The 230,686-nt window shown below is 68.1% G+C and carries 207 protein-coding genes, 2 tRNA genes, 1 pseudogene and 2 riboswitches (2 of these 212 running past the window's edge); of the genes and pseudogenes, 101 read left to right on the top strand and 109 right to left on the bottom strand.

Annotated elements, in window-relative coordinates; translation table 11 throughout:
* The 9 genes from hisB to IBX18_RS20975 all read right to left on the bottom strand — a co-directional run.
* Nucleotides 1-333, bottom strand: partial view of an imidazoleglycerol-phosphate dehydratase HisB gene (gene hisB / locus IBX18_RS21015; RefSeq protein ID WP_107660219.1) — the 5' portion only. The gene continues 285 nt to the left of window position 1, outside the view; the window shows 333 of its 618 coding nt (coding positions 1-333); the start codon lies at nt 331-333; the stop codon falls past the left edge of the window.
* A 20-nt stretch (nt 334-353) separates the two neighbouring features.
* Nucleotides 354-1,487: a histidinol-phosphate transaminase gene (locus tag IBX18_RS21010; protein ID WP_194835270.1), complete on the bottom strand. Its 1,134-nt coding sequence runs from the start codon at nt 1,485-1,487 to the stop codon at nt 354-356.
* Nucleotides 1,484-2,821, bottom strand: coding sequence for a histidinol dehydrogenase (gene hisD, locus IBX18_RS21005; RefSeq protein WP_147139046.1), 1,338 nt, complete (start codon nt 2,819-2,821; stop codon nt 1,484-1,486). The genes IBX18_RS21010 and hisD overlap by 4 nt, the downstream gene beginning before the upstream one ends.
* A 101-nt stretch (nt 2,822-2,922) precedes the next feature.
* Nucleotides 2,923-3,525: a maleylpyruvate isomerase family mycothiol-dependent enzyme gene (locus IBX18_RS21000; RefSeq protein ID WP_228541448.1), complete on the bottom strand. Its 603-nt coding sequence runs from the start codon at nt 3,523-3,525 to the stop codon at nt 2,923-2,925.
* 28 nt (nt 3,526-3,553) lie between these two features.
* Complete coding sequence (locus tag IBX18_RS20995; protein WP_194835269.1) at nt 3,554-5,134, bottom strand: serine/threonine-protein kinase; 1,581 nt, start codon at nt 5,132-5,134, stop codon at nt 3,554-3,556.
* A 156-nt stretch (nt 5,135-5,290) separates the two neighbouring features.
* Entirely contained in the window at nt 5,291-7,042 is a 1,752-nt protein-coding gene (locus tag IBX18_RS20990; RefSeq protein ID WP_194835268.1) for a penicillin-binding transpeptidase domain-containing protein, read from the bottom strand.
* Nucleotides 7,043-7,113: 71 nt separating this feature from the next.
* Nucleotides 7,114-7,980: an arylamine N-acetyltransferase gene (locus IBX18_RS20985; RefSeq protein ID WP_194835267.1), complete on the bottom strand. Its 867-nt coding sequence runs from the start codon at nt 7,978-7,980 to the stop codon at nt 7,114-7,116.
* A 124-nt stretch (nt 7,981-8,104) separates the two neighbouring features.
* Entirely contained in the window at nt 8,105-9,094 is a 990-nt protein-coding gene (locus IBX18_RS20980; protein ID WP_228541447.1) for a S9 family peptidase, read from the bottom strand.
* 66 nt (nt 9,095-9,160) lie between these two features.
* Nucleotides 9,161-10,372: an MFS transporter gene (locus IBX18_RS20975; RefSeq protein WP_194835266.1), complete on the bottom strand. Its 1,212-nt coding sequence runs from the start codon at nt 10,370-10,372 to the stop codon at nt 9,161-9,163.
* Nucleotides 10,373-10,478: 106 nt separating this feature from the next.
* Between IBX18_RS20975 and IBX18_RS20970 the strand changes: the two genes are divergently transcribed.
* Both IBX18_RS20970 and IBX18_RS20965 read left to right on the top strand, forming a co-directional pair.
* On the top strand, nt 10,479-10,820 hold the full coding sequence (locus tag IBX18_RS20970) for a helix-turn-helix transcriptional regulator (protein ID WP_107655224.1): 342 nt from the start codon (nt 10,479-10,481) through the stop codon (nt 10,818-10,820).
* 23 nt (nt 10,821-10,843) lie between these two features.
* Nucleotides 10,844-12,022: a winged helix DNA-binding domain-containing protein gene (locus tag IBX18_RS20965; protein ID WP_194835265.1), complete on the top strand. Its 1,179-nt coding sequence runs from the start codon at nt 10,844-10,846 to the stop codon at nt 12,020-12,022.
* A 48-nt stretch (nt 12,023-12,070) separates the two neighbouring features.
* Here the strand turns inward: IBX18_RS20965 and IBX18_RS20960 are convergent, their stop codons facing one another.
* From IBX18_RS20960 to nadA, 5 genes are all read right to left on the bottom strand, one after another.
* Complete coding sequence (locus IBX18_RS20960; RefSeq protein ID WP_194835264.1) at nt 12,071-13,072, bottom strand: S9 family peptidase; 1,002 nt, start codon at nt 13,070-13,072, stop codon at nt 12,071-12,073.
* A gap of 586 nt (nt 13,073-13,658) precedes the next feature.
* A complete protein-coding gene (locus IBX18_RS20955) occupies nt 13,659-14,660 on the bottom strand; it encodes a S9 family peptidase (RefSeq protein ID WP_194835263.1) in 1,002 nt (333 codons plus the stop codon).
* 102 nt (nt 14,661-14,762) lie between these two features.
* Entirely contained in the window at nt 14,763-15,623 is an 861-nt protein-coding gene (gene nadC / locus IBX18_RS20950) for a carboxylating nicotinate-nucleotide diphosphorylase (RefSeq protein WP_194835262.1), read from the bottom strand.
* 96 nt (nt 15,624-15,719) lie between these two features.
* Nucleotides 15,720-17,327 carry an L-aspartate oxidase gene (locus tag IBX18_RS20945; RefSeq protein ID WP_194835483.1) on the bottom strand — a complete coding sequence of 536 codons (1,608 nt, stop codon included), beginning with the start codon at nt 17,325-17,327 and terminating at the stop codon, nt 15,720-15,722.
* Between the two features lie 50 nt (nt 17,328-17,377).
* Complete coding sequence (nadA, locus tag IBX18_RS20940) at nt 17,378-18,436, bottom strand: quinolinate synthase NadA (RefSeq protein WP_194835261.1); 1,059 nt, start codon at nt 18,434-18,436, stop codon at nt 17,378-17,380.
* A gap of 76 nt (nt 18,437-18,512) precedes the next feature.
* Between nadA and IBX18_RS20935 the strand changes: the two genes are divergently transcribed.
* Nucleotides 18,513-19,271 carry an NUDIX domain-containing protein gene (locus tag IBX18_RS20935; RefSeq protein ID WP_306796343.1) on the top strand — a complete coding sequence of 253 codons (759 nt, stop codon included), beginning with the start codon at nt 18,513-18,515 and terminating at the stop codon, nt 19,269-19,271.
* 7 nt (nt 19,272-19,278) lie between these two features.
* Here the strand turns inward: IBX18_RS20935 and IBX18_RS20930 are convergent, their stop codons facing one another.
* From IBX18_RS20930 to bioB, 5 genes are all read right to left on the bottom strand, one after another.
* Nucleotides 19,279-19,464, bottom strand: a complete 186-nt coding sequence (locus IBX18_RS20930) for a hypothetical protein (protein ID WP_194835509.1) — start codon at nt 19,462-19,464, stop codon at nt 19,279-19,281.
* A 139-nt stretch (nt 19,465-19,603) separates the two neighbouring features.
* Nucleotides 19,604-20,167 (bottom strand): DUF1353 domain-containing protein, encoded by a 564-nt coding sequence (locus IBX18_RS20925; protein WP_228541446.1) that lies wholly within the window; start codon nt 20,165-20,167, stop codon nt 19,604-19,606.
* A gap of 63 nt (nt 20,168-20,230) precedes the next feature.
* Entirely contained in the window at nt 20,231-20,899 is a 669-nt protein-coding gene (locus tag IBX18_RS20920; RefSeq protein WP_306796342.1) for a DUF2567 domain-containing protein, read from the bottom strand.
* Nucleotides 20,899-21,108 carry a hypothetical protein gene (locus IBX18_RS20915; protein ID WP_107655216.1) on the bottom strand — a complete coding sequence of 70 codons (210 nt, stop codon included), beginning with the start codon at nt 21,106-21,108 and terminating at the stop codon, nt 20,899-20,901. Before IBX18_RS20915 ends, IBX18_RS20920 begins: the two co-directional genes overlap by 1 nt.
* A gap of 26 nt (nt 21,109-21,134) precedes the next feature.
* Nucleotides 21,135-22,148 carry a biotin synthase BioB gene (gene bioB, locus IBX18_RS20910; RefSeq protein ID WP_135235944.1) on the bottom strand — a complete coding sequence of 338 codons (1,014 nt, stop codon included), beginning with the start codon at nt 22,146-22,148 and terminating at the stop codon, nt 21,135-21,137.
* Nucleotides 22,149-22,366: 218 nt separating this feature from the next.
* On the opposite strand from bioB, the gene IBX18_RS20905 reads away from it, so the two are divergent.
* A complete protein-coding gene (locus IBX18_RS20905) occupies nt 22,367-22,951 on the top strand; it encodes a TetR/AcrR family transcriptional regulator C-terminal domain-containing protein (RefSeq protein WP_135235943.1) in 585 nt (194 codons plus the stop codon).
* Nucleotides 22,952-23,029: 78 nt separating this feature from the next.
* On the opposite strand, the gene IBX18_RS20900 is transcribed toward IBX18_RS20905, so the two are convergent.
* The 5 genes from IBX18_RS20900 to IBX18_RS20880 form a co-directional block, all read right to left on the bottom strand.
* A complete protein-coding gene (locus tag IBX18_RS20900; RefSeq protein ID WP_194835260.1) occupies nt 23,030-24,379 on the bottom strand; it encodes an LLM class flavin-dependent oxidoreductase in 1,350 nt (449 codons plus the stop codon).
* Nucleotides 24,376-25,128, bottom strand: coding sequence for an ABC transporter ATP-binding protein (locus tag IBX18_RS20895; RefSeq protein WP_194835259.1), 753 nt, complete (start codon nt 25,126-25,128; stop codon nt 24,376-24,378). Before IBX18_RS20895 ends, IBX18_RS20900 begins: the two co-directional genes overlap by 4 nt.
* Complete coding sequence (locus IBX18_RS20890; RefSeq protein ID WP_194835258.1) at nt 25,104-25,964, bottom strand: ABC transporter permease; 861 nt, start codon at nt 25,962-25,964, stop codon at nt 25,104-25,106. Before IBX18_RS20890 ends, IBX18_RS20895 begins: the two co-directional genes overlap by 25 nt.
* A complete protein-coding gene (locus IBX18_RS20885) occupies nt 25,964-27,058 on the bottom strand; it encodes an ABC transporter substrate-binding protein (protein ID WP_194835257.1) in 1,095 nt (364 codons plus the stop codon). Before IBX18_RS20885 ends, IBX18_RS20890 begins: the two co-directional genes overlap by 1 nt.
* A 63-nt stretch (nt 27,059-27,121) precedes the next feature.
* Nucleotides 27,122-28,291: an alpha/beta fold hydrolase gene (locus IBX18_RS20880; protein ID WP_194835256.1), complete on the bottom strand. Its 1,170-nt coding sequence runs from the start codon at nt 28,289-28,291 to the stop codon at nt 27,122-27,124.
* Between the two features lie 65 nt (nt 28,292-28,356).
* Nucleotides 28,357-28,488, top strand: a riboswitch (cobalamin riboswitch).
* A gap of 83 nt (nt 28,489-28,571) precedes the next feature.
* Between IBX18_RS20880 and IBX18_RS20875 the strand changes: the two genes are divergently transcribed.
* The 3 genes from IBX18_RS20875 to IBX18_RS20865 all read left to right on the top strand — a co-directional run bounded on the left by IBX18_RS20875 (nt 28,572) and on the right by IBX18_RS20865 (nt 31,511).
* On the top strand, nt 28,572-29,603 hold the full coding sequence (locus tag IBX18_RS20875; protein WP_194835255.1) for an iron ABC transporter permease: 1,032 nt from the start codon (nt 28,572-28,574) through the stop codon (nt 29,601-29,603).
* 131 nt (nt 29,604-29,734) lie between these two features.
* The gene (locus IBX18_RS20870) at nt 29,735-30,451 is read left to right on the top strand and encodes an ABC transporter ATP-binding protein (protein WP_306796341.1); all 717 of its coding nucleotides are present in this window, start codon (nt 29,735-29,737) and stop codon (nt 30,449-30,451) included.
* A 34-nt stretch (nt 30,452-30,485) separates the two neighbouring features.
* Complete coding sequence (locus IBX18_RS20865; RefSeq protein WP_194835253.1) at nt 30,486-31,511, top strand: ABC transporter substrate-binding protein; 1,026 nt, start codon at nt 30,486-30,488, stop codon at nt 31,509-31,511.
* A gap of 21 nt (nt 31,512-31,532) precedes the next feature.
* Here the strand turns inward: IBX18_RS20865 and bioD are convergent, their stop codons facing one another.
* The 3 genes from bioD to IBX18_RS20850 are packed head-to-tail and all read right to left on the bottom strand — an operon-like array spanning nt 31,533 to nt 33,934.
* On the bottom strand, nt 31,533-32,207 hold the full coding sequence (bioD, locus tag IBX18_RS20860) for a dethiobiotin synthase (RefSeq protein WP_194835252.1): 675 nt from the start codon (nt 32,205-32,207) through the stop codon (nt 31,533-31,535).
* A gap of 37 nt (nt 32,208-32,244) precedes the next feature.
* The gene (locus IBX18_RS20855; protein WP_194835251.1) at nt 32,245-33,399 is read right to left on the bottom strand and encodes an 8-amino-7-oxononanoate synthase; all 1,155 of its coding nucleotides are present in this window, start codon (nt 33,397-33,399) and stop codon (nt 32,245-32,247) included.
* Nucleotides 33,400-33,454: 55 nt separating this feature from the next.
* The gene (locus IBX18_RS20850; RefSeq protein ID WP_194835250.1) at nt 33,455-33,934 is read right to left on the bottom strand and encodes a MarR family winged helix-turn-helix transcriptional regulator; all 480 of its coding nucleotides are present in this window, start codon (nt 33,932-33,934) and stop codon (nt 33,455-33,457) included.
* Between the two features lie 61 nt (nt 33,935-33,995).
* On the opposite strand from IBX18_RS20850, the gene IBX18_RS20845 reads away from it, so the two are divergent.
* Nucleotides 33,996-34,367 carry a cupin domain-containing protein gene (locus tag IBX18_RS20845; protein WP_194835249.1) on the top strand — a complete coding sequence of 124 codons (372 nt, stop codon included), beginning with the start codon at nt 33,996-33,998 and terminating at the stop codon, nt 34,365-34,367.
* 12 nt (nt 34,368-34,379) lie between these two features.
* Here IBX18_RS20845 and IBX18_RS20840 read toward each other — a convergent pair whose 3' ends face one another.
* On the bottom strand, nt 34,380-35,654 hold the full coding sequence (locus IBX18_RS20840; protein WP_194835248.1) for an adenosylmethionine--8-amino-7-oxononanoate transaminase: 1,275 nt from the start codon (nt 35,652-35,654) through the stop codon (nt 34,380-34,382).
* A 179-nt stretch (nt 35,655-35,833) separates the two neighbouring features.
* On the opposite strand from IBX18_RS20840, the gene IBX18_RS20835 reads away from it, so the two are divergent.
* The gene (locus IBX18_RS20835; RefSeq protein ID WP_194835247.1) at nt 35,834-36,778 is read left to right on the top strand and encodes a helix-turn-helix domain-containing GNAT family N-acetyltransferase; all 945 of its coding nucleotides are present in this window, start codon (nt 35,834-35,836) and stop codon (nt 36,776-36,778) included.
* Here the strand turns inward: IBX18_RS20835 and IBX18_RS20830 are convergent.
* Complete coding sequence (locus tag IBX18_RS20830) at nt 36,767-37,231, bottom strand: MarR family winged helix-turn-helix transcriptional regulator (protein ID WP_194835246.1); 465 nt, start codon at nt 37,229-37,231, stop codon at nt 36,767-36,769. The two genes, IBX18_RS20835 and IBX18_RS20830, sit on opposite strands and share 12 nt — an antisense overlap.
* Nucleotides 37,232-37,261: 30 nt before the next feature.
* Between IBX18_RS20830 and IBX18_RS20825 the strand changes: the two genes are divergently transcribed.
* The 3 genes from IBX18_RS20825 to treY all read left to right on the top strand — a co-directional run bounded on the left by IBX18_RS20825 (nt 37,262) and on the right by treY (nt 42,433).
* Entirely contained in the window at nt 37,262-37,795 is a 534-nt protein-coding gene (locus IBX18_RS20825; protein ID WP_194835245.1) for a cupin domain-containing protein, read from the top strand.
* A gap of 73 nt (nt 37,796-37,868) precedes the next feature.
* Nucleotides 37,869-39,989: a glycogen debranching protein GlgX gene (glgX, locus tag IBX18_RS20820; RefSeq protein ID WP_194835244.1), complete on the top strand. Its 2,121-nt coding sequence runs from the start codon at nt 37,869-37,871 to the stop codon at nt 39,987-39,989.
* A gap of 11 nt (nt 39,990-40,000) precedes the next feature.
* Entirely contained in the window at nt 40,001-42,433 is a 2,433-nt protein-coding gene (gene treY / locus IBX18_RS20815) for a malto-oligosyltrehalose synthase (protein ID WP_194835243.1), read from the top strand.
* Here treY and IBX18_RS20810 read toward each other — a convergent pair.
* Both IBX18_RS20810 and IBX18_RS20805 read right to left on the bottom strand, forming a co-directional pair.
* A complete protein-coding gene (locus IBX18_RS20810) occupies nt 42,326-43,561 on the bottom strand; it encodes a DUF2235 domain-containing protein (protein ID WP_194835242.1) in 1,236 nt (411 codons plus the stop codon). The two genes, treY and IBX18_RS20810, sit on opposite strands and share 108 nt — an antisense overlap.
* 139 nt (nt 43,562-43,700) lie before the next feature.
* Nucleotides 43,701-44,309, bottom strand: a complete 609-nt coding sequence (locus IBX18_RS20805; protein ID WP_228541445.1) for an MspA family porin — start codon at nt 44,307-44,309, stop codon at nt 43,701-43,703.
* Nucleotides 44,310-44,428: 119 nt separating this feature from the next.
* Here IBX18_RS20805 and IBX18_RS20800 point away from each other — a divergent pair, with 119 nt between their 5' ends.
* On the top strand, nt 44,429-47,116 hold the full coding sequence (locus IBX18_RS20800; RefSeq protein WP_194835241.1) for a helix-turn-helix transcriptional regulator: 2,688 nt from the start codon (nt 44,429-44,431) through the stop codon (nt 47,114-47,116).
* On the opposite strand, the gene IBX18_RS20795 is transcribed toward IBX18_RS20800, so the two are convergent.
* Nucleotides 47,113-47,343, bottom strand: coding sequence for a hypothetical protein (locus IBX18_RS20795; RefSeq protein WP_194835240.1), 231 nt, complete (start codon nt 47,341-47,343; stop codon nt 47,113-47,115). The genes IBX18_RS20800 and IBX18_RS20795 overlap by 4 nt on opposite strands.
* 88 nt (nt 47,344-47,431) lie before the next feature.
* Between IBX18_RS20795 and IBX18_RS20790 the strand changes: the two genes are divergently transcribed.
* Together IBX18_RS20790 and ilvA are read left to right on the top strand one after the other, a co-directional pair.
* The gene (locus tag IBX18_RS20790; RefSeq protein WP_194835239.1) at nt 47,432-47,869 is read left to right on the top strand and encodes a nitroreductase family deazaflavin-dependent oxidoreductase; all 438 of its coding nucleotides are present in this window, start codon (nt 47,432-47,434) and stop codon (nt 47,867-47,869) included.
* A 63-nt stretch (nt 47,870-47,932) separates the two neighbouring features.
* Complete coding sequence (gene ilvA / locus IBX18_RS20785) at nt 47,933-49,288, top strand: threonine ammonia-lyase IlvA (RefSeq protein ID WP_194835238.1); 1,356 nt, start codon at nt 47,933-47,935, stop codon at nt 49,286-49,288.
* A gap of 1 nt (nt 49,289) precedes the next feature.
* Here ilvA and IBX18_RS20780 read toward each other — a convergent pair whose 3' ends face one another.
* From IBX18_RS20780 to IBX18_RS20760, 5 genes are all read right to left on the bottom strand, one after another.
* Nucleotides 49,290-50,537, bottom strand: a complete 1,248-nt coding sequence (locus IBX18_RS20780; RefSeq protein WP_194835237.1) for a serine hydrolase — start codon at nt 50,535-50,537, stop codon at nt 49,290-49,292.
* A gap of 127 nt (nt 50,538-50,664) precedes the next feature.
* Complete coding sequence (gene treZ, locus IBX18_RS20775; RefSeq protein ID WP_194835236.1) at nt 50,665-52,389, bottom strand: malto-oligosyltrehalose trehalohydrolase; 1,725 nt, start codon at nt 52,387-52,389, stop codon at nt 50,665-50,667.
* A 381-nt stretch (nt 52,390-52,770) separates the two neighbouring features.
* A complete protein-coding gene (locus IBX18_RS20770; RefSeq protein WP_194835235.1) occupies nt 52,771-53,388 on the bottom strand; it encodes a class I SAM-dependent methyltransferase in 618 nt (205 codons plus the stop codon).
* A 141-nt stretch (nt 53,389-53,529) separates the two neighbouring features.
* Nucleotides 53,530-53,853, bottom strand: coding sequence for a type II toxin-antitoxin system PemK/MazF family toxin (locus tag IBX18_RS20765; RefSeq protein WP_228541443.1), 324 nt, complete (start codon nt 53,851-53,853; stop codon nt 53,530-53,532).
* Nucleotides 53,850-54,167 carry a hypothetical protein gene (locus IBX18_RS20760; RefSeq protein ID WP_107661287.1) on the bottom strand — a complete coding sequence of 106 codons (318 nt, stop codon included), beginning with the start codon at nt 54,165-54,167 and terminating at the stop codon, nt 53,850-53,852. The genes IBX18_RS20765 and IBX18_RS20760 overlap by 4 nt, the downstream gene beginning before the upstream one ends.
* A 112-nt stretch (nt 54,168-54,279) precedes the next feature.
* Here IBX18_RS20760 and IBX18_RS20755 point away from each other — a divergent pair, with 112 nt between their 5' ends.
* The 3 genes from IBX18_RS20755 (at nt 54,280) to IBX18_RS20745 (ending at nt 56,832) form a co-directional block, all read left to right on the top strand.
* Nucleotides 54,280-54,852 (top strand): TetR/AcrR family transcriptional regulator, encoded by a 573-nt coding sequence (locus tag IBX18_RS20755; RefSeq protein ID WP_194835234.1) that lies wholly within the window; start codon nt 54,280-54,282, stop codon nt 54,850-54,852.
* Between the two features lie 77 nt (nt 54,853-54,929).
* The gene (locus IBX18_RS20750) at nt 54,930-56,111 is read left to right on the top strand and encodes a Cmx/CmrA family chloramphenicol efflux MFS transporter (protein WP_194835233.1); all 1,182 of its coding nucleotides are present in this window, start codon (nt 54,930-54,932) and stop codon (nt 56,109-56,111) included.
* A 639-nt stretch (nt 56,112-56,750) separates the two neighbouring features.
* A tRNA-OTHER gene (locus IBX18_RS20745) sits at nt 56,751-56,832 on the top strand.
* Here the strand turns inward: IBX18_RS20745 and dnaE are convergent.
* Nucleotides 56,833-60,384, bottom strand: a complete 3,552-nt coding sequence (gene dnaE, locus IBX18_RS20740) for a DNA polymerase III subunit alpha (RefSeq protein ID WP_306796340.1) — start codon at nt 60,382-60,384, stop codon at nt 56,833-56,835. It lies immediately after the preceding tRNA gene.
* Between the two features lie 375 nt (nt 60,385-60,759).
* On the opposite strand from dnaE, the gene IBX18_RS20735 reads away from it, so the two are divergent.
* The 9 genes from IBX18_RS20735 (at nt 60,760) to IBX18_RS20695 (ending at nt 70,798) form a co-directional block, all read left to right on the top strand.
* Entirely contained in the window at nt 60,760-61,209 is a 450-nt protein-coding gene (locus IBX18_RS20735) for a hypothetical protein (protein ID WP_194835231.1), read from the top strand.
* A gap of 83 nt (nt 61,210-61,292) precedes the next feature.
* Nucleotides 61,293-62,492: a sensor histidine kinase gene (locus tag IBX18_RS20730; protein WP_194835230.1), complete on the top strand. Its 1,200-nt coding sequence runs from the start codon at nt 61,293-61,295 to the stop codon at nt 62,490-62,492.
* A gap of 84 nt (nt 62,493-62,576) precedes the next feature.
* A complete protein-coding gene (locus IBX18_RS20725; protein ID WP_107655192.1) occupies nt 62,577-63,374 on the top strand; it encodes a LytTR family DNA-binding domain-containing protein in 798 nt (265 codons plus the stop codon).
* Nucleotides 63,371-63,739, top strand: coding sequence for a hypothetical protein (locus IBX18_RS20720; protein WP_194835229.1), 369 nt, complete (start codon nt 63,371-63,373; stop codon nt 63,737-63,739). Before IBX18_RS20725 ends, IBX18_RS20720 begins: the two co-directional genes overlap by 4 nt.
* A 144-nt stretch (nt 63,740-63,883) precedes the next feature.
* The gene (locus tag IBX18_RS20715; RefSeq protein ID WP_194835477.1) at nt 63,884-65,608 is read left to right on the top strand and encodes a cation acetate symporter; all 1,725 of its coding nucleotides are present in this window, start codon (nt 63,884-63,886) and stop codon (nt 65,606-65,608) included.
* A gap of 156 nt (nt 65,609-65,764) precedes the next feature.
* Nucleotides 65,765-66,121: a DUF485 domain-containing protein gene (locus tag IBX18_RS20710; RefSeq protein WP_107655190.1), complete on the top strand. Its 357-nt coding sequence runs from the start codon at nt 65,765-65,767 to the stop codon at nt 66,119-66,121.
* 53 nt (nt 66,122-66,174) lie between these two features.
* Complete coding sequence (locus tag IBX18_RS20705) at nt 66,175-67,755, top strand: cation acetate symporter (RefSeq protein ID WP_194835476.1); 1,581 nt, start codon at nt 66,175-66,177, stop codon at nt 67,753-67,755.
* A 51-nt stretch (nt 67,756-67,806) separates the two neighbouring features.
* Nucleotides 67,807-69,750: an acetate--CoA ligase gene (acs, locus tag IBX18_RS20700; RefSeq protein WP_194835228.1), complete on the top strand. Its 1,944-nt coding sequence runs from the start codon at nt 67,807-67,809 to the stop codon at nt 69,748-69,750.
* Nucleotides 69,751-69,826: 76 nt separating this feature from the next.
* A complete protein-coding gene (locus IBX18_RS20695; RefSeq protein ID WP_194835227.1) occupies nt 69,827-70,798 on the top strand; it encodes a PHB depolymerase family esterase in 972 nt (323 codons plus the stop codon).
* A 138-nt stretch (nt 70,799-70,936) separates the two neighbouring features.
* Here IBX18_RS20695 and IBX18_RS20690 read toward each other — a convergent pair whose 3' ends face one another.
* The 3 genes from IBX18_RS20690 to IBX18_RS20680 are packed head-to-tail and all read right to left on the bottom strand — an operon-like array spanning nt 70,937 to nt 72,752.
* Nucleotides 70,937-71,224, bottom strand: a complete 288-nt coding sequence (locus IBX18_RS20690) for a type II toxin-antitoxin system Phd/YefM family antitoxin (RefSeq protein WP_194835475.1) — start codon at nt 71,222-71,224, stop codon at nt 70,937-70,939.
* 47 nt (nt 71,225-71,271) lie between these two features.
* Complete coding sequence (locus IBX18_RS20685) at nt 71,272-71,856, bottom strand: NADPH-dependent FMN reductase (RefSeq protein WP_194835226.1); 585 nt, start codon at nt 71,854-71,856, stop codon at nt 71,272-71,274.
* Nucleotides 71,853-72,752, bottom strand: a complete 900-nt coding sequence (locus tag IBX18_RS20680; protein WP_194835225.1) for an alpha/beta fold hydrolase — start codon at nt 72,750-72,752, stop codon at nt 71,853-71,855. Before IBX18_RS20680 ends, IBX18_RS20685 begins: the two co-directional genes overlap by 4 nt.
* Before the next feature lie 114 nt (nt 72,753-72,866).
* On the opposite strand from IBX18_RS20680, the gene IBX18_RS20675 reads away from it, so the two are divergent.
* Both IBX18_RS20675 and IBX18_RS20670 read left to right on the top strand, forming a co-directional pair.
* Nucleotides 72,867-76,280 (top strand): BTAD domain-containing putative transcriptional regulator, encoded by a 3,414-nt coding sequence (locus IBX18_RS20675; protein WP_228541442.1) that lies wholly within the window; start codon nt 72,867-72,869, stop codon nt 76,278-76,280.
* A 289-nt stretch (nt 76,281-76,569) separates the two neighbouring features.
* Complete coding sequence (locus tag IBX18_RS20670; RefSeq protein WP_194835224.1) at nt 76,570-77,001, top strand: Rieske (2Fe-2S) protein; 432 nt, start codon at nt 76,570-76,572, stop codon at nt 76,999-77,001.
* On the opposite strand, the gene IBX18_RS20665 is transcribed toward IBX18_RS20670, so the two are convergent.
* From IBX18_RS20665 to IBX18_RS20655, 3 genes are all read right to left on the bottom strand, one after another.
* A complete protein-coding gene (locus IBX18_RS20665; RefSeq protein WP_147138847.1) occupies nt 76,998-77,459 on the bottom strand; it encodes a VOC family protein in 462 nt (153 codons plus the stop codon). The two genes, IBX18_RS20670 and IBX18_RS20665, sit on opposite strands and share 4 nt — an antisense overlap.
* An 81-nt stretch (nt 77,460-77,540) precedes the next feature.
* Nucleotides 77,541-78,266 carry a hypothetical protein gene (locus tag IBX18_RS20660; protein WP_306796339.1) on the bottom strand — a complete coding sequence of 242 codons (726 nt, stop codon included), beginning with the start codon at nt 78,264-78,266 and terminating at the stop codon, nt 77,541-77,543.
* Nucleotides 78,254-79,207 carry a hypothetical protein gene (locus IBX18_RS20655; RefSeq protein WP_107655182.1) on the bottom strand — a complete coding sequence of 318 codons (954 nt, stop codon included), beginning with the start codon at nt 79,205-79,207 and terminating at the stop codon, nt 78,254-78,256. Before IBX18_RS20655 ends, IBX18_RS20660 begins: the two co-directional genes overlap by 13 nt.
* Nucleotides 79,208-79,283: 76 nt before the next feature.
* Between IBX18_RS20655 and lspA the strand changes: the two genes are divergently transcribed.
* Genes lspA through IBX18_RS20640 form a run of 3 tightly spaced genes read left to right on the top strand, consistent with a single transcriptional unit; the run spans nt 79,284 to nt 81,494 of the window.
* Nucleotides 79,284-79,910: a signal peptidase II gene (lspA, locus tag IBX18_RS20650; RefSeq protein ID WP_194835223.1), complete on the top strand. Its 627-nt coding sequence runs from the start codon at nt 79,284-79,286 to the stop codon at nt 79,908-79,910.
* Nucleotides 79,907-80,833, top strand: a complete 927-nt coding sequence (locus IBX18_RS20645) for an RluA family pseudouridine synthase (protein ID WP_107655180.1) — start codon at nt 79,907-79,909, stop codon at nt 80,831-80,833. The genes lspA and IBX18_RS20645 overlap by 4 nt, the downstream gene beginning before the upstream one ends.
* Nucleotides 80,826-81,494, top strand: a complete 669-nt coding sequence (locus tag IBX18_RS20640) for a hypothetical protein (protein WP_194835222.1) — start codon at nt 80,826-80,828, stop codon at nt 81,492-81,494. Before IBX18_RS20645 ends, IBX18_RS20640 begins: the two co-directional genes overlap by 8 nt.
* Nucleotides 81,495-81,856: 362 nt before the next feature.
* On the opposite strand, the gene IBX18_RS20635 is transcribed toward IBX18_RS20640, so the two are convergent.
* A complete protein-coding gene (locus IBX18_RS20635) occupies nt 81,857-82,675 on the bottom strand; it encodes a PhzF family phenazine biosynthesis protein (protein ID WP_107655178.1) in 819 nt (272 codons plus the stop codon).
* A gap of 64 nt (nt 82,676-82,739) precedes the next feature.
* On the bottom strand, nt 82,740-85,178 hold the full coding sequence (locus IBX18_RS20630; protein WP_194835221.1) for an HAD-IC family P-type ATPase: 2,439 nt from the start codon (nt 85,176-85,178) through the stop codon (nt 82,740-82,742).
* A 35-nt stretch (nt 85,179-85,213) separates the two neighbouring features.
* Between IBX18_RS20630 and rarD the strand changes: the two genes are divergently transcribed.
* From rarD to IBX18_RS20615, 3 genes are read left to right on the top strand one after another with little or no spacing between them, the layout of a single operon-like run.
* A complete protein-coding gene (gene rarD, locus IBX18_RS20625) occupies nt 85,214-86,149 on the top strand; it encodes an EamA family transporter RarD (RefSeq protein WP_194835220.1) in 936 nt (311 codons plus the stop codon).
* Nucleotides 86,150-86,177: 28 nt separating this feature from the next.
* Nucleotides 86,178-86,462, top strand: coding sequence for a type II toxin-antitoxin system VapB family antitoxin (locus IBX18_RS20620; RefSeq protein ID WP_194835219.1), 285 nt, complete (start codon nt 86,178-86,180; stop codon nt 86,460-86,462).
* On the top strand, nt 86,449-86,892 hold the full coding sequence (locus tag IBX18_RS20615) for a type II toxin-antitoxin system VapC family toxin (protein ID WP_194835218.1): 444 nt from the start codon (nt 86,449-86,451) through the stop codon (nt 86,890-86,892). Before IBX18_RS20620 ends, IBX18_RS20615 begins: the two co-directional genes overlap by 14 nt.
* A gap of 150 nt (nt 86,893-87,042) precedes the next feature.
* Here the strand turns inward: IBX18_RS20615 and IBX18_RS20610 are convergent, their stop codons facing one another.
* The 4 genes from IBX18_RS20610 to IBX18_RS20595 all read right to left on the bottom strand — a co-directional run bounded on the left by IBX18_RS20610 (nt 87,043) and on the right by IBX18_RS20595 (nt 92,739).
* Entirely contained in the window at nt 87,043-90,348 is a 3,306-nt protein-coding gene (locus tag IBX18_RS20610; protein ID WP_194835217.1) for an arabinosyltransferase domain-containing protein, read from the bottom strand.
* 151 nt (nt 90,349-90,499) lie between these two features.
* Nucleotides 90,500-91,033, bottom strand: a complete 534-nt coding sequence (locus tag IBX18_RS20605) for a hypothetical protein (protein ID WP_107655174.1) — start codon at nt 91,031-91,033, stop codon at nt 90,500-90,502.
* A gap of 159 nt (nt 91,034-91,192) precedes the next feature.
* Nucleotides 91,193-92,593 (bottom strand): DNA polymerase IV, encoded by a 1,401-nt coding sequence (locus IBX18_RS20600; protein ID WP_306796338.1) that lies wholly within the window; start codon nt 92,591-92,593, stop codon nt 91,193-91,195.
* Nucleotides 92,590-92,739 (bottom strand): hypothetical protein, encoded by a 150-nt coding sequence (locus IBX18_RS20595; protein WP_194835216.1) that lies wholly within the window; start codon nt 92,737-92,739, stop codon nt 92,590-92,592. Before IBX18_RS20595 ends, IBX18_RS20600 begins: the two co-directional genes overlap by 4 nt.
* 244 nt (nt 92,740-92,983) lie before the next feature.
* On the opposite strand from IBX18_RS20595, the gene IBX18_RS20590 reads away from it, so the two are divergent.
* A complete protein-coding gene (locus tag IBX18_RS20590) occupies nt 92,984-93,868 on the top strand; it encodes a UTP--glucose-1-phosphate uridylyltransferase (protein ID WP_147138829.1) in 885 nt (294 codons plus the stop codon).
* 73 nt (nt 93,869-93,941) lie between these two features.
* Here IBX18_RS20590 and IBX18_RS20585 read toward each other — a convergent pair whose 3' ends face one another.
* The gene (locus IBX18_RS20585) at nt 93,942-94,445 is read right to left on the bottom strand and encodes an NlpC/P60 family protein (protein WP_306796337.1); all 504 of its coding nucleotides are present in this window, start codon (nt 94,443-94,445) and stop codon (nt 93,942-93,944) included.
* 267 nt (nt 94,446-94,712) lie between these two features.
* Complete coding sequence (locus tag IBX18_RS20580; RefSeq protein ID WP_228541591.1) at nt 94,713-95,309, bottom strand: hypothetical protein; 597 nt, start codon at nt 95,307-95,309, stop codon at nt 94,713-94,715.
* Between IBX18_RS20580 and IBX18_RS42175 the strand changes: the two genes are divergently transcribed.
* Entirely contained in the window at nt 95,253-95,528 is a 276-nt protein-coding gene (locus tag IBX18_RS42175) for an ester cyclase (RefSeq protein ID WP_306796336.1), read from the top strand. The two genes, IBX18_RS20580 and IBX18_RS42175, sit on opposite strands and share 57 nt — an antisense overlap.
* Before the next feature lie 95 nt (nt 95,529-95,623).
* Here IBX18_RS42175 and ileS read toward each other — a convergent pair whose 3' ends face one another.
* The 22 genes from ileS to IBX18_RS20465 all read right to left on the bottom strand — a co-directional run bounded on the left by ileS (nt 95,624) and on the right by IBX18_RS20465 (nt 121,452).
* The gene (gene ileS / locus IBX18_RS20570) at nt 95,624-98,758 is read right to left on the bottom strand and encodes an isoleucine--tRNA ligase (protein ID WP_194835214.1); all 3,135 of its coding nucleotides are present in this window, start codon (nt 98,756-98,758) and stop codon (nt 95,624-95,626) included.
* A 275-nt stretch (nt 98,759-99,033) separates the two neighbouring features.
* Nucleotides 99,034-99,234, bottom strand: a complete 201-nt coding sequence (locus IBX18_RS20565) for a hypothetical protein (protein ID WP_107655168.1) — start codon at nt 99,232-99,234, stop codon at nt 99,034-99,036.
* A gap of 66 nt (nt 99,235-99,300) precedes the next feature.
* Complete coding sequence (locus IBX18_RS20560; protein WP_107655167.1) at nt 99,301-100,158, bottom strand: DivIVA domain-containing protein; 858 nt, start codon at nt 100,156-100,158, stop codon at nt 99,301-99,303.
* A 68-nt stretch (nt 100,159-100,226) separates the two neighbouring features.
* Nucleotides 100,227-100,529, bottom strand: a complete 303-nt coding sequence (locus tag IBX18_RS20555) for a YggT family protein (RefSeq protein WP_107655166.1) — start codon at nt 100,527-100,529, stop codon at nt 100,227-100,229.
* 89 nt (nt 100,530-100,618) lie between these two features.
* Nucleotides 100,619-101,410 carry a cell division protein SepF gene (locus IBX18_RS20550; RefSeq protein ID WP_107655165.1) on the bottom strand — a complete coding sequence of 264 codons (792 nt, stop codon included), beginning with the start codon at nt 101,408-101,410 and terminating at the stop codon, nt 100,619-100,621.
* 264 nt (nt 101,411-101,674) lie between these two features.
* Entirely contained in the window at nt 101,675-102,448 is a 774-nt protein-coding gene (locus IBX18_RS20545; protein ID WP_194835213.1) for a YggS family pyridoxal phosphate-dependent enzyme, read from the bottom strand.
* On the bottom strand, nt 102,448-103,173 hold the full coding sequence (pgeF, locus tag IBX18_RS20540) for a peptidoglycan editing factor PgeF (protein ID WP_194835212.1): 726 nt from the start codon (nt 103,171-103,173) through the stop codon (nt 102,448-102,450). Before pgeF ends, IBX18_RS20545 begins: the two co-directional genes overlap by 1 nt.
* Nucleotides 103,174-103,377: 204 nt before the next feature.
* A complete protein-coding gene (gene ftsZ / locus IBX18_RS20535; RefSeq protein WP_194835211.1) occupies nt 103,378-104,610 on the bottom strand; it encodes a cell division protein FtsZ in 1,233 nt (410 codons plus the stop codon).
* A 422-nt stretch (nt 104,611-105,032) separates the two neighbouring features.
* Entirely contained in the window at nt 105,033-105,779 is a 747-nt protein-coding gene (locus IBX18_RS20530; protein ID WP_306796335.1) for an FtsQ-type POTRA domain-containing protein, read from the bottom strand.
* A gap of 4 nt (nt 105,780-105,783) precedes the next feature.
* Entirely contained in the window at nt 105,784-107,271 is a 1,488-nt protein-coding gene (murC, locus tag IBX18_RS20525; protein ID WP_194835210.1) for a UDP-N-acetylmuramate--L-alanine ligase, read from the bottom strand.
* Complete coding sequence (gene murG, locus IBX18_RS20520) at nt 107,268-108,365, bottom strand: undecaprenyldiphospho-muramoylpentapeptide beta-N-acetylglucosaminyltransferase (protein ID WP_194835209.1); 1,098 nt, start codon at nt 108,363-108,365, stop codon at nt 107,268-107,270. The genes murC and murG overlap by 4 nt, the downstream gene beginning before the upstream one ends.
* Nucleotides 108,362-109,810 (bottom strand): putative lipid II flippase FtsW, encoded by a 1,449-nt coding sequence (ftsW, locus tag IBX18_RS20515; RefSeq protein ID WP_194835208.1) that lies wholly within the window; start codon nt 109,808-109,810, stop codon nt 108,362-108,364. The genes murG and ftsW overlap by 4 nt, the downstream gene beginning before the upstream one ends.
* Nucleotides 109,807-111,243: a UDP-N-acetylmuramoyl-L-alanine--D-glutamate ligase gene (gene murD / locus IBX18_RS20510; protein WP_194835207.1), complete on the bottom strand. Its 1,437-nt coding sequence runs from the start codon at nt 111,241-111,243 to the stop codon at nt 109,807-109,809. The genes ftsW and murD overlap by 4 nt, the downstream gene beginning before the upstream one ends.
* Before the next feature lie 49 nt (nt 111,244-111,292).
* Entirely contained in the window at nt 111,293-112,369 is a 1,077-nt protein-coding gene (gene mraY, locus IBX18_RS20505; RefSeq protein WP_107660203.1) for a phospho-N-acetylmuramoyl-pentapeptide-transferase, read from the bottom strand.
* A gap of 67 nt (nt 112,370-112,436) precedes the next feature.
* On the bottom strand, nt 112,437-113,951 hold the full coding sequence (gene murF, locus IBX18_RS20500; protein WP_194835206.1) for a UDP-N-acetylmuramoyl-tripeptide--D-alanyl-D-alanine ligase: 1,515 nt from the start codon (nt 113,949-113,951) through the stop codon (nt 112,437-112,439).
* A complete protein-coding gene (locus tag IBX18_RS20495) occupies nt 113,948-115,540 on the bottom strand; it encodes a UDP-N-acetylmuramoyl-L-alanyl-D-glutamate--2,6-diaminopimelate ligase (RefSeq protein WP_194835205.1) in 1,593 nt (530 codons plus the stop codon). The genes murF and IBX18_RS20495 overlap by 4 nt, the downstream gene beginning before the upstream one ends.
* Before the next feature lie 121 nt (nt 115,541-115,661).
* Nucleotides 115,662-117,554, bottom strand: a complete 1,893-nt coding sequence (locus tag IBX18_RS20490; protein WP_194835204.1) for a penicillin-binding protein 2 — start codon at nt 117,552-117,554, stop codon at nt 115,662-115,664.
* Nucleotides 117,551-118,351 carry a hypothetical protein gene (locus IBX18_RS20485; RefSeq protein WP_194835203.1) on the bottom strand — a complete coding sequence of 267 codons (801 nt, stop codon included), beginning with the start codon at nt 118,349-118,351 and terminating at the stop codon, nt 117,551-117,553. Before IBX18_RS20485 ends, IBX18_RS20490 begins: the two co-directional genes overlap by 4 nt.
* 82 nt (nt 118,352-118,433) lie before the next feature.
* Nucleotides 118,434-119,408 carry a 16S rRNA (cytosine(1402)-N(4))-methyltransferase RsmH gene (rsmH, locus tag IBX18_RS20480; protein WP_194835202.1) on the bottom strand — a complete coding sequence of 325 codons (975 nt, stop codon included), beginning with the start codon at nt 119,406-119,408 and terminating at the stop codon, nt 118,434-118,436.
* A gap of 181 nt (nt 119,409-119,589) precedes the next feature.
* On the bottom strand, nt 119,590-120,021 hold the full coding sequence (gene mraZ / locus IBX18_RS20475) for a division/cell wall cluster transcriptional repressor MraZ (protein WP_107655153.1): 432 nt from the start codon (nt 120,019-120,021) through the stop codon (nt 119,590-119,592).
* A gap of 414 nt (nt 120,022-120,435) precedes the next feature.
* Nucleotides 120,436-120,864 (bottom strand): DUF3040 domain-containing protein, encoded by a 429-nt coding sequence (locus IBX18_RS20470; RefSeq protein ID WP_107655152.1) that lies wholly within the window; start codon nt 120,862-120,864, stop codon nt 120,436-120,438.
* A gap of 147 nt (nt 120,865-121,011) precedes the next feature.
* The gene (locus IBX18_RS20465; protein ID WP_167769005.1) at nt 121,012-121,452 is read right to left on the bottom strand and encodes an SAV_6107 family HEPN domain-containing protein; all 441 of its coding nucleotides are present in this window, start codon (nt 121,450-121,452) and stop codon (nt 121,012-121,014) included.
* A gap of 142 nt (nt 121,453-121,594) precedes the next feature.
* Between IBX18_RS20465 and IBX18_RS20460 the strand changes: the two genes are divergently transcribed.
* From IBX18_RS20460 to IBX18_RS20440, 5 genes are all read left to right on the top strand, one after another.
* Nucleotides 121,595-122,206, top strand: coding sequence for an N-acetyltransferase (locus IBX18_RS20460; RefSeq protein ID WP_107655151.1), 612 nt, complete (start codon nt 121,595-121,597; stop codon nt 122,204-122,206).
* A 54-nt stretch (nt 122,207-122,260) separates the two neighbouring features.
* A complete protein-coding gene (locus tag IBX18_RS20455) occupies nt 122,261-123,826 on the top strand; it encodes an NAD(P)/FAD-dependent oxidoreductase (protein WP_194835201.1) in 1,566 nt (521 codons plus the stop codon).
* A gap of 59 nt (nt 123,827-123,885) precedes the next feature.
* Nucleotides 123,886-124,752, top strand: coding sequence for a carotenoid biosynthesis protein (locus IBX18_RS20450; protein ID WP_194835200.1), 867 nt, complete (start codon nt 123,886-123,888; stop codon nt 124,750-124,752).
* Between the two features lie 96 nt (nt 124,753-124,848).
* Complete coding sequence (locus IBX18_RS20445; protein ID WP_194835470.1) at nt 124,849-125,595, top strand: DUF3153 domain-containing protein; 747 nt, start codon at nt 124,849-124,851, stop codon at nt 125,593-125,595.
* Nucleotides 125,596-125,627: 32 nt separating this feature from the next.
* Nucleotides 125,628-126,764 (top strand): glycosyltransferase family 2 protein, encoded by a 1,137-nt coding sequence (locus tag IBX18_RS20440; RefSeq protein WP_194835468.1) that lies wholly within the window; start codon nt 125,628-125,630, stop codon nt 126,762-126,764.
* Here the strand turns inward: IBX18_RS20440 and IBX18_RS20435 are convergent.
* Nucleotides 126,761-127,627 (bottom strand): hypothetical protein, encoded by an 867-nt coding sequence (locus tag IBX18_RS20435; protein WP_306796334.1) that lies wholly within the window; start codon nt 127,625-127,627, stop codon nt 126,761-126,763. The two genes, IBX18_RS20440 and IBX18_RS20435, sit on opposite strands and share 4 nt — an antisense overlap.
* Nucleotides 127,628-127,871: 244 nt before the next feature.
* Nucleotides 127,872-127,966: riboswitch (SAM riboswitch) on the top strand.
* Between the two features lie 259 nt (nt 127,967-128,225).
* On the opposite strand from IBX18_RS20435, the gene IBX18_RS20430 reads away from it, so the two are divergent.
* The 15 genes from IBX18_RS20430 (at nt 128,226) to IBX18_RS20360 (ending at nt 144,765) form a co-directional block, all read left to right on the top strand.
* Nucleotides 128,226-129,158, top strand: coding sequence for an amino acid ABC transporter permease (locus tag IBX18_RS20430; RefSeq protein WP_228541526.1), 933 nt, complete (start codon nt 128,226-128,228; stop codon nt 129,156-129,158).
* The gene (locus IBX18_RS20425) at nt 129,155-129,922 is read left to right on the top strand and encodes an amino acid ABC transporter ATP-binding protein (protein ID WP_194835198.1); all 768 of its coding nucleotides are present in this window, start codon (nt 129,155-129,157) and stop codon (nt 129,920-129,922) included. Before IBX18_RS20430 ends, IBX18_RS20425 begins: the two co-directional genes overlap by 4 nt.
* Nucleotides 129,922-130,887 (top strand): ABC transporter substrate-binding protein, encoded by a 966-nt coding sequence (locus tag IBX18_RS20420; RefSeq protein ID WP_194835197.1) that lies wholly within the window; start codon nt 129,922-129,924, stop codon nt 130,885-130,887. The genes IBX18_RS20425 and IBX18_RS20420 overlap by 1 nt, the downstream gene beginning before the upstream one ends.
* Nucleotides 130,888-130,891: 4 nt before the next feature.
* On the top strand, nt 130,892-131,419 hold the full coding sequence (locus IBX18_RS20415) for a GNAT family N-acetyltransferase (protein WP_135235867.1): 528 nt from the start codon (nt 130,892-130,894) through the stop codon (nt 131,417-131,419).
* Entirely contained in the window at nt 131,416-132,501 is a 1,086-nt protein-coding gene (locus tag IBX18_RS20410; RefSeq protein WP_194835196.1) for an LLM class flavin-dependent oxidoreductase, read from the top strand. Before IBX18_RS20415 ends, IBX18_RS20410 begins: the two co-directional genes overlap by 4 nt.
* A 56-nt stretch (nt 132,502-132,557) precedes the next feature.
* Nucleotides 132,558-134,117 (top strand): ABC transporter substrate-binding protein, encoded by a 1,560-nt coding sequence (locus tag IBX18_RS20405; RefSeq protein WP_228541524.1) that lies wholly within the window; start codon nt 132,558-132,560, stop codon nt 134,115-134,117.
* 2 nt (nt 134,118-134,119) lie between these two features.
* The gene (locus IBX18_RS20400) at nt 134,120-135,130 is read left to right on the top strand and encodes an ABC transporter permease (RefSeq protein WP_194835194.1); all 1,011 of its coding nucleotides are present in this window, start codon (nt 134,120-134,122) and stop codon (nt 135,128-135,130) included.
* Nucleotides 135,123-135,995, top strand: coding sequence for an ABC transporter permease (locus IBX18_RS20395; protein WP_194835193.1), 873 nt, complete (start codon nt 135,123-135,125; stop codon nt 135,993-135,995). Before IBX18_RS20400 ends, IBX18_RS20395 begins: the two co-directional genes overlap by 8 nt.
* Entirely contained in the window at nt 135,992-137,674 is a 1,683-nt protein-coding gene (locus tag IBX18_RS20390) for an ABC transporter ATP-binding protein (protein WP_194835192.1), read from the top strand. Before IBX18_RS20395 ends, IBX18_RS20390 begins: the two co-directional genes overlap by 4 nt.
* Entirely contained in the window at nt 137,674-137,916 is a 243-nt protein-coding gene (locus IBX18_RS20385) for a hypothetical protein (protein WP_194835191.1), read from the top strand. The genes IBX18_RS20390 and IBX18_RS20385 overlap by 1 nt, the downstream gene beginning before the upstream one ends.
* Nucleotides 137,916-139,049, top strand: coding sequence for an LLM class flavin-dependent oxidoreductase (locus IBX18_RS20380; protein ID WP_194835190.1), 1,134 nt, complete (start codon nt 137,916-137,918; stop codon nt 139,047-139,049). Before IBX18_RS20385 ends, IBX18_RS20380 begins: the two co-directional genes overlap by 1 nt.
* A complete protein-coding gene (locus IBX18_RS20375; protein ID WP_194835189.1) occupies nt 139,046-140,416 on the top strand; it encodes an NtaA/DmoA family FMN-dependent monooxygenase in 1,371 nt (456 codons plus the stop codon). The genes IBX18_RS20380 and IBX18_RS20375 overlap by 4 nt, the downstream gene beginning before the upstream one ends.
* Nucleotides 140,413-141,219: a DUF1684 domain-containing protein gene (locus IBX18_RS20370; protein WP_194835188.1), complete on the top strand. Its 807-nt coding sequence runs from the start codon at nt 140,413-140,415 to the stop codon at nt 141,217-141,219. The genes IBX18_RS20375 and IBX18_RS20370 overlap by 4 nt, the downstream gene beginning before the upstream one ends.
* On the top strand, nt 141,216-142,367 hold the full coding sequence (locus IBX18_RS20365; protein WP_194835187.1) for an LLM class flavin-dependent oxidoreductase: 1,152 nt from the start codon (nt 141,216-141,218) through the stop codon (nt 142,365-142,367). Before IBX18_RS20370 ends, IBX18_RS20365 begins: the two co-directional genes overlap by 4 nt.
* Before the next feature lie 370 nt (nt 142,368-142,737).
* Entirely contained in the window at nt 142,738-144,765 is a 2,028-nt protein-coding gene (locus tag IBX18_RS20360; RefSeq protein ID WP_194835186.1) for a CocE/NonD family hydrolase, read from the top strand.
* Nucleotides 144,766-144,832: 67 nt separating this feature from the next.
* Here the strand turns inward: IBX18_RS20360 and IBX18_RS20355 are convergent, their stop codons facing one another.
* Complete coding sequence (locus IBX18_RS20355) at nt 144,833-145,834, bottom strand: methylenetetrahydrofolate reductase (RefSeq protein ID WP_194835185.1); 1,002 nt, start codon at nt 145,832-145,834, stop codon at nt 144,833-144,835.
* A 144-nt stretch (nt 145,835-145,978) separates the two neighbouring features.
* On the opposite strand from IBX18_RS20355, the gene IBX18_RS20350 reads away from it, so the two are divergent.
* The 4 genes from IBX18_RS20350 (at nt 145,979) to IBX18_RS20335 (ending at nt 151,717) form a co-directional block, all read left to right on the top strand.
* Nucleotides 145,979-147,118 carry a polyprenyl synthetase family protein gene (locus IBX18_RS20350; RefSeq protein ID WP_373889214.1) on the top strand — a complete coding sequence of 380 codons (1,140 nt, stop codon included), beginning with the start codon at nt 145,979-145,981 and terminating at the stop codon, nt 147,116-147,118.
* 193 nt (nt 147,119-147,311) lie between these two features.
* Nucleotides 147,312-148,937, top strand: coding sequence for a phytoene desaturase family protein (gene crtI / locus IBX18_RS20345; protein WP_228541521.1), 1,626 nt, complete (start codon nt 147,312-147,314; stop codon nt 148,935-148,937).
* A gap of 183 nt (nt 148,938-149,120) precedes the next feature.
* A complete protein-coding gene (locus tag IBX18_RS20340; RefSeq protein WP_228541438.1) occupies nt 149,121-150,704 on the top strand; it encodes an alpha-(1->6)-mannopyranosyltransferase A in 1,584 nt (527 codons plus the stop codon).
* Entirely contained in the window at nt 150,701-151,717 is a 1,017-nt protein-coding gene (locus IBX18_RS20335; RefSeq protein ID WP_194835182.1) for a phytoene/squalene synthase family protein, read from the top strand. The genes IBX18_RS20340 and IBX18_RS20335 overlap by 4 nt, the downstream gene beginning before the upstream one ends.
* Before the next feature lie 74 nt (nt 151,718-151,791).
* On the opposite strand, the gene IBX18_RS20330 is transcribed toward IBX18_RS20335, so the two are convergent.
* The gene (locus IBX18_RS20330; protein WP_107655130.1) at nt 151,792-152,157 is read right to left on the bottom strand and encodes an Rv2175c family DNA-binding protein; all 366 of its coding nucleotides are present in this window, start codon (nt 152,155-152,157) and stop codon (nt 151,792-151,794) included.
* Nucleotides 152,158-152,285: 128 nt separating this feature from the next.
* Between IBX18_RS20330 and pknB the strand changes: the two genes are divergently transcribed.
* On the top strand, nt 152,286-154,265 hold the full coding sequence (gene pknB, locus IBX18_RS20325; protein WP_306796331.1) for a Stk1 family PASTA domain-containing Ser/Thr kinase: 1,980 nt from the start codon (nt 152,286-152,288) through the stop codon (nt 154,263-154,265).
* Nucleotides 154,266-154,408: 143 nt separating this feature from the next.
* Here the strand turns inward: pknB and IBX18_RS20320 are convergent, their stop codons facing one another.
* Nucleotides 154,409-155,794 (bottom strand): class II 3-deoxy-7-phosphoheptulonate synthase, encoded by a 1,386-nt coding sequence (locus IBX18_RS20320; protein ID WP_194835181.1) that lies wholly within the window; start codon nt 155,792-155,794, stop codon nt 154,409-154,411.
* A 173-nt stretch (nt 155,795-155,967) separates the two neighbouring features.
* On the opposite strand from IBX18_RS20320, the gene IBX18_RS20315 reads away from it, so the two are divergent.
* Nucleotides 155,968-156,489, top strand: a complete 522-nt coding sequence (locus tag IBX18_RS20315; RefSeq protein WP_228541518.1) for a polyadenylate-specific 3'-exoribonuclease AS — start codon at nt 155,968-155,970, stop codon at nt 156,487-156,489.
* A 47-nt stretch (nt 156,490-156,536) separates the two neighbouring features.
* On the opposite strand, the gene IBX18_RS43445 is transcribed toward IBX18_RS20315, so the two are convergent.
* From IBX18_RS43445 to IBX18_RS20285, 6 genes are all read right to left on the bottom strand, one after another.
* Nucleotides 156,537-156,809 carry a hypothetical protein gene (locus IBX18_RS43445; RefSeq protein ID WP_373889210.1) on the bottom strand — a complete coding sequence of 91 codons (273 nt, stop codon included), beginning with the start codon at nt 156,807-156,809 and terminating at the stop codon, nt 156,537-156,539.
* A gap of 193 nt (nt 156,810-157,002) precedes the next feature.
* Complete coding sequence (locus tag IBX18_RS20305) at nt 157,003-158,310, bottom strand: ATP/GTP-binding protein (RefSeq protein ID WP_194835180.1); 1,308 nt, start codon at nt 158,308-158,310, stop codon at nt 157,003-157,005.
* A gap of 233 nt (nt 158,311-158,543) precedes the next feature.
* The gene (locus IBX18_RS20300) at nt 158,544-160,157 is read right to left on the bottom strand and encodes a ubiquinol-cytochrome c reductase cytochrome b subunit (protein WP_194835179.1); all 1,614 of its coding nucleotides are present in this window, start codon (nt 160,155-160,157) and stop codon (nt 158,544-158,546) included.
* Nucleotides 160,154-161,389 carry a ubiquinol-cytochrome c reductase iron-sulfur subunit gene (locus tag IBX18_RS20295; RefSeq protein ID WP_228541436.1) on the bottom strand — a complete coding sequence of 412 codons (1,236 nt, stop codon included), beginning with the start codon at nt 161,387-161,389 and terminating at the stop codon, nt 160,154-160,156. The genes IBX18_RS20300 and IBX18_RS20295 overlap by 4 nt, the downstream gene beginning before the upstream one ends.
* A 23-nt stretch (nt 161,390-161,412) precedes the next feature.
* Complete coding sequence (locus IBX18_RS20290; protein ID WP_194835178.1) at nt 161,413-162,276, bottom strand: c-type cytochrome; 864 nt, start codon at nt 162,274-162,276, stop codon at nt 161,413-161,415.
* Nucleotides 162,277-162,334: 58 nt separating this feature from the next.
* Nucleotides 162,335-162,946: a heme-copper oxidase subunit III gene (locus IBX18_RS20285; RefSeq protein ID WP_147134285.1), complete on the bottom strand. Its 612-nt coding sequence runs from the start codon at nt 162,944-162,946 to the stop codon at nt 162,335-162,337.
* Between the two features lie 240 nt (nt 162,947-163,186).
* Between IBX18_RS20285 and IBX18_RS20280 the strand changes: the two genes are divergently transcribed.
* The 3 genes from IBX18_RS20280 to IBX18_RS20270 all read left to right on the top strand — a co-directional run bounded on the left by IBX18_RS20280 (nt 163,187) and on the right by IBX18_RS20270 (nt 165,220).
* Nucleotides 163,187-163,615: a hypothetical protein gene (locus IBX18_RS20280; protein WP_194835177.1), complete on the top strand. Its 429-nt coding sequence runs from the start codon at nt 163,187-163,189 to the stop codon at nt 163,613-163,615.
* A gap of 82 nt (nt 163,616-163,697) precedes the next feature.
* On the top strand, nt 163,698-164,759 hold the full coding sequence (gene trpD / locus IBX18_RS20275; RefSeq protein ID WP_194835176.1) for an anthranilate phosphoribosyltransferase: 1,062 nt from the start codon (nt 163,698-163,700) through the stop codon (nt 164,757-164,759).
* Nucleotides 164,760-164,932: 173 nt separating this feature from the next.
* Entirely contained in the window at nt 164,933-165,220 is a 288-nt protein-coding gene (locus IBX18_RS20270) for a hypothetical protein (RefSeq protein WP_194835175.1), read from the top strand.
* 88 nt (nt 165,221-165,308) lie between these two features.
* On the opposite strand, the gene IBX18_RS20265 is transcribed toward IBX18_RS20270, so the two are convergent.
* Both IBX18_RS20265 and IBX18_RS20260 read right to left on the bottom strand, forming a co-directional pair.
* The gene (locus IBX18_RS20265; protein WP_194835174.1) at nt 165,309-165,584 is read right to left on the bottom strand and encodes an Lrp/AsnC family transcriptional regulator; all 276 of its coding nucleotides are present in this window, start codon (nt 165,582-165,584) and stop codon (nt 165,309-165,311) included.
* A 4-nt stretch (nt 165,585-165,588) separates the two neighbouring features.
* Entirely contained in the window at nt 165,589-167,922 is a 2,334-nt protein-coding gene (locus IBX18_RS20260) for a DEDD exonuclease domain-containing protein (RefSeq protein WP_194835173.1), read from the bottom strand.
* Between the two features lie 619 nt (nt 167,923-168,541).
* On the opposite strand from IBX18_RS20260, the gene IBX18_RS20255 reads away from it, so the two are divergent.
* The 7 genes from IBX18_RS20255 to IBX18_RS20225 all read left to right on the top strand — a co-directional run bounded on the left by IBX18_RS20255 (nt 168,542) and on the right by IBX18_RS20225 (nt 175,087).
* Nucleotides 168,542-169,114 carry a C40 family peptidase gene (locus tag IBX18_RS20255; RefSeq protein ID WP_194835172.1) on the top strand — a complete coding sequence of 191 codons (573 nt, stop codon included), beginning with the start codon at nt 168,542-168,544 and terminating at the stop codon, nt 169,112-169,114.
* Nucleotides 169,115-169,377: 263 nt separating this feature from the next.
* Nucleotides 169,378-170,406: an NlpC/P60 family protein gene (locus IBX18_RS20250; protein ID WP_194835171.1), complete on the top strand. Its 1,029-nt coding sequence runs from the start codon at nt 169,378-169,380 to the stop codon at nt 170,404-170,406.
* Nucleotides 170,407-170,489: 83 nt separating this feature from the next.
* Nucleotides 170,490-171,485 carry a hypothetical protein gene (locus IBX18_RS20245; RefSeq protein WP_194835170.1) on the top strand — a complete coding sequence of 332 codons (996 nt, stop codon included), beginning with the start codon at nt 170,490-170,492 and terminating at the stop codon, nt 171,483-171,485.
* Between the two features lie 75 nt (nt 171,486-171,560).
* Entirely contained in the window at nt 171,561-172,688 is a 1,128-nt protein-coding gene (locus IBX18_RS20240; protein ID WP_194835169.1) for a glycosyltransferase family 4 protein, read from the top strand.
* A 228-nt stretch (nt 172,689-172,916) separates the two neighbouring features.
* On the top strand, nt 172,917-173,300 hold the full coding sequence (locus tag IBX18_RS20235) for a polyketide cyclase / dehydrase and lipid transport (protein ID WP_147134264.1): 384 nt from the start codon (nt 172,917-172,919) through the stop codon (nt 173,298-173,300).
* 48 nt (nt 173,301-173,348) lie between these two features.
* The gene (locus IBX18_RS20230) at nt 173,349-173,786 is read left to right on the top strand and encodes an SRPBCC family protein (protein ID WP_194835168.1); all 438 of its coding nucleotides are present in this window, start codon (nt 173,349-173,351) and stop codon (nt 173,784-173,786) included.
* Nucleotides 173,783-175,087, top strand: a complete 1,305-nt coding sequence (locus tag IBX18_RS20225; protein ID WP_228541513.1) for an ArsA family ATPase — start codon at nt 173,783-173,785, stop codon at nt 175,085-175,087. Before IBX18_RS20230 ends, IBX18_RS20225 begins: the two co-directional genes overlap by 4 nt.
* Before the next feature lie 325 nt (nt 175,088-175,412).
* Here the strand turns inward: IBX18_RS20225 and IBX18_RS42165 are convergent, their stop codons facing one another.
* On the bottom strand, nt 175,413-175,670 hold the full coding sequence (locus IBX18_RS42165; protein ID WP_228541435.1) for a hypothetical protein: 258 nt from the start codon (nt 175,668-175,670) through the stop codon (nt 175,413-175,415).
* A gap of 15 nt (nt 175,671-175,685) precedes the next feature.
* Between IBX18_RS42165 and IBX18_RS42160 the strand changes: the two genes are divergently transcribed.
* The 4 genes from IBX18_RS42160 to IBX18_RS20205 all read left to right on the top strand — a co-directional run bounded on the left by IBX18_RS42160 (nt 175,686) and on the right by IBX18_RS20205 (nt 178,913).
* Nucleotides 175,686-175,904, top strand: coding sequence for a hypothetical protein (locus IBX18_RS42160; protein WP_228541434.1), 219 nt, complete (start codon nt 175,686-175,688; stop codon nt 175,902-175,904).
* Nucleotides 175,901-176,908 carry an ROK family glucokinase gene (locus tag IBX18_RS20215; RefSeq protein WP_147134253.1) on the top strand — a complete coding sequence of 336 codons (1,008 nt, stop codon included), beginning with the start codon at nt 175,901-175,903 and terminating at the stop codon, nt 176,906-176,908. The genes IBX18_RS42160 and IBX18_RS20215 overlap by 4 nt, the downstream gene beginning before the upstream one ends.
* 256 nt (nt 176,909-177,164) lie before the next feature.
* On the top strand, nt 177,165-177,893 hold the full coding sequence (locus IBX18_RS20210) for a 1-acyl-sn-glycerol-3-phosphate acyltransferase (protein ID WP_107655113.1): 729 nt from the start codon (nt 177,165-177,167) through the stop codon (nt 177,891-177,893).
* A 348-nt stretch (nt 177,894-178,241) separates the two neighbouring features.
* Entirely contained in the window at nt 178,242-178,913 is a 672-nt protein-coding gene (locus IBX18_RS20205; RefSeq protein ID WP_194835167.1) for a hypothetical protein, read from the top strand.
* A gap of 256 nt (nt 178,914-179,169) precedes the next feature.
* Here the strand turns inward: IBX18_RS20205 and IBX18_RS20200 are convergent, their stop codons facing one another.
* Genes IBX18_RS20200 through IBX18_RS20190 form a run of 3 tightly spaced genes read right to left on the bottom strand, consistent with a single transcriptional unit; the run spans nt 179,170 to nt 182,198 of the window.
* Nucleotides 179,170-179,784 carry a TetR/AcrR family transcriptional regulator gene (locus tag IBX18_RS20200; RefSeq protein ID WP_194835166.1) on the bottom strand — a complete coding sequence of 205 codons (615 nt, stop codon included), beginning with the start codon at nt 179,782-179,784 and terminating at the stop codon, nt 179,170-179,172.
* A 13-nt stretch (nt 179,785-179,797) separates the two neighbouring features.
* Nucleotides 179,798-180,679, bottom strand: coding sequence for an SDR family oxidoreductase (locus IBX18_RS20195; protein ID WP_373889209.1), 882 nt, complete (start codon nt 180,677-180,679; stop codon nt 179,798-179,800).
* Nucleotides 180,680-180,722: 43 nt separating this feature from the next.
* On the bottom strand, nt 180,723-182,198 hold the full coding sequence (locus tag IBX18_RS20190) for an NAD(P)/FAD-dependent oxidoreductase (RefSeq protein ID WP_194835165.1): 1,476 nt from the start codon (nt 182,196-182,198) through the stop codon (nt 180,723-180,725).
* A 743-nt stretch (nt 182,199-182,941) separates the two neighbouring features.
* On the opposite strand from IBX18_RS20190, the gene IBX18_RS20185 reads away from it, so the two are divergent.
* The 4 genes from IBX18_RS20185 (at nt 182,942) to IBX18_RS20170 (ending at nt 189,132) form a co-directional block, all read left to right on the top strand.
* A complete protein-coding gene (locus tag IBX18_RS20185) occupies nt 182,942-183,319 on the top strand; it encodes a VOC family protein (protein ID WP_194835164.1) in 378 nt (125 codons plus the stop codon).
* A gap of 905 nt (nt 183,320-184,224) precedes the next feature.
* The gene (locus IBX18_RS20180; protein WP_194835163.1) at nt 184,225-185,790 is read left to right on the top strand and encodes an alkaline phosphatase; all 1,566 of its coding nucleotides are present in this window, start codon (nt 184,225-184,227) and stop codon (nt 185,788-185,790) included.
* Between the two features lie 51 nt (nt 185,791-185,841).
* Entirely contained in the window at nt 185,842-187,119 is a 1,278-nt protein-coding gene (locus IBX18_RS20175; protein ID WP_147134234.1) for an FAD-binding oxidoreductase, read from the top strand.
* 1,200 nt (nt 187,120-188,319) lie between these two features.
* Nucleotides 188,320-189,132, top strand: a complete 813-nt coding sequence (locus IBX18_RS20170; RefSeq protein WP_194835162.1) for an SDR family NAD(P)-dependent oxidoreductase — start codon at nt 188,320-188,322, stop codon at nt 189,130-189,132.
* A gap of 559 nt (nt 189,133-189,691) precedes the next feature.
* On the opposite strand, the gene IBX18_RS20165 is transcribed toward IBX18_RS20170, so the two are convergent.
* Nucleotides 189,692-190,108 (bottom strand): cytochrome c oxidase subunit 4, encoded by a 417-nt coding sequence (locus IBX18_RS20165; protein ID WP_107655104.1) that lies wholly within the window; start codon nt 190,106-190,108, stop codon nt 189,692-189,694.
* Nucleotides 190,109-190,117: 9 nt separating this feature from the next.
* Nucleotides 190,118-191,203 (bottom strand): cytochrome c oxidase subunit II, encoded by a 1,086-nt coding sequence (locus tag IBX18_RS20160; protein WP_107660189.1) that lies wholly within the window; start codon nt 191,201-191,203, stop codon nt 190,118-190,120.
* A gap of 446 nt (nt 191,204-191,649) precedes the next feature.
* Here IBX18_RS20160 and asnB point away from each other — a divergent pair, with 446 nt between their 5' ends.
* Nucleotides 191,650-193,593, top strand: a complete 1,944-nt coding sequence (asnB, locus tag IBX18_RS20155) for an asparagine synthase (glutamine-hydrolyzing) (protein ID WP_194835161.1) — start codon at nt 191,650-191,652, stop codon at nt 193,591-193,593.
* 456 nt (nt 193,594-194,049) lie between these two features.
* On the opposite strand, the gene IBX18_RS20150 is transcribed toward asnB, so the two are convergent.
* Together IBX18_RS20150 and IBX18_RS20145 are read right to left on the bottom strand one after the other, a co-directional pair.
* Nucleotides 194,050-195,018, bottom strand: a complete 969-nt coding sequence (locus IBX18_RS20150; protein WP_107655102.1) for a carbohydrate kinase family protein — start codon at nt 195,016-195,018, stop codon at nt 194,050-194,052.
* Between the two features lie 487 nt (nt 195,019-195,505).
* A complete protein-coding gene (locus IBX18_RS20145) occupies nt 195,506-195,862 on the bottom strand; it encodes an iron-sulfur cluster assembly accessory protein (RefSeq protein WP_069165132.1) in 357 nt (118 codons plus the stop codon).
* A 259-nt stretch (nt 195,863-196,121) separates the two neighbouring features.
* Here IBX18_RS20145 and IBX18_RS20140 point away from each other — a divergent pair, with 259 nt between their 5' ends.
* Nucleotides 196,122-196,730: a DUF3043 domain-containing protein gene (locus IBX18_RS20140; RefSeq protein ID WP_306796353.1), complete on the top strand. Its 609-nt coding sequence runs from the start codon at nt 196,122-196,124 to the stop codon at nt 196,728-196,730.
* Nucleotides 196,731-197,136: 406 nt separating this feature from the next.
* Here the strand turns inward: IBX18_RS20140 and IBX18_RS20135 are convergent, their stop codons facing one another.
* On the bottom strand, nt 197,137-197,295 hold the full coding sequence (locus IBX18_RS20135; protein ID WP_194835159.1) for a hypothetical protein: 159 nt from the start codon (nt 197,293-197,295) through the stop codon (nt 197,137-197,139).
* Between the two features lie 85 nt (nt 197,296-197,380).
* Between IBX18_RS20135 and IBX18_RS20130 the strand changes: the two genes are divergently transcribed.
* Both IBX18_RS20130 and cobU read left to right on the top strand, forming a co-directional pair.
* Nucleotides 197,381-198,358 (top strand): helix-turn-helix domain-containing protein, encoded by a 978-nt coding sequence (locus IBX18_RS20130; RefSeq protein WP_194835158.1) that lies wholly within the window; start codon nt 197,381-197,383, stop codon nt 198,356-198,358.
* A gap of 973 nt (nt 198,359-199,331) precedes the next feature.
* Complete coding sequence (gene cobU / locus IBX18_RS20125; protein WP_194835157.1) at nt 199,332-199,886, top strand: bifunctional adenosylcobinamide kinase/adenosylcobinamide-phosphate guanylyltransferase; 555 nt, start codon at nt 199,332-199,334, stop codon at nt 199,884-199,886.
* 247 nt (nt 199,887-200,133) lie between these two features.
* Here cobU and IBX18_RS20120 read toward each other — a convergent pair whose 3' ends face one another.
* Nucleotides 200,134-200,352, bottom strand: a complete 219-nt coding sequence (locus IBX18_RS20120) for a hypothetical protein (RefSeq protein WP_194835156.1) — start codon at nt 200,350-200,352, stop codon at nt 200,134-200,136.
* A 281-nt stretch (nt 200,353-200,633) separates the two neighbouring features.
* Here IBX18_RS20120 and cobT point away from each other — a divergent pair, with 281 nt between their 5' ends.
* Nucleotides 200,634-201,812 carry a nicotinate-nucleotide--dimethylbenzimidazole phosphoribosyltransferase gene (gene cobT, locus IBX18_RS20115; RefSeq protein WP_194835155.1) on the top strand — a complete coding sequence of 393 codons (1,179 nt, stop codon included), beginning with the start codon at nt 200,634-200,636 and terminating at the stop codon, nt 201,810-201,812.
* Between the two features lie 460 nt (nt 201,813-202,272).
* The gene (locus IBX18_RS20110; protein WP_194835154.1) at nt 202,273-203,013 is read left to right on the top strand and encodes an adenosylcobinamide-GDP ribazoletransferase; all 741 of its coding nucleotides are present in this window, start codon (nt 202,273-202,275) and stop codon (nt 203,011-203,013) included.
* Nucleotides 203,014-203,197: 184 nt separating this feature from the next.
* Here IBX18_RS20110 and IBX18_RS20105 read toward each other — a convergent pair whose 3' ends face one another.
* The 3 genes and pseudogenes from IBX18_RS20105 to IBX18_RS20095 form a co-directional block, all read right to left on the bottom strand.
* Nucleotides 203,198-203,563: a tetratricopeptide repeat protein gene (locus tag IBX18_RS20105; RefSeq protein WP_228541506.1), complete on the bottom strand. Its 366-nt coding sequence runs from the start codon at nt 203,561-203,563 to the stop codon at nt 203,198-203,200.
* A 49-nt stretch (nt 203,564-203,612) separates the two neighbouring features.
* Nucleotides 203,613-203,804 (bottom strand): annotated as a pseudogene (locus IBX18_RS20100) (tetratricopeptide repeat protein); the annotation flags it as partial.
* Nucleotides 203,805-203,876: 72 nt separating this feature from the next.
* Nucleotides 203,877-204,143, bottom strand: coding sequence for a hypothetical protein (locus tag IBX18_RS20095; protein WP_194835153.1), 267 nt, complete (start codon nt 204,141-204,143; stop codon nt 203,877-203,879).
* 596 nt (nt 204,144-204,739) lie between these two features.
* Here IBX18_RS20095 and IBX18_RS20090 point away from each other — a divergent pair.
* Nucleotides 204,740-205,453 carry an MBL fold metallo-hydrolase gene (locus IBX18_RS20090; RefSeq protein ID WP_107655095.1) on the top strand — a complete coding sequence of 238 codons (714 nt, stop codon included), beginning with the start codon at nt 204,740-204,742 and terminating at the stop codon, nt 205,451-205,453.
* A 187-nt stretch (nt 205,454-205,640) separates the two neighbouring features.
* On the opposite strand, the gene IBX18_RS20085 is transcribed toward IBX18_RS20090, so the two are convergent.
* The 3 genes from IBX18_RS20085 to IBX18_RS20075 form a co-directional block, all read right to left on the bottom strand.
* Nucleotides 205,641-206,738, bottom strand: coding sequence for a branched-chain amino acid aminotransferase (locus IBX18_RS20085; RefSeq protein WP_194835152.1), 1,098 nt, complete (start codon nt 206,736-206,738; stop codon nt 205,641-205,643).
* A 583-nt stretch (nt 206,739-207,321) separates the two neighbouring features.
* Nucleotides 207,322-208,422, bottom strand: coding sequence for a glycine cleavage system aminomethyltransferase GcvT (gene gcvT / locus IBX18_RS20080; RefSeq protein WP_194835151.1), 1,101 nt, complete (start codon nt 208,420-208,422; stop codon nt 207,322-207,324).
* A 126-nt stretch (nt 208,423-208,548) separates the two neighbouring features.
* Nucleotides 208,549-209,154 (bottom strand): GNAT family N-acetyltransferase, encoded by a 606-nt coding sequence (locus IBX18_RS20075; protein ID WP_194835150.1) that lies wholly within the window; start codon nt 209,152-209,154, stop codon nt 208,549-208,551.
* Nucleotides 209,155-209,252: 98 nt separating this feature from the next.
* Here IBX18_RS20075 and IBX18_RS20070 point away from each other — a divergent pair, with 98 nt between their 5' ends.
* Both IBX18_RS20070 and IBX18_RS20065 read left to right on the top strand, forming a co-directional pair.
* Entirely contained in the window at nt 209,253-210,065 is an 813-nt protein-coding gene (locus IBX18_RS20070) for a TetR/AcrR family transcriptional regulator (protein WP_228541432.1), read from the top strand.
* Entirely contained in the window at nt 210,062-211,573 is a 1,512-nt protein-coding gene (locus IBX18_RS20065) for a leucyl aminopeptidase (protein ID WP_194835149.1), read from the top strand. Before IBX18_RS20070 ends, IBX18_RS20065 begins: the two co-directional genes overlap by 4 nt.
* A 190-nt stretch (nt 211,574-211,763) precedes the next feature.
* On the opposite strand, the gene IBX18_RS20060 is transcribed toward IBX18_RS20065, so the two are convergent.
* Entirely contained in the window at nt 211,764-212,126 is a 363-nt protein-coding gene (locus tag IBX18_RS20060; protein ID WP_107655090.1) for an oxidoreductase, read from the bottom strand.
* A gap of 261 nt (nt 212,127-212,387) precedes the next feature.
* On the opposite strand from IBX18_RS20060, the gene sucB reads away from it, so the two are divergent.
* The 6 genes from sucB to IBX18_RS20030 all read left to right on the top strand — a co-directional run bounded on the left by sucB (nt 212,388) and on the right by IBX18_RS20030 (nt 219,819).
* Entirely contained in the window at nt 212,388-214,169 is a 1,782-nt protein-coding gene (sucB, locus tag IBX18_RS20055) for a 2-oxoglutarate dehydrogenase, E2 component, dihydrolipoamide succinyltransferase (protein WP_194835148.1), read from the top strand.
* A gap of 13 nt (nt 214,170-214,182) precedes the next feature.
* Nucleotides 214,183-215,091 (top strand): TIGR01777 family oxidoreductase, encoded by a 909-nt coding sequence (locus IBX18_RS20050; RefSeq protein ID WP_194835147.1) that lies wholly within the window; start codon nt 214,183-214,185, stop codon nt 215,089-215,091.
* Nucleotides 215,088-215,624 (top strand): GNAT family N-acetyltransferase, encoded by a 537-nt coding sequence (locus IBX18_RS20045; protein ID WP_194835146.1) that lies wholly within the window; start codon nt 215,088-215,090, stop codon nt 215,622-215,624. The genes IBX18_RS20050 and IBX18_RS20045 overlap by 4 nt, the downstream gene beginning before the upstream one ends.
* Before the next feature lie 66 nt (nt 215,625-215,690).
* A complete protein-coding gene (gene lipB / locus IBX18_RS20040; protein ID WP_194835145.1) occupies nt 215,691-216,422 on the top strand; it encodes a lipoyl(octanoyl) transferase LipB in 732 nt (243 codons plus the stop codon).
* 24 nt (nt 216,423-216,446) lie between these two features.
* Nucleotides 216,447-217,463, top strand: coding sequence for a lipoyl synthase (gene lipA / locus IBX18_RS20035; RefSeq protein ID WP_194835144.1), 1,017 nt, complete (start codon nt 216,447-216,449; stop codon nt 217,461-217,463).
* An 814-nt stretch (nt 217,464-218,277) separates the two neighbouring features.
* Nucleotides 218,278-219,819 (top strand): serine hydrolase, encoded by a 1,542-nt coding sequence (locus IBX18_RS20030; protein ID WP_228541431.1) that lies wholly within the window; start codon nt 218,278-218,280, stop codon nt 219,817-219,819.
* A gap of 195 nt (nt 219,820-220,014) precedes the next feature.
* On the opposite strand, the gene IBX18_RS20025 is transcribed toward IBX18_RS20030, so the two are convergent.
* A complete protein-coding gene (locus tag IBX18_RS20025) occupies nt 220,015-221,337 on the bottom strand; it encodes an MFS transporter (protein ID WP_194835142.1) in 1,323 nt (440 codons plus the stop codon).
* A 200-nt stretch (nt 221,338-221,537) separates the two neighbouring features.
* Here IBX18_RS20025 and IBX18_RS20020 point away from each other — a divergent pair, with 200 nt between their 5' ends.
* Complete coding sequence (locus IBX18_RS20020; RefSeq protein WP_306796330.1) at nt 221,538-221,960, top strand: RidA family protein; 423 nt, start codon at nt 221,538-221,540, stop codon at nt 221,958-221,960.
* On the opposite strand, the gene IBX18_RS20015 is transcribed toward IBX18_RS20020, so the two are convergent.
* Complete coding sequence (locus tag IBX18_RS20015) at nt 221,949-222,464, bottom strand: GNAT family N-acetyltransferase (RefSeq protein ID WP_194835140.1); 516 nt, start codon at nt 222,462-222,464, stop codon at nt 221,949-221,951. The genes IBX18_RS20020 and IBX18_RS20015 overlap by 12 nt on opposite strands.
* A 301-nt stretch (nt 222,465-222,765) precedes the next feature.
* On the opposite strand from IBX18_RS20015, the gene IBX18_RS20010 reads away from it, so the two are divergent.
* Complete coding sequence (locus IBX18_RS20010; protein ID WP_194835139.1) at nt 222,766-224,964, top strand: elongation factor G-like protein EF-G2; 2,199 nt, start codon at nt 222,766-222,768, stop codon at nt 224,962-224,964.
* Between the two features lie 61 nt (nt 224,965-225,025).
* On the opposite strand, the gene IBX18_RS20005 is transcribed toward IBX18_RS20010, so the two are convergent.
* Complete coding sequence (locus IBX18_RS20005) at nt 225,026-225,868, bottom strand: tyrosine-protein phosphatase (protein WP_228541430.1); 843 nt, start codon at nt 225,866-225,868, stop codon at nt 225,026-225,028.
* A 264-nt stretch (nt 225,869-226,132) separates the two neighbouring features.
* A tRNA-Cys gene (locus tag IBX18_RS20000) sits at nt 226,133-226,204 on the bottom strand.
* 294 nt (nt 226,205-226,498) lie between these two features.
* Here IBX18_RS20000 and guaD point away from each other — a divergent pair.
* Nucleotides 226,499-227,833: a guanine deaminase gene (gene guaD / locus IBX18_RS19995; protein ID WP_194835137.1), complete on the top strand. Its 1,335-nt coding sequence runs from the start codon at nt 226,499-226,501 to the stop codon at nt 227,831-227,833.
* A 6-nt stretch (nt 227,834-227,839) separates the two neighbouring features.
* Here the strand turns inward: guaD and IBX18_RS19990 are convergent, their stop codons facing one another.
* Nucleotides 227,840-228,073, bottom strand: coding sequence for a hypothetical protein (locus IBX18_RS19990; protein ID WP_228541429.1), 234 nt, complete (start codon nt 228,071-228,073; stop codon nt 227,840-227,842).
* 15 nt (nt 228,074-228,088) lie between these two features.
* Here IBX18_RS19990 and IBX18_RS19985 point away from each other — a divergent pair, with 15 nt between their 5' ends.
* Nucleotides 228,089-228,688 (top strand): cupin domain-containing protein, encoded by a 600-nt coding sequence (locus IBX18_RS19985; protein ID WP_194835136.1) that lies wholly within the window; start codon nt 228,089-228,091, stop codon nt 228,686-228,688.
* A gap of 213 nt (nt 228,689-228,901) precedes the next feature.
* On the opposite strand, the gene glnA is transcribed toward IBX18_RS19985, so the two are convergent.
* Complete coding sequence (glnA, locus tag IBX18_RS19980) at nt 228,902-230,338, bottom strand: type I glutamate--ammonia ligase (RefSeq protein WP_107655077.1); 1,437 nt, start codon at nt 230,336-230,338, stop codon at nt 228,902-228,904.
* Nucleotides 230,339-230,589: 251 nt separating this feature from the next.
* Between glnA and IBX18_RS19975 the strand changes: the two genes are divergently transcribed.
* A protein-coding gene (locus IBX18_RS19975) for an RDD family protein (RefSeq protein WP_194835135.1) crosses the window boundary here: on the top strand, nt 230,590-230,686 show its 5' portion. 359 nt of this gene lie beyond the right edge of the window; only the first 97 of its 456 coding nucleotides appear in the window; it begins with the start codon at nt 230,590-230,592; its stop codon lies beyond the right edge, outside the window.

The following is a 230,686-nucleotide window of genomic DNA, read 5'->3' as shown; positions in this document are numbered from 1 at the left end:
CACGTCGACCGCGGCGTGCGCCAAGGTCTCGTCCATCGGGATGAAGGCATCACCGAACCGGCGGATACCGACCTTGTCGCCCAACGCCTTTCCCAGCGCTTGGCCGAACACGATCGCGGTGTCCTCCACCGTGTGGTGCGCCTCGATCTCGATATCACCCTCGGCCCGCACGGTCAGGTCGAAGCTGGCGTGCGCACCGAGCGCGGTCAGCATGTGGTCGTAGAACGGGACGCCCGTGGCGATCTCGGTCTTGCCGGTGCCGTCCAGGTCCAGCTCGACCACGATGCTGGACTCTTTGGTGACGCGCTCCACCCGCGCGGTTCTATTCATGATCTTTTCCTCCACAGGCGGATTCATCGGGGCGTGAGGTCGGTGTGCACCAAGAGGCGGCTGACTTTCAGAAGCTCGTCGTTCTCCGCGGCCAGACCGATGGTGGTGCGCAGGTAGCCGGGGATGCCGACGTCGCGGATCAGCACGCCGTGGTCCAGGTAGCGCTGCCAGGTGCGCGTCGCGTCGGCGAAGCGGCCGAACAGCAGGAAGTTCGCGTCGCTGGGGATCACGTCGAAACCGATCTCGGTCAATTCCGCGGCCACTCGATCCCGCTGCGCGGCGAGTTCGGCGACGCTGCCGAGGGTTTCGTCGGCGTGCCGCAGTGCCGCCCGCGCGGCCGCCTGGGTGACCACCGACAGGTGGTACGGCAACCGCACCAGCAGCATCGCCTCGATCACCGCGGGCGCGGCGACCAGGTAGCCGAGGCGACCGCCCGCGAAGGCGAACGCCTTGCTCATGGTTCTGGTCACCACCAACTTCGTGGGGAACCGATCGATCAGCGCGAGGGCACTCGGCTGCGCGGAGAACTCGCCGTAGGCCTCGTCGACCACCACGATGCCCGGCGCGGCCGTGAGGATCCGGGCCAGGTCGTCCTGCGGAATGCTGTGTCCGGTCGGGTTGTTCGGACTCGTCACGAACACCACGTTCGGCGAGCGCTCCGCGATGGCGGCCACCGCGTAGTCGACGTCGAGGGAGAAGTCGGCGTCGCGCTTGGCCTCGATCCATTCGGTGTCGATGCCCTCGGAGATGATCGGGTGCATCGAGTACGACGGCACGAAACCCAGTGCGCTGCGGCCCGGTCCGCCGAACGCCTGCAAGAGCTGCTGCAGGATCTCGTTGGAACCGTTTGCCGCCCAGACATTGTCGGTGTCCACCGCGACACCTGTTTGCCTGGTGAGATATTCGGCCAGGTCGGCGCGCAATGCCACGGCGTCCCGGTCCGGGTAGCGGTGCAGGTCGGCGGCGGCGATGCGAATGGATTCGGCGACGTCGTCGATCAGCGCCCGGGTCGGCGGGTGCGGGTTCTCGTTGGTGTTCAGTTGCACGGGCACCGTCAATTGCGGTGCGCCGTAAGGCTTCTTGCCGCGCAGGTTCTCCCGCAGCGGTAGGTCGGCCAAGCTGATGTCCGCGCCGGGCACGGTGGCCGGCCTGGTCATGACAGCGCCTCGAACCGAACCTGCACGGCCTGGCCGTGGGCGGGCAGATCCTCGGCATTGGCCAGGGCCACCACGTGACCGGCGACATCTTTCAGCGCCGCCTCGGTGTAGTCGACCACGTGGATGCCGCGCAGGAACGTCTGCACGCTCAAACCCGAGGAGTGCCTGGCACATCCGGCGGTCGGCAGCACGTGGTTGGAGCCCGCGCAGTAGTCGCCGAGGCTCACCGGTGCGTACGCGCCGACGAAAACCGCTCCGGCACTGCGTACCCGGGCGGCCACCGCGGCGGCGTCGACGGTCTGGATCTCCAAGTGTTCGGCCGCGTAGGCGTTCACCACGCGCAGGCCCTGCGCGATGTCGTCCACGAGCACGGTCCCGGATTGCTTGCCGCGCAACGCTTCGGTCACCCGTTCGGCGTGCTTGACCACGGTCAGTTGGCGGGTCAGCGCCGCGTCCACCGCGTCGGCCAGCTCCGCGCTGTCGGTGACCAGCACGCTGGCCGCGAGCACGTCGTGCTCGGCCTGGCTGATCAGGTCCGCCGCCACGTGCACCGGGTCGGCGGTCGCGTCGGCCAGGATGGCGATCTCGGTCGGGCCCGCTTCGGCATCGATACCGACCAGGCCGCGGCACAGCCGCTTGGCGGCGGTCACGTAGATGTTGCCGGGTCCGGTGATCAGGTCGACCGGCTCCAGCTGGGCGCCGTCGGTGTCGACGCCGCCGTAGGACAGCAGCGCGACGCCCTGCGCGCCGCCGACCGCCCACACCTCGTCGACGCCGAGCAACCGCGCGGCAGCCAGGATCGTCGGGTGCGGCAGGCCGCCGAATTGCGCCTGCGGGGGCGAGGCCACCACCAGCGAGCCGACGCCCGCTGTCTGCGCGGGCACCACGTTCATCACCACGCTCGACGGGTAGACGGCGTTGCCGCCGGGCACATACAGCCCGACCCGCTCGACCGGCACCCAGCGCTCGGTCACCGTGCCGCCGGGCACCACCTCGGTGGTCTTGTCGGTGCGCCGCTGGTCGGCGTGCACCTTCCTGGCCCTGGCGATGGATTCCTCCAGCGCCGCACGCACGGCAGGATCCAACTCGGTCAGCGCTTTTTCCAGCTCAGCCGCGGGTACGCGCACCGTGGCCGGGCTTACCCCGTCGAACTGCTCGCTGTACTCCTGCGCCGCCGCGACGCCACGATCCCGGATCGCCTCCACCACCGGCCGCACATGATGCAGCACCGAGTCCACGTCGACTCCCCCGCGCGGCAGCGCGGCGCGCAGCTCGGCAACAGAGGGAGTGCGACCGCGCAGATCAACGCGGGCGAGCTCGATGCGGGTAGTCATGTGGTGTCGATCCTTGTCTTCAGCCGAATCCGCAACAGGAAAGTTGCAGCTACCAGCCTAGTCGGCCGACGCCACCGGTTATCCGCGTGGTGTCCTACGGCTCACCCACAGCGCCGCCGCAGTTCGACCACGCCGTCACCGGCCAGCTCATCGACCGCGACCGCGCGTCCGACCATGGCGAGCACGATCGCCTCCCCCGGGCCACGCACCTCCGGACCATGCCCCTTCGACCAGCTGACATCGGTGGCCACGAACCGCAACCCCCTGGTGCGCCGCCAAGGCATGGCGAACGGGTCAGGATGTTCCAGGACGGTGATCAGCCGATCCGCCGGAATCGTGCGAGCACGCCCCAGCGGTCGCCGGATGTCCTGCTGATGGACCAGCACATCCGCCAGCGCCAACCGCGGTGCGTACTTCGAGACCCGCCCCGCCGCATGCTCGAACCTGTCCACCAAATCTCTGGTCGACAACGTCTTCGCCTTTTCCACGAGCCGACCATTGAATCGATCGACCGACAACCCACACCGAACCGCGATCCCCCCATACGTCGGCAACGCGATGGTGTCGTACAGCAAATGCCCGACAACATCCCGCACCCGCCACCCCGCACACAGCGACGGACTCTCCCACTCCTCGTCACTCAACGCACGCAGCAACGAGATCAGTTCAGCACGTTCTTCGGCCAGCATCCCCCGGACATCCATGTCCAAAGCTTAGTGACGCGAACGCCTTTCAGGTAAGGGACGGGAAGCGGGTATCGCTGTCGAGCAGGAGCTTTCCTTTGGAGTTGATCACCCGCAGGGTCATCGCTTTGTCCTGGCCGTCGACGATCAGGCTGGCCAGCTCTATGTCGAGCGAGCCGTCGGAGTTGTTGCCACCGGTGACCGCTCGGATGCTGGAGAAGTTCTCGACCGTGTGCGTGGTCCAGTACTGGCGGAACGCGGTCTCGGAGCCGTAGAGCTTCTGTGCCGCGGGCGTCAGCGTGGACCACGAGCCGCTTGCGTCGTCGTAGAACCGCTTCACCAGTGCTGCCGCAGGTCCCTCGGTGACCGTGCCGTCGCTGGGGGTCTTACCGACGGTTCCGGACGGAGGGGGCGAGCTCGTTCCACCGGTCGAGGAACTGGTGGACGGCGGGCTTGCGTTGACCGTTGGTGAATTCGAGTTCTGCTGCGACAACGTGCCGATGAGGATCGCGCCTACTGCCACGACGGCACCGATGGCCGCGCCGATGATGACGGCCTTGCTCTTGCCGCCGGACTTGCGCGGGGCGGGGCGGGGTTGGGCGGCGGTGCGCGGGTGGGTTGCGGTGTTGGTCTGCGCGGGGCGACGCGGCGCGGGTTGTGGGCGGGGGGCCGGGCGCTGGGGGCGGGGCTGGCGTTCGGTCGGCTGGTGGACCGGCGCCGATACCGCCGAGGGGCGCAGGGCCCGGGTGGCGGATTCGGGTGCGCCGTTGCGGCGGCGCACGAAAGCTTCACTGGCGGGGACGAATCCGGCGGTCACCGGTGCGGGGCCCGCATCGGCGAAGGCGGCGAGGTGGTCGAGCGCCGCGCGCATGGTCGGCCGGTCCTGGGGTTCCGGGCTGAGCAGGTCCAGCAGGAAATCCGTTGCGGGACCGGCGTTGCGGGGTTCGCTGACCTGACCGTTGGCCGCGGCGTACAGCACCGCGAGCGGGTTGGCGTTCGCGCCGTACGGCGGCTCGCCTTCCAGCGCGTGGAAAAGTGTTGCGCCAAGGGCGAATACGTCCGAGGCGGGGGTCGGGTCGGCGCCGCGGGCCATCTCGGGGGCGAGGTAGGCGGCGGTGCCGCAGATCAGACCGGTTTCGGTGAGCGTGACGTCACCGGCGGCGCGGGAGATGCCGAAGTCGGTGATCTTCACGGTGCCGTGGTCGTCGAGCAGGATGTTGCCCGGCTTCACGTCGCGGTGCACGATGCCCGCGTCGTGCGCGGCGATCAGCGCCGAGGCGACCTGCTCACCGATGCGGGCGACCTGCGTCAACGGCAGCGGGCCCTGTGTGGAGAGCACGCCGGCCAGGCTGTTGGACTTCAGGTACTCCATCACCAGGCAGGGATCACCCTGATGCTCGGTGATGTCGAACACGACAATCGCGTTCGGATGCTGGAAGCGGGCGGCGTTGCGAGCCTCTCGAATCGCACGTTGGCGAACCACATCACGCTCGGCCTCGGGCAGGCTCGGCTTGATATGGATCTGCTTGACGGCCACCGAGCGTTGCAAGCGTTCGTCGATGGCACGCCAAACAACACCTGTGCCGCCGCTACCAATCCGCTCGACCAGGCGGTAATGCTCCGCGATCAACTGACCGGTATCGATGGCGCCTACTCCGAACCTTCTCGAAATCGTGACATCCCGCTTATTGCTTACAGACGCGGTCCGGGGACGAGTGTAGCGGGCCGCGGAACTTCGGTCCGCGCCAGCAGGGGCATATTCTCCGCCCACATCGGCGCGGCGGGGCTAGCGCGCCGCCCGCAGCATCCGCCCCGCCGCGTCCACCGCGGGTCCGGAGCTGTTCGCGTCGTTGACGAATACAGCAAACGCCAGGTCATCGGCGATGCCGACGAACCACCCGTGCGCGTGCTGGTCGTCGATGTATTCCGCGGTGCCCGTCTTGCCGAGCAAGCCGGGAATATCGCGCAGCTGGGTCGCGGTGCCTGCCGTGACCGTCTCCCGCATCATGGCTTTGACCTGCTCGGCAACGCTGGCGGGCAGCGCGGCCGGTGCCTTGTCCGGCGTGCCGGGCTTGCCTTGCACGATGGTGGGCGCGGGCACCGAGCCGTGCGCGATGGACGCGGCGACCAGCGCCATGCCGAACGGCGTAGCGGTCACCTTTCCCTGGCCGATTGCTGACTCGACCCGCAGCGCCGGGGTGTCCGCGGGCGGCACCTTGCCGGTGACGATGGTCAGCCCTGGTGTGACGTAGTCGATGCCGAGCCCGAGCTGTGCCGCTGCATTCGTCAACGCGTCGGCGGGCAGTTTCACCGCGAGCGAGCCCATGGTGGTGTTGCAGGAACGCGCGAACGCGGTATGTAGCGGCACCTGTCCCAGGTCGAAATTGTTGTCGTTGGGGATCTTGCGACCCTCGATGTTCGCGACGCCTGGGCAGGGCAGCACTGTGTCCGGGGTGACCGTGCCCGCCTGCAGTGCGGCCGAGACGGTCACCGTCTTGAAGGTCGAACCGGGCGGGTACAGGCCGGTGAGCGCGATCGGGCCCTGCGCGTCGGCGGCATTGTTCTGCGCGACCGCGACCACATTGCCGGTGGAGGGTTGCAGCGCGACGATCGCCGCGGGCTGGGTGATCGGCGCCAGCGCCGCCTCGGCCGCCTGCTGCAGGTCGATGTTCAAGGTGGAGGCGATATCGGCGGTCGGCTTCGGATCCTGGCCGCCGATCCGCTGGGTGCCCTCGCCGGTCTGCGCGCGCACCGCCCAGCCCGCGTTCGCGTCGGCGTTCTGCTGCCACAGCTCGGCGAGTCCGGACAGGGCGGGCGAGGCCAGCGACTTGTCGGTGGTGAGCAGGCGGGTCTGCGGCGCGAGCGTGACGCCGGGCACGGCGGCGAGCTGCGGCTGGATCGGCGCGATGTCGGCGTCGCGCAGGCTGATCGCGGTGATCGGTTTGCCCTGCGCCGCAGCGAGTTCCGCTTGCAGCGACTGCGCGGTGATGTCGGGAGCGATCGGGGTCAGCAGCGCGGCGAGTGCGGCGGTATCGGCGCCGGGACTCACGTTCACCAGCGTGACGACTTGCTGGGTCATCAACTCGCCGCCGCTCGCGTCGAGCACGCGGGCGGGCTTGGGGTAGACCGGGCTGTAACTCAGCGGGCCCGCGGCCAGGCCCGGCGCGACCGTATCCGGGTTCCACTTGACCTTCCACCCGTCGCCGCCCTCGTCCGCGGTGCCGGTGGTGGTGTAGGTCCACTCGGCCGCGCCGTCCTTGCCGAGCTTCCAGGTGGCGGCCAGCGTGAAGGTGTTCTTGTCGATCGAGCGGACGTCGAAGCGCACCTCTTTACCGAGGCCGTCGTAGAGCTTGCCGAGGGCGTCGGAGGCCTTCGCCGGATCATCGGTGAGGCCCGCGGCGGCCGCCACATCGTCGCGGTTCAGCGCGTCGGCGAACTGGCCTGCGACGGTGTCGGGCTGGTCTGGGCCGGACGAGCAGGCGGCGAGCACGAGCGCGGGTGCGGCGAACAGGACGAGGGACTTCCGGTGGGTACGCACCCCGCCGACTGTAACCGCCGACGCCGGCGGGACGGGAGAGGCTGCGCCGGAATCGGCGGTCGCGTGCCTGTTCAGGCCGTGCGCCAGGCGCCCGCGACGAGGGCGGCGGCATCGATTTCGGTGAGCTCGATGTCGAACTCTTCGGCCAAAATCTTCGGCAGCTCGGTCGCCTCGATCTGCCGGGTTTCGCTGGTGCCGTCCGGCCGTTCGGTGACCACTGTGGTGCCGTCGACGACACGGTGTACGTCGGGGAGGAACCGCTGCGCGTACGGGCGGGTGGTGAACGGTGAACGCGGCGAGGTGGACACGAAGTGGTTGCCGACCGCGAAATCGATGCGGTACTGCGGCGTCATCGCGAACGTGTAGCGGTCGACCCACCCGTCCTTGTCGAACTGGTGCAGCACCCACAGGTCGCTGTCCAGCTCGCCGCGGGTGAGCTCCAGCCGGAACCGCCAGTCGCCCGCCGTGAATTCGCCTACCTCCGTGGACAATTCGATCGGTGCGAGCGGGCCGGCACCGAATCCGACGTCGCACAACCACACTCGGTCGTCGTCGCTGGTGGTCACGCGCAGCAGGGCGTGTGTCGCGGGGCGCAGACCCTCCGCCGCCCCCATCGTGACCCGTGCGTGCAGGGCGGTGATGCCGAAGCCGAGTCGTTCCAGCGCGGCCGCGAACAAGCCGACATGCTCGTAGCAGTAGCCGCCACGGCGTTGCCGAATCAGCTTGTCCTGCAACGATTTCAGGTCGAGCGGGATGGTGCGGCCGAGGATGATCTCCAGGTTCTCGAAGGGGATCGAGGTGGTGTGCGCGTGCACGAGCTTGCGCAGCGTGTCGAGGGTCGGTGCGCGCTCGCCGTCGAACCCGATGCGCGCCAGGTACCCGTCCAGGTCCAGGTCCGCGCCGTTCCAGTGGTACGCCGGGTCCGTCGGCTTGCTCATCGTGGCCTCACTTCGTCGTCGCTGTTGCCAGGCACAACCGTGTCCGGTCACGATCCTGTTCCCCGTGGCGCGAATCGGCGCGTGTGGGCTCGGCCATGGTTGCTGTTTTGCCGTTCGATCCGGATCAGGCGGCGCACTTGGCATTCGGTGGTGCGGCAGGTCCGGTCGCGATGCCGTGGGCGACGTCGACCAGGTAGTCGCGGTCCGGGCCGTCCACGGGTTCGATGCCGAGGAGCAGCCGTTCCACGACACAGCCGCCCTCGAAGAAGGCCGGGCCGACGCTGTGATCCCCGGGCACGACGGCGCCGTTCAGGTCGCGGCCGGTGACGATGGTGTACATCGAGGTCGGTTTGCCCGCGGCGAGCAGCCCGGCCCGCATCTCCAGCGTGGTCGGGTAGGGCACCACATCGTCGCCGGTGCCGTGGATCAGGAATGCGCGTTTGACGTCCATCCGGCCGGCCAGCAGCGCGGGCGACCGTTCGACGTAGGCCTGCGGGCAGACGACCGGCGTACAGCCGCCCGCGTCACGTTCGATCTGCGCGGGCAGGTCCGGGTCGACCACCGACGCGCCGAGCCACATCGTGAAATCGTCTGCGGGACCGTAGTTGTCGACCCAGTAATCGAACAGCCCGCGCGGTCCGTGCGCCGCGGCGAGCCCACTCATGATGCCGCCCTGGCTCCAGCCCCACAGGACCGTACGCGTGATGGAACGATGCTCGTCCCGGTACCACTGCGTCGCGGCGACGATATCGCGCCAGCCAGCCCACAGGTTCCACTCACCGGTGCGCCAGACACTGCTCGCCGAGCGCAGATCCATCGACAGCACCGGGGTGCCGGTGCGCCGGGAGATCGACGTCAGATAACCCGCATAGTCACCGGCGGCCCCGTCGTGCCCGTGCACCGCGACGACCAGATCCGTCGGCGGAAGATCACCCGGTGCGCAGCGATACGGTTCGTAGACCAGCCCGGTCGCCTCCTCACCGTCGACGGTGAGCGTCACCGGCCGCACCGCAACCTCCGTCGCACAGTCCGGTTCGGCCGACACCGACGCGCTGGTCATCGCGCATGCAGCCAACAGGGCACCCACCGCCGCCAGTACGTATCCGCGCCTCATCCTCGAATAATGGCACGCCGCCGGTGCCGTACCCGGGCACCCGGCCGGACCGAACCGCGACTGTCACTAGATCCGAGGCGATTCGGCACCAGACCGAACCGCGACAACTGCGCCGCCCACCATCGCCGCCGCTCCCACCACGATCCCGAACACCGTCGCACCGCCTGTCAGACCGATTGCGTCACTGAGGAACCCGGCGGACAACGGCAGTGCGGCGGCTGGTAGGTATCCGCCGACATTCTGTGCGGCGTTCGCTTCGGCGAGCCGTTCGGCGGGCACGCTGGCGCTGATCGCGGTGAGACCACCGAATTGACCCAAGCCCTGCCCGATTCCGGCCAGGACCGCAGCCGCGGCGAACAGTACGAGCGACGACAGCCGCAGCGAGAGGATCAGCGTCAGCATGCTCGCCGTCGTGGCAGCGGCACCGCCGAGCAGGATCGTGCGCACCGATAAGCGCCGCGCGGCGAACTGAATGCCGGTGGCACCGAGGAACATCACGAAGGCGAGCCCGCCCGCGACCACCCGGTTGGTGGCGCCGAGCAGGTGCGCGAGCAGCGACGGTCCCAGCGAGAGTACGAAGGAGGTCGCCGTGATCCCCGGCGCGAACACCGCGATGCCGAGCAGGACCGCCGTCCGTCCACCCGGTGCCACGGCGGGAATTCGCAGCCACGGACCGCGCCCACCCGCGCCCTTCGGCAGCTCCAGCCGGGCAACCACCACGAAAGCCGAAGCGAGCAGCGCGATCTCGACCACGAAGATGGTCACCGTCGGGCCGGGCACCGTCTCCGACAGGACACCGGCGAGCAGCGGCCCGAGCCCGGCACCCAACACCATCGCCGACGAAGCGGCCAGCGCCGCAGTACGTTTGCGCCCCGGCCCGCCCACATCGGTCACCGCCGCCATCCCGGCGGACACCGCCGCACCCACCGCGATACCGGTGAGCAGCCGCGCAACGGCAAGCACCGCAACCGAACTCGCGGTGGCGAACAGCACGCACGCCACCATCGCCAGCGCGATCGCGGGCAGCAGCACCGGCTTGCGGCCGATCCGGTCCGACACCACCCCGGCGACCAGCAGCGCGCCGAGTAGTCCGGCGATATAGCTGGCGAAGATCGCCGTCAGCGTGCCGGCGGAAAAGCCGAGCTCGCGCTGCCACACCACATACAGCGGCGTCGCGGCGTTCGACAGCACGAACACCGCCATGACCGGCCACGCTGCCAACCACACGAGGCCGTTCTTCGCAGGCACCGACTTTCGGTGCGTCGTGAGCGTCGCCATGCCAACCTCCACTAGTTCGACTTTTCTCGTACCGATACGATCGCGGTCGAACTTAGCATCTAGTACGATAAAATACGTACAGGGCGCGACGACCCCAGGAGACCCGATGCCACCGGCCAGCACAGTCCCCGACACCCGTCTGCCCGAACCGGACCGCGCCGACCTGCGCCTCGACCAGGTGCTCGCCGCGCTCAGCGACCCACTGCGGCTGACCATGGTGCAGAAGCTGCTGACCGAGTCCCCGGACACCGACCGCTCCTGCGGCTGGTTCGACATCGACCGCCCGAAATCGACACTCACGCACCACTTCCGGGTGCTGCGCGAAGCGGGCGTGACCAGACAGCAGCGCTACGGCCTCGAACGCCGCAGCAAGGTCCGCATCGACGACCTCGACGCCCGCTTCCCCGGCCTGCTCGATCTGGTCCGCGCCTGGGAACCGGCGGAGTGACGCCCGAACGCTAGGATTCGCCTATGCGTTCGATTGATGTCGCCGAGCGGCGGGCCAGGCTGGCGGTACGGCACCGGCTCGCGGCGGCGAACCGCACCGACGAGGTCGCCGAGATCGTCCGGTCGCTGGTGGTGCTGCACGCGACCGATCCGGCGACGGTGTTCCTGTCCGTCGGTGCGCGCAGCAACACCGCCACCCCGGCGCACGTCGAGCAGGCGCTCTACGACGACCGGACGCTGCTGCGGCTGCTCGCCATGCGGCGCACCATGTTCGTCGCGCCGATCGAGCTGGTCCCGGTGTTGCAGGCGTCGTGCGCGGATGCGTTGGCGCACAAGCAGCGTCGCACCTACGGGAAGTACCTCGAGCAGGCCGGCGTCATCGACGGCGACGTCCAGCAATGGCTCGCCGAGGTCGAAGCCGAAACCCACGACGCACTGCTCGCCAGAGGTGCCGCCACCGGCATCCAGCTGAGCAAGGATGTGCCCCGGCTGCGCACGCAGGTGGATACCGCGCCGGACAAGGCGTATTCGAAGCCGACCAACATCACCACCTGGGTGCTGGTGACGCTCGGCTGCGAAGGTCGCATCGTCCGCGGCCGCCCGAACGGCAGCTGGTCGAGCAGCCAGTATACCTGGGAACCGATCGAATCCTGGCTGCCCCACGGTGTTCCATCGATGCCCGCCGAGCAGGCCCGCGCCGAACTACTGCGACAGTGGCTGCACGCCTTCGGGCCGGCCCCGATCACCGACCTAAAATGGTGGACCGGCTGGGGCGTAGGCGAAGTCCGCAAAGCCCTCACCGACCTCGACGTGGTCGAGGTCGATCTGGACGGCACAACGGGCTTGCTGCTCGCCGACGACGTGGAACCTGTTGCGACGCCGGAACCTTGGGCGTCACTGCTGCCCGCACTCGATCCCAGCCCGATGGGCTGGCAGTCCCGCGACTGGTACCTCGGCCCGCACGGCCCCGCCCTGTTCGACACGAACGGCAATATCGGGCCGTCCATTTGGTGGAACGGCTGCATCGTGGGCGGTTGGGCGCAGCGCAAGGACGGCGAAATCGTCTATCGCCTACTGGAAGACGTGGGGGCCGACGCCACGGCGATGATCGAGGCGGAGGTCGCGCGGACCGCCGAGTGGTTCGGCGACGTGCGCGCCATCCCGCGTTTCCGTACCCCGCTGCAACGGGAACTGACCGCCTGAATCAGCGTTGCCGCGAAAACCTGCCGCCCGCAACACTTCCTGGCTCATTCATCCCGCACAGGCGGCGCCCGGCGGCGGGGGCGGAGCGGTATCGACGCCGACGAGCACATTGGTGACGTAGTCGCGCGCCGCGCCATCCAGCGGCTCCAGCCCCTCGGCCACCCGCTCCACCACGCAAATGCCTTGCCGCCAGGTGGGTCCGACGTCATGCACGCCGGGCTGGATGCTCCCGTCGGCGCCGCGATCGGTGACCACCGTGTACATGGAATACGGCTTGCCCGCCGCGATCAGTGCGTTCTTCAGATCGACCGAATGCTGGTACGGCACATCCACATCGAAGATCCCATGGATCAGGAAGGTGCGCTCGGCATCGATCTTCGGCGCGAGCGCGACCAGGGAGCGGTCGGTGTACGCCTGCGGGCATACCTGCGGCGTGCAACCTCCCGCGTCGCGTTCGATCTGCGCACGCTGCGCGGGGAAGAACGCACTGGTGAGGTTCCAGTAGTCGACGATGTTCGTCGGTGCGAACGCATCGACCCAGTAGTCGAACAACCCGGCGGGCCCGTTCGCCACCGCCAGCCCGGCCGTCATGCCACCTTGGCTCCACCCCCACAGCACGGTCTTGCCGATCGACGGATGCTCGGTCTTGTACTGCTGAGTGATGGCCACGGCGTCCTGCCAACCGGCCCACGGGTTGAACTCGCCGGGCTTCCACACGCTGTCCTCGGCGCGCTGATCCAGCGTCAGCAGCGCGGCGCCGGTGCGCCGGGCGATCCCGGACATCACGTCGGGATAGGAGGCCGCCGTCTCGCTATACCCGTGCACCGCGACGATCAGACTGCGCGGGGCCAGATCACCCGGATTGCACTGGTACGGCTCGTAGACGCGCCCGGTCGCCTGTTCCCCGTCGACGGTCGCGGCGATCGACCGGACCGCCACGTCCCCGGCGCACTCGAGCTCGGCGGCCGCCGACGGTGCGGCGAGCCACGATGCGGCCAACACGGTCACCATCGACAACAACCACGCAAGGGAGCGACGGCCAGCAGTCATCGCCGCATCGTACTCAACCAGGGCAAACGTCCGGCTAACGCTAGGGGAGGTGACCGTCGGGGAAGAGTCGGGCACGTCACTCCGGGTATCAGCGCAGGCCGGCTGCGTGCGTGTGCCATGCGGGCGCCGGACCGATACGCCTGGCGTCAACAGCCTCGGTCGCGGCACCCGCACAGCGGTACTCGCCGTGGTTCGACCCCTACGACAGGTCACACCGCGCAGATCGCACTCCGTGGCGGCCGAGAGCCTCATCGACGAGGACCCCGGCAACGCGGACCCGCAGCCCGCCCGTCCACCAACTCACGTCGCGCAGATGGCACCCGGCACATGGCGGCCGGCGCGGGCGCGGGGCCGACGCCAGTGACGCGGGCTTGCCGCCCGCCCGTCCACGAGATCTCGCCGCGCAGGTGGCACTTGGTGGTGCCGCGGAAGCGCGGCTGACATCGGCCAGTGCGCCGGTACCGCATACCCGCACCCTGCCCAGTCCACCCACTCGCCCTGCGCAGGTCACACCCTGCGGCGCGGGCGCGGTATCCGCATCGATCAGTCCGCCGATGACGTACCGCCGCCCGCCCGTCCACAACCCTCACCCTGCGCAGATGGCACCCGGTGGCGGCGCGGGCGCTGTGTCGACGTCCGCCCACACATCCGTGACGTACTCGCGGGCCGCCCCGTCCATCGGCTCCAGATCCGTGAGAACCCGCTCCACCACGCAGGCACCTTGGAACCAGACCGGACCGATCCAGTGCGTACCGGGCAGCACGGCACCATCGGGTCCGCGACCGCTGACGACCGTGTACATCGAATACGCCTGCCCCGCCGCCGCGAGCCCGGCCTTCAGATCGATCGAATGCTGGTACGGCACAATCGGATCCGCCGTGCCGTGCACCAGGAAGACACGCTGGGCGGCCATCTTCGCCGCGAGCGCCGCGGTGGAGCGATCCGCGTACGCCTGCGGACAGACCGAAGGTGGGCAACCACCGGCATCGCGTTCGATCTGCTGGATCTGCGGCAGACCCAGCGTGTTCCCCACATTCCAATAGTCGACGGTATTCGAGGGCCCCGCGGTATTGACCCAATAGTCGAACAACCCCGCAGGCCCGTGCGCCAATGCCAACCCGCTCGTCATGCCACCTTGGCTCCACCCCCACAGCACGGTTTTGCCGACCGACGGATGCTCGTTCTTGTACCACTCCGCGGTGGCCACCACGTCGTGCCAGCCGGCCCACGGGTTCCACTCCCCCGTCTTCCACACACTGTTTCCGCCACGTTGGTCCAGCGTCAGCAACGCGGCACCGGTCCGCCGCGCAATCGCGGACATGACATCCGGATAGTCGGCGGCCTTCTCGTTGAACCCGTGTACCGCGAGGATCAGGCTGCGCGGCGCCAGATCTCCCGGCGCGCAGTGATAAGGCTCGTAAGCCCACCCGTGTGACTGCTCCCCATCGACGGCAACAGTGATCGGCCGCATCGTCACGTCCCCCGCGCAGTCGGGTTCGGCCGCCGCCGAGGGCAGGGCGAACGAGGAGAGCGCAAGGATCGTCACGATCGACAGCAACGCGGCAACCAGGCGATACCCGCCGTTCATCCCGGCATCGTGGCACGGACGCACGCGATTGTGTTGCGCAACAACGATAAAGCGATGAAGACGAGACGACACGCCTGTTGATCGGCGTCCGAGATCGTTCCGCTACATGTCGAGGCCGAGGTCGAGCACCCGGACCGAGTGGGTCAGTGCACCGACGGCGAGGTAGTCGACACCGGTCCTGGCGTAGTCGGCGGCCACCTCGAGGGCGAGTCCACCGGAGGATTCCAGTTTCGTCGCCGGCGCGGCCGCGTTGCGGCGTTGCACAGCGGCCTGCGTCTGCCACAGCGGGAAGTTGTCCAGCAGCACGAGTTCCACGTTCTCAGCCAGCACGGCCTCCAACTGCTCGAGACTGTCGACCTCCACCTCGCAGGCGATATCGGGAGCCAACGCGCGAACGGCGCGCAGTGCCTCGACCACCGAACCCGCCGCGACCACGTGATTGTCCTTGATCAGCGCGGCGTCACCGAGACCCATGCGGTGGTTCACCCCACCGCCGACCCGCACCGCGTACTTCTGCAACGCGCGCAGCCCGGGCAGAGTTTTGCGGCTGTCCCGGACCTTGCAGTCCGTACCCGCGACCTCATCGACCCAGGCGGCGGTGGCGGTGGCGATGCCGGAGAGGTGGCAGACGAGATTGAGCATGGTGCGCTCGGCGGTGAGCAGCCCGCGGGTCGGGGCGACCACGGTGAGCACGGATTGCCCCGGCGTCACCCGGGTTCCGTCAGCGACTCGCCCGGTGACCTCGTACTTCCCCGCGCCGATCACCTCGTCCAACACCAGCAGTCCGACGTCGAGCCCGGCCACCGTCCCCGGCTGCCGCGACACCACGGACGCCTTCACCACCGCATCGGCGGGCACCGTCGCCGCGGTGGTCACGTCCGGCCCGTAGCGCAGGTCCTCATCGAGCGCGATCCGGATGAGCGCGACCACCTCGTCCTGAGCCAACCCACTGTCCAGACCCATCAACCACTCCTCTACTACTCACGCGCGAACGCTTCTCACTGGGGTCGAGCGGCACGGTGCGAAAGCTGCTGTGCCACTCGACTCAACGCTGGGATGTCATCGGTCGAGCCGGGGCCGACCCTGTTCGTCCAGAACCACCGACCTGCTGCGCCGGAGCCGGTCGTCGGGCTCCGGATAGTCGGATCGCGTATGGCAGCCCCGACTTTCGGTCCGGGCTGACGCCGCGAGGAGCATGGTTTGCGCCGTGAGGGTGAGCGCGGCGTCCTCGATTTCGGCTATGCGGTCGGCGACTACCAACCCTGCCGTATCGGCCGCCGCAACACCGTCGAACGAGACCGCAGCAGGCACCGTTTCACGTTGCGTCACCGCATCTTTCATGCGCTTGATCGCCTCGTCCAGCCCGGCCCGGTCCCGCACCACCGAGGCGTGCTCGGTCATCAACTGTTGCAGGACACCACGATCCGCACGTTCGGCAACCCTGGTACGGACGTCGGTGACACGAACGCGCTCCCCGAGACGTTCGGCCGCAACCGCCCCGACTCGTTCGCCGACCACGAGACCTTCGAGCAAGCTGTTGGACGCCAACCGGTTCGCCCCGTGCAATCCGGTCCGGGCCACCTCGCCCGCCGCGTAGAGCCCGGCCACCGCCGTCCGACCGTAGGGGTCGGTCACCACGCCGCCGCACTGATAGTGCGCCGCCGGGGCAACCGGGATCAGATCGCTGCCCGGATCGATCCCCGCGGCCAGGCAGGACGCGGTGATTGTCGGAAACCGTTGCGCGAAACCATCTATCGCCCGCGCGTCGAGGTAGACGTGATCGGTGCCGAGGGCACGCATCCGCGCCGCAATGGCTCGCGACACCACATCCCGCGGCGCCAGATCACCGCGCGGATGAACCCCGGCCGTCACCGAATCACCTTCGGAGTCGACCAGAATTCCACCCTCGCCCCGCACCGCCTCGCTGATCAGCGGACGCCGCCCGAGTCCACCCGGCGTGTACAGCACGGTCGGATGGAACTGCACGAACTCCAGATCCGCCACCGCCGCACCCGCCCACAGCGCGAGCGCGACACCATCGGCGGTCGCCCCCGGCGGGTTGGTGCTGAGCGCGTACAGCTGGCCGAGACCTCCGGTCGCCAGCAGCACCGCGGGCGCGTGCACGACACCGAATCCCTTGTCGGACACTGCGAGAACGCCCTGCACTCCGCTGGGGCCGGTGAGGATCTCGCAGGCCGCCGCGCCGAACAGCACCGGAAGCCCGGCCGCGTTCAGCGCACGCTGCACCTCCGCGCCGGTGGCGTCACCGCCGGCATGGATGATCCGCCGGGTGCTGTGCCCGCCCTCGCGGGTCCGAGAGATCTGCCCGTCCCGGCCGAGATCGAAGACCGCGCCGAGATCGGTCAGTGCCGCGACCGCGGCCTGCCCACCCTCGACGATGGATCGCACGGCCTCGACGTCGCACAGCCCGGCACCGGCCTCGACCGTGTCGTGCACATGCGATTCGACCGAATCACCATGCGGCGCAACGACGGCGATCCCGCCCTGGGCGTACTGCGTGGATGTATCGGTGGCGCCGCCCTTGCTGAGGGTGAGCACTCGCAGCCCGCGCAGCGAGGCGGTGCGCGCCGCCGTGAGACCGGCGACGCCGCCGCCGATCACCACCAGATCGGCCGCGGTCTCCCAGTCGATCGACACCGGAGTCATCGGCCCGTGCCTTTCCTCGCCGACCACCGCCGTTACGGCAGGGGTCGGCGTCATTCACCACCGCCCGGATTGCCGATCTCGATCATCCGCTGCACCGAATTTCGGCCGCGCGCAGCGGTTTCCAGGTCGACGTGCACTTCGTCCTTGCCCTCGACCAGGCAGCGCAGCAGGGCCGCCGGGGTGATCATCTTCATGTACTTGCACGAGGCCCGGTCGTTCACGGCCTGGAAGTCGACGCCGGGGGCGGCCTTACGCAGCTGGTGCAGCATGCCGACCTCGGTGGCCACCAGTACCTGGGTCGCCTGGCCGCGCTGTTCACGCACCTGCTTGGCCGCGTCGATCATGCCGCCGGTGGACAGGATGTGCACCCGATCGGCCGGGAACGCGCCCTCACCGGCCAGGTACAACGCCGAAGTGGCGCAACCACATTCGGGGTGCACGAACAGATCCGCGTCCGGGTGGGTGCGCGCCTGCTCGGTGAGCTCGTCGCCGTTGATGCCCGCGTGCACGTGGCACTCGCCTGCCCAGATGTGCATGTTCTCCCGGCCGGTGATCCGCTTGACGTGCGCGCCCAGGAACTGATCCGGCAGGAACAGCACCTCGCGGTCCGGGTCGATCGAGGCGACCACGTCGACCGCGTTGGACGATGTGCAGCAGATGTCGGTGAGCGCCTTCACCTCCGCGGTGGTGTTCACGTACGACACCACCACCGCGTTCGGGAATTCGGCCTTCCAGGAACGCAAATCGTCCGCGGTGATGGAGTCCGCGAGCGAGCAGCCTGCCCGCTGATCGGGAATCAGCACGGTCTTCGCGGGGCTGAGGATCTTCGCGGTCTCGGCCATGAAGTGCACGCCGCAGAACACGATGGTGTCCTCGGGTGCGGCCGCGGCGATCCGCGACAGTGCCAGCGAGTCGCCGACGTGATCGGCCACGTCCTGAATCTCCGGCAACTGATAGTTGTGCGCGAGAATCGTCGCGTTCTGTGCGCGGGCCAGTCGCTTGACTTCCTGCGCCCACTCCGGGGTTGCTTCGACGCCGGTGAACCCCGACGGCCCGTCGAACACCTGCCCCATCAGCGGAGGCGCTAGTTTCGCACCCATCGTCGCCATGATGGCTCCCTTCGTCGTGCGACCGACTCCTCCGCCGATTCGCACCAAACCAGGTTTTCGACTTATAATCGAAAACGTGGCTCATAGTAGCACTATCCACGAATCGCTCACCGCGGTGTTCCAGGTTCGCCGGTTCCCCGCGAACATCGCCGCAGGTCCAGGCCCTGCCGGTGTCGGAAACGGGGTTATCGGTCGCTGCCCACCTGGGCAGCGGACCGAATTGGCGGTGCTGCTGTGGGAGCGCGCGCTCGACCCGCAGAAGGGCACCTGGTCGCTACCCGGCGGCCGTTTGCGCGACGACGAGGACCTCGACACCTCCGCGCGCCGTCAGCTCGCCGAGAAGGTCGATGTGCGCGAGCTGGCCCATCTCGAGCAGCTGTCGGTGTTCAGCGCCCCCGACCGGGTGCCCGCGCCGCGGCGCATCGCCTCGGCCTATCTCGGCTTGGTCCCGCTCACAGCAGACCCACAGCTACCCGCCGACACGGCCTGGCATCCGCTCTCCGCGCTGCCGCCGATGTCCTTCGACCACGGCACGGTCGTCGAGCACGCACGCACCCGGCTGGCCGCCAAGCTCTCCTACACGAATATCGCCTTCGCGCTCGCCCCGGCCGACTTCACCATGTCCACGCTGCGCGAAATTTATTGTGCGGCATTGGGTTACGACGTCGACACGACGAACTTGCAACGAGTCCTCACCCGGCGCAAGGTAATCACCCCCACTGGCAAGACCCGGGCCCCGGGCCGCGCGGGCGGTCGCCCCGCAGCCGTCTACCGCTACACCGACTCCGGCATCCGCGTCACCGACGAATTCGCCGCTTTACGCCCGCCGAGCTGACGTGGACCTACGACTCGACGCTCGACTTGCGATGCTTGCTCCCCCGCCGATACCGCCGCTTGTTCGCCACGGGTTGCGCGGCACTGCTGCGCCGCAACGCATCCCGCCGCCGCCAAGCGGCCAGATCCGCCCGCTCACGCACCTGCTCGGCGGGCAGATCCGACACTGTCCCCACCCTGTTGTTCTCGTTCACCACCGGACCTCCCTTCCATAGCCGGGCCAGCACAAGCTACCCCCACCCCCAACATCGCCTCCACTCAATTTATGCCGCCCCGGCGGGCAGCACGTCATGGTGCACAGCGAAGCGCCGGAAGTGCCACGGCGAGAACGGTTCAGGCGGTCTTCATCTGCGGCTGCGGCGGTGGGGTCGCGGTGCGGGCGAACACGCGCGCCAGACCCCAGAAGATCAACTCCACCAACCAGAACAGCACGAGGAACACCTGGACGACGATCACCGGGATCGCCAGGAACAGCACCGACGGCACGGCGATCAGCACCCAGGTGACGACCGCGCCGAAGCTCGCGCCGCGCAGCCTGCTGGCCAATCGCACTGCGGCCCACATCATCCAGTACCGCGGCACCGACACACCGAGCTCGCGCAGGCAGCGCCGGAAGATCCCGTCGGCGTCGGCGATGCTCACCTGGTGCGTATCGCGCAGGTAGTCGTGCAGGATGGCGGCGCGGGTGTAGGCGCCGTAGCGCGGCACGAGCCAGACCAGAGCCCGTGGCACCGAGGCGAAGTCGGTGCGGAACCCGGCCGGGATCACGAATTGTTGGGAATCACCTTGATAGACGAGGGGTTCGACCACCCGCCAGAACTTGGCGTCGATCTCCTCGACAACCAGCCCGCTACCGACGAACGCCACGACTCGTTCCTCTCTGAACGCACAGCGCATGCCACCATTCTAGGTTTTTTCGGTACGCCAGTGCCGTCCCGCGGGCAACGGTTCGGACAACGCTCAGCGGCGGGGACGAGTCTCCGGCATCGAACCGGAACCGGCCTCGGGGGCCGGTTCGTAGCCACGGTAAGGCATCGGGGCACCGCCCGCCGGGTACGACGCGGCACCGTATGGCCCGAATGCGCCTGCCGGGTCGAACGATCCGGCAGGCACGGCGGTGTTGTTGCCCAGATCCTCCGAAGAATTCAACGCGGCGAGGAACAGCACGAGCAGTGACGCGATCAGCGGCTGGACGATCAGCGCGAGCCAGGTGCCGACCTCCGTCGGCAGTTCGACGATCTGCCCGAGCGGCGGATCGTCCGGCCGCGGGTGCGTCCACTCGGCCACTTGTTCACCCAGCCGCGCCATCACCACGGCACCGACGAGCGAGCCGAGCAGTAGACCGATGGGCAGCAACGGCCCGCGCGCCGCTCGCCACCGCCAGGCGGCGACGGCGGTCAGCAGGCCGACGACCGCCGCCAGACACACGAACATCGCCACCGCGTCGAACTGGTGCACGCTCTCGCCGGTCAACACGGCGCCGCGGCCGGGCTCGACCACGAACAGCTGCTCGGTCGGCGCGAGCAGCCCCCACCCGACGCCGACCACCGCACTGACCAGCACCACCGCCAGCGCGATCACCGCGGCCGCGCGCGCCTCGTTCCGCAGCCCACTGCGCAGCGCCTGCACTAGCGGCGTTCCAGACTGGTCGCGTCGATCACGCCGTGCCGGGAGCACTTGGCCCACCAGCCGTCGGGACTCACCTGCACGACCATCCGGCGACCGCACTGCTCGCAGAAGCGCGGCGGCTCCAATCCCAGCGCGGCGGCCGCGGGCACGGCGTCGTCGAGGCCGGGCACGATCCGTTTGCCGGTGAACGGGTTGTAGCGCTCGTCCATAGGCAAGACATTACTCATGGGGGCGCTCAGAGGGTTTCGTTGAGCGCCTTGATCGGCATCTTCAACTCACCGAGCAGATCGAGATCCGCCTCGGCGGGCCTGCCGAGGGTGGTCAGGTAGTTGCCGACGATGACGGCGTTGATGCCGCCGAGGATGCCCTGCTTGGCGCCGAGGTCGCCGAGGGTGATCTCACGACCGCCCGCGAAGCGAAGAATGGTGCGCGGCAACGCGAGCCGGAACGCGGCGACGGCGCGCAGCGCGTCGGCGGCGGGCAGCACCTCGAGGTCACCGAAGGGGGTGCCGGGGCGCGGATTGAGGAAGTTCAGCGGCACCTCATCGGGCTCCAGCTCGGCCAGGTTCGCCGCGAATTCCGCGCGCTGCTCCAGGGTTTCGCCCATGCCGAGGATGCCGCCGCAGCAGACCTCCATGCCCGCCTCGCGCACCATGCGCAGCGTGTCCCAGCGCTCTTCCCAGGTGTGCGTGGTGACCACGTTCGGGAAGTGCGAGCGCGAGGTTTCCAAATTGTGGTTGTAGCGGTGCACGCCCATGGCCGCGAGCTGGTCGACCTGCTCCTGGGTGAGCATGCCCAGCGAGCACGCGACCTGGATGTCGACCTCGTTGCGGATCGCCTCGACGCCGGCCGCGACCTGCGCCATCAGCCGCTCGTCCGGGCCACGCACGGCGGCCACGATGCAGAACTCGGTGGCGCCGGTCTTCGCGGTCTGCTTGGCCGCCTCGACCAGGCTGGGGATGTCGAGCCAGGCCGCGCGGACCGGCGACTGGAACAGGCCGGACTGCGAGCAGAAGTGGCAATCCTCGGGGCAGCCGCCGGTCTTCAGGCTGATGATGCCCTCGACCTCGACCTCCGGGCCGCACCACTTCATCCGCACGTCGTGCGCCAGGGCCAGCAATTCTTCGAGGTGCTCGTCGCCGAGGCGGAGCACCTCCAGGGTCTGTTCCTGGGTCAGTCCTTCGCCGCGGTCGAGCACTTGCTCGCGGGCGAGCGCCAGGATGGAGAGGTCTACGGGGGCCTGGGTCACTGCACGAATCCCTTCGTTCGGCCGAGGTGGCCGTGCAACTTGAACGGTGTTCAGGCTAGGGTAGACGGGGCAGTGAGTCAAAACACTGCGGGCCGGATGATCGACCGTGCCGTGGCTCTCATCGACCACCGCGGCGCACCGGCGAGCGACCTCGAGGCGGTAACCTGCGTAACCACGAAGGGGCTGGCGACGCCCCCTCGGACAGGGAAGGAAATCGGGTGCAACTGCACAGAGCGGACGTGGTCGACGGTGCCATCGCGATCCTCGACCAGTACGGCCTCGCCGACCTGACCATGCGCCGCCTCGCCGGCTCGCTGCAGGTCCAGCCGGGCGCGCTGTACTGGCACTTCCCCAACAAGCAGGCGCTGCTCGGCGCGGTCGCGGACAAGATCCTGCTGCCGATGGACGAGCCGATCGTCGCCACCGAATGGTCCGGCCAGATCAGCGAATTGGCGCACCGGCTGCGCGACTGCCTGCTCGCCTATCGCGACGGCGCCGAATTGGTCTCGGCCACTTACGCATCGCGGCTCACCACGAGCAAGGGCCGGGAACGCATGGCGGGCGCGGCTATTCGCGCGGGCATGCCGCGCCACGAAGCCGAGCTCAGCTCGTTCACCCTGCTGTACTACGTCCTCGGCCAGACCGTCGACGAACAGTCCAGGATGCAGATGGAATCCGCCGGCGCCCTGCCCGACGACGAGACCCCCCTCGACGAGACCCCCGACCCCACCGCCCGTTTCGACTTCGGCCTGCAACTGTTCATCGCAGGCGTCCGTCACTTGCTCGGCACGCGGGTGCGCTGAGCCGCACACTTTCCGAGTTCCCGCACACGGAATCGCGTGCGATTCCGTGTGCGTCTCGACAGAAAGTGTGCGGCTGCTCTAGCCGGCCAGCGCCGGTTGCGCGGCGGTGCGGCCTGCGGGGCGGGGTAGGCCGAAGTGGTCGCGCAGGGTGCTGCCGGTGTACTCGGTGCGGAACAGGCCGCGCTGCTGGAGGATCGGGACGACGGTCTCGGCGAACACCTCCAGACCGCCCGGGTAGTACGGCGGCATCACATTGAAACCATCGGCGGCGCCGTTGCGGAACCACTCTTCGATCGTGTCGGCGACCTGCTCAGGGGTGCCTGCGAATACCCGGTGACCGCGCGCACCGGCCAGCTTGTGCAGCAGGCCGCGCACGGTCGGCCGTTCCCGCTGCACGATTCCGGCGACGACCTGGAGCCGGCTGCGGGCGTTGTCGGTGACCTCGCCCGCGTCATCGAACAGATCCACCGGGACCGCCTCGTCGAGCGGGAGGTGACGCAGGCTCTTGCCGACGATGTTCTCCAGTTGTGTCAGACCGTATTCCGGCACGGTGAGCTCGTTGAACTCGCGCTCGAGCCGCTTGGCCGCGGCCTCGGTGTCGCCGATGAACGGGCTGATGCCCGGCAGGATCTTGACGTGGTCCGGGTTGCGGCCGAAACCCAGTGCCTGCGCCTTGATGTCGGCATAGAACCGCTGCGCGTCCTCCAGCCGCTGGTGCGCGGTGAAGATCGCCTCGGCGTACTTACCCGCGAACGAGCGGCCCTCGTTGGACGCACCGGCCTGCACGAGCACCGGATACCCCTGCGGTGTGCGCGGCGCGTTGAATGGTCCACGGACACTGAGGTGTTCGCCGACGAAGTCGATCGGGTGGATCTTGTCCGGGTCGGCGTACACCCCGCTCGCCTGGTCGAGCAGGATGGCGTCGTCTTCCCAGCTGTCCCACAGCGCGACCACGGCGTCCACGAATTCCCTTGCCCGCGCGTAACGTTCGGCGTGGTCGGGGTGCTTGTCGAGGCCGAAGTTGGCCGCGGCGAGGTCGGTGCCGGTGGTGACGATGTTCCAGCCCGCCCGGCCGCGGGAGATGTGGTCCAGCGTGGAGAACAGCCTGGCCAGGTTGTAGGGCTCGTAGTAGGTGGTCGAGGCGGTGGCGATCAGGCCGAGATGTGTTGTCGCCGTGGCGATGGCGGTGAGCAGGGTGATCGGCTCCAATCCGGAGCCCGCGTTGTGCTTGACGTTGGTGCGCAGCGCCGGTCCGTCGGCGAAGAACACCGCGTCCAGCTTCGCGGCCTCGGCGGTGCGACCGATCTGCTGGTAGTAGTCCACGTCGTAGATCCGGCCGGGCTGACTGTCGGGATGCCGCCAGGCGGCCTCGTGGTGGCCGGACGGGTAGATGAACGCGTTGAGGCTGAGCTGACGCGGAGTACTCATGAGGCTTGCTTCTCTTCTTCGTGGAGGTCGTCGGCGCCGACGCCGAGGCTGGCCAGCAGCAGGGCGCGGTGTCGGATGAAGGCCGGATCACCGTGCCTGCGTGGACGTTCCAGATCGATCCGCTGGTCGAGGGCGATCCGTCCCTCGTCGAGCACGAGGACGCGGTCGGCGAGCAGCAGCGCCTCGTCGACATCGTGGGTGACCAGCAGGACGGCCGGCTTGTGCCGCGCGCACAGGTCTTGCAGCAGCACATGCATCCTGATCCGGGTGAGCGCGTCCAGCGCGCCGAACGGTTCGTCGGCCAGCAGCAGTTCCGGCTCCCGCACCAGCGAACGGGCCAGCGCGACGCGTTGCTGTTCGCCGCCGGAAAGCTCTCTGGGCCACGCTTTTTCGCGGCCCGCCAGGCCAACCTCGGCGAGTGCGGCCCGCCCACGCTCGGCGGCACCGGTCCCGCGCAGACCGAGAATCACGTTGTCGAGCACCCGGATCCACGGCAGCAGCCGGGAATCCTGGAACACCACCGCACGTTCGGCCGGAACCGTCAGTTCGCCCGAGCCGGGCACGTCGTAGTCCAGTTCCGCCAGCGCACGGAGCAGGGTGCTCTTTCCGGAACCGCTACGACCGAGCAGGGCAACGAATTCCCCGCGCGCGATGTCGAGATCGATGTCGCGCAGCACGACCCGCTCGCCGAATCCGCGACGCAACGCGCGCGTCCGGACTACGTTCAGTCCCCCAATGTCTGTCGCCATGACAGCGCCTTCCTTTCCACCGCACGCACGGCGAGATCACCGAAAAGTCCGAGCAGGCCGTAGATCACGAGCCCGACCACGATCACGTCGATTTGGCCGTAGGTGCGGGCCTGGGTCATCAGGTAGCCGATGCCGCTGGTGGCATTGACCTGTTCCACCACCACCAGGGCCAGCCAGGCGATGGTCACCGCGAGGCGAAGTCCGAGGAAGAAGCCGGGCAGCGAACCGGGCAGCGCGATGCGGCGGATGAAGCCCCAGCGCGAAAGTCCTACCGTCTGTGCGAGTTCCACGTACCTGGCGTCGACGCTGCGCAGGTAGGCGTGGGTGTTCAGATAGATCGGGATGGCCACGCTGGTCGTGATGACGAGCAGCTTCATCTCCTCGCCGATGCCGAACCACACGATGAACAGCGGGATCAGCGCGAGCGTCGGAATAGCGCGCTTGATCTGAATCGGGCCGTCCACCAGCGCTTCACCGATCCGGCTCAAGCCCGCGACGAGTGCGAGGACCAGCCCGACGGCGACACCGAGGACCAGGCCGTAACCGGCGCGCTGCACCGAGGTGAGCAGGTTGGATTGCAGCCTGCCGTCGGCGAGCAGGTCACCGGCGGTCTGGGCGACCGTCCACGGCGCCGGCAGGGTCTCCGGATCCATTGTGCCGGAGGCGGATCCGAGCACCCACGCGGCGATCAGCAGCGTAGGTCCGACGGCGGCGCCGAACGGGATCGGCCGACCGGGGCCGAGCCGGGGCCGGGTCGGCTTGCGCTTGGCGAGTTCGCGCGCCGGTGCGGCACTGCGCCCGAACTTGTTCCATACTCCGGCGTCCAAGGTGGCCATCAGCGTTCCTTCGGGGCGAACGCGGCACCGCTGGCGGTGACCGCCTCGGTGATCGCGGCGTCGTAGCGCAGGTCGAAGCCGTTGGCCGCCTGCACCTTCTTCGGCAGCTCGCCGGCCTCGGCGATGGCGTCGATGGTGGCCTGCTGCCGGTCGACCAGCTGTTGATCCAGATGCGGGAAGGTGAAGGTGCCCAGCGAGTCCACGATGCGCTTGGCGTCCTCGGGACCGACCTTCTGGTTGTCCACGTAATACCTGCGCGCCCACTCGTCCTGATGGGTGTTGACCCACTGGTTGGCCCGCACGAACGCGCCGACGAGGGCGCGGGTCGCGGCGGCCTTGGCGGGATCCTGCACCACCGCGCGGCGGGCATACAGATAGCCGAGCCCGCCGTAGATGCCTTCGGTCTGCGCGTCCGGGATCAGCGACGCACCCGGAGTACGCAGCAGCCGAGTCACATTCGGCTCGATCAGCGGCGCGACGTCCACCTGCGCGGTGCGCACGGCGTCGAGGAACTCGGCCAGCTGCAGCCGGATCAATTGCACGTCACCGGGTTTCAGTCCGGCCTTGTCCAGCGCGCGCAGCACCGCAGCCTGCTGGGCGGTGCCCTCGGCGTAGGCGATCTTCTTGCCCTTCAGGTCGGTCAGCGTGCTCACCGACTTGCCCGGCGCCACCGCTAGTTTCAGTGCGGTCGGGCTGGTTTGGTACGCGGCGACGATCGGCACGTCCTGCCCGGCGATCAACGCGTGGATCGGCGGCACATCGCCCACCTGCGCCACGTCGGCGGCCTCGGCGCGGAAGGCTTCGAGAATGGCCGGTCCGCCGACGAAATTGGCGAACTCGACCTGGAACGGCAGCTTGTCCAGCTCACCGGAGATCCGCAGCACCGACTGCAGGCGCTCGGACTGGTCGGCGACGATCAGCTTGGTGCCTGCCGGAACGTCAACGGGTAGCGGCGTGTCCGCGGCGACGGGACCGACCGGCTTGTCGTTGTTCGCGCAGCCGGTGAGTCCGAGGGTCGCAACGGTTGCCACGGCGAGCAATGCGGCGGTGGTGCGGCCTTGGCGGCCGAACAGAAACGTGCGTGGTCGGTACATGCAGGGATTCAAACAAGACAAATCCGGCCCGAACACCGTTTGTCTCATGCTGGTTCGAACTGCTCAGCGCGGTGCCGCCGCCGTCGTCTGCGCCCGGACCTGCTCCTGGTACTGCTGGATGAACGGCAGGATCTGCTGGTCGATCACCGTGTTGTACTCGACCGGGCGCTGCATCGGATTGGCATGCCCGGTGTTTCGCGCCTGCACCACCGAGAGCGTGCCGTCCACGCCGCCGGCCTGCTCGATCAACACCTGGTGCGAGTACTCGACATCGACCACCCGGTCCCGGCTCGGGTCGCGCGGACGGATGAAAACGATGGCGGGGCGCGGCTTTCCGTCCACCGGCGCGGCCAGCGCCTTCAGATCATTGGTCGCGCCGCCCGCCACGATCGCGGTGAACTGCACCTCGATCAGCCCGTTGCTCGCCGCGTTGCGCGAAAAGATCTTCTCCCGCAACACCTCGCCCATCACCACACGCAGCCGGCCGAAGCGGATGCCGGGCGGTCGGCCATCGCCGCCGTACGAGACGAAACGGTCGCGGCGCGCATAGGTTTCCACGGCCAGCCGCAGCAGGCGGCTTTCTCGCGCGCCGGGCAGCCAGCGCATCCAGCGCACCATGTCCTCGCCGCGGCCGCGGCTCTCCGGGCGGACCGCGTTCAGGTCCACCGGCGTGCAGTCCAGGATCACCCCGGCCAGGTGGCGGTCGCTGTCGAGGTGGATGTGTTTGGCGACCTCCAACGCGATCACCCCGCCCATGCTGTGCCCGACCAGCACGATGTTCTTCAAGCCGGACAGCTCGGTGGCGCGCACGATCAGGTCGGCGATGACCTTGGTGTCGATACCTTCGTTGTCGTAGCGGATGGCCCAGACCACGCCCATCCCGCGCAGCGCGGGCAGGGCGGCGGCGGTCGCGCTGGCGTCCAGGCCGCCGAGCCCGACCATGTCGACCACCACCGTGTCCCAGTCTTCGGGATCGGCCGGGGCGGCGACGGGCAGGATCGCGGGGTCGGTGCGGGCGAGTCGTACCTGTTCGGGTTCTACGTCGTAGGTGAGGTACTGGGCGAAGACGACCAGTACGGCGGCCAGCAGTACGACCACCCGCAGCACCGCGGACCTGGTCCGGCGCAACGTCTTCCACTCGTGCCACAGGCTGGTGTCCCGTAGCCGGGCTTTGCGTCGCGCGTCGTCCCAGTCCGCGACAGTGGACGGGTGCCGGTCATCGAACGGCGACATCTGTCCCACTGTAGGTAAAGAATGTGGACTGTCGCCATTCCACACCTTGCCCCCGCGGCGCCGCGAACCCGACCGAACGGTAGAGTCCTGCCGTCAACCTCGGCGGGTGCGGGAATCCGGTGTAATTCCGGAACGGTCGCGCCACTGTGATCGCCCTCACGGCGAAAGTCAGACCTCCCCTGCCGGGACAACTCTGGAGAGGCCGCGACTTGCCTGTGGAGCACCACCGAATCATGCGCGCTCGGCGCATGCCGGAACCCAGCGCTGGCGGGGTGGCGGCATGACTCGTGTCCGTGCGGCGATCATCTTCCCTGCCCTCGGGGCCTTACTGATCTGCGCGATGATTCTCGCCACCGGCTTCGGCGCGGAAACCTTGCCCGTCTCTTCGGTATTGACGGTGCTGCAACACCGGGTGACCGGGCAGGCGCCGACCGACTTCGGCTTGGACACCATCGTGTGGCAGCTGCGGGTGCCGCGAACTGTGCTCGCCGCGATCGTCGGCGCGGGGCTGGCGCTGGCGGGCGCGGCCATGCAGACCCTGGTGCGTAATCCGCTGGCCGACCCGTACCTGCTCGGGGTTTCGTCAGGTGCGGGGGTCGGCGCGGCTGCGGTCATCACCTCCGGGTTGTTCGCCGGGGCCGGGGTGTGGGCGTTGTCCGGTGGGGCGCTGGTCGGTGCGTTCGTCGCGGCGGGGCTGGTGTTCCTGATCGCGGTGCTGCAGGGCGGGCTGACGCCGTTGCGGCTGGTGCTCACCGGCACCGTGCTCAGCTCCGGGTTCGCCGCGTTGAGCAGCTACCTCATCTTCCGTCGTCCGGATCCTTCGCACGCCCAGGCGGTGCTGTTCTGGTTGCTCGGCAGCCTCGCGGGCGCCGACTGGACGCGAATCGCGTTGCCGCTGAGCGTGGTAGTGGTCGCGGCTGTCGCGCTGCTAGGTGCGAGTGGCTGGCTCGACGCGCTGACCGTCGGCGGCGATACCGCCGCCTCACTGGGCGTTCCCGTCAAAGAGCTCCGCATTGCGCTGTTCGTGTTGCTCGCGGTGCTGGTCGGCGTGCTCGTGGCGGTCTCCGGTGGTATCGGCTTCGTCGGGCTGGTTGTCCCGCACGCGGCCCGTCTGCTGGTCGGTCCGCGTCACCGCAATCTGTTACCCGCCTGTGCGCTCTGCGGTGCGCTGTTCCTCGTCGTGGCCGATGCCGCCACTCGAATCGTGGTTCGCCCCATCGAGATCCCCGTCGGCGTGCTGACCGGACTCATCGGCGCCCCCACCTTCCTGATTCTGATGGGGCGACGGCGTTATCGGTTCGGAGAGTCATGAGCGGTAACAACATCGCCATCACCAGCACCACTAGCTCTGCGCGCGACAGCGTCGAAACCACTGGTAACGCTGGAGCATTGAAAGTGCACGGGCTCGCATGCGCAGCTGGGCGCCGGACCGTGGTCTCCGACGTGAGCTTCGCGATCCAGCCCGGCGAGACGATCGGGATCGTCGGACCGAACGGCGCAGGGAAGTCGACGCTGTTGCAGACTCTCGCGGGGGTGCGGCGGCCGGTGCGTGGTCGGGTAACGGTGGATGGCGAAGTGCTGCACGCGATGTCGTCGCGCCGGCGGGCCCGCACGGTTGCGATGGTCGCACAGGACGAGCGCCCACCGGCTGACCTGCGCGCCGGCGAGGTGGTGGCGCTGGGACTCACCCCGTACCTGCCGCCATGGGGTGCCGGCTCGCCGCTCGAACAGCAGGCTGTCCAAGAGGCGTTGGCCACGGTGGATCTCACCGGATTCGCCGACCGACCGGTGCATCGACTCTCCGGCGGTGAACGCCAACGAGTGCTGCTCGCCCGCGCGCTCGTGCAGAACACCCCGGTGCTGCTGCTGGACGAACCGACGAATCACCTGGACATCACCCACCGACTCGAACTCCTCGCGCTGACGCGCACCCTGCAACGAACCGTCATCATGGCGCTGCACGATCTGACCCTGGCGGACCGCTACTGCGACCGAATCCTGGTGCTACACAACGGCACCGCCCACTCCCTCGCCGCGCCGACCGTCGCCCTGGCTCCCGAGGTGGTCGACGCGGTGTTCGGCGTCCGCGCCCTCCGCGTCCCCCATCCCGACACCGGCGAACCCCACCTGTTGATCACGCCCCGCGAGGCGACGCTATGAACTCGAACCGTTGAATACCTTGAGAGGCGAATCTATGAAGCACACTCTGCGAATGTTGGTTGCGGTCACACTGGCCGCGACGGTGGCCGGATGCAGTGCGGAGAACACGGCGTCCGGGGATCTCACGATCCGGAATTGCGATGTGGACGTGCGGTTTCCGGCTCCCGCGCAACGAATGTTCGTCAACGACGGGAATCTGATCTCGATGGCGCTCGCACTCGGAGCGCAGGATCAGGTGGTCGCGGTGTCGAGTGTGCAGCGCGACACCGATACGTTGCGCAGGCACTACGGACCGGTTGTCGATCAGCTGAAGTCTGTTGCGCCCGAATACCCTTCACGCGAGACCGTGCTCGCGCAGGGACCCGACGTGATGGTCGCGGGCTGGAGCTACGGCTATGACGAAGCCAAGAACCTGACCCCGGAGTCGTTGAGCAAGGCCGGGATCGCGGCCTACACCCTCACCGAGAGCTGCCGCCAGCGCAATGGTGAACGCCCGCGCGGCATCGTCGAGCCGTGGACGGCGCTGCGCACCGATCTCACCAACCTCGGCGCCATCACCGGCCGCGCCGACCGCGCCACCGAGGTGACCGCCGACCTGGATCGACGCCTGGCCGCGCTGACCGCCGCACCGCAGGCCGAGCGCAAGCCGACCATCTTCCTGTTCGACAGCGCCACCGATTCCCTCATGTCCAGCGGCAGTTTCGGTGCGCCCCAGGCGATCCTGGACGCCGCCGGTGGTCACAATGCGCTCAGCGACGTGGCCGACACCTGGACCAGGGTCTCCTGGGAGCGCCTGGCCGCCGCCGACCCGGACGCCATCATGTTCGTCGACTACCCGCCGCAGACCTTCGCCCAGAAGGTCGAGGCCCTCCGTGCCAAGCCCGGCATCAACCAACTCCGCGCCGTCACCGAGGGCCGCTTCCTCAACCTCCCCTACGCCATGTGGACCAGCGGCCCCCTCAACATCGACGCCGCCGAGCAGATCCGCAAGCAACTCGAACAGTGGAACCTGGTCCCCGCCTCCAGCATTCAACCCCAGGTCGACGACGCCCTTCGCTGACGACCAAGACGGCGATCATCCTCAGGTGAACGGTGACCAGTCGGGGGAAAACCAGCCGGGTGCTGCAGCGGTGAAACGCTCGCGGTCCCAAGAGCCCGCACCTTCAGGGACAGCGCCGACCAAGTCGACACCGGTGACGCGCGGTAGGTCGACGCGGTTGCACGTCGCGGCGAGGTCCGGTTCGGCAGGCCACGACCCGATCACCACGCCCGCGCAGCGCACGCCCGCCGAATGCAGAGCACGCGTGGTCAATTCGGTGTGGTTGAGGGTGCCGAGTCCGGCAGCGGCCACCAGAAGTACTGGCGCGTCGAGTTTCTGGGCGAGATTGAGCAGGGTGAAATCACCGAGCCGAACCAGCAGTCCGCCCGCACCCTCCACCAGGGTGAGGTCGGCATCGTCGAGCGCCGCTATGCCCGCGACGGTTTCGGCGAGGGTGAGCTCGGGCAAGCCCGCACGACGGGCGGCGGTATCGGGCGCGAGCGGATCCGGGTAACGCGCGAATTCCGAGGTCCGGGTGACGCCACTGAGCCGTTCGATTTCGGCCAGGTCGCCGGGTTCGCCTGGGGCGATACCGGTTTGACCCGGTTTACAGACCGCCACCGACCGACCGGCGGCCAACGCGGCCGCCGCGACAGCCGCAGTAACCACCGTCTTGCCGACTTCCGTAGAAGTCCCGGTAACCAAGAGAACGCTCATACCGCCATCCTTCGAGTCCCTGCCGTTCCAGCGATGCTCACGCCCGCACCGCGTCCAACCCACGCGCCTGCGCCAGCACATCGCCGAGAACCGTTGCGATGGTGTCGAGTTCGACGTCCGTCAAGTTGGCGCGGGCGGTGAGCCGCAGGCGCGACGTGCCCTCCGGCACCGACGGCGGACGGAAGCAACCGACATCCAGCCCCTGCGCCCGGCAGGCCTGCGCGGCATCGAAGGCGACCTGCGCCTTGCCGAGCACCACCGACACCACCGCCGAATCCGGCACCGGCACAGCGGCGATCCGCGCGATATCGGCGGCCCGCGCCAGCACCCGGCCCGCCAGTTCGGGTTCCCGGCGCAGCACCCGCAGCGCCGCGCGCGCCGCGCCGACGGCAGCGGGCGCGAGACCGGTGTCGAAGATGAAGGTGCGCGCGGCGTCGATCAGATGCGCCCGGACCCGCTCGCCGGCCAGCACCACGCCACCTTGCGCCGCAAGGGATTTCGACAGTGTCGCGGTGATCACCAGATCCGGCTCCCCGGCCAGACCGAGCTCGTGCACCAGCCCGCGCCCACCCGCGCCACGCACTCCGAGACCGTGCGCCTCGTCCACGATCAGCACCGCGCCCCGCGCCCGGGTCACCCGGTGCAACGCGGCGAGCGGCGCGAGATCACCGTCCGCGCTGAACACCGAATCGGTGAGCACCAGCGCCCGCTCCTCGGTCCGCGCGGCAAGCAGGCGATCCACCGCGTCGACATCCCCGTGCGCGGCGACCTCCACCCGCGCCCGCGACAGTCTGCACGCGTCGACGAGCGACGCGTGACTGCCCGCATCGGAAACGACCAGCGCACCACGCCCCGCCAGCGCCGTGACCGCGCCGAGGTTGGCGGCGTACCCCGAGGCGAACACGAGTCCCGCTTCGGCACCGACGAATTCGGCGAGCTCGGTCTCCAGCAGCTCGTGCTCGGCGGTGGTGCCGGTGACGAGCCGGGAGCCGGTCGAGCCCGCCCCCCAGCGCCGCACCGACTCGATCGCTCCGTCGATCACCTCGGGGTGGCGGACCAGCCCGAGATAGTCGTTGGAGGCCAGGTCGAGCGACGGCGACCGCGCCGCACGGGGACGAAGTTCACGCCGCAGCCCGGCGGCCACCCGCGCGGACGCACGCTCGTCCAACCAACTCAATGGATCGGTAGTCACAGCTCCGGAGCATACTTGAACACCGTTCAGGACGCATAGCCCCGCATCGATCCGCTCACCCGGAGAACCAGTTCGGCGTATCGAACCGGAACACCTCCCCCGGCGTCACCGTGCGCAGATCCTGCTCGAGTTGCGCCAGCCGATCGGCGCCGAGTTGCCGCGCCCATCGCGCATGGATGCGATCGAAGACCTGCGCGGACCGGTGCAGCATGTCGACGGCACGCTCGGTCAGCGTGTAGACCTTGCGCCGCGCATCGGTCGGATCATGACCCGGCCGCAGATAACCCAACCGCTCGAGCGTCTCGATATGCTTGCCCGCGGCCTGTTTCGAGATACCGAGGGCGCGACCGAGATCGGCGGCGGTACACCCGTACGGCCCACCCACCCGGCCGACGGCCTGAAAGAGGAAGCCGTGCATCGGCCGCAGTTCGGCGTGCCCGTGCTCGGCCAGCTCGGCGTGCACCTCGTCGATCACCGCACGAAAGCCGAGCAGCATCCGCAACGGCAGTTCGTATCCACCGGAATCACTTGACATATTGGACAACCTCGTTGACTATATGGACAACCTGATTGTCTATCTTACGGAGTACCCACGCATGACGCTCATCCAACACACCGAAACCCGGCGCACCGAAACCCCCGGCGGTGTAATGACCACCCTCGCCTCGCCCACCCAGGGCGGCACCGCGCTCGCCCTCTGGCGGGTCGAGGTGCCCGCCGACAAGTCGGGCCCGGTCCACATCATCGACACCGAACAGGTCTGGACCGTCGTCGCGGGCAGTCTCACCGTCGACCTCGACGGCACGAAACTCACTGCCGCCGAAGGCGATACGGTGATCATGCCCGCCAATGTGTTGCGCCAGGTACACACCGAGCATGGCTTCACCGCCATCGTCACGGCACAGGCGGGCGCCAAGGCGGGCGTGCAGGGCAGCGACACCATGGTCGTGCCGCCCTGGATCGCCTGAGCTGACCGGCGATCACGACTGCGCCGCGACGGCGGCACGCATCCCGGTCGTGATCGCCGCGATGTCCTCGTCGGTGCTGATGAACGGCGGCATGGCGTACACGAGATTCCGGAACGGCCGCAGCCACACCCCGGCGGCGACGGCGGCGTCGGTCGCGGTGCGCATGTCCACGGGGCGGTCGAGTTCGACCACACCGATCGCACCGAGTACCCGGGCCTCGACGACATTCGGCAGCGCACGCAACGGGGCAAGTCCGGCTTCGAGGCCGGCTTCGATCCGCGCCACGTCGCCACGCCAGTCCCCGGCCGTCAGCAGTTCGAGTGAGGCCACCGCGACGGCGCAGGCCAGCGGGTTGCCCATGAAGGTCGGCCCGTGCATCAAGCCGCCGTGTCCCGCGCTGATCGTCTCGGCGATCAGCGCGGTGCACAGCGTGGCGGCCAGGGTGAGGTAACCACCCGTCAGCGCCTTGCCGACACACATCACATCCGGCCCGACGCCGACCTGATCGGCCGCGAAAAACGTTCCGGTGCGGCCGAATCCGGTCGCGATCTCATCGAAGACGAGCAACACACCGTGCTCGTCGCACAGCCTGCGCAGATCGCTCAGGTAGCGCGGATGATGCCAGCGCATCCCGCCCGCGCCTTGCACGACGGGTTCCACGATCACCGCCGCGAGCTCGTCGGCATTGGCGCCGATCAGCCGGTCCAGCTCCGCCACATACTCCGGCCGGTAGTCGGTCGGCGGCATCGGCGCGAAAACTTGATCGACCAGCACATCGGTCCACAGCGAGTGCATGCCGCCGGTCGGATCGCACACGCTCATCGGCGTGAAGGTGTCGCCGTGATAGCCGCCGCGCCAGGTGAGCAGCCGCCGTTTCCCCGGGCGGCCGAGCGCGCGCCAATATTGCAGGCACATCTTCACCGCGACCTCGACCGACACCGAACCGGAGTCGCACAGGAACACTTTGTCCAGACCGGCCGGCGTCAGCTCGACGAGCAGTTCGGCCAGCCGCGCGGCCGGTTCGTGCGTGAGTCCGCCGAACATCACGTGGCTCATCCGCTGCGACTGCGCCACCAGCGCGGCGTCGAGCACCGGGTGCCGGTAGCCGTGAATGGCGGCCCACCAGGAGCTCATGCCGTCGATCACCTCGCGGCCGTCGGCCAGCGTCAGCCGGGTGCCGCGGGCTTCGGCGACCACCAACGGTTCGGTGGAGGCCGGAAATCCGCCGTAGGGGTGCCAGACGTGTTTGGCGTCGATAGCGGCGATCTCGTCACGGGTCAGTGCCACAGGAATCCTCGCGGTCGAGCGACGACCCCGCCCAACGGACGGGCTTGAACGCCGTTCAAGTTACCACCGGAGCTACGCGCGAGCGTCATCCGTGGGAATCCCGGCGCTCAGCGGCCATCCGGGGTTATTCTTTGACTCCGTCAAAGATCAACAGCTTGCACCGCAGGAACGGAGCCGTCGTGACCACCGTCGCCGCCACGGACATCGCCGCAGTCCGGGAGTTCAACCGCCGCTACACCAAGGTCATCGGTGTGCTCCGAGAAGGCTTGCTGGACAGCGAGTATTCGCTGACCGAGGTCCGAATCCTGTTCGAGCTGGCCAACTCCGGCACCGCCGAGGTGGTAACCCTGCGGCAGACACTGGATCTCGACGCCGGCTACCTGAGCCGCATCCTGGCCCGCTTCGAGAGCGCTGGCCTGGTCCAGCGCAACCGCTCCGACAGCGACGGCCGCCGCCAAGAGGTCCGGCTCACCACCAAGGGCACGGAAATCTTCGCCGTGCTCGACCAACGCTCCAGCGACGAAGTCGGCTACCTGCTCACCGCCAAACCGCCCGCCGCCCGCGCCCGGCTGGTCACCGCGATGCGAACCATCCAGCAGATCCTGGACCATCCCGCCAATGCGGCGGCGGCGCCACCGTTCGTCATCCGGGCGCCGAAGCCCGGCGACTACGGCTGGGTCATCGAACGGCACGCCCGGCTCTACACCGCCGAATACGGTTGGGACGGAACGTATGAGGAGTTGATCGTGCGCATCGTCGCCGACTACCTCAACGCCCACGACGAGCAGCGCGAGCAGGCCTGGATCGCCGAGGCCAGCGGCGAGCCGGTGGGCAGCATCTTCTGCGTCGCCGAGGACGAGACCACCGCACGGTTGCGGCTGCTGCTGGTCGAGCCGAGCGCGCGCGGACTCGGCGTCGGGTCCGCACTGGTCGAGGAGTGCCTGCGCTTCGCGACCGCCGCGGGCTACCGGGAGATGGTGCTGTGGACCAACGACGTCCTCACCGCGGCTCGGCACATCTATCAGCGGGCCGGTTTCGAGCTCGTAGAAGAGAGCCCGCACCACAGCTGGGGCGCGGACCTGATCGGTCAGACCTGGCGGCGTTCGCTCGAATCACCCAGGTAGCGAAGAACACCCGCCTTCGGCCGCCAGCACCTCGCGCACCAGGACCAGCGCCCGCCGCAAATCGACCAGCCCGCCGTCGCCCAAACTTCCCGCGAGCAGCTGCTCGATGCCCTGAATCCGTTGCGCCGCAACGCCGAGCGCGTCCTTACCGGCGTCGGTCAGCACGACCAGCCGCGCCCGCCGATCAGCGGGGTCGACCTGCCGCTCCACCAAACCGCGGCGCTCCAGGTGAGTCACCAACTCCCCCATCGACTGCTGCGTCATGCCCGCCGACTCCGCCAGCGCGGTAATCCGGGAGCCGGCCGGATCGAGATGGCGAAAGACCGCGTAGTGCGCCGGGCGCAGCTGATCATCGAGCCGCGCACGCAGTTCCTTGTTCAGCGCGTGCTCGTAAGCGGTGGTTGCCTGGCTCAACAATTTGAGCAACGTGGCGTTCGGATCGACCGTTGACATATTACGAAGGTTACCTTTATAAATTGAGTTATGGAAGACGGCACAACGCTCACCTACCGCAACGGACATCAAGTCACCTTCGTTGCCAGGGGCGAGGACGAGCAGGGCCCGTATCTGCGGCTGCACCATCGACTGCTGCGAGCCGAACGGCAGGCGGGCCCGCATTGGCACCCGGTGCTGTCCGAGCAGTGGACCATTCGCGAGGGCCGCGCTCGCTTCAAGATCGACGGCGTCGAGCTCATCGCCGAGCCCGGCGACACCGTGACGGCTCCGGCGGGCGTCGTGCACGAGTTCTGGAGCGAGGCACCCGACACCACGTTCGATCACGAGATCCGCCCGCCGCTGCGGCACTGGGAGATGTTCCAGCTCTGGCACAACCTGGACACCGCGGGCAAAACCACCCGGTCCCGGGTGCCACGCGACCCACTCGCGCTGGCATTGCTGTGGGATTACCAGGATGGCTACCTCGCCGGGATCCCGCGCTGGGCGCAGCGCGTCGTACTGGGCGGACTGGCCCGCCTCGCCGTCCGGCTCGGCTACTCGCGGCGCTGGCTGGACACCTGACCGGGTCCCCGTGGACCCGCCCGTCGCAACCGCCCCCGCCGAGTAAAACGCCACTGCCGCTAATGTCGTTGCTATGGCTCAGCCCGACGCAGCGTCCGGTGACGCGACACCCCTCGGTGTGTGGCCCGGCACCGCCTACCCGCTGGGCGCGACCTACGACGGGGCAGGCACCAACTTCTCGGTGTTCTCCGAGGTTGCCGACGCCGTCGACCTGTGCCTGATCACCGCGGACGGCGCCGAGACCCGGATTCCGCTCGACGAGGTCGACGGCTATGTCTGGCACGCCTACCTGCCCGCGGTCGGACCCGGCCAGCGCTACGGATTCCGGATACACGGTCCCTACGACCCGGAACACGGATTACGTTGCGATCCGAGCAAATTCCTGCTCGACCCGTACGGCAAGGCCTTCGACGGCGAGTTCGACAACGACCCGTCGCTGTACACGCACGGCCTGGACTCGCTCGGCCACACCATGGCGAGCGTGGTGATCAACCCGTACTTCGACTGGGGCACCGACCGCGCGCCGAACCGCCCGTACCACGAGACGGTGATCTACGAGGCGCACGTCAAGGGCATGACCGCCACCCATCCCGACATCCCGGAAGAGTTGCGCGGCACCTACTCCGGCATCGCGCATCCGGCCATCATCGAGCACCTGAAAGGCTTGGGCGTCACCGCGATCGAGCTGATGCCGGTGCACCAGTTCCTGCACGACACCGTGCTGCTCGACCAGGGCCTGCGAAACTACTGGGGCTACAACAGCTTCGGCTACCTCGCTCCGCACAACGAGTACGCCGCCATCAAACGCGCCGACTCCGCGGTGACCGAATTCAAGGCGATGGTGCGCGATCTGCACGCCGAGGGCATCGAGGTGATCCTCGACGTGGTCTACAACCACACCGCCGAGGGCAACCACCGCGGCCCGACCATCAGTTTCCGCGGCATCGACAACGCCGCCTACTACCGTCTGCTCGACGACGACCCGTCGCACTACATGGATTACACCGGCACCGGCAACAGCCTCAACGTGCGGCACCCGCACACGCTGCAGCTGATCATGGACTCGCTGCGCTACTGGGTGCTGGACATGCACGTCGACGGCTTCCGCTTCGACTTGGCCGCCACGCTGGCCCGCGAGCTGCACGACGTCGACCGGCTGTCCGCCTTTTTCGATCTGGTGCAACAGGATCCGGTGATCAGCCAGGTGAAGCTGATCGCGGAACCCTGGGACGTCGGCGAGGGCGGCTACCAGGTCGGCAACTTCCCCGGCCTGTGGACCGAGTGGAACGGCAAGTTCCGCGACACCGTGCGCGACTACTGGCGCGGCGAGCCTGCGACGTTGGGCGAGTTCGCTTCTCGGCTCACCGGGTCCTCCGATCTGTACGAGGCGACCGGGCGCAGGCCGAGCGCGAGCATCAACTTCATCACCGCGCACGACGGCTTCACCCTGCGGGACCTGGTGTCCTACAACGAGAAACACAACGAGGCGAACGGCGAGGACAACCGCGACGGCGAGAGCTGGAACCGGTCGTGGAACTGCGGCGTCGAGGGCGACACCGACGACCCGGACATCCTCGCGCTGCGCGCCAGGCAGAGCCGCAATCTGCTGGCCACCCTGGTGCTCAGCCAGGGCGTGCCGATGCTCGCGCACGGCGACGAGATGGGCCGCACCCAGCACGGCAACAACAACGTCTACTGCCAGGATTCCCCGCTGGCCTGGATGGATTGGTCACTGATGCAGCAGAATTCGGACCTGCTGGAATTCACCCGCAACGTGATCGCGTTGCGCACCGAGCACCCTGTCTTCCGGCGCCGCCGCTTCCTCGACGGCAGGCCGGTGCGGTCGAAGGACCGCGCCCGCGACATCGCCTGGCTCACCCCGGAGGGCGCGGAGATGACCACCGCGGACTGGGACAGCGGCTTCGGCAAATCGCTGACGGTGTTCCTCAACGGCAAGGGTATTCACGAACCCGACCCGCGTGGCCAGCGGATCTCCGACGACTCGTTCCTCCTGTGCTTCAACGCCCACGACGAAGCCATGGACTTCACCCTGCCCAACGCCGACTACGGCACGCAGTGGACTGTCGCACTGGACTGTTCGACGCCGACCGGGCTGACCGAGGCGAGCTATCCCGCCTCGGCCACCGTCCCGGTCGAATCCCGGTGCCTGCTGGTGCTGCGCCACGCCGGATGACCCGAACGCCCATGACCACACCGGAAGCCCCCGAGACTCACGTGACCGATCCGCTCTCGCTGCGCCGCACCACGGCCAGGCCGACGACGATTCGCAGCACCTACCGGCTCCAGCTCCGGCCCGACGCGCTGACCTTCGGCGACGCCCGCACGATCGCGGAATACCTACAGCAGCTGGGCATCTCGCATCTCTACCTGTCGCCGATCCTCACCGCGGCGCACGGCTCCAACCACGGCTACGACGTCACCGATCCCACCACGGTGTCGGCCGCGCTGGGCGGACCCGCCGGGCTCAAGGCGCTGTCCGACGAGGTGCGCAGCCGCGGTATGGGATTGGTCGTCGACCTGGTGCCCAACCACGTCGGGGTGGCCGACCCGCGGCAGAACGCGTGGTGGTGGGACGTGCTGCGCAACGGCCGCGAATCCAGCTTCGCCCACTACTTCGACATCGATTGGAGTCCGGGCAACGGTGCGGGCGGGCGCTTGGCGCTGCCGGTGCTGCAAAGCGAGAACGATCCGGCGGCCCTCACCGTCGACCGTTCCGGCCCGGAACCAATGCTGGCCCTGCATGATCTGCGCTTCCCCATCGCGCCGGGCACCGACGGCGACAATGCGCTGCGCATCCACGACAAGCAGCACTACCGGCTGGTGAGCTGGAAGGCCGGTGTGTGTACCTACCGCCGGTTCTTCGCGGTCAGCAGCCTGGCCGCGATCCGCCAGGAGGACAACGAGGTCTTCGAGGCCACCCATCGCGAGCTCGCCGCCTGGTGCGAGCACGACCTCATCGACGGCGTGCGGATCGACCACCCGGACGGATTGTCCTATCCCGCTGCCTATCTCGCGCGGGTGCGCAGACTGATCGGCCCGAACCGGCTGCTGCTGGTGGAGAAGATCCTGGCCAACCGGGAGCCGCTGGATCCGACCCTGCCGGTCGACGGCACCACCGGCTACGACGCGCTGGCCGATCTCGGTGGCGTGCTCATCAAGCCGGAGGGCGAGCAGGCGCTGACCGAGCTGTCCAAGAAGCTGGCCGGCCACGGCAGCGACCGCGCCTGGATCGGCGAGACCGAGCACCGGATCAAGCGAGCGGTCGCGGAAAACCTGCTGGCACCGGAGATCCGGCGCCTGGTCGCGGCGATCAAGCGGGACGGCGGCGCGGAGAGCTTCGACACCATGGCGATGACCAACGCCACGATCGAGGTGCTCGCGTTCATGCCGGTCTACCGGGCCGACTACGCGCCGCTGGCGGGCATGATCGGCGCGGTCATCGCCGAGGTGGAGAAGCGCAACAGCGAACTCACCGTGCCGCTCGCGGTGCTGGTCGCCGCGCTGGCCGCGGACGGTGAGGCGGCGGTGCGGTTCAGCCAGGTCTGTGGCGCGGTCACCGCGAAGGCGGTGGAGGACACCATGTTCTATCAGGCCGCCCGGCTGGTCTCGCTGCAGGAGGTCGGCGGCAATCCGGCCCGATTCGGCCACTCGCTCAACGAGTTCCACCTGTCCAACACCGAACGCGCGCATCGGTGGCCTGCCACCATGACGACGCTGTCCACCCACGACACCAAGCGCGGCGAGGACGTACGCGCCCGCATCGGCGTGCTCTCCCAGATCGCCGACACCTGGGCGCAGTGCGTCGAGGCGTGGGACGAGGCCGCGCCCGGCCCGGACGGCGCGACCACGTTGTTCTTGTTGCAGAACATGTTCGGCGTGTGGCCCGCCGACGGCAGGCCCGCCGCCTCCGTCCCCGGCCTGCGTGAGCGGCTGCACCTGTTCGCCGAGAAGTCGATTCGCGAAGCCGGCACCAAAACCTCCTGGGAGGAGCCGGATGCCGAGTTCGAGTCGGCGGTGCACAGCTGGATCGACACGGTGATCGACGGCCCGGTCGGCAGCGAGCTCGGCGACCTGGTGCACGAGCTGGCGCCGCACGCCTGGTCGGATGCGTTGTCGCAGAAGCTGCTCCAGCTCTGCGGCCCGGGTATCCCGGACATCTATCAGGGCTGCGAGTTGTGGGAAGACTCCCTTGTCGACCCCGACAACCGCCGCCCGGTGGATTTCACGATCCGCATCGGCATGCTGCAATCGCTTACCGGCACACCGGCCTTGGACACCACCGGCGCGGCGAAGATGTGGATCGTCGCTTACGCGCTGTGGCTGCGCAGGGAGCGCCCCGACTGCTTTGTCGGGGGCACCTACCTGCCGCTGTTCGCCACCGGCGAGCAGGCGGGCAGGTTGGTGTCCTACGCCCGGGGCCGCGTCGGTGCGGCCCCGGAAGTCATCGTCGCGACCACCCGGCACAGTCTCGGCCTCGCCGAAACCGGTTGGGGCGACACGACCCTCGATCTACCGCAGGGCACCTGGACGGACCGGCTGACCGGTCATACCTTCCAGGGCCGGGCTCGGCTCGAGAAGCTCTTCGGCCTGCTGCCCGTCGCACTGCTCGTGCGCTGAGACCGCGCTGACCTTCTCCAGCAGCTCCTCGGGGAAGATGCCGCCCAGCTGCCCGCGCCAGCGGCGCAGATTGGGCGGATCGTAGCCCTCTTTCTCGTTGACCAGCGAGGCGAGCCGGATGCCCTGCTCGTGACCGTTCGCGAGCTTGCGCCAGGAGTCCAAGTAGAACCGCGGACTACGCGGATTACGCAGTGTGCGCACCACATTCAAGATGCGGTAGACGGGCTTCAGCGACGGATGCGGCCACATGTGGCGTTCGCCCATCGCCCGGCAGCCCTCGGACAGTTTGTCCAGCCGATCGCGGTCGAAGGCGAGCCCGACGGATTCGGCTTCGCGCACCATCCAGCGCAGCGTGAGGTCGGAGAGCCCGCATTCCTTGTGCCCGCCACCGATATCGCTGTGCGCTCCTTCGAACCATACCTGCTTGACCCGTTGGAATCCCTTGCGGTACTTCACATCCGGGACAACGGGCACCTCCCACAGGCACGGCTCGAAATTGCGCCGCCGCTCGTCGATGGCCAGGGCCTGCCTGGCGCAGTGCACGCTCGGGGACAGCTTGACGTCATGGAACTTGTAGCGCAGCGAGGTCACACCCGGCACGCCGAGCGCGCCGACGGTGTCGAAGACGCCGAGGAAATTGATCTTGGGTGCCTGCTGATGGCAGTTGTCCCTGCGGAACTTCTTCCACCGCTCCGGGATCTCGCCGTCCGGCGGCAGCACTTCCTGGTAGATCTCCAGGGCGTCCGGGTACTTGCCGCCGATCATCGCCTCCGGCGTCAGCAGGCCGATGCGGTCGATCAGGCTCGCCAGGCTGCGCGCGGTGAACGCGCCCCGGCTGAAGCCGAAGATGTAGATCTCGTCGCCCGGCTCCCAGTTCAGCGCCAGGTGCCAGTACGCGGACGACAGGTTCGCTTGCAGCCCGAGGCCGAACGCGCCACCCATCACCCGGTCGGCGAGGAAGCCGCGGGCGCCGGGCCCGGACACATAGGTGACCCACTGCTGGATCTTCTCCCCCGTCGGACCCGGCGCGTCGAACCGGATCGTCTGCGCGATCTTGATGATGTTCGAGACCGTGCCGCTCGACTCTGCTTTCCACGTGCCGTCACAACACACAACCAGGCGTTTCATGAACCAAATCCTCCCGCCGGATTCCTGAGGAAACCCGCGTACTCGACTACTCGAATCATCGAGGGCGCATGCGGCAGCGTTAATGAACAGCGCTTGTTTCAATCAGGTAGGGCAGGGCGAGAAGTGGGATATCCCCCGGTCAGAGCCAGGTGGGATCGCCGAAAACAGCTCCGGAATCATCGACCTCGGGAGATTTGTATTCGACGTAAGCATATTGCCGGATGGTGACCGGGCCGGTGCACGAATTCACCTTGATGTGGAAGTCGCGGAAACTGAGCTGGATCAGCTTGCCGGGAATCATGTCCTTTTCCGCGATCGCGACTTCGCCGACGTCGCCGGGGGCAAGATTCAGCGTGGCGACCGGGTTGGGATTGAAACTCGGTTGCTGCCCGATAACGACATCGGGTGTCGCGCCGAGGGTGCCCGCGCCGATGGTCACCGCGCAGCCCACGTGGTAGCCGATGCGGAGTTTGCCGGCCGTCGCCCCATCCACCAGGCCGTAGGCGATCGAGCTGACCAGCGCCTCCCGGGTGGTCGCCATGAAGTTCAACGGCGGGATCCGGTAGATGTACTCCTCCCGGCTGCCAATGGTGAACTTCTTCGAGCTGCCCGGCGGGGTGAACGACTTCTCGTGCGGCGGCATGCTGATGACCTCGGCATCCGCGGTGGGCGCCAGCGCGGCCACGGACGCGGAGGCCACCACGACGCCCGTCAGTGCCCGGACCGCCCTTTTCACATTCGACGCCATAGCCCAGACCTTAGTAGCAGCTGGCTATATCCCCTGTGTACGACACGACGGATCGGTGCGCCGAAGACAATGCCCAGCGACCACTGATCGCCCGTCCAGCAGACGGCTACGGTGTGCACATGCTCCAAGGAAGAGAAGCCGAACAAATCCAGATCGATCGGCTTCTCGCTGCGGCCCGCGACGGTCGCAGCGCCGCGCTGGTGGTGCGCGGCGAACCGGGCATCGGCAAAACGGCGCTGCTGGATTACGCGGCCGCGCAGGGCCTTCCGACGGTGCGCAGCGCGGGCATCGAGTCCGAGGCCGAATTGCCTTTCGCCGGACTGCATCTGCTGGTCCGGCCGGGCATCCACCTGCTCGATACGCTGCCCGACCGGCAGCGCGACGCACTGCGCGGCGCTTTCGGAGTGGCCGAGCACGACCCGGCCGACCGCATGCTCATCGGGCTCGCCGTGCTGTCGCTGCTGGCCGAGGAGGCGGCCGACGGCCCGCTGCTCTGCCTGATCGATGACGCGCACTGGCTCGACCGTGCGACGGCGGAGACGCTGCTGTTCGCGGCGCGACGCCTCGACGCCGAGGGCGTGGTGATGATCTTCGCGACCCGGACCGGCGACGCCGAGTTCCCCGCGCCCGGCCTGCCCGAACTCGTGGTGCCCGGGCTGCGCCAGGAAGCGGCGGCGGCGCTGGTCGACCGGCACGGCCCCGATCTGGCGCCCGCACTGCGGTACCGGTTGCTCGCCGAGTCGGCGGGCAATCCGCTTGCCCTGCTGGAACTTCCGGCGGTGCTGGCCGCCGAGGCGCCGGACGCCGGGCTGAGCCCGCTGCCGCTGACCCAGCGCTTGCAGGTCGCCTTCCACGGGCGGGTGAGCAAGCTGCCGCTGCCCACCAGAACGCTGCTGCTGGTCGCGGCCGCCGCGGGCACCGCGGAACTGGCGACGACGCTGCGGGCCGCCGCCGCGCTGGGCGCGCAGCTCGCCGACCTACAACCCGCCGAAGACGCCGGCCTGGTGCACAGCGACGGACGAACACTCACCTTCCGCCATCCGCTGCTGCGCTCGGCGGTGTACCAGGGTGCGCCGCTGACCCAGCGCCTTGCCGTGCACGGCGCGCTGGCCGAGGCGTCGACCGGGCCGGAGAACGCCGACCTGCGCGCGTGGCATCTGGCCGCGGCGGCGACCGGACCCGACGAGGCAACCGCGACGGCGCTGGAGGACACCGCCGACCGCGCGCGGAGCCGCTCCGGGTACTCCGGTGCCGTCACCGCCTACGAGCGGGCGGCCGGGCTGAGCACCGATGCGGCGGCTCGGCTGCGCCGATTGGTGCTGGCTGCCGAAACTGCTGGCGAGGCAGGGCAATTGAGTCGCGCGCGAACCTTGGCCGAGCGGGCCGGCGCGCAGACCACCGATCCCCTGCTGACCGCTCGCTTGCGCCTGGTCCTGGCGACCGCAGAGTTCGGCGTCGGCAAACCGCGCGCGGCGCACGAATTGTTCTTGGCCGCAGCGGATTCGGCGCGAACCGGTGACCCCGTGCGGGCGGCCCGCGTCCTGTCCCAGGCCGTGCACACCGCGTGGTATCTCGGCGCGGCCGAATTGGCAGACGTGGCAACCGCATTGACGGCGCTGTCCCTGCCGGACGACGAGCCGCTCACCCCGATCATCGGTTACGTGGTCGCGGCCATTCACGGCCGATTCACCGTCGACCTGCGCGCGGCCGCTGCCGAGGCGTGCCGTCGAGGCGCCGACACGCCTCGCGATCTCGTGCAGATGTGCGGCACCGGGCTGGTGGTCGGGCAGGACGAGCAGGTCGCCGAGCTCGCGCGGACGCTCATCGCGGAATGCCGCGATCAGGGCCGGATCGCCCTGCTGCCCACCTTGCTGTTCTTCCGCGCCGAGGCCGAACTGTTCCTCGGCCGGCCCCAGGAGGCCAGGGTCGCCGCGACGGAGGGGTTGCGGATCGCCGAGGACATCGGGCAGGGGCAGTGGATCAGTCAGCAGTCGACCTTCCTCGCCTATCTCGCCGCGCTCGAAGGTCGCGGGGAGCAGTGCCGTGAGCTGGTCGATCGCGCGCAGGCCGAGGAGTTCGGCGGCGCGGCGGCGCCCGGTGCGCAGTGGGCGTACTGGGCGCTCGGCGTGCTGGATCTCGGTCTCGGCCAAGTCGACAGCGCTCTGTCCCGGCTGGAAGCGGCGAACAACGAGCCGATCCGTCATCAGGTGACCGGGCTCCGCGCGATACCTGATCTGATCGAGGCCGCGGTGCGGATGGGCAAGCCGGAACGGGCCGAAGACGGGCTCGAACGTCTCGGGACCTGGGCAGAGGCATCCCGGCAAAGCTGGGTGGAAGCACTGGCCTGCCGCTGCCGGGCGCTGGTCGACGACGCGAACGCAGAGCAGCACTACCTCGCGGCGCTGCGGGTCGGCGGGCGGCCGTTCGAACATGCCAGAACTCAACTGCTGTACGGCGAATGGTTGCGCCGCAATCGCCGGAAGGCCGACGCGCGGATCCAGTTGCAGCCCGCGCTGGAGGTCTTCGAGCGGCTCGATGCCGGCCCGTGGGCCGAGCGGACCCGCACCGAACTCGGCGCGCTCGGCGTCGGTACGGCCGCCCGGCCCGCGCACGGGGTGCTGGCCGCGCTGACGCCGCAGGAGCTGCAAATTGTGCGGCTCGCGGCGCAGGGCATGTCCAACCGGGACATCGCGGCGCAGTTGTTTCTCAGCCCGCGCACCGTCGGGCATCACCTGTACAAGGCGTATCCGAAGCTGGGTGTGGTGTCGCGGGGTGAACTCGCGGAGCTACCGCTCGACGCGGACTAGCGGCCGGTGCGCTCGACCGAGCGACGCGCCACAGCCAGGCCGACAATCCAGCGGGTCGCGCCGACCGCAGCGGCGATCAGCACCGCCAGCTGCGGCGATCCGGTGATCAGCGCAAGGATCAGGCAGGTCACCAGCCCGGCGGCCAGCGCCTCGAGCTTGTAGAGCGGCCACGCGCTGCCCGCGATGTCGATCGTCGCGGAGCGGGCCGGCGGGTGAACAACTGCCATCCAGTAAGGATATACGCACGACGAAGTTCGGTCTACCAAACTTCGGTGTCTCGGGGAACACAGTCGTGCGCGGCTACGATCGATGGTTATGCCACTGACAGGAGAATACGAACCGAGCCCGTCCGCCCAGGCACGCCAGCAGGTCGAAACGTATGAGAACTCCGGCGGCACCAAGGGCACCACGATGCAGGGCAAGCCGGTCATTCTGCTCACCACCAAGGGTGCGAAGTCCGGCAAGCTGCGCAAGACCCCGCTGATGCGGGTGGAGCACAACGGCGAGTACGCGGTGGTCGCCTCGCTGGGCGGCGCACCGAAGAATCCGGTCTGGTACTACAACATCAAGGCCGACCCGCACGTCGAACTGCGCGACGGACCGGTGAACAAGGACTACACCGCGCGCGAGGTCTTCGGTGACGAGCGCCAGTTGTGGTGGGACCGGGCGACCGAGGTCTGGCCCGATTACATCGAATACACCAAGAAGACGGATCGGACCATCCCCGTCTTCGTACTGACCCCGCAGGACTGAGTCCGACCGCAGCACCGCCACCCGCCGCACCAGCCCGATGCGGCGGGTGGCAGCATATTTCGGGTGTCCAATCCGCTTGATGTCATCGACGCACTGTCCGCTTCTCGTCCCGCGCTGAGCGCGGACGAGATCGACGCTGCCGCCAAGCGAATTGCCGACATTATCGAGCCGACTCCGCTGCAGCGCAGCGAGCGGCTCTCGCGGCTCACCGGAGCGAACGTCTACCTCAAGCGCGAGGACCTTTCCGCGGTCCGCTCCTACAAGCTGCGCGGCGCCTACAACCTGGTGATGCAGCTGACCACGAGCGAACGCGCGGCCGGTGTCGTCGCAGCCAGCGCGGGCAATCACGCGCAAGGTGTCGCGTTCGCCTGCCACGCGATGGGCATCAAGTGCCGCATCTACGTACCGACCACCACGCCGAAGCAGAAGCGCGACCGCATCCGGGTGCACGGCGGCGAATTCGTGCAACTGATCGCGGTCGGCGAGACCTACGACGCCGCCGCCGCGGCCGCCACCGCCGATGTCGAGCGCACCGGCGCGACCATGGTGCCGCCGTTCGACGACGCACGCACCGCGGCCGGGCAGGGCACCATCGCGCCGGAAATCCTGGAGCAGCTCGGTACCTCCCCCGATCTGGTGGTTGTGCCGGTGGGCGGCGGTGGCTGCCTGGCCGGCATCGGCACCTACCTGCGGGAACGGTCGCCGCGCACCGCGCTCCTCGGCGTGGAACCGGCGGGTGCGGCCTCGATGACCGCCGCGCTGGTCGCGGGCGGGCCGGTGACGCTGCCGGAGATCGACCCGTTCGTCGACGGTGCCGCGGTACGCCGGATCGGCGCGGTGCCCTTCGCGGCGATCGCCGGGTTCGGCGGCCGGGTGGTCTCGCACGCCTCGTTGCCGTTACTGACCACCACCGAGTCCCCCAGCGGCGCAAGCTCTTTTCGGATGATGCAGGTCGACGAGGGTGCCATCTGCACCACCATGCTCGACCTGTACCAGAACGAGGGCATCATCGCCGAACCCGCCGGCGCGCTGGCGGTCACGGCACTCACCGAGCTCGCGGTGGAACCCGGATCGACGGTGGTGTGCCTCGTCTCCGGCGGCAACAACGATGTGTCGCGCTACGGCGAGATCATCGAGCGCTCGCTGGTGCACCGCGGCCTGAAACACTATTTCCTGGTGGACTTTCCGCAGGAGCCGGGCGCGCTGCGGCGCTTCCTGGACGAGGTGCTCGGACCCGACGACGACATCACCATGTTCGAGTACGTCAAGCGGAACAACCGCGAAACCGGCTCGGCGCTGGTGGGTATCGAGCTCGGGGCGCCGGAGGGCTTGGGCGCGTTGCTGGAACGGATGGCCGAGTCGCCGATCCAGTGCGAGCGGCTGGAGCCGGGCTCCCCGGCGTATCGCTATCTGACCTGACCTACGCCGCTGCCTCGCGCGTCGCCTCCATCGGGACGCGCCGGGTGGCGCGCAGGCAGTTCAGCACCAGCGGCAGCAGCCAGAAGGCGGCGGACTGGTCGTAGGACAGTTGGGCCGCCGAGAGCCGGTTGTGCACGAAGCCGACCGAAAGGCCCAGGCGCGGTTCGGCCCAGCCGAAGGAGCCGCCGAGACCGATGTGGCCGAATCCGGCGCGGGCGCCCGGCATCGGCAGCGAGTGGTAGCCGAGTCGCCACATCATCGGCGCGTAGAACAGAGCGCTGTCGAGCCGGTAGGTCTGAATACGGCGCACCGCCTTGATGGTTCGCGGGCTCAGGTACGGACGGCCTTCCACCACACCGTCGTTCGCGAGTGCGCCGTACATGGTGGCCAGCGCCGGGGCGGTGCAGACACCGTTGCCCGCGCCGAGTTCGGTCTGCAGGATCGGCGGATCTTCGCCCTCCAGAATGGTTTCCAGGCCGGGCAGGAACAGGCAGCGCGTCGCGGCACCGAGGGCGCCGGGGATCAGGTGGCTGCGGCCGAGCACCATTGCGCCGACCGGTTTTCCGATCGAACTCAGCTGGGAACCCGCCAGCGGCGCATAGGTGGTCTTCGCGGAATCCGGTGGGGTGCCGAGGTGGATGCCGTCGATACCGAGCGGCTCGGCGACCTCCGTGCGGAACAGGTCCGCCATGCCGCGGCCGGTGATCGCGCGGGCCAGGCCCGCCATCAACCAGCCGAAGGTGAGCGCGTGGTAGGCCGGAACACCCAGCAGGCGATCAGGTTTCGCGGCGGCGAGGCGCTGCTCCATCAGTTCGTGATCGAGCACGTCGTGCATGCCGGTGGCGAGCGGGGCGAGGGCGGACAGGCCCGCGCTGTGCGTCATCGCTTGGCGCACGGTGATTTTGCTCTTGCCGTTGGCGCCGAATTCCGGCCAGTACTCGGCGACCGGTGCGGTGTAGTCGATCAGCCCCCGGTCGGCGAGCCGGTGGATGACGGTGGCGGTGACGCCCTTCGTCGCGGAGAAGATGATCGACCCGGTGTCCTGGGTCCACGGGGTGCCGCCCCCGGATCCGGTCCAGATGTCGAGCAGCGGCTCGCCGTGCAGGTGCACCGCCAGTGCGCCGCCCGCGCCGCGGCGGTGTCCGAAGGTCCTGGCGAAAGCGCGTACCAGCGGGGCGAATTCGGCGGTGGCGCTGCCACCCATTCCGGACGGGATCGGCGCTAGATCCCCCGTAGCGTCGTTGCTCATCTTTCTACGGTAATGGCGGCGGTCCCGCCCGGCAACGTGTCTGTCTCGGACAGTGCGGTATCGTGACTTTCCCGCAATCGCATTCGGGGGGCTCTGTGCGGATTTCGACGGCCGCGAGCCGGTTTCGTTATCTGTCCGCGAGGATTGCGAACGAGTGAGCGGGAATTGTTGTCGACGAAGGGCCTTCGGTCGGCGGCTCCCACGACAGCAGCGGGAAACCGGTGACCGGCACGGTGACCTGGTCTTCGGACAGATTGCACACCAGCTTCAGCGCGCCGCGATGCACGACGATCCAGCGGGCGCTCTCGTCGTAGTCGACCGAGGTATGCGACAGCCACGGGTCGGTGAGCTCCGGGCGCTGCCGACGCAGGGCGAGCAGCTTGCGGTAGCACGACAGTAGCCGGAGGTGGCGGGATTCCTCGAGCTCGGCCCAGTCCAGTTTCGAGCGCAGGAACGTCGCCGGGTCCTGCGGGTCGGGTACCTCCTCGGCGCTCCAGCCGTGGTCGGCGAACTCGGCTTTGCGGCCGTCCGCGGTGGCGGCGGCGATCACCGGGTCGGTGTGCGAGGTGAAGAACTGGAACGGGGTGCGCGCGCCCCACTCCTCCCCCATGAACAGCATGGGCGTGTAAGGCGAGCACAAGACGAGGGCGGCTTTGATCGCCAGTTGGCCGTCGGTCAGATAGGCGCTGGGTCGGTCGCCGATGGCGCGGTTGCCGATCTGGTCGTGGTTGCAGGTGTAGGCGAGCAGCGCGGCGGCCGGGGTCACCGCGGCGTCTATCGGGCGGCCGTGGGTGCGGCCGCGGAAGCTGGAAAACGTTGCGGCGTGGAAGAATCCGTGCGTCAGCGTGTGCGCCAGGCAGCGCAGTGAACCGAAATCGGCGTAGTAGCCCTGTCGTTCACCGGAGACCGCGGTGTGGATGGCGTGGTGCAGGTCGTCGTTCCACTGCCCGGTCAAGCCGTGGCCGCCCGCGGCGCGCGGGGTGATCAGGGTGGGGTCGTTGAGGTCGCTCTCCGCGATCAGGGTGAGCGGCCTGCGCACGTGGGCCGCGAGACGCGTTGTCTCGGTGGCGAGTTCGGCGAGTAGGTGGGTGGCGGTCCGGTCGACCAGCGCGTGTACCGCATCCAGTCGCAGCGCGTCGATGTGGAAGTCGCGCAGCCAGCGCAACGCATTGCCGATGATGTGCGCGCGCACCTCGTCCGAGTCGGGTCCGTCCAGGTTGAGGCTTTGGCCCCACGTGTTGCGACCATCGGTGAGGTAAGGCGCGAATCTCGGCAGATAGTTGCCGGACGGGCCGAGGTGGTTGTAGACGACGTCGAGCGCGACCGCCAATCCTCGGGCATGGCAGGCGTCCACGAATCGCTGCAACCCGTCGGGCCCGCCGTACGGTTCGTGCACCGCATACCAGAGCACTCCGTCGTAGCCCCAGTTGTGCGGCCCGTCGAATGCATTCACGGGCATCAGCTCGACCACGGTGACCCCGAGCTCCGCCAAATGATCGAGGTGCTCGATCGCCGAGTCGAACGTCCCTTCCGGCGTGAACGTCCCGACATGCATCTCGTAGTACACCGCGCCCGCCAACGGCCGCCCGGTCCAGTTCGCATCCGTCCATACCGAAAGATCCAGCCGATGCAACGCCGACCGCCCGTGCACCCCGTCGGGCTGCCGCGGTGACCGCGGATCCGGCAGCACAGTCGGATCCTCATCGATCAAGAACCCATACCGAGCCCCCTCCGCAGCCGTCACCTCCACCCGCCACCAGCCGCCGGCACACCGGTCCATCGAATGAATCGCACCATCCAGGTCCAACCGCACCCGCTCCGGCAGCGGCGCCCACACCTCGAACAAGGTCACCAAGCCAGCATTCCACGCCCGCATGCCCGGTGCCCGTGTGCAACTCGCCACCCGCCGCGCAGCCGAGGCTCGAGCGGCGTCGATCCGCCAGGCTCGCACAGGTCAGCGACCCGCCCCGTGCGCGTTGACTCGACGGCTATGCCGCACGATCCGCAGCGGTAGCCGCAAGGTGGGCAGCGGTGATTCCGGCGGCGCTGATCAACAAGCTGCTGAGGTACTCCTGCCCTGTTGGCACGATCTGGTCGCAAGTGGTCCGGCCCAAGGAACCTCGCGACTCGGGTGCAGCCCGCAAGAGGTTCACCGCTCAGCGGTCGGACAACCGGGGGTGGCAGCTACCGAGGTTCGACACCACGGCCGCCATGCGTGGCAGCGGAAAGTGGATTACCGGGAGACCGCTACGCCCAGGGATTGGGCGCCGAGGAATCGGGGGGCGTCTTCGGCGTAGAAGACGTCGATGTCCTGGATGTCGAAGCCGGCGGTTGTCAGCAAACCGCGGATGTCGCGGTTGAGGTTGCAGCCGCCGCACAAGGTTTTCTGCACGGGGTTCAGCCGGTTTTGCCATACCTGGACCTTGGCGTCGGGAGCGAGCCCGTGCTCGACGAAATGCAGGGTGCCGCCGGGGTTCAGTACTCGGCGGAGCTCGGCGAGCGCGGTCGCGACATCGGGGATCGTGCACAGCGTCCACGTCGACACCGCAGAGTCGAAAGTGTTGTCCTCGAATGGCAGCGACTGCCCATCCAGCCCCGAGCGCTCGATCGGCACCTTCGATTCGGCTACTCGTTTTCCAGCCAACCGCCACCCGAGATCGGCAGGCTCGACCGCACTGACCGCCGCCACCGTCTCCGGATAGAACGGCACATTCAACCCCGACCCGAACCCGATCTCCACCACCCGACCGGTCAGCCCCGCACACACCCGCTCCCGCAGCGGCTGATTGAACCGCATCCCACAGGCCACATCGACCAGCCGCGGCACAATCCGATCTCCATAAAAGCTCACCAGCCCACTGTCCCAGCCCCAACCCACCCGCGCCACACCTGACCTCGGCACCGCCCAAACCCCGCCCACCTGCCCCGAGTTGTCCGCGCCCGGGCAGCCCGCATGCAAATCCCGTCGTCGCAACCGCGACGGCTCACCGCGTCACGGAATGGCGAGTACCAGCTTCAATGCAGTGTTGACCGCCATGATGGTGGCCGGCGATACCGTGCCGAGCAGCACTGTGAGCTCGTCACGCCGCAATTGCTGCACATCATCGGTGGCGATATGACCGACGAGCGGGTCGGCGTTCGACAGGGGAACCATGGTCGGCAGGCTTGCGAACTTGTCCGTTGAGGTAATGCGAACCGCCAGCACGCGAGACAACTCTCTATTTCTACGGTTGTTCGAAACGATCAACCACGGTTTGGCACCGTGGCCGATGTCCGCACGATAGATCTGGCCGCGTACCGGAGCGCCGATTGTCATCCGGGCATCACCTGATCGACCTCGTCGGCGTACCGCCGCCGCCGCTCTTCGGCTTCTGCCTCGTCGTGGATCTCCGGCCACACCGCGGCGAGCTGCCGATAGCCCTGATCCAGCGCCTCGTCGATCAGAACCTGAGCACCGATCGACATCAATACGCGGATCACCGTCGCTTCGGAGGCGTCGGGGGTGAGCTCGTAGCCGAGATGGGCGGCGAGGGATTCGAATAGCAGCCACTCGGCCCCCTTCCGGTCGCTCAGCGTCGCCAAGGTGCGTTCCTCCCGCTCAGTGAGCGTCAGAGTCGTTCGTCTGGTCATGCATCAGATCGTACATCGATATCGATGCAATGACCATCATCAATTAGTGATGCACTATTGCGCATCACCATTTTTGAAACGATCAGTGCAAAACTGTGCTAGCGTCGTCCCCATGCCACGACCGAGACAGTTCGACGAGGAGCGGGCAGTGGACGCCGCGATGCGGGCGTTCTGGACCGCGGGCTACGAGGCGACCTCGACCCAGGATCTGTGCGACGCGACCGGACTCGGCCGCAGCAGCATCTACAACACCTTCACCAGCAAGCACGACCTGTTCGAGCGAGCGTTGCGCCGCTACATGACGACCAAGAACGCCGCGACCTTCGCACTGCTCGACGGTGACGAATCCGCGAAGGACAAGATGCGAGCACTGCTGTGGCAGGTCGTGGACGCCCCGGAGGAAGACCCACTGGGCTGCCTGGTGGTCAATTCGATGATCGAGCTCGCGCCGCGCGATCCGGAAGTGGCCGCGGCCCTGCGCGACGATCAGCGCCTGCGCCTGGCGGCGCTACAGACGGTGCTCGAAACCGGCAGGCGCGCAGGGGAAATCGACAAAGCCAAGAGTGCCGAAGCATTGGCGCACTTCATCAACGCCACCATCTCGGGAATGCGGGTGGCGGCCCGCGGCGGCGCGGACCGTGCCGCCTTGGCAGCCGTCGCCACCACCGCACTGAACGCCCTCTGACCCAACACATCTGGTTGGGCCACACCTTTCCCTGCGCCAATTTTGAACCGAATGATCCAAAACTAGAGAGGTACCCGATGCCGTTCGCCGTCTACATCCTGGGCTTGTCCATCTTCGCCCAGGGCACCTCCGAGCTGATGCTCTCCGGCTTGCTCACCGAGCTGTCCGCCGACCTCGGCGTCACCATTCCGCAAGCCGGACTGCTGATTTCGGCGTTCGCACTCGGCATGCTCGTCGGCGCGCCGGTGCTCGCGGTCGCCACGCTGCGCCTGCCGCGGCGCAGTGCCCTGCTCGCGTTCCTCGCGGTGTTCGTCGGCGCCCACGTCGTCGGCGCGCTGACCTCCGACTACTGGGTGCTGTTCGCGACAAGAGCAGTCGGCGCCTTCGTCTACGCCGGATTCTGGTCCGTCGCGGCGACCACCGCCATCGGCCTGGTCCCCGCGAACGCACGCGGCAAAGCGATGAGCATCGTCGCCGGCGGTCTCACCATCGCCACCGTCGTCGGCCTGCCCGCAGGCACCGTGATCGGCCAGCACCTCGGCTGGCGTGCCGCATTTTGGACGGTCGCGATCATGTCCGCGCTGGCAATGGTCGGCGTGCTCGCCAAGATCCCCGCAGGCCGCGCGACCACGACGCCCGACCTCCGAAAAGAACTGCGCAGCATCAGCAATCCCCGCCTGTGGCTGTCCTACAGCACCACCGCGCTCGCCACCGCCGCCCTGATGGTCAGCTTCGCCTACCTCGGCGCCCTGCTGTCCCAAACCACCGGCCTCACCGATGGCTGGATCCCGGTCGTCCTGGCGGTCTACGGCGTCGGCAGTTTCCTCGGCATCATCATCGGCGGCCGCACCGCCGACGCCCACCCGGTCCGCACCCTCTACGTAGGCATCACCGGCCTGATACTCACCTCGGTTCTGCTAGCCCTGACCGCCGAACACCCCGCCCCCGTAGTCGCCCTCACCTTCCTGCTCGGCGCCTTCGGCTTCGGCACCAACCCCACCCTCAACAGCCGAGTCTTCAACCTCGCACCCCAAGGCCCCACCCTCGCCCCCGCCTTCAACGTCTCCTCCTTCAACATCGGCATCACCCTCGGCCCCTGGCTGGGCGGCCTGGCCATCGCCGCCGACCTCGGCTACGCGTCGGTCGCCTGGATCGGCGCCGCCATCGGCCTAGCCGCCCTGGCCACAATCACCTGGGAACAACACCTCACCCCCCGCCCCACCCCAACCCACACCCCCCAACCCGAACTAGTCCACTAAACCCAACAGCCGCACCCACTCTCGGGATCCGCACCCATTACGGACCCCCCAAGCGAGTGCAAGTCCCGAGAAAGGGTGCAACTTTCCCCACCCCGACCACCTTTCATGATCAACAAGACATGACGGCAGCCCTCCTCCCACTGAGCCGGCACCACTCATGAAACCCTCCCCCTTTGCCATCCGCGCACCCTTTTCATAAGCCGCACACCCGCTATAGAGGGTGTGCGGCTCACACAAATGGTGCGCACCCTCCCCCCAAGAATCACCTTTGATGATCAACGGGACATAGTTGCGGCACCGTGCGAGTAGCGCCAGCCCATGTCCCGCCGATCATGAAAACCCAACGCCCACACCTACCCCGCCCTGAAACAACGCCCGAAAACAGCACCACAGCCAGTCCCCCCACTCCCAACCGCTGCTTTTCACAACCCAAGCCGCGGAAGAGAAAGCCGGGAACCCCACCTCACGCGCCCAGCACTATCCGGCATCCCACAAAGCGTCAAAAACGCAAGGACAGCAGACCCGAATCATCACTGAGCGCAACAACCGCCGCACAGCTCAACCCCGCCGAAGCACTCCCGAACACAACAGTTCCCCGAACCACCCACCTCATCCCCCACCGACTCCCATACTGAACCCGGAAGCGTGCCTGATCGGAAAAGGGGCCAGCATTGTAACTGGCTGGGCATTGCCCATACAGGTTCGAATCCTGTCGCTTCCGCTAAACGGCCAAGCACCCCGGCCCGAGCAACGCCTTCAAATCACCCATCAGCGCCGACGACGGTGTAACCCGCAAACTGTCATCGAGTTTCAACAACGTCGTCTTCTCCCGAGCCCCCACATGCCGAACATGCACATCGGCGGTACCGGGATGCCGCGAAAGAATGCGCTTGAATTCGCTGATCTTGTCCGGCGTACACATCCGAGTGGACATCACCACCGCAAGCGGCTTGGCAACGCCGATCGATGACAGGTCCGGCACGGCAAGATCGTTGGCGATCAACGAGATCCGGTCGTCGCGCACCGACACCCGTGCCTTCACCAGCACCACCGCGTCCTCGACCACGTCCATGCCGTACACCGAGTACGCCTGCGGGAAGAACAGCACCTCGATGCCACCGGCCAGGTCTTCCAACTGCGCCGACGCCCACGCCAGGCCGTTCTTGTTGATCCGCCGGTTCACCGAGGCGAGGATGCCGCCGACGGTCACCTGGGTGCCGTCCTTGATGTCACCTTCGAGGATCGCCGGGATCTGCGTATCCGATTGCGCCGCAAGAACATGCTCGACGCCGTTGAGCGGATGCCCGGACACGTACAGGCCCAGCATCTCGCGCTCCAGCGCCAGCTTGTGCTTGGACTCCCACTCGTCGTCGGGCACCTTCACGTTGAACACCGACGACACCGACTCGTCGGCGTCCACCCCGCCGAACAGATCGAACTGCCCGATCGCCTCCGCCTTCTTGGTGGACATCACCGCATCGATGGCGTCGGAGTGGATCAGCAGCAGCCCCTTGCGCGGATGCCCGAGCGAGTCGAATCCGCCTGCCTTGATGAGGGATTCGGTGACCTTCTTGGTGCAGGCCACCGCGTCGATCTTGTTCAGGTAGTCGGAGAAGTCGGTGAACTTCGACTTCTCCTTGCGCGCGGCGATGATCGAGGACACCACGTTGGCGCCGACGTTGCGCACCGCGCCCAACCCGAACCGGATGTCCTTGCCCACCGAGGCGAAGTTCAACTCGGACTCGTTGACGTCCGGCGGCAGCACCGTGATGCCGAGGCGGCGGCAGTCCGACAGGTAGACCGCGGCCTTGTCCTTGTCGTCACCGACGGAGGTGAGCAGTCCGGCCATGTATTCGCCCGGATAGTTGGCCTTGAGGTAGGCGGTCCAGAACGAGACGAGACCGTAGCCCGCGGCATGCGACTTGTTGAACGCGTACCCGGCGAACGGAAGGATGGTGTCCCACAGCGCTTTCACCGCGGCCTCGGAGAAGCCGTTGGCGGTCATGCCCGCGTGGAAGCCCTTGTACTCGGCCTCCAGCACCTCGAGCTTCTTCTTACCCATGGCCTTACGCAGCGCGTCGGCCTTACCCATCGAGTAGGAGGCGACCTTCTGCGCGATGAACATGATCTGCTCTTGGTAGACGATCAGACCGTAGGTCTCCGAGAGGATGTCCTCGAGCGGTTCCTCGAGCTCGGGGTGGATCGGCGAGATCGGCTGACGGCCGTTCTTGCGGTCGGCGTAGTCGTTGTGCGCGTTCATGCCCATCGGGCCGGGGCGGTACAGCGCGAGCACCGCGACGATGTCGTTGAAGCCGGTCGGCTGCATGCGGCGCAGCAGGTCGCGCATGGGACCACCGTCGAGCTGGAACACACCGAGTGTGTCACCGCGGGACAGCAATTCGTAGGTGGCCGGGTCGTCCAGCGGCAGGGTGTCCAGGTCGAGGTCGACGCCGCGGTTGGCCTTGATGTTCTCCATCGCGTCACCGATGACGGTGAGGTTGCGCAGGCCGAGGAAGTCCATCTTCAGTAGGCCGATGGCCTCGCATGACGGGTAGTCCCAGCCGGTGATGATGGCGCCGTCCTGGGCCCGCTTCCACACCGGGATGGTGTCGGTGAGCGGTTCCGAGGACATGATCACCGCGCAGGCGTGCACACCCGCGTTACGGATCAGGCCTTCCAGTCCGCGGGCCGTCTCGTAGATCTTCGCGACATCGGGGTTGCTGCCGATGAGTTCGCGGACCTCGGCGGCTTCCTTGTACCGCTCGTGGTCGGGATCCATGATGCCGGACACCGAGATGTCCTTGGCCATGATCGGCGGCGGCAGCGCCTTCGAGATCTGGTCGGCGATGGCGAAGCCCGGCTGACCGAACAGCACTCGCGCCGAGTCCTTGATCGCCGCTTTGGTTTTGATGGTGCCGAAGGTGATCACCTGGGCGACCCGGTCGCTGCCCCACTTCTCGGTGGCGTAGCGGACCATTTCACCGCGGCGGCGATCGTCGAAGTCGATATCGATATCGGGAGCGGACGGACGCTCCGGGTTCAGGAACCGCTCGAACAGCAGACCGTGCGGAATCGGGTCGATATTGGTGATGCCCAGCGCGTAGGCGACCAGCGAACCGGCCGCCGAACCACGGCCCGGACCGACCCGGATGCCGACCTCTTTCGCGTGCGAGACGAGGTCACCGACGACGAGGAAGTAAGCCGGGAACCCCTTCTGCTTGATGACGTCGAGCTCGAAGTAGGCGCGCGTGTAGTACTCGTCGGGCACCCCGTCGGGGAACCGGCGCGCGAGACCGCGGTCGACTTCCTTGCGCAGGAACGAATTCTGGTCGTCGCCCTCGGGCACCGGGAACACCGGCATCCGGTCGCGGAAGGCCCAGACGTCGTCGTAGGACTGCACCCGCTCGCCGATGGCCACGGTGTTGTCGCAGGCGCCGGGCACCTCCGAGTCCCACAGCGCGCGCATCTCCTCGGCGGACTTGAGGTAGTAGCCGTCACCGTCGAACTTGAACCGGGTCGGGTCACTGAGCGTCTTGCCGGTCTGAATACACAGCAGCGCTTCGTGATTGGTCGACTGATCCTTGGTGACGTAGTGGCAGTCGTTGGTCGCGATCGGCGGGATGCCGAGCTTCTTACCGACCTCCAGCAGTCCCTCGCGGACCCGGCGCTCGATGGACAGCCCGTGGTCCATGATCTCCAGGAAGAAATTCTCCTTGCCGAAGATCTCCTGCCACTTCGCCGCCGCCTCCAGCGCTTCGCGATCGTGGCCGAGGCGCAACCGGGTCTGCACCTCACCAGAGGGGCAGCCGGTGGTCGCGATGATGCCCTCGGCGTACTGGGCGATGATCTCCTCGTCCATCCGCGCCCACTTGCCGAGCTGACCTTCCAGCGACGCCAGCGACGACAGCTTGAACAGGTTGCGCAGCCCCGTCGCGTTCTCGGCGACCATGGTCATGTGCGTGTAGGCGCCGGAACCGGAGACGTCGTCGCCCTTCTGGCTCGGATCGCCCCACAGCACGCGCTTGGTGTCGAACCGGGAGGCGGGCGCGATGTAGGCCTCGATGCCGATGATCGGCTTGATGTCGGCCTTCTTCGCCGAGTTGTAGAACTCGGAGGCGCCGTACATATTGCCGTGGTCGGTCATCCCGACCGCGTTCATTCCCAGCCGTTTCGCCTCCGCGAACAGGGGCGAGATCTTAGCTGCCCCGTCGAGCATGGAGTACTCGGTGTGGTTATGAAGATGCACAAACGATCTAGACGACGAGGCTGGCACGTCAAAAGAGCTTGCCTGCCTGGGACTGCGAAAACAAGCCACCACGCGGGCGTTACGACCAACTCGAAGTAGAGTTTCGCGATCCCGCTGGTGGCGGTGATGATAGCGATGCCGTGGGCGGCGTGTCGGTGGCAAAAGTCACCAGGGCGTGTCTCGCGACGCACCGCAGATGCGTCCGAATTCCGCTAGCAGCGCTCCGGTCGCGGTACCCCCACCGTCTGAATTTCGGCCCCGAACCAATCGGAGTCGAGTGCTCTCGGACGCAACCCGCTGCCCCCAGAATCGATGGCAACCTCCTGCGGTTACGACCCTCGAAAGCGGGCACGCCCACAGCAGATTCAACAGATACGAGTGTGCCAACCCATCGAGGTACTGATGAAGTCGCTCAAAGCACTGTTCGCCATCCCCGCTGTTCTCGCCGCCGCGGCAGCCGCCTTGGTCGCCACCGCGGCGCCCGCAGCAGCCCAGATCGTCGACCCGTTCGAGAGTGTCTACTCGCTGACGCAGGGGCTGTGCGTCGCGCAGGTGAGCTCCTCGGTCGTCAGCAACGCCTACCCGGAACACGCGGGCTTCACCGTGGCGACCAGCATGTACGGCGTCGGCGGCTGCAGCCTGCCGCTCACGCTCAACTGGCGCAACGTGGACACCGGTGAGACAGGCACGTTCACCGTGACCGCGCAGGGCCCCGGATATTGGAGCAACAGCGGACGTTCCGCACTGTTCCGCCCGGGCATCGGCAAGTTCACCGCCACGCTGACCGTCGGCGCGGCGCACATTCCGGAGCCGGGCACGGCCGAGTTCTGGGTCGACCGCTACGAGGGTTGAGCCGACCTCCGGCCTGCACTTGCCGCCGGACGCCATAATCACCGGATGAACGCGCTACCGGTGTGCCGGTTTCCGAGGCCACGATGACGACCACCGTCGTCGCCCTCGTCGTCTCCGCGGCGCTGATCGCCGGAGCGCTGGTGATCTGGCCCCGAACCCGCCGGGTGGTGACTACACCCGCCGAGCGCGCGGTGCATTCCGCGCTGCACACCGCCTCCCTCGCGGCGATTCCGTTGCGGCGCGGGCTCACCGAGCAGTCGGCGCAGGAGTCCGCGCCACACCTGCGAATGCTCACCGGCGCCGAGGCGCTCGGCGTGGCCGACCCGGACGGCACGCTGCTCGCCTGGGACGGCCCGCATGCCGAACTCGCCGAGCACTTCACCGATGCGGCCAAGCGCGCCGTCGCCGGGGAACGCCCGGTGCTGGTCGCCGGCCCCGGCAGTGGCGAGCACGCGGGGCGGACGCTGATCGCGCAACCGCTGCTGATCGACAGCACCGGGGTGGCCGGGGCGATCGGCGTGGTGACGACTGGTCAGCCCGGCCCTGGTTGGCTCGGCGCGGTTGCCGAGGTGGCCCGGTATGCCTGCGGCCAGCTCGAATTGGCCGAACTCGACGCCTCCCGGGCCCGGCTGGATCGCGCTGAAGTGCGCGCGTTGCGGGCTCAGATCAGCCCGCACTTCATCTACAACGCGCTCAATACCATCGCCTCGTTCGTGCGCACCGACCCGGACCGGGCCCGCGAACTGATCCTCGAATTCGCCGACTTCACCCGCTACTCGTTCCGCGCCGCAGGCGAATTCACCGTGCTCGCCGACGAACTGCGCAATATCGAGCGCTACCTCGCCCTCGAACGCGCCCGCTTCGGCGACGCGCTCGACGTGCGCTTGCAGATCGCACCGGAGGTCCTCGGCGTCGTGCTGCCGTTCCTCGCCCTGCAACCCCTCGTCGAGAACGCGGTCCGGCACGGCCTCGCGGGCGCCACCCGCGGCGGCACCGTGAGCATCACCGCCACCGACGCGGGCACCGACTGCCTGATCAGCGTCGAGGACGACGGCGTCGGCATGGACCCCGAGCTGCTGCGCTCCGGCGCCCTCGACGCCATCGAAACCGGTAGCGGCCCAGCGGGTTCCGGCGAGTCGGCGCACGTCGGCCTGTCCAACGTGGACGATCGACTGCGCGCCGCCTTCGGCAACGACTACGGCCTCATCGTCGAAACCGCCCCCGGCGCGGGCACCAAGGTCTCCCTGCGAGTTCCCAAGTTCCGCGCGGGCATCCAAGCATGACTCCCTGCGCACCGACGACACCTCCGCACCGGCGGGTGGGGATCGGGCCGAGCGTCGGAACCGATTGCTTACGATGGAGCGGTTGTGACCCGGACCACTGATAAAGGGGCCGGTACCTTGCGCGTGCTGGCCGTCGACGACGAAAAGCCTGCTCTGGACGAGCTGGTGTATCTGCTGCGCGCCCAGCCTGGTGTCGGCGAGATCCATCACGCGGCCGACGCGACCACCGCGCTGCGGATGCTGCGCGCACACGCGGTCGACGCGGTGTTCCTGGATATCAACATGCCCGGCCTGGACGGTATGGAGCTGGCCGGCATCCTGTCGGAGTTCGCGAATCCGCCCGCGGTCGTCTTCGTGACCGCGCACGACGACCGGGCGGTGGCCGCCTTCGATCTCGGTGCCGTCGACTACCTGCTCAAACCGTTGCGCGAGGAACGGCTCGCCGAAGCGGTGCGCCGGATCGCCGCCACCCGAGGCACCCCGGCGCCCGTCGCCGACGAACCCAGGGCCGATCCGAGCGAGGTCATCCCCGTCGAGCTCGGTGGCGTGACCACGCTGGTGCCCCGGTCGAGCGTCAGCTGGGTGGAGGCGGACGGCGACTACGCGCGCCTGCACACCAGCGCCGGTTCGCACCTGGTACGGATTCCGTTGTCCGCGTTGGAGTCCCGGTGGCAGGACGCGGGATTCCTCCGCGTGCACCGGTCTTACCTGGTCGCGCTGCGCCTGGTGACCGGCTTGCGCACGGTCGGCACCGGGACGGTCGTGTGCCTGCGCGCCGACGGCAATGCCGGCGCGGTGGAACTGCCGGTCAGCCGCCGGCAGGTGCGTGAGCTGAAACAGCGTCTGGTGCACGGCCCCCGGCAGCAGTGGACCGGCCAATGACCGGACCGCAGCACCGGCCGACCCGGCAGCGCGTTGTGCTGTCCGAACGGCGCGGCGCACGACGTGTGCGCACCCGCGTGGAGGTGGCCGAGCAGACCGAGATCGGTGAGGCGCTGATCGGCGGCCTGATCCGGGCCCAGCTCGGGCTCGCGCTGCGGCTCGGCTTGGTCATCGTTGTCGTATTGTGCGCGCTCCCTGTGTTTTTCGGGATCGGCTCGATCGGCTCGACCGTGGTGTTCGGCATGCGCCTGCCGTGGCTGCTGCTCGGCGTCGCGGTCTACCCGCTGCTATACCTGGCCGGGCGGTTGTACGTCCGCCTCGCCGAACGCAACGAACAGGACTTCCTCGACCTGGCCGAGGACTGACATGAGCAGCCATCCGGCAGACGGAGCCGCACACCTTTCGATTTCCCGCATACCGAATCGCATGCGAATCCGTGTGCGCCAAATCAAAAAGTGTGCGGCTGGGGCGGGGGTGCGGTGACGGCGGGCTCTGTGCCGGTGCTGACGATGCTGGCGTTGATCTTCGCCGCCCTCGCCACCGTGGCGATCGGCGCCTACGGGGTTCGCTTGGCGCGCACCACCTCCGACTTCCTCGTCGCCTCCCGCAGCGTCCGGTCCGGCTGGAACGCGGCGGCCATCTCCGGTGAATACCTCTCGGCCGCTTCCTTTCTCGGCGTTGCCGGGCTGATCGCGAAGTACGGGGCGGACGCGCTGTGGTACCCGGTGGGTTTCACCGCCGGATACCTGTCGCTGCTGCTGTTCGTCGCCGCACCCTTGCGACGGTCAGGTGCCTACACGGTGCCCGACTTCGCCGAATTCCGTTTGGGCTCGGTCCGACTGCGCAGGCTGGCCGCGATCGTGGTGGTGCTCGTGTGCGCGGTGTATCTGATTCCGCAGTTCCAAGGCGCCGGGTTGACGTTGCATACGTTGCTCGGCGTGCCCGACTGGGTGGGCGCGGCGGCGGTGGGCTCGATCGTGATAGCGAACGTGGCGGGCGGCGGCATGCGGTCGATCACGCTGGTGCAGGCGTTCCAGTACTGGTTGAAGTTGACCGCGGTGGCGATTCCGGCGCTGGTGCTGCTCGGCCATTTCTTCGCCGCGGACCAGCAGCTCGGCGCGCCCGCTCCCCCGGTGGTCACCGAGCGCACGGTGGTCGACGTGCGCACCGCCGTGGTGGTGCAGGTCGCTGCGCCACAACAGGTTTCGATCACCGGGACACTCGACGACCGCCCGGTGGGCGGTCAGGTGCTGCTGGCCCCTGGTGCGCACAAACTGTCGGCGGGAACCGAATTGGTGTTGGAGGCCGGAGCCGCGGTGCCGGTGGTGGCCGGTGCACCCGCGAACGGCGCCGAATGGCTGGAGCCGGGCGGCGGCTTCGGCGGCACTCATCCGACGTACCAGGTCTATTCGCTGATCATCGCGACCTTCCTGGGCACCATGGGCTTGCCGCACGTGCTGGTGCGCTTCTACACCAATCCGGACGGACGGGCCGCGCGAGCGACCGCGCTGGCGGTGATCGGGCTGGTCGGCGTGTTCTACCTATTCCCCGTGCTGCTAGGGGTTTTCGCGCGGCTGTACGTGCCGCAGCTGCTGATCACCGGCACCTCCGACGCCGCCGTCGTGCTACTGCCGGGCTCGGTAGTCGCTGGTCTGCCAGGACAATTGCTGGCCGCGCTGGTCGCAGCAGGTGCGATCGCGGCGTTCCTGTCCACCTCGTCGGGCTTGCTGGTGAGCATCGCGGGCGTGCTCAGTACCGACATGCTGCGCGGGCGGATCCGCGACTTCCGCGCGGCCGCGGTGGTCGCAGGCGCTGTGCCGCTTGCCCTTTCGCTCACGGTGGCCTCGCTGGACCTGTCCCGCACGGTCGGTCTCGCGTTCGCGGTGGCCGCCTCGACGCTGTGCCCACTGCTGGTCCTCGGCATCTGGTGGCGGGGCCTCACCGCGGCGGGCGCGGCGGCCGGGCTGATCGCCGGCGGGCTGGCCGCCGGTGGCGCGACGGTGGTTTCGGTGACCGGCGGGCTGTCCGACGAGGTGGCGGGCGGCTGGCCCGCCGCACTGCTCGGCTATCCCGCGGCGATCAGCGTCCCGCTGGCGTTTGCGGCGATGATGCTGGTCAGCAAGGTGACTCGCGGGCCGGGCCCGCGCCGGGTCGGCCACATCTTCGTGCGCATGCACGCCCCCGAACGGCTCGGCATGGGCGCCGACCGCGAACGCAGCCTGCGCTCGAACTGAGCCGGCGCACCGGACCCGACCGTTCGTCGCATCGAAGCAACCGTTCACCGCACAATCGGCCGCCTTCCCGGAGTGACCCAGGCCACATCATTCTTTCCTCATGAAGGCCTGGCTACGGTGCTGAACAAGTAAGCCATGTCACAAGCTAGGACGACCATGACAAGTACAGAACTCGACGGCAGCGCCCCCCGGCGCACGCCGAGTGCAGACGAATTCGTCGAAGTACAAGCCAGCCCGGACTTTCAAGAGTTACGAAACCGACTGCGCCGCTTCGTATTTCCGATGACCGCCCTGTTCCTGCTGTGGTACCTCAGCTATGTGCTGCTCGGCGCCTACGCGCACGACTTCATGGCGACGAAGGTCTTCGGCAACATCAACGTCGGATTGCTGCTCGGCCTCGGGCAATTCGTCTCCACCTTCGCCATCACCGCGCTCTACGTCCGGTTCGCCAACCGGGAACTGGATCCGCGCGCGGCGGCCATCCGCAACCAGCTCGAGGGGGGCCACGCGTGAATCACGTCAGCACCTACGCCGCCGCTGCCACCATCGGCAACCCGGTCGCCAACATGGCGATCTTCGGCGTCTTCGTCGCGATCACCATGGTCGTCGTCATCCGGGCCAGCCGCAGCAATGCCACCGCCGCCGACTTCTTCACCGGCGGCCGCGGCTTCTCCGGACCGCAGAACGGCATCGCCATCGCGGGCGACTACCTTTCCGCCGCAAGCTTTCTCGGTATCGCGGGCGCCATCGCGGTGTACGGATACGACGGATTCCTGTACTCCATCGGGTTCCTCGTCGCCTGGCTCGTCGCCCTGCTGCTGGTCGCCGAAATGCTCAGGAACACCGGCAAATTCACCATGGCCGACGTGCTGAGCTTCCGGCTCAAGCAGGGTCCGGTGCGTACCGCCGCGGCGTTGACCACCCTCGCGGTGTCGCTGTTCTACCTGCTCGCGCAGATGGCAGGCGCCGGTGGCCTGGTCGCGCTGCTGCTCGACATCTCCGACAAGACCGGCCAGGCCGTCGTGATCGCCGTGGTCGGCGTGCTGATGATCGTGTACGTGCTGGTCGGTGGCATGAAGGGCACCACCTGGGTGCAGATCATCAAGGCCGTGCTGCTGATCGCGGGCGCCGGGCTGATGACGGTCATGGTGTTCGCCAAGTTCGGCTTCAACCTGTCCGACATCCTGGGTTCGGCGCAGCAGCATGTGTCCGACTCGACGAACAAGGGTGTGGCCGCCCGTGACGTGCTCGCGCCCGGCGCGCAGTACGGCGGCAGCGCCACCTCGAAGATCAACTTCCTGTCTCTCGGTCTGGCGCTGGTGCTCGGCACCGCGGGTCTCCCGCACGTGCTGATGCGCTTCTACACCGTGCCGACCGCGAAGGAGGCGCGCCGGTCAGTTGTGTGGGCGATCGGTCTGATCGGCGCGTTCTACCTGTTCACCCTGGTGCTCGGCTACGGTGCGGCGGCGATCGTCGGCCCGGACCGGATCCTGGCCGCGGCGGGCGGGCAAAACTCCGCGGCGCCGCTGCTGGCGTTCGAACTCGGTGGCGTGATCCTGCTCGGCATCATCTCCGCGGTCGCGTTCGCCACCATCCTCGCGGTGGTCGCGGGCCTCACCATCACCGCGGCGACCTCGTTCGCGCATGACATCTACGCCGGAGTCATCAAGAAGGGCAAGATCGATGACGACAAGCAGGTGCGGGTCTCCCGGATTACGGCCGTAGTGATCGGCGTGCTCGCGATCGGCCTCGGCATCCTCGCCAACGGCCAGAACATCGCGTTCCTGGTGGCGCTGGCGTTCGCGGTGGCCGCGGCGGCGAACCTGCCGACCATCCTGTACTCGCTGTTCTGGAAGCGGTTCAACACCACCGGCGCACTGTTCAGCATGTACGGCGGCTTGATCTCCACCATCGTGCTGATCGTGTTCTCCCCCGCGGTGTCGGGCACCAAGACCTCGATGCTGTCCAACTTCGATTTCGACTACTTCCCGCTGTCCAACCCCGGAATCGTCTCCATCCCACTGGCTTTCGTGCTCGGCATCGTCGGGACCTTGCTCGGCAAGGCCGACGAGAACCCCGCCAAGGCCGCCGAGATGGAGGTCCGCTCGCTCACCGGCGTCGGCGCCGAAAGGGCGGTGGTGCACTGACCCCTGTCGGATAGTCGTTGTCCCCCTTGCTCTCTCGTTAGGAGATATCGCGTGACCAGCGCAACCACCGATGCCCGCGACACCACACCGGTGTCCTACCCGCCCAGCGAAACTTTCGTTGCGACGGCGAATGCCGATGCGGACCTCTACGACCGCGCGGCAGCGGATCGGCTGGAATTCTGGGCCGAGCAGGCGCACAGGCTGTACTGGGAACAGCCGTGGACGCAGGTTCTGGACTGGAGTGGCGCGCCGGTCGCGCAGTGGTTTGTCGGCGGCAAGCTCAACGTCGCTTACAACTGCGTCGACCGGCACGTGCTGGACGGGCACGGTGACCAGGTCGCCATTCACTGGGAAGGCGAGCCCGGCGACTCACGCGATATCACCTACGGCGAACTCCGCGACGAGGTGTGCAGGGCGGCAAACTATTTGACAGAGTTGGGGCTGCGCGCGGGCGATCGGGTCGCCATCTACATGCCTATGGTCCCCGAGGCCATCGTGTCGATGCTGGCCTGCGCCCGGCTCGGTCTCACCCATTCGGTGGTGTTCGCCGGCTTCTCCCCCACCGCGCTACGTCAGCGGGTGGACGACGCCGGGGCACGGCTGGTGATCACCACCGATGGGCAATGGCGGCGCGGCACGGCGGCACCGCTCAAGGCGGCCGTCGACGAGGCGCTCAGTGGTGCGCCGTCGACCGTCGAGCACGTTCTCGTGGTGCGCCGCACCAACATCGAGGTGCCGTGGACCGAAGGTCGCGACCTGTGGTGGCACGACACCGTCACCGATGCCTCGCCGGAGCACGAGGCGCAGGCGTTCGATGCCGAGCACCCGCTGTTCATCCTCTACACCTCGGGCACCACCGGAAAGCCCAAGGGCATCCTGCACACCTCCGGCGGCTACCTCACCCAGGCGTCCTACACCCACCACAACGTCTTCGATCACAAAGCAGGACAAGACGTCTACTGGTGCACCGCCGACATCGGCTGGGTCACCGGACACAGCTACATCGTCTACGGACCACTGTCCAACCGCGCCACCCAGGTGATCTACGAGGGCACGCCCAATTCGCCGGACGAGCACCGGCATTTCCAGATCATCGAAAAGTACGGCGTCAGCATCTATTACACGGCGCCCACCCTGGTGCGGACCTTCATGAAGTGGGGTCGCCAGATCCCCGACGCGCACAATCTGTCCAGCCTCCGGCTGCTCGGCTCGGTCGGCGAGCCGATCAACCCCGAAGCCTGGCGTTGGTACCGAGAAGTCATCGGCGGCAACCGGACTCCGATCGTGGACACCTGGTGGCAGACCGAGACCGGCGCCATCATGATCTCGCCGCTGCCCGGCGTCACCACGACCAAGCCCGGTGCGGCGATGGCACCGCTGCCCGGTATCTCGGCGAAGGTGGTCGACGACGACGGCATCGAACTCGGCCGCGGCGCCGCCGGACTGCTGGTGCTCGACCAGCCGTGGCCGTCGATGCTGCGTGGTATCTGGGGCGACATGGAGCGTTTCCGGACGACCTACTGGGACCGATTCGCCGGTGACGGTTGGTATTTCGCCGGTGACGGGGCCAAGCTCGACGCCGACGGCGACCTCTGGGTGCTCGGCCGGGTGGACGACGTGATGAACGTGTCCGGCCACCGGATCTCCACGGCCGAAGTCGAATCCGCGCTCGTGGGGCACCCGGCCGTCGCCGAGGCCGCGGTCGTCGGTGCCACCGACGAGACCACCGGTCAGGCCATCGTCGCCTTCGTCATCCTGACCGCCGAGGGCAAGGACACCGGCGACGCGCTGGTCACCGAGCTGAAACGCGCGGTGTCGCAGGAGATCAGCCCCATTGCGCGACCGCGTGAAATCCATCTCGTCCCTGAGCTGCCCAAAACGCGCAGCGGCAAGATCATGCGCAGGCTGCTGCGCGACATCGCCGAGGGGCGTGAGCTGGGCGATACCTCGACCTTGGTCGATCCCAAGGTTTTCGAGGCTATCGCCCGCGGGTAGCACCCGCTCCCGCGACGGACCCGGCCACCCGAAATGGCGATGAGGGGACGGGTCCGTCGCTCAGGGAATCGAGGTCATGCCTGATCAGGCGGCCAGCGGTTACGCTTTCGGTGTGCGAGTCACCGAGCTTCGCCTGTCCGCCGTCCTCCTGTTGATCGCCGCCTGTCTGCTGGTCGGCGCGCCAGGGGCACAGGCGCAGATCGATCGGCGCTGCTTCACCAACGACGCGGGCACCCGCTGCTACTACCTGCATGTGCCGCCCGGTGTGGCCGCGGGCAAACCGCTCATGGTGTATCTGCACGGGTGCGACGATCCGCTCACCCACCCCCGGCCGTCCGGCTTCTCGCTCACCCGGGTGGCCGACGAGATGGGTTTCGTGCTCGCGTATCCGCTGCAAGATCAAGCAGCGAACCGGCAGCGGTGCTGGAACTGGGACAAGGCCGAGAATCAGCAGCGCGATCAGGGTGAACCGTCCATCATCGCCGGGATCACCACCGCGCTGATCGAGGAGTTCCAGCTCGATCGCGCCCGCGTCTACCTCGGCGGCTACTCCGCGGGCGGCGCGACGGTCACCAACCTCGGCGCCACCTACCCCGACCTGTACGCGGCCATCGCCCCCATGGCGGGCGCACCGTATCGAACCAAGCTCGACGGGCAGGCGATCATCGACGCGATGGGCCCCCGCGCCCGCCCGATGCCCACCTTCTTCCTGCAGACCCTCTTCGACCAGATCAGCAACATCGTCATCGGGCGCACCAACCTCGCCCAATGGCTCGCGGCCGACAACCTCGCCGACCCGGGTTCCGCACCCGCACTACCGACCAGCACCCAGGTCCTCGTCCTCGGCCCCGGCCTGCCGATCCCCCTCACCGTCGAGCACTACGCCAGCCCCCGCGGCTGCGAACTGGCCCAATTCACCACACCCCTGCTCGCCGAGCACGCCCTCGGCGCAGGCCTGCTCCAGCAAGATCACGGCATCGAAATCCAACGCAACCTCATGCGTTTCCTCCTCGCCCACCGCATGCCCCCACCAGCCCAAACCTGCTGAAACTCCCAAACCCCCAGCGCCCCACCAAGATCCCCCGCACAATCCGAGGTTTCCGATCCAATCAGCTTGGGGTAACCCACCTAACGGCGGACCCGGCCACCACAGCGTTGAGGGGGGCCGGGTCTGCCGCCGACCCCGCTACGTCAGATCGTCCGTCGTCCAACGCTTCTGGCAACTCCCGCCGAGGCCGGTCGGGTCAGGACCGAGACGAACCAATTCCTGAACTATCTCCGAGGCGGGAATCCATTGCCGTCGCCGAGGCATGGGGACGATCTTCGCTATTGGACGGTGGTCCCGCCAGACTTCGATCTCTTCACCCGCTTCGACGCGGCGCAAGACCTCTGCGGTGTGATCGCGGAGGTCTTGGGCTGACAGTGCTGTCACGCTACGACTGTAGCGCTCGCGACGGTCGTGGCAGTGGCGCATTTCTGCGGATGCCACCGCAGCGTTGTCCCTGCTGATTGGTTGCTCCCCTATCGCACGAAAGGGGTTGTGGTGCGGGCGGTGCGGAGGGCGGTGGCCCACCAGAGGAGTTGGTCCAGGAGGGTGTTGACGGCTTCGTCGAGTTCGGGGTCGCGGCGGGGCCAGGTGCCGTCGGCGGCGAAGCGTTGCCAGGTTTTGGTGATGGTGATGGTGCGGCGGATGGGGACTGCGTTGAGTTCGCCGAAGATCTGGCGGAGCTGGGTGGCGGCGTGGCCGCCGTCGGTGTCGCTGCCGTAGCCGACGACCGTGACGGGTTTGGCGGCCCATTCGGTGTCGAACCAGTCGATGGCATTCTTCACCGCCGCCGGGAAGCTGCGGTTGTATTCGGGGGTGACCACGATGAAGGCGTCGGCGGCGGCGAGCCGGTCGCCGAGGTCCCGCACGGCGGCGGGGGCCGGTTCGTCACGGCCGGTGAGTTGGTCGGGCAGGCCGGCGTCGGCGAGATCGATGCGGTCCAGGTCGAGGTCGCGGCGGCGGAGCCGACCGGCGAACCAGTCGGCCACCGTCGGCCCGAACCGCCCGGCGCGGGTGCTGCCGACGATCAGCGCCACCCGCAGCCGGCCGGTGCCGGTCATCGGGTCGCCTTGACGGGGGCGTCGAGGAAGGCCGGGATCATCGGCAGCAGCAGTTCGGGACGGTGCACCAGGGTGATGTGCGAGGTGCCGGGCAGGATGGCCAGCTGCGAGTCCGGCAGTCCGGCCGGGCTGTCGCCCATGATGCCGCCGCCGAACAAGCGGAACATCTCGACCGCGTGCTCGGGCCGGATGATGTCGGAGTCACCGATCACCGTCAGCGTAGGGGCCTTGCTCTGGCGCACCGCATCTGCCGCGAATACCGGGCTGGCGTTCTGATCGTGTTCGGTCACCCGGGCCACCAGGCGCGGAAAGTCTTCGGGGCGCGGCGCGTTCTTCATGTAGTCGTCGTGGAACGGCGAGCCGTGCAGCTGTTCGGGCTTCAGCTCGGCGAGCCCCTCCAGGAGACCGGGGTGCATCGCGCCTGCGTCGAGACCGCCCGCAGCGAGAATCTGCTTACGCACCAGTTCGGGGTGGGTAAGCGAAATCTGCAGGGCGACACCGGCACCCATGCTGTAGCCGAGGATGTCGGCGCGCTGGACGCCGAGTGTGCGCAGCAGCGCCACGGTGTCCTCGGCCATCTGCGGTGTGCGCAGCGGACGGTCGATATCGGCGGTGCGGCCGTGCGCCTGCTGTTCGACGGCGATGACCTGGCGAGTCTTGGACAGTTCCGGGATGAGCTGGCCGAAGTCGGTGCCGATGCCGGACAGCGCGCCGTGCAGCAGCACCAGCGGCGGCTGCTCGGTAGGGGTGCCGTGCACCTCGTAGTACATGTGCAGACCGTGCACATCGGCGTAGGCGCCGGGCTTGGCGGCCTCGGCCGGGGCGTCGGCGGTGCCGCAGCCGGTCAGCAGGGCGGTCGCGGCGAGGGCGGCGGCGAAAACGGTGGTGAGTTTCATGGCGGGCTCTTTTCGGTGTGTTGTTTCCGTGTTGTCAGCAACTCTGACGGGGCCACCTTCCGGTTTGTTTACGGTGTGATTCCGCTGGACAACGCCGTCGCTAAGCTGCCTCGTATGCGTTTCGGTGTGCTCGGTCCGTTGACGGTCTGGACGGATTCCGGCACACCCGTGCCCATCCCCGGCACCAAGGTGCGCGCGTTGCTGGCGGACCTGCTGGTCAACGCCGGGCAACCGGTGTCGGGTGACCGGCTCATCGACGACATCTGGGCCGATGAACCGCCCGGCAATCCGGCGGGCACCCTGGCCGCCAAGGCCTCCCAGCTGCGCCGGGCACTGGAGGACGCCGAACCCGGCGGCCGCCTCCTGGTGGTCTCGCCGCCGCCCGGCTACCGGCTCGCCTGCACCGATCTCGACGCGCTGCGCTTCCGCACGCTGGTGGCGACCGCCCGCGAGACCGCCGAGCCGAAGGCGAGAGCCGAGGCACTGAGCGAGGCGCTCGGGCTGTGGCGCGGACCAGCGTTCGCGGACTTCCGCGACGCCGCCTTCGCGCAGCCCGCCATCGCGCAACTGGAGGAGCAACGGCTCGTCGCGGTGGAAGAGCTGGCCGAGACGCGCCTGTCGCTGGGCGAATACCGCGACGTCGCCAGCGATCTCGCCACCATCGTCACCGAACATCCACTGCGCGAACGGCTTCGCGGCGCGCAGCTCCGAGCGCTGTACGGTGCGGGACGACAGGCCGAGGCACTCGACAGCTACGAGGATCTGCGCAGACAACTGGCCGACGAGCTCGGTCTCGACCCCAGCCCGGAATTGGTTGCGCTGCAACGCTCGATCCTCGGCCAAGACCTCGAACTCGCCGCGCCACGACCGGAAACGGTGCTGCGGCGGCGCAGTTCCAATATCCCCGCCCAGCGCACGGAGCTCATCGGCCGTGCGACGGACCTCACCGAGCTGCGCCGCGTCGTCGCCGACACCCGGCTCGTCACGCTGACCGGCCCCGGCGGGGTCGGCAAGACCCGGCTCGCGCTCGCCGCCGCAGCCGCGCTCACCGACCGATTCCCGCACGGCACTTGGCTGGTCGAGTTGGCGCCACTGCAGCCGACCGCGGCCGACGGCGCGACCTTCCTCGTCGACGCGGTCTCCCAGGTACTCGGCATCCGCGCAAGCGACGGCGCCGACCCGGTCGAGCTGCTGTGCGAGGTGCTTGCCGAGCAGGAACTACTGCTGGTGCTGGACAACTGCGAACACGTGGTGGAGCACGCCGCCGATCTCGCAGAACTGCTGCTCGGCGCGGCGCCGAACCTGCACATCTTGGCCACCAGCCAAGAGCAACTGCGCCTGCCGGGCGAGGACGTCGTCGCGGTGGAGCCGCTCGCGGTGCCCGCCTCGCACGCCGACGTCGCCGATCTCGAACAAACCAGCGCGGTACAGCTTTTCGTCGCCCGCGCCCGCGCGAGCGCCCGCGATTTCGTGCTCGATGCCGACACCGCCGAACCGATCGCGACCCTGTGCCGCAGACTCGACGGCATCCCGCTCGCGCTGGAACTTGCCGCGACCCGCGTGCGTGCGCTCGGCGTCCACGAGATGGTCGCCCGCCTCGATGACAGGTTCCGGCTGCTCGCCACCGGCCACCGTGGTGCGCCGCCGCGACAGCAGACGCTCACGGCGATGATCGACTGGAGTTGGGAGCTGCTCGACGCGACCGAGCAGGCGGTGTTGCGGCGGTTGGCTGTGCATGCGGGTGGGTGCACGCTCGATGCTGCCGAAATTGTTTGCGCCACAGGGTTGGTCGAGGATGACACAGTCGGCGTCGGCAATCCGGGCAGTGGACTTTCCGCCGGGCAGAGCTCCGATGCGGCGGGTGCCGACGAGGACGACACAGTCGGCGCCCGCAATCCAGGCAGTGGACTCTCTCCCCGTCAGAGCTCCAATGCAGCGGGTACCGACACGGACCTGCACGCTCAGCCCGCACCCGACCATGCGCCGCTCGACGAATCCACCATCGCCGATGTCGTTGCCCGGCTGGTGGACCGGTCGCTCGTGCAGGCCACGGGCCGGCGTTATCGACTGCTGGAGTCGGTCGCGGCGTTCAGCCTCGATCGACTGGCCGAGGCCGGTGAATTCGATGCGGTGCATCGGGCGCACCATCGGTACTACCTGACGCTGGCCGAGCAGGCAGCGCCCGAGTTGCACGGCGCGGATCAGCAGCGGTGGCTGCGTCGATTGGATGCCGAGGCCGCGAATCTGCGTGCGGCACTGGCCGGATTCGTTCGGGCCGGTGCCGCGGACGAGGCCTTGCGGCTCGTCAGCGCACTCGCTTGGTATTGGTTGCTGCGCGGGCGGTTGACCGAAGCCCGGCGCTGGTTCGACACCGCGCTGGCGCTGGGCGGTTCGGCACGGCAGCGCGCATCCGCACTCGCCTGGCGAGTCGGGTTCACCTTCCAGCAGGGCGAATTCGCCGACGGCGCGGCCAGGCGGCGCGACATCGCGGCCATGTACGACACCGTCGACGACCCGGCCGGCCGGGCACGCGCCGAACTGTTCCTCGCCTTCTCCGCGCTCGAATCCGGCGACATCCCCGAGCTGGAAGCCCTGGTGTACCAGGCACTTCCGGTCTGCGAGCAGCTCGGCGACCGCTGGGCCGTCGCGTTCGGAAAGGTCTGCCTGGCCAAGGCCGCCCACAGCCGCGCCGACCTGACCGCGCTCGAGCAGCACGCCCGCGCCGCCGCCCGGTTGTTCGCCGAAATCGATGACCGCTGGGGCAGATTGCAAGCCGCCGAGTGGCTCGGCGGCCTCGCCGAACTGACCGGCGACCTTTCCGGCGCGACCGACATCCACACCGAGGCACTGGGTTTGGCGCAGGAACTGGAGCTGTGGGGTCAGGTGTGCACCCACCTCTGCTGGCTCGGCTGGATCGCCATGCAGCACACCGAGTTCGATCGCGCCGAAGTCCTCGCCGAGCAGGCCGTGCGGGTCGCCACCGAACACGGTTACGCGCCCGGTCGCCTCTTCGCCTCCGTCGTCATCGCCTACACCGCCCGCCGCAACGGCAAACCCGATGTGGCCGAACACATTCTGCGAGAAATCCTCGCCACCGTCCCGGCCGACGGCGAGGAGACACCGCTGTTCGTGCCCATGCTCCAGGTCGAGCTCGGCTACCTCCTCGAACAGCACGGTGACCCGTCCGCCGCCCTCGCCATGCACCTGATGGCGCTCAACGGTGCCCAGCGCATCGAGGCTCCGCGCGACACCACCTTCGCACTGGCCGCGCTCGGATCGGCTGCGGCGGCCCTCGGCGAATTCGACATCGCCGCCCAGCTACTCGGTGCCGCCCACACCGTGCGCGAGGACAACGGCATCCCCGTCCTCCCCGCCGAGCGCCCGGACATCGACCGCCCCACCGCGACCACCCGGGCTGCCCTCGGCGAAGCCGCCTTCGACGCGGCCTTCACCGCGGGCTCGGCACTGACCGTCCAGGCTGCCCGCGCCCTGGCCGCGAAAGCCGCCGTGGCACCGGCACACAGCTAGCCCGGGCCTAGAACAAGCAAGCTGGACCGACTCAACGACGCAGTCCACCGCGACAAGCGGGTCGCCGACGCGCAGGCCGCTGCGCAACGTCCGACTCCGCCGCGATCACTGCCGTCGCCGATCACGGCCCGACACGGACATCGCAAACGCGACGACGGGCCAGTGCCGCGCCTGCCCGATTGAACCAGTGGGGTCCTCTATCCCGTTGACATGGCGAGGAGCGGCACAGCCCACAGTTCGGGGATCGCTCCGGCCGTCCGACGACGGCAGCACCTCGAGGAGATCGACCATGTCCATCGACGAATCGGCTTTCACCCGCCGCTGCGTAGTCACTGCAGGTGCCGTGGTCGCGGCGGCAGCGCTGACCGCATGCACCACCTCCGGCAAGGAAAACGCCACTCCCGCACCGAAAGACCCACCGGCGGGCCCGGGTCAGTCCGCCGACAACACACTCGCCAAGACCGCCGACATCCCCGTCGGCGGTGGCGTGATCGTCGGTGACACCGTGGTCACCCAGCCGAGCGCAGGCAGCTTCGTCGGCCTGTCCTCGGTCTGCACGCATGCCGGCTGCAAGGTCGCCTCGGTATCCGGCGGCACCATCAACTGCACCTGCCACGGCAGCAGATACCGCCTGGACGGCTCGGTCTCCAACGGACCCGCGGTCAAGCCGCTGGCCGCGAAACCCGTTCGAGTAGTCGGTGATTCGGTAGTTTCCGGCTAGCCGAACAGCTCCCGCATCCGCCGATCCATCTCGTCGGGTGCGACGTCTTCGGTGTGCGTGGCCACGGTCCAGCGGTGGCCCCACGGATCCTCGAAGGCACCGCTGCGGTCGCCGTAGAACTGGTCGGCCATCGGGCTGAGTTCCCGCGCGCCCGCCGCGATCGCGGCACCGAAGGCGGCATCCGCGTCCTCGACGTAGACGTGCAGATTGACGGGCGTGCCGCCGACCTGCTTCGGGTCCCGGAAATCCATTTCCTCGGACGGGTCGCCGATCATGACGAGCGAATTACCGAACATCAGCTCGCAATGCGCGACCTTGCCATCCGGCCCCGGCATGCGCATCCGCTCCGATGCGCCGAAAACGTGCTTGTAGAAATCGATCGCGGCCGCGGCGCCGTCGATCGCGAGGCCCGGCGACAACACTGGGTAGCCGTCGGGCACTGGCTTGACATCAGACATGAGAAACCTCCATCGAGGCGGTGTGTCGGACCTGTCGAGCCTAGCTCCGCGACACCGTGCCCCATGGCGAATCCGCCCTGATCAAGGCCCCGAAACACCCTGTAGCCTGCGCACCTGGGCGGCGGTGAGATCGCTGAGCACCCCCGGCTCGACGGGTTCCGGCGCGGTGACCGCCACCTGCGCCAAGGTGCTGCCGACCTGCACGATCGCGACCGCCGAATGCAGCGTCAACCCATCACTGCTGGTACGCACCTGAAAGGCGGTGACCGCGTCACCGCCCTGCGGCGACGGAAAACCACCGATCCGGTAATCCACCGCTATATCCGTGGCATCCGCACCGGAATAGTGGGCGCACCGGCGCAACAACGCCTGCACGTCCGAAAACGCGGACGCGAGAGTTGCATTCGGGAAACTCGCCGCGTCGATATCGATGCTGGAGAAATTCGGGCCCGCATATTGAGTAGACGCCTGAGCAAGCGCACCCGGTCGCTGCGCACCCAGCGGGGTGAGCACCTGCGCGCATTCCGCCGGCTCGGTCGGCGAGCCCTGCACCCCGGCGGGCGCCTCGGCCCGGGCGGGCAGCGCAGTGAAGTTCGGCGGCAGATTCTTGCTGGTCAGCAGCTGATCGCGCAGCCGGTCGGCGTCCGTGATCGGCGCACCGGTCACCGGCGCGGCGGCCGTGACCGGACCCAGCGGCGGCAAGTCCGGCGTCTCGGGCGCGGCCGACTTCGACGATCCGCACGCCGCGACGAGCGCGGTGGTCGCGGCGGCGAGCAGCAGGCCGCAGCCGCGGGTCACTCGGTCCACGACACCTGCGTATCGATCGTCTGCTGCAACACACTCTCGGTGCGCGGGTCGCGATAGCCCTGATGACCACCGACGGTGATGGTGCCCGCGACCGGCAGCGGCAGTCCGAGATCGACGGTGATCGTGCCGGTGCCCTGCATGACGTAGTCCTGGATGTCGAGCTTGCCCGCGTTGTTGGGCAGGTTCCACACCGCCGACTTGGGCTGCTGGATGACATCGAGCTCGATGGTCAGCCGGTCACCGTCGCGCTTGGTCAGCGTCGCGGTGGTGACCTGGTCGAGGGTGACCCCGCCGCTGATCTCCTGCCGCACCGTCCAGACCGCGCCCTCGCCGACCGGCTGATCGGGAAACGCGATCGAGCGGTAGACCGCCTGATAGAAGGCTTGCTCCAGCGCGGCTCGCGCCGGGTTGGAGGTGTCCGGCGAGGGTTCGAGCCGCAGCGCGGTGATCGCGCCGAGGTCGCTGAGGTCGAATCCGGCGTGCGAACCGCCGGTCTTGGTGAGCGCCTTGGCCAGCGCCGGATCCGGCGTGGTGACGGTGCCCAGCGTGAGATCGATGCCCTCGGCGTCGGTCTGCGCGGTCATCGGGATCGACAGGGCGGGCGCGGAGAAGTCGCGCGCGGGTTGATCGTTGATCTGCTGTGCGATCCGGTGCGAGGTATGCAGCGTCACCCGCTGCACGGTGCCCGCCGGGTAGTCACGCCGCAGCAACGAGCGCGGCTCGGCCCCCGGCGCGACGACATTGGTGATCGCGGCCGGGATCGGCACGGACACTTCTTTGCCGATACCGAGGGGCTCGGTGCTCTCCGGCTCCGAGCGCGACTCAGCGCCTCCGCTGCAACCGGTTCCGAACGCGGTCAGGCCGACCGCCAGCACTATCAGCAACACACCCGACCGCGCGAAGCGCGGGATATGGGGGGAAGACAACACCGTCACGAGCATCAGGGTACGACCGGTTCCTGAGTGTCAGCTGGGTCTTGCGGGTGACCACTGCACAAGGTGTCGGGTAGCTCGAGCGATGATGGTGCGTGTGAGTGACGACCCGCCGCCCGAGGAGAACCCAGCGAACACCGCCGAGGAGGCGACACCAGCGACTCCGCCCCAGCGGTTGCGGACCTTACTCGTCATCGCGGTCATCCTGCTCGCCCTGGATCTGCTGACCAAATGCCTCGTCGTGGCGAACCTGAAGCCGGGCGAGCCGGTCTATCTCATCGGTGACTGGGCCAGGCTGAGCCTGGTGCGCAATCCCGGAGCAGCCTTCTCGATGGCGACCGGCATGACCTGGCTGCTGACCTTGGTCGCCACGGCCGTGGTGATCGGCGTGGTGCGTATCGGGCGCACGCTGCGGTCGCTGTGGTGGGCGATCGGGCTCGGCATGGTGCTCGGCGGCGCGCTCGGCAATCTGGTCGATCGGCTGTTCCGGGCGCCGGGACCGTTGCAGGGGCATGTGGTCGATTTCCTCGCGATCGGCTGGTGGCCGGTGTTCAACGTGGCGGACTCGTCGATCGTCTGCGGCGCGATCCTGCTGGTGGTGTTGACCGTGTTCGGTTTCGAGCCGAACGGCACGCGCACCGGGCGCGACGAGCCCGACACCGCCGCCGCCGATGCCACCGCGAACAAGACCAGCGAAGGAAATACTGCATGAGGGAAACACGGACCATGCCCGTTCCCGACGGGCTCGACGGCATGCGGGTCGACGCGGGCCTGTCCCGGCTGCTCGGCCTGTCCCGGACCGCCGTCGCGGCGCTGGCCGAGGAAGGCTCCGTGCAGCTCGACGGCGTCGCCGCGGGCAAATCCGACCGGCTCGCCGCGGGTGCCTGGCTCGAGGTGATCTTCCCGGAACCGAAGCGGGAGCTCTCGATCGAGGTCGCGCCGGTGGAGGGGATGCGGATCCTCTACGCCGACGACGACATCGTCGCGGTGGACAAGCCGGTCGGCGTCGCGGCACACACCGGCGTCGGCTGGAGCGGGCCGACGGTGATCGGCGGACTGGCCGCGGCCGGTTACCGCATCTCCACCTCCGGCGCGCACGAACGGCAGGGCATCGTGCACCGGCTCGACGTCGGCACCTCCGGCGTGATGGTGGTCGCGCAGTCCGAGCACGCGTACACGGTGCTCAAGCGCGCGTTCAAGCAGCGCACCGTGGCCAAGCGGTATCACGCACTGGTGCAGGGACATCCGGACCCGAGCAGCGGCACCATCGACGCCCCGATCGGGCGGGCCCGCGGCAACGACTGGAAGTTCGCGGTGACCGCGGATGGGCGCCCGAGCATCACGCACTACGACACGGTCGAGGCCTTCCAGGCCGCGAGCCTGCTCGACATCCACCTGGAAACCGGCCGCACCCACCAGATCCGGGTGCATTTCTCCGCGATCCGGCACCCATGCTGCGGTGACCTCACCTACGGCGCGGACCCGCGCCTCGCCGAGCGCCTCGGCCTGGAAAGGCAATGGCTGCATGCCCGTTCGCTCGGCTTCAACCATCCGGCGGACGGTCGCTGGCTGGAGATCACCAGCGAGTACCCCGACGATCTGAAGCACGCCTTGGACGTCCTGCGCAATGCCTGACCGGCGGACGCTGCCGCTGGGCCGGCTCGCCCTCGCGGCAGCGGCCGTCGCTCTCGTCGTGTTCATCGTGCTGCTCGGTGTGCTGAACCCGCCGCGTAAGGATGGTGTATCCACCGATCGGCTCGGTCCCGAGCAGGGTGAGCAGGTCACGGATTACCTTGCCCGAGCGCGGGCTTCGCTGGCAGGCACGGACACCGCCGACCACTGGGCGCTGGTCTCGTTCACCGAAGCACTGGTGCCGAAACAGATTCCACGGCACAGCGGCGGCCTGCGGATATCGCAAGTGCTGTACCAGGTTTCGATCCCCCGCGTGCAGACGCCGTTGGTCGCCGTTCCGGTCCCTCGAGGCGACGAGGCGGCCGTCAGCTCCGCCGAGTCGGCGGCCTGGCTGCTCCCCCGCATTGTCGCCGATCAGCGTGCCGCCGGCATCAATGCGCTCGCCGCCGCTCGCCTCCGTTCCGGTTGCGCGTGCACCGTCGGCCTCGTCCTGCGCGGGCCACTGGACGGTCTCCGAAACCTCGCCGCGCAGAACGGAATCCGCGCGGTGCAGGCTCTGCCGTCCGACGCGGTAGCCGACCGATTCGGCGTAGTGCCGCTGCTTCCCGACCAAGTGGATGTCGTTCAGCCCGGTCCTGACGACGGCCCAGTGCCCGACCAGTAACCCTGCCCGGAGGATCGGCCACATGCACCCACGGCCGGGCGGCGGCCGCACCGCCCTGCCGCATTCGGTATCTGCCTGAGCGGATTCGAGCACCTTCCGGCGGCGAGCGCAGGGTGAGCGCATGATTCGGGATCCGATCGTGACAGGCACCCGCTGCGGACCTGACCGCGCGGAACCGACCTCCGCCGGGATGACTCATCCCCGCTCCATCCCGGCGGAGGCCGGACATCACCGCGCCGCACAGTGATTCGTGTGCGCCGCGGTGACGAAGCGCGACTCGGCAACGGCGCGAACACATTTCGGTGGCACCAGGTCGGCACGTGCGACCCGGTGGCGGCACGTGCGAGTCGCGGGGTTCGGGGTCAGTCCGGCAGCTGCACAACGCCGTCCAGGTAGCGGCGGCACCGGCCGACGAGCAGCACCCGGTCACCGACGAGCTCGCAGCGCAGGCTGCCGCCGCGCCGGGAGAGCTGGCGGGCGGTGAGTTCGGTGCGGCCGAGTTCACGGGCCCACAGCGGAACCAGTTGGGCGTGCGCCGATCCGGTGACCGGATCCTCCGGCACGCCGACGCCCGGGGCGAAGAAGCGCGAGACGAAGTCGGCGCTCTCGCCGCGCGCGGTGACGATCGCGCCCCGCGGCAACGGCGGGAAGGCGGTGAAAATCGGTGCGGCGTCGCGGACTTCCTGTTCGCTGCCCACCACGATGACCACATCGGTGCCGGTGTAGGCGCGCACCGCGTGTACGCCGAGCGCGGCGACCAGCACCACATCGGGGGTCACCTCGGTGGCGGGCACCGCGGGCAGGTCGAGCACGAATTCGTCGTCGTCGGTGCGGTCCACGTGCAGCCAGCCGCTGCGTGTGAAGAAGCTCACTCGGTCCGCGCCCGGGTGCATGTCCTCCAAAATCTGTGCGGCACTGGCCACGGTGGCGTGCCCGCACATGTCGACCTCCACCGCCGGGGTGAACCAGCGCAGGTGAAACGCGGGCCAATCCCCGGGCGGCGCACCGGCCTCCGGTGGTAACTCCGCGGTGTAGAAGGCGGTTTCGGCGAGGTTGTTCTCCTCGGCCAGGTGTTGCAGCAACGAATCCGGGAGCCACGACGAGAGCGGCATCACCGCGGCTGGGTTGCCCGAGAACGGTGCGTCCGCGAACGCGTCGATCTGGTGCAGCAGTACCTCCATAATCGGAGAAGGTACTCCAACACTGAATGATCGCCCCGCACAAGGGTTCTCGCGGCGCGCCGGGTCAGATGTCCAGTTTGTCGGGAACCGCCGCATTCGGGGTCGGGAAGAGTTCGGCCTTCTCCCCCAGCAGGGTCGCGCTCACCCACCACGCGACCTCGACGAGCACGATACCCACAGCGCCACAAATGAATGCGGCGGTGGTGAGCCCGACATTGGACGGGTCCAACTTGAAGAACTCCCGGGTGAACGGAACGCTGAACAGGAAGATGTACGCGCCGACCGACACCGAGATCAGCACCACCTTCCACCACACGTACGGCCGGGCGACGATGGCGAGCACCCACACCGCGATCATGATCAGCGTGATCAACGCGGTGGTGCCTGCCTGCTCCTTCTGCTGCGCGGAGGCCTCCGGACCGGCATAGGCGATCAGGTAGGCGACGAAGGTCGCGACGCCGATCACCACACCGGACGGAATCGCCAATCGCATGACGCGACGGACGAATCCGCTGCGGGCACGCTCGTTGTTGGGCGCGAGCGAGAGGACGAACGCCGGGATGCCGATGGTGAACCAGGCGGCGATCGTGACGTGCCGCGGCAGGAACGGATAGCCGATCGGGTCGTAGCCGAAGATCTGTGAGCCGACGCCCGCGATGCCGATCAGGAAGGCGAGCAGCACCGAGTAGACGGTCTTGGTGAGGAACAGATTCGAGACCCGCTCGATATTGCCGATCACCCGGCGGCCCTCCCCCACCACGTACGGCAGGGTCGCGAACTTGTTGTCCAGCAACACGATCTGCGCCACCGCGCGGGTGGCCGGGCTGCCCGCGCCCATCGCGACACCGATGTCGGCGTCCTTGAGCGCCAGCACGTCGTTCACGCCGTCGCCGGTCATCGCGACGGTGTGGCCGCGCGACTGGAGTGCGGCGACCATGGCCCGCTTCTGGTCCGGCCGGACCCGGCCGAAGGTGGTCTCGTGGTCGAGCACGTCGGCGAGTTGTTCGCGGCCCTCGGGCAATTGACGCGCGTCGACCGCGTGGTCGCCGCCGGTGAGGTCGAGCGAGGCGGCCACCGCGCCCACCGAGACGGCGTTGTCGCCGGAGATCACCTTGATCGAAACGTTCTGGCTGGCAAAGTATTCGAGCGTTTCCTTGGCGTCGGGCCGGACCCGCTGCTCCAGCACCACCAGCGCGGCGGGCTGCACGGTGCCCGGCGCGTCGGCGGCGTCGACCGGGCGGTCGCTGCGGGCCAGCAGCAGGATGCGCAGCCCCGAGGAGCCGAGTTCCTCTGCCACCCTGGCATCTTCGGACTTCGCGTCGAGCAGCACGTCGGGCGCGCCGAGCAGCCAGTCGCCGTGCTCGCCGTAGGAGCAGCCGCTCCACTTCTTGGCCGAGGAGAACGGCGCGACCGCGGTCCGCGTCCAGCCCGGCCCGTCCGGCAGCGCCTCGGCGATCGCCTGCACGCTCGCGTTCGGGCGCGGATCGTCGGCCGCGAGCGCGGCCAGGGCTTGTCGAATGTCGTTGTCGTCGAAGGAATCCAGCGTCTTGATCTCGGACAGGCGCATGCCGTTCTCGGTGAGCGTGCCGGTCTTGTCCGCGCACACCACGTCGACCCGGGCCAGGCCCTCGATGGCGGGCAGCTCCTGCACCAGGCACTGGCGCCTGCCGAGCCGGACCACGCCGACCGCGAAGGCCACCGAGGTCATCAGCACCAGGCCCTCCGGCACCATCGGCACCAGCGCCGCGACCATGCCGGTCACCGCGGGCCGCCACGACTCCTTGCTGGAGACCAGCTGGTTGTAGATGCTCAGCGCACCCGCCGGGATCAGCAGGTAGGTGATCACCTTCAGGATGGTGTCGATGCCGCTGCGCAGCTCCGACTTGACCAAGGTGAACTTGCTCGCCTCGTCGGCCAGCTTCGCCGCGTACGCGTCCTTGCCGACCTTGGTCGCGCGATAGCAGCCGCTACCGGACACCACGTAACTGCCCGACATCACCTCGGCGCCGACCTGCTTGTCGATCGGGTCGGCCTCACCGGTGAGCAGCGATTCGTCGATCTCCAGCAGCGAGGCCTCCGCGACCTCGCCGTCCACCACGATCTGGTCGCCGGGGCCGAGCTCGATCAGGTCGTCGAGCACCACCTCGCGCGGCGCCAGCTCGACGGACTTGCCGTCGCGGCGCACGGTCGGCTTGGCCTGGCTGACGATGGCCAGCTTGTCCAGGGTGCGCTTGGCGCGGACCTCCTGGATGATGCCGACCGCGCTGTTGGCGACGATCAGCAGTCCGAACATGCCGTCGATGATCGATCCGGTGGCCATCACCAGGATGAACAGCACGCCGAGGATGGCGTTGATCCGGGTGAAGACGTTGGCCCTGACGATGTCGCGGACCGAGCGGCTGGCCCGGTCCGGCACATCGTTGGTGAGCCCGTCGCGGCGACGTTGCTCGACCTCCGCCGCGGTCAATCCGGTGGCAGGCGCGGCCTGCACGCTAGTCGACATGACCGCAAGGCTACGTGAGAAGTAGCGTCGGAAGCGTGCAGCGAACCAGGACTATCCCCGGTGTTGCGTTCGGTACGAGCGCGTTCTTCCTCTGGGGTTTGTTCCCCGCTTTCTTCGGGTTGCTGGCGTTCGCCAGTGCGGCCGAGGTGGTTGCGCAGCGGATTCTGTGGACCTTGGTGTTGGTGCTCGCGATGCTGCTGGTGAGCGGACGGTTGCGCGAGCTACGCGGTATCGGCGCGCGGATCTGGCGGTTGGCCGCGGTGGCGTCGGCGGCGATCGCGATCAACTGGGGTGTGTATGTGTTCGGCGTCACCTCGGGTCACGTCGTGGAGTGTGCGCTCGGGTACTTCATCAACCCCTTGGTGACCGTCGCGTTCGGGGTGCTCATCTTTCGCGAGCGGCTGGCGAAGGCGCAGTGGGCCGCGCTCGGTCTCGGCGCCGCGGCGGTGGCGGTGCTCACCGTCGACTACGGCAGGCCACCGGTCATCGCGCTGGTGCTGGCCTGCTCCTTCGCGACGTACGGCCTGGTGAAGAAGGTGATCCCGCTGGACGCGGTGCGCGGCATCGCCGCCGAGGGCGTGGTGGCCGCGCCGTTCGCCCTCGTCTTCGTGATCGTGCTCGCCCTGACCGGGCGCAGCGAATTCGGTTCCAGCACAGGGCATGCCGCGCTGATGGTGGCCACCGGTCCGGTCACGCTCATCCCGCTGCTGCTGTTCACCGTTGCCGCCCAACGCGTTCCGCTCTCCACCATGGGGCTACTGCAGTACCTCACCCCGGCGCTCCAGATGGCCTGGGGTGTCGCCGTCGCGCACGAACCGATGCCCGCCTCCCGCTGGGCCGGCTTCGCCCTCATCTGGACGGCCCTGGCCATCTTCACCGCGCACGCCCTGCTGCGTGCCCGCCGCACCCACCGCGAGGCCCGGACCAGCACCGTTGCTGCCGGATCGCAAGCCAAATCGACGGATGCATAAATCTGCACGGCGGAGTACAGTGATCTGCATGCGGACGACTTTGGATCTGGACGATGCGCTGCTGCGCGCCGCCAAGCAACAGGCCGCTCGCGACGGACGAACCCTGACCAGCCTGATCGAGGAGGCGTTACGCATGCTGCTCGAAGACCTCAGCGCACGGGGCACCGCACGGATGGACATCGTCCTACCGACGGGCGGCGGCGACGGGGTTCAGGTCGGCATCAACCTCGCCCAGTGGAATACGGTCCGCGACGCCGGTTACGAGGACGACGACGCACGCCTGCGATCGACGTTGTCCGATGCTGCTTCCTGACGTCAACGTCCTGGTCTACGCGTTCCGGGTCGAATCACCCGATCACGCCGCCGCGCACGACTGGCTGACCACGTTGGTGAACGGACCCGCCACCTTCGCCTTGAGCGAGTTGGTGCTCAGCGGGTTCGTTCGCGTGGTCACCAATCCGCGCATCTTCCGGACGCCGACCCCGCCGGACCAAGCCCTCCAATTCACCGAGATATTGATCGGTGCACCGAACTCCCGTCCCGTGCGCCCCGGACCCCGCCACTACGAGATCTTCGCGCACCTGTGCCGCACCGTCGACGCCCGAGGCAACGACGTCGCCGATGCCTACCACGCCGCCTTGGCCATCGAGTCCGGCAGCGAACTGATCACCTGCGATCGCGGGTTCGCCCGCTTCCCTGGCCTACGCTGGCAGCACCCGTTCGCGGTGCAGTCGAAAGCCTGACGCGCCAAAGGGTTTGATAGCCTCGCCGCAGGTAACGCCGGGAGCCAGCACTGGCCGCACACCCTTTTTCGGCGTGCGCACACCCGCTATAGGGGTGTGCGCCTCACACAGAGGGTGTACGGCCAGCGGTTCGGCCGGGCGTGCGCCTACCTACCAGGCGGTGTTGATGTGGCCGGGGGTCCAGGTGCCCCAGCGTTGGGTTTCGTCGATGGTCACCTTGGCGGGCTGGGCATTGGGGTCGAGGGGGAGGTACTGCTCGATCGAGCCCCAGTCCCGGTCCCAGTCCTGGTCCAGATAGGTGGGCAGCGCGCGGGCGGTGAAGAGCAGCTGGGTCCAGCCGAGTGGACCGCCACCGTTGTGGTCCTGCCACAGGTTGGTGATGGTCGCACCGTTGCGGTCCGGCAGGATTCGGTAGGTCGGCAGGTCGCCGACGCCTGCGTGGGTGGGCACCAGGTTCTGGCAGGGGAAGTTCAGCACGACCTCCCAGTCCAGCAGCACCGGTGTCCGCGAACCCACCACGGCCGTCAGGGTTTTCGTCTGCGGCACCCGCGGCGGAGTCACCGCGAGCCACTGGTCCTTACCGAGATCCTTGTCGCTCGCGACGATCCGGACGGCATCGGCGTCACCGGGCAGCTGATCCAGCGGGACACGCATGTTGCGCCACGACGGGGACGGCCCGATGTCGATCGGGTCCACGCTGCCGAGCGCGACCGCCGTGCCGTCGGATCCGGCGCGGCCGTACTCGAGGCGGAGGTCCTGGCCGGGGTGGACGATACCGTCGCTGTCGACGTGCCGGATCCGTCCGGCGACGGCGATCGAGATGATGTCGCCGCGACTTCCGTTAGTGGCGTTGGGAAGTCGGTACCACCCGGTGGTCAGCTCGGCCGGCACCTGGGCGCCGTCGCGGTAGCTACCCAGCACGGGCGTGGTCGCCGGGTCGAGTCCGAATGGCAACGGGACACTGCTGCCGTTGATACCCGCACCCGACGTACCGGTCTCGGACCCCGGCGATTTCGAACCGGCCTTCGGATCGGCCGTATCGTCGGAGTCGGCGCTGGCGACGGAATTCGCCTTGCCCGTGGTGGATTCGACCTCATCGGAGGTGAGATCAGTAGCCACCCCGTTCGGAGTGAAGCCGGTCGACTCGGCGCCGGCGAGCGCAGTCGCGGCATCACCGGCCAGCGGCGGCAACACCGACGCGTTGGGATCGGTCTCGATCAGCACCTTGTCGGCGAGGCCGCAGCCGCCGGAGAACGCGGCGGACAGGTTCGATTGCGCCATCGAATACGACGGATACTGCGCCACAGCCGCTTTCGCGAACGACAGCACCTCGAACGCCACCATGGCGGCCGCGACGACGGCAAGCACCGGAACGCGGGCGATTCGTCCCGGCACCGAGCCTGCGCGTGGCTGTGTTTCCGGCCGAATGTGGAACCAGGCCGCGACCGCGAGCGCGAGCACCGAAAGCCCGGCGGCGAAGGTCGACAGCCCGAAACCGGCGAAGGTCGGCGGCTTGTCCCACCACGGAATTCCCCACGCCGAGACGTACCAGTAGCCGTTGGCACCGACGAAGGTCAGCGCCAACGCGAAGAAGACCGCGGTGGCGAACAGTGCCCGGTTACGCAGCGGACGCATGACGGCGGGGCTGATCGAGACGGCGGTGAGCGCCGCGACGCAGGCGGCCAGCCCGGCGAACACGCCGAACTGGTGGGTCCACTTCGTCGGGGAGAACATCATCAGCACCATCGCGGCGACGGTGATGCCGACGAGCCTGCGTCCCGGTCCGAGCGCGGTCCCCGGAATGCGCCCGCCCCGGCGCAACATGGTCACCACGCAGACCGCCAGGCCGAGCAGCAGCATGAACATGCCGAACCGCCGGGTGAGCCAGCCGTCGGCGTTGATCTGCAGCAGGTACTGGTAGCGCAGGAACTCGAAGAACCAGGACTCGCCTGGGCCGATCCGCCCGTGCACATAGAACATTTCGAGCGCGCCCGCCAGGGTTCGATCCGCGAAGACCACGGTCAGCACCGCCAGTCCGGCGGCCAGCAACGGCAGCAGCAAGGAGAGGTACCCGGCGCTCTTGGCCCGCTGCACGATCACCGCGGTGACCGTGCGCGCTCCGGCCGCGAGCGCGCCGACGCAGATCAGGCCCGACGGTGCGACAGTCAGTGTCAGCGCCGCGACGATGATCGCGAACGCGTAAGGCAGCAGACGACGGGTGGCGATGGCGCGTTCGACCGAGGCCCAGGTGAGGATCACGCCAAGCGCCACAAAGGGTTCCGCGCGCAGACCGTTGTTGTAGGGCATCCAGAACGCGAGGAAGACCAGTGCACTGGTCCACACCACGATCTTGTCGAAGCGCAGGGCGATGCCGAGCCGGGGCAGGATCTCCCGACTGATCACCCACCAGGTGAAGACACCGACGAGCAAGGTGGGCAACCGAACCCACGGACTCGCCGACGACACATGGGTCAGCAGCGAGATCATGTCGGTGTACGGGGTGTAGAACGGTCCCTCGTCGACGCTGAACCAGCGGTAGTAATTCGACATGAAACCCGAGCTCTGCGAGGCGCGAGCCATGCCGAGGATATAACCGTCATCGGAGGTATTGGCCCCGATGAAGTGCCACACCAACAGCGTGGCGAACACCAGGTAGTCGGCAGGCTGCAACCGCCACCATCGAGTAGGCAGGAACCGCCGCGACTTTCGCCCGTCCGCACTGTCCAGGCGGTACAGCGCGACCAGCGCGACCAGCGTCGCCAACACGGCCAGCGCGATCGCGGCCAACTTCAACGGCGTCGGCGAGGCCGAAAAACGGGAATCCACTTGCACATTCACGTGCAAACCCGCCGGTGCCGCACCGGTCAGGTCACTGAAGACGCCGACAACCTGCGGGCGGATGTCGGTGGTGAACTCCTTGCGCGAATCCGCGAGACCCGTTGCCGTGACCGTAGTCCGCTGCGTATCCATCTCGACGTGGACCGCGCAGGATCCGTTGCGGACCGCGCTCAGCGGCGCCGACCACAGCAGCGTGTTGCGGGACACCACGTCGACCCGGCCCGCGCGATCCGCGGCATCGGGGACGACTTTGACGACGAATCCGTAGCGCTCCAGATCGGGCGACTGCCGCGGAATGGTCGACACCACAACGCCACCCGAGTCGGCGAGCGCGTCGAAGGCGGCGCACGGTAGCTCGGCGGATAGGTCCATCGGCGCGTAGGTGAGCAGCGGCGCGGTGACCGAGGTGACCGCCGCCGTCTGCGGCCACGCCACACTGGATTGATCCTGCTCGACCGGCAGGAACGGGATCGACGCGGCGGCGAGGATGGCCAGCAGCCCACTGACGATTGCCAGCAACCTGATTCGGCGAGCGACACCGCGGTGCGCTCCGGAATCCTGCGGCTCCTGGGGTGCCGACGGTTGGGCGGATTCACGCACAGCGTCACTGACAGTCACGACGCTGGATGCTAGCGCGTAATCATCGGATGACACAGAGTCCCAGCTATCGGCGGTCGAATCACGTACTCAGCCTGCGCATTCGGTCATCGACTCGAACGGAGGTCGTTGTCGCGGCCGGCTCGCTGGGAGCCGGCCGCGGCGGCACGAACTAGCTGCAGGCCGTGGAGGTCTGGCCCAGGTTGGTCAGCATGGCGCAGGCCCAGGACTTCTGGATCTTCCACTTGCCGTTGTCGGCCACGAAGGGCACGTCGACGAGGTTCTCCTGGCCGTTGACCACGAACTTGGCCTTGGCGTTGACACTGTCGCCGAACTCGGTCACGTCGGTGACCTCGATCTTCACGTCGGCGCCCTTGGCGGCCTGCGAGAGGCGATCCGGCAGGGTCGGGTCGGCCTCGGCGCCCTGGACACCGTCCAGCTTCTCCGACGCCGGAACCGCCGGGTCCAGTGCGCGGGCCAGTGCGGCGTTCAGCTCCGCGACTGTCGGGACCGGCGGCAGGTTCGCGGCGGCCGACGCCGACGCCTTGGCGCTGGTCGACGTCTTGGCGGCCGGCTTGCTGTCCTTGTCGTCGCCGCACGCGGTCATACCTAGCGCGGCAACGATGGCCAGGCCGGCGATCGCGATGCGTCCAGTCTTACGAAGCTTCAACTGCTCGTCCTTTGCGTTCGAGTAGGTCCGTGTCATGTCCACCAATGGCAGCCTCCACCCGACCGGCGGCGCTGCACGAGCTCCCAGGCTACCGGCACAGAGGACCACCGCGTGGACCCACACGGGACTGACTGATGTCGTCGGCAGCGAACGTACGCGGTGGGCTCGGCGATGTCGAGCGCTGCGCCGACCCCGTCACCGCAGACTGTGCAGCGGATCGGCTCTGCTCAGACCCGGGTCGTCGGCGGCGAAGGTGCGGGCCGGGCCCGGACCGGTCGAGCGGGTCTCGAATCGCACGGTGACGACGCCGTATCCACCGCCTTGAACCCAGCCGTGGCCGTACTCGGGGTGCTCGACGTCCATGCCCGGATGCCAGAGCGGAACCGACAGCGCGGTCGCGAGCGGCGCGGTCGCCGGTGCCTCCTCCGCGTCCTCCGCCAACTCGGCGGCCTGTTCCCAGACACCGTCCTCGGCGACCGGCGCCTGATCCAATTCGGGAAACAGCGACTCCTGCCGCACCGTGGACAATCCGCCGTAGCCGACCCCGACCAGCCGGATCGGACCCAGCTCGGTCGGGTCGATCGCGGAACGCTGCGCGGCGGTGGACAGCGTGGTGAGGTCCTCGGTCGCGTACGGCAGCGTGAACGAGCGCGTCACGATGCTCATATCCGACTTCTTCAGCTTGAGCACGACGGTGCGGGCGGCGCGCCCGTCGGCGATCAGGCGACGATGCGCCGACGCGGCCATCGCCTCGATCGCCGGGCGCAGCTGCGCGAGGGTGACGATATCGGTCTCGAAGGTGGTCTCGGCGCTGATCTGTTTGGCCTCGGCCCGCTCGGCCACCGGGCGATCGTCGATGCCGCGCGCGAGGCGATGTAGCGCAGCGCCGACCGCGCCGCCCAGTATCGATATCGCCTCCGATTCGGGCAGCGCGGCGAACGCGCCGACCGTCTCGATGCCGAGCGAGCGCAGTTTGTGCTCGGCCACCGGGCCGATCCCCCACAGCTTCCGGACCGGCAGCGCGGACAGCATCTCTGACTGTTCGACCGCCGAAACCACCCGGATCCCATCGGGTTTGGCGAGGCCGGAGGCGATCTTGGCGAGCTGCTTACCGGTGCCCGCGCCGACGGACGCGGTCAGACCGGTGCGTTCGCGCACCGCGGCGCGCAGGTCCGCACAGAACTCGTGCACCTCGGCCACCGTGGCACCGGCCAGCTCGGCGGGTTCGCCGAACGCCTCGTCGAACGACAGCGTCTCCAGCACCGGGATCCGGCTGCGCAGGGTGTCGAACACCTGCCCGCTCAGCACGCCGTACACCGCACCGCGCGGCGGCACCACCACCGCGGTGACGCCGATCAGCCTGCGCGCCTGATGCATCGGCATCGCCGAACGCGCGCCGTACACTCGCGCTTCATAACTGGCGCCCGCGACGACACCGCGCCCGCCGATGCCGCCCACGAGAACCGGGCGCCCGCGCAACGTGGGACGCGTCAACTGTTCTACGGACGCGAAGAACGCATCCATATCGATGTGCAGCACCCAGCGCCGGGCAGTGCTCTGTGCGTCGGCGCGGGCCAGTGGATGCTGCTCACTCACCGTGGTTTCGCCGAAGGTTTCCTGGACTCCGGTAAGCGCACCGGCAGCACGTCGGCGGCGCGCTGCCCGAACTCCCCCAGCCAGGCCGAATCCGCCGGCCCCTCCGCAGGCGCCCGGTCGGCGACGATCGCCTTGTCCGTACTCACCTTCGGAAATCTACGCCCGCCCACCGACAGCATCGGGCAGGCGCCGACGCTGTGTGGTGACTGCGGACTAGCTGTCGGTTTCCTGTCGCGATCCGAAGTGATGCAATTTCGACATTGAACGGACAACCAGCCCGCGACCTGGGCAGATATCACCCGCCCGAGCGCACTACACGGTTTCGGTAAACAGTTGACGAAGCGCGGGGACCGCCCTTGCCGCACAGCTTCATGTGTGATGATCGGACCTATGAAGATCCGCAAGGCCGTGATCCCGGCCGCCGGTATCGGTTCCCGGCTCCTCCCGCTGACCAAGGCCATCCCCAAGGAGATGCTGCCGGTCGGCGACAAGCCGGTCATCGAACATACGGTCCGCGAGCTGGTCGCGTCGGGCATCACCGACATCACCATCGTGGTCAGCAGCGGAAAATCGTTGATCCAGGACCACTTCCGCCCCAACCCCGCGCTGGTGGCCCAGCTACGCGCGGACGGCAAGACCGCCTACGCCGACGCGGTCGAAGAGGTCGGCGAACTGTCCAGGCTCGGCCACATCACCTACCTCGACCAGCACGGCCCCTACGGTAACGGCACCCCGGTCCTGAACGCGGCCCGCAACCTGGGTGACGAGCCGATGCTGGTGCTGTGGCCCGACGACGTGTTCGTCGCCGAGGTGCCGCGCGCCCAGCAGCTGATCGACGCCTACGAGGCCACCGGCGCCCCGGTGCTCGCGCTGATGCCGATGGACCCGGCCGAGTCGCAGCGCTACGGCGTCCCGGTCGTCGCCGACGATCAGGGCCACGGCCTGTTGCGCATCACCGGCCTGCGGGAGAAGCCCAAGCCCGAGGACGCGCCGTCGGACTTCGCCGCGATCGGCGGCTATGTGGTCACCCCCGGCATCATCGACGAGCTGCGCGCCCAGACCAAGGCCTGGTACGAGCACCGCTCCGGCGAGGTCTACCTGACCGACGCGATCAACGTGCACGCCGCCGAGAACCCCGTCTACGGCCAGGTGATCCGGGGCCGCTGGTACGACACCGGCAATCCGGCCGACTACCTGGTCGCCCAGTTCGCCTCGGCGCTGGCCAACCCGCAGTACGCCCCACTGCTGCGCAGCCTGGTCGACGAGAAGGACTGAGCCGCACACACCCTGATGTCCCGCAGACCGAATCGCACGCGATTTCCGGTGCGGGACATCAGCGGATGTGCGGCTAGAAGCGGCGGATCGCGTAGATGTCGAACTGCTTGAGCGGGCTGAGACCGACGGGGACGCCCCAGTCGTAGGCGTTGAAGATCTGGCCGAACCCGGCGTAGATGCCGACGTGCGAGCCGTCGGTGTTCAGCACCACCACGTCGCCGGGTGAGAGCGCGTAGTACGGGACGGGTGCGCCCGCTCTGGCCTGTTCCCAGGTGGTGCGCGGAATGCGGACGCCGACCTGGCGGAAGGCCCATTGGACCAGGCCGGAGCAGTCCCAGGTGAACGGTCCGGTGCCGCCCCACTCGTAGGGCTTTCCGGTCTGCGAGACCGCCGCCGCCAGCGCACCTACGCCGTTCGAGCTGGGCAGCGGGATCGCGCCCGAACCGGAGGCGGACAGGGATTGGGCGCTGCCGGTAGCGCTACCGGTGTCCGACCAGCCCGGACCCGCCAGGATCAGGGTCGCGGCGGTCGCTAGGAGAAATCCGAAAGCGATGCGACGCAAGGGTTTTCTGTTCACGTGCTCGTCCCTTCCGGCGGCCCGGCGCGCGGGCCACCATCCGGCGGTCCCGGCTGACGCCTGGGTCGAGCAGCGCCACAGGGGCCGCAGCCGCCGTGTCCGGCGCACAAACACCTGGCACAGCGCATTCAGGTAGGACAACTCACGAACTCACTACTGCCCCAGAAGTCGATCTCCGCAACAGCAGCACCATCTTCGATTCTGCCGTGCCGCTTGAACCTGCAACCGCAGATCAGCAAATTTCTGGCATGTGATCTACATCACATGTTATTCGGCCGAGGGTTGGTCCGCGCCCGCTTCGGCAAGGGCAGCGCGGACCAAGGAGCGGGCCGCCCAGCTCATCGTCTCGGTGGCCGCCGCTACGTCGAGCCCACAGGTGTCCCGGGTGGAGACCAGGGCTTCAATCCCGAAGACCAGCGTCACCGCGTTCACCAACCGCTCCATCCGCTCCGCCGACAGCGTGTCCCGCAACGGCGCCAAGGCGACCCGCGCCATCTCCAACCGGGTCACCCCGCGCACCGGAACTCGTTCCGCCTCAGCGACATCGACCTGACTGAACCAGCGATCAAGGGTTGCTCGCAATACGCCACGCCACACCACTTCATCCGCGAACTGGAAGGCGCAGACCTCGCGCACCACCCGGTCGATGCGCCGCTCCGGATCATCGGGCAGGTCGTCGAGGAAGTCCGGGAAGCCACCGGTGGTCCCGGCCTGCCGGGTCGCCATGTCCGACCACAGCGACTGCGGCCGATACGCGGTGGCGGTGGAGACCTGCGCGGCCTCGGCGACCTCGGCGATCGAGGGCGAGTGACCGTTGCGAGCGAGTTCGAGCGCGGCCGCGAGCAGAGCCTCCCTGGTGCGCATCTTCTGATTCTTCGCGCGGCCGCTATTGAGAATCTCGTCGTCGACGAATCCCATTGGTACGGCCGGGCGACCGGCACGTTCCTGGGCATCCCCGGCGGCAACCGCCCCATCGATTTCCGGATACTGCACGTCTGCGAGATCCGCGACGACAAGATCAGCCGGGAGAACGTCTGGCTGGACACCGCCGCCATCATGCAGCAGTTGACGGCACCGGCCTGATGGGCGCCTACAAGGCCGCCGAACGCGGGATCGCGGTGCGGCAGCGGGACGAGCAAGGGCGGGACCAGCTGGTCCCGCCCTTGCTGTTCGACGTGTCAGGCCTTGGTGACCTGCGCCCGCACGCCACCGACCAGATCGGCGGCGTCGGCCCCCGCCTCGCCGAAGGTGAGGGTGGTGGCGAGGATCTCGCCCGCGATCAGCTCGCGGTGCGTGTCGGCCCAACCGGCCCGGTCGGCGGGCACCTCGAGCAGCACCGAGATCCGGTCGGAGACATCCAGCCCCAAGGACTTTCGGGTCTCCTGCAGATCACGGATGAGGTCGCGGGCCCAGCCCTCGGCCTCCAGTTCCTCGGTGACCACCGAGTTCAGCACCACCAGACCGGCATTGCCGGGCAGGGCGGCGGTGGACTCGGGTTCGGCGGCCACCAGGCGCTGCGTGTATTCCTCGGGGAGTAGGGCGATTCCGGCGGCGGTGACGACACCGTCGGCGTCCTCGGACCATTCGCCGGCCTTGACCGCCTTGATCACCGTCTGCACGTCCTTGCCCAGGCGCGGGCCTGCGGCACGGGCGTTGACGACCAGTTCGAACCGGCCGTGCACGGCGACGTCGGTGGTCAGGTCGACCTTCTTGACGTTCACCTCGTCGGCGATGATGTCGGCGTAGGGCGCGAGCCGCTCGGCGTCGGCCGCGGCGATGGTGACCTCGGCCAGCGGCAGCCGCACCCGCAGGTTCTGTGCCTTGCGCAGGCTCAGCACCGTCGAGCAGACCACCCTGGCCTCGTCCATCGCGGCGACCAGCTCCGGATCGGCGGGCAGCTCACCGTCAGCCGGCCAGTCGGTCAGGTGCACCGACTCGCCGCCGGTGAGACCCCGCCAGATCACCTCGGTGATCAGCGGCAGCAGCGGCGCGGCCAGCCGGGTGACCACCTCGAGCACCGTGTGCAGCGTGTCCACCGCATCCGGCTCCTCGCTCCAGAAGCGCGAACGCGACCGGCGCACATACCAATTGGTGAGCGCGTCGGCGAATCCGCGAAGCTGCTCGCAGGCCCCGGCGATGTCGTAGGTCTCCAGCGCCTCGGTCATCGCGTCGCGGGTTTGCGCGAGCTTGGCCAAGATGTAGCGATCCAGCACGTTCGGCGAATCCGTGCGCCAGGTACCCGGTTTCGAGGCATACAGGTTCAGGAACGTCCACGCGTTCCACAGCGGCCGCAGCGCATGGCTGACGCCCTCGCGGATGCCGCGCTCGGTGACGATGAGGTTGCCGCCGCGCAGGATCGGCGAGCTCATCAGGAACCAGCGCATCGCGTCGGAGCCGTCCCGATCGAACACCTCGTTGACGTTCGGGTAGTTGCCCTTGGACTTGCTCATCTTCAGGCCGTCGTCGCCGAGCACGATGCCGTGTGCGGCAACGGTTTTGAAGGCATGGCTGTCGAAGAGCGCGGTCGAGAGCACGTGCAGCGTGTAGAACCAGCCGCGGGTCTGCCCGTTGTACTCGACGATGAAGTCACCGGGGAAGTGGCTGTCGAACCACTCCTTGTTCTCGAACGGGTAGTGCACCTGGGCGAACGGCATCGAGCCCGACTCGAACCAGCAGTCGAGCACCTCGGGCACCCGGCGCATGATCGACTGCCCGGTCGGGTCGTCCGGGTTCGGCCGGGTCAGCTCGTCGATCATCGGGCGGTGCAGATCGTCCGGGCGCACGCCGAAGTCGCGTTCCAGCTCGTCGAGCGAGCCGTACACGTCCATCCGCGGGTAGTCCGGGTTGTCGGAGACCCACACCGGGATCGGGCTGCCCCAGTAGCGGTTCCGGCTGATGTTCCAGTCCCGCGCGCCCTCCAGCCACTTGCCGAACTGGCCGTCGCGGATGTGCTCGGGCACCCAGCTGATCCGCTGGTTCAGCTCGACCATCCGGTCGCGGAACTTGGTCACCGCGACGAACCAGGACGGCACCGCCATGTAGATCAGCGGCTGACCGGAGCGCCAGCTGTGCGGGTAGGAGTGCTCGATGGTCTCGTGCCGCAACAGCTTTCCGGCGGCCTTGAGGTCCTTGATGATGACCGGGTTGGCGTCGAACACCATCAGGCCCTCGTACGGCGGCACCATCGAGGTGAACTTGCCGCCCGGGTCCAGCGGCTGCACGATCTCGATGCCGTTGGCCGTGGCGACGTCCATGTCCTCCTCACCGAATGCCGGTGCGAGGTGCACGATTCCGGTGCCGGAGTCGGTGGTCACGTAGTCGGCGTTCAGCACGCGGTGCGCGCGCGGGTGGCCTGCGAAGAAGTCGAACGGCGGCTCGTAGGACAGGTCGGTGAGCGCGGCGCCGTCGTACTCGCCGAGTGTCTCCGGCTCGTCACCGAATTCGCGGGCGTAGTGCGACACGCGTTCGGCCGCCAGCAGATAGCGCTTGCCGTCGGCGGCGCGCAGGTGCACGTAGCGGACGTCGGGGTGCACGGCGATCGCGAGGTTCGACGGCAGCGTCCACGGGGTGGTGGTCCAGATCAGCGCGTTGGCGCCGTCCAAGGCGTGCAGCGGATGCTCGGCGGGGACGCGCAGCACCATGTCGACGGTGACCGCCGGGTCCTGGCGCATCTTGTACGCGTCGTCGAGGCGGGTCTCCTGATTCGACAGCGGCGTCTGCTCATACCAGCTGTAGGGCAGCACCCGGAAGCCCTGATAGATCAACCCCTTCTCGTGCAACGACTTGAACGCCCACATCACCGACTCCATGAAGTCGAGATCGAGTGTCTTGTAGTCGTTGTCGAAGTCGACCCAGCGCGCCTGACGTGTCACATAATCGCGCCATTCACCGGTGTAGCGGAGCACGGAAGATTTACAGGCCGCGTTGAATTCGGCGAGGCCCATCTCGTCGATCTGTGATTTGTCCGTGATACCGAGCTGTTTCTCCGCTTCGATTTCCGCGGGCAATCCGTGACAGTCCCAGCCGAATCGCCGGTCGACCCGCTTGCCGCGCATCGTCTGGAAACGCGGTACCAGGTCTTTGACGTATCCGGTGAGCAAATGCCCGTAATGTGGCAGACCGTTGGCAAACGGCGGTCCGTCGTAGAAGACGAACTCCGCTGCCCCGGAACGGTTTTCGATGCTCGCGCGGAAGGTGTCGGCGGCCGCCCAGGCGTCTAGCACGCGGCGCTCCATCGCGGGGAACGCCGATCCCGTGCCGACACCGAGGTCGACGCGCGGGTATCCGCTGTTGCTGGAAGTTTGGTCCGCCATCGCGGGTGCGTCTCCTCGTGCCGTTTACGTTGGCACGGGGACGATGCCGACGCCGGTGCGTCGATACCGCGGTACCACCCCGCTTGTCCGGCCAGAGCGGCCGAACCTCTCGTTGTGAGCTGTGACGGGCTCACCCGTTCGGTTCTACTGGGCACCGCCGCCGAGCAGGCCGCGGGTGCTGTTCTTCCGAAGGCTCCCCGGTGATGGCCGGATCAACACCATGTTCATGTTTGATTCTAGCCAGTGCGGTCAAACCTGATTACGGTGCCGCCTACCTAGCGCTTGGCGTGGCGCCCCGGTGGTGGCGCGGCGTCCTCGTCCGGCCGACGCATAGACAGGGCACTGACCAGTAGCAGCACGGCGCCGAGCACGCAGACCAGGATGCAGCCCCACGCCCAGATCACCGATCCGGTGGTGAGCGCGGCTACCAGCAGGGCGAAGCCGACGGCGGCAAGAACGAGCGTCAAGACGAGCATGGTGTCCCCAGGCGGCTCGACAGTTTCTTCAATTGTACGAACTGTGGTGCGCTCGAGGCGAGCGGCTTACTTGCCACCCTTGGCGAACGAGGCGGGCTGCAGGTTGTTGGCCGTGTTGGCGTCGGCGAAGGCCTCGCCACCGTCGACCGGGACCGCCGAGCCGCGGTTCTCCAGCTCCTCGAGCTGCGATTCCAGGTAGGACTTCAGCCGCACCCGGTACTCGCGCTCGAAGGTCTTGAGCTGTTCGATCCGGCTCTCCAGCACGCTGCGCTGCTGGGTGATGGTCGCCATGATCTCGGTGTGCTTGCGCTCGGCATCGGCCTGCAGGGCGTCGGCTTTTTCCTTCGCCTGACGCAGCTGGTTGTCCGAACGGGACTGCGCGTCCGACAGCATCGCGTCGGCCTTCTGGCGCGCGTCGGCGATCATCGCCTCGGACCGAGTCCTGGCATCGCCGACGAGACGCTCGGAGTTTGCCCGCGCGTTCGACAGCAGGTTCTCCGCTTCGACCTTCGCGTCGCTGGTGAGCCGATCCGCCATCTCCTGGGCGAGGCTGAGCACCTTGGCGGCCTGCAGGTTGGCGTCCGCGCTCGGGGCTTCCTTCGGCGGGGCCGGGGCGGGCATCGGTGCGGGCGGGGCCTGCTGCACCGGTGGCTTGATCGGCTCCGGCTGCGGCGGCGGTGCCTGCTGGACAGGCGCTTTCACGTTGTTCGGGCCGACCGGGCCGCGATTCTTCTTGGCATCAGCAAGTTCTGCGTCGAGTTCGGCGACCCGCTGACGCAGGTCGGCGTTTTCCTCGATCAGACGCGAGAGTTCCTGCTCGACGAGATCCAGGAAGGCGTCGACTTCATCCTCGTTGTAGCCGCGCTTCCCGATCGGCGGTTTGCTGAACGCGACGTTGTGCACATCGGCTGGAGTCAGCGGCATGGAAGGATCCCTTCACGCGTCTTTTGGAGATCTAGCAGATCTAGCAAGCTACTTCATGGCCCATTCTGTCACACCGGGGTTGCCGACTGCCCAAGGCTGCCCACGATCGACATCAAGATGAAGACGATGAAAAGCAGGACCATAATCGACAGATCCAGGCGAATTCCCCCCAGGGACACCGGTGGTATCAAGCGCCTCAGGAGTTTCACCGGCGGATCGGTGATCGTGAAGATCACCTCGAGGATGACGACAACGACACCGGTCGGGCGCCAGTCGCGCGCGAAGCTTCGGATGAACTCGACGATCACCCGGCTGATCAGCAACAGCCAGAAGATGAACAGTACGAAGTACAGCACCGCGAACAAGGCCACGAGTTCACTCTGCCGCAAAATCCGCTTTGCGCAAAATGACCGCGCCGCCCCACCTGCGACCGGTCTGCAACACCCCCCAGATCACGACCTTATTTCTGGTTGTAGAAGCCGGTTTCGGCGATGCGTCGGCGTTCTTCGGCTGATACGTCGACATCGGCCGGTGAGAGGAGGAACACCTTGGTGGCCACCTTGTCGAACGAGCCACGCAGCGCGAACGCGAGTCCGGCGGCGAAGTCGACCAGGCGCTTGGCGTCGGCGTTGCTCAGCTCGACCAGGTCCATGATGACCGGGTTGCCCTCGCGGAACCGCTCGCCGATGATCCTGGCCTCGCTGTAGTCGCGCGGGCGCAGTGTCGTGATCTTGGACAAGGGGCCTCCGTCCTCGAAGATCCCCGGCCTGCGCGCGGGTGCCGGCTCGGGGCGCACGCGCTCCTCCAGCCGTCGCTCCTCGGCGTCGGGATCGACCGCGAGCGCACCACGGGTGGTGCCCCGCAGCGGCGGCGGCGCGGTGCCGCCCGCACGGAACCGGCCGGACGAGGGCGCGGCGTCGATGCGGGTGGGGCGGCGGGCCGGCTCGTAGCGGTCCTCGCCATAGGGCTCGTCGGCGTACTCGTCACGCCGGGAAACCGGGTAACCGCCCTTGTAGGGCGACTTGTAGGCGGGTTCCGGGTAGTCGGCGTCCTCGCGGTCGAAGCCGTCGGCGCCGTAATGGTCCGCGCCGTAACGATCTTCGACGTAGCGGTCGGAGTAGTCACGGGGCCGAGGCCGGCGAACGCCACGCTCGTCGCTACCCCTGGGGGCGCGATCGTCCACGTAGTCGTCCTCGTAATCCTCGAGCGGAACCATGCCAAAGTACGCCTTGAACTTGTGCAGCGTGCTCATCACCGCACCTCGCTGGCGCTCGGCACGGTGATGACCACGCGGGTGGCTGCGCCCATTGGCTCGCTGCGCTCGCTCATCACCGCACCTCGCTGACGCTCGGCGCAGTCATGACCACGATCGTGGCTGCGTCGAGAACTCGCTCGCTCCGCTCGCTCATGTTGGTCGACCTTCCTTCGGCCCCGGTGGCGGCCGGGTGTTGAAGTCTTGCTCAGCCCTCGTCTGCCTCAAGCATATGTGTCGAATGTGACTGATGAGGTTTCTTTGCTACGCCGAGGTTATCGGTCGAGCGCCCATCAAGGCGGTACCGACACGCACACACGTGGCGCCGTGTTGGATGGCAGATTCCAGATCGCCCGACATTCCTGCGGAAAGTTCTGTCGCACCGGGATGCTCGGCGAGCAGCAAGGTGTGCAAAGTCGCAAGTCGTGCAAATGCGGCATCAGACTCGACCCCCAATGGCGGAATAGCCATCAGACCGGACAGTCGTAATCCCTGAGACGCCGCGATATGTTCCGCGAGGCGGGCCAGATCGTCGGGTGCGACACCGCCGCGAGAAGGGTCTTCATCCAGGCTCACCTGCAGCAGGACGCGGACCGGCTCGCTGCGCTGCCCCGCGTCCAACGCGGTGCGCGCACCGGCGTCAAGTGCCGTTGCCAGGCGTTCGCTGTCGACCGAATGCACGGTGTGTGCCCAGCGCGCGACCACGCGTGCCTTGTTGCGCTGCAGGCGTCCGATCATGTGCCACTGGACATCCGGGAGTCCTTCGTCACTGTCGACCCCCTGACGGACCAAAGATGGCAGTGCTGCCACCTTTGCGGTGGCCTCCTGCTCGCGCGATTCGCCGAACTCGCGGCGATCCAAGCGATACAGAATCGCCACATCCTCGGCCGGGAAAAACTTCGTCACGGGGAGTAGACGCACCGAGTCCGGCTTACGCCCCGCCGCGAGACACGCCGCGTCCACCCGTTGCAGCAACGCCGAGAGATTGGTGGCCAGTTCCGCGGTGCGCGCGTCGACTTGCGCCGCAACTTCATTCACTACCGGACCTCCGACCAGATGACGCTGCCGAGCCGGCCGGTCGGCGCACCGCGGCGATGACTGAACAGGGTGTGGTCTTCGATCGTGCAGCGCGGGTCGATCGCCACGCCGTTGACCCCTGCTTCGAGCAGCTGCCTGCTGAGGCCGGCCCGCAGGTCCAGCGACGGAGTCTTGCGCACCGTGGTGGCGGCGCTGCCCGGCAGATGCTTCTCCACATCGGCGCGCATCGCGGCGGGCACCTCGTACTGCCGCCCCGAAGCGGCGGGTCCGAGGAACGCGCCGATCCGATCCAGCCGAGCGCCGACCGACACCATCGCCTCGAGCACTCGCGGCACGATCCCGATCCGCGCCCCGATCCGGCCCGCGTGCACGGCGGCGATGACACCCGCCTCGTCGTCGGACAACAGCACCGGCACACAGTCGGCGGTCAACACCACCAGCGCCAGCCCCGGCACCGTGGTCACGATCGCATCGGTGGCGGGCACCGGCTCATCGCGCGGCCCATCGATGATCTCGACATTGCGCCCATGGATCTGTTCCATCCACACCAGCCGGTCGGGCGTCAGCCCGATCCCCTCGGCCAGCCGATCCCGATTCCGGCGCACCGCGGCCGGATCGTCGCCCACATGATCTCCGAGATTGAACGACTCGTACGGCGGGGCCGAGAACCCACCCGCCCTGGTCGTCGTCACTCGTCGAACGGTCAGCGTAGGAGCAGAAGTCATGCCCCCGAGCGTAGTCAACCGTCCCGGCCCGCCGATCTCACAGAGCTCCCGTTCGTGCACCGGGCCCGCCGGTTCTCTGACATAGCGGAAGGCGCTGTGAGATCAACAACTTTCACTCGCCGCGACCGCACCGAACCGCGCCGGGTACGACGAAGGCCCTGATCCCGTCGGGGTCAGGGCCTTCAACAGTGCAAGCTGCCGGTGTCAGCGCCGCATGAACGACGGCACGTCGACATCGTCGTCATCGTCGTCGGGCGGTTCGATGTGGGTGCGCGCGTTGCTCGCCACGGTCGGCTCCGCTAAACGGGCGCGCTCGCTGTCGCGGTAGCTCGGTACCGCGCCGCGGGTCGAGCTGGTCGAGCTCGCGGTGGCGGCTGCGACGTCGGTGCTGCGTGCCGCGACCTCGGCGGTACGGCTCTGGCCGACCTCGCCTGCGCGGGCCGATCCGATGGTGCCCCGGCTGGCGGTCTCGAAGGTACGCCGGGCGGGTCCTCCACCGTCAAAACCCGCTGCGATCACGGTGACTCGTACTTCGTCGCCGAGCGAGTCGTCGATCACCGTGCCGAAGATGATGTTGGCCTCGATGTGCGCGGCCTCCTGAACCAACGAGGCGGCCTCGTTGATCTCGAATAGGCCGAGGTCGGAGCCGCCCGCGATAGACAGCAGCACGCCGTGCGCACCGTCCATGGACGCTTCGAGCAGTGGCGAGTTGATCGCCGACTCGGCCGCCTTCACCGAGCGGCCCTCGCCGCGCGCGGAACCGATGCCCATCAGCGCGCTGCCCGCGCCGGACATCACGCTCTTGACGTCGGCGAAGTCGACATTGATCAGACCCGGGGTGGTGATCAGGTCGGTGATGCCCTGAACACCGTTGAGCAGCACCTCGTCCGCCGAGCGGAACGCGTCCATCAGGCTGACCGCCGCGTCGCCGAGCTGCAGCAGCCGGTCGTTGGGGATCACGATGAGCGTGTCGCAGGACTCGCGTAGCTGGCCGATGCCGGTCTCGGCCTGGCCGCCGCGCCGCTTGCCCTCGAAGGAGAACGGCCGGGTGACGACACCTATGGTCAACGCGCCGAGCTTGCGCGCGATCTGCGCGACGACCGGGGCGCCACCGGTGCCGGTGCCACCACCCTCGCCCGCGGTCACGAAGACCATGTCGGCGCCCTTGAGCACCTCTTCGATCTCGTCCTTGTGGTCCTCGGCGGCGCGGCGGCCGACCTCCGGATCAGCGCCTGCGCCGAGACCACGGGTGAGTTCGCGGCCGACGTCGAGCTTGACGTCGGCATCGCTCATCAGCAGGGCCTGCGCGTCGGTGTTGACCGCGATGAACTCGACACCTTTGAGGCCCTGTTCGATCATCCGGTTGACGGCATTCACACCGCCGCCGCCGATACCGACGACCTTGATCACGGCAAGGTAGTTGTGCGGGGGCGTCATGGGCTCTCGCCTTCCTTCGATCTAAAGCCTGTCGTTTTCGGATTCGAGACACTTCGCCCGTTCTGCCGGGCCGAAGTTCGCCTGAGCGGCTTCACTCAGCGAACCGCCGCCCGGGCAAACCCTAAACCTCAACCATAGGGTTAGCGTTATGTCAAGTATCCGACTGCTGCGGAACGCTATTCGCCGCCGCCGCAATACACGCGCAGGCGCGCCGAAACGAGAGACAGAATCTTGTGTGATCCCTCTCGTCTCGCAGCCCCGCACGACGTATGGTGAACGGTTGCCCCCCGGCGCTTGCCGCGCGGCGCGAGGGTCGGCGGCGTGAGCGTCAGGCCCGGAGGCGACGGTCCGCGCGACTCCGGAGAGTCGGCGAACGCCGCCCATCGAATTCTGCAATTCGATGCGGGCGCAATGGGTATCGCTCACTTTACCGTGACCAGATTAGGACTCGAAACATCGAACACCGTTCCAGGGCGGGTCAGCAGCGGAAGCACGACCGCCGACTTGCGTTCGGCATCGTTCATCCCGCCCCAGAGTACCGTGCGCCCATCCTTCAGATTCAGCGAAACATCCGAAATGGACCGCGCCACAACCTCGTCCACCTGAATGCCCAGTGCAGGCGGTAGCGCGGCGAGCACCGCGACCGCGGCCCTGGTCGCGGGGGCGTCACTGGCCGGGTGATCGGTGACCAATTTGGGTACCCCGATCGGCGTGTCCTCGATCGCGAACTCCACGCTCTCCACATCGAGCAGATGTGCGCCCTGCGGACTCTCGAAGTACAGCACCGGAACCCGCTCGACCACCGTCACCTGCACCGTCGACGGAAAAACCCGCTGCACCCTGGCCGAACGCACCTTCGGAATGCTCGCCACCCGCCGGGCGATGGCGTCGGTATCGATGCGCAGCATCGAGCGCCCCGAAGGGATTTCGAGCAGTTCGCGCACCTGCTGTTCGGGCACCGCGACCGCGCCATCGATCTCGACGGTACGCACCGAGAGCGCCGGGGTGAACAGCGCGACGCCGCCGACTATTGCAAGGACGCACACGCCCAGCAATCCCCACAGCCGGACCCGGCGCCAGCCGTCCGGGCCGAGCCACGCGCCGACCGAGCGCACCGAACCGAGACCCGCCCTGCGCACCGAACCGTCGCCACGCTCCCTGCGAGTCACGGCCTCACCGCCCGTACTGGGGGCGCGCCCGTAAACCGTCGAGGATCTGGCTGCCGAGCATGGTCACATCGCCCGCACCCATGGTGATCACCACGTCACCGGGCAGCGCGAGCCGGGCGACCTGACGGCCGACCCGCGACATATCCGGTTGGTAATGCACGGGTTTGGTGACCGATTGAGCCACCAGCGCGCCGTTCACGCCGGGCAGCGGCTTTTCCCGCGCGCCGTACACGTCGAGCACGACCACCTCGTCGGCCAGGCTCAGCGCGGCGCCGAAGTCTTTCGCGAAAGTCGCGGTGCGGCTGTACAGATGCGGCTGGAACACCACGATCACCCGGCCTTGCCGCGACCGCGCCCCGTCCCTGGCCTCCTGCTGCACCAGCTCCGCCGCGGCGCCGAGCACGGCACGCACCTCGGTCGGATGGTGTGCGTAATCGTCGAAGACACGCACCCCGTTCTCCCGACCGGCGAACTGGAACCGCCGGTGCACGCCGCCGAAACCCTCCAGGCCCTGGATGATTTCATCCATGTCTGCCCCGGCCGCACGCGCGGCGAGCAAGGCGGCCAGCGCGTTCAACGCCATGTGCCTACCGGGCACCGACAACCGCAGGGTGCGCGGCGCGGCTTCGTCGTCGAGCTGGAACTGGGCGATACCGCCGACATCGCGCGGCTCCCAGCTGTGCAGCCGCACGCCGACCGGCACCGGCGCGTCGGCGAGTTCACCGGAGCCGTAGCCGAGGACGCGAATGTTCTTCTCGGCCAGCCTGGCGCCGACCCGTTCGGCGAGCGCCCGGGAACCGGGATCGTCCAGACAGACCACCAGCAGGCCACCCTCGGCGAGCCGGTCGGCGAAATCGTCGAAGACCTGGACGTAGGCCTCATCGGTGCCGAAGTAGTCCAGGTGGTCGGATTCGATATTGGTGACCACCGCGACGTCCGGGTCGTATTGCAGCAGCGACCCGTCGCTCTCGTCCGCCTCGGCCACGAAGATCTTGCCGGTGCCGTGGTGGGCGTTGGTGCCCGCCTCGTTCAGCTCGCCGCCGACCGCGAAGGACGGGTCGAATCCGCAGTGCTGCAACGACACGATCAGCATCGAGGTGGTGGAGGTCTTGCCGTGCGTGCCCGACACGAGCAGGGTGCGGTGCCCCTGCATCAGCGACGCGAGCACGGCCGGACGCAGCAGCACCGGGATGTCGCGCCGATTCGCTTCCATCAGTTCGGGATTGGTCTTCGGGATGGCCGCGTAGGTGGTGACCACCACGGTCGGGCCGCCGGGCAGCAGGTCGAGCGCGCTGGCATCGTGGCCGATGCGCACCTGCGCGCCGCGCGCCCGCAACGCGAGCACACCGCGGCTCTCTTTGGCGTCGGAGCCGGACACGGCACCGCCGCGGGACAGCAGAATCCGCGCGATGCCCGACATCCCGGCACCGCCGATACCGACCATGTGCACCCGCGCCAACGACGGCGGCAAAGCGGAAAGGTCCTCACTCATCCGGCCACCTCCAACACGATCCGCGCCACCGTGTCGGCGGCGTCGCGATGCCCGGCACCGGCGGCGGCACGGCCCATCTCGGTCAGCCGGGCGGGGTCCATGAGCAGCGGAATCACCTCATCGATCACGTATTTCGGGGTCAACTCCGCATCGGGCACGATTCTGCCACCGCCCTGCCGGACCACCGGTCTGGCATTGAGTTCCTGCTCGCCGTTGCCGTGCGGAAGCGGCACGTAGAAGGCGGGCAACCCGACTGCGGACACCTCGGCGACGGTCATCGCACCGGACCGGCAGACCACCGCGTCGGCGGCGGCGTAGGCGAGATCCATCCGGGAAAGATACGGCACCGCCACATACGGTGCGCGCGCGCCACTCTCAGCGACCTCTAGGGTGTTCTTCGGGCCGTGCGCGTGCAGCACCGAGATGCCCGCGGCGGCGAGTTGCGGCGCGGCACCCGACACGGCCTCGTTCAGGCTGCGGGCACCTTGCGATCCGCCGAACACCAGCAGCACCGGCCCCTCGGCGGGGAGTCCGAAGTGCGCCCGCGCCTCGGCGCGCAGCGCGGCCCGATCCAGCGTGGTGATCGCGGCGCGCACCGGAATGCCGACGACCTGCGCACCGGCCAGCCCCGAATCCGGTACCGCGGCAAGCACCCGGGTGGCCCGGCGCGCCCCGACCTTGTTCGCGATCCCGGCCTTGGCGTTCGCCTCGTGCACCACCACCGGCACCCGGCGCCGACGCCGCAGCAGGCCCGGCCCAGCGGCCAGGTAGGCGGGCAGCGCCACGTAACCGCCGAAGCCGACGATCACATCGGCCCCGACCGCGTCGATCACCGCCCTGGTCCGCGCCACCGAGGCCCGCACCCGGCCGGGCAGCCGCAGCAGATCGGCGGTGGGCTTGCGCGGCAACGGAACCGGCGGGATGAGCTCGAGCGGATAACCACGCTCGGGGACCAGTCTGGTCTCCAGGCCGCGCTCGGTGCCGAGCGCCGTCACTCTGATCGAATCGTCGAGCCGCCGCAGCGCGTCCGCCACCGCCAGCGCGGGCTCGATATGGCCCGCCGTGCCGCCGCCTGCGACGATTACCGAGATCACCTAGATTTTCCTCGTTCTCTTGTGTGGTTGACCGGATAGCTGGGTTCCCACGCTCTGGTGGCGCGCAGCGAGCTGGTGCCGCGGCTCTCCGGCGAGCGGCGCCGCGGCTCGGGCTGCGGGCGCCGCGCCGGTGGCAGCGCCGACTGTCTGCCCGGCCGTGGCGCTTTGGCCCGCTGCGCGGACCTGGCCCGTGCGGCGCTCGCCCTGGCCGGCGAGTACACCTCCGGCTTGGGCAGCCGCAGCAACTTGCTGAATCTACCGTCTTGCCCGGCGTGCAGCGCGGAGACGGCCTCGGGTTCGTGCCTGGCCGCGTTGGCGATGATGCCGAACATGAACAGGGTGATCGCCAGCGACGAACCACCCGCGGAGACCAACGGCAGCTGCAGGCCGGTGACCGGCAGCAGCCCGACCACGTAACCGATATTGATCAGCGCCTGGCCGGTGATCCAGGTGGTCGCGGTGGCGGTGAGCAGCCGCAGGAACGGATCGACCGAGCGGCTGGCGATGCGCAGGCCGGTGTAGACGAACAGCGCGAACAGCCCGAGCACCAGCGCACAGCCGAGGAAGCCGAGCTCCTCGCCGATGATGGCGAAGATGAAGTCGTTGTGCGAGTTGGGCAGGTAGCTCCACTTGGCCCGGCTCTGCCCCAACCCGCGACCCCAGATGCCGCCGTCGGCGAGCGAATAGAGCGCCTGCCGCGCTTGATAATTGATGCCCTGCGGGTCGTCACCCGGGTTGAAGAACGCGCGCATCCGATCCGATCGGTAGCCCGCCGACAACGCGAGCACGAAAGCCGCGATCAGACCGGACACCGAGATCGTCACGAACAACCGCAGCGGCAGGCCGCCGAACCACAGCAGCGCGGCGAGCACGATGCCGAGCGCGATCGTCGTCGACAGGTTCGGTTCCACCACGACCAGCAGACACACCAGCAGGCCCGCCGGGACCAGCGGCATCAGAATGTCTTTCAGCCCGGCGTGTTCCGAGCGGCGCGACGCGAGCAGGTGCGCGCCCCACACCACCAGGGTGACCTTCACGATCTCCGACGGCTGCACGTTGAACAGCCCCAGATCGATCCACCGCCGCGCGCCCTGCACCTTGGAGCCGATGCCGGGGATCAGCACCAGCACCAGACCGATCACCGAGAGCACGAACAGCGGAAACGACCACTGCCGCAACCGGCGCAGCGGGATGCGCAGGGCGAGATAGAACAGGACGGCACCGATCGCGGCGAACAGCGCCTGCTGGATGAACAGCGAATACGCCGATCCCCCATCGGCATACGCCTCGACGCTCGACGCGGAGAGCACCATCACCAGGCCGAGCACGGTGAGCAGCGTGGCGATGGTGACGACCAGATGAAACGACGCGAGCGGCCGCGCCAGCCAGGCGACGAACCTGGCCCCGGCTCCGGCTTGTTCCTTACGCCGCGTCGTTTCGCTCATAGCTGCCGCCCGACGTCACCGTCTTCCAGTGCGTGCACCGCCGCCGCGAAACTGCGGCCCCGGTGCGTGTAGTCGGCGAACATGTCCAACGAGGCCGCCGCGGGCGCGAGCAGCACGGTGTCGCCGCGGGTGGCGAATCCGGCCGCGGCCTGCACGGCGCGCGCCATCACAGCGTCGGCCTTATCTCTCGACGCGTCACCCATCCCTGCATCGTCTCCCGCGATCAGCTCGATGACCGGGACCTCGGGTGCGTGTCGCGCCAACGCGACCGCGAACACCGGCGCGTCGGCCCCGATCAGCACCACGGCGACCAGCCGGTCGGCGACCTCCTCGACCAGGTCCTCGATCTGCGCGCCCTTGAGCTGACCACCGGCCACCCAAACCACCTGCGGGTGCGCCAGGATCGCGGTGCGCGCGGCGTGCGGGTTGGTGGCCTTGGAGTCGTCGATGAAGTCGACGCCGCCGACCTCGCGCACGAACGCGGACCGGTGCGGGCCGACCTTGTGCTCGATCAGCCCCTCCCTGATGAACTGCGGCGCCACGTCGATGGCCCTGGTCAGCGCGGACGCGGCGAGCGCGTCGGCGACACCGGCCGGACCGGGCGGGCTGATATCGCCGACCTCGGCGAGGATCGCGGCCTTGGTGAACGCGCGGTCGAGCAGTTTGCCGTCCACCACGCCGAGCTCACCGTCGGCGGGCACACCGATCCGGAAGCCGACGGTGCGCCGGGCTTTCGAGCGACGGGCCAGCGAGGCCGCCACCGGATCGTCGAGCCCCACCACGCCGACCCGCCCGACCAGCGCACGCGCCTTCGCGGCGGCGTAGGCGTCGAGGCCGCCGTGCCAATCCAGGTGATCCTCGGCCACATTGAGCACCACGCCCGCTTCCGGACGCACCGACGGCGCCCAGTGCAGCTGGAACGAGGACAGCTCGACGGCGAGCACCTGCGGTCCTGGGTTGCGCCGCAACGCATCCAGGATGGGCAGGCCGATATTGCCGCACGCGACACTCGGGATGCCCGCGGCGCGCAGGATGGCGTGCGTCATCTGCGTGGTGGTGGTCTTGCCGTTGGTTCCGGTCACCACCAGCCACTTGCGGACCGGGCCGTAGATCCTGGCTTGATCGACCCACCAGGCGAATTCGACGTCGCCCCACACCGGGGTGCCCTCGGCGACGGCCGCGGCGAGCACCGGCGAGTCCGGCCGCCAGCCCGGGCTGGTGATCACCAGCGCGAACCGGCTCCAGTCCGTGGTTTCCAGTTCCACGCAGGTGGCGATGTCCAGGCCGAGGCCGGCCGCCTCGGCGAGCGCCGCGGCGCCGCCGTCGGTGACCACCGGGCGCGCGCCGATATCGCGCAGCGGCTCGACCAGCGAGCGCCCCGATATGCCCCAGCCCGCGACGAGAACGTCACGGCCACGCAGGAATTCGAGCATGGGCCCCGGTGTTCGCAGGGCCCGAGGAGAATGTTCGACCATCGCTAGTTCACCCGACCGCAGAGAGATATTCGCTGTAGAACAAGCCGAGGCCGATGGCCGAAGCCATCGCGGCCAATAGCCAGAACCTGATGATCACCGTAGTCTCGGCCCACTTGCTGAGTTCGAAGTGATGGTGGAACGGCGCCATCTTGAACAGCCGGTTGCGCGTGGTGCGGTACACCGCCACCTGCAGCACCACCGACAGAGTCTCGGCCACGAACAGCGCGCCGATGACGATCATCAGCAGCTCGGTCCGTGTGGTGATGGACAGCCCGGCCAGCATGCCACCCAGCGCCAGCGAGCCGGTGTCGCCCATGAAGATCTTGGCGGGCGCGGCATTCCACCACAGGAAGCCGACGCACGCGGCGGCGCCCGCGGCACAGACCAACGCCAGGTCGAGCGGGTCGCGCACGTTGTAGCAGCCGACCTCGGCTTTGATCTCGCAGGCGTGGTAGTACTGCCAGAACGTGATGACCACGTAGCCGCCGAGCACCAGGCTCATCGAGCCGGCGGCGAGCCCGTCCAGTCCGTCGGTCAGGTTCACCGCGTTGGACCAGGCGACCACGACGAGGCAGACGAAGACGAGGAACACGACGACGCCCATCGTCACCGTGCTGATGTCGCGGACGTAGGACAGCTGCCTGCTGGCCGGCGTCAGCCCGCTCGCGCCGCGGAACTGCAGTGCGAGCACACCGAAGACGACGGCGGCGGTCAGCTGACCGAGATACTTGCCCGCGGCGGTGAGGCCGAGATTGCGCTGCTTGCGGATCTTGATGAAGTCGTCCACGAAGCCGACGCCGCCCAGCGCGGTGGCCAGGCCGAGCACCAGCAGGCCGGACGCCGACGGACCGTCCGCGCGGTAGCCGATGCCGATCAGATGCGAGCCGAGGTAGCCGGCCCACATGCCGATGATGATGGCCACGCCGCCCATCGTCGGGGTGCCGCGCTTGGCCTGGTGGCTGGCCGGGCCGTCGACCCGGATCTCCTGACCGAAGCCCTGCTTGGCGAACATCTTGATCAGCAGCGGTGTCAGCAGAATCGAGACGGCGAGCGCTATCGCAGCCGCGAATAGGATTTGCCTCACGACCAAGCCTCGCTAGCGCTCGGCTCAACCGTTCGACAAGCGGTCGCTGTATTGATGACTCGCTCGCTCAATCCCTTGCCTCCGTGCTTCCCGTACGTCCGCTGGATGGCTCCGCATTGATCAAGTGTTCGGCGACCTCCCAGAGGCCCACCGACTTCGACGCCTTGACCAGCACCACATCACCCGCCTCGACTTCGTCGTCGAGCAACGCGATGGCCGCGCCGATGTCGGGCACGAGGATCGCCTCCTCGCCCCATGAGCCTTCCATCACCGCTCCCTGATGCATCGCCCGGGACGGCCTTCCGGTGCCGACCACGATCAGCCGGTGCACGTCCAGCCGCACCGCGAGCCTGCCGATCAGATCGTGTTCGATGACGGATTCCTCGCCCAGCTCGCCCATCTCGCCGAGCACGGCCCAGCTGCGGCGCGGCGTTTCGCCCGCGCGCGCCATGGTGACCAGGGCTTTCAGGGCGGCGCGGACGGAATCGGGGTTGGCGTTGTAGGAGTCGTTGACGACGGTCACGCCGCCCGCGGTGGTCCGCACATCCATCCGGCGGGCCGAGGCGGCGTGCGCCCCGGACAGCGACCGGGCGATGGTCTCGAGGTCCGCGCCGCATTCCAGCGCGACCGCCGCCGCGGACAGTGCGTTGCCGACCTGGTGTTCGCCGTGCACGGCCAACTGGATCGGGATGCTGCCCGCCGGGGTGTGCAGGGTGAAACCGGCGCGTGCTTCGTGGTCCAGCCGGATGTCGGTGGCCCGCACGTCGGCGTTGTCGGACTGGCCGACCATCACCACGCGGGCGGTCGTCCGCGACGTCATCGCGGCGACCTGTGGGTCGTCGGCGTTGAGCACCGCCAGCCCGGTCGGCGGAAGCGCCTGCACCAGTTCGCCTTTGGTCTTGGCAATGGCCTCGCGGCTGCCGAACTCACCGAGGTGCGCGGTGCCGACATTGAGCACGACGCCGATGCTCGGCGGCGCCACCTCGGCGAGCGCGGCGATGTGGCCGGGCCCGCGCGCGGACATCTCCAGCACCAGGAAACGGGTATCGGCGTTGGCGCGCAACGCGGTCCACGGATGGCCGAGTTCGTTGTTGAACGAACCCGGCGGCGCGACCACGCTGCCCAGCGGCGCGAGCACGGCGGCGAGCAGGTCTTTGGTGGAGGTCTTGCCCGAGGAGCCGGTCACCCCGACGACGGTGAGAGTGCCTGCCGCGGTGAGGCGTTGCACGCTGGCGCGGGCCAGGTCGCCGAGCGCGGCGAGCACCGCGGCCCCGGATCCGTCCGAATCGGCCGCCAGCGCAACCGAACTCGACGGCACCGAGCCGGGACTCGGCGTGACGACGATGGCGGGCACGCCCACCGGGCGGGCTGCGAGCACCGCGACCGCACCGGCCGCGACCGCCGCGGCGGCGTAGTCGTGGCCGTCGGACCGCTCCCCCGGCAGCGCCAGGAACAGATCGCCGGAACCGATTCGGCGCGAATCGAACTCCACCGAACCGGTGACCCGCGCCTCCGGGTCGGGGACGTCGTGCAGCGTGCCGCCGACGACGTCCGCGATCTCCCGCAGTGTCATCTCGATCATGAAACCGTCAAGTCCTCCGCGTCCGCGTTGTGCGGACTTCGCTTGTCCAGTGCCGCCGCGAGCACGTCGCGGTCGTCGAAGGGGTGCTTCACGCCCCGGATCTCCTGTCCGGCCTCGTGCCCCTTACCCGCAACCAGTACCACGTCGCCGGGCTGAGCCCAATTCACCGCCGCCGCAATGGCTTCGGCGCGATCGCCGATCTCGCGCACGACGCCGCGCGCGTCTTCGGCCACCTGCAGCGCACCGGACCGCAGCGCGGCCCTGATCTGCGCCGGGTCCTCGCTGCGCGGATTGTCGTCGGTGATGATCAACAGATCGGCACCACGGGCCGCCACCTCGCCCATCAGCGGACGTTTACCCGCGTCGCGGTCACCACCGGCACCGACCACCACGGCGAGGCGTCCCGGCGATTCCGGCGCGTCGGCCGCGAGATGGCCACGCAGCGTGGCGATCACCGATTCGAGCGCGGCGGGCTTGTGCGCGTAGTCGACGATCGCGAGGAAGTCCTGGCCGCGCTCCACCCGCTGCATCCGGCCCGGCACGTCGACGGTGGCCAGGGCGGGCGCGGCGACCGAGGCGTCGACCCCGGCGGCGGCGCACACGGCGACCGCGAGCAGACCGTTGGCGACGTTGTAGCGCCCCGGAAGACGTAGTCGCACAGCGATATTGCCGGTGGGCCCGGTCGCGCTGAATTCCTGTTCGCCACCGTGCGCCGAGATCGCGCCGTCCAGCCGCCAATCCCCGGTTCCGGTGGTGGACACCGTGATCGGGCCGTCGAGCCCCGCGGCGAGGCGCACGCCCCACTCGTCGTCGACACAGATCACCGCGGTCCGCGCAGCCACCGGCGAGGTCGGCTCGAACAGCCTGCGCTTGGCGGCGAAGTAGTCCTCGAAGTCGGCGTGGAAGTCCAGGTGGTCCTGCGACAGGTTGGTGAACGCGCCGACCGCGAAGCGGACGCCGTCCACCCGGCCCAGCGCCAGCGCGTGGCTGGACACCTCCATCACCACCGCGTCCACGCCCTGCTCGACCATCAGCGCGAACATCGCGTGCAGCTGGGGCGCCTCGGGGGTGGTCAGCGCGCTCGGTACTCGTCGGCCGCCGATCCTGGTCTCGATGGTGCCGATCAGCGCGGTCGACAGGCCCGCAGCCGCCAGTCCCGCCTCCACCAGATAAGAGGTGGTCGTTTTGCCGGAAGTGCCGGTGATGCCGACGATGCGCAGCTGTTCGGACGGGTTGCCGTAGATCGCCGCGGACAGCTCGCCGAGCACCGCGCGCGGATCCTCGCGCACCAGCACCGGCACCGGCAGTTCTCCCGCGAGTTCCGCGCCCGCCGCATCGGTGAACACCGCGACCGCGCCACGCTCGACCGCGTCGGCGGCGAACCGGGCGCCGTGCGCCTGCGTGCCGGGCAGGGCGGTGAACAGATCGCCGGGCCGCACCGCCTGCGACCGCTGCTCGACTCCGGTGACCTGGATCTCGTCGAACGCGGGTCCGGTCGCCGTGGCGCCGGTCAGCGCCTGCACGGCGGTCAGCGCGGTCGACGGTGGGCGAGCGGGCCGGAGCGCGTGCTGGCTGGACTGCGCAGGCACATTGCTCCTCTCTGATACGGGCGGGGACTGGGACGACGAGTCAGGTTACCGACGGCCGATCACGGGTCGGCAACGCGCCCATATGTTGCCGTCTACTCGGCTCGTCCGGCACCACACCGATTCAATCGGCCTGCAGCACGAATCGCTTCGACGGCTCCGGCGACGGCGGGATGCGGTCGCGCTGCATCGCCCAGGAGGCGATGTTGTGGAACAGCGGTGCGGCGGACTGGCCGCCGCTGCCGTCGGAGCTGCGCACCGGATTGTCGAGCATGAGGCCGATCACGTAGCGCGGGTTGTCGGCGGGGGCGATGCCGGCGAAGGTGATGTAGAACGACGAGGTCGAGTAGCAGCCGCAGCTGGGGTCGACCTTCTGCGCGGTGCCAGTCTTGCCCGCGATCTGGTAGCCCTCGATCGCGGCGGGCCCGCCGGTGCCGTTCTCGTTGGCGTCCATCGGATCACGCTGGACCACCGACTGGAACATGGTGCGCAGCGTCGCGGCCGTCTGCGGGCTCACCACGCGCACGCCGTCTGGCTGCGTCTCGTCGGTGCGGGTGCCGTCCGGCGCGACCTTGGCTTTGATGATGCGCGGCGGGATGCGGACACCGTCGTTGGCGATGGCCTGGTACATGGCCGTCATCTGCAGCGTCGTCATCGAAAGGCCTTGACCGATCGGGAGATTGGCGAAGGTGCCGCCCGACCACTGATCCCGGGCCGGCACCACGCCCGCGCTCTCGCCCGGCAGGCCGACCCCGGTGCGCTGGCCGAGCCCGAACCGATGCAGCATGTCGGCGAAGCGGTCCTCGCCGACCCGCTGGGCGAGCATCAGCGTGCCCACGTTGGAGGACTTACCGAAGATGCCGGTGGTGGTGTACGGCGCGACGTCGTGCTGCCACGCGTCGTTGACGGTCACTCCCGCCATCCGGATGTTGCCCGGAACCTGGTGCACCTCATCCGGATTGGTCAGTCCGTACTCGATGGCGGCGGCCGCCGTGACGATCTTGTTCACCGACCCAGGCTCGAACACCTCGGTCACCGACGGATTGTCCATGTCGGCGGAGGCCCAATCCTTCGACGGCAGTTTGGGATTGAAAGTGTTGTCATTCGCCATCGACAGCACCTGCCCGGTCTTGGCATCGAGCACGACCGCCGACGCCGAGCTCGCACCGGACATGTCCCGGGCCTGCTGCACCTGCTGTTGCACGTAGTACTGCAGATCCGAGTCCAGGGTCAGCTCGACACCGTTGCCGTTCACGGCGTCCTGCTTGTCGCGCCAGCTGCCGGGAATGACGGTGCCGTCGGAGCCGCGGTCGTAGGTGCGCGAACCGTCGGTGCCCGCGAGCACCGAGTCGAGCGAGGACTCCAGACCGATCTGGCCGTGACTGTCCCAGCCGGTGGCGCCGATGACGTTGGCCGCCAGCGAACCGCCCGGGTACTCCCTCGGATACTGGGCATCCGCGCCGACCTCGGGGAACTGCGTGCGGATATCCGCGGCGATTCGCGGGTCGACGCCGCGCGCCAGGTATACGAACTTCTCGTCGCTGCGCAGCTTCGCGAGCAGCTCCGCTTCCGAGGGACCCGCCTTGCCGAGCTTGTCGTGCACCGTCTTGGCGATGGCCTCGAGCCGCTCGTCCGGGTCGGGCGCCTTGGGGTTCTTGGCTTTCGCGTCGGCCAGCTGCTTACGGACCGGGACCGGCTGGAAATGCAGCTGTTTCGCGGCGATGGTGTACGCGAGCGACTTGCCGTTGCGGTCGGTGATCGGGCCGCGGATGGCGTAGTCGGGCTCGTGCGTGGTGCGCTGGTCCGCGGCCTGCGCGGAGAGGCTCGGCGCGTTGATGGTTTGGATCCACAGCAGTTGCAGCGCGACGACACCGAGGGCGATCAGCATGATGATCCGCCCTGCGCCCAGCCGCCTGCGCAGCGGCTGATTCTTCTTGGACGCGGCGGTGCGTGGTCTGGCGGCCTTGCTCGGACCAGGCTCGCGGCGCCTGCGCGGCGCGGGCCTGGTCTGGGTCACCGCTGCCCTCCGTCTGGAAGTACCTGTGGCTGAGTGGATTCCGCCTGCCCCAGCGCGGCATCCGCAGCGGGCTGCGGGGTTTCGGCCTGTTGCGGGGCGGCCTCGGCGGGCGCCTGCGGGACCGGACTGACCGGAACCGGGCTCGCCGGAGCCGCGTTCACCTGCGCGTTGTTCGCCGCAGCGCTGCCGGGAGCCGGCGGCAGTGCCGGTGGCGGTGGCGTGGTGGTCACCGGAACCACGCGCTCGCCACGGGCCTGCACATTGCCCGCCTGCGGGCCGATCGGGGCGCTGGGCGAGACGTTCAGCGGCGGCACCGGCGGGCCCTGGGCGGGCGTCGGCTTGCCGATCACCGTCACGGTGCCGTCCGGCTCGACCACCAACCGGGCCGGGTCCTTGGCCGGGATCATGCCGAGTTCCCTTGCGCGGGCGGCGAGTTCGGGCGGGGAATCGGCCGCCTCGACGTCCCGCAGCAACGCGGCCCGCTCGTCGGCCAGCCGCTTGTTGGTCGCCTTGATGTCACCGAGCTGGTAACTGTCCTCCGCGGCGCGGGTGGTCAGCAGCAGGGTGAGCGCGAGACCACAGCCGAGCAACGCGATGATCGCCGCGACGAACGGAATGCGCGCGGCCATCACCGAGCCCTGGCGCTTCGGCAGCACCGGTGTGTCCGAACGGGTTTCGGCGCGGGTCCGGCGGCGGGCGTAAGCCCGTTGCGCGGCACCCGATTTCACCCGCTCGGAGTCATGGACCCGGCGGGCGATCCGCCCGGGTGCGTCGACGGTCCGCGTCCGAATACTCATACTGTCCCCTCGTGAGTCTGTGCGGGACTACCGGCCTCCCTTGTCCAGGCCCCACACCCGGCCGGCCGGACAAGCTCATGTCTCATCCGACCTCCTGAATTCGCTCCGCGGCGCGCATCCTGACGGGTGCGGCACGCGGGTTTTCCGCTATTTCCTCCTCGGTCGCCTTCTCCGCGCCACGGGTCAGCATCCGGAATTCCGGTCCCATGCCGGGCAATTCGACCGGTAGGTCGACGGGGGTCCTGGAGGCCGCGCGCGGCGCGAACTCCTGCTTGACCACCTTGTCCTCGAGTGACTGATACGACATGACGACGATGCGGCCGCCGATCCGCAGCGCATCCAGGGCCGCGGGCAGCGCGGCGCGCAACGAATCGAGCTCGCGGTTGACCTCCACCCGCAGCGCCTGAAAGGTGCGCTTGGCCGGATGCCCACCGGTCCGGCGGGTCGCCGCCGGGATCGCCGCGTAGAGCAGCTCGACCAGTTCGGCGCTGGTGGTGAACGGCTTCTGCTGGCGGCGGCGCAGCACCTCGGAGGCGATGCGACCCGCGAAGCGTTCGTCCCCATAGGTTTTCAGCACGCGGGCCAGGTCGCCGTGACTGTAGGTATTGAGCACGTCGGCGGCGGTGGGCCCGGTGGTGGGGTCCATCCGCATGTCCAGCGGCGCGTCGACGGAGTAGGCGAAGCCGCGGTCGGCCTCGTCGAGCTGCATCGAGGACACGCCGAGGTCCATCAAGATGCCGGAGACCGATCCCGCGGCGCGCAGACCCGCTTGGTCGAGCGCCTCGGCGATCCCGTCGTATCGGGTGTGCACCAGCGTGATTCGGTCCGCGTACGGCGCGAGCCGCTCGGCGGCCAGTTTCAGCGCGGCGGTATCCCGGTCGAGACCAACCAGACGGAGACCGGGATAGGTGCGCAGGAAGTGTTCGGCATGTCCGCCGAGACCGAGGGTCGCATCGAGGTAGACCGCACCGGGTTCGGTGAGCGCGGGCCCGAGCAGCGCGTCGGCCCGACCGAGCAGAACAGGAACATGGCGGGGGCCGTCCTGCTCACGGTTCACCTCGACCTCCCGGGATCTGCCTCGCTTCGTCGCGCACCGCGCACGGGTCGCCTTGTCTGAAGAAACCGTTGCCGGAGACGAATGCCTCGTGGTCTCTGACCGAACCTCGGCACCTGGCGTCGGGGAAGTACGTCAGGGTCCGCGTCCGGGCAGAGGCCGCGCGGCACTCGTTCGCTCGGGGCTAGAAGATTCCGCCCAGCGACTCGTCTCTCGCTTGCGAGAAATCCTCCTCGTGCTCGGCGAGGTAGGTGTCCCACGCCTGCTTGTCCCATATTTCGAGGAAATCGACCGAGCCGGTTACCACGCAATCCCGTTGCAGGTTTGCGTAGCGCCGATGTTCAGCCGACAACACGATCCGGCCCTGCGCGTCGGGACGTTGTTCATCCGTTCCGGCCGCTAGTGCCCGGACGAATGCGCGCGCCTGCGGATTACTTCGAGATGCCGCCGCGGCCCGGCGAGCGAGCGCGGTGAACTCTTCCTTGGGGTACACGGCAAGGCTGTGGTCCTGACCCTTCGTGACCATCAACCCTCCCGCCAGATCGTCTCGAAATTTCGCAGGCAACGTGAGTCGCCCCTTGTCGTCCAGCCGAGGTGTGTAGGTACCGAGAAACAACTCGATACCTCCCTAGTCGATCACCTCGATGGTCGGCCTTTCCTGTAGTGCGCGCTCCACATTACCCCACTTTCCCCCACTTTCAATCGAAACTGCCGGTGATCTGGCTCCCGACCCAGACGATTTCGCAGGTCATCCCAGCTATCACTGTGGTGGAGAACTTTTTGCGTGTTCTGCCGACACGCACAGTCCGCATGGACAAAGGCCCGGAAACACCCAGCAAACGCCCAGGTGCCCCCTGGCTCAGCCGAGCGAGGGGGTGAAGTGGGGGAACTTGTGGGGAGATGTGGAGCAAGCCCGGCAAACCCGCGCGGCGCGCCTCGGCGGCACGGACGATGGCGCACGCGAGACGGCGACGCCGCACCTGATCGGTGCGGCGTCGCCGTGGTCTGGAGTTGTCAGGCTACGGGCGAGCTATTCCTGCTCGAACCGTCGCCGGAATCGGTCCTCCATGCGCTCGGAGAAACCGCCGGACTTGCGTTGGCGGCCACGCTGTCCGGTCGTTCCACCGCCTGGGCTACCGGGCGCGGCGTCTCCGCCGGCCCGATCACCCTTCGCAATGCCCTTGGAACTGCCGACCAGCAGCAGCACGCCTGCGGCGAACATGACGATGAATCCGACCAAACTGATGATCGGGAAGCCGCCGGGCTTCACTGGAGCAGCGATGCCGGCGACGAGTAGAAACAGACCAAGGACGAACAAGGCCGCGGCCTGGAGTCTGCGACGACTCGAGGTCGAGCGAAGGCGCCCGCCGCGGACGGACGACGCGAACTTCGGATCCTCAGCATAGAGCGCGCTCTCGATCTGTTCGAGCATGCGCTGCTCGTGCTCGGAGAGTGGCACGGTACCTCCCCCGGCACTAGGCGTGGCTGTCGCCTCCGGGTAGGCGACTGATAGCCGACCTTGGCGGCTATCTGTCACCAATGATACGAGTTCGATCAGGGCCGTACCACCTAGTCGCTCATAACTATGTGGGCGTGCCGCCTGTCACTATCCGGTCATGCCGTTTGTCCACCCCGGCGCGGGGCGCAATCGAGCCGATGCGGTAAGGAGATCTTCGACGTCGTGCAGGAATGCTCCTACCCGCGAATAGAACTCGTCGGCCTCGTCATCGTCGATGTCGCGATCGAGTCCCGCCTCCAGCGCGGCCCTGGTCTCCGACCGCGCGCTGAAGTAATCGGCCCACATTACGAACTCGGGCGCGGCGGACTGCATCAGCACCCACGCGTTGCGCGATCGAGCCCGCGGCGCGTTGTCGGCGCCGGTGAGCGCGATCACCGCGCCCGCCCCGCGTAATGCGGCGAGATAGGCCGTGCGGAACCGCTCGCGCGGGTCCCGCTCCCCCGCCGCCTGCATGAGCAGGCCATCGGCGCGTTGCAGCAGCTTGCCCGCTCGACCGGGCTGTCCCGGATGTTCGACCCGATTAGACATCTCGGAGTCCCTCCGCCCTCGCTTACCCGTGCCCAACACCGCCTTGGTGTGACCGAACAGGTATTCGAACGTTTGAATTGAGATTGAATATAGAGACGCCCACCGACAAACTTCCGCGCCCGCTGTGGACCCGACGAGAGCCATGACCGCCGTCAAGCCCAATCACACCCCCGCACCTGTCGTCGTCGACCTGTCCGTCACGGCACTGCGCTCCCGGCTGCACGATGCGCTGGCGGTGTATGTCGCGGCGATGGACTATCCGCGCGGCACCGAACACCATCGCGCGCCGATGTGGACCGAGCACACCACCCGCCCCGGCTGGCAGGCCGTGGCCGCGGTGGTCCCCGATGATTCCGGGCACGTCGACCTACGGTCCGCGCCGATCGTGGCGATCGCCTACGGCTACCACGGCGCCCCGCACCAGTGGTGGCACCAGCAGGTGCACAGCGGCATGCGGCGCTCCGGCTGGCCGGAACATTCGACGCGCGAACTGCTTTCGGACTATTTCGAGCTGACCGAGCTGCACGTGCACCCGGCGGCGCAGGGGCTCGGCATCGGTTCCACCCTGCTGCAACGGCTGCTCCGGGATCGGCCCGAGCAGGCCGTGCTGCTGTCCACCCCGGAGGTGGACCAGGAGGACAACCGGGCCTGGCGGCTGTATCGGCGGCAGGAATTCACCGACGTGGTACGGAATTTCGTGTTCGCGGGCGACAATCGGCCGTTCGCCATTCTGGGACGGCGGCTGCCGCTGTGATGCTCCGGTGCCCTCGGAATCCGGGGACCTGGGAGGTACCGCAGTGAGGGTCACGTGACGGTCGTGGTGGTCGGTTCGGGCCACAACGCGCTGGTCGCCGCGTGCTATCTGGCGCGCGCCGGGCACGCGGTGGAGGTGCTCGAACGCGACGAGGTACTCGGTGGTGCGGTGTCGACCGTGGAACGGTTCCCTGGGCACCTCGTCGATCGCGGCTCGTCCGCGCACATCATGGTGCGGCACACCGGGATCATCGAGGAACTGGAGCTCGCCCGCTTCGGCCTGCGGTACATCGATTGCGACCCTTGGGGTTTCACGCCCGCCAGCGGCGAGCACGCGCCGCTGGTGTTCCACCGCGACCTGGATGCCACCTGCGCGTCGATCGCCGCCGCCTGTGGCGAGCGGGACGCGGCGGCGTATCGACGGTTCGTCGAAGTGTGGGGTCCGCGCAGTGCCAGGGTGATGCGCGCGTTCGGCGGCGGGCCCACACCGGGCCGGTTGCTGCGCTCGTTCTGGGGATTGGACGCCAAGGACGGCGGGAGCGCACTGTCGCGGGAGTTCCTGCAGTCCGGGGACGCGTTGCTGGACAGCACCTTTCAGGACGAACGACTCAAGGCGTCGCTGGCCTGGTTCGGCGCGCAGTCCGGCCCGCCGATGTCGGAGCCGGGCACCGCGCCGATGGTTGGGTTCGCCGCGCTCATGCACACCCTGCCGCCGGGCCGCGCGGTCGGCGGCAGTGGCGCGCTGTCCGCGGCGCTGGTTGCCCGGCTGCGTTCCGATGGTGGTGGAGTGACCGCGGGTGACGCGGTGACCGCGCTGGAGCGCGACGGTGCGGGCTGGCGGGTCCGCACGGCCTCGGGACGAAACCTGCACGCCGACACCGTGATCGCGGGCTCGCACGTGCTGACCACGCTGGATCTGTTGCGCGAGGGCGGATTCGACGCCGGTGTGCTCGACGACTGGCGGCGGCGCATCCGGGTCGGCCCCGGCATCGGGATGGTGGTGCGGGTCGCCACCAGCTCGCTGCCGCACTATCCCGGCAGCTCGGTCGACGAATCCGCCCGTGGTCTCCAATTTCTCGTGTCCGACCGGCGGCAGCTCCGGCTGGCCCACGGGGCCGCATCGGCCGGGGACCTGCCGCCGCGTCCGGTGGTGCTGGCGATGAGTTTCAGCGCGCTGGATCCGAGCATCGCCCCATCCGGTGAGCATCAGCTCTCACTGTGGGCGCAGTGGCACCCGTACCGGCTGGCCGACGGCAGCGACTGGGCGGCGCACGCCGAGCGGGAGGGCGACCGGATCATTGCCGAAGTCGACTCCTACGCACCGGGTTTCGCCGATTCCGTGCTGCGCAGGTTCGTGCAGACGCCGGTCGATCTGGAGCGGGAGATGGGGCTGCTCGGCGGCAATGTGATGCACGTGGAGATGTCGCTGGATCAGATGATGATGTGGCGGCCGCTGCCGGAACTGTCCGGGCAACGCGTACCCGGCGCTCCGGGGCTGTATCTGACCGGCGCGTCGACTCACCCGGGCGGCGGGGTATCCGGTGCCAGCGGGCGCAGCGCCGCTCACCTCGTACTGCGCGATCTCCGCCGCAACCGATTCCCCCTGCTGCGCAACCGATGACGAACCGCACCCAGCCCAGAGCAGACGCACACCTTTCGTCTTCCCGCACACCGAATCGCATGCGATTGCGTCTGCGGGAACTCGGAAAGTGTGCGGCTGCGCCGGTGGTCGGCGCACCCGTGAGCGCGCGCGGGGTTGTGCCTGCGGTGCTCGCGGGGGTGCTGATCCTTGTGCAGATCGCCTATCCGCTGACGTCCGGCGACGGACGGGATCGGGTGACGGTCGTGGTCGTGCTGCTGTCGGCGGGCACGGCATTGGCGCATGCGACGGCGACGCGCGGAATTCGGTATGCGGCCGGGTTTCTGGTGATCGTCTCCGGGCTCGGGTTGGCCGCCGAGATCGTCGGTACCGCAACAGGTTTGCCGTTCGGGTGTTACGAGTACGCGGTGGATCGGCTGGGGCCCGCGCTCGGTGGGGTGCCGCTGGTGGTGCCGCTGGCCTGGACCGGTGGGCTGTATCCGATCTGGGTGGTCGCCGGGCTGCTCGCGCGCGGCACAGCGGCCCGGGTCGGCCTGCTGGCGGTGGGTGCGGTCGGCTGGGATCTGTTCCTCGACCCGCAGATGGTCGCCGACGGGCAGTGGACGTGGTGTGACCAGAGCTCCGGATTGCCCGGTATCGCCGAAATTCCGTATACCAACTACCTCGGCTGGTTCGCGGTGGCGCTCCTCATGGGTGGGTTGCTGACCGTGTGGGAGCGCGCGGCCCCGGTGTCGGCGGATCCGGCAGCGGGGCTGGACGCCGTTTCCCGTTTCGCGGTGCCGGTGGCCGTATTCCTGTGGACCTGGCTCGGGTCCGTCCTCGCGCACGCGGTGTTCCTCGGGCTGCCGTTCTCGGCCGGTTACGGCGGCATCGGACTGGCCGCTCTCGGCCTGCCACTGCTGCGTCACCTCGGCTTTTTCTGCCCGCGACCCGATCCGGCGGACTAGCCGAAGCACATCGCGGGGCTCGTTCCGCCCGTCGCGTGGCCATCTGGACGGATGGCCTGGCACGATGTCTCCGTGCAGCCGAGTCCCGTCACCACGATGCCCGATGCCCCGGTACTACCGTCGCCGCGGACGCGCCGCCCTGGAGTGCGTGTCGCCGCGGCCGTTCTGCTCGCGGCGTTGCTGGTCCCCGTGCTCGCGGGTTGCCTGCGGGTGCAGGTGTCGATGGGTGTGTCGTCCAACGATCGGGTGTCCGGGCGGATCGTCGCCGCGGTCGTGCCCGTCGAACCCAATGACAAGGGCCCGCAGCTGAAGGCGCCCGACTCGCTCGCCGCGAAGGTGCGGGTCGAGCCCTACACCCAGGACGGGTACGTCGGCAGCCAGGTGTTCTTCGAAGACATGTCGTTCGGCGAGGTCGGCCAGCTCGGTCAGCTGTCCGAGCAGACCCAGGGCATGTTCCAACTGCAATTCCAGCGCACCGGCGACCTGGTCAGCCTCACCGGCCGGGTCGACCTGAAATCCGTGCCGCCGCACGGCTCCGACGTCCAGTTCACCGTCGCGTTCCCGGCCCGCGTCGCCAAGACCAACGGCAACCGCGAGGGCGACAACATCGTCTCCTGGAAACTGCCCGCCGGCGACGTCTCCCCGTTGCGCGCCGAGGTCAGCTACGCCGACCCCAACACCCGCTCGTTCGCGGGCTGGGCGGGCATCGTCGGCGGCATCACCCTGGCCGTCGCCGCCGTCATCGCCGCCATGGCCTACATGGATCGCAACCCGCCCGCGCCGGGCGCCCCCACCGGCCTCTCCTGGGGTCGCTGGTGGAAAACGGTCAAGCAGGGTCGCTGAGCGAAGGCCGACTCGCGTTGCGCGGGAGCCCGATCAGCGGATGGCTCGGGCTGGCCTGGGCCGGTGCCGGGATTGCGGTGGTCGGCGCTGGAGTTGCGCTGTACAACCGGATTACGGTGCGGCAGTTGGTCGCGAGCCCGATCGAGGTGATCGAGCCGGTGACCGTGTGCGTTCCTGCCCGGAACGAGGCGGCGCGACTGCCCCGGTTGATCGCCGATCTGCGGGCGCAGCGCGGGGTGGCGCGCATGAGTGTGGTGATTCTCGACGACGCGTCGGACGATGACACCTTTGCGGTGGCGGTCGACGCGGCGGTCGGGGACCCGCGAATCACGGTGTTGCGCAACGAGACCGGTCCAGCGCCCGGCTGGACCGGGAAGGCTGCCGCGTGTGTGCGACTGGCGGATTCGGTGGTGACCCCGGTGCTGGTTTTCGTGGATGCGGACGTGCGGCTGGCGCCGGACGCGATCGCGGCGGCGGTCGGCGAATTGCGCAGGCGGCGGGTCGCATTGGTGTCACCGTGGCCGTTGCAGCGGGCCGAGTCGCCGGTCGAGGCCTTGGTGCAGCCGCTGCTGTGCTGGTCGTGGGCAGCGACCCTGCCGATCGCGGTGGCCGATCGGAGCCTGCGACCGTCCACTTCGGTGGCCTGCGGCCAATTTCTGGCGTTCGATACCGCCGCCTACCGTGCCATCGGCGGGCACGCCTCGGTCGCCGCCAGTGCGACCGAGGATCTCGACATCGCTCGAACATTGCGCCGCGCAGGGCAACCCACTGCGCTCGTCGCCGCGGGTCGTCTGGCGAGCACTCGAATGTACGAGGGCGCAGCGGAACTCGACGCGGGCTACACCCGCTGGCTGTGGTCGGCGTACGGCGGCACCGTCGCCGGTGGTGCGACCGTGGGAACGTTTGCCGCCCTGGCCTATTGGCTGCCGCCGTTGGCCGCGTTCGGCGGCCCTGGCGCTCTCCGCCGAGTCGGTCTCCTCGGCTACGCGGCCGCCGTCACCGGCAGGCTGCTGGCTCGCGCCACCGAGACCGGCGGACCACTCGCCCGCACCGATGTCCTTGCAGCCCTGGCTCATCCGTTCTCGGTGGCCGCATACCTCGTGCTGTGGGCACGCTCCCATCGCGCTCGACGGCGAGGCACGTTGCGCTGGAAAGGTCGCGCGGTCTAGGGGACCTCGGTGATGCCCACCGTCGGCAGGAAGAAGCAGGACTTGCCGCCGTTTTCGACCGTGCCGAAGACCGCGGCCAGCACGGTGCCCTGCCCGGTATCGACGGGTACCGCGCGGACGCCACCCATCGGCAAGGCGGCGAAGAAGAAGTCCTGGATGGCGCGTTCGGCCATCGGGCGCAGGGCGGCCGGGACTTCGGCGGGGATCATCGCGCGGAACACCGAGGACAGCGGGCCCATCGATGCCATGCCACCGCGGCCGCTGGTCAGGTTCAGCCAGGCGACCTGCATGCCGGTGGTGTCCGGCCCGTCCTGGCCGAGGCCGTAGGGCACGAAGGTGAACATGGTCTGGCCCGCCTTGACGGCGGTCAGGTCCAGGCCCGGGATGGCGATCGTCGTCTTGGGCCACGGGCCGGGCACGGCGGCGGCCACCGCCGGGGCGAGGCCGAGGCTGCTGCCGTTGAGGCAGTACGCGGATGCGGTTGGATAGAGGAAGGGCTGCATGCCTGCGGCGCGCAGGCCGTCGACCGCGGTGTTGTAGACGCCGAACAGATCGCTGAGCGTGCTGGTGCCGGGCTGGGCCGGACGGTCGGCCGCGGCCGATGGAGCAGGGGCGGTAACAGGCGGCACCACAGCTGCGGCGGGCAGCACCGGAGCCGCGGCAGGCGAAACTGCGGCCGCGACAGGTGGGACCGGTGCGGCAGCGGGCGGGACCGAGGCCGCGGCGGGCGGAACTGCGGCTGCGACGGATGGAACCGGCGCTGCGGCGGGTGGCGTCGCGCCTGCGGTCGGTGCGGCGAGCGCCAGCGCGACCGAGCAGCTCGCGACGGCGGACAGTATGGTCGAACGGCGCGGTACAGCCACGGAGACCTCCCTCATCATCGACGCGATCGAAGGCTGACGGTACTCCCGCAAACGCCGTGAACAGGCGATATAGGTGCGGGCAAGCCATCGGCGTGTCCCTACCGGCGCACCGCCGCAGCACCCCCGATATCCGGCCCGCGGCGAGGTTTACGCTCACGGTGATTAGTTCCCTTGTCCCAGGGTTCGCCTGCTGGGCATGATAATTCGGCCCGCCCCTGACATCAGCCGGTGTCCGGATCGGCGACAACCATCCAGAGCGACCGAGAGACCTGGCTCGTCGACGTCGCAGCAACCCCCCGGTTCACCGGGTGCGGGTGCTTCCGCCGGGACCGATGGAGGAACCGAAGTGATCATTTCCGCTGCCCACGGCACCCGGTGGGGCCGTCGCCACATCGATCAGTGCAAGGTGACGTCCGCGAGCTGTCGGGGCTGACCCGCAGCCAGTCTGTGCACCCGTCGCTGGCCGGGTGATGTGACCGCGGCCCGATGTGGTGCGGTCTCGTTCGTTCTTCCGAAGGACCTCGACATGAGTGCGTCCGCCACCGCCGTGCCCGGCGACACCGACGCCGGCGACGACCCGGTCGCCACTACGACTCACCTGCCCGGTGCCGATGATGCCGCACCCACCGTGGCCAAGACACGGCACCCGTGGCGGTGGGTGGTCAGTGCGATCGCGCTCATCCTGCTCGCACAGTTCGTCCACGGTCTGGTCACCAATCCCGGCTGGGATTGGCCGACCTTCGCGCAGTACATCACCGCGAAGTCGGTGCTCGCCGCGCTGAAGGTGACTTTGGAACTCACCGCGTGGGGTACCGCTCTCGGCTTCCTGCTCGGCACCGCGCTGGCCATCGCGCGACTGTCCGGCAACCCGGTGTTGCGGGTGATCTCGTGGTGCTACATCTGGGCGTTCCGCTCGATTCCGCTCATCGTGCAACTGCTGTTCTGGTTCAACATCGCCTACCTGTACAACACGCTGTCGGTCGGCATTCCGTTCGGTCCCGCGTTTTTCACCTTCGAGGTGAACGGCGTGATCAGCGGGTTCACCGCGGCGGTGATCGGTCTCGCGCTGCATCAGGCGGCGTATTCTGCCGAGATCATCCGGGCGGGCATCATCTCCGTTGACGCCGGTCAGCTGGAAGCCGCTGCCGCGCTGGGCATTCCACGGGTGCGCCAGTTCCGCACCATTGTGGTTCCGCAGGCGATGCGGTCGATTCTGCCCAATGCGACCAACGAGGTGATCAGCCTGTTCAAGGGCACCTCGATCGTGTCCGTGATGGCGATCGCGGAGCTCTTCTACCAGGTCCAGGTGATCTACGGACGCAACGGGCGGGTGGTGCCGCTGCTGCTGGTGGCCACCGCCTGGTACATCGTCCTCACCACCATTCTCTCGGTGGCGCAGTACTACATCGAACGGCACTACGCCAAGGGCACGCAACGCACGCCACCGCCATCACCGGTGCACCGGGCCTGGCAGAAGCTGCGCGAGGTCGCCGAATCCGGCGCCACCGCACCGCGCGGAGCCACCCGATGACCGCCGCGCCCGCCGTCGAGGTCCGCGGCGTCCGCAAATCGTATGGCGCGCAGGAAGTCCTGCGCGGGGTCGACCTGACGGTGCGCTCGGGTGAAGTGGTGACGGTGATCGGCCCATCCGGTTCCGGCAAGTCCACCTTGCTCCGCGTGCTCAATCATCTGGAGGCGCTGGACGCGGGCACGGTGCGCATCGACGGCGAGCTGATCGGATATCGGCTGCGCCGCAACACCTTGCACGCGCTGCCCGACCGCGAGGTGCGCAAGCAGCGCTCCCGCATCGGGTTCGTCTTCCAGAACTTCAATCTCTTCCCGCATCTGACGGTGCTCGACAATGTCACGCTCGCACCGCTTTCCGCGCAACGCCGCGACCGCAAGGAGGTCGAGGCGGAGGCCCGAATCCTGCTGGAACGAGTGGGCATCGGCGAGCTGGCCGACGCCTACCCGCGCAGGCTGTCCGGTGGGCAGCAGCAGCGGGTGGCGATCGCGCGAGCACTTGCCCTGCGCCCCAGGGTGATCCTGTTCGACGAACCGACCTCCGCGCTGGACCCCGAACTGGTCGGCGAGGTGCTCGACGTGATCCGCGATCTCGCGCACGGCGGCACCGCACTGGTGATCGTCACCCACGAGATCGGCTTCGCCCGCGAGATCGCCGACACCGTGGTGTTCCTCCACGCGGGCGCGATCGTCGAACAGGGCACACCCGATGCGGTCCTCGATAATCCGCGCCACCCGCGCACCCGCGCCTTCCTCTCCCGAGTCCGCTGATGAACAGGTTTCCGATGAAGCTCTCCGCCCTGGCCACCGCCGCCGCGACCGCGGTCGTACTGCTGGCCACCGGCTGCACCGACCCCGACGCGGAATCCGCGCCCACCGGTATCACCTTCGACCTCTCCGCCGCGCAGAACGGCCGGGTCCGCGCCGCCAAGGTGGACAGCATCGCCGCCGAAGTGCCGCAAGCCATTCGGGACCGCGGCACCCTCGTGGTGACCGGCTCGTCCGGTACCGCGCCGCCGCTGCGTTTCTACGCCGACGACGACAAGACCGTGGTCGGCTCGGAGATCGATTTCGCGTCGCTGGTCGCCGACATCCTCGGCCTGAAACTGGATGTGCGGGTGGCGGATTGGGCGCAGAACTTCGTGCGCATCGACTCCGGTGAGGTCGACGCCTTCGTCTCCAACGTGACGGTGACCGAGGAGCGCAAGGAGAAGTACGACTTCGCCACCTACCGCCACGACACCGTCGCGCTGGAGGTACCCGTGCAGAGCACCCTCGAGTTCAAGGACCGCACGAGCCTGGCGGGCAAGCGAATCGGCGTCGGCAGCGGCACCAATCAGGAACAGCTGCTGGTGAAGTGGAACGAGCAGAACCGCGCACAGGGCCTGGCGCCCATCGACATCGCCTACTTCCAGCAGACCAGCGACTACTACCTGGCGCTCGCCTCGCAGCGGCTGGACGGCTTCATCGGCCCCAACCCGACCGCGATCTACCACACGGCCACCGCGAAGCAGACCAAGATCCTCGGCACCTTCTCCGGCGCGGGCGACGCGCTGCAGGGCGAGATCGCGGTGCTCACCAAGAAGAACAGCGGGCTGGTCACCGCCGTCCAGAAGGCACTGAACCACGCCATCGAACACGGCACCTACCAGCAGGTGATCGATCGGTGGGGCCTGCAGAGCGAGCAGGTCACCGAGTCGCGGATCAACCCGCCCGGCCTACCGAAGCAGCGGTGACCCGGTGACGCAACAGCTTTCGGCACAGGACCTGCGGGTGCACCGGGTCGCCCAGGACGACCCACTGGCCGCGCCGCTGCTCGCCGAGCTCGCCGTCGAGTACAGCAGCCGCTACGGCCGCAGCCCCGGGGAGATGCACGCGTCGCTGCGCGACTATCCGGCCACCGAGTTCGCGCCGCCGCACGGCGCGCTGCTCGTCGTCACCCGCGACAGCGAGCCGGTGGCGGGCGGCGCCTTCCAGCGCTACGACGCGGAAACCGCTGAGCTCAAACGGATCTGGACGGCCCGCGAACACCGCAGGCAGGGGCTCGGGCTGTTCGTGCTCGCACAGCTCGAGGCCGAGATCGAGCGGCGCGGCTACCGGCGCATCTACCTGACCACCGGTCCGCGGCAACCCGAAGCCGTCGGCCTCTATCTGGCCGCCGGATACACCGCACTCTACGACCCGGCCGTGCCCGCCGAGGAGCTCGGCAAGCATCCGTTCGAGAAGCGACTGCCCGCGGTCACCGACGCACTGGGAGCATCCGCATGAAGTTTCTCCTGTTCACCCTGGTCACCCGGGTGCCCGACCCGACGACCGGCCGGCTGCCCGGCACCAGGGAGCGGCTGCGCGACGTCGTCGCACAGGCCAGGCTGGCCGAGGATCTCGGTTACGACGGCTTCGCCGTCGGTGAGCGGCACGAGGATCCGTTCCTGTCCTCGGCTCCCCCGGTGATCCTCAGCCACATCGCCGCCGTCACCTCCCGCATCACGCTGTTCACCGCCGTCACCACGCTCAGCCTGCTGGATCCGGTGCGCGCCTTCGAGGACTACTCGACGCTGGACAATCTGTCCGGCGGCCGGCTGGAGCTGATCATCGGCAAGGGCAACGGGACCGCGCAGGCCGAGCTGTTCCACGTCACCACCGACGATCAGTGGGACCGCAATCACGAAGGCTACGAGGTGTTTCGGGCGCTCTGGAGAAGCGAGAGCGTCACCTGGTCCGGCCGGTTCCGGCCTGCGCTGACGAACGCCAAGGCGCTGCCGCGGCCGTGGCAGCCCGAGATCCGGATCTGGCACGGCAGTGCGACCAGCCGGGATTCGGTGGAACTGGCTGCGCGCCATGGCGATCCGCTGTTCTCGGCGAATGTGACCAACCCGATCGAGCCGTATGCCGAACTGGTCCGCCACTATCGGGAGCGCTGGGAGTTCTACGGGCACAACCCGGCCGACGCGCTGGTCGGCGCGGGGACGGCAGGATTCCATGTCGCCCGCACGTCCCAGCAGGCGCTCGACACCTATCGGCCGATCTACGAGGCGCGCCTTGCGCTGGCGCGAACCCTCGGCCTGCCGGTCGTGTTCGAGACGCTGGACGACTTCGTCACCCGCAGTTCGGCTCTGGTCGGCAGCCCGGAGCAGGTGATCGACAAGGTCGGCAGGCAGCACGAGCACTTCCGGCACGAGGTGATCCATCTGTCCGCCGAGCGGGACGGTCGCCCCGAGATCGATTACCTGGACAGCCTCGCGCTGTTCCAAACCGAGGTGGCGCCGGAGCTGCGCCGCCGAATCCCGAGCCGCCCGTTGACCGCCGGCGCCGAACTCGTCCCTACCGAAACTGCTGGAGTCGCCTCGTGATCCGTTCCCGTCACCGAATTGCCGCGCTGGCAGGCGTATTGGCCACGGCCACCACGATGGCTGCCTGCGGCACTGATTCGGCCGCGCCCGGCGGCGACGCGGGTCCGCCGAAGCCGGGCGGCACCCTGCGCTATGGCTTGTCGCAGGCCCCCACCTGCTCGGATCCCGCGCAGTCGGGCACCAACCAAACCCTGTACGTGACACGCCAGATCGTCGACTCGCTGACCGATCAGGATCCGAAGACCGGCGAGCTGAAGCCGTGGCTGGCGCAGCGCTGGGAGGTCACGCCGGATGCGAAGGTGTTCACCTTCTATCTCACCGACGGCGTCACCTTCAGCGATGGCACGCCACTCACCGCGGAGTCGGTGGGTAAGACTTTCGATTCGGTCATCAAGCTCGGGTCGGCCAAATCCCCGCTGGCGTCGAGCTACCTCACCAACTATGTCGGCACCACCGCCGTGGACCGGCTGACCGCGCGGGTGGAGTTCAGCAAGCCCAACGCGCAGTTCCTGCAGGCGTCCTCGACCACCCAGCTCGGCATCCTGGCCGACGCCACCACCGCCAAGCCTGCCGAGCAGCGCTGCCTCGGCGACAATATCGCCAGCGGGCCGTTCACCTATGCCGGCTACCGCCAGGACGCCTCGGTCACGCTGGCCAAACGCGCCGGGTATCAGTGGGGTTCGGCGGTGTTCGCGCACCGCGGCGAGGCGTACCTGGACAAGATCGAATTCACCGTGGTGCCCGAATCCGGCGTGCGCACCGGCAGTCTCGCCTCGGCGCAGCTCGACGCGATCAGCGATGCGCTGCCGCAGGACGCCGCACAGATCGAGGCGGCGGGCGGACGGGTGCTCAGCACCGCGAATCCCGGTGTGCCGTTCGGCTTCCAGACCAATGTGACCCGCGGCCCGTTGCGTGATCCCGCGGTGCGCCAGGCGCTGCTGCCCGCGATCGACCGTAAGCAGTTGGTGGACACCGTGCTCGGGCCACAGTTCAAGCCCGCGACCAGCCCGCTGGCCAGCAGCACGCCCGGCTACCAGGATCTGTCGGCCCGGCTGGCCTACGACCCCGGCAAGGCCCGCGGCATTCTCGACCAGGCGGGCTGGCTGCCCGGTGGTGACGGTATCCGGGTGAAAAACGATGAGCGGCTGTCGTTCTCGGTGCTGTTCAGTCAGGTGTTCGCGGGCAACCAGGCGATCATCGAGCTGGTGCAGCAACAGCTGCGGCAGGTCGGGGTCGAGCTGAAGCTGGATCTGGTGTCGGGCGCCGAGTCGACGGCACGACAGAACGCGAAGGACTTCGACAGCAGCTACGGCAACACCACCCGCGCGGACGGGGACATCCTGCGCACCTCGTTCGGTTTGGACGGCCGCAATCTCAATGTGCGAGGGCCTATTCCGGCGCTCGACGATGCGCTCAACGGCCAGTTGAGCACGGTCGACACCACCGTCCGTAACGGCCTCATCCACACGGCTCAGCAACAGGTGCTCGACGCCGGGCTGTTGATCCCGACGGTGGAGTTGTCCCAGGCGATCGGCGCGGGCAGTGCCGCACAGGATCTGAAGTTCGAGGCGTCGGCGCGACTACAGTTCTTCGACACCTGGCTGAGCGGGCGGTAGCGATGGCGCGCTATCTGGCTCTGCGGGTCCTGCAAGCGGTCTGGGTGCTGTGGGCGGCGTTCACCATCTCGTTCGTGGTGCTCTACCTGCTGCCCGCCGACCCGATCTCCATCGCGGCCGACGGCGGCGGCGCGGGGACACCGGTGGACAAGGCCGCCATCGCCGAGCTGCAGGCGCGCTACGGGCTGGATCGGCCGCTGTGGGAACAGTATTGGACCGCGCTCGGGCACGCGGTGCGTGGCGATCTCGGGCATTCGATCGGCACCGGTCAGCCGGTGACCGGCGCCATCGGTGACGCGCTGCCCGCGACGCTCGGATTGGCCGGGCTGGCACTGCTTTTCGCGACTGTCGGTGGGGTGGGGCTGGCGTTCGCCGCGACCTACACGCGGCGGCCGTGGCTGCGCACCGTGCTCAAAGCCCTGCCTTCGCTCGGTGTTTCGGTGCCGACCTTCTGGACCGGCTTGCTTCTGCTGCAACTGTTCTCATTCCAGTGGCGCCTTGCTCCGGCCTTCGGTGGGCACGGCTTCGCCGGCACCGTCCTGCCCGCCCTGACCCTGGCCCTGCCGATCGGCGCGGTGATCGCCCAGGTGCTGGCCGCAGGTCTCGAATCGACCTGGCGGCAGCCGTTCGTCGACGTCGCGCTGGCCAAGGGCGGTTCGCGCTGGTGGGTGCAGCGCAAGCATGTGCTGCGCCCCGCCAGCGTGCCCACCTTCACCATCGCCGGGGTGCTGATCGGCAACATGCTCGCCGGATCGGTCGTGGTGGAGACGGTCTTCGCCAGGCAGGGCGTCGGCCGCCTCACTCAGACCGCGGTACTGGCCCAGGACATTCCGGTGGTGCAGGGCATCGTGCTGCTCACCTCGGCCGTGTTCGTCACGGTGAATCTCGCGGTGGACCTGCTCTATCCGTTGCTCGATCCGCGCATCGCCGCGCGTGCCCGGCGCGCGGTCGCGCCCGAGAAGACGGACGACAAGGTCGGCGGCACCGCCGAAGGGGTGGCAATCCATGGTTGACGTCATCGATGAGCGGCGGCGTGCCGCCTTCCCGCAGCTGCGCAAGCCCGCGCTGCGCTGGAAGTGGTTACGCGGCAATGTGGCCCTGATCCTGTCCGGTCTCGTCGCGGCACTGGCCGTGGGCTGGGCGCTGTTCCCTTCGCTGTTCGCCGGTGGCGATCCACTGACCGGGGTGCCCGCGCACAAGTTTCGCGGGCCGAGTGCGGAGCACTGGTTCGGGACCGACAATCTGGGGCGCGACCTGTACACGCGCATGGTGCACGGCGCGGGGCTCTCGCTCACCGCGACGCTCGCGGCGGTGGGTATCGCGCTGATCGCCGGGTCCGTCCTCGGACTGCTGTCGGGTGCGGCGGGCGGCATCGTCGACACCGTGGTCATGCGCGTCGTCGATGTGCTGTTGTCGATTCCGGCGCTGCTGCTGTCGCTGGCGCTGGTCACCGCCCTGGGCTTCGGCACCCGCAATGTGGCGATCGCGGTGGGTGTTTCGCTGGTCGCCAACTTCGCCAGGGTGATGCGGTCGGAAGTGCTGCGGGTGCGGCACGCGGTGTATGTCGAGGCGGCGCACGCGTCGGGGGTCCGCTGGTACACCGTGCTGCTGCGGCATGTGCTGCCCAACTCGTATCAGCCGGTGCTTGCGCTGGCCGCCGTCGAGTTCGGGATGGCCGTGCTGTCGGTGTCTGCCCTGAGTTTCCTCGGTTACGGCGCGAAACCGCCTACGCCCGAATGGGGTTCGCTCATCTCCGAGGGCCGCAACTACCTCGCCACCGCGTGGTGGATGACCACTCTGCCCGGCCTGGTCATCATCGCGGTGGTCGTGGCCGCCCAGCGTCTCGGGCGCGCCGTTGGAAGGAACGAACAGCTATGACCAGCACTACTTCGCCGCAAGCGGCACCGACCGAAGAACAGCTGTCCTCGACTGCCGCAGGACAGTACGCCGGTCCGCTGTTGTGGATCGACAATCTGCGCGTCCGCTACCGGTCCGACTCCGGTGACGTGACAGCGTTGGACGGGGTCTCGCTGAGTGTGTCCCGAGGCGAAGTAGTGGCCCTGGTCGGCGAATCCGGTTCCGGCAAGTCCACGCTCGCGCAGTCGGTGATCGGCTTGCTCGGTACGAATGCCGAGATCACTGGCGGGACCATCGCATTCGACGGAAAGGTCGTCGACACCGGCTCCGAGCGGGCACTGCAACGGTTACGCGGCGCGCGCATCGGGTTCGTGCCGCAGGACCCGGGCTTGTCGCTGAATCCGGTACGGCGCGTGGGTGAACAGGTGGCCGAGGCGCTGCTGGTGCACCGGCTGGCCGACCGGCATTCGGCGCGTGAGCGTGCGGTCCAACTGCTCGCCGACGCGGGCCTGGACCGCCCGGAACTACGCGAAGTGCAGTACCCGCACGAACTCTCGGGCGGGCAACGGCAGCGGGTGCTCATCGCGTCCGCGCTGGCCTGCCAACCGGAGCTGGTGATCGCGGACGAGCCGACCAGCGCGCTGGACGCCACGGTGGCGCGGCGGGTGCTCGATCAGCTGGCCGCGCAGATCGCGGCCAAGGGCACCGCGGTGCTGCTGATCACCCACGATCTCGCGGTGGCCGCCGAGCGCGCCGATCGGATCGTGGTGCTCAGCGGCGGCGAGATCGTGGAGAGCGGACCCACCGCGACGGTGCTCGCGGCGCCGCGCCATCCGTACACGAAGCGGCTGCTCGCCGCCTCACCGAGCCTGGCGCCCGCGGTCGCCTTTCGGACGCCCAAGCCGCGCGAGGGTGCGCCACTGCTGGCACTGCGCGAGGTGCACAAGCGTTTCCGCGCACAGGCGGGCGGCTCGGTGACCGCAGTCGCCGGCGTCGGCTTCGAGCTCGGCCGTGGCGAAACGCTCTCGCTGGTAGGCGAATCCGGTTCGGGCAAGTCGACCACCGCCCGAATCGCGCTGCGGCTCACCGAACCCGACAGCGGCCGGGTCACCTTCGACGGGCACGAGTTGACCCGGGTCCGCGGCACCCGGTTGCGGGCGCTGCGCCGGCGGTTCCAGGTTGTGTACCAGAACCCGTATTCCTCGCTCGACCCGCGCTGGCGGGTCGGCACCATCATCGAAGAACCGTTGCGCGCGTACGGAGTCGGCGACCGCGCGGCCAGGCAGGCCCGAGTCGCCGAACTGCTCAGGCAGGTGGCACTGCCCGAGCACTTCGCACAGCGCCGTCCCGCGGAACTGTCCGGTGGACAGCGTCAGCGCGTCGCCATCGCCCGTGCGCTCGCCCTGCACCCGGACCTGCTGGTGCTGGACGAACCGGTCTCCGCCCTCGACGCCTCCGTCCAAGCGCAGATCCTCGAGCTGCTCGACCGGCTACAGGCCGAACTGGCGCTGAGCTATCTGTTCATCTCGCACGACCTCGCGGTGGTCCGCCGGATCAGCGACCACGTCGCGGTCATGCGACACGGCCGCATCGTCGAATCCGGGCCGACCGCAGCGATTTTCGGCAACCCGCAGCACGAGTACACCCGCGAGCTGTTGTCCGCCATACCCACGCCCGCCGCCGCGAAAGGACCATCCTGATGTCGGAATCGCCCTGCCGCCACAGCCGGATACTCGTCCGCACCGACCGGCCCGCGTGCCGCCGGAGCAGGCCGGAACGCCCGGGATCGCTGCCCGCCCGGGCGAAGCGCTGGTGGCGCACGCATGTGCCGGAGCGCACCGCGGCCACCGACCTGTGGCAGCACGCGTTCTTCTTCGCCCCCGACGCGGCGGGTGTGCATCCCGCGGCACGGCAGTGCTTGAACTGGAAGGAAACCTACTGATGGCCGATTCCGACTTCTTCGTAGCGGTCGAGCTGGCGGGAACGGGAATTCACCCGGCGTCGTGGCGACGCGACGACTCGCGAGCCGAGGATCTGTTCACCGGCGCGTACTGGGTCGACGCCGTCGCCGCGGCCGAAAAGGCCGGGGTGGACGCGGTATTCGTGCCCGACTCGTTCGGCTTGCAGCCGGGTGGGCCCGGCGCGACGCGGGGCAGGCTCGACGCGGTGGCGATCGCCGCCCGGGTCGCGGCGGCCACGCGGCACATCGGCCTGCTTCCGCAGGGCGCCGTGACGCACACTGAGCCGTTCCATCTGGCCAAGGCCGTCCAGAGTCTCGATTTCGCCTCGTTCGGGCGCGCCGGGTGGGAGGTGACCGTATCCGAAGGTGTGGAGCAGGCACGGACTTTCGGCCGTAAGGACGCGCAGGACGCGGCGTCGCTGTGGCACGAGGCGGACGAGGCGATCGAGGTGGTCACCCGGCTGTGGGACAGCTGGGAGGACGACGCGGAGATCCGCGATGTGCCCACCGGGCGCTTCATCGACCGGGACAAGCTGCACTACATCGACTTCGCCGGGGACAACTTCTCGGTGAAGGGGCCGTCGATCACCCCGCGCTCGCCGCAGGGTCAGTCGATCGTGGCGGTGCGCGCACAGGACGACGCGAGCACGGGCGTCGCGGTACAGCGGGCCGACCTGATCCGCATCGCCGCAGACGATCTCGAGGCTGCGCGAGTGTTGCGGACCGCACTGCGGACGGCGGTGCGTGCCGCGGACCGCGACCCCGATGCCGTGCGAGTGCTGCTGGATGTCGAACTCCACCTGGCTGATTCACCGGAATCGGCGCGCGAGGAGGTGGCCCAGCTGGATCGGTGGGCCGACCCCGGTATCTCGACCAGCGTGCGCCACATCGGCACTCCAGCGACGCTGCGCGAATTGCTGGGCAGCATCGGCGCTTCCGGTGCCGCCGACGGCGTCGTACTCCGCCCGCTCGCCGTACCCGCGACAGTCGACCGACTCCCCGCGGCGGCCCAGAAACCCGTGTCCGCCAGCACATTGCGCGAGCGCCTGGGTCTCCCTCGGCCGGCCAGTCGGTATGCCAACAGCACTACGATCCAGGAAGGTACGCCGTCGTGACCGGCAAACCACGCAAGCAGATCCATCTCGCCGCCCATTTCCCCGGCGTCAACAACACCACTGTCTGGGCCGACCCGGCCTCGGCGAGTCAGGTCGAGTTCGAGTCGTTCGTGCACCTGGCGAAGACCGCCGAACGCGGCCTGTTCGACTTCTTCTTCCTGGCCGAGGGTCTCCGGCTGCGCGAACACCGCGGGCGCATCCACGATCTCGACGTGGTGGGCAGGCCGGACACCTTCACGGTGCTCAACGCGCTGGCCGGGGTGACCGGCAAGCTCGGCCTCGCGGGCACCATCAACAGCACCTACAACGAACCGTTCGAGCTGGCCAAGCAGTTCGCCTCGCTGGACCATCTGTCCGGCGGCCGCGCCGCCTGGAACGTCGTCACCTCCTCCGACGCGTTCACCGGCGAAAACTTCCGCCGCGGCGGCTATCTCGAACACAGCCAGCGCTATCAGCGCGCCGCCGAGGTGGTCGAGGTGACCCGCAAGCTGTGGGACAGCTGGGCCGCCGACACCCTGGTGATCGATCGGACCGCGGGGGTGTTCGCCCGCGAGGTACCCGAAACTCGCCACCGCGGTGCGCAATTCGACATCGCCGGGCGGTTCGTGCTGCCGCCGAGCCCGCAGGGGCATCCGGTGTTGTTGCAGGCGGGCGACTCCGACGACGGCCGGGAGTTCGGCGCGTCCGCCGCCGACGCGATCTTCACCGGGCACGGCACGCTCGAAGCGGGACAACGCTTCTACGCCGACGTCAAAGGCCGACTGGCGAAATACGGCCGGACACCGGACGAATTGAAGATCCTGCCCGCGGCCACCTTCGTGCTCGGCGACAGCGCGCAGGACGCCGAGGAGCGGGCCCGCCATATCCGCCTCCAGCAGGTCGGCCCGCAGACCGCCATCGCCTTCCTCGAACAGGTCTGGGGCCGTGAGCTTTCCGGCTACGATCCGGACGGACCGCTGCCCGACGTGGAGCCCACCGACAACGTCAGCATCACCCGCGGCCGGGTGCGCCACGCCAAAGACCCACGCGCAGTCGCCGCGGAGTGGCGGGCCAAGGCAGAGGCCGAGAACCTCAGCATCCGTGAGCTGATCATCGAGGTCACCGCGCGCCAGCAGTTCGTCGGCACGCCCGCCGCGGTCGCCGAGCAGATCGACACCTACGTCCAGGCCGACGCCAGCGACGGATTCATCCTCGTCCCGCACCTCACGCCGGGCGGGCTCGACGAATTCGTCGACCGGGTCGTGCCGGAACTGCAGGAGCGCGGCAGTTTCCGCACCGAATACACCGGCACGACCCTGCGCGAGCATCTCGGGCTGCGCCATCCGCACCGCCACAGCACCGTCCACGAAGGAGCACGAGCGTCATGACGACCAGCATCAGCACCGATTTCGCCACCGAGTGGGCAGACTGGCAGCACACCAGGGTGGCGCAGCTGCGCGACCCGCTCGGCTTCCTCAGCCTGACCGGATTGCATTGGCTCACCGACCAACCCGAGCGGCTGCCGGACGTGCCCGGCACCTGGTGGGTCACCGACAACAAGGTGTTCATCACCGCGCAGCCCGCCGACCGCCTGGAGGTCGACGGCGTCGGCATCGCGGGCGTGCGGATCATCAAGCCCGAAGAGGGCGCGCCGGGTCTCACTGTGCGGCACGAGCGCCGGGTGCTCGAGGTGATCCGCCGGAGCGGTCTATATGCCGTCCGGGTGCATGACCCGGCGGCACCGACCTTGGCGAGTTTCGACGGAATCCCCAGTTACGCACCGGATCCGCGCTGGGTGGTGACCGGGCGGTTCACGCCGTTCGACGAGCAGCGCACGGTGACCACCGGTGCCGTGGTCGACGGGCTGGAACACCACCACGCCGCCGTGGGCACCATCGAATTCACCATCGGCGAGGCCACCGAGCGGGTCGTCGCGTTCGGCGACCCGACCGACCTGCGGCTGCTGTTCACCGACGCGACCAGCGGCATCACCACCTATCCCGCGGCCCGCTCGCTCGCGATCGGCGCACCGGAGGCGGACGGCACGGTGCGCCTCGATTTCAACCGGGCGGCCAATTTGCTCTGCGCCTTCACCGATTTCGCGACCTGCCCGGTCGCGCCCGCCGAGAACCGGCTGCGCGTCGCGATCGAGGCGGGCGAGCAAGATCCACGGCTGGGGCGGAATTCATGAGTGTCCCGCTATCGATCCTCGACCTGTCCCCGATCAGCGCCGGGTCGACCGCGCAGCAGGCGCTGCGCAACACCGTCGACCTCGCGCAGCACGCGGAACAGTGGGGCTACCACCGGTATTGGCTGGCCGAACACCACTTCGCCTCGGTGGCCAGCTCCGCCTCGATCACCCTGATCGGACTCGTCGCGGCGGCCACCTCGCGAATTCGAGTGGGGTCGGCGGCCGTTCAGGTCGGCCACCACACCTCGGCATCGATCGTGGAAGCCTTCGGCACCATCGACGCGCTGTACCCAGGCCGCCTCGACCTCGGGCTCGGGCGGTCCGGTCACCGGCGCAGCCAGTACGGCGCGGAACCGGCGCACCCGAAGGGCGGACATCCCAAGGTGGACACCGCGACCGGTCGGACCCAGATCCGCGATGGCGTGGTGGTTCCGCCGCCGTTCGATCCCGGCCGGGTCGCCGACCGGACGAAATTCCTCGCCTCGGCCGCCGCGTTGCAGCAGGAAGGTGCGCAGGCGCTGGACTTCGCCGAGCAGGTCGACGAGGTGCGGGCACTGCTCGGCGGCCACTTCGTCAGCAAGAACGGCGTTGCGCTGCATGCTGTTCCGGGTGAGGGCGCGCAGGTCGAGCTGTGGTTGTTCGGCAGCTCGGGCGGCGAGAGCGCGGAGCTCGCCGGACAGCTCGGATTGCCGTTCGCGGCGGCGTACCACGTGTCGCCGGGCACCGCCCTGGACGGCGTCGACGCCTACCGCGCGGCCTTCCGGCCGTCCGCGCTGCTGGCCGAGCCGTACGTGGTGGTCTCGGCGGATGTCGTCGTCGCCGCGGACGACGCCACCGCGCGACACCACGCCGCCACCTACGGCCACTGGGTGCACAGCATCCGCAGCGGCGCGGGCGCGGCCGACTACCTCGACCCCGCCACCGCCACCCCGCTGACCCCCGAGCAGCACCGCTTGGTCGCCGACCGCCTCGCCACCCAATTCGTCGGTGCGCCGAGCACTGTCGTGGAGCGGCTCGACGCACTACAACGCGTCACCGGCGCCGACGAACTTCTCGTCACCAGCATCACCCACCACCACGAAGACCGATTGGAGTCGCACCGCCTGCTCGCCGACGCCTGGGGAATCCGCGCGGCCCGCGCCGCCTGAGCCCGCGCACCTCTTCGCCCCGTGTGCACGAACTTTCGTGTACACGGGGCGAAGAGGTTCAAGACAAATTGGACGCACTGACAGCCGATTCCGCTATGCCGACTCGAGATCAATGGGCAGCCAGGGTTTCAGGACGGTGCCGAACTCACCGAGTTTTTCGGCCCAGAGTCGAGCCTGTTGTCCATCGCCTCCTCGCTGTGCCCCGCGTACTCGGGTCGGTGGGTGGCGGGATGGCGACCAGGCTGATGCGTTCGGCGGATTGCCCAGGGTGCGGCGGGGTTCTTCGGCATTTCGACATACTTCCCTCGATCCGCCAGAAACATACAGGCGTGCATGTATTCTTCTGCGGAATCAGGAGAGGGAGATATCAATGAGGATTGCTCCAGCCCGCCGATGGACCAGGGTTTGCGTCGGACTGCTTGCGCTGCTTGCGGTTTCGCAGGTGCTGGTGGCGCCCGGCGCTCCGGCCGCGCCCGAGGGTGCCGCGGCCTGGACGGCGGTGCACGATGGTCCGCAGCGGTATCCGGGGATGCATATCGACTGGGACGTGCCGATCACCATGAGCGACGGCACGGTGCTGAAGGGGAATGTGTATCGCCCGGCGGATGCGAACGGGCCGATCGCGACGCCGCTGCCGACGATCGTCAATCTGACGCCCTACACCAAGTTGTTGTCGATGGTCGCGCAGACGGCGCTGTCGGTTCCGCTGTTGTCCGACGCGATAGTCGGGTTCCTGCGGGACTTCGAGCTGCCGGGGACACCGTTGGAGGCACTGACGGATGCGACCCGGGTGGCCGGCGGCGGGTTCGGGCGGGCGTTCGCGGTGGACCCCAACCTGGTTCGCAGCGGCTACACCCAGGTCGTCGTCGATGTGCGCGGAACCGGCTTCTCCCAGGGGATCTGGGAGCCGTGGGGGCCGAAGGACCAGCAGGACACCCCGGAGGTGATCGCGTGGGCCGCGGCGCAGCCGTGGTCGGACGGCAACATCGGGATGACCGGCGCCTCCTACTCCGGGATCAACCAGGTGCAGGCCGCCGAAAAGCAGCCGCCCGCACTGAAAGCCATCGTCCCGGTGGTGCCGGGCAACGATCTGGTGCGCGACATGATCGCCCCGGGCGGCGCGGCCATCGGCATCCTGCTGCCCTACCTGCTCGCGGTGAACGTAGCCAAGTTCCTGCCTGACCTGATGTCGCTGATGCAGGGCAAGTTCGATATGCAATGGCTCACCGACCGGCTGGCCAGCCCGATGTCGTTCATGGACGTCGGAATCCAGACGATGAGCACCGATTCGTTCGACGCGGTCCAGCCACAGCTACAGCGAGTACTGGACCCGGACAGCCCGATCCGTCAGGCGTGGCTCGGGCATCCCGAACGCATCACCGTGCCGACGATGGTGATCGGCGGCTGGCACGACAACTTCGCCAACGGCGAACCCCGCATCTACCAGGAGATTCCGCTGCCGCCGGGGCAGAAGCAGCTGATCATGGGCAACAGCTACCACGTGAACACCGGCTTCGACATGCGCGGGCGCCACGGCGAACCGCCACGGATCGACGTGTTGCAGCGCGCCTGGTTCGACAAGTGGCTCAAGGGGATCGACAACGGCATCGACGGGTACGGGCCGGTGACGCTGTGGCAGCAAGGCGCGGGCTGGACCAGCACCGAACAGTTCCCGCGCGCCGAGGCCGACCATCGGCGGCTGTATCTGTCCGCCGCGCCGAGCGGCACCTCGGCCATCAGCGCGCACGACGGAACCCTCACGGCCGCACCGACTTCCGAGACCACGCGCCTCACCGTCGCACCAGGCCTGGCCAGTCTGTGCTCGACCGACGCGGTGCAGGGCACCGCGGGCATCCTCGTCTTCTCCGGCTGCGGCAAAGACGCCAGGGTGCAGGAGATCAGCGTGCTCACCTTCACCAGCCCGCCGGTGGCCGAGCCGACCACGATCTCCGGACCCATCGCGGTGCACCTCAATACGGTGCACGACGCCACCGACGGCTACTGGACCGCGACGCTGAACGATGTTGCCCCCGACGGCCGTTCGGTCACGCTGACGACCGGGCAGCTGCTGTCCTCCATGCGCGGCATCGACGACGGCAAGAGCCGCCGCTCACCCGACGGCGCCTACACCGACCCGTATCCGGTGCTCTCGCTGGCCGCCAGGCAGCCCATGGTCCCCGGCCAACCCACCCAGCTCGACCTCGGCCTCGCCCCCACCGACGCGATTCTGCAACCGGGACACCGGCTTCGGATCGACATCTTCGCGGGCAACTATCCGAAGGGCCTGCCCATCCGCCCCATGCTGGACGCCACAGAGCTCAAACCCCAACACCTGCAACTGGATCCGTCGGCACCGAGCTACGTCCACGTCCCTCTTGCCGGTAACCCCGGCTGGTGACGCACACCTTCCGACTTCCCGCATACCGAATCGCATGCGATCTCCGGTGCGGGAAATCAGAAGGCGGTCAGGCGCTGATGGGCGCGGCGGTGACGCCGTAACCGAGGTTGGTGAGCACCTCGGTGGTCGCCTTGGCGAAGTTCAGGGTGATGAAGTGCAGGCAGGGCGCGCCTTCATCGATGAGCCGCTGCGCCATCTCGGTGGCGATCTCGATGCCGACCTCGCGCACCGCGGCCTGGTTGCCGTCGGGTGCGTCACCCGCAGCCTTGTTCAGCCGGTCCAGCACCGCGGCGGGCAGCGCACGGCCGCAGAGCTCCTCGGCCCGCGCCACCGTGCGCAGCGAGGTGATCGGCATCAGCTCGGGGATGATCGGCTTGGCGCCCTCGATCGGGTCGAACTTCGCGATCCGGTCGCGCAACCGCAGGTAGTGCTCGACGTCGAAGAACATCTGGGTGATCGAATACTCAGCGCCCGCACGAAGTTTCGCGGCCAGGAAGGCGGTGTCGGAGTCCAGGTCCGGCGAGCGATGGTGGCCCTGCGGGAACGAGGCGACACCGACGTGGAAGTCGCCGAGATCACGCACGATGCGCACCAGTTCCTCGGCGTAGGCGACACCGTCGGGGTGCTGCTGCCATTCGCCGAGCGGGTCGCCGGGCGGGTCGCCGCGCAGCACCAGGATGTTGCGGATGCCCGAATCGGCGTAGGAGCCGACCAGCGAGCGCAGCTCACCGAGGCTGTGCTCGACGGCGGTCAGGTGCGCCACCGGCAGCAGGGTGGTCTCCTGGGCCAGCTCGCCGGTGACCCGCACGGTGCGGTCGCGGGTGGACCCGCCCGCGCCGTAGGTCATCGAGACGAACGCGGGATGCATCCGCTCGAACTGGCGTACCGCACGCCACAGCCGAGCCTCCGCGGCGGCATCACGGGGCGGATTGAACTCGACCGAGAACGGCACCGCCGCACCGGAGTGGGCCCGCAGACTCTGTACAACCGACGGTGTTCCAGAGACGTTCGGGTGCGTCCGGGGCGGACGGCCTGGGGTCGAGCGTCCCCGCGCATTGTCGAAAGTCACTGATTCAGTGTAGTGGTGACCGCCGGTGGCCCTCACGGGTCGTACCGACGAGTACGCGTATTCTTCGGACCAGACCGCACCGGGACGCGACAGGCAGTGCCCGGGCACCACGCGTCCACGACCGCACGACCTTGGAGGCTCCCCCTGTCCGCCGGATCCGGTACCCAGACGCCTCACCGCACCTCCGCGGCGGAGCTCGTCGCACCCCAGCCGGGTACGCCGGCCTTCGTCGCCGCCGTGGAAGACGCGCTGACCAGGTTCTTCGCCACCCGGCGGGACCTGGTCGAGCAGCTGGGCCCGGTCTTCGTGGAGGCCGCGGACGCGCTGGAGCTGTTCGTGCTGCGCGGCGGCAAGCGCACCCGGCCCGCGTTCGCCTGGACCGGCTGGCTCGGCGCGGGCGGCGACGCCGACGGACCGGACGCGGGCGCGGTGCTGACCGCGTGCTCGGCGCTGGAACTCGTGCAGGCGTGCGCGCTGATCCACGACGACATCATCGACTCCTCGCGCACCCGCCGCCGCTTCCCGACGGTGCACGTCGACTTCGAGCAGCGCCACCGCGACCGCGCCTGGGCGGGCGACTCCGCGCACTTCGGCGCCAGCGTCGCGATCCTGGTCGGCGACCTGGCGCTGGCCTGGGCCGACGACATGGTGCACGCCTCCGGGCTGGACCCGGCGGCGATCGCCCGGTTCGCGCCGGTGTGGGCGGGCATGCGCACCGAGGTGCTCGGTGGTCAGCTCCTCGATATCCACGGTGAGGCGGGCGCCGACGAATCGGTGGAAGCCGCGCTGCGGATCAACCGGTACAAGACCGCCGCCTACACCGTCGAACGCCCGCTGCACCTCGGCGCGGCTATCGCCGACGCCGACGAGGGGCTGGTCGAGGCCTACCGCACGTTCGGCACCGACATCGGCATCGCCTTCCAGCTGCGCGACGACCTGCTCGGGGTGTTCGGCGATCCCGCCGTGACCGGCAAACCGTCCGGCGACGACCTACGCGAGGGCAAGCGCACCGTGCTGCTCGCCGAGGCGCTGGCCAGGGCCGACGAGGCCGACCCGGCCGCGGCGAAGCTGCTGCGGACCAGCATCGGCACCGATCTGGCACCCGAGGAGGTGGCGCGGCTGCGCGCCGTCATCACCGACCTCGGTGCCGTGGACGAGGTGGAGCGCCGGATCACCGAGCTCACCGACGCCGGACTGGCCGCCATCGAATCCAGCACGGCGACACCGGCCGCGAAGGAGCGGTTGCGCGCCATGGCTTTGGCGGCGACCAAACGCACAGCCTGAAAGTGGTTGCGCGACCGGTCGACTGGGTAACCCGGCTCGGTGCCTGCGTCGGCCCGATGCGTGCCGTGACGAGGAGAACCGTATGAAAGACGTTGGCGCTCAGGATTCTCGCGAGCCGGGAAAGCCCGAGACCGCACAGCGCACGCGAGGCCGCGGAGCCACGGCGGCCGATCGCCTACTGCTCGTCCGTGGCATGCCGATCGTCACGCCCGATCGCGACCGGCAGCGCACCACCCACTCGGTGAAAACCGTTGCCGGGCCGACGGATCGCGTTGTCGTGGTCGGCGCCGGGCTGGCCGGGCTCTCCGCCGCGCTGTATCTCACCGGCGCGGGGCACAAGGTCACGCTGCTGGAGCGGGCCGAACATCCGGGCGGACGGGTCGGGCGCTACCAGGGCCCGGATTACGAGATCGATTCCGGCGCAACCGTGTTGACGCTGCCCGAGCTGATCACCGACGCGCTGGCTGCGGTCGGGCGGACGCCGCAGACCTGCAAGCCCGAGCTGCGCATCCATCAGCTGGCGCCCAGCTATCACGCCAAGTTCGCCGACGGCGCGACGCTGCGGGTGTTCGCCGACCCCGACGCCATGGCCGAGGAGGTCGCCCTGGTGTGCGGCCCGGCCGAGGCGCGGCGCTATCGGCGACTACGCGACTGGTTGGCGCGGATCTATGCGGCGGAGTTCGCCGATTTCATGGACACCAACTTCGATTCACCGCTGGACATGCTGCGGGTTCCCGAAAAGCGCAGGGCGCTGGCGGCTTTGGTGCGCCTCGGTGGGTTCGGCAGGCTCGGACCGAAGGTGGACCGGTTCCTGACCGATCCGCGTCTGGCGCGACTGTTCACCTTCCAGGCGCTCTACGCGGGAATGCCGCCCGCGCAGGCGCTCGCGGTCTACGGCGCGATCCCGCACATGGACACCTCGCTCGGTGTCTACTACCCGGAGGGCGGGATGCGGGCCATCGCGGCGGCAATGGCCGAGGCGTTCACCGCGGCGGGCGGCACGCTGGAGCTGGGTACCGAGGTGACCGGGGTGGACTATGCCGGTCGGCGGGCCGAGCGAGTGCGCACCGCGGACGGCCGCGCCCTCGACTGTGATGCCCTGGTGCTGACTGTCGACCTCGGCTCCATCGACCGCTACGGCGTGCGGTGTCGTCGCGGGTTGCGTGCGGCGCCCTCCGCGGTCGTCGCGCACGGCACGGTGCCCGCCGAGATCGCGCGTACCTGGCCGGTCCAGGCCCACCACACCATCGAGTTCGGCGCGGCGTGGGACCAGACGTTCGCCGAGATCGCGGGGCGACGGGGCCGGTTGATGAGCGACCCGTCGTTGTTGCTGACCCGTCCGGCGCTCACCGACCCCGGCCTCTACATCACCCGGGCCGACGGACAGCACGAACCGTTCTCGTTGCTGGCGCCCTGCCCGAATCTGGATGCGGCCCCCCTGGACTGGGCCCGAATCGGCCCGGCCTACCTGCGTGAGCTGCTCGACGAACTGGAAAGGCGGGGTTACGACGGTATTGCCACACAATTCACCGTCGACCATCTCGACACCCCGCAGACCTGGCGTGACCAGGGCATGTTGGCCGGTACGCCGTTCTCCGCGGCGCACCTCTTCCGGCAGACCGGGCCATTTCGCTCGCGCAATTTTCCGCGCACCAGCGACAACGTAGTTATCGCTGGTTGCGGCACCACGCCGGGCGTCGGAGTGCCGACCGCGGTGCTGTCCGGAAAACTGGCGGCAACCCGTATTACCGGCGATACGCATCCTGCTCGAGATGAAACCGCGCGTACCAGCGAGATAGTGTTCCCGGCGACGCCGTAAACTAGGCGCCGACCTATTCACTCGCGGTTGCGACCGCTGACCATTCGGGGGGACCGACACCAGATGGCATCCCCCGAAACGCGCGCCGCAGAGGCCACATTGACACAAATCACCGGCCGAGCACCCAACACCGCAGCGAAGCGCGAATCGGCCACTGCCGAGCCACCAGGTGTGCGGTCGTGGATGCGCACGGTCGCCGTCTTCCTGCGCAGCCCCGAGGGGCACGCCGCGATGCTCGGCTTCTACGGCGCGATCATGATCACCTTCGGTGGCTTCGGCGCGGGCAGCACGCGCAAGCGCGACCCGATTCTCGAGGCGCTGCACCTGTCCTGGCTACGGTTCGGCCACGGGTACGCGCTCTCGACCATCGTGATCTGGATCGGCGTGCTGCTGATGATCACCGCGTGGGTGCGCCTCGGCCGCACCACCATCGGCAAGGGCGACCGGCTCGATGCGGGCGTGACGCTCAACGAGTTACGCGCGATCGTCGGCATCTGGATCACGCCGCTGCTGTTCGCGGTGCCCATGTTCAGCCAGGACGTCTACTCGTATCTCGCGCAGGGCGCGCTGCTGCGCGACGGTTACGACCCCTACGTCGACGCGCCGGTGAAGAACCCCGGCGTGCTGCTCGACAATGTCAGCCCGGTGTGGAAGCTCACCACCGCGCCGTACGGCCCGATCTTCCTGCTGCTCGGCCGCGGCATCACCACCATCACCGGTGACAACGTGGTCGCGGGCACCATCGCGATGCGGCTGGTGATGCTGCCCGGCCTCGCGCTGATGATGTGGGCGGTGCCCTATCTGACCAAACACCTCGGCGGCAAGCCCACGGTCGCACTGTGGCTCGCCGTGCTCAACCCGCTGGTGCTGATCCACCTGTTCGGCGGCGTGCACAACGAGATGCTGATGGTCGGGCTGATGTGCGCGGGCATCGCGCTGGTGCTGGAACGCCACCACGTGGCGGGCATCGTGGTGGTCGCCATCGGGGTCGCGATCAAGGCGACGGCAGGCATCGCGCTGCCGTTCCTAGTGTGGATCTGGATGCTGCACGAACGCGAGAAGCGGGCCGCGGAGCGCGCCGGGCGCGACCCGGAGAACCTGCCGGAGAGCGAGAAACCGCACGACGCGGCGAAACCCACCGAGGACATGCCCCACCCCGCGCTGATGTTCGCCAAGATCGCCGGGCTCGGACTGACCGTGTTCGCCCTGGTTTTCGTGGCCGCCTCGGCCATCGCGGGCGTCGGCATCGGCTGGCTCACCGCGCTGTCCGGGTCGAAGAAGATCATCAACTGGCTGTCGCTACCGACGATCATGATGCACGCGGTCGGCTGGGTGACCTCGTTCGACTCCGGGAAGGTCCTCGCGGTGACCAGGGGGATCTGCGCGGTCGCCCTGGTGGCCGTGCTCGTGTGGGCTTGGTGGCGCTTCCGGCACAGCGAGCGCGAGGCCGTGTTCGGCATCCTGATCGCGTTCGTCGGGATCGTCATCCTCTCCCCCGCCGCACTGCCCTGGTACTACTCGTGGCCGCTGGCGCTCGCCGCCGGATTCGCGCTCTCCACCACGACATTGATGGTGCTGGTCGGCTTGTGTACCTGGCTGATGCTGGTGTTCCAACCGGACGGCTCGATCGGGTTGTACAGCTTCATGCACGTCGCCCTGGCGACCTTCGCCGCCGTGGTGGCCGCGATGTCCCTGCGCAAGGTCGACCCACTGCGCTTGCGGGCCACACCGCCGAGCATCGACCCGGCCACGCACGCTCGGTCATGAACCGCGGCGGGCCGCACGCTGCGGGCCGGCCGTACGCCGCAAGCCGGCACAGCACCGAGCTCGCGCAGGCGTATCGCGAATGCAAGCGGATCGCGGCTGAGCACGGGCGGACCTATTTTCTGGCGACACGGTTGCTGTCGGCGGAGCGTCGGCCCGCGGTGCATGCGCTGTATGCGTTCGCCCGGATGGTGGACGACATCGTCGACCATGCGGAAACCGATGTCGCACAGCGTTATCCGGGGGTTGTGCGGGAGCACGAACTACCCGAGCACGGCCCGGCCGGTGAGCTCGATCTGATCGAGAAGCAGCTGCGGGTCACGTTGGAACTCGGTGTGCCCGATCAGGATCGACACCCGCGCTCCATGATCCTGCTCGCCGTCGCCGACACCATCCACCGCTACGACGTAGGCGCACAGCACTTCTGGACGTTCCTGGACTCCATGCGGATGGACGTCCCCGGCACCGCGCACTTCCGCGACCGCTACGCCACCATGACCGACCTGCACGAATACATGACCGGCTCAGCCGCCGCCATCGGCCTCCAGGTGCTACCCGTCCTCGGCACCGTCTGCCCGATCGCCGAAGCCGAACCGCCCGCCGCCGCCCTCGGCGAAGCGTTCCAGCTCACCAACTTCCTGCGCGACGTAGCCGAAGACCTAGACCGCGGCCGTGTCTACCTGCCCGCCGACGAGCTCGCCGCATTCGGCGTAGACCACGACCTACTCGTGCACTGCCGCAACACCCAACGCACCGACCCCCGAGTCCGCCGAGCTCTGGCCCACCTCATCGCGATCAACCGCGACATCTACCGCAACGCCGAACCCGGCATCGACCTACTCGAACCACGAGTCCGCCCGGCCATCCGCACCGCCGCGGTCCTCTACGCGAACATCCTCGACCGCATCGAAGCCGCCGACTACGCCGTCTTCAGCCACCGCGCGGTCGTCCCCCGCCACCACCGCCTCCGTGTGGCCGCGTGGAACTTCGCCGCTGCTGCCCGGAGGGGCGCGTAAACGACCAGAGTCATATGGTCGCTGGTCTGGATCGTTCAGCGACCATATGACTCTGATCTATGTGCGCGGCTTACTCAGAACGGGTCTGCGGCGGCACGGCGGATGACCTCCCGCGCCAGCGGCCCGTGCAACGCGTCGACCGGCGTACCGGGAAGACTGTCGTCCTCGGTGAAGATCCATTCCAGGATCTCCTCGTCGGTGTACTTGGCGTCCTTCATCACGGTGATCAGCCCGGGCAGGAACCTGACCACGCCTTCGTCGTCGAAGAATCGTTCGGGGACGCTCACGACGCCGTCGCGGCGGACGGCGAGTAGTTGGTGGTCGCGCAGCATCTGATGGACGCGGGTCACCACGAGCCCGAGTCTGTCGGCCACCTCGGGCAGCGGCAGCAGTGCCACGGACTCCGGAAGGACATCATCACTGCAGGGAAATGCACTCACGCGGATAACGGTAGACGGTCGCTCGCAGCAAGTCGTGAGACACCCGGGTGCGTTTGGTCGATACCATCGTGAGGGCCGCACGGGGCGGTCGATCGCTTGTGGGACGAACCGCGAGGGGTGAGAACTTTGTGAAAGCCGGAGGACATCAATTGATCGGCCAGATGCTGGAAGGGCGCTATCGGATCGATGCGCCGATCGCCCGCGGCGGCATGTCGATGGTCTTCCGGGGCGTCGACACCCGCCTGGACCGGCCGGTGGCCATCAAAGTGATGGACCCGAAGTTCGCCGGTGATCCGCAGTTCCTGTCGCGTTTCGAGTTCGAGGCCCGCGCGGTCGCCAAGTTGAAGCATTCGTCGCTGGTCGCGGTATACGACCAGGGTGTCGACGGTGAGTATCCGTTCTTGATCATGGAGTTGGTCGAGGGCGGCACGCTGCGCGAGTTGCTGCGCGAGCGCGGCCCGATGCCGCCGCACGCGGTGCGCGCGGTGGCCGAGCCGGTGCTCGCCGCGATCGGTGTCGCGCATTCGGCGGGGCTGGTGCACCGGGACGTCAAGCCGGAGAACGTGCTGATCTCCGACGCGGGCGAGGTGAAGATCGCCGATTTCGGCCTGGTTCGCGCGGTCGCGGCGGCCAATACGACGTCGGCCAGCGTGATTCTCGGCACTGCCGCCTACCTGTCCCCCGAACAGGTGACCACCGGCACGGCCGACGCGCGCAGCGACGTGTACTCGTTCGGCGTGCTGATCTTCGAGCTGCTCACCGGGAAGGTGCCGTTCACCGGCGATACCTCGCTGTCGGTGGCGTATCAGCGGATCGAGAACGACGTGCCGAGCCCGAGCCGGTTCATCTCGGGTGTGCCGCCGGAGTTCGACGAGTTGGTCGCGAAAGCCACCGCGCGCGAGCCCGCACACCGGTTCGCCGACGCGAACGAGATGGCGGCCGCGCTGCGGCACATCGGCGCGAAGCTGAACCTGCCGCCGTACCGGGTGCCCGCGCCGCAGGAGTCGGCCGAGCATTTGAGCGCGAGCTTCAAGGTGGCCACGCCGCCCCCGCAGCAGGCCGCGGCGATGCCCGCGCCCGAGCCCTACACGCCGCCGACGGTGCAGCACACGAAGGTGGTCACCGCGCCGCGTCCGCGAGTGGATTACGGTCCGCCCGACGGCTACGACGAGCAGCCGGTGCGGCAGCAGCACGCGGCCTCGCCGTATCAGGCCTACGCGCCCGACCGCACCAGGTCACGCCGTACGACGTGGGCGTGGGTGGCCATTGTGGCAATTCTCACGCTGGTCGTCGGTGTCGGCGGCTGGTGGCTCGGCGTCGGCCGATACTCCCCCGTGCCGGCGATCGCCGGAATGGATTCCGACCGCGCGATCGCGGCGCTGCGGGATGCCGGGTTCGAGACCGAGCTCCGGCAGAAGGCTTCCGATGTGGTGCCGGTTGGCGGAGTGGTCGGCAGCGATCCGTCGGCGGGGTCGCGGGTCACCAAGGGTTCGACGGTCGCGGTCCTGATCTCCAGTGGCAAGCCGAAGGTGCCCGATGTACAGCCGGGTGATCCGATCACGAAGGTGAATCAGCTGATTCGCGACGCGGGGTTGCAGCCGGTCGACTCCGGTGAGGTCGGCAATACCGCGCCGAAGGGGACGCTCGCCAAGACCGATCCCGGTCCCGGCGTCGTCCTGCCGATGGGCGCGCAGGTAAAGGTGTACCGCAGCAAGGGTTCCCAGCCGGTGAAGGTGCCCGACGTGCGCGGCAAGTCGGCCGACGAGGCCACCAAGATCCTCACCGCCGCCGGTATCGCGGTGCGCGAGACCAGGTCTCAGTTCGATCGCAGCATCGAAGCGGACAAGGCGATCGGCACCGACCCGGTCGCGGGGACGACCATCCAATCCGGTGACGGCGTCGCCCTGTTGGTCTCCAACGCGCTGAAGATGCCCGATGTGCGCGGCTGGACCGTCGCCAACGCACGAGCCAAGCTGCAATCCCTCGGTGTGCAGGTAGAGGTGAAACAGCTTGTGGCGAGCGACAGTTCACTCATCGTCTCGCAGACCCCGGGCGTCGGCGCCAACATCGAGTCGGGCAACACCGTCTCGCTGGTCGCCCTGCCTTAGGCACAAACGCTATCGGCTGCTACAGCCACTCCCCCAGCGCCCCTGTGGGGTTCGGTCACCACGTCGAGCGTCGGCTGCCACCATCCGGTCCCGGACGACCACCGGGACACGGACGACTGCTCAGCCGGTCCGAAACCCCTTGCTCAGCGCAGCATTTCGGCGACGAGGAAGGCGAGTTCCAGCGACTGCTGGGTGTTCAGACGAGGGTCGCAGGCGGTTTCGTAGCGACCGGACAGGTCCAGGTCGGAGATGTCCTGCGCGCCACCGAGACACTCGGTGACGTCCTCACCGGTGAGCTCGATGTGCAGCCCACCGGGGTGGGTGCCGAGCGCGTGGTGCACCTCGAAGAAGCCCTGCACCTCGTCGACGATGCGGTCGAAGTGGCGGGTCTTGAAGCCGGTGGACGCCTCGTGTGTGTTGCCGTGCATGGGGTCGCACTGCCAGATCACCTGGTGTCCGGTGGCCTGCACCTTCTCGATGATGGGCGGCAGCACGTCGCGGACCTTGCCGTTGCCCATGCGCGAGACGATGGTGAGCCGGCCGGGCTCGTTGTTCGGGTCCAGCCGCTCGACGTACTCCACCGCCATCTCGGGGGTGGTCGACGGGCCGATCTTCAGGCCGATCGGGTTGGCGATCAGTTCGGCGAGCGCGATGTGCGCGCCGTCGAGCTGCCTGGTCCGTTCGCCGATCCACAGGAAGTGTGCGGACAGGTCGTAGAGCACCGGCTCGCCCGCGGCGTTCTCGCTCAAACGCAGCATGGCGCGCTCGTAGTCGAGCACGAGAGCCTCGTGGCTGGCGTAGATGCGGGCCTGCTTCAGGCTCGGGTCGTTCACCCGGCAGGCGGTCATGAACGCGAGACCGCGGTCGATCTCCTCGGCCAACGCCTCGTACCGGGCACCGGCGGGCGACTTGGCGACGAAGTCACGGTTCCAGTCGTGCACCTTGTGCAGGTCGGCCATGCCGGCGCCGGTCAGCGCGCGCACCAGGTTCATCGCGGCGCTGGCGTTGGCGTAGGCGCGCACCAGCCGGGACGGGTCGTGCTCGCGCAGCGCGGCGTCGGCGACCAGCGCGTTGACCATGTCACCGCGGTAGGACTTGAGGCCGAGCGAATCGGTGTCGGAGGAACGCGGTTTCGCGTACTGGCCGGCGATGCGGGCCACCTTGACCACCGGCAGGCTGGCGCCGTAGGTGAGCACGACCGCCATCTGCAGCAGGGTGCGGATGTTGCCGCGGATGTGCGGCTCGGTGTTGTCGGCGAACGTCTCGGCGCAGTCGCCGCCCTGCATCAGGAACGCCTCGCCGCGGGCCACCTCGGCCAGCTGTTCGCGCAGCTCCTCGACCTCGGCGGGCACGCAGATCGGCGGCACGCTCTCCAACACGGTGCGCATCTGCGCCGCCTGTCCTGGATCCCACGACGGCTGCTGTAGCGCGGGGCGGCCGAGCGCCTCGTCCAGCCGCCTGCGTAACTCGATGGGCAGCGGCGGCAGTTCCGGCAGGCGATCGATCGGTACGTCGACGGTCCAGTTCACCCGTTCAGAATACGGACCACTCGGACGCCGCCGGTACCCACCATAGGGGTGGTACCGCCCACCACCCTGCTGATCGGCCCGCGGATCCGAGCCCGGCTGCCGATCCGGCCCCTATTCCACATAGGGTGATTGTTCGGAAGCACGCCCGACAGATCCGGCGCCATACCGAATTGCTGAGGAGTAGACCGATCTCGCTTCGATATTTTTACGACTGCGAATTCATCGAGGACGGGGTCGTCATCGACCTGGTCTCCATCGGTGTGGTGTGCGAGGACGGGCGCGAATACTACGCGGTGTCCACCGAATTCGATCCCGAGCGGGCCGGCCCATGGGTGCGCAGGCACGTGCTGCCGCAGCTGCCGTCGCCGTCCTCGCCGCTGTGGCGCAGCAGGAAGCAGATCCGCGACGACCTGTACAAGTTCCTCGTGCCGCGCTCGTCGGTGGTACCCGAGCTGTGGGCCTGGGTCGGCGCCTACGACCATGTGGCACTGTGCCAACTCTGGGGCTCCATGGTCGACCTCCCCACCGCCTTCCCCCGCTACACCAACGAACTGCGCCAGCACTGGGAAGCCCACGGCCGCCCCGAACTACCCCCCGTCCCCCCGGACGCACACGATGCCCTAGCCGACGCCCGCCACAACCTGGCCAAGTTCGAGGCTATCGAAGCTTCCCGCCGCAGCACACCCCGCTTATAGACTTAAAGCAAAGGCCCCGAGTCGTTTTCGACTCGGGGCCTTTGCTTTCAGCTATCAGTCGCGGAGTGTTCTTGCGACCGCTCGAGCGTGCGAAGTAGCTCGTACATCGATGACGACGGGTTGTCGTCCGGCAGCGTGTTGCCGTTGCTCGCATGACGCTGCGCGAGCACTGCGGCTCGGCGTGCCGCGTGCATTCGCAACGGCATATACACAGCCGTCGCCTCTATATGCTTTCCCGCACGGCGATCGAGCTTTCTGCTGTCGCTTTCAGCACATTTGGTATCGATATACGCATTGTGGTCTCGATGGTGCAGGATCAACCAGAGCTCGAAGCAAGGATTCGAGATGGCCAGCCCTACACCATGCGCACATGCGGAAGATTTTTGACGGCCTTCAGGTAATCGTGCTCCGTGTTGATGCCTTCACAGAAGATCAAGATGGTACGAAATTCTGAGCGAGTACCGATCCTGCGCCCGAGCGGTCGCGCGGGCTTGCGTCGTGCGGCCACGCCGATCAGGCGATCATGCCGAGAGCACGAAGAAGTTCGGCTCTGTCGACGTCGGGCAAAGCACCGAAGCGCCCGTGCAGGTAGGCGTTCTCCAGGTTCTGCGACTTACGTACCCGTTCGCCGGCGAACTCGGCAAGCGCGCCGAGCCTGGTCGCTCCGCTACCCGACTTCTCGGTGAACCACACTTCGTCACGGTTGAGATGATTGAGCAGGCTGGTGTCATGCGTGGTGAAGATCAGCTGGGCCCCCCTCGGGTTCGTCGCCGAATCGTGAAACAGCTGGATCAGCTGCGCCGACAGGGTCGGATGCAAGCTGGCGTCGATCTCGTCCAGCACGAGCATCGAACCTGACCGAAGCGTGCTCAGCAACAACCCGATCAGCTCGTACCAGCTACGGGTTCCGGCCGATTCTGCTGCGAAATCGAGAGTGGCGAATTCGGTAGACGAACGGTGCACGAGACGCGGGCGCCTGCGTGTTCGGACCTCTCCTGTCGAAAGAACATGATGTTCTTCGTCGAACAGCACATCCTCGATCCCGAGATCAGCCATGCGCAGCAATGCCAAAGCTTCGCGTCGATCTTTTTCATGCTCGGCGTCGAGGCCATCTTCGCTTTCGATCTCGTCGAATGCATCCGCGAAGAGATTCTTCCCCATGTCGAAGCCCCGGCTCGAATCGAACCACCAGTCCGTCGGCTTGTCTCGATTGATGGCGAAAGCCATGCTGCGAGACATCGCCGCAACCCCGCGTGTCCTCATATCGAGCAAGGCATTCGCAAAGCTGGACACCGTAGGGTCATCGAATCTCCGGGCAGCGGAAAGCGCAAGGGTTCTGTCGGTCAGCAGCTGCCGAGCGCCCGCAAGGTCACCCAAGCCGCGCTGGAGGGTGAGCTTCAGGCCCTCACGTTCGAAGACTCGTCGACGCTTCTTTTCCGGATAATGAAACAGAGCCTCGTAATGGACCCGCTCACGATCCAACTCGACCAGATATTCGAAACGTACGTCGTGCACGAGCATCTCGACGGCGAACTCGGTCGATCGACCTGGGCCGTCGCCGAAAGCGAAGGGCTCGATGGGAATCGACTCGTCCCATACCCGCACCGATGTCCTGACCGCGTCGCGGATCCACCGCAGTGCGGCCAGCACGTTGGACTTGCCCGAGGCATTGGGGCCGTAGATTCCGGCAGCAGTGAGGAGGTACTCACCCAGCATCGCCGCCTCACGCGCGGCCGGTCGATCGCGATCGACCGCCACCATCGACAGCTCGGCCCGGTCGAGGATCGATCGGAAGTTGGCGACTTCGAATCGGATCAACACAACTACATCCTACGCACCAAATTGCTGGATAGCAGCGTACAAACACGTTATTTCGTACAAGATCGACAAAATCGGCGCTCTATTCAATCTGCATATGCCGATACCCCATACCGTAAGTCAGCATCCCGCCGTCGACGCGCAGGGCGAACCGATCTACCGCAGCACACCGCGGTTGTAGACCAAAAGCAAAGGCCCCGAGTCGAAACCGACTCGGGGCCTTTGGTGTTCAGCTGTCAGTGGTTGTGCTTGCCACCGAGTTCCTTCTCCTGACGCGCCTGCAGCACCTCGAGCTGCTTGTGCTCTTCGGCGTGCTCGGTCTCGAAGTGCTGCTCGCTTTCCTGCCACGGGTCAGGGCGCAGGAAGCTGCCGGTGCCGGGCTTGCCTGCGGCACCGAGCTTGTTCATCTTCTTCGGGACGGTCGCGCCCTGGTACTCCAGCGGGATCGGGTGGCCGTGGTCGTCGACCGGGCCGAGCGGCTGGTGCACCTCGATGTACTCACCGTGCGGCAGTCGCTTGACCACACCGGTCTCGATGCCGTGCTCGAGCACCTGGCGGTCGGCGCGCTGCAGGCCGATGCAGAACCGGTACGCCACGAAGTACGCGACCGGCGGCACGACCAGGATGCCGATGCGGCCCATCCAGGTGGTCGCGTTCAGCGAGATGTCGAACTTCAGCGCCACGATGTCGTTGACACACGACAGGGTGAGCACCACGTAGAAGCCGATCGACATGGCGCCGATCGCGGTACGGACCGGCACGTCACGCGGACGCTGCAGCAGGTTGTGCCCGGCGGTGTCGCCGGTCAGCCGCTTCTCGATCCACGGGTACATGATCAGCACCGTGAACACCAGGCCCATGATGAGCGCCACCCAAAACACCGCGGGCACCGTGTAGCGACCCAGGTACAGCTCCCACGGCGGCATGAGCCGGGCCAGGCCGTCGGTCCACATCATGTAGAAGTCGGGCTGCGAACCCGCCGAGACCTGAGACGGGTTGTACGGGCCCAGGTTCCAGATCGGGTTGATCTGGAACAGACCGCCCATGATGCCGACGATGCCGAGGGTGAACGCGAAGAACGCACCCTGGTCGGCGGCGAACACCGGGATGATGCGGGCGCCGACCACGTTGTTCTCGGTGCGGCCCGGTCCGGGGAACTGGGTGTGCTTCTGGTACCAGACCAGCGCCACGTGCGCGGCAATCAAGGCGAGGATGATGCCGGGCAGCAGCAGCACGTGCGCGATGTAGAGGCGCGGGATGATGATCGTGCCGGGGAAGTCCCCGCCGAAGATCAGCCAGTGCATCCAGGTGCCCGCGATCGGGATACTCATCGTGATACCGCCGAACGCGGCCCGCAGGCCGGTGCCGGACAGCAGGTCGTCGGGCAGCGAGTAACCGAAGAAGCCCTCGAACATGGCCAGGATCAGCAGCAGCGAGCCGATCACCCAGTTCGCCTCACGCGGCTTGCGGAACGCGCCGGTGAAGAAGATGCGGAACAGGTGCACGATGATCGACGCCGCGAACAGCAGCGCGGCCCAGTGGTGCACCTGGCGGACGAACAGACCGCCACGCACCTCGAAGGTGATGTCGAGCGAGGTCTCGTAGGCCCGCGACATGGTGACGCCACGCAACGGCTGGTAGGAGCCGTTGTAGACGACCTCGGTCATCGACGGGTCGAAGAACAGCGTCAGGTAGACACCCGACAGCAGCAGGATGATGAACGCGTACAGCGCGATCTCACCGAGCAGGAACGACCAGTGGGTCGGGAAGACCTTGTTGATCGACCGCTTCATGAACGCGGCGGCTTGATACCGCTCGTCCATCTCGTTGGCTTGGGTTGCGATACTCATGAACGACGCTCCCAGTAGGCCGGGCCGAGCGGCTCGATGAAGTCGCCGTTGGCGACGAGGTAGCCCTCGGAGTTGACGGTGATCGGCAGCTGCGGCAGTGCGCGAGCGGCGGGACCGAAGACCGGCTTACCCCATTCGGTCGCCAGGAACTGCGACTGATGGCAGGGGCAGAGGATCTTGTTGGTCTGCGACTCGAACAGCGACGTCGGGCAACCGAGGTGGGTGCAGATCTTCGAGTAGGCGAAGTAGTCGCCGTAGTTGAAGCTCTCCTGGCCCTTACGCTTGATCGCCTTCTGCGCGTCTTCGGTGCGCAGGCGAATCAGCATGACCGAGTTGCGGATACCGCGCAGCGACTGCAGGGTGGCGTGCTCGTCGCCGCGCCACTTCTCTTTCCACGGGAACACCGTCTCCATGCCGCCCGCGTCCATGTCCTCGGGGCGGACCAGCACGATGTCCTCCGGGCGACCGGTGTCGCGGCGGATGTAGATGGTCTCGCCCGGGAAGTCCGGGGTCCAGCCCGAGACCCACAGCGGCGACTTGTCGCCCTTGGCCCACGGGTTCTTCACCATGCCGCCGACGAACACCAGCAGCGCGCCGATACCGAGCACACCGACGCCGGCACCCGCGGTGCGCGTGATCAGCTTGCGGCGGGCCAGCGTGGAGGTGTCCAGCGCGTCCTGCAGCTCGGCGACCAGCGTGCGGCGCTCGACCTCGGGCGACGGGCCGTCGTGGCGGTCCTGGATGGACAGCTCGGCGGGGATGAACAGCTTGCGGATCAACACCACCGCGACACCGATGACCAGCACCGAGACACCGAAGGTGACACCGACCAGCGGGGTGAACAGCGAGTAGGCCGTGTGCCCCTCGTCGTCGGCGGGCTTGAACTGCCAGGGCCAGAACAGGTAGACGCCGACCAGGGCCGCCGCGGCGATGCCGGAGACGGCGAACCAGAACGCGACCGCGCGCTCGGCGCGCTTCTCAGCGCGGGTACCCGCAACCGGGAAGCGCTGGCGCCGGTAGGCGACGTCGACGCCGTCGCGCTCGGTGCCGAGCTTGACCAGCTCGTCGCGCGTCATCGCGTCGAGCTCGGCCTCGGTGTAGTCCTTCTTCAGCGCGTGGCTGTCGGACTCCGCCACGGCGTGGCCGTCGGAGCCGGCGACCACCTCGTGGGAACCGTGGCCCGTGGATACGTTCGACGGCTCGCCGTCGTGGCCCTCATCCGGCCGACCCATGTCGTTTGGCTCCTTCTTATCCGTCATGACCTCGAACCGATCCAAATCGCGGCACCCACAACTGTCGTGATACCGATCACCCAGATGACCAGACCCTCGGTCGCGGGTCCGAAGCCGCCGAGGTCCCAGCCGCCGGGGGCGCTCTCCTCTTTCGCGTTCATGACGTAGGCGACGATGTCGCGCTTCTCTTCCGGCGAGAGCTGCCGGTCGGAGAACTTCGGCATGTTCTGCGGGCCGGTGAGCATCGCGTCGTAGATCTGCTGCTCGTTCGCCGGCTCCAGCGGAGGCGCGAACTTACCGGAGGACAGCGCGCCGCCGCGACCGGTGAAGTTGTGGCAGGAGGCGCAGTTCATCCGGAACAGCTCCGAACCGCGGGCGATGTCGGGGCCGCGCAGCGACTCCTGGGCGATCTCGCCGTTCGCGTCGCGCACCACGCTCGGGCCGCCACCGTTGGCCGCCACGTACGCCATCAGCGCGTCGGTCTGGTGCTCGTCGAACTTCGGTGGCTTGCGGATCGCCTGGGCCTCGTTGCGGGCCATCGGCATGCGACCGGAGGACACCTGGAAGTAGACGGCGGCCTCACCGACACCGATGAGGCTGGGGCCGCGGTCCTGCACACCCTGCAGGTTCGCGCCGTGGCAGGTGATGCAGGAGGTGTCGTAGAGCTGCTGGCCCTCGCGGATCAGCGCCGAGGAATCCTGGTTCGCGGTCGCGACCTGCGGGTCCGGCGTAAAAGCCGCTGCCAGGAAGCCTGCTCCGACGAGGCCCACCAACAGCGCGAGCCCGCCCGCGATGCGACGGCGAACGCGGCGCTGCCTGCGTGTCTTGCTGGCCTCGCCGTTCCCGTTGCTTGCGGGCTCTGGCGCTGACGGGGGAGATGAACTCATCTGTGTCCCTTTGGAGTAGACGGAACCGACGTGTGCAAAAGACTGAGGTATGCCCGACTCAGCGGACGAAGTAGATCGTGGCGAACAGCCCGATCCACACGATGTCGACGAAGTGCCAGTAGTACGAGACGACGATCGCGGCGGTCGCCTGCGCGGGGGTGAACTTACTGACCTTGGTGCGGATCAGCAGGAACACGAACGCGATCAGACCGCCGATGACGTGCAAACCGTGGAAACCGGTGGTGATGTAGAACACCGAGCCGTAGGCGCTGCTCGAGACCGAGGTGCCCTCGTGAACCAGGTTCATGTACTCGTAGCCCTGACCGAGCACGAAGATCGTGCCCATGATCAGGGTGACCACGTACCAGCGGCGCAGGCCGAACACGTCGCCCCGCTCAGCGGCGAACACGCCCATCTGGCAGGTGAACGACGACGCGACCAGCACGGTAGTGACCGGCACGGCGAGCTTGAGGTTCAACTCGGTCGGTTCCGGCGGCCAGACACCATGCGCCTGGGCGCGCGCGACGAAATACATCGCGAAGAGGCCGGCGAAGAACATCAACTCGCTGGACAGCCAGATGATGGTACCGACGCTGACCATGTTGGGCCGATTCAGCGAGTGCACACGCTGGGTAATGGCCGATCCGGGGGTCCCTACTGCGGTCGTCACGGGGGTAAGTATGACTCGTCGTAGTACGACACAAGTACCCGGGTGCGAAACTTGTGCCTCCGTGTCGGAAAACCCACGGACAGACAGCCTCTCGACCAGGGCTCGGCGTGTTGGAGCGGGCCCGCTCGTGGTGTGGCGGCGTCGGTCGGGACGTGTTTACCGGTCGGGGTCCGCGTGCCGACAGGTAGCCGGAGCACAGCATGACAGGTGTGCGTAAGTAAAAGCTGAGATGGAGGCGATGTGGCAGCGCGTGGATGGCGTCGATGGTTCGGGCGGGGCGGTCCGGCGCCGCTGGATCCGAGCCGGGCGGATCTGGTGGTGGTCGCGGCGAGTTTCGATGACGCCGAGGCTTGTTCGGCGGCTCTGGCGCGGGCGAGCGAGCTGACGCCGGATGCGGAAGCGGTGCTGCGCCATCATCTGCGGATACCGCCTGCGCAGGTCGAGGCGGTGTGCGCGATCGCGGCGCAGGACGGGTACGCGCCGGCGCCGCGGGTCGGCGGGCCGGGGACCGATGCGCTGGAGACGGTGATTCTGCAGCGGGTGCAGGTGCTCGACGCGTTGCACTGTTCGCAGGAGCGGTCGCGGATGGCGGGGTTGGCGCAGCGGCACGACGGGACGGCCGACGGCTGGGACGCGCTGCAACCGCGGGCCACCGGCGAACAACTTTAAGGACGGGCTCCGCCCCGACGGCGCGCAGTAAGCTGCTTCGCGACAAACTGGTGTGAAACCAGTGTGACGGGAGAAGCAAGACATGAGCGTGCGCAGCTGGGCCCAGGTGCTCGGAACCCTCGCCGACGGTGGCGACCTGGCCGCGGACGACACCGCTTGGGCGATGGACGAGATCATGTCGGACAACGCCACCTCGGCCCAGATCGCGGCGTTCGGGGTCGCCATGAAGATCAAGGGCCCGACACCCGCCGAACTGACCGGCCTCGCCACCGGCATGCTCGACCACGCCAGGCTGGTGCGGATCGACGGCGACGCGGTCGACATCGTCGGTACCGGCGGTGACCGATCCGGTTCGGTGAACATCTCCACCATGTCCTCGATCGTGGTGGCCGCGGCCGGGGTGCCGGTGGTCAAGCACGGCAATCGCGCCGCCTCGTCCAAGAGCGGCGGCGCCGACGTGCTGGAGGCGCTCGGGGTGCGGTTGGCGCTGGGGCCGGAGGCGGTGGCGCGCTGTGTGCGCGAGGTCGGCATCGGGTTCTGTTTCGCGCCGGTGTTCCATCCCGCGCTGCGTTTCGCGGGTGCGGCGCGCAAGGAAATCGGCATTCCTACTGTCTTCAATGTGCTCGGGCCGCTGACGAATCCGGCGCAGCCGCGCGCCGGGCTGGTCGGGTGTGCGTTCGCCGATCTGCTTCCGGTGATCGCGGGTGTGTTCGCCGGGCGCGGGGCGAGTGCGCTGGTGGTGCGGGGCAACGATGGGCTCGACGAGATCACCACCTCCGACACGACCGCGGTGTGGGTGGTGTCCGGTGGGCAGATGCGGGAAGCCACCATCGATCCGACGCGCCTCGGCATCGCGCGCGTCGGGCTGGAGGCGCTGCGTGGCGGCGACTCCGCGGTCAACGCCGGTGTGGCGCGGAGTGTGTTCGCCGGAACCGCCGGTGCGGTGCGGGACGCGGTGCTGGTGAACTCGGCTGCGGCCATCGTGGCTTATGACCTGTCCCAAGGGACCGTCGACTACGCGGCCGACGTGCACGACGCGCTGGCTGGGGGCATCGAGCGGGCTGCCGAGGCCATTGATTCGGGTAAGGCGGCTGCGCTGCTCGACAATTGGGCGAAGTTGACCGTCACGCTCGGCAATCGCTGACCACGTCGGCTGCGTTCAGGTTCACAGCCGATTGGACCGGGTCTCAAAGACTTGCTCGCAGCGATAGCCACAGGGAATAAGATGTGGTTAGAGCGTTAGCTGAAGCGGTACGTCTCATGGCCGACTCGGCGCGAGCCCCGCGTCGACCGGCCTCGACCGACGAGGAGCGCAGCATGAAACACAGCGTGCGTGTCGCACTCGGGGTGCTTTCGGTGGTGGCCCTGTGTGTCGCGGCCCCTACGGCAGGTGCGACGGAGGGCGAACTGCTCGTCGACGGCACCGACTACGGCGGGCAGTCCGGCTGCATCGATCTCGGCGCCAACTCCCCGCGCAAGTTCGTCAACAACAGCGACCGTGTGGTGACCATTTACATGAACGCCCAATGCATGGGCGCTGCCTCCGGGATCCTCGCAGGTCGTGCGAGCGGGACCTTCACCGGCAAGTCGATGGTGCGCAGCTGATCTGCGCGACGGTGTGCCCTCCGGTCACGAAGGCGCGCAGACATATCGCAGCGACTTCGCGACCGGCCATGGCCATGGCTCGGTGGGGCTACTCCCCCAGCGAGAACCCGGCTTCCACGTCGGCGCTGGAGTAGGACTTGAACGCGATGTGGGTGGTGGTCCTGGCGACACCGTCGACCTTGTCGATCCGGCCCGTCACCACGTCGGCGATCTGTTCGTGGTCGCGCACCCGCACGATCGCGATCAGATCCACATCGCCTGCGCAGGAATACACCTCGGCAACACCTTCGGTGTCCGCCACGGCCTGCGCGGTCTCGGGAATGCGGCCGTTGTCGGCGTCAATGAGCACGATCGCGGTAATCATGCGCTCAGCCTAAGCGGTCAACGTACTCCTCCTCAGCGGGTTGGGTCCGCGCCGCCGCATCCGCCACCTCCGCCCACCCCAACCACCGCCCCGCCCCGAATCTCGGCTCCCGATACCCCTCACTCGTCCGCACGATCCGCACCCCCGCCCGCGCCAACCATCGAGCCACCAGTGCCGCCTCTTCCGGCGAGGCTCCCCGCAACGGCGGCACATTCACCGGCACCCAATCCTCCGGTGCGATGGGCGGCGCAGCGTCGAGCTCCGGCTCGGCATGCGGCGAGGCAGCAAGCCTCGGCTCGGCAGGCGGCAGATCGGCAGGCCCCAGCTCGGCTGGCGGCAAGGCAGCAAGCCCCGGCTCGGCAGACAGCCGCGCGGCAGGCCTCGATTCAGCAGACGACAAGACGGCAGGCCCCGATTCAGCACGCGGCAGATCGGCAGGCCCCAGCTCGGCAGGCGGCAAGACGGCGGGCCCGGGCTCGGCAGGCGGCAAGGCGGCAGGCTCCGATTCAGCAGCCGGCAGCCCGGCGGACCCCTGCCCGGCAGGCGGCAGGATGGCAGGCTCCGATTCAGCAGCCGGCAGCGCGGCGCACCCCGGCTCGGCAGGCGGCAGCGCGGCAGGCCTCGATTCAGCAGGCAGGAGCGCGGCGGGCCCCGGCTCGGCAGGCGGCAAGGCTGTCGGCGCCGATTCGGGAGGCGATGGTGCGGCGGTGTGGGGTGCGGTCGCTCCGTCGCTGGAGGCGGAGCTCGCCTCGGCCGAGAGGTCGGCGATCTGCTCTTGAATCCCGGCCCCCACCCCTCCTTCGGGGATGACGGTTTCGGCGGAGGCGACGATCTGTTCCACGACGACCATCGGTGGCACGCCGCGGGGCGCAGTCCCTGCACCCGCGAGGCGGCCGTAGCGGATGACCGCGAACTCCCACCCGCCTGCGCCGTCCGGGTGGGCGGCGATCAGTTCCGCGATGCGGGCGACGGCGGCGAGGCGCTGGGTGCGGTGCAGGGCGCGGATGACGGCGACGACGCGATCGCGCAGGCGGGCGGCGGCTTCGAAATGTTCGGCGCGGGAGTAGGTTTCGATGCGGTCGAGCATCGAGCGGAGCGGGGCGTCGGAGTAACCCGCGAACAGGGCACGAACACGCGCGGGGATGGGTGCGTATTCCTCTGTATTAATAGGAGTCCCGGCGACGGCCGCCGGACAGCCGCCGACGACCGCCGGCGGGCAGGCGTGCACACCGCTTCTGGGCAGCCGCGTGGCGCAGGTGCGCAAGCCGGTGTACTCGGCGATGATCAGCGCCAGTTCGGCCGCGTCGGCGCGAGAATTGAACGGCCCCAGCGCATCTCGGTTCGGCATGCGAACGACCGAGAATCGCGGGAAGGGCTCGTCGGTGAGCGTGATCCACCAGGCCCGCTTCGGAAACTTGGAGCGGCGGTTGTAGGGCGGCGTGTGCGCGACGAGCAATCGCAGCTCGCGCACACCGGCTTCCAGCGCGTGCGCGCACACCACATGGTCGACCCGGGTGGCCAGGGCGACCATCTCTTTCATCCGGCCGCGCGTCTCCGAACCGGTGAAGTAGTTGCGCACGCGGCGACGCAGATTCACCGCGGTACCGATATAGAGGACTTCGTCGGTCGGGCCGCGGAACAGGTACACGCCGGGACTCGCGGGCATGTCGGCGGCGAGGAACCGTTTCGCGCGCTGGCGCGGGGTGACGTCGGGCAGGTAGTCGACCAACTCGGTGAGGCTGTGCACGCCTTGATTGCCGACCCGGGCGATCAGCGCGTGCAGCACGTCGACGGTCGCCCGCGCGTCGTCCAGCGCCCGGTGCGTCGGCTGGGTGCTCGCACCGAGCAGCCGGGCCAGCGCGCTCAACCGGACCGAGGGCGCCTCGTCGCGGCCGAGCACCCGCCGGGCCAGCTTCACGGTGCACAACACCGTCGCGGTGGGCCACGCGGTGTCACAGGCGGCCGCGGCGGCGCGCAGGAACGCCATGTCGAACCGCGCGTTGTGCGCGACGAGCACCGCACCGGAGGCGAATTCGAGGAAACCGGGGAGCACCGACGCGATGGTGGGTGCCGCGTACACCATGGCCGTCGTGATCCCGGTGACCTGCACGATCGCCGGCGGCACCGCCCGTCCCGGGTTGACCAGGGTGGCGAACTCGCCGAGCACCTCGCCACCGCGTACCTTGACCGCGCCGATCTCGGTGATCGCGTCGGCGCCCGGACTGGTCCCCGTGGTCTCCAGGTCGACGACGACGAAGGTGGTGTCGAACAGCGGCGTGTCGAGGTCGTCGAAGACCAACTGCTGAGCGGCGGCTTTGCGTGGCGCGGGGTCGGACACGGGCTGGAGCGTAGGCGGAGGGTCCGACAAGGACGGGGCTCGCGCGGGCAGGCTTCGGCGCACACGAAAACCTCAGCAAATGTCCGAATTACACCGTGCGTATTTACGTCGAGATACCCAGGAAATGATCTAGAACGCCAAAAAGTGACACACCTCACATTGTTGCATAAACCGTATCAATCGCTCGGGCGTGTCGAGCAGCCCGGGCGGGCCGCTTCCCGCTCGCTGTGACCCATCACAGCGGTTTGGCCGACCGGCAGATCCCCGACCCGTACATGTCGGCGAGATGAACGGAGCGACCTGGGGAAATGTCCAATCGGTACACGCCGGACCGCCGATCGGCCATGGCATCGCTGACCGAGATAGCGACCGGGACGCTCGTCCATAAAAGCGCTTCGTTATCGTTTCGTGATTGCTGGGACATATCTCACACTGATTAAGCATCAATTCACGCGTGCCCACGCATTTCGCCGGAGCCGAGCTTTACAAACCCCCGTGATGTGTTCGTAACCTTTTCGAGACCTCACGGAGTCCGACGCACCAACTCGGTGCGAACGACACGAAGTCCGCGGCACCAGTCAGGGTGCGGCGTCGTGGGGCAGATTGGGAGTACCGCATCATGACGACCAAATCCGTCAAGCGTTCGGCGCAGCGTGCCGTCGCCGCCGGGGCCGTCGGCGCTGCCACCATCGGCGCGTTCCTGCTTCCGGCCGCCCCCGCATCGGCGCAGCCGGTGACCATCCCCGGTATCGGCACCTTCGAGGTGCCGAACGAGATCCAGATCCCGCAGGGCATCCCGGGCGTCGAGCTGCCCGGCCAGGCGCCGCTGCCGTTCGTCGCCCCGAAGCGCACGGTCGGCGAGGAAGCCCTCGACGCCGCCATGAGCAAGCTCGGCGCCCCGTACGTGTACGGCGCCGCGGGCCCGAACGCCTTCGACTGCTCCGGCCTGGTGAAGTGGTCCTACGAGCAGGCCGGCCTGGAGCTGCCGCGCACCAGCGGCGCCCAGCTGTCCGCGGGTAGCCCCGTGTCGGTCGACGACCTGCAGCCGGGCGACCTGGTGTCGTTCTACGGCGGCGGTCACTCCGGCCTGTACGCCGGCGACGGCAACGTGGTGCACGCGGCCACCTCCGGCACGCCCGTGCAGGTGGCACCCATCTCCTCGATGCCGGTCGCCGGAGCCCGTCGCTTCTGACGAACCGCTGGTCGGGCCGTACGTCGCGGCCCGACCACCGGACGGCCGCTGTGATCATTTCGTTCTCTACTGGACACAGACACCGGCCGTTCCGTAACCTAATCGAGACCTTCTCGAATTACCCGAGGCACGCAGTTCGCAAACCTCGTTTCGCGAGGAAGGCGCTCGTCGGTCAGATCGTCGGTTCCAGAGAGATCGTTTCACCAGAGAGCGGGGCACGGCACGCTGTGGCAGCACACCGGAGACATGGCACACGACGTCTCATGGGCGGCGTCCTGGCGGCCGGAGTGCTGGCCACCACCGCCCTCTACGGTGGCGGTCCGGCCGGCGCCGATCCGGTGGCGCTGCCGAACACAGCCAGCGAGGCCGTGCAGCGGATGATCGACCTCTCGCGCCAGTCCGAGCAGCTCAACGAGCAGGCCCTCGTCGCGCAGACCGATCTCGACGCCAAGCTCGCGATCCAGCAGGACGCCGACACCAAGCTGGCCGCCAGCACCGAGCTGGTGAACCGGGCCCGCGACGAGGTCCGCAAGTACCAGCCGATCATCGACCGCACCGCGATCGCCGCCTACCAGGGCGCGCGTACCAACCGGCTGTTCGCGGTGCTGGTCAGCGATTCCCCGCAGCAACTGCTCGACCAGATGTCCACCCTGGACGTGCTCGCCGCGCAGACCTCCGCACAGCTGGACCAGTACAAGGTCGCGACCGACGCCGCCGACGCGGCCGAGACCGTCGCGCGCCGAGCCGCCGACGAAGCCCACGCGGCCGCCCAGAAGGCCGACACGGTGCGCGCCGACCTGGAACGCAAACGCAGCGACCTCGGCGGCGCCATCGCGCAGGTGGTGCAGGCGTGGGGCTCGCTGTCCACCAAGGACAAGTCCGCGCTGGCCGGTTCGCCCTTCCCGCCCGGCTTCGACCGCGACACCCTGCTGCAAGGTCTGGTCCCCGGCAGCGGCACCAGCGCCCTGGCCGCAGGCCTCACCCGCATCGGCGACCCGTACGTCTGGGGTGCGACCGGCCCGAACCAGTTCGACTGCTCCGGCCTCGTGCAGTGGGCGTTCAAACAGGTCGGCAAGAACGTGCCGCGGACCAGTTCGGCGCAGGCGTCCTACGGCACGCCCGTCGCCAAGGACGATCTGCAACCCGGCGACGTCGTGTTCTTCTACCCCGAGATCTCCCACGTCGGCATCTACGCGGGCAACGGACTCATGTTGCACGCCTCCACCTTCGGTGTCCCGGTCGCCGTGGCACCGATGAGCACCACGCCGTACAACTCCGCTCGGCGATACTGAACACCTATGAATGGACATGACCTGTCCAACCCTTCCCCCGCCGGGGTGGTCTCGGCTGCGGGCGCACGTCACGAGGTGGAGTCATGAGTGGGCTGCGGGGCCTTCGCGAGTGGTGGTCGGCGCGGCGACGATTCGAGTTCTGCCTCACCGTCGCGATGGTGGTCACGCTGACCGGTCTCTGCGGCGCGCTGGTGATGCTGCCGAACTCGGCACTGCCGAAACCGCATGCGGCAGAGGCGACCGACGCCGTCGGCCAAGCTCCGGCCACCGACCCGCGACTCGCCGAGGTGCGCCGCAGCATCGAACCGTTCGGCCCGATCGTCGCCCGCCAGGTGAGCACCGGCGACGGACAGCAATCCCTGGTCGTCGGCCATCCCGCACAGCGCATCGAAATCGACGTCCTGGAGCGTGAACTCGCCGCCGCGACCACTGCGGTCACCGAGGTGTGGGGCACGGACTGGGCGCAGGCCAGCACGGTCGTCGTCGCCTCCTCCCCGTCGGAGTTCGCCGGCCTGGTGCACGCGGGTGCCGCCATGTCCACCGAGGTCGCCGCCGCCTCCGTCGCCGACCCCTTCGCGCCGGGCACCCGCCCGACCGGGCAGCGCATCGTGTTCAGTCCCGACGCGGGCCGCCGCCTGGACCCCGATGGTCTGCGCACCCTGCTCCGCCACGAACTCACCCACATTGCCACCCGCGCCGACACCCGTGACGGCGCACCCCTGTGGATGCTCGAAGGTTTCGCCGACTACACCGCCCACCGCGACCAGGGCCGCCCGTTCGCCGACATCGCCCCGAGCCTCACCGCGCGGGCCCGGCTGCACGCCCTCCCCGGCGACCTCCCCGCCGACGCCGGCTTCACCGGCCCCGATGCCGCCGCCACCTACGAGCAAGCCTGGTCCGTCTGCGCCTACATCGCCGACAAATACGACGAACCCCGCTTGGTCGAGCTCTACCGCCGGATCGCCGCCACCCGCCAGACCCCGGCCACCGAAGATCAGATCCTGCAGACCGTGCTCGGCCTCAGACGCACCGAATTCATCGCCGACTGGCGTAATTGGCTGTCCGCGCAGACGATCTGAGCCGCACCGCGAGTCACCCGGCGGCCACGAACACGCCGCGGCGGCGCGGCAAATCGCACACAGTAGGTTGTCACCATGGCCCGAACTCTGCTGGTGACCAATGATTTCCCGCCGCGGCCGGGTGGTATTCAGTCCTATCTGCAGGCCTTGGCCGGGCAGCTGCCGCCGGATGATCTCGTCGTCTACGCCCCCCGCTGGCGCGGCGACAGCCATCTGAAGTTCGATGCCAAGCAGAAATTCCAGGTGGTCCGCCATCCCACCACGCTGATGCTGCCGACCCCGCTGGTCATGCGCCGCGCCGCACGCCTGCTGCGCAGCGAGAAGTGCGACACCGTGTGGTTCGGCGCCGCCGCGCCGCTCGCCCTCATGTCGCCGGTGCTGCGTCGCGCGGGTGCCGAGCGCATTCTGGCCAGCACGCATGGGCACGAGGTCGGCTGGTCCATGCTGCCCGGCGGCAGGCAGGCGCTGCGTCAGATCGGTGAGCACACCGACGTGGTCACCTACGTCAGCAAGTACACCCGCGGCCGGTTCGCATCGGCGTTCGGGCGCAATGCCGCGCTGGAATATCTGCCGCCTGGTGTGGACACCGACGAGTTCCGGCCCGACCCGGCCGCGCGCGCGGAACTGCGCGATCGCTACGGACTCGACGACCGGCCGACGATTCTGTGCCTGTCCCGCCTGGTCCCCCGCAAAGGTCAGGACGCGCTGATCGTCGCCATGCTCGAGATCCGCAACCGCGTCCCCGGTGCCGTGCTGGTGATCGCGGGCGGCGGACCCTACGAGGAAAAGCTGCGCCAACTCGCCGTCGCCCTCGGGATCGAGGATGACGTCATCTTCACCGGGCGCGTCCCCTCCGGTGAGCTGGCCGCCCACCACACGCTGGCCGATGTGTTCGCCATGCCGTGCCGCACCCGTGGTGCGGGTCTGGACGTCGAAGGACTCGGCATCGTCTATCTCGAAGCGTCGGCTTCCGGCGTGCCCGTGGTCGCGGGTCGATCCGGTGGCGCACCGGAAACCGTTATCGAAGGGGAAACCGGGCGCGTCGTGGACGGCCGCTCCGCACAGCAGATCACCGACGCGCTCGTCGATATCCTCGCCGATCGTGACGCAGCCGCCCGGATGGGTGCCGCGGGTCGCGCCTTCGTGGAGGAACACTGGCGCTGGGATTCCCACGGTGGCCGGCTCCGCCACCTACTGCGGTGAGCAGGCACCCGGGACCTCGAGTTCCGCGGTCTGTCAGTCCTGTCTCACGGAGCACGACGCGCCGAACGAAGCGAGCAGATGGCCACAGCCCGGGCCGCGTGCAGCAAGGCGTGCGGAGCGAGGGCGTCGCTGGGACAGGTCATCCATTAGGCTCAGCGGCGTGAGGAAGCGAAGCATAGACGCAGCGCCGCTGGACGCGGGTGCGTCGAGCGCTAGCGAGGTGGAGTCGTGAGTACTATCCAGGTCGCCGACCAGACATTCGTCGCCGCGCCGGGAACCGCCGTCGCCGATATCCTCGCGGCCCAGAACAATTGGCGCCGCTGGTGGCCGGACCTGACCCTGGTCGTCCGGGAAGACCGCGGCGACAAGGGAATCCGCTGGACCGTGTCCGGCGCGCTGGACGGCACCATGGAGGTCTGGCTGCAGCCCGCACTGGACGGCGTCATCGTGCACTACTTCCTGCACGCCGAACCGCAGCCCGCGCTGCCGGCCAGCCGCGCGGCCGCCGCCAACCGCGCGCGCCGGGTCGCAGGCCGCGCCATGTCGTTCGAACTGAAATCCCGGCTGGAGGCAGGTCGCCCGGCCGGTGTCGCACCTGCCCACGCCTCCTGACGCTCTCACCCAGTACAGCACCGACGCTGAAAGGAACAGCTGTCCGCTATGGCCGACAGGACCCAGAGGTCGATCATCATCGAGGCCCCGTCGCAGCAGGTGATGTCCGTCATCGCCGACCTGGAGTCCTACCCGGAGTGGGTCGCGGCGGCGAAATCGGTGGAAGTACAGGAAAAGGACCCGGATGGCCGGGCGCGCACCGCGCGATTCGTCCTCGACGCGGGCGTGGTGAAAGACAGCTATGTCCTCGCCTATACCTGGCGCCCGGACAACAAGGCGGTCAGCTGGACGCTGGTCAGCGGTGAGCTGCAGAAAGCACAGAACGGCACCTACGAACTCATCGACCAGCCCAACGGTCACACCGAGGTCGTCTACACGCTGACCGTCGACTTGAACATCCCGATGATCGGCATGTTCAAACGCAAAGCCGAGAAGGTGATCACCGACACCGCGCTGAAAGAACTGAAGAAACGGGTCGAAGGCTGACGACGCACACGACCCGTGTCGAACTGTTCATCGGCAAAGGCGGGGTAGGCAAGACGACGCTGGCGTGTGCCACCGCCATGTCCTATGCCAGAGCGGGCCGCCGCGTGCTGGTCGCCTCGCTGGACCAGGCGCATTCGCTCGGCGACGCGCTCGGCTTCCGTTTCCCGCACGATCCGGGCACCGTCACCGGGATCGCCACCGTGCTGCCCGGTCTCGACGTGATCGAGGTGGATTCCCTTGCGCTGCTGGAGGATCGGTTCCGCGACGTGGTCCGCGTGCTGTCGCCGGGCACCGGGCACGACCACGGCATCGACCTCGCCGCACTGGACCCGGCCGAACTGACCGGCCTGCCCGGCGTGCAGGAACTGCTGATGCTCGTCGAGATCACCCAGTTCGCCAACGAGGACGACTGGGACGTGATCGTCATCGACTGCCCACCCTCGGCCGACATGCTGCGCATCATCACCGCGCCGGACACCCTGCTCGGTTATCTCGAGCGGATCTGGCCGCCGCACGCCAGGGCGATGAGCACAGTCGGCACCGACCTGCGCCGCGCCGTGCTCGCCGCGACCGTCGAACGGATCGTCAAGGCAGTCACCGAGGTCCGCGATCTGCTCGCCGACCACCGGCGCACCGGCGCGCGCCTGATCACCGTCGCGGAGCGGGTGACGCTCGCCGAGTCCGAGCGGGTGCGCTCCGCCGCAACGTTGCTCGGGTTGCGGCTGGACGCGGTGGTGGTCAACAAGGTGCTGCCGCCGACCACGCCACTCGACCCCGCCGCGCCGCTCGACAGCGCGCACCCCGCGGTGCACTGGTATCTGAACCGGCGCGCCGAACAGCTGGCCGCGATCGCCGAATTAGAACGCGCGATGCCGGGTATCCCCGTCCTGATCGCACAGCACACCGGACCGGAACCGATCGGACTGACCTCGCTCGCGGCCCTGTCGTACGCGGTGGACTCGGACAGGAACACCGGCGACCCAGCCTTTATGCTGAGCGACAGTCCGACGGAGGTTGACGCGAGTTCCGGCGAACCGATGGTTCGATGGGAATCAGGCAGCGGTCTGCACGCGATATACACACTGCGGATGCCCCTGCCCGTTGTCGATGCGGCGACACTGCGACTTGGCCGAGTGGAGGACGATTTGATCGTGGGAGCGGACGGTGTCCGGCGGCGAGTTCGTCTTGCGCCGGTATTGCGGCGGTGCACGGTCGACGGCGCCGAACTCGACGGTGGTCAGCTCGTGGTGCGATTCCGGCCCGACCCGGACTTATGGCCGGAAGGTAGCGGCGATGAGTGAGCGGAGCGGCGGGTTTTTCCGGCGGGGTGGAAGTGGTGAGTCTGCCGAGAGTCGGGGCACACGAGGTTCCGAGGCCGGAGACCGGGATGTCAGCGGTGATCCGGCTGCATTTGGTTCCGATCAGGACGTCGACGGACCGAGCACCGCCGATGATCGGACGGCCGGTAGGTCGGGATGGCGCGCCAAGCGATCGGACTCGGTCGGTGATCGGACTGCCGACAGTTCGGACCGGGACGCCGAAGAACCTGCTACGCCTGGTGAGCAGACCGCTGGCAGCTCGGGACGGGGCACCGGATCTGGTCCGCGCGAGGATCGGACCGCTGGTTCAGCTCGTCGCGCCGAGGACACAGCTCATGCCGGGCCGCAATCGAAATCCGGTGGCCGGTCGAAAGGCACTGCCGCAGAAGACGATCCAATCGACGGCCTTGCCGAGTTCGCCGCCGAGCTGAAGCTGCTCGCCGAATCCGTGCTCGAGCGCGTGGAACCGGTATTGCGCCAAGCGGCCGACGGGCAAGTGGAGTGGTCGAGCTGCAATTGGTGCCCCGTTTGCGCAGCGGCCGCGTTGATGCGCGGTCAACACCATGAGGTGCTCCAGTCCGTGGCCGATCACGGCACCGCCATCGTGACGGTGCTGCGTGAGGCATTGGCCGGGGTACCGGTCGAGCCGGTCATGCCCGAGTCCGATCCGACCCGCCACAACCATGGCGTGTCACCGGATTCGACGCCGACCGGCGCGGAACCCGCTGCCGGACACCACACATCGCGGACGGGCACCCGCTCCCGCTATGTCAGCATTCCCGTGACGATCAAGGCATGACGCACCGCATAGCAGGTGCGCGACCGCTGACCGTCGGAATCGACGTCGGCGGCACCAACATTCGCGCCTCCGTGATCGACACCAGCGGCGAGGTACTCGACACCGTCCAAGCGCCGACCCCGCACTCCGCCAAGGCGCTCGAGGACGCACTCGCCCGGTCGGTCCGCGAGCTGTGCGAACGGCACCCGATCGGCGCAGTCGGTCTGGCCGTCGCCGGGTTCATCAACGGCGATCGCTCCACCGTCCGTTTCGCACCGCACCTGCCTTGGCAAGACACGCCCGTCGCGCAGCGGCTGACCGAACGCCTAGAGCTTCCCGTCCTCCTGGAGCACGACGCCAACGCCGCCATGTGGGCCGAGTATCGATTCGGCGCGGCGGCCGGCGGTCACAACGTGGTGCTCGTCGCGATCGGCACCGGCATCGGCGCCGCCCTGCTCATCGACGGTCAGCTGTATCGCGGAACGCACGGCGTCGCACCGGAACTCGGCCACCTCCAGGTCGTGCCGCAGGGCCGCGCCTGCCCGTGCGGCAAACGCGGCTGCTGGGAAAGGTATTGCAGCGGAACGGCGCTCGCCGACACCGCGATCGAAATGCTGGCCACCGACCCGGTCCGCTCGGTCCTGGCCAGGGACGTCTTCCGCGACCCCGGTTCACTCACCGGCCGCCGCGTCGCCAATGCCGCGCAAGACGGCGATCCGCTCGCCGTCCGCGTCATGGAGGATTTCGCCCGCTGGCTCGGGCTCGGCTTGGCCTTCGTCAGTGACATCTTCGACCCCGACCTGGTCGTCATCGCCGGCGGCGTCAGCAGCTCCGCGCCACTCTTCCTGGACGAGGCACGCGAGGAATACGCCCGCTCGGTCACCGGCGCGGGTCACCGGCCGCTGGCCCGCATCCGCACCACCCAACTGGGCGAAGCCGCGGGCATGATCGGCGCCGCCGACCTGGCCCGCGCCGCACTCATCGAAAGCGAACGCAAGTCCTCGCGAGTAGCCCGCAGCCACTGAGCTTTCCCCGGACAGTCGACGTTTCATCGCCTGCAGCAGTGGTATTCGGTGGTCGAAGACTTTGCTTCGGTCGCCGATGACCTCCTGATCCGGCCGCCGAGGAATCAGCTGCCGGTCACCGATTACGGCGCATCCGCCTGCTCATGGCAGAGTGTGGTGAGATTCGCCGCTGCGGTTGGATGTGATCTGGCACCAGCGGTAAAGTCGGCAACTGACGCAGGTGCCCGCCTCTATCCCGGTCCGGGGGAAGGACGTCATGTTCTACTGGCTGCTGAAGTACGCGCTGCTGGGACCGTTCATGCATCTCTACAACAGGCCAACGGTCGAGGGCGTAGAGAACATTCCGGCGGACGGACCGGCGATCATGGCGGGTAACCATCTCTCCTTCGCGGATTGGCTGTTCGCTCCGCTGATGAGTCCCCGTCGCATCAACTACCTGGCCAAGGCCGAGTATTTCAACACCCCGGGCATCAAGGGCGCCTTCCAGAAGTGGTTCTTCACCACCACCGGACAGTTCCCGATCGACCGCACCGGCGCCGACGCGGCCGAGGACGCACTCAACGCCGCCCGCAAACTGCTCGATCAGGGCCGCCTCGTCGGCCTCTACCCCGAGGGCACCCGCTCCCCCGACGGCCGCCTGTACAAGGGCAAGACCGGCCTGGCCCGCCTCGCGCTGGAGACCGGCGTCCCGGTCATCCCGGTCGCCGTCATCGGCACCGACCAGGTGAGCCCGCCCGGACCTTTCCGCTGGCGTCGCCGCAAGGTCACCGTCAAGTTCGGCACCCCCATCGACTTCTCCCGCTACGAAGGCATGGGCGGCAACCGCTTCGTCGAGCGCGCCGTCACCGACGAGGTCATGTACGAGCTCATGCAGCTCGGCGGGCAGGAATACGTCGACGTCTACGCCGCCAGCCTCAAGAAGAACGTGCCCAGCGGCGCGCCCCGCGAAGAAGCGACTCGCATCCCGCACACCGCCGCCAGCTGAGCCTCACCCAGCCGTAGCCCGCCGACCAGCAGAATCGCTGGTCGGCGGAGCTGTTTGTGGCGCACGGTCGTCCACCACTCTTCGAGCAGCACCGGGGGGATGCTCGCCCGGCACTCGCAGAACTATCGATCATGAGCTTGCTGCGATCATCGCCTGCACCGTCAGGCACTTCCTCCGGTGCGGTTGTCGTGGTGATTCCATCCGCATGGGCCGGTGTTCGACAAGCGACCGCGCATGCGCACGAAGAGATTTCGCGGCAATGGCCCGGCCGTGATTGATTCGAGCTAGGTTAGCTGCCGATGCCTCGCAGGTGCCGAGGTCATACGTCTCGAATAGTGGGGGAACACGGTGTCGGTCGGAAGTGGGACCGGGGATGGCAACGGTGGTCCGGGAAGCAGCGATCCGGGTGGCGAACCCGGATCTACTGTCCCGGACTGGCAGAAGATAGGTGCACTGCTCACCGCCGCAGGCTTGGTGGTCGCCGTCATCTTCGGCGTCCAGCAGTGCTCGAGCTCGAACGGTACGACGAGTGGTATCACCAGCTCGACACCATCTAGCTCTGTGCCCGGCGGCCCGAGCAGTACTACCTCGACCACGGTGCCGACCACTACGCCACCCGATGAGGAGTCACCGCTTCCATTCTCTACGGGAACATTTCGCGACTCTCAACCGTGGAACCAGACCAAAGACCTCGATAAAGATCCCTGGGACTTAGGCAACTGGCCGAATGACATCAACTATCTGACGGTAGGCCAGGACCATCTCGGGGGTGTGCAGCTGGTGCTGCTTGCCGACGGTGTCAGTGCGACGTACCAGACCTGTCGCAGCCAGTCGTACTCCCGGACGCAGATCAAGTGGACGGAAATGAAACCCGGCAGTGAGTTGTGTTTGCGCGTGAGAGATCCGAAGAACCCCGACAAGACCCGTGTCGGACAGCTCACGATCGGATCGTTCCTCATCTCCGCCAAAGGTGTCACAGACGTGAGCTTCACCGGACAGGTGTGGGCGCCCACCCGCTGATCGACCACTAGCCGCCGAAGTCGCGGCGCTGCGGTGGCTGCGGTTGTGGCTGCGCGGGCCACCGCCCTGCGTGTGGGCGCCCGCATTGTGGAACTACACCGCGCACAGGCTGATACTGCGAGTTGCGAAAACCGAACGCGGCGGCGGGTTCACTACCGCGCCGGATCAGATTGTCCAGCCGGGCACCCCTGGAATGTAGGCGCCAGCTTCGACGGCAACAGCACCGAGGGGAAACCAGCGCCGTCGCCGTCCCGACCTACGGCTTGGCGAGGATTGCAGTCGTGAGATGGGTGGCGTAGTCGACTATTTCGGCGCGGGTGGCTGGGATTCGACCGGTGAGCCAGTCGAGGAAGAGGGAGACGAGGGCACCGGACAGGGCACTGATCGGCATGGTGAGGTGTTCCGTATGGAGCGACTGGCCGGGGGCGAATTGGGCGGCGACGAGGAGCACGAAATTGGGGAGGACGGCCGAGCCATGGGTGCGCAGAGTGTCGTCAGCTAGGGTTTCGCGGAACATGATTCGGCCGCGGCGCGGGTCTTCCTCGAAGTACTGGGCAGCCGCATCGAAAGCCACGCGTAGGCGGGCGGTTTCGTCGCCGGGTGCCGTGGCCAACCGCGTCGTGACCGCGTCCAGCAGACCGTGCGCGACCTGGTCGTACACCTCCACGAGCAGCGCTTCACGATCGGGGAAGCTCTCGTAGAAATAGCGCAGGCTCAGCCCGGCCGTCCGGCAGACAGCCCGCATGGTGGTAGCCGCCGCGCCATCCGCGCCGAGCAGTTCGAACCCGGCGCGCACCAATTGGTCGCGCCGCTCGGCGGAACGGTCGGCCATGGTGCTGCCGCGCCAGGTGTTGTCGGCTGACGAACTCACGGTGCTGATGATGTCACGGCGCGGTCGGGGACTCCGCCGTGCGCGGCGACACGCGTTGTTCCAGTCGGCGGATCAGGTCGTGCGTGCGCGGGTCGAGGCTGAGATACCGGTCGAGCGCGACGTTGACCGCACCGCGTAGCAGGGCATACGGCTCCCAGACGCTCGGGGCGATCGTGCGCGCCGCTCGATGGGTGATGCCGTCGGCGATGCTGGCGGCGGCCTCGGCGGCGGTGATGCGCCGGTTCAACGGCCATGGCAGCAATTGCCCAACGGCGCGGCCTAGTTCGTCCTCGTCGAGGGTGTGCTTGGTCATCGCGGTCTCGACGATGCCGAAGTAGGCGACCCCCGCGCTGGCGCCCGTCGGCGCGAGTTCGACCCGCAGTGCGCGACCGAATTGTTCGACGCCCGCCTTGCTGATCATGTAGGGCGAGCCGCCCATACCCGGCGCGAAGGCGGCGCAGGACGACACCACCACGACATGCCCACGGGCAGCGACGATGTCGTCCAGGGCCGGGCGAACGGTATTGAACACCCCGGTCAGATTGATTGCGAGGACGCGATCGAAATCGGCGGAATCCATGGTGCGGATCGTCGCCGGGGTCGGCGTCACACCGGCATTCGCCACGACGACATCGATCGTGCCGAACCGCTCCCGGACCGTCGCCAACGCCGCGATCATTCCGTCCCGATCGGCGACATCCGCGGGAACAACCAGCGCACGCTCTCCCAATTCGGCTGCGGCACTGCGTGTCCTCACCTCATCGAGGTCGATCATTGCTACCGAAGCCCCCCGCCGGTGCAGTATTCGAGCCAATTCGAGCCCGATCCCCTGCCCCGCGCCGGTGATAACCACCACCCGGTCGCGTACCTCGAAACCGGCTGTCGGCCAACACAAACCCAACATCATGCGATCCTCGCCATTCGCTCGCGATCCGACATCATCCACGTATCCCACTCGTCAGATAAGCGTCCTCATCGAATCGACTTGTGCGGCGGGCGTATTCGAAGCTCCAGTTCGGGTACAGCCCGGCATTCGCACTGCCGTCGGCGGTTTGGTAGTAACTGCGGCAGTTGCCGGTCACCCAGACGGTGTCGCGGCTGCGGTCATCCATCTCCCGAAGGAACGCCTGTTGCGCCTCCGGGCGGACCTCGATCCGCTGGAGTCCGTTGTCCCGCATGGTCTTCAACGCATCGACGATGTAGCGGATCTGCGCCTCGATCATGTAGATCGCGGACTGGTTGCCGGCGGCGCCGAACGGGCCGAGGGTGGTGAAGAAGTTCGGAAATCCGGTCACCGTGGTGCCGAGGTAACTTTGCGGACGTTCGCGGTACAGCTCGCCCATGCTGCGGCCGTCACTGCCGCGGACTCGATCGAACACCTGTGGCGGCACGCCGAACCCGGTACCCCAGATGATGGTGTCCACTTCGTGCTGAACACCGTCGTCGGTACGGATCGAACGCGGCCCCACCGCGGTGATCCGCGAGGTCACCACCTCGACGTTCGGCTGCGTGAGAGCCGGGTAGTAAGCGTCGGAGAAGATCGCCCGCTTGCAGCCGATCATGTAGTCGGGCGTCAGCCGTTCGCGCAGCCGCCGATCCCGCACCTGCCGACGCAATTGGAAGCGACCCAACGCCTCGTACGGATGCCGGAATCGTTTGTCCACGAAGCCGACCAAACCGAAGCCCTCGATACCGGCAAAGTAGGCGCCGCGGACCGCCTTGCCCAGCAACGGCATCCGCCGCAGCGCCGACCGTTCGAGTGCGGACGTGGCCCAGTCCAGCCGCGGCACGATCCACGGCGCGGACCGCTGGAACACCGTCAACTGCCCCACCGCGGGCTGAATCTCGGGAATGAACTGCACCGCCGACGCCCCGGTACCGATGACAGCCACCCGCTCGCCGGTCAGGTCATGTTCGTGATCCCAATGCAGCGAATGGAATTGCGTACCGGTGAAGTTCTCGATTCCGGGCAGTTCCGGAATCTGCGCCTCGCTGAACGGGCCGATCGCCGAAACGAGCACATCCGCCGTCATCGTTCCTTGCGACGTGTTGATCCGCCAATGCCCGTGTACGTCATCCCAACTCGCCTCGTGCAACTCCGTGTCATAGCGAATATGCCGCAGCACACCGAATTTCAGTGCCACCGTGCGCAGATAGTCCAGAATCTCCGGCTGCGTGCCATACCGGCGGGTCCACTCCGGATTCGGCGCGAACGAGTACGAATACAGCGCCGACGGTACGTCACAGGCGCAGCCGGGGTACGTATTCGCTTGCCATGTGCCCCCGAGATCGCCGGCCCGCTCGAGAATCACGAAATCCTCGAACCCGGACTCCCGCAACCGCACTCCGAGCCCGATCCCCGCGAATCCGGCGCCGATGACTGCGACAGACACATGCTCTTCACTGTTTGCCATGGGCTACTTCCTGTTTCGCTACGCGGTCGGCTGCGGGTAGGTGTCGATAACAAAGCACGACGTCGCTCTCCTACCAGGGGCGACCCTTCGATCGGGCTGCTCCGCCAGCAGCGGACCAGGCGCCGTCGCCCTACAGGAATCACCCGATTCCATTAGAATCAGATGATTCCTCTAGTGTCTCGATAAGTCAAGGATCAGATCGGAGCAGTGGCGCTCCGGCCCGCTTGACGGGCCCTGATAGGGGTTCTGTCGTGCAGCCGGAGTGACACATTCGGTCAGGAACCAGCCCGAGTTCGTGATGTCACGACAATGGCCGCCACGAGAAGGTCGGTCGATCCGTTTTGGTGCAGAATTCAACGACGGCACAACAACCTTGCCTCGCGCCGAACAGGACCTCCCGGCGACACAGTTTTCGCCGGTGGCGCAATAGATTTGCACTGCCGACACGAAGTTCACAACACCTACATCCTCGGCAATACGCGTGCACGACAAGCTGCCCCGGCAAGCACCGCACGTGTCGCCATCATGTGGGGAGCCTTGCCAATCAGCCACCGGCGCACCGCTCCTCGACCGTATCTACTCGGCATTACTCGGCTCCCGAGTAGGGGTATCACCAAAGAAAACACGAATAGTCTTCTGCGCCAACTAAAACCGGCCGCCGCACCCACTAAACTCGCGATCGGAACCGCCAACCGATCAACGACCTCGCCACGCAGCGGGTCGACGAACTGCAGGGGGAAGCTGTGACCGCGACAGCCAAGTTCGGTGCCATCTCGCTCGACAGCAAGGATCCACGCGCACTAGGGCTGTTCTACCGGCAGCTGCTCGGTCTCGAGCTCGAGTACGAATCCGATGAACTGGTTGTGCTCCAAGGCGATGGCGTCACACTGACGATCGAGCGGGTAGACGACCACATCCCGCCGGACTGGCCCGGCAACCGGGTCCCCAAACAGATGCACCTCGACCTGTTCGTCACCGCACTCGACAGCGCCGAACAGGCCGCAATCGCCCTCGGCGCATCCAAACCCGACCCGCAACCCGAACCCGATCGCTGGCGAGTCCTCCTGGACCCATCCGGCCACCCCTTCTGCCTGACCGTCCCAGCCATACCCATCGGGTAACGCACCGAACACCTAGTCGGGCAAGGCGATAAAGCTGCAGCCATGGCTACAGCTGCGGCCCCCGACGCGGCGACAGCTTGGTTACGGCGGCGACTTCGCCACCGCCCGGCTCCGCCACGCCACGCCACGCCACGCCACGCCACGGCTCGGCTCGGCTCGGACCACGGCCACGCCTCCGGGCCGTGGTCCGGCGACGGCCCGGCACCGGCCATCTGCGCGGTTCGGGCCACGCCATCCGCACTACCCCTGCTACAGCTCCGATTAAGGCCGCGACCACGGCACGCTCGGCCACCAACGGCAGGGCCACGCCGCCAGCCACGACTGTGGCACGGCTCCGACCCGGCAGTGGCTTCGGCGACTGCGGCCACGGCAAGACCCCAACTTCGGCCACGGCTGCCACTCCGACTACGGCACGCCGCGACCACGGCTCAGGCAGCGGCGGCACAGCGCCGACACCGGCCACACGGCGGCTGCCGCTTTGGCACGGCTCCAACTTCGGCCCGACTCCGGCCACGGCGACGACCGCGGCGACGGCGCAACTTCGACCACTCCGGCTGCGGCTGCGGCTGCGGTGGCTGCGGCTGCGGCGGCTGCGGCGGTGGCGACTGCGGCAATGGCACGGTTCCGACCAAGGGCCACGGGCGGCGGCCTCGACCCAGCCACACTCGACTCGACTTCAACTGAGAGCATTTACGGCACATGACTGCGACGAAATCGAGATCCCCTCAACGGTGTCCGACTCACCGCCAGGTCTGCGGGACACCCGGCCTGCCCGGACACTTTCCCCACCTCACCGCGGAAATTCCCGCTGACCGGCCCGAAACTGTCCGCGCAGGCCGCCCAGTTACCCCACCGGACCGGACCCGTTCACATTGCGTTGAGATAGCTGGTCCAGGGTGATCCCCATGACTGGTTCGACCCAAGGCTTCTCCCGCCGCACCCTGCTGCGCACCTCCGCGCTCGGCCTCGTGGCCGCCCCCGCGCTGGCCGCGTGCTCGTCGAACGACGGACCCGGCCTTGTCCGGCATCGGCCGGTGCTCACGCACGGTGTCGCGGTGGGTGACCCGCGCAGCGACGGCGCGCTGATCTGGGCGCGTTCCGACCGCCCCGCGAAGCTGATCGTGGAGACCGCCTCGACCGAATCGTTCACCAACGCCAAGCGATTCACCGGACCGTTGCTCACCCCGGATTCCGACGGCACCGGCCGGGTCCGCGTCAATGGCCTGCCCGCGGGCGAGCAAGTGCACTACCGCGTCACCCTGGAGGGCGACGACGGCGGCACTTCCGAACCGATCACCGGCGTGTTCCGCACCGTCCCCACCGGCGCGTCCGACATCAAGCTGCAGTGGTCCGGCGACGTCGTCGGCCAGGGTTTCGGTATCAACCCCGACCTCGGCGGCATGAAGATCTTCGCCACCATGGCCGCCCGCGACCCGCACCTGTTCATCCACTCGGGCGATTGCATCTACGCGGACAATCCCATCAAGGAATCCGTGACGCTCCCCGACGGGCGAATCTGGCGCAACATCGTGACCGAGGCGAAAAGCGCTCCCGCACAAACTCTTCAGCAGTTCCGCGGCAACTACGCCTACAACCTGACCGACCAGAATTACCTGCGCTTCAATTCCGCTGTCGCACAGGTGGTGCAGTGGGACGACCACGAGACGGTCAACAACTGGTACCCCGGCGGACTCGTCCCGGCGGCCAAGGACTACACCGAGCGCAGCATGGACACCCTGGCCACCCGCGCCTGGCAGGCGTTCCACGAGTGGATGCCGGTGGAGCCCAGGGATGCTGTGGACGGCCGCCTCTACCGCAAGATCTCCTACGGTCCGCTGCTTGACGTCTTCGTGCTGGATATGCGCACCTACAAGGACACCAACGACGCGAACAACGGTCCCGAGGGTCGCATCTTCGGCCCGGAGCAAACGAAGTGGCTGATCGAGGGTCTGCGTGATTCGCAGGCGACCTGGAAGATCGTCGCCAACGACCTACCGCTCGGTCTGGTCGTCAAGGACGGTGAACAGAAGGACACAGTCGCGTTCGAGGGTCCGGCGAACGGCGATCCCGGCGCGCCATCCGGCCGGGAAACCGAGATCGCCCAGGTGCTCTCGGCGATCAAGGCGAACAAGGTGACCGACGTGGTCTGGTTGACCGCCGACGTGCACTACACCGCAGCCCACCACTACTCCCCCGAGCGCGCGGCGTTCACCGACTTCGACGAGTTCTGGGAGTTCGTCTCCGGACCGCTCAATGCAGGTGCGTTCGGCCCGAATCCGCTGGATGCGACGTTCGGCCCTGAGGCGGTGTTCGTGCACGCACCGCCCGTGCAGAACATTTGTCCGCTCGATGCCTTCCAGCATTTCGGCGAGGTGCGGATCGACGGCAAGTCAAGGGAACTGACGGTCGATCTGTGCGACGCGAGCGGATCCGTGCTGTTCAGCCAGCGGCTGGAACCGACCGCCCGGTAGCACAGGAGATCGGGCGAGCGGCGCGGGCCGCGCTGTAGTAGCTTTCGTGCCATGAGCACGCCGCAGTTTGTCTCCGCCGAGGAATACCTACCCCGCGATACGGCGGATGTCGTTCGCACGGTTCGGGATTCACGCGGACGCGCGCAACGGCTGACCGTGCGCGGCGGCGAGCAACTCGACGACGGCCTGACGCTGCCCGCCCAGCCGACGGTGGTGTCGCTGCGCCGGATGAATCAGGTGCTCGACATCAACCTGGGGCGGCGGACGGTGCGCGTGCAGGCGGGCGCCAAGCTGTCCGACATCGACCGGCGGCTCGGCGCGCACGGGCTCGGCCTGCCGATCGTCGGCGACCATCGCGACATCACCGCGGGCGGATTCGCGTCCGTGGGCGGGGTGAGCGCGGCCTCGCACAAGTACGGCATGTTCATCGATCAGGTCGTCGATCTCGAATACGTCGACAACGACGGCCGCATCGGCACCTGCGGGCGCACCCACCACGCCGAGCGTTTCCACCGCATTCTCGGCGCGGGTGGCCGCGCGGGCATCATCACCGCGCTCACCCTCGACGTGATCGACATCGACAAGGACCGCACCTGGCTCACCACCAACGCGGACCGCTTCCTCGACTTCGACTCGTTCGTCGAACACGCCTACGCCGAGATCATGCGGCCGGGCAACGCGGCGCTGCAAGTAGGTCGCTGGGTCGATACCGCGCCGCTGAAGGTCGCGCGCCCCGGCGGTGTCGGGCATGTGCAGCTGGGCACGGTGCGGTTCGGCCAGTGGTCGACCCTGCACCCCACCGCACCCACCCGTTCGGTGCGGGCGCGCCGTGAGGTCGGGTCGCGTGCGAGAAAGTCGCTGGGTGTCATCGCGTCCGCCGCGAGCGGACCCGCAGGCATGCCGTTGCGCAACGCCGCCGCGGGCGCGGTGCTGTTCGCGCCGAAGGTGCAAACCCTGCGCGACGCCGAATACCTCGCCGACACCGCCCTCAGCTCCTCCGAGCGTGGACCCGCCTACCGCGTCGGCATTTTCGCACCCCTCTCGAGCTACACATCGGTCTTCTACCGCCTGCACGACCTGTTCGCCGGCCACCGCGAACGCACCGGCTGCTTCACCGTCATCTCCGCCATGACCTACGGCGTCCGCTCCCGCTACCTGCGCTCCGAATCCGCCGCCCGCGGCCTCTCCCCCGAAGACCACGGCCTCATCACCTTCACCAGCCGCCTCCGCCCCGCCGCCCTCCCCTCAGAACTGTTGCGCGACATCGTGTCCGGAATCGATGAGATCTGCCGGTCGGAGAACGCGCTGCGGTACGAGTCGGAGGAGTAGGGGTCAACGCACTGGACTCGCGCGCAACGGGCGCGAGACCCGTGGCTCACGCTGAGGATCACGGTCGGCCCGGCGAGCGATGTGTTCGCGCTCGGCGGGGTGCTGGTGTTCGCAGCCACCGGGCACGGGCCGGGCTGCGCCAGACCGCCACGTCCTTATGACCCGTTCGGCGGTCGCCTCGTGCAGGCGATCATCGACGGGACATGGCGCGGCTACAAGTCGAGCGCGGTTCCAGCCGCCGTCCGTCGGCACCTTCGTCAGCAGTGCCATTGATGCCGAGCCAGCGACGATTCCAGCTGTCGCGTATGGAGAGCACGCGTCCTGCACGCTCGCAACCAGACTCGCGCTCCGGCCAGTAGCGGCTGGCGACGGTGGCAACATGCCTCTGGCCCGCACGCCCAAGCGGGCCGACAAACCACCGAACGCAACGCCCCGACGTCCCACTCAGCGAACCACCGAACTCGCAACGGGGCATGGATACGGTGAAACGCTGAAAACAGCGCCGTCACGTCCCATTCGGCGACCGCCTCGTGCAGCCGACCGGCGAACGGGACATGGCGACGGCAAACCGCAGGAAGAGGCGCCCTCATGTCCCACTCAGCGAACCACCGAGCGCCCAACGGGACATGGCGACGGCAAACCGCAGGACGCGGCGTCCTCATGTCCCACTCAACGAGCCACCGCGCACCGAACGGGACATCGTGGCGGCGGAACACCGAATACGACGTCCTCACCATTCGACGAACTACCGACCATCAAGCGCGGCATAGCGGATGCGAGCCGCAGGCCACGACGACTCCATGTCCCACTCGGCAAGCCACCGTGCACCCAACGGGACACGGCAGCGGCAAACCGCAGGACGCGGCGTCCTCATGTCCCACTCGGTGAGCTACCGATCACCGCACGGGACGTAGCGGCGGTGGCGCGCTGGGTATGGCGGCTTCATGTCCCGTTCGGTGATGCAGTTGGGCTGGTGGGGTAGCTGTGGTGAGGTGCGCAGGGGCTCAGCGGTGTTCGTCTGGTGGTTGGCGAACGGTGCTAGGCATCCGCGCGAACGGCTCCATCAACCGGGTGGCAAACCCTATACTGTGACCGGCCGCATGTGGTCGCCGGAAGGTTGCGGCGGCAGGCGGCTTCGGCACTGTCGGCGGGGTGCCGTGCGTGTGTTCAGCCCGTTCGCGTGTGAAGGTTGCTGTGCCGATGCCCGAATTTCGTGCTGCCCCGGTGGGATTCACCGATCGTAAACGACACCGTCCGCCGGAGCGCTCGCTCGCCGGCCGACGTGTCCTGATCACCGAGGCCTGTTCGGATGTCGGCCTTGCCACCGCTCACGCTCTTGCCGCCCAAGGTGCGCAACTGTTGTTGGTTGCGCGTGGCAGCGATCAGCTCATCGCGGCCTGCGACCAGATCCGCGCGAACAATGGTGACGCGCACTGGTATCGCTGCGACATCTCGGCGCTCGGCGATGTCGACGAGCTGGTCACCTGGGTGCTCAGCGAATTCGGCGCCGTCGATGTGCTGATCAACACCGCCGGGCGACCCGTGCGCAGACCGGTGACGCAGTCGCTGCACAAGTTCCGCGACTACCAGCGAATGATGGCCGCCAACTACTTCGGCCCCCTACGCCTGACCCTCGGTCTGCTACCCGCCATGCTCCGCTCCGGCTCCGGCCACGTGATCAACGTCGGCCCCTGGAACGTGCACACCGGCGCCGCCCCGAACTTCGCCTCCTACGCCAGCGCCCAAGCCGCCTGGACCACCTTCGGCCAATGCGCCGACGCCGAATTATCCCCGCACGGCATCCAAGTCACCGCCGTCCACTACCCCGCCTTCCGAGCAGACCTCGACTCCACCGAAGACCGCAACGAAGCCGACCACACCGCCCACCGCATCGAATCCGCCATCCACACCAGCACCCCCCGCCCCGAACCCCGCTTCACCCGCACCCTCTACGCCCTAGCCGGCGTAGCCCCCCGCTCCACCGCCCGCCTAATGCACGCCTTCGGCATCTAACCCGCCGTAATCCCGCGCACCAGAACGTCGCCCAGCCGTGCGGCATCGATCCGGGGAGCGAACCACTCTCCCCCTCTACGCCTAGCCGGCGTGCCCCCGCTCCACCGCCCGCCTTCGGCATCTAGCCCTGCCAGTACCGCACCAGAACGTCGCCCAGCCATCCGGCATCGATCCGGAGACGCCCCCACTTACTCGGCGTAGCCCGACCGGTCTGCGCGCTCGCCCTGATCACTGCGGCCAGATCACCGCCGAGCTTGGGCGACGATGCGGCTGTCGGTCTTCAGCGTGCCGAGCGGCCGCGCCCGAGCAGGTCGAACAGTACTGCCGGCACCCGCGCGAACTGCGGCTGACGCAATCCACATACAACCGAGACCCCACCGCCCTCCGCAAGCCCAACCCCCTTCGCGCCCACTTAACGCAACCTGCACCGCTTGACGCACGCTGCGCACTCTTGACGCTTGCTGCAACACACGTCAAGAACCTACAACCTGCGTCAAGTCGCTTATGGAACGCGAAAGCCCCCTCCGCAACCAAGCGGAGGGGGCTTTCGTGAGATAGCTCAGTGCTTTTCAGGTCCGAGGTAGTACTCGAATACCAAACCTGCGGCGGCGATGAGGACGCAGATTACGCCGAGGCCGATCAGCCAGAACTGGAAGAAGGCCAGGCCGAGGGCGGTGATGGAGCCTGCGGCGGCGAGGGTGATGGGCCAGAAGCTGCCGGGCGAGAAGAAGCCCAGGTCGCCTGCGCCGTCGACGATTTCGGCGTCTTCGTAGTCTTCGGGGCGCAGGTCGAGGCGACGTGCGACGAAGCGGAAGTAGGTGCCGATGATCAGCGACAGGCCGGCGGTGAGCACGGTCGCGGTGGTGCCTGCCCATTCCACGCCGGTGCGGGAAACGCCGGTGAAGTAGCCGTAGACAATCGCGACGATGATGAAGAACACCGTCAGCAGTTCGAATATCCGCGCTTCGATCTTCATATCAGTCCCTTACTTCGCCTCGGCCGCGGTCTTGGTCGTGCGCTCGGTGTTGAACGGCCGAGTCGAGGTGGCGACCGGCGATTCACCGATGGAGTCGAGCGCTTCGGCGTTGGTCTTGCCCGCTTGGCGCGCGTCCAGGTACCTGGTGAACTTCTCCGGCGACACCGCGCGGACCTCGAAGTTCATCATCGAGTGGAAGGTGCCGCACATTTCGGCGCAGCGGCCGACGAACGCGCCTTCCTTTTCGATCTTGGAGATCTGGAAGACGTTGTCCGAGTGGTTTTCCTTCGGGTTCGGCATCACGTCGCGCTTGAACAGGAACTCGGGCACCCAGAAGGCGTGCACCACGTCGGCGGCGGCGAGCTGGAACTCGATGACCTTGTTGGTCGGCAGCACCAGGACCGGCACCTCGGTGCTGGAACCGTAGGTCTCGACCTTGTCGTAGTGCAGGTAGGACAGGATGTCGTTCTCCGGCTTGCCGTGCACCGGGCCCGGCTGCGGGTGACCGTCCTTGGTCCGTTCCTTGTACTCCTCGAGCTGCTCCTGGTTCGACGACTCACGCGTGGTGTCGATGCCTTCGAAGCGGTAGCCGTCCTTGAAGTTCACGTCGCGGTAGCCGAACTTCCAGTTCCACTGGAAGGCGGTCACGTCGACGGTGACGTCGGGGTCGGCCACCTTCTCGTGCACGTAGTTCTGCACGACGACGGTGAAGTAGAACAGCACCGCGATGATGACGAACGGCACCGCCGTGTAGGTCAGCTCCAGCGGCACGTTGTATCCGGTCTGGCGCGGGAATTCCGGGGAGTCCGGCTTCTTGCGGTGGAAGGCGACGGTCCAGAAGGTCAGACCCCACACCAGCACGCCCATCGCCAGAGCGGCGACGATCGACCAGGTCCACAGCTCCCGCATCCGGGTGGCCTGCGGCGTGACACCCGAGGGCCAGCCGAACCGCAGCCAAACATTGTCGATGGAGCAGCCCGAGACGAGCACCGCGGTGATCCCGAGGGACACCGCCAGCCCGGCCCGCCGAAGGATGCGGCTCTGCAGACCCTTGGCGGGTCGTGCCCCGATCTCTTCGCTCGCCTTGTGCGCCACGCTCACGCCTTCCTGGTCGCCACACATTCCGACATTTGCACCGCCTGGGCTGCGACCGCCCGGCGATACGTTCTAAGCACATGTCAGGCCGGTCCCCGGTCGAGCGCATGCGCCGCCTGAGAATGGCCTGAGTACTACGCAGCGTAGACCAAACGGGCGCCCTCTTTGTCGTCGGGTCGCATTCGACACTCCGCCAATGGCGTGCGGACCCCGGTCACCCCGGGATCGGTACGCAAAAGCCCTGGACAGGGAGCGCGATGCGCGCGGAGTGGGCGTGTGCGGCATACTCGGACACAACATTTCGGCCGCTGTGCTCACCGCGAGAGCAGGCCCCGGCACGTACCGGAACAACCGCTCGCGGCAGACGCTGCGCACCGCCCCCGCAAGACATCCGGACGCCGCACTTTCGGCGGCGTCCCGACCGGAGAAACGAGGTTGCCGACGCCGTGTGTGGACTGCTCGGGTTTCTGACATCTGACGAGGCAGCACCTGGCGTGGTGGAGCAGGTGTACGACGCGCTGCACTGCGTCCGGCACCGCGGCCCCGACGAACGCGGCACCTGGCACGACGATCACATGATCTTCGGCTTCAACCGGCTGTCGATCATCGATATCGAGCACTCGCACCAGCCGCTGCGCTGGGGCCCGCCGGAGAACCGGGAGCGCTACGCGCTGACCTTCAACGGTGAGATCTACAACTACATCGAGCTGCGCAAGGAACTGGCCGACGCGCACGGTGCGGAGTTCGGCGACGACGGCATCTTCCTGACCGAGGGTGACGGCGAGGCCGTGGTCGCGGCGTTCCACTACTGGGGCCCCGAGGCGGTGCGCAAGCTGCGCGGCATGTTCGCCTTCGCGATCTGGGACACCGCGACCAAGGAACTGTTCCTGGCGCGCGACCCGTTCGGCATCAAGCCGCTGTTCCTGGCCACCGGCCCCGGCGGGACCGCGTTCGGCAGCGAGAAGAAGAGCCTGCTGGAACTGCTGCCCGCGCTCGAACTGACCGACGCGCTGGATCCGCGCGCGCTGGAGCACTACACCGTGCTGCAGTACGTGCCGGAGGCGGAGACGCTGCACAAGGACATCCGGCGGCTGGAGTCCGGCAGCTACGCGACGGTGCGACCGGGCGAGGCGCCGAAGGCCACTCGGTACTTCCATCCCCAGTTCACGGTGCGCCCGTTCGCGCCGGGCTCGGCGGCCGCGCGTTACCGCGAAATCGCCGAGGCCATGGAGGATTCGGTCGCCAAGCACATGCGCGCGGACGTCACCGTCGGCTCGTTCCTGTCCGGCGGTATCGACTCCACCGCGGTCGCTGCTCTTGCCATGCGGCACAACCCGAAACTGATCACCTTCACCAGTTGCTTCGAGCGCGAAGGCTATTCGGAGGCCGACGTCGCCGCCGAGACCGCCGCCGCGATCGGCGCCAAGCACGTGATCAAGACCGTCTCCCCCGCCGAGTTCGCCGCCGCGATTCCCGAAATCGTCTGGTACCTCGACGATCCCGTGGCCGACCCGGCGCTGGTGCCGCTGTACTTCGTGGCGAAGGAAGCGCGCAAGCACGTCAAGGTGGTGCTGTCCGGTGAGGGCGCCGACGAGTTGTTCGGCGGATACACCATCTACCGGGAGCCGTTGTCGCTCAAGCCCTTCGAGTACCTGCCCGGCGGGCTGCGCAAGCTGGCGGGCAAGCTCTCCGAGCGCATTCCGGACGGCACCCGCGGCAAGAGCCTGCTGCACCGCGGCTCACTCAGTCTCGAAGAGCGCTACTACGGCAACGCGCGCAGCTTCAGCGATGCCCAATTGCGTTCCGTGCTACGCGAATTCCGGCCCGAGTGGACCCATCAGGACGTGACGGCGCCGATCTACGCGCAGTCGCGCGGCTGGGATCCGGTGGCCCGCATGCAGCACCTGGACCTCTTCACCTGGTTGCGCGGTGACATCCTGGTCAAGGCCGACAAGATGACCATGGCCAACTCGCTCGAATTGCGGGTGCCGTTCCTGGATTCCGAGGTGCTGAAGGTCGCCGAAGGGCTGCCGTTCGAGCAGAAGATCACCAAGGAAACCACGAAATACGCACTGCGCCAGGCCCTCGAGGGCATCGTGCCGCCGCACGTGCTACACCGCGCCAAGCTCGGCTTCCCGGTCCCGCTGCGCCACTGGTTGCGCGGCACCGAACTCTACGACTGGGCCCAGCAGCAGATCCTCGAATCGCAGACCGACCACCTGCTGAACAAGGCCGCGATCAGCGACATGCTCGTCGCGCACCGGGCGGGCGGCGTCGACCACAGCCGTCGTCTGTGGACGCTGCTGGTGTTCATGGTGTGGCACGGGATCTTCGTCGAGGACCGCATCAAGCCGGAGATCCAGGAGCCGGTGTACCCGGTCTCGCTGTAGAGGCATCACGGAACGCAACTGTGCCCCTCGATCGAAAGGTCGAGGGGCACAGTGCTGTTCGAGGTCGGCATTGAGTCATGGCAGCGGTGCGATCTGCTCTAGGAGGCCGCGATGTCGCGTTCACGGGCAAACGCGCTGGCACCGTCAGCGCAAGTGCGGTAGGTAGCGGGCGCGTCACAACTTCGCCCGTCAGCTGGTGGTCCACTTGATAGCGAATGCGTTTGCGCGCAGTCGTTCTCGCGCCGTGCACGAAAACGCTGCGATTTCGTGCACGGCTGCACGTTATGCACGGCCATCGCTGCGATTTCCGTGCACAGCTGCACATTATGCGCGGCCATCGCTGCGATTTCGTGCACGGCTGCACGTTATGCGCGGCAACCTCTGTGGTTTCCTGCGCGGCTGTACGTTATGCGCGACACCGGCCGAGCGGTGGGCTGCCGTGTGCCGCAAGCAGGCTCAGAGCAGCGGCTTGATCTCCGCCGCCGCCTCGGCACCGTAGGCGTCGGCCAGGCGCTCCAGGGCGGTTTCCTTGTTGAGGGTCCACTCCTGGGTGCCCATGGTCTCCAGCACTAGGACCGCGATGAGCGAACCGAGCTGCGCCGAGCGCTCCAGGCTGAGGCCCGCGGTGTGACCGGTGAGGAAGCCCGCGCGGAACGCGTCGCCGACGCCGGTGGGCTCGACCTTCGTGGTCTCCGGGACGACGCCGACGGTGAGCTCGGTGCCGTCGCGGTCGACGATGTGCACGCCGTTCTCGCTCAGCGTGGTCACCCGGATGCCGACGCGCTGCGCGACCTCTTCCTCGCTCAGACCGGTCTTCTGCAGCAGCAGCGCCCACTCGTACTTGTTCGTGAAAAGGTATGCGGCGCCGTCGATCAGCTGCACGGCCTGCTCGCCGTCGAGGCGGGCCAGCTGCTGGGACGGGTCGGCGGCGAACGGGATGCCGAGTTCACGGCACTGGGCGGTGTGCAGCAGCATCGCCTCGGGGTCGTTGGCGCCGACCAGCACCAGGTCCAGCGAGTGCGCCTTGGCCAGGTCGCCGATGGAGATGTCGCGGGCCTCGCTCATCGCGCCCGGGTAGAACGACGCGATCTGCGCCATGTCGTCGTCGGTGGTGCAGACGAAGCGGGCGGTGTGCGCCTTCTCGGAGATCAGCACGCCGGAGCAGTCGACGCCGTGCTTCTCCAGCCACTGGCGGTACTCGGCGAAGTCGGCGCCGACCGCGCCGACGAGCAGGGGTGTGCGGTTCAAAAGCCCCATGGCGTAGGCGATGTTGCCTGCGACGCCGCCGCGGCGGATCTGCAGGTCGTCGACGAGGAAGCTGAGCGAGACGTGGTCGAGCTGATCGGCCAGCAGTGCGTCGCGGAACCGTCCGGAAAAACGCATGAGGTGGTCGGTGGCAATGGACGCGGAAACGGCGATGGACACGAGGCTGGCCCTTCAACGGTAGGCGGCAGGCGGTGCAGACCGGGAACGAAGTCCCAGCATTACCGTACCAATGTTGGTCGGCGGCTCCGAGACCTCGATGCGGTGGGGGACGCGCTGAGATCGGCGGCGGCGCGGGATGGTTGGGCCGCGGCGGGGTGCTCGTCGGCTCGGCGAGTCGCGCGAATCCTTACGGATTCCGTCGCTTCGGGTGCTGGTACAGCCGTCGGAACAGAGTTGAGTGGACTACGGCGGGATGCCCTGTGGGGGGCGGCACCGCCAGCTCGGCTCGAGCTGGCTGTCGTCCTGCGGCCACGGCACTGGGGCAGACATGCACGCAGTGGGTGCCGCTGTGAATCGGGGCCAATTCCGGCGGGCACCGCCACCCGGGGCGCTGAGGCTGAAAACGCGCAACCCCACGTGAGCAATCCTCACGTGGGGTGGGCTGTTTACGCGGTGAACCCGCTTGCGACGAGGCGGACGGGTTCGGTCAGTTGAAGGAATCGCCGCAGGCGCAAGACCCGGTGGCGTTCGGGTTGTCGATCGTGAAGCCCTGCTTCTCGATGGTGTCGACGAAGTCGATGGAGGCACCCTGGATGTACGGGGCGCTCATGCGGTCGACGGCCAGCTTGACGCCGCTGAATTCGACAACAATGTCGCCGTCGAGCGAGCGATCGTCGAAGAAGAGCTGGTACCGCAGGCCGGCGCAACCACCCGGCTGGACTGCGATGCGCAGCGCCAGATCGTCGCGACCTTCCTGGTCCAGCAGCGCCTTCGCCTTGCTGGCGGCAGCATCGGTCAGCACAGCACCGTGGGTTTCGGTGGCGGTCTCGTTCTGCACAGTCATGAACTCTCCTCGAGGAACCTGTCGTCGACCCGTGAACAGCGCACGGGTCGTGTCGGTCAACACCACTCGGCGGGCTGCTATTCCCCCATCTTGCCACCACCGCGTCCCGAGGAACACGCCACCTCCGTGACCCGCGACACCTGCGCGAATCGGACCGCATTTCCCGCCGGGTATTCCATCGAATAGCCTGGTCGATGTGAAATTGTTCCGTCGCGGCGAGTCCAGCACCACCGACGCGGCCGCCGATCAGACGGCGGTCGTGGACGGCGGCTCGGCCGCGGGCTCCACTCGCACGGCGGTCACCGCCACCGCGGGCAAGGGCCGTCCCACTCCGAAACGCCGTGACGCACAAGGCAAGCGCCGTGGCCCGGTTGCTCCAGCACCGCTCACCGCGAAGGAGGCCCGCGCCCGGCGCAAGGCCACTCGCGGCAGCAAAGAGGAGCGCAAAGCGGCCGCGGCCGAGCGCAAAGCGGCCGTCCAGGATCGGCGCAGCCGCATGCTCGCCGGCGAGGACAAGTACCTGTTGCCGCGCGATCAGGGGCCGGTCCGGGCGTTCGTGCGCGACATCGTCGATGGTCGGCGCAACCTGGTCGGCTTGTTCATGCCGATGGCGCTCGTGCTGATCCTGTCGATGTTCGTCGCGCCCGCGCTGCAAACGATCGTCACGCTGGCCATGCTGGTGATGATGTTCTTCATGATCGCCGAGGGATTCCTGCTCGGCCGGATCGTGAACGGGCGGGTCAGGGAGCGTTTCCCGGACAGTGACGACACCGGGTACAAGCTCGGCTGGTACGCGTTCGTGCGTGCTTCGCAGATCCGCAAGATGCGGGCGCCGAAGCCGCGGGTCAGTCCTGGAGACGCGATTTAGATCGACATTGACGGGTTGGGGCGCGCTTCGAGTGCCGCCGCCGATTCCCTCACGACCACGACTCAGTCTGCCTAGGCGGGTTGACAGCCTGTTGTTGTACAAGCCCTCTGAAGCAGTGCAGCTCTCGCCGCAACGCCCTGCCTGCCTTCGACCAGCGCGTAGGGCCGCCGAACATGACAGCCCGGGGCCGACGGGCCAGCAGCAACACGACCCGAGTCAGCCGGGCTAGGTCTGAGTTCAGCTCGGTCGACGCCTGCACCGTCTGGCTCCGTCGCATCCGGCGTCCGATGAGCCTCCGCGTTCGACCAGCTCGATGCAGTTCTACCAATGCGGTCGACCACCCACATGATTGCGGCCCGGCTCGGGGAATACGAGCCGGGCCGCGGTCGGTTGCGGGGACATGCGGTCAGATGTTGCTGGTTCGGCCCTGCATCGCCGACAGCTCGGCCTGCATCCGCTGCCGGTCGCGATCGGTGATGTTGGTCGAGCCGGCGGGAGCCGAGTAGTGGCTCACCAGGGTGGCGAAAGCGACGATGACTGCGAGGACGATCAGAAAAGTAATCATGGCAGTAATTTTGCGCTCGGTTAGTTACCGCCGAAAGTGGCTGAACTGACACACTTCGCAAAGATCCGGCCATTACACTGGCGGCATGCTGTCGAAGGTTGTCGTCGTCCTGTCCGAGCGCATGGCCATGTTCGAATTCGGGGTCCTGTGCGAGGTTTTCGGAATGGATCGAAGTGCCGATGGTCTCCCGTCCTTCGACTTCAAGGTCTGCGGCGCCGAACCCGGGAAACCGCTGCACTCCACCACCCCGGGCATCACGGTGACCCCGGAATACGGCCTCGCGGAGCTCGCGAAAGCGGACCTCGTCGCCATCCCGGCCGCCTCCACGAAGGACGGGTTCGATCCGCGCGTCGTCGGCGCTGTCCGCGACGCCGCGGCGGCGGGCGCGACCGTGCTGACCGTCTGCTCCGGCGCCTTCCTCGCCGGCGCGGCCGGCCTGCTCGACGGGCGCAAATGCACCACACACTGGAGTTACGTCGACCTACTCGCCGAGCGGCATCCCGAAGCGACCGTCGACCCCGATGTGCTGTACGTCGACGCGGGCAACCTGATCACCAGCGCGGGCACCGCCGCGGGCATCGACGCCTGCCTGCACCTGGTGCGCCGCGAACTCGGCAGCTCGGTGGCCAACGCGATCGCACGCCGGATGGTCGTGCCACCGCAGCGCGACGGCGGCCAGCGCCAGTTCATCGAGCGCCCCGTCGCCACCTGCACCTCCGACAGCCTCATCCCCACCCTGGAGTGGATGAACGAGAACCTCGACCTCCCACACACCATCGAGGACCTGGCCGCCCGCTCCACCATGTCCACCCGCACCTTCGCCCGCCGCTTCGCCGCCGAAACCGGCACCACTCCCGTGAAGTGGCTCACCAATCAGCGCGTCCTGCTGACCAAACACCTGCTAGAGGAAACCGACCTCGGGCTCGAACAAATCGCCACCCGAGCCGGTTTCGGCTCCGGTGCCCTCCTGCGCCACCACTTCCAGCGCCTGGTCGGCATCGCCCCCACCGAGTACCGTCGGCGCTTCGGTGCCATGCCCGAGGTAGTCGAGACCCCCGCCTGACTCCAGCAGCCGCACCCGCTCTGCGGATCCGCACCGCTCCTGGGCGCCCACAACCGGTGCAACCTCAGAGAGGCACTGCGGCCCTCGCCGCAACACCCGCCCTCAGCCTCCTCAGGCGGCTGCCGGTCCCAGCAGTCGCAACCTCTCTACGGATCCGCACCGCACCTCGGCGCCCACAACCGGTGCAACCTCAAAGAGGCGGTGCAGCCCTCGCCGCAGCATCTGACCGCCCAGTCCGGCCTTAGGTTGCTGCCCGCCTCTGCAGCCGCACCCCGTACGCGCAGCCAGCGCAACCCGTAGAAGCGATGCACAGCTCGTCGGCAGTGGCTATTCGCCCTCGCCGCACGCAACACCTGCCCCCAGCCTCCTCAGGCGGCTGCCGGTCTCAGCAGCCGCACCCTGTCTGCGGATCCGCACCGCACCTGGACGCCCACAACCGGTGCAACCCCAGAGAGACAGTGCAGCCGCGCCGCAACACCTGCCCCCAGCCTCCTCAGGCGGCTGCCGGTCTCAGCACCCGCACCCTCTCTCCGGATCCGCACCGCACCTCGGCGCCCACAACCGGTGCAACCTCAAAGAGGCAGTGCGGCCCTCGCCGCAACACCTGCCCCCAGCCTCCAGCCTCCAGCCGGCTGCCGTCTCAGCAGCCGTAACCTCTCTACGGATCCGCACCGGTCCTGGGCACCCACACCGGTGCAACCTCAAAGAGGCGGTGCAACACCTCGCCGCCCAGCACCAGACCGCCAGCCCCCGGCTCCGGCGCGTGCGACTCCGGCAGCCGCATTTCGCCCCGGATCCGCACCACTCCTCGGCACCTGCAGCCAGTGCAACCAGAGAAAGGGCTGCGAAGCTCTCCGCCGGCGCTATTCGCCCTGCACCAGGTCCCCGAAACGAGCGGGACTCTGCAGGCCGGCAGCGGACACCCGTGCCGCACCGACGCGGGCGCGGCACCGGTCATTGATACCGTGCTGACGTGTCGCACAGTGTCTCGTCCGCCGAGCCGCGCCGGACCCTCGTCCTGGGCGGCGCGCGATCGGGCAAGTCCACCTTTGCCGAGGAGTTGGCCGCCAAGGCGGTCGGTCCGGTCCGCTACCTCGCGACCGCCATCCCCGACCCCGCCGACCTCGACTTCGCCGCCCGCATCGCCACCCACCGCGACCGCAGGCCCGCCGACTGGACCGTGCTCGAAAGTGCCGACCCGGCAGCCGTTCTCAGCGCGTCGGCGACCGAAGGCACAACGCTGATCGACGACATCGGCACCTGGCTCACCGCCCGCATCGACGCCCGCAACGCCTGGGAATCCCCGCGCGGCACCGTCTCCCCCGACGCCGACGCCCTGGTCGCTGCGGTAACCGCGTATCCGAATCGCCTGGTCATCGTGAGCCCCGAGGTCGGCATGGGCGTCATCCCCGCCACCCGCTCCGGTCGGCTGTTCCGCGATGAGATCGGCACGCTGAACCAGCGGCTCGCCCAAGCCTGTGACGAGGCTTACCTCGTCGTAGCCGGACTCCCCATGCGCCTCAAGTGAATCGGATACCTGAGCGCCGCCCCGTCCGACGCCGAGCGTTCCGTTCCACACGCTCGCACAAGCCCACTCACCGCAGCCGAAGCGCCACACGGGCTGCCCGAATGAGGTCCGGTACGGCGCAGGGAGTCTCCTGCGCGCCACGTCGGCGTCGCAGCCGAGCACATCCACGCCACCGGCGCGGTCTGGAGAAGCAAGTGTCGCCGAAACCACTCCGCCAACGCGATCCCGGCACCTCGGTGTCGCCCAATCACTCCGCCGGCACGATCCTGCGCACCCCGGTGTCGCCCAACCACTCCACCGGCACGATCCCGCACACCCCGGTGTCACCCAACCACTCCACCGGCACGATCCCGCACACCTCCGTGTCGCCCAACCACTCCACCGGCACGATCGTGCACACTCCGGCGTCGCCCAACCACTCCGCCAGCGCGAGCCTGCACACCCCGGTGTCACCCAACCACTCCACCAGCACGATCCTGGCACCTCGGTGTCGCCCAATCACTCCACCGGCACGATCCTGCGAATCTGGGTGTCGTGCAGTTCACTCCGCCGAACCGATCCTGTGGACCCAGATGTCGCCGAAACGCTCCGGTCGCCGCACCTCAGCTGCAATGCGACGCCCAGCCTGCGATCGAGCGTGCCGACACCGATCGGTTGGGGGCGGCTGATGTGTGCGGCAATGTCTGCGGCGGGCAAGATTGAGCGACGTATGGGTGTATTGACCGTCCTGACCGGAAAGGCTCGACAGTGACACACGGATTTGGACCGGTGACGCCTCCTGACGCAGAGGTTCGGGCGGCGGCCGAGCGGCGGCAGGCGCAGTTGACCAAACCCGGTGGGTCGCTCGGGCGGCTGGAGGACCTCGGCAACTGGGTGGCGGCGTGCCAGGGTGTGTGCCCGCCGAAGCAGTTCGAGCGGGCCAGGGTGGTGGTGTTCGCCGGGGATCACGGCGTTGCGCGGCACGGGGTTTCGGCGTATCCGAGCGAGGTCACCGCGCAGATGGTGGCGAACTTCCTCGGTGGTGGTGCTGCGGTGAACGCACTCGCCGTCGTCGCGGGCGCCACCGTGCGGGTGGCGGACATCTCCGTGGACGCCGAGACCGATTCGCTCATCGCCAGGCACAAGGTGCGTCGCTCCAGCGGCGCCATCGATCGCGAGGACGCGCTCACGCTCGCCGAGGTGGCGTCCGCACTCGCCGCCGGTAAGGCGATCGCCGACGAGGAGATCGACGCGGGCGCCGACGTACTCATCGCAGGCGACATGGGCATCGGCAACACCACACCCGCCACCGCCCTCATCGCGACGCTCACCGATACCGAACCCGTCGCCGCCGTCGGCCGAGGCACCGGAATCGACGACGCGGGCTGGGCGCGCAAGGTCGCCGCGATCCGCGACGCCATGCGCCGAGCCCGTCCCGTAGCCAAGGATCCGGTCGAACTGCTGCGAGTCGCCGCGGGCGCCGATTTCGCGGCCATGGCCGCATTCCTGGCTCAGGCAGCCACCCGCCGCACGCCCGTCATCCTCGACGGCGTAGTCGTCACCGCCGCCGCCCTGGTCGCCGAAGATCTGGCCGCAGGAGCTTCGGCCTGGTGGCTGGCCGGCCACCGCTCCACCGAACCCGCACACAACCTCGCCCTGCAGCGCCTCCGCCTGGACCCGCTCCTGGACATGAACATGCGCCTAGGCGAAGCATCCGGCGCCCTCACCGCCCTCCCCCTCCTCCGCGCCGCAGTCGCCACCCTCGCCGAGATGTCCACCTTCGCCGAAGCGGGCGTCAGCACCGCCGACACCGACACAGCCGACAACACCGACCTCACTATCCCCGCCGACACCGCCGACGCCCCAGGACTCACCGCACCCACCGACACCGCCGATCTCACTGCGGCTCCCGACACTCCCTCGGCGACACCGGATTTGCGGAAATGAGTGCCTGGCTGTCGCTGGCCGAAGCGCCCGCCACCGGGTTCGGCGAACCCAGCGGCAGCCACGGTGCCCTTGTCGCACAGCGTTTTCCGATCACGAACGGTGCGGCATCCCCCAGGTTCGTCGCCACTATCAATGAGGATCGGGCCATTGCGGCACAACATCTTCCGCTTGCAGGTTGGGCGACGTCGACCGGGATCTATGCAGCTATCGGCAACGATCGTGTCGGCGCGGCACAGCATCCTCCGGCCACAGTCCAGACGACGTCCACTGAGTTCTTCGAGCCCAGTTGCGGTCGTAGCACCCTTGCCGCACAGCACCTTCTAATTGCGGATTGGGCGACCCCCACCAGGCCCGACGTCCCTCGTGGCGACCATCGGGTCATTGCGGCACAGCATGTTTCGACCGTAGACCGGGCGACGTCGAACGGACAGGGCAGTTCGCGCCTGTCGGGTCCGCGAGCATGAACGGGCTACGACTCGCGGTGTCATGGCTCACCGTTTTTCCGGTGCGTGGACCGGAGACGGTCGATCGGGTAGCGGCTGGGCGGGCAATTGCGTTGGCGCCGTTGGTCGGTGGGCTGCTCGGGGTGGGGGCAGCGGGGCTGCTGTGGGTGCTCGTTTGGGTGGGGGCTAGTCCGGTGCTTGCCGGGCTGCTGGTGGTCGGGGCGTTGGCGTTGATCACGCGGGGCATGCACCTGGATGGGCTTGCCGACACGATGGACGGGCTCGGCAGCTACGGTCCGCCCGAGCGGGCCAGGCATATCATGAAGAGTGGCGGAGCTGGGCCCTTTGGCGTCGCCGCCCTCGTGTTCTCGGTTGGCGTCCAAGCGGTTTCGTTCGCCGCACTGGCCGAGGCCGACCGCTGGTTCGCCGTCGCACTGGCGGTCACCGTCGGCCGCATCGCGGTAGTCCTCGCTTGCCGCAAGGGCATCGACGCCGCGCCGGACACCAGCTTCGGCGCCCTCGTCGCCGGCACCCAGCACCCGTTGACCGCCGCCCTGTGGTCCGCCGCGGCTCTCACCGCCGCGATCTTCGCCACACCGGACCACTGGCAAGGCCCCCTCGCCATCCTCATCGCCCTCACCGCCGCGACCATCCTCGTCCGCCACACCGTCCGCCGCTTCGAGGGCCTCTCCGGCGACACCCTAGGCGCCGCCATCGAACTCACCGTCTCCCTCACCGCCGCCACCCTGTCCCTCTAACGGACACTCCACGAAACGGGACCACTGCGGGCCGCCTATCCACACTCCGCCGCCCCCATTGGCCACCAACAAACCCCAACGCTGACACCCAACGGGACATGACGCAGCCCCACCCGCACTCCACCACCACGTCCCCACTGCCACCAATGCCGACATCCAACGGGACACCGCGCTACCCCTACCCTCACTTCGCCGCCACGAGGTCCCACTGGCCACCAATGCCAACGCCCAACGGGACACGACGCAGCCCCCACTCACACTCCGCGGCCACCACGTCCCATTGGCCACCAACAGACCCCGACACTGACACTCCACGGGACATGGCGCAGCCTCCACTCACACTCCGCGCCACCGGGGCGGCGGTGAGCAACAGCAGCACCGCGGTCATCCGGGCCGTGGTGAAATGCCGTGCGACGGCCGGTACTTCGTCGAGCGCATGCACCGCATCCACCACGCGATCGACCGCCGCGAGCTGCCTGGCCAGTCCGAAGACGGCACTCAACACCGCACGATCGGTCCGCCAGGTCCCACTGGCCGCCAATGCCGACATCCAACGGGACACGGCACAGCCCCCACTCACACTCCACCGCCACCGGGGCGGCGGCGAGCAACAGCAGCACCAATGTCATCCGGCCCGTGGTGAAATGCCGTGAGGCGGCCCGTACTTCGCCGAGCGCGTGCACCGCATTTACAACGCGATCGACCGCCGCGAGCTGCCTGGCCAGTCCGAAGGCGGCACTCAACACCGCACGATCGGTGCGCCAGGTCCCACTGGCCGCTAACGCTGACATCCAACGGGACACGGCGCCCGCACCATCAGCTCTCGGCTGCCACCACGTCCCGCTGGCCACCAATGCCGACGCCTAACGGGACACAGCGCAGCCGCCCGCACTCCACCGCCACCACGTCCCACCAACGCCGACGCCCAATGGGACACGGCGCAGCCCCCACTCACACTCCACCACCACGTCCCAACGGCCACCAATGCCGACATCCAACGGGACACAGCGCAGCCCCCACCCGCACTCCACCACCACCACGGCCCACTGACCATCCATGCCGACGCCCAACGGGACACAGCGCAGCCCCCACCCGCACTCCACCACCACCACGTCCCACTGGCCATCCATGCCGACGCCTAACGGGACACGGCGCAGCCCCCAACCCGCACTCGCACCACCATTCGCCACCAACAAATCTTGATGCCGATGCCGATCCCCAACGGGCATAGCGAAGCCCCACTCGCACTCTGCCGCCACCGTGGCCCGTTGACCATCCACAAGGACGCCCACCGGCACATGGTGGAGCCCACTCACGTCTTGCCGTCCATCACCCCCCGTTGACCATGGACAACTCCGGCCTGACACCGATCAGATCGGCGCGACAGGCCGCCGCACGACGTTTCGAATACCACGAGCAGCAAGACATGACGCAGCCCCGGCGCGCGCATCGCTGCAGCCACGTCCCATTTACCATGGCCTGCCTAGACATTCCGCCGACTGTCGCATCGGCACTACCAGTCGGCACTCGAGCGCAGCCTCGCCCGCATCTTCAGGAGACATGCTTACGGCATCACCCGAGTGGCGGACACCACACCCTCCCCCGATATCCATCAACCCCAACTGAGCGCTCGTCCAGTCGTTTTGCGAACCCTCACCTTCGGCGCAGCAAACAATTTGTGCCTGTGGCGCGCGGATCGTCTGGGTCGGGCAATAAGGTGGGCGGTATGTCTTCTGAGCGCTTGTATTTTCGCCAGCTGTTGTCGGGGAGGGACTACGCCGTCGGCGATCCGATTGCGACGCAGATGAGAAATTTCGCGTATCTGATCGGTGATCAGGAGACCGGCGAATGTTTGGTGGTCGATCCGGCCTACGCGGCGGCGGATCTGGTGGATATCGCCGAGGCTGACGGGCTACGGCTGACCGGTGTGCTGGCGACCCATCACCACCCGGACCACGTGGGTGGAACGATGCTCGGATTCACCCTGGGCGGTGTCCGCGAATTACTCGAAAAGACAAGCGTCCCAGTGCATATCAACGCGCAGGAGCTTTCCTGGGTGGCCAACGTCACGGGCATCGCACCGAGCGAACTCACCGGCCACGAGCACGGCGACAAAGTCAGCGTCGGCACCTTCGACATCGAACTGCTGCACACCCCCGGCCACACTCCGGGCAGCCAATGCTTCCTGTTCGACGACCGCCTCATCGCGGGCGACACCCTGTTCGTCGACGGCTGCGGCCGCACCGACTTCCCTGGCGGCGACTCCGACGAAATGTTCCGCAGCCTGCGCTATTTGGCCGAATTGTCCGGCGACCCGGTCGTCTACCCCGGGCACTGGTATTCCGAGGAGCCGCACGCTCCGCTCTCGACTGTCCGGGACAAAAACTACGTCTTACGCCCGAAGACTTTGGACGAGTGGCACATGTTCATGCCCAGCTGATTCGACTGGCACACGGGCGGGAAATCCACCCGCCCGACAACCATGCGCTCGAAACGCCGGGGCTGAATCTGACTCAGGCATGGCATTCGCCACGAAACCGCCGCAATCTGCGCGCCGGACCGAGCTGAGTGGCACACCATTGCGGCGAATCGCGAGAGACCCGCACCATGGTGTGCCACTCACCGAACTACATCGTGCGCATCCACCCATGGATGTCGGCGAAAGTCCCCCGCTGGATACCGGTAAGAGTGTCGCGCAGCGCCATGGTGACCTCGCCGGGCTCACCCCCACCGATGGTGAACTCACCGTCCGCGGACTGAACCCAGCCGACCGGAGTGATCACCGCAGCGGTTCCACACGCGAAAACCTCGGTGATTTCCCCGGATTCGGCACCCTTGCGCCATTCCTCGACCGACACCTTGCGCTCTTCGACCGGGAACCCGGAGTCGGCGGCCAAAGTGAGCAGCGAGTCGCGAGTGATGCCGGGCAGCAGCGCACCGGACAGCTCCGGGGTAACCAGGCGAGCTTCCGAACCGGACCCGAACACGAAGAACAGGTTGTTGGTCCCCATCTCCTCGACGTAGCGGCGCTCGCAGGCATCCAGCCACACCACCTGATCGCAACCCTGCGCCGTAGCCTCGGCCTGCGCGAGCAGCGAGGCGGCGTAGTTACCGGCCACCTTGGCCTCACCCGTACCGCCGGGCGCCGCGCGCACGTACTCGTTCGACAACCACACCCGCACCGGCTTGACCCCGCGCGGGAAGTAGGCGCCGGCCGGGGAGGCCATGAGCAGGTACTTGTAGCCGGCGGCGGGCTTCACGCCGAGCCCGGCCTCGGTGGCGAACATGAAGGGGCGCAGGTACAGCGAGTCTTCGCCGCCCGCGGCGGGCACCCAGTCGCGGTCCACCTCGAGCAGCTGACGCACGGACTCGATGAACAGTTCCTCCGGCAGTTCGGCCATTGCCATCCGGCGGGCGGAGCGGCGGAACCGCGCGGCGTTCGCGTCGATGCGGAAGCAGGCCACGCTGCCGTCGCCGTGCCGGTACGCCTTCAGGCCCTCGAAGATGGCCTGTCCGTAGTGGAAGACCATGGTCGCGGGGTCGAGGGGCAGCGGGCCGTACGGCTCGACGCGGGCGTTGGTCCACTCGCCGTCGGTGTAGTCGATCGAGACCATGTGGTCGGTGAAGAACCGCCCGAACCCGGGCGCCGCCAGTACCTCTTGTCGCCGCTGCGCCGGAGCGGGCGCAGGATGCGGGACACGGGCAAACTGTGCAGCAACGGTCATGTGCCTGATCCTAGCCAAGCCACATTCAAGCTTTGCGCCCGATCGGCCACCTCACCGCAGAACTTCCCGCGACCGCCACCACGCGCCCACCACAATGCACCGTGCGCCCCGATTCGCCGCAGGAAACCACACCGGTCAGTACGCATTCTGCGCACCCACCGACCCGCCACGCCGCGACTTTCCGCGTGACACGCCGTCTTCCGCAGTGCCCCGCCGCGAATCTCGGAAGGCCGCAGGTTGCGATCCGCGCCCCGCCGACGGCAAGCAGCAGTCCCATGCACCACAAGCAACAGTTCCCTTACCGCGCACGCGAGCGGTAGTCGGCTTGCCGAGGCCCCCGACGGGCGCGGCAAGCGCCCACGGCCCGACGGTTGTCCCCGCGGTCGGCGCCAGCACGAGCAGCAGCCCGATGCCGACAAGGGTGATCAGCAACCCGATCAAGATGAGATTGCGGCCGAGCCGGGGCGAGCAGACGCCACATGACCGTCGACTCGGAGAGCAGCACGCCTACGAAGACAGGTCCGCACCGGGAGGCGCGTACTGCTTGCCGCACGACAGATCCCCGCGCGGCAAGCAACCACACCTACTTCGTGTTGGTCTCCACGAACGGCGGCCGGATGACCTCACACCGGAGCCGACGTCCACGAACATCCACCTCGACCTCGGTACCGGGCTCGATGCCCGCCTCGGTGTCGAGCAAGGCAAGCGCGATGCCGATCTTGAGAGTCGGCGAGAACGTGCCGGAGGTGGTCTCGCCGACCGGCTCCCCATCACGCAGCACCGTCTGCCCTTGCCGCAGCACGCCGCGGTCGAGCGCTTTGAGCCCCAACAGAGTTCGGCGCGGCCCGGCCGACTTCTCCTGCTCCAGTGCGGCTTTGCCCCAGAACTCGGGCTTCTTCCACCCGACAGCCCAGCCGGTGCGAGCCTGAACCGGGGAAATCTCCAGGGACAGTTCATGTCCGTGCAAGGGGTAACCCATCTCGGTGCGCAGCGTGTCACGGGCACCGAGACCCGCAGCCTGGCCGCCGGCGGCACGCACCTGCTCGACGAGAGCTCGGAACAACGGCTCGGCGTCGGCCCAGCGGGGCAGCAGTTCGTAACCGTGCTCGCCGGTGTAACCGGTGCGGCACACGCGGACCGGGCGTCCGTCCCATTCGGCGTCGGCGTAGGCCATGTACTCCATGTCGGTGGGCAGGCCGAGCGCGGTGAGCACCTCGGTCGAGCGCGGACCCTGCACCGCGAACACCCCGTACTCGCGGTGCTCATCGGTGACCGTGATGCCCTCGGGCGCCACCTTCTGCAGTTCCGCGACCACCGCCGCGGTGTTGGCCGCATTGGGGACGAGGAAGATCTCGTCGTCGCTCACGTAGTAGGCGATCAGGTCGTCGATCACGCCACCGTCGGGCGCGCAGCACAGCGTGTACTGCGCCTTGCCCGGCCGGATCCGGCCGAGGTCGTTGGTGAGCGCCGAGTTCACGAAGGCCGCCGCGCCCGCACCGCGCACCGTCGCCTTGCCCAGGTGGCTCACGTCGAACAATCCGACCGTGGTGCGGACCGACTGATGTTCGGCCACCGTCCCCTCGTACGAGACGGGCATTTCCCACCCGCCGAACGGCGCGAAAGTCGCCCCCAGCTCGACGTGTACACCATGGATAGGGCCTTGCAGCAGGTTCGAGTCGGTCACCCGGCGAGCTTATCCGCCACCCGCAACCGCCGTCCCCACTCCCGCCCCGACTCCGTCTGAGCCCTCAGACGGAGCCCGTCGAGCGGGACATGAGCGCGGCTCGCCGCCGTCATGTCCCGCTCGAATTCACCCGCGGAACCACATCGGACGAATGGTGGGTCCGTTCTCGGGGAGGTCGTGGGTGGTGCCGGTGGCGGCGAACCCATTGCGGGTGTACAGCCGGGCGGACCGCTCGGTGCTCGCTTCGAGGTAAGCGGGCAGCCCCGCCGAGGAAGCCGCCTTCGTCCGATCGGCGAGAATCGCCCCACCCGCCCCTTTCCCGCGATGCTGCGGCACCGTGACAATCACCTGCAGATACCAGTGCGGGAACTCCCGAGGATGCGAGCTCGCGAGCAGGTCGGTCAGCACGGCCACCCGCTGCAGCGGACGCACATCGGGCACACTCGCTGCCATAGCGCGCGCCTCGACGGCCTCCGCCTCGAACCGCTCCATCGAATCCACCCGCTGCCAGATCGACACCGCCCAGATCTCCGATCCGGTACCGGCGAGCCATATCTGGTCGTCACTCAGCGCACGGTCGATGAGACCGGGCACGTACTGCGCGCTGAACTCGTCGACGGGATACCCGTCGAGCACCCATTCCGTCACCACCTCATCCGGGCTGGCGATGCTGTACGCCTCGATCACCGCGTCGCGATCCTGTTCGCCCGCCTGCCGAACCATGATTTCCATCCGCTGACCCTTTCGTCGTGAACACCGTGTGCTTCCGCCAACGTAGGCAGGTCAGCGCGGCATCGCTAGAATTTCGTCACACCTGTTCGTGTGTCGAAATGGAGGCCGATGTGGCCTGCGGAATCTGCAAGAACGCCCTTACCCAACCGGCCCGCGGCCGCAAACGCCGGTACTGCTCGCGTGCGTGCCAGGCCCGCGCCTACCGTGCCCGCCGCAACGAAGTGACGCCCACTCCACGCGCCACGCGCCCGGCCAAACTGACCACGATCGGCATCCTGCGCGCCGCCGTCGACCTGGCCGACCGCGAAGGCATCGACGGACTGTCCATGCGCAGATTGGCCAGCGAACTCGGCGCGGCAACCGCGGGCATATACCGGCACTTCGCCGACCGCGAGGCACTGCTGGCAGGCATGGCCGAGCTGGTCCTCGCCGAAATCCACCAGCCCGACCCCGAACCCGGCGACTGGCGATCCCGGCTGACCCACGAGGCGCACGAGGAATGGCAGCTGTATCAACGCCACCCGTGGATGCTGCCCATCCTCGCGCGCATGCGCCCGCCGATCGGTCCCGCCCTCTTGGACATTCTCGAACGTTCCTTCGCCGCCCTCGACCAGCGCGGCCTGAGCCGTGACGCGATGCTGGCGATGTATCTCGCGTTCTCCGGCTTGGTCCAGGGCCTGTCTTTGCTGACCAGTTCCGAACGCACCGACCGGCTGCGCACTGCCGAACCGGCGGAGTTGCCCGCCGATATCACCGAGTTGCTGGACCCCGCCGTCCGCCCCGTGCTGCATCGGCTTTTCGGTGACGGCCCGCCCGGCCCGGACCTGGACTTGGACGCCATCCTCGACACCGGCCTCGGACTGCTCCTCGACGGCATCGCGATCAGACTGCCCAGTAGCCTGTCGCCATGACCGCTGTTGCAGATCGTTCACTAGGACCGGAACTCGCACGTACCCAGACCATCGGTGCGGACACCGACGTCCTCGTTCTCGGTATCACCTCGTCGGAGAACGGCCCCGCCATCGTGCCCGAGGACCTGTTCAGCGACGTGCTCACCGCCGATGTCCGTGCGGAACTGCTGGATCAGCTCGGTGCGGTCGGCGCGAAGGGCAAGGCCGAGGAACTGACGCGGGTTCCCGCCCCGGCCGCGCTGGCGGAGGTGACCAGTGTGCTCGCCGTGGGCCTCGGCGCCGCCGACAAGATCGACGCCGAACAGATCCGCCGCTCGGCCGGTGTTGCCGCACGCGCGCTGTCGGGCACCGAGCTGGTGGCGACCACCCTGTCGGGTCTCGACATCGGCGCCGCAGCGGAGGGTTTCTACCTCGGCGCCTACACGTTCACGCCGTTCAAATCCGGCAAGTCCGCGCCGAAGCCGGACGAGCGGCCGGTGGCCAGGGTCGAATTCTTGGTGCCCGAGCCGGAATTCGGCGAGGCGGCGCTGTTCCGTGCCCAGCTGATCGCCGAAGCCGTCGCCACCGCACGGGATTTCGTGAACACCCCGCCCAGCCACCTGTACCCCGCCGAATTCGCCGCCCGCGCGGAGGAATTGGCGAAGGCGGCCGGCCTCGACGTCGAGGTGCTCGACGAAAATGCGCTGGACGCAAGCGGTTACGGCGGCGTGCTCGGCGTGGGCAAGGGTTCGTCGCGGCCGCCGCGGCTCGTCCGGATCACCTATGCGGGCGGCCCGAAGAAGGTCGCGCTGGTCGGCAAGGGCATCACCTTCGACACCGGCGGCATCTCCATCAAGCCCGCGCAGAACATGGAGAACATGACCTCCGACATGGCGGGCGCCGCCGCGGTCGTCGCCACCACGCTGCTCGCCGCGCGACTGAGCCTGCCGCTGACGGTCACCGCGACCGTGCCGATGGCCGAGAACATGCCGTCGGCCACTGCGCAGCGCCCGGGTGACGTGCTCACCCAGTACGGCGGCACCACCGTCGAGGTGCTCAACACCGACGCCGAGGGCCGCCTCATCCTGGCCGACGCGATCGTCCGGGCCGGCGAGGACGAGCCCGACTACCTGATCGACGTCGCCACCCTCACCGGCGCGCAGATGGTCGCGCTCGGCACCCGCACCCCGGGCGTGATGGGCACCGACGACTTCCGCGACCGAGTCGCCGAGATCTCCCGGCAGATCGGCGAGAACGGCTGGGCCATGCCGCTGCCCACCGAGCTGCGCGCGGACCTCAACTCCAAGATCGCCGACCTCGCCAACGTCGCCCCGCACCGCTGGGGCGGCATGCTCTCGGCCGGACTGTTCCTGAAGGAGTTCGTCCCGGAGGGCGTGCAGTGGGCCCACTTGGACGTCGCGGGCCCGGCCTACAACACCGGCGGACCGTTCGGCTACATCGGCAAGGGTGGCACCGGCGTGCCGGTCCGCACGCTCATCGCCGTCATCGAGGACATCGCCGCGGAGTGAGCAGGGTGCGCCGTCCGGAACTCTCGGACGGCGCACCTCCCGCAGTCCGCCGAATCCGCGTTCAGTGGCACATCGCTGCGGCAAACAGCGAGAAGACCTCTCCATGGTGTGCCACTCACGGCTGCTGACGCACACCTTCCGCGCACGCAAAATCGACCGCTATGCGGCGTCGCTCGCCGGTAGCCGGGAGCTATAGATCCCGCAGTTCCGCTTCGAACGCACGCTGCCGCTCGATGCGTTTGCGGGCGTCATAATCCCGCATCCGTTGTGGATATCCAGTCTTACCGACCTCGTAAACGGGAATCCGCAAATCTTTGGCAAGCCGACGCGCCCCGCGCTCTCCGACGATCCGCCGCGTCCATTCGCCGTCCGCGGCGATCAGCACGACAGTGACATCGGTCACGGTTGTTTTCGGCTCCAAATAGCCTTCGACACCGACATGGGTGCGCACCCACTCGGCGAGATAGCGGGCGTCTTCGCCGCCCCCCGAACCCGCACGTATTGCGCTACCACCCCGGGTCGCGCCGCCTCGGAAACGATCTAGCAAACCCAACGACGCGCACCTCCTTTCACACCCCGGCGCCTAGTGCGCGCCGGTCTCCCCATCTTGCCAGCTCGACGAAGTTCACTGCCCTTGTGCTACACGCCGGGCGGTCGAGTGCAAGGATGGATCGCGGTACAAGAACCACACAGATCTCCGGTGCCACGCACAATGATCGGTGGCTTTCGGACTCGCGCCGCAACCCGCGACGGGGGTCCGCCGAGAGATCAACTGTTGTAGAAACCCGTCGAGCAGTCAGAGGAGTCAGAGGACATGGCCTTCTCCGTCCAGATGCCAGCTCTTGGTGAGAGCGTCACCGAGGGAACGGTCACCCGGTGGCTGAAGCAGGAAGGAGACACGGTCGAGGTCGACGAGCCGCTGCTCGAGGTCTCCACCGACAAGGTCGACACGGAGATCCCGTCCCCCCAGGCGGGCGTGCTGTCGAAGATCGTCGCCCAAGAAGATGATGTGGTCGAGGTCGGTGGTGAGCTCGGCGTGATCAGCGAAGCCGGCGAGGCGTCCGAGCCGAGTTCGGCTCCCGCCCCCGAAGCCGCTGCCGCGCCCGCGCAGGAAGCTCCCGCCGAGGAAGCTCCGGCCGCCGAGCCCGAGCCCGAGGCTCAGGAAGAACCGGCCCAGGCGCCCGCCGCCGAGGCCGCGCCCGCGTCGTCGGGCGATGGCACCGCGGTCAAGATGCCCGAGCTGGGCGAGTCGGTCACCGAGGGCACCGTCACCCGGTGGCTCAAGGCGGTCGGCGACGATGTCGCCGTCGACGAGCCGTTGCTCGAGGTCTCCACCGACAAGGTCGACACCGAAATCCCTTCGCCGGTGGCGGGCAAGCTGCTCGAGATCACCGCGCAGGAAGACGATGTCGTCGCTGTGGGTGGACAGCTCGGCGTGATCGGCAGCGGTTCCCCCGCGAAGGCCGAGCAGCCCGCGCCGAAGCCTGAGCCGAAGCCCGAACCCAAGCCCGAGCCGAAGCCGGAACCGAAGCAGGCCGCCGCGCCCGCCCCGGCTCCGAAGGCCCCGGCCCCCCAGGCCCCCGCCCCGAAGGCGCCCGCCGCGACCGCTACGGCGACCGAGTCGGACGCCACCGGCAACGGTTCCACCCCGTACGTCACCCCGCTCGTCCGCAAGCTGGCCGACGAGAACGGCGTCGACCTGTCCTCGCTCACCGGTTCCGGTGTCGGCGGACGCATCCGCAAGCAGGACGTGCTCGCCGCCGCGGAGGCCAAGAAGGCTCCGGCTCCGGCTCCGGCTCCGGCCGCCGCACCGGCCGCCCCCGCCGCCAAGGCGAAGGCGGCCCCCGCGGCCGCCAGCCCGCAGCTGGCCCATCTGCGCGGCACCGTGCAGAAGGCGAACCGCATCCGGCAGATCACCGCGACCAAGACCCTGGAATCGCTGCGCACCACCGCACAGCTGACCCAGGTGCACGAGGCCGACGTCACCAAGATCGCGACGCTGCGGGCCCAGGCCAAGGCGTCGTTCAAGGAGCGCGAGGGCGTCAACCTGACGTTCCTGCCGTTCTTCGCCAAGGCCGTCGTCGAGGCGCTCGGGGTGCACCCGAACGTCAACGCCAGCTACGACGACTCCTCCAAGGAAGTCACCTACCACGCCGCGGTGCACCTGGGTATCGCCGTCGACACCCAGCAGGGCCTGCTCTCGCCGGTGATCCACAACGCGAGCGACCTGTCGCTGGCCGGCCTGGCACGCGCCATCGCCGACATCGCCAACCGCGCCCGCAACGGTGGACTCAAGCCGGACGAGCTGTCCGGTGGCACGTTCACCATCACCAACATCGGCAGCCAGGGCGCGCTGTTCGACACCCCGATCCTGCTTCCGCCGCAGGCGGGCATGCTCGGCACGGGTGCGATCGTCAAGCGCCCGGTGGTGGTGAAGGACGACACCGGCAGCGAGTCCATCGGCGTCCGCTCGATGTGCTACCTGCCGCTCACCTACGACCACCGCCTGATCGACGGTGCGGACGCGGGTCGCTTCCTCACCACGATCCGGCACCGGCTCGAGGAAGCGGCGTTCGAGGCCGACCTCGGCCTCTGACCGTCGTGTACGCATGAAGGTCGTGATCGCCGGCTCGTCCGGGCTGATCGGGACAGCGCTCGTCGCGGCACTGCGCCGCGACGGGCACGAGGTCGCCCGCCTGGTACGCAGGCGGGCGGCGGGCCCGGACGAATTCGCCTGGGATCCGGTCCGTGCCGAACTGGACGAGCGGGCATTGCGCGGCGCCGACGCGGTGGTCAACCTGTGTGGCGCGAGCACCGGGCGCCGTCGCTGGAACGGCAGCTTCAAACAGGAGCTGCGCGACAGCCGGATCACCCCGACCGACGTGCTGGCCGCCGCGGTCGTCAAGGCGGGCGTGCCTGCGTTGCTCAATGCCAGCGGCGTGCACTTCTACGGCGGCGACACCGGCGACCGGGTGGTCGACGAAACCTCGCCCGCCGGTTCGGGTTTCCTCGCCACACTGTGCCGTGATTGGGAAGCCGCGGCGCGTCCGGCGGCCGATGCCGGCGTGCGCACGGTGCTGTTGCGCAGCGCCATCGTGTTGTCCAAGCACGGTGGTCTGCTCAGCATGCTGCACCCGCTGTACTTCCTCGGTCTCGGCGGGCGGCTCGGCAGCGGCCGTCAGTACACGCCGTGGATCTCGATGGCCGACGAGATCGGCGCGATCGTCTTCGCGCTGCGCTCGCAGACCCTCGCCGGACCACTCAACGTCGTCGGCCCGGCGCCGGTGACCAACGCGGAGTTCAGCCGCGCGCTCGGCCGCTCCCTGCACCGGCCCACCCCGCTGGTGGTGCCCGCGTTCGCGCTGCGCGCGCTCGTCGGCGAGCTCGCACAGGAGGCGATCCTGCGCGGACCGCGCGCGATACCCACGGCCCTCGAGGAGGCGGGCTACGAGTTCCAGCACCCCACCATCGGCGCCGCACTGGCCGCGACGGTGGGACAACCCGGAGACGATCGATGACCGACCAGCTCGACACCCGCCCCGCCACCCGCATCCGCGACGCGCACCGCGACGACCTGCCCGCGATCCTGGAGATCCACAACGCGAATATCGCGACCTCCACGGCGATCTGGGACCTGGAGCAGGTCGGTCTCGACGACCGCGTCGCGTGGTTCGAGGACCGCACCGCGGCAGGTCTGCCGATCCTCGTCGCGGAGATCGACGGTGTGGTCGCGGGTTACGCGAGCTACGGTCCGTGGCGGCCCAAAGCGGGTTACCGCTTCACCGTGGAGAACTCGGTGTACGTCGACGAACGCTTCCAGCGTCGCGGCATCGCCACCGCCTTGCTCACCGAGCTGATCGAGCGGGCACGGCAGACAGGTCACGTGCACGCGATCATCGCGGGCATCGAATCGGGCAACACCGGATCGATCCAGCTGCACGAACGCTTCGGCTTCCGCGTCGTCGGCGAGTTCCCCGAAGTCGGCCACAAGTTCGGCCGCTGGATGGACCTCACCCTCATGCAGCTGACGCTCCCGGTCCACGCGCGTTAGGCCCTGTGGCACGGTCCACAGAACACAGCTGGAATAGAACAACCGTCCCGGCGTACCGTCGAGCTCGTGAACGACACGCGCACCACGTGGTCCGCCCGATTCGATACGACCCCGATCGTGGTCGAGGATCTCGGACTCATCGACTACCACAGCGCCTGGGAGCTGCAGCGCACCATCGCTGCGGAACGGGCCGACGGCATCGGAACCGATCGCCTGCTGCTGCTGGAGCACCCCTCGGTCTACACCGCGGGCCGGCGCACCGAGACCGAGGATCTGCCCATCGACGGCAGTCCGGTGGTGGAGGTGGACCGCGGCGGCAAGATCACCTGGCACGGACCGGGCCAGCTGGTCGGCTACCCGATCGTGCGGCTCGCCGAACCGGTGGACGTCGTTCAGTACGTGCGCCGGCTCGAGGAAGCACTCATCACCGTCTGCACCGACCTCGGCCTGACCTGCGGCCGGATCGAGGGCCGCTCCGGTGTCTGGCTGCCCGCCACCGACGTGTTCGCCGAACGCAAGATCGCCGCGATCGGCGTGCGCGTGCAGCGCGGCGTTGCCCTGCACGGCATCTCGCTCAACTGCAACTCCGCCATGGACGGCTTCCAGGCGATCATTCCCTGCGGCATCCGTGACGCGGGCGTCACCACGCTCTCCCGCGAGCTGAACCGCGAGGTAACGGTCGCCGAGGTGAAGCCGCTCGTCGCCGACGCCATCGCCCGCGCCCTCAACGGCGAACTGCCGGTAACCGCGCACGATATTGCGCGCGTCACACCGGCAGGTGGGGCCGCGAGCGCCTGATCCGGTAGGCGTAATGTCGATCTGGTGACCTCAGCTTCAGCACCGGCAGGACGCAAACTGCTACGCATCGAGGCGCGCAACGCGGAGACCCCGATCGAGCGCAAACCTCAATGGATCCGGACGAAGGCCAAGATGGGCCCGGAGTATTCCGAGCTCAAAGGCCTCGTGAAACGCGAGGGCTTGCACACGGTGTGTGAGGAGGCGGGCTGTCCCAACATCTTCGAATGCTGGGAAGACCGTGAGGCCACCTTCCTGATCGGCGGCGAACAGTGCACCCGGCGCTGTGACTTCTGCCAGATCGACACCGGCAAACCGGCCGCACTCGATCGGGACGAGCCGCGCCGGGTCGCCGAGAGCGTGCAGGCGATGGGCCTGCGCTACTCGACCATCACCGGCGTCGCCCGCGACGACCTGGACGACGGCGGCGCCTGGCTCTACGCCGAAACCGTGCGCGCCATCAAGCAGCTCAACCCGAACACCGGCGTCGAACTGCTCATCCCCGACTTCAACGCCGACCCCGACCAGCTGGCCGAGGTCTTCTCCTCGCGCCCGGAGGTGCTGGCGCACAACCTGGAGACGGTGCCGCGCATCTTCAAGCGCATCCGCCCCGCCTTCCGGTACGAGCGCTCCCTCTCGGTCCTGACCGAGGCGCGCGAGGCAGGCCTGGTCACCAAGTCCAACCTGATCCTCGGCATGGGCGAGACCCCCGAAGAGGTCACCCAGGCGATGCGCGACCTGCACGAGGCAGGCTGCGACATCCTCACCATCACCCAGTACCTGCGCCCCTCCCCCCGCCACCACCCGGTCGACCGCTGGGTGAAGCCGGAGGAGTTCGTGGAGCACTCCAAGATGGCCGAGGAGATCGGCTTCGCCGGCGTGATGGCCGGGCCGCTGGTTCGCTCGTCCTACCGCGCAGGTCGCCTGTACACGCAGGCCATGGCGCACCACGGTCGTGAAATCGCGCCGGAGATGGCGCATCTCGCCAAGGAAGGCACCGCCTCGCAGGAAGCGTCGGCCGTCCTGGCGCGCTTCGGCAGCTGACCGCGACGTCCGCACCTAGGACCAGCCCGTACCCGCCCGCCAGGTACGGGCTGGTCTGCGGGTGTGGCAATCATGCGGGCTGATCCGCGGGTACGGCGCCATACGGGCTGAACCCTGGTGCGCGACAACGACGTACGACTGACCCTGGTGTCGGTTCCCGTGGCAGTGATGCACTGGCTGCACACGGTTGACGTCCAACGCGGCAAGGTCGCGACATCGCCCGAGTAACTCCGCCCCCGTGTCCCGCTCGATGCGGAGCCAGACGGCGAAAGGGACGCGGTGGCGGAGAAGCGCGAGTGGGGGCGTCGTTGTGTCCCGTTCGACGCGTGCTCGGATGGCGTGCGGGAGATGGTGGTGCGTCGGCCGTTTGCGTGAGAGTCAGAGCACCGAGGCGCGGTTGGCTGCGCTGCCTGAGGGTGGTCGGCTCGCGCGGATCTTCGGACCGGCGATCGACTATGTAGGTTGGCCCGGTACACGACACCGCGCGGGAGGGCCCAGCGAGGGAATCTACGTAGCCTTCGCGCCGGGCCGGGACACCACGCAGACTCGTCCCTGATACGCGGACAAATATTGCTGGCCCTGGTCTGCCACCTCACCAAGGCTCACCTGGCGGGTCGTCGCACCGTATGGGCTCGCCAGGGCACGGCACCGCGTGCGTTGGCCGGGTATTCGACACATGTGTCTGGCTGGGTAGAAGGACACCACGCAGGCTGGCCGGGGCCGCACCGAGGCGAACTTGCCGGCGGCCTGACGTCGCACCCACCTGCTAGCTTCGCTGGTAGACGCATTCGCAACTATCGGGGGGACTCCGAATATGCTTGCTCGCAAGGCATTCGCTCGGCTCACGCGCGCCGGGACCGCTGCTGTAGCTGTGGTGGTGGTCGCCACCGTACTGGTCAGCTGCGAGTCCTATGACGAATGCGGGCCAGGTGACAGCTGTCCCCAAACGTTTTCGACGGACGCCGCCGGCAAAATAGATGGAACTGTCCGGAAGTTCATGGATGCCGGTTTGATCCCCGGCGCGCTGGTCGCCGTGCACGACCCCGCACGCGGCACGTACACCAAAGCGTATGGCGTCGCCGATCTCGCCACCGGGCGACCGATGACGGTCGAGGATCACGTCCGAGTCGGCAGTGTCACCAAGACTTTCACCGCCACCGCGGTGCTCCGCGCGGCCGACGAAGGCAAACTTTCGCTCGACGACACCCTGAGCAAATACGTTCCCGGCGTACCCAACGGCGACACCATCACCCTCCGTGACCTACTCGGCATGCGGGGCGGCGTCTGGGATCTGCTCGGCAACACCGATTTCGGCACCCAGCTCGTCGCGAAAACACCCAGTCCTTGGCACGACGGCGATCGACTGCGCGCGATCATCGACCACCCCGAGTCGGCGAAACCGCCCCGCAGCAACACCGAGTACTCCAACTCCGAGTTCTTCCTGCTCGGCCTGGTGCTGGAGAAGGTCGCCGGCAAGCCGGTGCGCGAGGTCCTCGACGAGGTCGCGACCGCGCACGGACTGCACGACACCACCTACCCCGCCGACGCCACCATCCCCGACCCCGTCGGCCGCGGCTACTCCTATTTCGACGAGACAGCCACCGATGTCACCGCACGCAACACCCCCGAGATCTTCGGCGCGGCAGGCTCGATGGTGTCGACCATCGGCGACCTGACCCGCTACGCGCCGCTGCTGGCCCGTGGGGATCTGCTGAAGCCCGAAACAGTGCAAGCCCGAATGCAATTCACGACCGGCGGTTCTCTCGAGTACGGCCTCGGTGTGCAAGGCTTCGGCCCGTGGCGGGGCCATACCGGCGGCGTCCTCGGCTACACAACTCACTTCGGCTATCTCCCCGACCGCGGGATCACTGTCGCGGTGGTCGTCAACCAGTACACCATTCCCCCCACTCTCCTGCGGATCACCGCCTCCTCCATTTGGGGCGCACTCGTCCGACAGCTCTACCCCGAGTCGCTCCCCGGCAACACCCCGGACCCCACCACCGCCGGCCCACCCCAGCCCGCCCCCGCCGATCTGAGCGCGCAACTACAACAGACCTTCGACCCCAAAGTCCCTGCCCCTCAGAAGACCTTGCGCGCATCCGACGAGGACAAGGACCCCGAGCTACTCACCCGCCTGGCCACCGGTTACGCCGAATACCCCATGACCTTCCAGGTGGACAAGCTCACCCAATTCGACAACCACACCCTCCTCGCCACCACCATGACCACCTTCGCCGGCGCCAAACGCCCCATGGTCGTCCCCTTCACCGCCCGCGACAACACCTGGCGCCTGTCCACCGACTGGATCTGCGAAAGCCTCATCGCGGTCTCTCAATCCTCCCCCGCCTGCACCTGACCGCTTCGCACACGTGACCACATAACGCGTCCGGACATTGCGCACGGCATGGCCTATCCGGCCATGCCGCCAGACGCGCACTCGATCCAACCGCCCAACTATTCCGACCGCAGAGGTTCGCGTGGCGGAGAAACGACCCATCCAGGCGGCAACAGGTTCGGGCGCCTCACGCCTGAGAGTGCACCATGGCCCGAACTACCGCGAACCCTCCAGTGCTCGAGCGCGAGTGCGTTTCCACAGCACCAGCACGCCCACCGCCGAGCCGATCATGGCGACGCCGACCACCCATAGCCCGGCGCGCTGGCTTCCGGTCCAATCGCGTAGTGCGCCAGTGATATACGGTGCGGCAAAGCCACTGAAGTTGCCGATCGAGTTGATCAACGCGATACCGCCTGCCGCGGCTGCACCGGTGAGGAAGGTGCTGGGCAGCGCCCAGAAGGTGGGCAAGGCGGCGAGTACGCCGACGGCGCATACGGTCACTGCGACCATGGCCGCCAACGGGTTTCCGAGATAGAGCGCCACGGGAATGGCGAGGCCGCCGAGCAGTGCGGGCAGCGCGACGTGCCAAGGGCGTTCCCCGGTCCGGTCACCGTGCCTGCTCCACCACACCATGACGACGGCACCGATCACGTAGGGCACCGCGTTGATCAGCCCCCGCTCGACCACCGAATAGCTTGTGCCGTACTGCTGTTCGAAACCCTTGATGATCGTCGGCAGGAAGAACCCGAGCGCGTAGAGCCCGTATACGATCCCGCCGTAGACAAGGGCGAGGCCGATCACTCGCGAATCGGTGAGCGCCTTGCGCACCGTCCATTGCTCCGCCTTCTCCACTTCGGCTTGTTCGGCGGCGAGTTCGGTACTGAGCCACTGACGTTCGGCTTTGGTCAGCCAGCCGGCCTGCGCTGGGCTGTCGGTGAGGAAGAACCAGGTCGCCACCGCGAGGACGAGCGCGGGCAACCCTTCGACGAGGAACATGAACCGCCAGCCGCTGAGCCCGAACACGCCGTCGCCGTGTTCGATGATCAGACTGGACACGGTGGCGCCGAGCGCGGTGGACACCGGCACGGCGACCATGAACAGGGCCACGATCTTCGCGCGCTGGTTCTGCGGGAACCAATAGGTGAGGTAGAGCAGGATGCCCGGGAAGAATCCCGCTTCGGCCACGCCGAGAACGAAACGCAGGATGTACAGCACGGTTTCGTTGGGCACGAACGCCATCGCCGTCGCGACGACACCCCAGCTGGCGAGGATTCGGGCGATCCAGCGCCGCGCACCGAACTTGTGCAGCGCCAGATTGCTGGGCACCTCCAGCACCAGGTAGCCGATGAAGAAGATCCCGGAGGCCAGCCCGAACGCTGTCTCGGTGAGCCCGAGATCGGCCTTCATCCCGCTGGGCCCGGCGAACCCGATATTGACCCGATCCAGATAGTTGACGAAATACAGCAGCCCGAGAAACGGCACCAGGCGGAGGGTGACCTTGCGCAGCGTCGCGCGAGGCACGTCGGGTGTCACAACCATCCGCGCACTGTCACCCCGGAGACACCCGCGGGTCAAGCCCCCAACCGGGGGTGCTCGCCTGCCCAGGGGCAACCTGGCGCGGTCCGTGCCACAGCGCAGGAGATTCGGCGCGACCCCGCGGGTTCGAGCGTCCTGTCGATTCGCGTAAGCCATAGCCGGACTGCATGATTCAGGCCGCTCCGGCCATATATGCTCGGCCCGTGGCGAAGATCAACGAACGGCTCTCCGACATCCCCGGCGTCGCTCCCGGCTTCGGCTACGCGCACGCGGTGACCACGTCGAACGGGCTCGCGTTCGTGTCCGGGCAGATCGCGGTCGACGCCGACGGCAATCTGGTCGGCGCGAACGACCTGGCCGTCCAGACCAGGCAGGCGCTGACCAACCTGCAGAACGTGCTGCACGCCCTCGGCGCCGACTGGACCGACCTGGTCAAACTCACCTGGTTCGTCACCGACACCAGCGGGCTGCAGGATCTTCGGGACGTCCGCGACGAGTTCCTCCGGCCCGCGCTCGGCGACCAGCCCAACCCGGCCAGTTCACTCGTCCAGGTGGCCGGACTGTTCCGCCCGGAGTTCCTCGTCGAGGTGGAGGCCGTGGTGGCGGTCGGCGAATCAGGGCGCTGAACGCTCGACGCACCGCAGGTAGCAGTCGACGGGGTCGTCATCCTCGCTGGTGTGGCTGTACTCGAAGCCGGCGCGCCGGGCTACTGCCGCCGAGGCGTGATTCTCCGGGTCGACCCGGATGACCGCCTCGTCAGCGAGCCCGGACTCCGCGAGAAACCGGCACGCGAGTTCGACCGCCCGCGTCGCGTACCCGAGTTTGCGCCAGTCCGGGTAGATCCCGTAGGCGAGATTCGCCTGCCGGTCGATCAGATACGGCTGCCGGGTATGCACATCCACTGTCCCGACCAGCGTCCCGCTCGCCACATCCAGCACCGCGAACGTCCGGCCCGCCGCGTTGTCCTGCCACCTTCGCACACACCGATCGAAATGGCGCACAACGGTTTCCAGCGTGCCCCGCCCACCGTTGAGCCAGCGCGCCAGCTCATCGTCCTCCCCCGCCAGATGCGTCTCAGCATCGGCGACCGTGATCGGCCGTAGTGCGATGACACCGTCGGAAATCAGCACGTAGCCATCGTGCGCAGGCGGAGCGGGGAGCGGCAAGTAGTTTGCCGTGGGCGAGGTCGCATCGGCCCACCGCACGAGATCGCACCGCCCGCCGGCGCAGTCGGACCAGCCCGCCGAGCGAGCTCACACCGGGACGCCGACAAGTCGCACCGGCCAGCCGACCCGGGTGCAGTCGCGAGCGACCCGAGTACCGACCGTGCAGTCCGTCGCACCGGATCTCCCGATCCGCGCACGCGCGACGACTGCCGGTGGGAAGCTCGAAGGACCGCAGGTGTCGGGGCGCCAGGAAGCGAGACGCACAGTGGACAAGGCGAGTGGAGCCGCAGGGGGCAACGGCAGAGTAGTTACGGCCGAGCGGCCGGATCAGATACGAAATGTGGTGCTGGCCGGGCACAGCGGGTCCGGGAAGACCACCTTGGTCGAGGCGATGGCCTTGACCACGGGGATGGTGAATCGGGCGGGGCGGGTCGAGGACGGCACCTCTCTGTCGGACTACGACGAGATCGAACATCGGCAGCACCGATCGGTGCAATTGTCCGTGGTGCCGCTGGCCTGGTCCGGCATGAAGATCAACCTGATCGACACACCCGGATACGCGGATTTCGTCGGTGAGTTGCGAGCGGGCCTGCGCGCAGCGGACGCGGCGCTGTTCGTCATCTCGGCCGCCGAGGGCGCGGAAGGCGTCAGCGGTGCCACCCGCGCGCTGTGGGAAGAATGCGCGGCGGTCGGCATGCCGCGCGCGATCGTGCTCTCCCACCTGGACACCGCGCGGGCCGACTTCGACGAGATGACCGAGACCTGCCGCACCGTTCTCAGCGGCGCCGCATCGGAAAACGTTCTCCCCCTGCATCTTCCGGTGTACGGACCGCGCAGCGCGGACGGCCACCGCCCGGTCACCGGGCTGATCGAGCTGCTGCCGAACTGCGTGGTCGACTACTCCTCCGGCGAGCGGGTGGAGACCGAGCCGACAGCGGAGCAGCTGCCGATGCTGGCGGAGGCACGCAACCGGCTCATCGAGGGCATCATCGCCGAGAGCGAAGATGAGACCCTGATGGAGCGGTATCTGAGCGGCGAGGAGATCGACCTCGCAACGCTCGTCACCGACCTCGAACGGGCCGTCGCTCGGGGCAGCTTCCATCCCGTCCTGTTCGGCGCGCCCGCTCCGGAGGGTGCCAAGCAGGGGCTCGGCACCGTTGAACTGCTCGACCTGATCACCGGCGGCTTCCCGACCCCGTCGGAACACATCGTCTCCGCCGTCACCGCCCTCGGCGGCAATACCCGACGCCAACTCGACTGCGATCCCGAGGGCGCGCTCGCGGCCGAGGTGATCCGCACCGCCTCCGACCCGTACGTCGGGCGGGTATCGCTGGTCCGCGTGTTCTCCGGGACGTTGCGCGCCGACGACACCGTGCACGTCTGCGGTCACGGCCTGGAGGAACGCGGGCACGAGAGCCACGACGTCGACGAGCGGGTCGGCGCGATCTCCGCACCGTTCGGCAAGGGGCAGCGCCCGCTCGGCCAGGCCATCGCGGGCGACATCGCCTACGTCACCAAACTCAGTCGCGCGGAGACCGGCGACACCCTTTCGGGCACCGACAAACCGCTGCTGATCGAGCCGTGGCAGATGCCGGATCCCCTGCTGCCCATCGCGATTACCGCGCACAGCAAGGCCGACGAGGACAAGCTCTCGCAGAGCCTGTCCCGGCTGGCCGCCGAGGATCCGGCCGTGCGACTCGAACACAATGCGAACACTCATCAGCTGGTGCTGTGGTGTCTCGGTGAGGCGCATCGCGATGTCGCGCTGGAGCGACTACGGACCAGGTTCGGCGTGCAGGTCGACGTGGTCGAGCATCGGGTCCCGTTGCGAGAAACGTTCGCGGGCAAGGCAACCGGTCGCGGCAGGCACGTGAAGCAGTCCGGTGGGCACGGGCAGTACGCGGTGTGCGAGATCGAGGTCGAGCCGCTGCCGGGCGGTTCCGGGATCGAGTTCGTGGACCGGGTGGTCGGCGGAGTTGTTCCGCGACAGTTCATTCCGTCGGTGGAGAAGGGCGTGCGCGCGCAGGCGGCGCGGGGCGTGGCGGCCGGGTATCCGCTGGTCGATGTGCGGGTCACGCTGTTCGACGGCAAGGCGCACTCGGTCGACTCGTCCGATGCCGCGTTCCAGACCGCGGGCGCGCTCGCGTTGCGCGAGGCCGCCACCAGCGCCGGTGTCGCGCTGCTGGAGCCGATCGCCGACGTCTGGGTGCTGGTCGCCGACGACTATGTCGGCCCGGTGCTGAGCGACCTCTCCGGTCGCCGCGGCCGCGTCCTCGGTACCGAACCGCACGGCACCGGGCGTACCCGAATCCATGCCGAGGTACCGGAACTCGAACTCAGTCGATACGCCATCGACCTGCGTTCGCTCTCGCACGGCACCGGCGACTTCACCCGGTCCTACACGCGGCACGAAACGATGCCGAGCCAACTCGCCGCCGCGATGCGTGAGCAGGCGAAAAAGTAGTGTGGCAACGACATTCGGGCCCACCCACGGATAGTGGCTGGGCCCGAACGTCTTTCGTCGACTAGGTGACCAGGTTCCTACGGAGTTTCAAGATGGTGCCGCCGTCCAGGCCGAGCCCCTGGGTCAGGTACTTGCCGAGGTCGCCGTAGTCCTGCCGCATCTTCTCGACCGCGGCATTCAGGTACGCGTCCCGGACTTCTTGCAGCGGGATCAGCAGATCGGGGTTCTGCATCAGCCCGGCCTGCTTCACCTGCTCGCGCAGCTTGGCATCCGCGGCGGCGCGGTACTGGTTGGACAGCAGATAGTCTTGCCGCGCAGTGCCTTCCGGCACGCCGACCGCGCGAAGCAGCACGTACGTCAGCCAGCCGGTGCGGTCCTTACCCGCCGTGCAGTGGTACAGCGTGGCCTTGTCGGTGTTGGCCAGGTCCTTGAGCGTCTGCCCGAACGCGGCACGGGACTCCTGGCGGCTGATGAACGTGGTGTACATGTTCAGCATGATCTGCTCGGCCTTGCCGTTGCCGAGCGCTTCCTCCTGCTTCTGCGGGTCGCGGGTCTGGATCACCGCCAGCATCTGCTGGAACAGCCCGGTGTCGTCGATCGGCCGCGCCACCTGCCGAGTGCCGGGAATCGGCTTGTCCGCACCGGCGAACTGCACCTCGCCCGGCGTGCGCAGATCGATCACGGTCTGCACCTGCAGGCTCGCCAGCTTCTGCACATCCGTGGCGGTGAGTTTCTCCAGCGAGTCGCCCCGAATAGCTTTGCCCGGCTTCACCTTCTCCCCGTCATAGGTCCGGTATCCGCCGATATCACGAACATTCACCGCGCCCTGCAGATCGATCCGTGCCGCGGCGACCACCGACTCCGCTTCGGGCTGCGCGGTGGCCAGCGGTGGAGCGGTCGTCATCGTCACGGCAAAGGTCGCCAGAGCGGCGGTAATCAAAGAAATAAATGAAACCTTCATGGCGCGGGACACTAGAACGTGTTTCACTCGCGTATCGGCGTTCGCCCGCATCCCGCCGCATCTGCCCCGCTCACCGGGACCCACCTGGCAGTCAACGAGATTCGCGCTGGATTCTGCGCGAAATGCGCCTACCATCCGCACGCGATTGCGCCGGTCCGGAGATCAATATGAGGTGCGATTGCTCGGTTACCTCGGGTTGAAAGGAGGTCATGGAGGCGGGGTTCGAACCCGCGACCTTCCAATTTGTCGTGGACGTTCTACCAACTGAACTACCCCATGACCCTCACGCAGGTTATGCCGAATCGAATTGCGCGACAAATTCTTTTCTCGTCCGGCTCAGTCATGAAACGCCCGGCAAGCTCGCGCACGACCAACGAGAACCTGCGCCGAGCGAAGCGGCAACGCGTTCGCACACGAACCTTTCGCGGCGGGACGGACACCGACGGCAGGGGCAAGGGGCCGTTCCGCACCCGCCTTTGCGACCACCAACTTCAGCGACGGGCGATCTCCAGCCCGCGACACACCCACACCAAGGCGTTGGTCCGGACGGTTGCGGGTCGATAGCGTCGAGGCATGGCTGAAGACACCCTGCCTGCCGTTTATCGCGGCACCGTGCTGCACTTCCTGCGGGATCCCGGGGCCGACAACGATCCTGACGCTTGGGAGTTGTTCGAGGATGGGGCGCTGGCGGTCGGCGCCGACGGCAGGGTGCGTTGGGCGGGTGACTGGTCGGCGTTGCCGGAGCAACATCGCGGCGAAGTCGTCGATCATCGGGGCAAGCTGATCGTGCCCGGTTTCGTGGATACCCACATCCACTACAGCCAGTACGACATTATCGCCAGTTTCGGTGCGCGACTCGAAGATTGGCTGCAGGAGTACGTTTTTCCGACCGAGCGAAAGTTTGCGGATCCGGATTACGCCGACCGGATCGCCGGACTCTTCCTCGACACGCTGCTGGCCTGCGGGACCACCACCGCCAGTGTGTATCCCACCGTGCATCCGACCTCGGTGGACGCGTTCTTCGCGCAGGCGCATCGGCGCGGCATGCGGATGACGTGCGGCAAAGTCCTCATGGACAAGCAACCGGACGCGCCCGACTTCCTCTCCGATGCCGGTGTGCCGCAGGCCGAGGAGCAGACCCGGCAGTTGATCGCCCGCTGGCACCGCAAAGACCGGCTGACCTACGCGATAACCCCACGATTCGCGCCGTCGTCCTCGGACGAACAGCTGACCATGGCCGGTCGGCTGTTGCACGAGTTCCCGGACGTGGCATTACAAACCCACGCCGCAGAGAGCCGCCCAGAGACTGCAAGCGTGCTGGCTCGTTTCACCGAAGCCCGCTCGTACCTGGACGTCTACGACCAGGCCAGCCTGCTCGGCCCCCGATCCACCTTCGGCCACTGCGTACACATAGACGATCAGGACCGCGCACGACTGGCCACCGCCGGCGCCGCCATCGCCTTCTGCCCCACCTCGAACCTATTCCTCGGCAGTGGCCTCTTCGACCTCGCCGCCGCGCGCGACGCGGGCGTCCGAGTAGGGCTCGGCACCGATTGCGGTGCCGGAACCAGCTATTCGATGCTGCACACCCTCAACGAGGCCTACAAGGTAGTCATGCTGAAGGAATCGACCAAACCACCCCACCAACGCACCACCCTGTCCCCCCTACGCGGCTTCTACCTCGCCACCCTCGGCGGCGCCGAAGCCCTGCACCTCGACAACCACATCGGCAATTTCCACGCAGGCAAGGAAGCCGACTTCATCGTCCTCGACTGGACCGCCACCCCCACCCTCGCCCACCGCGCCACCCTCGCCCGCACCTTCCAAGAACGCCTGTTCGCCCAAATGATCCTCGGCGACGACCGCTCCGTCGACGCCACCTACCTCATGGGCCGCCGCGTCCCGTAGCCCCGCCTATATCGACTGGCCGAGCGCACTATCGAACAAATCCCAGGCACGTTGCCGTTCCGCTTCGGGAAGCGGACCATTGCGTCGTTCGTGATCCGCGAGGTATTCGTCGAGCAACGTTCCGCGAAGTTCGCGCTCGACCACCCGTCGGCGGGTTGTCTGGGCAGTGCCTTCCGACAGCGACTGGCTCAACCGCATAGCGGGACCTTCGCCGATCCGATGCTCGGCCTCATTACTCACTGCTCGAGACTATCAATGGAATCCAATTCTCAACTGTTCCAGTGGAACTCGGCGATCGATCTGTCGGACCCGCTGCGTAAGGTCGGCGGGGTGGAGAACCTCGATATCCCAGCGCTGGTGGCCGTGCTGCCCGGCGAGGGGGAAACCGTTCATATTCCGGGCTTCGGCGCCACGTACAAGCTCTATGGTCACCACACGAATGGGGTGATGTCGATTGTGGAGCATCCGTTCGATGTCGGCACGATCACTCCGCCGCACATGCACAGCAGGGAGGATGAGTACTCGATTGTGCTGGAGGGGCGGATCGGGTTTCGGTCCGACGACACCGAGGTCGTCCTCGGGGCCGGCGGGTACATCATCAAACCGCGTGGCGAGATGCACGCCATGTGGAACGCGAGTGATGTGCCGGGTCGCATTATCGAGATCATCATTCCCGGCGGGTTCGAAAACTACTTCCGCGACCTCGCGGCCCTCATCGCCGACGCCACCGCCACGGACGAGTCCTTCACCGCGCTGGCCACCCGGTACGGATTGACCTACGGACATCCCGACTGGCTCGACGATGTCATCGAGCGCTACCACCTCAACCCGCTCGTCCCCCGCGGCTCGCGTTAGCCGCGATCCCGTCGCCGGAGCGCATCGGGTTCTGCGGGTCCGCATCGGCGTCGATCAGCACCGCGCCACCCCATCGAACCTGCGCGCCACCGGTCGTGCGCCACGCCAGTCACGTTGGCGCGCAGGCTGTTTCGCATGACCTGCCGAAACGGGCATCGGCCCACCCGCGGATCGCGGATGGGCCGATGCCGAACGACTCGAAGTACGAACGACTTACACGTCGTAGTAGAGCTCGAACTCGTAGGGGTGCGGGCGCAGGTTCACCGGGGCGATTTCCTGTTCACGCTTGATGCTGATCCAGGTCTCGATCAGGTCATCGGTGAAGACGTTGCCTTCGGTCAGGTAGTCGTGATCCTGCTCGAGGCGGTCGATGACCGTGGCGAGGCTGGTGGGGGCCTGCGGGATGTTCTTGGCCTCCTCCGGCGGGAGCTCGTAGAGGTCCTTGTCGACCGGGGCCAGCGGCTCGATCTTGTTCTTGATGCCGTCCAGGCCGGCCATCATCATGGCGGCGAAGGCCAGGTACGGGTTGCCCGAGGAGTCCGGCGCGCGGAACTCGATGCGCTTGGCCTTCGGGTTGTTGCCGGTGACCGGGATACGCACGGCGGCGGACCGGTTGCGCTGCGAGTACACCAGGTTGATCGGCGCCTCGTAGCCCGGAACCAGGCGGTGGTAGGAGTTCACGGTCGGGTTGGTGAACGCCAGCAGCGACGGCGCGTGGTGCAGGATGCCGCCGATGTAGTGGCGCGCCAGATCCGAGAGGCCGCCGTAGCCCGCCTCGTCGTGGAACAGCGGCTTGCCGTCCTTCCACAGCGACTGGTGCACGTGCATGCCCGAGCCGTTGTCACCGAAGAGCGGCTTCGGCATGAACGTGACGGACTTGCCTTCCTGCCACGCGGTGTTCTTCACGATGTACTTGAACAGCTGCAGGTCGTCGGCCGCACCGAGCAGCGTGCCGAACTTGTAGTTGATCTCGGCCTGACCGGCGGTGCCGACCTCGTGGTGGCCGCGCTCGAGCTCGAAGCCTGCGTTCTGCAGGTTGGTCGAGATCTTGTCGCGCAGGTCGACGTAGTGGTCGTACGGCGCGACCGGGAAGTAACCACCCTTGTTGCGAACCTTGTAGCCGAGGTTCGGGGAGCCGTCCAGGTTCGTCTTCACGCCGGTGTTCCAGGAACCGGAGATCGAGTCGATCTCGTAGAACGAGCTGTTCATCTGCGAGCCGTAGCGGATCGAGTCGAAGATGTAGAACTCGGCCTCGGCACCGAAGTACGCGGTGTCGGCGATACCGGTCGAGCGCAGGTACTCCTCGGCCTTACGCGCGATGTTGCGCGGGTCGCGGCTGTAGGCCTCGCGGGTGAACGGGTCGTGCACGAAGAAGTTGAGGTTCAGCGTCTTGGCGGCGCGGAACGGGTCCAGGCGCGCGGTGCTGAAGTCGGGCAGCAGCAGCATGTCCGACTCGTCGATCGACTGGAAGCCACGGACGGAGGAGCCGTCGAACGCTAGCCCTTCCTCGGCGAGGTCGGTCGTGAAGGCCTTCGCCGGGATCGAGAAGTGCTGCTGCACACCGGGAAGATCGCTGAACCGGATGTCGACGTACTCGACTTCTTCGTCAGCGAGATATTTGATGACCTCGTCGGCCGTGCTGAACGTCACTTGTTCTCCTTACGGATCGGTTCCCAGCGAGTGTCGATTGCGTGGGTTCGTCGCGTCCAGACGGTATGGACGCGGTGTTTCCCGGCGGTCAAGTTCGTGTTTCGCCAGTGTTACACGTACGGCTGGCCGGGTGACTAGGCCCACCCGGGCTCGAACAGCATGCTAATCCTGCCATCCGCGCCGAGACGCGCTGACGTGAACTCCCCTTATGCGGTGCCGAGCGGCCGGTCGGTCCCGCATATTGTGGGGGCATGGCACGCATGACGGGATCGTGGCTCTCCGGCCCTTCGGAGGGCTCCGGCGATCAGGCAAACCCCGAGTTCCCCGGCGAACACCTCGGGCTGCCGA

Source organism: Nocardia sp. XZ_19_369 (assembly GCF_015355715.1).
Lineage (GTDB): Bacteria > Actinomycetota > Actinomycetes > Mycobacteriales > Mycobacteriaceae > Nocardia.
Note: the sequence above shows the minus strand (reverse complement) of the source record. Positions and strands in the feature narration are given on the sequence as shown.

What these genes read in the sequence shown, in the direction of transcription:
- IBX18_RS20025 (WP_194835142.1), bottom strand. Translation starts at nt 221,337, where the DNA reads ATGGTTGTGACACCCGACGTGCCTCGCGCGACGCTGCGCAAGGTCACC.
- IBX18_RS20075 (WP_194835150.1), bottom strand. Translation starts at nt 209,154, where the DNA reads ATGGAAATCATGGTTCGGCAGGCGGGCGAACAGGATCGCGACGCGGTG.
- IBX18_RS20240 (WP_194835169.1), top strand. Translation starts at nt 171,561, where the DNA reads ATGGCCCGAACTCTGCTGGTGACCAATGATTTCCCGCCGCGGCCGGGT.
- IBX18_RS20955 (WP_194835263.1), bottom strand. Translation starts at nt 14,660, where the DNA reads ATGAACGGCGGGTATCGCCTGGTTGCCGCGTTGCTGTCGATCGTGACG.
- IBX18_RS20030 (WP_228541431.1), top strand. Translation starts at nt 218,278, where the DNA reads ATGCTTGCTCGCAAGGCATTCGCTCGGCTCACGCGCGCCGGGACCGCT.
- IBX18_RS20780 (WP_194835237.1), bottom strand. Translation starts at nt 50,537, where the DNA reads ATGAGCAACGACGCTACGGGGGATCTAGCGCCGATCCCGTCCGGAATG.
- IBX18_RS20340 (WP_228541438.1), top strand. Translation starts at nt 149,121, where the DNA reads ATGCGCACGGTCGCCGTCTTCCTGCGCAGCCCCGAGGGGCACGCCGCG.
- IBX18_RS20755 (WP_194835234.1), top strand. Translation starts at nt 54,280, where the DNA reads ATGCCACGACCGAGACAGTTCGACGAGGAGCGGGCAGTGGACGCCGCG.
- IBX18_RS20190 (WP_194835165.1), bottom strand. Translation starts at nt 182,198, where the DNA reads ATGGCAAACAGTGAAGAGCATGTGTCTGTCGCAGTCATCGGCGCCGGA.
- IBX18_RS20670 (WP_194835224.1), top strand. Translation starts at nt 76,570, where the DNA reads ATGTCCATCGACGAATCGGCTTTCACCCGCCGCTGCGTAGTCACTGCA.
- IBX18_RS20680 (WP_194835225.1), bottom strand. Translation starts at nt 72,752, where the DNA reads ATGAAACTCACCACCGTTTTCGCCGCCGCCCTCGCCGCGACCGCCCTG.
- treY (WP_194835243.1), top strand. Translation starts at nt 40,001, where the DNA reads ATGACCACACCGGAAGCCCCCGAGACTCACGTGACCGATCCGCTCTCG.
- IBX18_RS20215 (WP_147134253.1), top strand. Translation starts at nt 175,901, where the DNA reads ATGACGCACCGCATAGCAGGTGCGCGACCGCTGACCGTCGGAATCGAC.
- IBX18_RS20425 (WP_194835198.1), top strand. Translation starts at nt 129,155, where the DNA reads ATGACCGCCGCGCCCGCCGTCGAGGTCCGCGGCGTCCGCAAATCGTAT.
- hisD (WP_147139046.1), bottom strand. Translation starts at nt 2,821, where the DNA reads ATGACTACCCGCATCGAGCTCGCCCGCGTTGATCTGCGCGGTCGCACT.
- IBX18_RS20970 (WP_107655224.1), top strand. Translation starts at nt 10,479, where the DNA reads ATGCCACCGGCCAGCACAGTCCCCGACACCCGTCTGCCCGAACCGGAC.
- IBX18_RS20830 (WP_194835246.1), bottom strand. Translation starts at nt 37,231, where the DNA reads ATGTCAACGGTCGATCCGAACGCCACGTTGCTCAAATTGTTGAGCCAG.
- IBX18_RS20890 (WP_194835258.1), bottom strand. Translation starts at nt 25,964, where the DNA reads ATGGCCACCTTGGACGCCGGAGTATGGAACAAGTTCGGGCGCAGTGCC.
- IBX18_RS20560 (WP_107655167.1), bottom strand. Translation starts at nt 100,158, where the DNA reads ATGCCGCTGACTCCAGCCGATGTGCACAACGTCGCGTTCAGCAAACCG.
- IBX18_RS20895 (WP_194835259.1), bottom strand. Translation starts at nt 25,128, where the DNA reads ATGGCGACAGACATTGGGGGACTGAACGTAGTCCGGACGCGCGCGTTG.
- IBX18_RS20960 (WP_194835264.1), bottom strand. Translation starts at nt 13,072, where the DNA reads ATGACTGCTGGCCGTCGCTCCCTTGCGTGGTTGTTGTCGATGGTGACC.
- IBX18_RS20875 (WP_194835255.1), top strand. Translation starts at nt 28,572, where the DNA reads ATGACTCGTGTCCGTGCGGCGATCATCTTCCCTGCCCTCGGGGCCTTA.
- IBX18_RS20590 (WP_147138829.1), top strand. Translation starts at nt 92,984, where the DNA reads ATGAAGATCCGCAAGGCCGTGATCCCGGCCGCCGGTATCGGTTCCCGG.
- ftsZ (WP_194835211.1), bottom strand. Translation starts at nt 104,610, where the DNA reads ATGACGCCCCCGCACAACTACCTTGCCGTGATCAAGGTCGTCGGTATC.
- IBX18_RS20085 (WP_194835152.1), bottom strand. Translation starts at nt 206,738, where the DNA reads ATGACCGTTGCTGCACAGTTTGCCCGTGTCCCGCATCCTGCGCCCGCT.
- IBX18_RS20710 (WP_107655190.1), top strand. Translation starts at nt 65,765, where the DNA reads ATGACAAGTACAGAACTCGACGGCAGCGCCCCCCGGCGCACGCCGAGT.
- IBX18_RS20645 (WP_107655180.1), top strand. Translation starts at nt 79,907, where the DNA reads ATGAGGGAAACACGGACCATGCCCGTTCCCGACGGGCTCGACGGCATG.
- IBX18_RS20980 (WP_228541447.1), bottom strand. Translation starts at nt 9,094, where the DNA reads ATGAGGCGCGGATACGTACTGGCGGCGGTGGGTGCCCTGTTGGCTGCA.
- IBX18_RS20880 (WP_194835256.1), bottom strand. Translation starts at nt 28,291, where the DNA reads ATGTCGCCGTTCGATGACCGGCACCCGTCCACTGTCGCGGACTGGGAC.
- IBX18_RS20110 (WP_194835154.1), top strand. Translation starts at nt 202,273, where the DNA reads ATGAACGGGCTACGACTCGCGGTGTCATGGCTCACCGTTTTTCCGGTG.
- IBX18_RS20945 (WP_194835483.1), bottom strand. Translation starts at nt 17,327, where the DNA reads ATGACTCCGGTGTCGATCGACTGGGAGACCGCGGCCGATCTGGTGGTG.
- IBX18_RS20460 (WP_107655151.1), top strand. Translation starts at nt 121,595, where the DNA reads ATGACCGCCGTCAAGCCCAATCACACCCCCGCACCTGTCGTCGTCGAC.
- IBX18_RS20865 (WP_194835253.1), top strand. Translation starts at nt 30,486, where the DNA reads ATGAAGCACACTCTGCGAATGTTGGTTGCGGTCACACTGGCCGCGACG.
- IBX18_RS20915 (WP_107655216.1), bottom strand. Translation starts at nt 21,108, where the DNA reads ATGGACGAGCGCTACAACCCGTTCACCGGCAAACGGATCGTGCCCGGC.
- IBX18_RS20715 (WP_194835477.1), top strand. Translation starts at nt 63,884, where the DNA reads ATGCTGGCGTTGATCTTCGCCGCCCTCGCCACCGTGGCGATCGGCGCC.
- IBX18_RS20795 (WP_194835240.1), bottom strand. Translation starts at nt 47,343, where the DNA reads ATGGCAGTTGTTCACCCGCCGGCCCGCTCCGCGACGATCGACATCGCG.
- IBX18_RS20065 (WP_194835149.1), top strand. Translation starts at nt 210,062, where the DNA reads ATGACCGCTGTTGCAGATCGTTCACTAGGACCGGAACTCGCACGTACC.
- IBX18_RS20620 (WP_194835219.1), top strand. Translation starts at nt 86,178, where the DNA reads ATGCGGACGACTTTGGATCTGGACGATGCGCTGCTGCGCGCCGCCAAG.
- IBX18_RS20180 (WP_194835163.1), top strand. Translation starts at nt 184,225, where the DNA reads ATGACTGGTTCGACCCAAGGCTTCTCCCGCCGCACCCTGCTGCGCACC.
- IBX18_RS20655 (WP_107655182.1), bottom strand. Translation starts at nt 79,207, where the DNA reads ATGCTCGTGACGGTGTTGTCTTCCCCCCATATCCCGCGCTTCGCGCGG.
- IBX18_RS20245 (WP_194835170.1), top strand. Translation starts at nt 170,490, where the DNA reads ATGAGTGGGCTGCGGGGCCTTCGCGAGTGGTGGTCGGCGCGGCGACGA.
- IBX18_RS20070 (WP_228541432.1), top strand. Translation starts at nt 209,253, where the DNA reads ATGGAGGCCGATGTGGCCTGCGGAATCTGCAAGAACGCCCTTACCCAA.
- IBX18_RS20735 (WP_194835231.1), top strand. Translation starts at nt 60,760, where the DNA reads ATGAAGTCGCTCAAAGCACTGTTCGCCATCCCCGCTGTTCTCGCCGCC.
- IBX18_RS20370 (WP_194835188.1), top strand. Translation starts at nt 140,413, where the DNA reads ATGACGACCAGCATCAGCACCGATTTCGCCACCGAGTGGGCAGACTGG.
- IBX18_RS20165 (WP_107655104.1), bottom strand. Translation starts at nt 190,108, where the DNA reads ATGAAGATCGAAGCGCGGATATTCGAACTGCTGACGGTGTTCTTCATC.
- IBX18_RS20105 (WP_228541506.1), bottom strand. Translation starts at nt 203,563, where the DNA reads ATGTCGGCATTGGCGGCCAGTGGGACCTGGCGGACCGATCGTGCGGTG.
- IBX18_RS20445 (WP_194835470.1), top strand. Translation starts at nt 124,849, where the DNA reads ATGCCCGATGCCCCGGTACTACCGTCGCCGCGGACGCGCCGCCCTGGA.
- IBX18_RS20705 (WP_194835476.1), top strand. Translation starts at nt 66,175, where the DNA reads ATGGCGATCTTCGGCGTCTTCGTCGCGATCACCATGGTCGTCGTCATC.
- IBX18_RS20360 (WP_194835186.1), top strand. Translation starts at nt 142,738, where the DNA reads ATGAGGATTGCTCCAGCCCGCCGATGGACCAGGGTTTGCGTCGGACTG.
- trpD (WP_194835176.1), top strand. Translation starts at nt 163,698, where the DNA reads ATGAGCGTGCGCAGCTGGGCCCAGGTGCTCGGAACCCTCGCCGACGGT.
- IBX18_RS20270 (WP_194835175.1), top strand. Translation starts at nt 164,933, where the DNA reads ATGAAACACAGCGTGCGTGTCGCACTCGGGGTGCTTTCGGTGGTGGCC.
- IBX18_RS21000 (WP_228541448.1), bottom strand. Translation starts at nt 3,525, where the DNA reads ATGGATGTCCGGGGGATGCTGGCCGAAGAACGTGCTGAACTGATCTCG.
- IBX18_RS20925 (WP_228541446.1), bottom strand. Translation starts at nt 20,167, where the DNA reads ATGCGCTGTGCGTTCAGAGAGGAACGAGTCGTGGCGTTCGTCGGTAGC.
- IBX18_RS20760 (WP_107661287.1), bottom strand. Translation starts at nt 54,167, where the DNA reads ATGACCAGACGAACGACTCTGACGCTCACTGAGCGGGAGGAACGCACC.
- ileS (WP_194835214.1), bottom strand. Translation starts at nt 98,758, where the DNA reads ATGGCGGACCAAACTTCCAGCAACAGCGGATACCCGCGCGTCGACCTC.
- IBX18_RS20175 (WP_147134234.1), top strand. Translation starts at nt 185,842, where the DNA reads ATGAGCACGCCGCAGTTTGTCTCCGCCGAGGAATACCTACCCCGCGAT.
- sucB (WP_194835148.1), top strand. Translation starts at nt 212,388, where the DNA reads ATGGCCTTCTCCGTCCAGATGCCAGCTCTTGGTGAGAGCGTCACCGAG.
- IBX18_RS20640 (WP_194835222.1), top strand. Translation starts at nt 80,826, where the DNA reads ATGCCTGACCGGCGGACGCTGCCGCTGGGCCGGCTCGCCCTCGCGGCA.
- murD (WP_194835207.1), bottom strand. Translation starts at nt 111,243, where the DNA reads ATGCTCGAATTCCTGCGTGGCCGTGACGTTCTCGTCGCGGGCTGGGGC.
- IBX18_RS21010 (WP_194835270.1), bottom strand. Translation starts at nt 1,487, where the DNA reads ATGACCAGGCCGGCCACCGTGCCCGGCGCGGACATCAGCTTGGCCGAC.
- IBX18_RS20850 (WP_194835250.1), bottom strand. Translation starts at nt 33,934, where the DNA reads ATGTCAAGTGATTCCGGTGGATACGAACTGCCGTTGCGGATGCTGCTC.
- IBX18_RS20465 (WP_167769005.1), bottom strand. Translation starts at nt 121,452, where the DNA reads ATGTCTAATCGGGTCGAACATCCGGGACAGCCCGGTCGAGCGGGCAAG.
- IBX18_RS20485 (WP_194835203.1), bottom strand. Translation starts at nt 118,351, where the DNA reads ATGAGTATTCGGACGCGGACCGTCGACGCACCCGGGCGGATCGCCCGC.
- IBX18_RS20720 (WP_194835229.1), top strand. Translation starts at nt 63,371, where the DNA reads ATGACCGGACCGCAGCACCGGCCGACCCGGCAGCGCGTTGTGCTGTCC.
- IBX18_RS20230 (WP_194835168.1), top strand. Translation starts at nt 173,349, where the DNA reads ATGGCCGACAGGACCCAGAGGTCGATCATCATCGAGGCCCCGTCGCAG.
- IBX18_RS20900 (WP_194835260.1), bottom strand. Translation starts at nt 24,379, where the DNA reads ATGAGTACTCCGCGTCAGCTCAGCCTCAACGCGTTCATCTACCCGTCC.
- IBX18_RS19985 (WP_194835136.1), top strand. Translation starts at nt 228,089, where the DNA reads ATGGAATCCAATTCTCAACTGTTCCAGTGGAACTCGGCGATCGATCTG.
- IBX18_RS20255 (WP_194835172.1), top strand. Translation starts at nt 168,542, where the DNA reads ATGACGACCAAATCCGTCAAGCGTTCGGCGCAGCGTGCCGTCGCCGCC.
- IBX18_RS20265 (WP_194835174.1), bottom strand. Translation starts at nt 165,584, where the DNA reads ATGATTACCGCGATCGTGCTCATTGACGCCGACAACGGCCGCATTCCC.
- IBX18_RS20380 (WP_194835190.1), top strand. Translation starts at nt 137,916, where the DNA reads ATGGCCGATTCCGACTTCTTCGTAGCGGTCGAGCTGGCGGGAACGGGA.
- IBX18_RS20565 (WP_107655168.1), bottom strand. Translation starts at nt 99,234, where the DNA reads ATGCTCGTCTTGACGCTCGTTCTTGCCGCCGTCGGCTTCGCCCTGCTG.
- IBX18_RS20420 (WP_194835197.1), top strand. Translation starts at nt 129,922, where the DNA reads ATGAACAGGTTTCCGATGAAGCTCTCCGCCCTGGCCACCGCCGCCGCG.
- IBX18_RS20580 (WP_228541591.1), bottom strand. Translation starts at nt 95,309, where the DNA reads ATGCGCACCAGGGAGGCTCTGCTCGCGGCCGCGCTCGAACTCGCTCGC.
- IBX18_RS20335 (WP_194835182.1), top strand. Translation starts at nt 150,701, where the DNA reads ATGAACCGCGGCGGGCCGCACGCTGCGGGCCGGCCGTACGCCGCAAGC.
- IBX18_RS20550 (WP_107655165.1), bottom strand. Translation starts at nt 101,410, where the DNA reads ATGAGCACGCTGCACAAGTTCAAGGCGTACTTTGGCATGGTTCCGCTC.
- IBX18_RS42165 (WP_228541435.1), bottom strand. Translation starts at nt 175,670, where the DNA reads ATGGTGTTGACCGCGCATCAACGCGGCCGCTGCGCAAACGGGGCACCA.
- guaD (WP_194835137.1), top strand. Translation starts at nt 226,499, where the DNA reads ATGGCTGAAGACACCCTGCCTGCCGTTTATCGCGGCACCGTGCTGCAC.
- ftsW (WP_194835208.1), bottom strand. Translation starts at nt 109,810, where the DNA reads ATGAGCGAAACGACGCGGCGTAAGGAACAAGCCGGAGCCGGGGCCAGG.
- IBX18_RS20410 (WP_194835196.1), top strand. Translation starts at nt 131,416, where the DNA reads ATGAAGTTTCTCCTGTTCACCCTGGTCACCCGGGTGCCCGACCCGACG.
- glgX (WP_194835244.1), top strand. Translation starts at nt 37,869, where the DNA reads ATGGCTCAGCCCGACGCAGCGTCCGGTGACGCGACACCCCTCGGTGTG.
- murF (WP_194835206.1), bottom strand. Translation starts at nt 113,951, where the DNA reads ATGATCGAGATGACACTGCGGGAGATCGCGGACGTCGTCGGCGGCACG.
- IBX18_RS20675 (WP_228541442.1), top strand. Translation starts at nt 72,867, where the DNA reads ATGCGTTTCGGTGTGCTCGGTCCGTTGACGGTCTGGACGGATTCCGGC.
- IBX18_RS20290 (WP_194835178.1), bottom strand. Translation starts at nt 162,276, where the DNA reads ATGAGTTCATCTCCCCCGTCAGCGCCAGAGCCCGCAAGCAACGGGAAC.
- IBX18_RS20845 (WP_194835249.1), top strand. Translation starts at nt 33,996, where the DNA reads ATGACGCTCATCCAACACACCGAAACCCGGCGCACCGAAACCCCCGGC.
- IBX18_RS20985 (WP_194835267.1), bottom strand. Translation starts at nt 7,980, where the DNA reads ATGAGCAAGCCGACGGACCCGGCGTACCACTGGAACGGCGCGGACCTG.
- IBX18_RS20665 (WP_147138847.1), bottom strand. Translation starts at nt 77,459, where the DNA reads ATGTCTGATGTCAAGCCAGTGCCCGACGGCTACCCAGTGTTGTCGCCG.
- IBX18_RS20750 (WP_194835233.1), top strand. Translation starts at nt 54,930, where the DNA reads ATGCCGTTCGCCGTCTACATCCTGGGCTTGTCCATCTTCGCCCAGGGC.
- IBX18_RS20250 (WP_194835171.1), top strand. Translation starts at nt 169,378, where the DNA reads ATGGGCGGCGTCCTGGCGGCCGGAGTGCTGGCCACCACCGCCCTCTAC.
- murC (WP_194835210.1), bottom strand. Translation starts at nt 107,271, where the DNA reads ATGAGTGAGGACCTTTCCGCTTTGCCGCCGTCGTTGGCGCGGGTGCAC.
- nadA (WP_194835261.1), bottom strand. Translation starts at nt 18,436, where the DNA reads ATGGCGACGATGGGTGCGAAACTAGCGCCTCCGCTGATGGGGCAGGTG.
- IBX18_RS20130 (WP_194835158.1), top strand. Translation starts at nt 197,381, where the DNA reads ATGCTGTCGAAGGTTGTCGTCGTCCTGTCCGAGCGCATGGCCATGTTC.
- IBX18_RS20400 (WP_194835194.1), top strand. Translation starts at nt 134,120, where the DNA reads ATGGCGCGCTATCTGGCTCTGCGGGTCCTGCAAGCGGTCTGGGTGCTG.
- IBX18_RS20765 (WP_228541443.1), bottom strand. Translation starts at nt 53,853, where the DNA reads ATGACAATCGGCGCTCCGGTACGCGGCCAGATCTATCGTGCGGACATC.
- lspA (WP_194835223.1), top strand. Translation starts at nt 79,284, where the DNA reads ATGATGGTGCGTGTGAGTGACGACCCGCCGCCCGAGGAGAACCCAGCG.
- IBX18_RS20385 (WP_194835191.1), top strand. Translation starts at nt 137,674, where the DNA reads ATGTCGGAATCGCCCTGCCGCCACAGCCGGATACTCGTCCGCACCGAC.
- IBX18_RS20450 (WP_194835200.1), top strand. Translation starts at nt 123,886, where the DNA reads ATGCGATTGCGTCTGCGGGAACTCGGAAAGTGTGCGGCTGCGCCGGTG.
- IBX18_RS20630 (WP_194835221.1), bottom strand. Translation starts at nt 85,178, where the DNA reads ATGTCGACTAGCGTGCAGGCCGCGCCTGCCACCGGATTGACCGCGGCG.
- IBX18_RS20690 (WP_194835475.1), bottom strand. Translation starts at nt 71,224, where the DNA reads ATGCGCCACTGCCACGACCGTCGCGAGCGCTACAGTCGTAGCGTGACA.
- nadC (WP_194835262.1), bottom strand. Translation starts at nt 15,623, where the DNA reads ATGGGTCTGGACAGTGGGTTGGCTCAGGACGAGGTGGTCGCGCTCATC.
- IBX18_RS20045 (WP_194835146.1), top strand. Translation starts at nt 215,088, where the DNA reads ATGACCGACCAGCTCGACACCCGCCCCGCCACCCGCATCCGCGACGCG.
- IBX18_RS20395 (WP_194835193.1), top strand. Translation starts at nt 135,123, where the DNA reads ATGGTTGACGTCATCGATGAGCGGCGGCGTGCCGCCTTCCCGCAGCTG.
- IBX18_RS20800 (WP_194835241.1), top strand. Translation starts at nt 44,429, where the DNA reads ATGCTCCAAGGAAGAGAAGCCGAACAAATCCAGATCGATCGGCTTCTC.
- IBX18_RS20605 (WP_107655174.1), bottom strand. Translation starts at nt 91,033, where the DNA reads ATGACACGGACCTACTCGAACGCAAAGGACGAGCAGTTGAAGCTTCGT.
- crtI (WP_228541521.1), top strand. Translation starts at nt 147,312, where the DNA reads ATGCCGATCGTCACGCCCGATCGCGACCGGCAGCGCACCACCCACTCG.
- IBX18_RS20005 (WP_228541430.1), bottom strand. Translation starts at nt 225,868, where the DNA reads ATGACGACCGCTCCACCGCTGGCCACCGCGCAGCCCGAAGCGGAGTCG.
- IBX18_RS20405 (WP_228541524.1), top strand. Translation starts at nt 132,558, where the DNA reads ATGGCTGCCTGCGGCACTGATTCGGCCGCGCCCGGCGGCGACGCGGGT.
- IBX18_RS20210 (WP_107655113.1), top strand. Translation starts at nt 177,165, where the DNA reads ATGTTCTACTGGCTGCTGAAGTACGCGCTGCTGGGACCGTTCATGCAT.
- IBX18_RS20965 (WP_194835265.1), top strand. Translation starts at nt 10,844, where the DNA reads ATGCGTTCGATTGATGTCGCCGAGCGGCGGGCCAGGCTGGCGGTACGG.
- IBX18_RS20885 (WP_194835257.1), bottom strand. Translation starts at nt 27,058, where the DNA reads ATGTACCGACCACGCACGTTTCTGTTCGGCCGCCAAGGCCGCACCACC.
- IBX18_RS20090 (WP_107655095.1), top strand. Translation starts at nt 204,740, where the DNA reads ATGTCTTCTGAGCGCTTGTATTTTCGCCAGCTGTTGTCGGGGAGGGAC.
- IBX18_RS20635 (WP_107655178.1), bottom strand. Translation starts at nt 82,675, where the DNA reads ATGGAGGTACTGCTGCACCAGATCGACGCGTTCGCGGACGCACCGTTC.
- IBX18_RS20365 (WP_194835187.1), top strand. Translation starts at nt 141,216, where the DNA reads ATGAGTGTCCCGCTATCGATCCTCGACCTGTCCCCGATCAGCGCCGGG.
- IBX18_RS20810 (WP_194835242.1), bottom strand. Translation starts at nt 43,561, where the DNA reads ATGAAACGCCTGGTTGTGTGTTGTGACGGCACGTGGAAAGCAGAGTCG.
- bioD (WP_194835252.1), bottom strand. Translation starts at nt 32,207, where the DNA reads ATGAGCGTTCTCTTGGTTACCGGGACTTCTACGGAAGTCGGCAAGACG.
- IBX18_RS20300 (WP_194835179.1), bottom strand. Translation starts at nt 160,157, where the DNA reads ATGAGTATCGCAACCCAAGCCAACGAGATGGACGAGCGGTATCAAGCC.
- IBX18_RS20695 (WP_194835227.1), top strand. Translation starts at nt 69,827, where the DNA reads ATGCCTGATCAGGCGGCCAGCGGTTACGCTTTCGGTGTGCGAGTCACC.
- IBX18_RS20390 (WP_194835192.1), top strand. Translation starts at nt 135,992, where the DNA reads ATGACCAGCACTACTTCGCCGCAAGCGGCACCGACCGAAGAACAGCTG.
- IBX18_RS20135 (WP_194835159.1), bottom strand. Translation starts at nt 197,295, where the DNA reads ATGATTACTTTTCTGATCGTCCTCGCAGTCATCGTCGCTTTCGCCACC.
- IBX18_RS20825 (WP_194835245.1), top strand. Translation starts at nt 37,262, where the DNA reads ATGGAAGACGGCACAACGCTCACCTACCGCAACGGACATCAAGTCACC.
- IBX18_RS20145 (WP_069165132.1), bottom strand. Translation starts at nt 195,862, where the DNA reads ATGACTGTGCAGAACGAGACCGCCACCGAAACCCACGGTGCTGTGCTG.
- IBX18_RS20790 (WP_194835239.1), top strand. Translation starts at nt 47,432, where the DNA reads ATGCCACTGACAGGAGAATACGAACCGAGCCCGTCCGCCCAGGCACGC.
- pgeF (WP_194835212.1), bottom strand. Translation starts at nt 103,173, where the DNA reads ATGACTTCTGCTCCTACGCTGACCGTTCGACGAGTGACGACGACCAGG.
- IBX18_RS20170 (WP_194835162.1), top strand. Translation starts at nt 188,320, where the DNA reads ATGCCCGAATTTCGTGCTGCCCCGGTGGGATTCACCGATCGTAAACGA.
- IBX18_RS20095 (WP_194835153.1), bottom strand. Translation starts at nt 204,143, where the DNA reads ATGGATGGCCAGTGGGACGTGGTGGTGGTGGAGTGCGGGTGGGGGCTG.
- IBX18_RS20805 (WP_228541445.1), bottom strand. Translation starts at nt 44,309, where the DNA reads ATGGCGTCGAATGTGAAAAGGGCGGTCCGGGCACTGACGGGCGTCGTG.
- IBX18_RS20730 (WP_194835230.1), top strand. Translation starts at nt 61,293, where the DNA reads ATGACGACCACCGTCGTCGCCCTCGTCGTCTCCGCGGCGCTGATCGCC.
- IBX18_RS20685 (WP_194835226.1), bottom strand. Translation starts at nt 71,856, where the DNA reads ATGACCGGCACCGGCCGGCTGCGGGTGGCGCTGATCGTCGGCAGCACC.
- IBX18_RS20615 (WP_194835218.1), top strand. Translation starts at nt 86,449, where the DNA reads ATGCTGCTTCCTGACGTCAACGTCCTGGTCTACGCGTTCCGGGTCGAA.
- IBX18_RS20975 (WP_194835266.1), bottom strand. Translation starts at nt 10,372, where the DNA reads ATGGCGACGCTCACGACGCACCGAAAGTCGGTGCCTGCGAAGAACGGC.
- IBX18_RS20050 (WP_194835147.1), top strand. Translation starts at nt 214,183, where the DNA reads ATGAAGGTCGTGATCGCCGGCTCGTCCGGGCTGATCGGGACAGCGCTC.
- IBX18_RS20295 (WP_228541436.1), bottom strand. Translation starts at nt 161,389, where the DNA reads ATGGGTCGGCCGGATGAGGGCCACGACGGCGAGCCGTCGAACGTATCC.